Source organism: Helicobacter pylori (assembly GCF_001653475.1).
GTDB lineage: Bacteria > Campylobacterota > Campylobacteria > Campylobacterales > Helicobacteraceae > Helicobacter > Helicobacter pylori_CM.
The window spans coordinates 518,632-749,317 of the sequence record NZ_CP011487.1 but is presented as its reverse complement, the minus strand read 5'-3'; the positions used below and the strand labels follow the sequence as shown (position 1 = coordinate 749,317).

186 protein-coding genes, 1 tRNA gene, 2 other RNA genes and 17 pseudogenes (2 of these 206 running past the window's edge) are annotated in these 230,686 nt (G+C 38.9%); 125 read left to right on the top strand and 81 right to left on the bottom strand.

Going from position 1 to position 230,686, the window contains the following annotated elements; translation table 11 throughout:
• From AA974_RS03600 to AA974_RS03565, 8 genes and pseudogenes are all read right to left on the bottom strand, one after another.
• A pseudogene (locus AA974_RS03600) lies at nucleotides 1–603 on the bottom strand (3-deoxy-d-manno-octulosonic acid hydrolase subunit 2); it reaches 517 nt to the left of the window's first position.
• Entirely contained in the window at nucleotides 579–1,598 is a 1,020-nt protein-coding gene (gene pyrC / locus AA974_RS03595; protein WP_064433458.1) for a dihydroorotase, read from the bottom strand. The pseudogene AA974_RS03600 and the gene pyrC overlap by 25 nt, the downstream one beginning before the upstream one ends.
• Before the next feature lie 4 nt (nucleotides 1,599–1,602).
• A complete protein-coding gene (locus AA974_RS03590; RefSeq protein WP_064433457.1) occupies nucleotides 1,603–2,559 on the bottom strand; it encodes an energy transducer TonB in 957 nt (318 codons plus the stop codon).
• Nucleotides 2,543–3,424, bottom strand: a complete 882-nt coding sequence (locus AA974_RS03585) for a hypothetical protein (protein WP_064433456.1) — start codon at nucleotides 3,422–3,424, stop codon at nucleotides 2,543–2,545. Before AA974_RS03585 ends, AA974_RS03590 begins: the two co-directional genes overlap by 17 nt.
• Nucleotides 3,421–3,792: a flagellar motor switch protein FliN gene (gene fliN, locus AA974_RS03580; RefSeq protein WP_064433455.1), complete on the bottom strand. Its 372-nt coding sequence runs from the start codon at nucleotides 3,790–3,792 to the stop codon at nucleotides 3,421–3,423. Before fliN ends, AA974_RS03585 begins: the two co-directional genes overlap by 4 nt.
• An 81-nt stretch (nucleotides 3,793–3,873) precedes the next feature.
• Nucleotides 3,874–4,524 carry an endonuclease III gene (nth, locus tag AA974_RS03575; RefSeq protein ID WP_064433454.1) on the bottom strand — a complete coding sequence of 217 codons (651 nt, stop codon included), beginning with the start codon at nucleotides 4,522–4,524 and terminating at the stop codon, nucleotides 3,874–3,876.
• 2 nt (nucleotides 4,525–4,526) lie between these two features.
• Nucleotides 4,527–4,757 carry a FeoA family protein gene (locus AA974_RS03570; protein WP_064433453.1) on the bottom strand — a complete coding sequence of 77 codons (231 nt, stop codon included), beginning with the start codon at nucleotides 4,755–4,757 and terminating at the stop codon, nucleotides 4,527–4,529.
• Nucleotide 4,758: 1 nt separating this feature from the next.
• Nucleotides 4,759–7,692: a DUF3971 domain-containing protein gene (locus AA974_RS03565; protein ID WP_064433452.1), complete on the bottom strand. Its 2,934-nt coding sequence runs from the start codon at nucleotides 7,690–7,692 to the stop codon at nucleotides 4,759–4,761.
• Here AA974_RS03565 and mltG point away from each other — a divergent pair.
• From mltG to AA974_RS03515, 10 genes and pseudogenes are all read left to right on the top strand, one after another.
• Nucleotides 7,610–8,605 carry an endolytic transglycosylase MltG gene (mltG, locus tag AA974_RS03560; RefSeq protein ID WP_064433451.1) on the top strand — a complete coding sequence of 332 codons (996 nt, stop codon included), beginning with the start codon at nucleotides 7,610–7,612 and terminating at the stop codon, nucleotides 8,603–8,605. The two genes, AA974_RS03565 and mltG, sit on opposite strands and share 83 nt — an antisense overlap.
• Before the next feature lie 174 nt (nucleotides 8,606–8,779).
• A complete protein-coding gene (locus AA974_RS03555) occupies nucleotides 8,780–9,121 on the top strand; it encodes a 4Fe-4S dicluster domain-containing protein (RefSeq protein ID WP_001096895.1) in 342 nt (113 codons plus the stop codon).
• The gene (locus tag AA974_RS03550) at nucleotides 9,121–10,248 is read left to right on the top strand and encodes a 2-oxoglutarate synthase subunit alpha (protein WP_064433450.1); all 1,128 of its coding nucleotides are present in this window, start codon (nucleotides 9,121–9,123) and stop codon (nucleotides 10,246–10,248) included. Before AA974_RS03555 ends, AA974_RS03550 begins: the two co-directional genes overlap by 1 nt.
• Nucleotide 10,249: 1 nt before the next feature.
• A complete protein-coding gene (locus AA974_RS03545; RefSeq protein ID WP_000885307.1) occupies nucleotides 10,250–11,071 on the top strand; it encodes a 2-oxoglutarate ferredoxin oxidoreductase subunit beta in 822 nt (273 codons plus the stop codon).
• Nucleotides 11,071–11,625 carry a 2-oxoacid:acceptor oxidoreductase family protein gene (locus AA974_RS03540; protein WP_021172531.1) on the top strand — a complete coding sequence of 185 codons (555 nt, stop codon included), beginning with the start codon at nucleotides 11,071–11,073 and terminating at the stop codon, nucleotides 11,623–11,625. The genes AA974_RS03545 and AA974_RS03540 overlap by 1 nt, the downstream gene beginning before the upstream one ends.
• Nucleotides 11,626–11,731: 106 nt before the next feature.
• Nucleotides 11,732–13,506: pseudogene (locus tag AA974_RS03535) on the top strand (HAD-IA family hydrolase).
• Between the two features lie 142 nt (nucleotides 13,507–13,648).
• The gene (locus tag AA974_RS03530; protein ID WP_000394808.1) at nucleotides 13,649–13,813 is read left to right on the top strand and encodes a hypothetical protein; all 165 of its coding nucleotides are present in this window, start codon (nucleotides 13,649–13,651) and stop codon (nucleotides 13,811–13,813) included.
• A gap of 8 nt (nucleotides 13,814–13,821) precedes the next feature.
• Nucleotides 13,822–15,294: a disulfide bond formation protein B gene (locus AA974_RS03525; protein ID WP_064433449.1), complete on the top strand. Its 1,473-nt coding sequence runs from the start codon at nucleotides 13,822–13,824 to the stop codon at nucleotides 15,292–15,294.
• Nucleotides 15,295–15,327: 33 nt separating this feature from the next.
• Nucleotides 15,328–15,647: RNase P RNA component class A (gene rnpB, locus AA974_RS03520), an RNA gene on the top strand.
• 180 nt (nucleotides 15,648–15,827) lie between these two features.
• Nucleotides 15,828–16,346: a tumor necrosis factor alpha-inducing protein gene (locus tag AA974_RS03515; RefSeq protein WP_328287323.1), complete on the top strand. Its 519-nt coding sequence runs from the start codon at nucleotides 15,828–15,830 to the stop codon at nucleotides 16,344–16,346.
• A gap of 2 nt (nucleotides 16,347–16,348) precedes the next feature.
• Here the strand turns inward: AA974_RS03515 and pbp1a are convergent, their stop codons facing one another.
• Genes pbp1a through tlpD form a run of 3 tightly spaced genes read right to left on the bottom strand, consistent with a single transcriptional unit; the run spans nucleotide 16,349 to nucleotide 20,774 of the window.
• On the bottom strand, nucleotides 16,349–18,328 hold the full coding sequence (pbp1a, locus tag AA974_RS03510) for a penicillin-binding protein 1A (RefSeq protein ID WP_064433447.1): 1,980 nt from the start codon (nucleotides 18,326–18,328) through the stop codon (nucleotides 16,349–16,351).
• Nucleotides 18,329–19,450, bottom strand: a complete 1,122-nt coding sequence (locus AA974_RS03505) for an aminotransferase class I/II-fold pyridoxal phosphate-dependent enzyme (protein WP_064433446.1) — start codon at nucleotides 19,448–19,450, stop codon at nucleotides 18,329–18,331.
• A 22-nt stretch (nucleotides 19,451–19,472) separates the two neighbouring features.
• Nucleotides 19,473–20,774 carry a chemotaxis chemoreceptor TlpD gene (gene tlpD, locus AA974_RS03500; protein WP_064433445.1) on the bottom strand — a complete coding sequence of 434 codons (1,302 nt, stop codon included), beginning with the start codon at nucleotides 20,772–20,774 and terminating at the stop codon, nucleotides 19,473–19,475.
• A 197-nt stretch (nucleotides 20,775–20,971) separates the two neighbouring features.
• On the opposite strand from tlpD, the gene AA974_RS03495 reads away from it, so the two are divergent.
• The 9 genes from AA974_RS03495 (at nucleotide 20,972) to AA974_RS03455 (ending at nucleotide 40,456) form a co-directional block, all read left to right on the top strand.
• The gene (locus AA974_RS03495) at nucleotides 20,972–22,504 is read left to right on the top strand and encodes a flagellin A (protein WP_064433444.1); all 1,533 of its coding nucleotides are present in this window, start codon (nucleotides 20,972–20,974) and stop codon (nucleotides 22,502–22,504) included.
• A 117-nt stretch (nucleotides 22,505–22,621) separates the two neighbouring features.
• Complete coding sequence (locus tag AA974_RS03490) at nucleotides 22,622–23,278, top strand: 3-methyladenine DNA glycosylase (protein ID WP_064433443.1); 657 nt, start codon at nucleotides 22,622–22,624, stop codon at nucleotides 23,276–23,278.
• Nucleotides 23,275–23,892 (top strand): hypothetical protein, encoded by a 618-nt coding sequence (locus AA974_RS03485; protein ID WP_064433442.1) that lies wholly within the window; start codon nucleotides 23,275–23,277, stop codon nucleotides 23,890–23,892. The genes AA974_RS03490 and AA974_RS03485 overlap by 4 nt, the downstream gene beginning before the upstream one ends.
• Before the next feature lie 68 nt (nucleotides 23,893–23,960).
• Entirely contained in the window at nucleotides 23,961–24,980 is a 1,020-nt protein-coding gene (gene hemE / locus AA974_RS03480) for a uroporphyrinogen decarboxylase (protein WP_064433441.1), read from the top strand.
• Nucleotides 24,981–24,989: 9 nt separating this feature from the next.
• Nucleotides 24,990–26,423, top strand: coding sequence for an efflux RND transporter outer membrane subunit HefA (gene hefA, locus AA974_RS03475; RefSeq protein WP_064433440.1), 1,434 nt, complete (start codon nucleotides 24,990–24,992; stop codon nucleotides 26,421–26,423).
• A 10-nt stretch (nucleotides 26,424–26,433) separates the two neighbouring features.
• Nucleotides 26,434–27,138 carry an efflux RND transporter periplasmic adaptor subunit HefB gene (gene hefB / locus AA974_RS03470; RefSeq protein ID WP_064433439.1) on the top strand — a complete coding sequence of 235 codons (705 nt, stop codon included), beginning with the start codon at nucleotides 26,434–26,436 and terminating at the stop codon, nucleotides 27,136–27,138.
• A 12-nt stretch (nucleotides 27,139–27,150) separates the two neighbouring features.
• The gene (hefC, locus tag AA974_RS03465) at nucleotides 27,151–30,231 is read left to right on the top strand and encodes an efflux RND transporter permease subunit HefC (protein WP_064433438.1); all 3,081 of its coding nucleotides are present in this window, start codon (nucleotides 27,151–27,153) and stop codon (nucleotides 30,229–30,231) included.
• Nucleotides 30,228–30,797, top strand: coding sequence for an outer membrane beta-barrel protein (locus AA974_RS03460; RefSeq protein ID WP_064433437.1), 570 nt, complete (start codon nucleotides 30,228–30,230; stop codon nucleotides 30,795–30,797). The genes hefC and AA974_RS03460 overlap by 4 nt, the downstream gene beginning before the upstream one ends.
• A gap of 152 nt (nucleotides 30,798–30,949) precedes the next feature.
• Nucleotides 30,950–40,456 carry a vacuolating cytotoxin domain-containing protein gene (locus AA974_RS03455; RefSeq protein WP_064433436.1) on the top strand — a complete coding sequence of 3,169 codons (9,507 nt, stop codon included), beginning with the start codon at nucleotides 30,950–30,952 and terminating at the stop codon, nucleotides 40,454–40,456.
• A gap of 56 nt (nucleotides 40,457–40,512) precedes the next feature.
• On the opposite strand, the pseudogene AA974_RS08285 reads toward AA974_RS03455, so the two are convergent.
• The 4 genes and pseudogenes from AA974_RS08285 to ligA form a co-directional block, all read right to left on the bottom strand.
• Nucleotides 40,513–40,710 (bottom strand): annotated as a pseudogene (locus AA974_RS08285) (hypothetical protein); the annotation flags it as partial.
• A gap of 58 nt (nucleotides 40,711–40,768) precedes the next feature.
• Nucleotides 40,769–41,484: pseudogene (locus AA974_RS03445) on the bottom strand (ATP-binding cassette domain-containing protein).
• A gap of 305 nt (nucleotides 41,485–41,789) precedes the next feature.
• Complete coding sequence (locus tag AA974_RS03440) at nucleotides 41,790–42,122, bottom strand: ribbon-helix-helix domain-containing protein (protein ID WP_064433434.1); 333 nt, start codon at nucleotides 42,120–42,122, stop codon at nucleotides 41,790–41,792.
• 124 nt (nucleotides 42,123–42,246) lie between these two features.
• Complete coding sequence (ligA, locus tag AA974_RS03435; RefSeq protein WP_064433433.1) at nucleotides 42,247–44,217, bottom strand: NAD-dependent DNA ligase LigA; 1,971 nt, start codon at nucleotides 44,215–44,217, stop codon at nucleotides 42,247–42,249.
• A 76-nt stretch (nucleotides 44,218–44,293) separates the two neighbouring features.
• Here ligA and AA974_RS03430 point away from each other — a divergent pair, with 76 nt between their 5' ends.
• Genes AA974_RS03430 through ppa form a run of 6 tightly spaced genes read left to right on the top strand, consistent with a single transcriptional unit; the run spans nucleotide 44,294 to nucleotide 49,539 of the window.
• The gene (locus AA974_RS03430; protein WP_064433432.1) at nucleotides 44,294–45,235 is read left to right on the top strand and encodes a chemotaxis protein; all 942 of its coding nucleotides are present in this window, start codon (nucleotides 44,294–44,296) and stop codon (nucleotides 45,233–45,235) included.
• A gap of 34 nt (nucleotides 45,236–45,269) precedes the next feature.
• Nucleotides 45,270–47,003 carry an aspartate--tRNA ligase gene (aspS, locus tag AA974_RS03425; protein WP_064433431.1) on the top strand — a complete coding sequence of 578 codons (1,734 nt, stop codon included), beginning with the start codon at nucleotides 45,270–45,272 and terminating at the stop codon, nucleotides 47,001–47,003.
• A gap of 16 nt (nucleotides 47,004–47,019) precedes the next feature.
• On the top strand, nucleotides 47,020–47,595 hold the full coding sequence (locus tag AA974_RS03420) for an adenylate kinase (RefSeq protein ID WP_064433430.1): 576 nt from the start codon (nucleotides 47,020–47,022) through the stop codon (nucleotides 47,593–47,595).
• Nucleotides 47,596–47,620: 25 nt separating this feature from the next.
• Nucleotides 47,621–48,241, top strand: a complete 621-nt coding sequence (locus AA974_RS03415; RefSeq protein WP_064433429.1) for a glycosyltransferase family 25 protein — start codon at nucleotides 47,621–47,623, stop codon at nucleotides 48,239–48,241.
• A gap of 29 nt (nucleotides 48,242–48,270) precedes the next feature.
• A complete protein-coding gene (locus AA974_RS03410; protein WP_230380964.1) occupies nucleotides 48,271–48,963 on the top strand; it encodes a glycosyltransferase family 25 protein in 693 nt (230 codons plus the stop codon).
• A 54-nt stretch (nucleotides 48,964–49,017) separates the two neighbouring features.
• Nucleotides 49,018–49,539, top strand: a complete 522-nt coding sequence (gene ppa / locus AA974_RS03405; protein WP_064433427.1) for an inorganic diphosphatase — start codon at nucleotides 49,018–49,020, stop codon at nucleotides 49,537–49,539.
• 152 nt (nucleotides 49,540–49,691) lie between these two features.
• Here the strand turns inward: ppa and AA974_RS03400 are convergent, their stop codons facing one another.
• The 4 genes from AA974_RS03400 to AA974_RS03385 are packed head-to-tail and all read right to left on the bottom strand — an operon-like array spanning nucleotide 49,692 to nucleotide 54,769.
• Nucleotides 49,692–51,938: an endonuclease MutS2 gene (locus tag AA974_RS03400; RefSeq protein WP_064433426.1), complete on the bottom strand. Its 2,247-nt coding sequence runs from the start codon at nucleotides 51,936–51,938 to the stop codon at nucleotides 49,692–49,694.
• A complete protein-coding gene (locus AA974_RS03395; protein WP_064433425.1) occupies nucleotides 51,938–52,300 on the bottom strand; it encodes a hypothetical protein in 363 nt (120 codons plus the stop codon). The genes AA974_RS03400 and AA974_RS03395 overlap by 1 nt, the downstream gene beginning before the upstream one ends.
• Complete coding sequence (gene murC, locus AA974_RS03390; RefSeq protein WP_064433424.1) at nucleotides 52,300–53,649, bottom strand: UDP-N-acetylmuramate--L-alanine ligase; 1,350 nt, start codon at nucleotides 53,647–53,649, stop codon at nucleotides 52,300–52,302. Before murC ends, AA974_RS03395 begins: the two co-directional genes overlap by 1 nt.
• Nucleotides 53,642–54,769: a succinyldiaminopimelate transaminase gene (locus tag AA974_RS03385; RefSeq protein WP_064433423.1), complete on the bottom strand. Its 1,128-nt coding sequence runs from the start codon at nucleotides 54,767–54,769 to the stop codon at nucleotides 53,642–53,644. Before AA974_RS03385 ends, murC begins: the two co-directional genes overlap by 8 nt.
• Nucleotides 54,770–54,923: 154 nt before the next feature.
• Here AA974_RS03385 and ispG point away from each other — a divergent pair, with 154 nt between their 5' ends.
• From ispG to AA974_RS03365, 4 genes and pseudogenes are all read left to right on the top strand, one after another.
• The gene (gene ispG / locus AA974_RS03380; RefSeq protein WP_064433422.1) at nucleotides 54,924–56,003 is read left to right on the top strand and encodes a flavodoxin-dependent (E)-4-hydroxy-3-methylbut-2-enyl-diphosphate synthase; all 1,080 of its coding nucleotides are present in this window, start codon (nucleotides 54,924–54,926) and stop codon (nucleotides 56,001–56,003) included.
• A 2-nt stretch (nucleotides 56,004–56,005) separates the two neighbouring features.
• A complete protein-coding gene (locus AA974_RS03375) occupies nucleotides 56,006–57,211 on the top strand; it encodes a 2,3,4,5-tetrahydropyridine-2,6-carboxylate N-succinyltransferase (protein WP_064433421.1) in 1,206 nt (401 codons plus the stop codon).
• Between the two features lie 11 nt (nucleotides 57,212–57,222).
• Complete coding sequence (locus tag AA974_RS03370) at nucleotides 57,223–58,281, top strand: tetratricopeptide repeat protein (RefSeq protein WP_064433420.1); 1,059 nt, start codon at nucleotides 57,223–57,225, stop codon at nucleotides 58,279–58,281.
• Nucleotides 58,282–58,397: 116 nt separating this feature from the next.
• Nucleotides 58,398–60,447: pseudogene (locus AA974_RS03365) on the top strand (DUF262 domain-containing protein).
• 57 nt (nucleotides 60,448–60,504) lie between these two features.
• On the opposite strand, the gene AA974_RS03360 reads toward AA974_RS03365, so the two are convergent.
• Nucleotides 60,505–61,089: an NADPH:quinone oxidoreductase MdaB gene (locus AA974_RS03360; RefSeq protein ID WP_064433419.1), complete on the bottom strand. Its 585-nt coding sequence runs from the start codon at nucleotides 61,087–61,089 to the stop codon at nucleotides 60,505–60,507.
• A 163-nt stretch (nucleotides 61,090–61,252) separates the two neighbouring features.
• Here AA974_RS03360 and AA974_RS03355 point away from each other — a divergent pair, with 163 nt between their 5' ends.
• Genes AA974_RS03355 through hydE form a run of 5 tightly spaced genes read left to right on the top strand, consistent with a single transcriptional unit; the run spans nucleotide 61,253 to nucleotide 66,920 of the window.
• The gene (locus AA974_RS03355; protein ID WP_064433418.1) at nucleotides 61,253–62,407 is read left to right on the top strand and encodes a hydrogenase 1 small subunit; all 1,155 of its coding nucleotides are present in this window, start codon (nucleotides 61,253–61,255) and stop codon (nucleotides 62,405–62,407) included.
• A 16-nt stretch (nucleotides 62,408–62,423) separates the two neighbouring features.
• Nucleotides 62,424–64,160: a nickel-dependent hydrogenase large subunit gene (locus tag AA974_RS03350; RefSeq protein WP_064433417.1), complete on the top strand. Its 1,737-nt coding sequence runs from the start codon at nucleotides 62,424–62,426 to the stop codon at nucleotides 64,158–64,160.
• A 12-nt stretch (nucleotides 64,161–64,172) separates the two neighbouring features.
• Nucleotides 64,173–64,847 carry a Ni/Fe-hydrogenase, b-type cytochrome subunit gene (gene cybH, locus AA974_RS03345; protein WP_064433416.1) on the top strand — a complete coding sequence of 225 codons (675 nt, stop codon included), beginning with the start codon at nucleotides 64,173–64,175 and terminating at the stop codon, nucleotides 64,845–64,847.
• On the top strand, nucleotides 64,844–65,380 hold the full coding sequence (gene hydD, locus AA974_RS03340) for a hydrogenase biosynthesis protein HydD (RefSeq protein WP_064433415.1): 537 nt from the start codon (nucleotides 64,844–64,846) through the stop codon (nucleotides 65,378–65,380). The genes cybH and hydD overlap by 4 nt, the downstream gene beginning before the upstream one ends.
• 1 nt (nucleotide 65,381) lies before the next feature.
• Nucleotides 65,382–66,920, top strand: a complete 1,539-nt coding sequence (gene hydE, locus AA974_RS03335; RefSeq protein WP_064433414.1) for a hydrogenase biosynthesis protein HydE — start codon at nucleotides 65,382–65,384, stop codon at nucleotides 66,918–66,920.
• A 4-nt stretch (nucleotides 66,921–66,924) separates the two neighbouring features.
• Here the strand turns inward: hydE and AA974_RS03330 are convergent, their stop codons facing one another.
• Together AA974_RS03330 and AA974_RS03325 are read right to left on the bottom strand one after the other, a co-directional pair.
• Complete coding sequence (locus AA974_RS03330) at nucleotides 66,925–67,302, bottom strand: hypothetical protein (RefSeq protein ID WP_080471014.1); 378 nt, start codon at nucleotides 67,300–67,302, stop codon at nucleotides 66,925–66,927.
• 86 nt (nucleotides 67,303–67,388) lie between these two features.
• Nucleotides 67,389–67,841, bottom strand: coding sequence for a hypothetical protein (locus tag AA974_RS03325; RefSeq protein ID WP_064433412.1), 453 nt, complete (start codon nucleotides 67,839–67,841; stop codon nucleotides 67,389–67,391).
• A gap of 180 nt (nucleotides 67,842–68,021) precedes the next feature.
• Between AA974_RS03325 and oipA the strand changes: the two genes are divergently transcribed.
• Nucleotides 68,022–68,936 carry an outer inflammatory protein OipA gene (gene oipA / locus AA974_RS03320; RefSeq protein WP_064433411.1) on the top strand — a complete coding sequence of 305 codons (915 nt, stop codon included), beginning with the start codon at nucleotides 68,022–68,024 and terminating at the stop codon, nucleotides 68,934–68,936.
• Between the two features lie 51 nt (nucleotides 68,937–68,987).
• Here the strand turns inward: oipA and queC are convergent, their stop codons facing one another.
• Complete coding sequence (gene queC, locus AA974_RS03315; RefSeq protein WP_064433410.1) at nucleotides 68,988–69,683, bottom strand: 7-cyano-7-deazaguanine synthase QueC; 696 nt, start codon at nucleotides 69,681–69,683, stop codon at nucleotides 68,988–68,990.
• A gap of 62 nt (nucleotides 69,684–69,745) precedes the next feature.
• Here queC and AA974_RS03310 point away from each other — a divergent pair, with 62 nt between their 5' ends.
• The 12 genes from AA974_RS03310 (at nucleotide 69,746) to AA974_RS03255 (ending at nucleotide 81,079) form a co-directional block, all read left to right on the top strand.
• Nucleotides 69,746–70,987, top strand: a complete 1,242-nt coding sequence (locus AA974_RS03310) for a CCA tRNA nucleotidyltransferase (protein ID WP_064433409.1) — start codon at nucleotides 69,746–69,748, stop codon at nucleotides 70,985–70,987.
• Nucleotides 70,975–71,478: an SRPBCC family protein gene (locus tag AA974_RS03305; protein WP_064433408.1), complete on the top strand. Its 504-nt coding sequence runs from the start codon at nucleotides 70,975–70,977 to the stop codon at nucleotides 71,476–71,478. Before AA974_RS03310 ends, AA974_RS03305 begins: the two co-directional genes overlap by 13 nt.
• A gap of 14 nt (nucleotides 71,479–71,492) precedes the next feature.
• Nucleotides 71,493–72,350, top strand: coding sequence for an NAD(P)-dependent oxidoreductase (locus AA974_RS03300; RefSeq protein WP_064433407.1), 858 nt, complete (start codon nucleotides 71,493–71,495; stop codon nucleotides 72,348–72,350).
• Nucleotide 72,351: 1 nt separating this feature from the next.
• Nucleotides 72,352–73,005 carry an NAD(P)H-dependent flavin oxidoreductase FrxA gene (gene frxA, locus AA974_RS03295; RefSeq protein WP_064433406.1) on the top strand — a complete coding sequence of 218 codons (654 nt, stop codon included), beginning with the start codon at nucleotides 72,352–72,354 and terminating at the stop codon, nucleotides 73,003–73,005.
• Between the two features lie 166 nt (nucleotides 73,006–73,171).
• Nucleotides 73,172–74,491, top strand: coding sequence for a glutamate--tRNA ligase (gene gltX / locus AA974_RS03290; protein ID WP_064433405.1), 1,320 nt, complete (start codon nucleotides 73,172–73,174; stop codon nucleotides 74,489–74,491).
• Nucleotides 74,488–74,781: a YggT family protein gene (locus tag AA974_RS03285; RefSeq protein ID WP_064433404.1), complete on the top strand. Its 294-nt coding sequence runs from the start codon at nucleotides 74,488–74,490 to the stop codon at nucleotides 74,779–74,781. Before gltX ends, AA974_RS03285 begins: the two co-directional genes overlap by 4 nt.
• An 8-nt stretch (nucleotides 74,782–74,789) precedes the next feature.
• Entirely contained in the window at nucleotides 74,790–76,472 is a 1,683-nt protein-coding gene (locus AA974_RS03280; protein ID WP_064433403.1) for a lytic transglycosylase domain-containing protein, read from the top strand.
• The gene (gene galU, locus AA974_RS03275; protein ID WP_017280445.1) at nucleotides 76,469–77,290 is read left to right on the top strand and encodes a UTP--glucose-1-phosphate uridylyltransferase GalU; all 822 of its coding nucleotides are present in this window, start codon (nucleotides 76,469–76,471) and stop codon (nucleotides 77,288–77,290) included. The genes AA974_RS03280 and galU overlap by 4 nt, the downstream gene beginning before the upstream one ends.
• 11 nt (nucleotides 77,291–77,301) lie before the next feature.
• Nucleotides 77,302–77,709 (top strand): hypothetical protein, encoded by a 408-nt coding sequence (locus AA974_RS03270; protein WP_064433402.1) that lies wholly within the window; start codon nucleotides 77,302–77,304, stop codon nucleotides 77,707–77,709.
• 2 nt (nucleotides 77,710–77,711) lie between these two features.
• Nucleotides 77,712–78,980, top strand: coding sequence for a UDP-N-acetylglucosamine 1-carboxyvinyltransferase (murA, locus tag AA974_RS03265; RefSeq protein ID WP_064433401.1), 1,269 nt, complete (start codon nucleotides 77,712–77,714; stop codon nucleotides 78,978–78,980).
• 57 nt (nucleotides 78,981–79,037) lie between these two features.
• Nucleotides 79,038–80,444: an aspartate ammonia-lyase gene (gene aspA, locus AA974_RS03260; RefSeq protein ID WP_064433400.1), complete on the top strand. Its 1,407-nt coding sequence runs from the start codon at nucleotides 79,038–79,040 to the stop codon at nucleotides 80,442–80,444.
• Between the two features lie 44 nt (nucleotides 80,445–80,488).
• Entirely contained in the window at nucleotides 80,489–81,079 is a 591-nt protein-coding gene (locus AA974_RS03255) for a uracil-DNA glycosylase family protein (protein ID WP_064433399.1), read from the top strand.
• Nucleotides 81,080–81,087: 8 nt separating this feature from the next.
• Here AA974_RS03255 and AA974_RS08350 read toward each other — a convergent pair.
• From AA974_RS08350 to AA974_RS03240, 3 genes and pseudogenes are all read right to left on the bottom strand, one after another.
• Nucleotides 81,088–81,354 (bottom strand): annotated as a pseudogene (locus tag AA974_RS08350) (glycosyltransferase family 10 domain-containing protein); the annotation flags it as partial.
• A 212-nt stretch (nucleotides 81,355–81,566) separates the two neighbouring features.
• Nucleotides 81,567–82,190, bottom strand: coding sequence for a phosphoserine phosphatase SerB (serB, locus tag AA974_RS03245; RefSeq protein WP_064433397.1), 624 nt, complete (start codon nucleotides 82,188–82,190; stop codon nucleotides 81,567–81,569).
• A 15-nt stretch (nucleotides 82,191–82,205) separates the two neighbouring features.
• Nucleotides 82,206–82,709, bottom strand: coding sequence for a ferritin (locus AA974_RS03240; RefSeq protein WP_025313819.1), 504 nt, complete (start codon nucleotides 82,707–82,709; stop codon nucleotides 82,206–82,208).
• A gap of 297 nt (nucleotides 82,710–83,006) precedes the next feature.
• Here AA974_RS03240 and mqnE point away from each other — a divergent pair, with 297 nt between their 5' ends.
• The 18 genes and pseudogenes from mqnE to xerH all read left to right on the top strand — a co-directional run bounded on the left by mqnE (nucleotide 83,007) and on the right by xerH (nucleotide 108,131).
• Entirely contained in the window at nucleotides 83,007–84,089 is a 1,083-nt protein-coding gene (gene mqnE, locus AA974_RS03235) for an aminofutalosine synthase MqnE (RefSeq protein WP_064433396.1), read from the top strand.
• Nucleotides 84,090–84,128: 39 nt separating this feature from the next.
• Nucleotides 84,129–86,894: an outer membrane protein assembly factor BamA gene (bamA, locus tag AA974_RS03230; protein ID WP_196207235.1), complete on the top strand. Its 2,766-nt coding sequence runs from the start codon at nucleotides 84,129–84,131 to the stop codon at nucleotides 86,892–86,894.
• Nucleotide 86,895: 1 nt separating this feature from the next.
• Nucleotides 86,896–87,957, top strand: coding sequence for a dehypoxanthine futalosine cyclase (locus tag AA974_RS03225; protein WP_064433395.1), 1,062 nt, complete (start codon nucleotides 86,896–86,898; stop codon nucleotides 87,955–87,957).
• Between the two features lie 5 nt (nucleotides 87,958–87,962).
• Nucleotides 87,963–89,261 carry a M16 family metallopeptidase gene (locus AA974_RS03220; protein ID WP_064433394.1) on the top strand — a complete coding sequence of 433 codons (1,299 nt, stop codon included), beginning with the start codon at nucleotides 87,963–87,965 and terminating at the stop codon, nucleotides 89,259–89,261.
• Entirely contained in the window at nucleotides 89,261–90,685 is a 1,425-nt protein-coding gene (gene gatB, locus AA974_RS03215; RefSeq protein ID WP_196207234.1) for an Asp-tRNA(Asn)/Glu-tRNA(Gln) amidotransferase subunit GatB, read from the top strand. The genes AA974_RS03220 and gatB overlap by 1 nt, the downstream gene beginning before the upstream one ends.
• Nucleotides 90,685–91,929, top strand: a complete 1,245-nt coding sequence (locus tag AA974_RS03210) for a SurA N-terminal domain-containing protein (protein WP_064433392.1) — start codon at nucleotides 90,685–90,687, stop codon at nucleotides 91,927–91,929. The genes gatB and AA974_RS03210 overlap by 1 nt, the downstream gene beginning before the upstream one ends.
• A 10-nt stretch (nucleotides 91,930–91,939) precedes the next feature.
• Entirely contained in the window at nucleotides 91,940–92,947 is a 1,008-nt protein-coding gene (locus AA974_RS03205; RefSeq protein ID WP_064433391.1) for a hypothetical protein, read from the top strand.
• Nucleotides 92,948–93,416: pseudogene (gene rnhA, locus AA974_RS03200) on the top strand (ribonuclease HI).
• On the top strand, nucleotides 93,391–94,110 hold the full coding sequence (gene rnc / locus AA974_RS03195) for a ribonuclease III (RefSeq protein WP_064433389.1): 720 nt from the start codon (nucleotides 93,391–93,393) through the stop codon (nucleotides 94,108–94,110). Before rnhA ends, rnc begins: the two are co-directional and overlap by 26 nt.
• On the top strand, nucleotides 94,107–95,204 hold the full coding sequence (gene aroC, locus AA974_RS03190; RefSeq protein ID WP_064433388.1) for a chorismate synthase: 1,098 nt from the start codon (nucleotides 94,107–94,109) through the stop codon (nucleotides 95,202–95,204). Before rnc ends, aroC begins: the two co-directional genes overlap by 4 nt.
• A gap of 37 nt (nucleotides 95,205–95,241) precedes the next feature.
• Nucleotides 95,242–95,757, top strand: coding sequence for a DUF2603 domain-containing protein (locus tag AA974_RS03185; protein WP_064433387.1), 516 nt, complete (start codon nucleotides 95,242–95,244; stop codon nucleotides 95,755–95,757).
• Complete coding sequence (gene hemN / locus AA974_RS03180) at nucleotides 95,757–97,130, top strand: oxygen-independent coproporphyrinogen III oxidase (protein WP_064433386.1); 1,374 nt, start codon at nucleotides 95,757–95,759, stop codon at nucleotides 97,128–97,130. The genes AA974_RS03185 and hemN overlap by 1 nt, the downstream gene beginning before the upstream one ends.
• Nucleotides 97,127–98,416 carry a (Fe-S)-binding protein gene (locus AA974_RS03175; RefSeq protein ID WP_064433385.1) on the top strand — a complete coding sequence of 430 codons (1,290 nt, stop codon included), beginning with the start codon at nucleotides 97,127–97,129 and terminating at the stop codon, nucleotides 98,414–98,416. The genes hemN and AA974_RS03175 overlap by 4 nt, the downstream gene beginning before the upstream one ends.
• Nucleotides 98,417–98,491: 75 nt before the next feature.
• Nucleotides 98,492–103,316 (top strand): annotated as a pseudogene (locus AA974_RS07925) (type ISP restriction/modification enzyme).
• 243 nt (nucleotides 103,317–103,559) lie between these two features.
• A complete protein-coding gene (locus AA974_RS03160; RefSeq protein ID WP_064433384.1) occupies nucleotides 103,560–104,372 on the top strand; it encodes an outer membrane protein in 813 nt (270 codons plus the stop codon).
• A gap of 159 nt (nucleotides 104,373–104,531) precedes the next feature.
• The gene (locus AA974_RS03155) at nucleotides 104,532–105,704 is read left to right on the top strand and encodes a pyridoxal phosphate-dependent aminotransferase (protein WP_064433383.1); all 1,173 of its coding nucleotides are present in this window, start codon (nucleotides 104,532–104,534) and stop codon (nucleotides 105,702–105,704) included.
• Between the two features lie 159 nt (nucleotides 105,705–105,863).
• Nucleotides 105,864–107,050 (top strand): annotated as a pseudogene (locus AA974_RS03145) (hypothetical protein).
• 10 nt (nucleotides 107,051–107,060) lie between these two features.
• Complete coding sequence (gene xerH / locus AA974_RS03140) at nucleotides 107,061–108,131, top strand: tyrosine recombinase XerH (protein ID WP_064433380.1); 1,071 nt, start codon at nucleotides 107,061–107,063, stop codon at nucleotides 108,129–108,131.
• 62 nt (nucleotides 108,132–108,193) lie between these two features.
• Here xerH and AA974_RS03135 read toward each other — a convergent pair whose 3' ends face one another.
• The 7 genes from AA974_RS03135 to glmU form a co-directional block, all read right to left on the bottom strand.
• Entirely contained in the window at nucleotides 108,194–108,700 is a 507-nt protein-coding gene (locus tag AA974_RS03135; RefSeq protein ID WP_064433379.1) for a methylated-DNA--[protein]-cysteine S-methyltransferase, read from the bottom strand.
• A gap of 3 nt (nucleotides 108,701–108,703) precedes the next feature.
• Nucleotides 108,704–109,471, bottom strand: coding sequence for a sulfite exporter TauE/SafE family protein (locus tag AA974_RS03130; RefSeq protein WP_064433378.1), 768 nt, complete (start codon nucleotides 109,469–109,471; stop codon nucleotides 108,704–108,706).
• A 57-nt stretch (nucleotides 109,472–109,528) separates the two neighbouring features.
• Nucleotides 109,529–110,476, bottom strand: a complete 948-nt coding sequence (locus AA974_RS03125; RefSeq protein WP_064433377.1) for a Gfo/Idh/MocA family protein — start codon at nucleotides 110,474–110,476, stop codon at nucleotides 109,529–109,531.
• 61 nt (nucleotides 110,477–110,537) lie between these two features.
• Nucleotides 110,538–112,904: a ribonucleoside-diphosphate reductase subunit alpha gene (locus AA974_RS03120; protein ID WP_064433376.1), complete on the bottom strand. Its 2,367-nt coding sequence runs from the start codon at nucleotides 112,902–112,904 to the stop codon at nucleotides 110,538–110,540.
• 170 nt (nucleotides 112,905–113,074) lie between these two features.
• Nucleotides 113,075–113,581, bottom strand: coding sequence for a hypothetical protein (locus AA974_RS03115; RefSeq protein WP_064433375.1), 507 nt, complete (start codon nucleotides 113,579–113,581; stop codon nucleotides 113,075–113,077).
• A 39-nt stretch (nucleotides 113,582–113,620) separates the two neighbouring features.
• Nucleotides 113,621–113,956: a hypothetical protein gene (locus tag AA974_RS03110; RefSeq protein WP_064433374.1), complete on the bottom strand. Its 336-nt coding sequence runs from the start codon at nucleotides 113,954–113,956 to the stop codon at nucleotides 113,621–113,623.
• A 217-nt stretch (nucleotides 113,957–114,173) separates the two neighbouring features.
• Nucleotides 114,174–115,475 (bottom strand): bifunctional UDP-N-acetylglucosamine diphosphorylase/glucosamine-1-phosphate N-acetyltransferase GlmU, encoded by a 1,302-nt coding sequence (gene glmU, locus AA974_RS03105; protein WP_064434055.1) that lies wholly within the window; start codon nucleotides 115,473–115,475, stop codon nucleotides 114,174–114,176.
• An 89-nt stretch (nucleotides 115,476–115,564) separates the two neighbouring features.
• Here glmU and fliP point away from each other — a divergent pair, with 89 nt between their 5' ends.
• Entirely contained in the window at nucleotides 115,565–116,311 is a 747-nt protein-coding gene (gene fliP, locus AA974_RS03100; RefSeq protein ID WP_064433373.1) for a flagellar type III secretion system pore protein FliP, read from the top strand.
• A gap of 45 nt (nucleotides 116,312–116,356) precedes the next feature.
• Here the strand turns inward: fliP and AA974_RS03095 are convergent, their stop codons facing one another.
• Nucleotides 116,357–118,660 carry a TonB-dependent receptor family protein gene (locus AA974_RS03095; protein WP_064433372.1) on the bottom strand — a complete coding sequence of 768 codons (2,304 nt, stop codon included), beginning with the start codon at nucleotides 118,658–118,660 and terminating at the stop codon, nucleotides 116,357–116,359.
• Between the two features lie 247 nt (nucleotides 118,661–118,907).
• Nucleotides 118,908–120,836 (bottom strand): ferrous iron transport protein B, encoded by a 1,929-nt coding sequence (gene feoB, locus AA974_RS03090; protein ID WP_064434054.1) that lies wholly within the window; start codon nucleotides 120,834–120,836, stop codon nucleotides 118,908–118,910.
• Nucleotides 120,837–120,972: 136 nt separating this feature from the next.
• On the opposite strand from feoB, the gene AA974_RS03085 reads away from it, so the two are divergent.
• The 18 genes and pseudogenes from AA974_RS03085 (at nucleotide 120,973) to AA974_RS03005 (ending at nucleotide 139,335) form a co-directional block, all read left to right on the top strand.
• A complete protein-coding gene (locus AA974_RS03085; protein WP_064433371.1) occupies nucleotides 120,973–121,785 on the top strand; it encodes a 3'-5' exonuclease in 813 nt (270 codons plus the stop codon).
• 564 nt (nucleotides 121,786–122,349) lie between these two features.
• Nucleotides 122,350–123,526: pseudogene (locus AA974_RS03080) on the top strand (acetyl-CoA C-acetyltransferase).
• Between the two features lie 10 nt (nucleotides 123,527–123,536).
• Nucleotides 123,537–124,235: a CoA transferase subunit A gene (locus AA974_RS03075; RefSeq protein WP_064433370.1), complete on the top strand. Its 699-nt coding sequence runs from the start codon at nucleotides 123,537–123,539 to the stop codon at nucleotides 124,233–124,235.
• Complete coding sequence (locus AA974_RS03070; protein ID WP_064433369.1) at nucleotides 124,232–124,855, top strand: 3-oxoacid CoA-transferase subunit B; 624 nt, start codon at nucleotides 124,232–124,234, stop codon at nucleotides 124,853–124,855. The genes AA974_RS03075 and AA974_RS03070 overlap by 4 nt, the downstream gene beginning before the upstream one ends.
• An 18-nt stretch (nucleotides 124,856–124,873) precedes the next feature.
• Nucleotides 124,874–126,238 carry a TIGR00366 family protein gene (locus tag AA974_RS03065; protein ID WP_064433368.1) on the top strand — a complete coding sequence of 455 codons (1,365 nt, stop codon included), beginning with the start codon at nucleotides 124,874–124,876 and terminating at the stop codon, nucleotides 126,236–126,238.
• Between the two features lie 126 nt (nucleotides 126,239–126,364).
• On the top strand, nucleotides 126,365–127,366 hold the full coding sequence (locus AA974_RS03060) for a lipid A deacylase LpxR family protein (protein WP_064433367.1): 1,002 nt from the start codon (nucleotides 126,365–126,367) through the stop codon (nucleotides 127,364–127,366).
• Between the two features lie 194 nt (nucleotides 127,367–127,560).
• A pseudogene (locus AA974_RS03055) lies at nucleotides 127,561–129,704 on the top strand (hydantoinase/oxoprolinase family protein).
• Between the two features lie 11 nt (nucleotides 129,705–129,715).
• A complete protein-coding gene (locus tag AA974_RS03050) occupies nucleotides 129,716–132,013 on the top strand; it encodes a hydantoinase B/oxoprolinase family protein (protein WP_064433366.1) in 2,298 nt (765 codons plus the stop codon).
• Nucleotides 132,014–132,036: 23 nt separating this feature from the next.
• On the top strand, nucleotides 132,037–132,537 hold the full coding sequence (locus tag AA974_RS03045) for an acetone carboxylase subunit gamma (RefSeq protein WP_064433365.1): 501 nt from the start codon (nucleotides 132,037–132,039) through the stop codon (nucleotides 132,535–132,537).
• Nucleotides 132,538–132,716: 179 nt separating this feature from the next.
• Nucleotides 132,717–132,908 (top strand): hypothetical protein, encoded by a 192-nt coding sequence (locus AA974_RS07550; protein WP_080471008.1) that lies wholly within the window; start codon nucleotides 132,717–132,719, stop codon nucleotides 132,906–132,908.
• Nucleotides 132,909–132,917: 9 nt separating this feature from the next.
• Nucleotides 132,918–133,946 carry a hypothetical protein gene (locus tag AA974_RS03035; protein WP_080471007.1) on the top strand — a complete coding sequence of 343 codons (1,029 nt, stop codon included), beginning with the start codon at nucleotides 132,918–132,920 and terminating at the stop codon, nucleotides 133,944–133,946.
• On the top strand, nucleotides 133,939–134,325 hold the full coding sequence (locus AA974_RS03030) for a diacylglycerol kinase (RefSeq protein WP_064433364.1): 387 nt from the start codon (nucleotides 133,939–133,941) through the stop codon (nucleotides 134,323–134,325). The genes AA974_RS03035 and AA974_RS03030 overlap by 8 nt, the downstream gene beginning before the upstream one ends.
• Nucleotides 134,326–134,344: 19 nt before the next feature.
• A complete protein-coding gene (gene gyrA / locus AA974_RS03025; RefSeq protein WP_064433363.1) occupies nucleotides 134,345–136,831 on the top strand; it encodes a DNA topoisomerase (ATP-hydrolyzing) subunit A in 2,487 nt (828 codons plus the stop codon).
• Entirely contained in the window at nucleotides 136,831–137,304 is a 474-nt protein-coding gene (locus AA974_RS03020) for a hypothetical protein (protein ID WP_064433362.1), read from the top strand. The genes gyrA and AA974_RS03020 overlap by 1 nt, the downstream gene beginning before the upstream one ends.
• Nucleotides 137,301–138,446, top strand: a complete 1,146-nt coding sequence (gene flgR / locus AA974_RS03015) for a transcriptional activator FlgR (protein WP_064433361.1) — start codon at nucleotides 137,301–137,303, stop codon at nucleotides 138,444–138,446. Before AA974_RS03020 ends, flgR begins: the two co-directional genes overlap by 4 nt.
• Nucleotides 138,447–138,519: 73 nt before the next feature.
• Complete coding sequence (locus tag AA974_RS08025) at nucleotides 138,520–138,672, top strand: hypothetical protein (RefSeq protein WP_230380962.1); 153 nt, start codon at nucleotides 138,520–138,522, stop codon at nucleotides 138,670–138,672.
• 16 nt (nucleotides 138,673–138,688) lie between these two features.
• Nucleotides 138,689–138,931, top strand: coding sequence for a hypothetical protein (locus AA974_RS08020; RefSeq protein WP_230380961.1), 243 nt, complete (start codon nucleotides 138,689–138,691; stop codon nucleotides 138,929–138,931).
• Entirely contained in the window at nucleotides 138,904–139,335 is a 432-nt protein-coding gene (locus AA974_RS03005; RefSeq protein ID WP_230380960.1) for a hypothetical protein, read from the top strand. Before AA974_RS08020 ends, AA974_RS03005 begins: the two co-directional genes overlap by 28 nt.
• Before the next feature lie 340 nt (nucleotides 139,336–139,675).
• Here AA974_RS03005 and uvrA read toward each other — a convergent pair whose 3' ends face one another.
• Nucleotides 139,676–142,501, bottom strand: a complete 2,826-nt coding sequence (gene uvrA, locus AA974_RS03000) for an excinuclease ABC subunit UvrA (protein WP_196207233.1) — start codon at nucleotides 142,499–142,501, stop codon at nucleotides 139,676–139,678.
• A gap of 164 nt (nucleotides 142,502–142,665) precedes the next feature.
• On the opposite strand from uvrA, the gene hopE reads away from it, so the two are divergent.
• From hopE to AA974_RS02970, 6 genes are all read left to right on the top strand, one after another.
• Nucleotides 142,666–143,487, top strand: coding sequence for a Hop family outer membrane protein HopE (hopE, locus tag AA974_RS02995; protein WP_000395381.1), 822 nt, complete (start codon nucleotides 142,666–142,668; stop codon nucleotides 143,485–143,487).
• A 180-nt stretch (nucleotides 143,488–143,667) separates the two neighbouring features.
• Complete coding sequence (gene rsmH, locus AA974_RS02990; protein ID WP_064433359.1) at nucleotides 143,668–144,594, top strand: 16S rRNA (cytosine(1402)-N(4))-methyltransferase RsmH; 927 nt, start codon at nucleotides 143,668–143,670, stop codon at nucleotides 144,592–144,594.
• A 20-nt stretch (nucleotides 144,595–144,614) separates the two neighbouring features.
• On the top strand, nucleotides 144,615–144,959 hold the full coding sequence (locus tag AA974_RS02985) for a hypothetical protein (protein ID WP_064433358.1): 345 nt from the start codon (nucleotides 144,615–144,617) through the stop codon (nucleotides 144,957–144,959).
• Between the two features lie 160 nt (nucleotides 144,960–145,119).
• Nucleotides 145,120–146,022, top strand: coding sequence for an SAM hydrolase/SAM-dependent halogenase family protein (locus tag AA974_RS02980; protein WP_064433357.1), 903 nt, complete (start codon nucleotides 145,120–145,122; stop codon nucleotides 146,020–146,022).
• Between the two features lie 219 nt (nucleotides 146,023–146,241).
• Entirely contained in the window at nucleotides 146,242–147,891 is a 1,650-nt protein-coding gene (locus tag AA974_RS02975; RefSeq protein WP_064433356.1) for a hypothetical protein, read from the top strand.
• A gap of 188 nt (nucleotides 147,892–148,079) precedes the next feature.
• Entirely contained in the window at nucleotides 148,080–149,300 is a 1,221-nt protein-coding gene (locus AA974_RS02970; RefSeq protein ID WP_064433355.1) for an HD domain-containing protein, read from the top strand.
• Nucleotides 149,301–149,333: 33 nt separating this feature from the next.
• Here AA974_RS02970 and AA974_RS02965 read toward each other — a convergent pair whose 3' ends face one another.
• From AA974_RS02965 to AA974_RS02945, 5 genes are all read right to left on the bottom strand, one after another.
• Nucleotides 149,334–150,578, bottom strand: a complete 1,245-nt coding sequence (locus tag AA974_RS02965; RefSeq protein ID WP_064433354.1) for an RNA polymerase factor sigma-54 — start codon at nucleotides 150,576–150,578, stop codon at nucleotides 149,334–149,336.
• 2 nt (nucleotides 150,579–150,580) lie between these two features.
• A complete protein-coding gene (lptB, locus tag AA974_RS02960; RefSeq protein ID WP_000353241.1) occupies nucleotides 150,581–151,303 on the bottom strand; it encodes an LPS export ABC transporter ATP-binding protein in 723 nt (240 codons plus the stop codon).
• 12 nt (nucleotides 151,304–151,315) lie between these two features.
• Nucleotides 151,316–151,717, bottom strand: a complete 402-nt coding sequence (gene tsaE, locus AA974_RS02955; protein WP_064433353.1) for a tRNA (adenosine(37)-N6)-threonylcarbamoyltransferase complex ATPase subunit type 1 TsaE — start codon at nucleotides 151,715–151,717, stop codon at nucleotides 151,316–151,318.
• Nucleotides 151,714–153,402 (bottom strand): DNA polymerase III subunit gamma/tau, encoded by a 1,689-nt coding sequence (locus AA974_RS02950; RefSeq protein WP_064433352.1) that lies wholly within the window; start codon nucleotides 153,400–153,402, stop codon nucleotides 151,714–151,716. The genes tsaE and AA974_RS02950 overlap by 4 nt, the downstream gene beginning before the upstream one ends.
• A gap of 69 nt (nucleotides 153,403–153,471) precedes the next feature.
• Nucleotides 153,472–154,104 carry a LysE family transporter gene (locus AA974_RS02945; protein WP_064433351.1) on the bottom strand — a complete coding sequence of 211 codons (633 nt, stop codon included), beginning with the start codon at nucleotides 154,102–154,104 and terminating at the stop codon, nucleotides 153,472–153,474.
• Between the two features lie 266 nt (nucleotides 154,105–154,370).
• Here AA974_RS02945 and AA974_RS02940 point away from each other — a divergent pair, with 266 nt between their 5' ends.
• Nucleotides 154,371–154,793, top strand: a complete 423-nt coding sequence (locus tag AA974_RS02940) for a DUF1104 domain-containing protein (RefSeq protein ID WP_064433350.1) — start codon at nucleotides 154,371–154,373, stop codon at nucleotides 154,791–154,793.
• Between the two features lie 28 nt (nucleotides 154,794–154,821).
• Nucleotides 154,822–155,292: a sialic acid-binding protein gene (locus AA974_RS02935; protein WP_064433349.1), complete on the top strand. Its 471-nt coding sequence runs from the start codon at nucleotides 154,822–154,824 to the stop codon at nucleotides 155,290–155,292.
• Nucleotides 155,293–155,567: 275 nt separating this feature from the next.
• Here the strand turns inward: AA974_RS02935 and AA974_RS02930 are convergent, their stop codons facing one another.
• Nucleotides 155,568–156,566 (bottom strand): type II asparaginase, encoded by a 999-nt coding sequence (locus tag AA974_RS02930; RefSeq protein ID WP_230380959.1) that lies wholly within the window; start codon nucleotides 156,564–156,566, stop codon nucleotides 155,568–155,570.
• A 129-nt stretch (nucleotides 156,567–156,695) separates the two neighbouring features.
• Here AA974_RS02930 and AA974_RS02925 point away from each other — a divergent pair, with 129 nt between their 5' ends.
• On the top strand, nucleotides 156,696–158,027 hold the full coding sequence (locus tag AA974_RS02925; RefSeq protein WP_080471005.1) for an anaerobic C4-dicarboxylate transporter: 1,332 nt from the start codon (nucleotides 156,696–156,698) through the stop codon (nucleotides 158,025–158,027).
• Between the two features lie 74 nt (nucleotides 158,028–158,101).
• On the opposite strand, the gene sabA is transcribed toward AA974_RS02925, so the two are convergent.
• From sabA to AA974_RS02870, 11 genes and pseudogenes are all read right to left on the bottom strand, one after another.
• Nucleotides 158,102–160,051, bottom strand: coding sequence for a Hop family adhesin SabA/HopD (sabA, locus tag AA974_RS02920; protein WP_064433346.1), 1,950 nt, complete (start codon nucleotides 160,049–160,051; stop codon nucleotides 158,102–158,104).
• A 213-nt stretch (nucleotides 160,052–160,264) separates the two neighbouring features.
• A complete protein-coding gene (locus AA974_RS02915; protein WP_064433345.1) occupies nucleotides 160,265–161,182 on the bottom strand; it encodes an outer membrane beta-barrel protein in 918 nt (305 codons plus the stop codon).
• Nucleotides 161,152–162,138, bottom strand: a complete 987-nt coding sequence (locus AA974_RS02910; protein ID WP_064433344.1) for a tRNA dihydrouridine synthase — start codon at nucleotides 162,136–162,138, stop codon at nucleotides 161,152–161,154. The genes AA974_RS02915 and AA974_RS02910 overlap by 31 nt, the downstream gene beginning before the upstream one ends.
• A 58-nt stretch (nucleotides 162,139–162,196) precedes the next feature.
• On the bottom strand, nucleotides 162,197–163,264 hold the full coding sequence (gene tilS / locus AA974_RS02905) for a tRNA lysidine(34) synthetase TilS (RefSeq protein WP_080471004.1): 1,068 nt from the start codon (nucleotides 163,262–163,264) through the stop codon (nucleotides 162,197–162,199).
• A gap of 22 nt (nucleotides 163,265–163,286) precedes the next feature.
• A pseudogene (locus AA974_RS02900) lies at nucleotides 163,287–164,320 on the bottom strand (HP0729 family protein).
• An 8-nt stretch (nucleotides 164,321–164,328) separates the two neighbouring features.
• Complete coding sequence (locus tag AA974_RS02895; protein ID WP_064433343.1) at nucleotides 164,329–164,634, bottom strand: hypothetical protein; 306 nt, start codon at nucleotides 164,632–164,634, stop codon at nucleotides 164,329–164,331.
• Nucleotides 164,635–164,804: 170 nt separating this feature from the next.
• Nucleotides 164,805–166,458: pseudogene (locus AA974_RS08015) on the bottom strand (LeoA/HP0731 family dynamin-like GTPase).
• Nucleotides 166,459–166,869: 411 nt separating this feature from the next.
• Nucleotides 166,870–168,175 (bottom strand): annotated as a pseudogene (locus tag AA974_RS07910) (GTPase); the annotation flags it as partial.
• 114 nt (nucleotides 168,176–168,289) lie between these two features.
• Complete coding sequence (gene rimO / locus AA974_RS02880) at nucleotides 168,290–169,609, bottom strand: 30S ribosomal protein S12 methylthiotransferase RimO (protein ID WP_064433342.1); 1,320 nt, start codon at nucleotides 169,607–169,609, stop codon at nucleotides 168,290–168,292.
• Nucleotide 169,610: 1 nt separating this feature from the next.
• Nucleotides 169,611–170,072 (bottom strand): phosphoribosyltransferase, encoded by a 462-nt coding sequence (locus tag AA974_RS02875; RefSeq protein ID WP_064433341.1) that lies wholly within the window; start codon nucleotides 170,070–170,072, stop codon nucleotides 169,611–169,613.
• Between the two features lie 8 nt (nucleotides 170,073–170,080).
• On the bottom strand, nucleotides 170,081–171,190 hold the full coding sequence (locus AA974_RS02870; protein ID WP_064434050.1) for a pyridoxal-phosphate-dependent aminotransferase family protein: 1,110 nt from the start codon (nucleotides 171,188–171,190) through the stop codon (nucleotides 170,081–170,083).
• A 148-nt stretch (nucleotides 171,191–171,338) separates the two neighbouring features.
• Here AA974_RS02870 and AA974_RS02865 point away from each other — a divergent pair, with 148 nt between their 5' ends.
• The 6 genes from AA974_RS02865 to AA974_RS02840 all read left to right on the top strand — a co-directional run bounded on the left by AA974_RS02865 (nucleotide 171,339) and on the right by AA974_RS02840 (nucleotide 176,646).
• On the top strand, nucleotides 171,339–171,815 hold the full coding sequence (locus AA974_RS02865) for a phosphatidylglycerophosphatase A family protein (protein WP_064433340.1): 477 nt from the start codon (nucleotides 171,339–171,341) through the stop codon (nucleotides 171,813–171,815).
• A gap of 78 nt (nucleotides 171,816–171,893) precedes the next feature.
• Entirely contained in the window at nucleotides 171,894–172,937 is a 1,044-nt protein-coding gene (locus AA974_RS02860; protein ID WP_064433339.1) for a D-alanine--D-alanine ligase, read from the top strand.
• Nucleotides 172,937–173,662 carry a lipase EstV gene (gene estV, locus AA974_RS02855; protein WP_064433338.1) on the top strand — a complete coding sequence of 242 codons (726 nt, stop codon included), beginning with the start codon at nucleotides 172,937–172,939 and terminating at the stop codon, nucleotides 173,660–173,662. Before AA974_RS02860 ends, estV begins: the two co-directional genes overlap by 1 nt.
• On the top strand, nucleotides 173,649–175,130 hold the full coding sequence (locus AA974_RS02850) for a Mur ligase family protein (RefSeq protein ID WP_064433337.1): 1,482 nt from the start codon (nucleotides 173,649–173,651) through the stop codon (nucleotides 175,128–175,130). The genes estV and AA974_RS02850 overlap by 14 nt, the downstream gene beginning before the upstream one ends.
• A 9-nt stretch (nucleotides 175,131–175,139) precedes the next feature.
• Nucleotides 175,140–175,625 carry an HIT family protein gene (locus AA974_RS02845; RefSeq protein WP_064433336.1) on the top strand — a complete coding sequence of 162 codons (486 nt, stop codon included), beginning with the start codon at nucleotides 175,140–175,142 and terminating at the stop codon, nucleotides 175,623–175,625.
• 64 nt (nucleotides 175,626–175,689) lie between these two features.
• On the top strand, nucleotides 175,690–176,646 hold the full coding sequence (locus AA974_RS02840) for a ribose-phosphate pyrophosphokinase (RefSeq protein WP_080471003.1): 957 nt from the start codon (nucleotides 175,690–175,692) through the stop codon (nucleotides 176,644–176,646).
• A 41-nt stretch (nucleotides 176,647–176,687) separates the two neighbouring features.
• Here the strand turns inward: AA974_RS02840 and AA974_RS02835 are convergent.
• From AA974_RS02835 to AA974_RS02820, 4 genes are all read right to left on the bottom strand, one after another.
• Nucleotides 176,688–176,764: transfer RNA gene (locus AA974_RS02835), tRNA-Ile, on the bottom strand.
• A complete protein-coding gene (locus AA974_RS02830) occupies nucleotides 176,726–177,871 on the bottom strand; it encodes an FtsW/RodA/SpoVE family cell cycle protein (protein ID WP_080471090.1) in 1,146 nt (381 codons plus the stop codon). Before AA974_RS02830 ends, AA974_RS02835 begins: the two co-directional genes overlap by 39 nt.
• 22 nt (nucleotides 177,872–177,893) lie before the next feature.
• Nucleotides 177,894–178,673 carry a YcjF family protein gene (locus AA974_RS02825; protein ID WP_064433335.1) on the bottom strand — a complete coding sequence of 260 codons (780 nt, stop codon included), beginning with the start codon at nucleotides 178,671–178,673 and terminating at the stop codon, nucleotides 177,894–177,896.
• On the bottom strand, nucleotides 178,639–179,106 hold the full coding sequence (locus tag AA974_RS02820) for a GTPase (RefSeq protein WP_064433334.1): 468 nt from the start codon (nucleotides 179,104–179,106) through the stop codon (nucleotides 178,639–178,641). Before AA974_RS02820 ends, AA974_RS02825 begins: the two co-directional genes overlap by 35 nt.
• Nucleotides 179,107–179,242: 136 nt before the next feature.
• Between AA974_RS02820 and AA974_RS02815 the strand changes: the two genes are divergently transcribed.
• The 15 genes from AA974_RS02815 to AA974_RS02745 all read left to right on the top strand — a co-directional run bounded on the left by AA974_RS02815 (nucleotide 179,243) and on the right by AA974_RS02745 (nucleotide 193,009).
• Nucleotides 179,243–180,226 (top strand): RluA family pseudouridine synthase, encoded by a 984-nt coding sequence (locus tag AA974_RS02815; protein ID WP_064433333.1) that lies wholly within the window; start codon nucleotides 179,243–179,245, stop codon nucleotides 180,224–180,226.
• A complete protein-coding gene (locus AA974_RS02810; protein WP_064433332.1) occupies nucleotides 180,189–181,436 on the top strand; it encodes a fibronectin type III domain-containing protein in 1,248 nt (415 codons plus the stop codon). The genes AA974_RS02815 and AA974_RS02810 overlap by 38 nt, the downstream gene beginning before the upstream one ends.
• Nucleotides 181,437–181,446: 10 nt before the next feature.
• Complete coding sequence (gene trmB, locus AA974_RS02805) at nucleotides 181,447–182,625, top strand: tRNA (guanosine(46)-N7)-methyltransferase TrmB (RefSeq protein WP_064433331.1); 1,179 nt, start codon at nucleotides 181,447–181,449, stop codon at nucleotides 182,623–182,625.
• A complete protein-coding gene (locus AA974_RS02800; RefSeq protein ID WP_024113484.1) occupies nucleotides 182,625–183,296 on the top strand; it encodes an ABC transporter ATP-binding protein in 672 nt (223 codons plus the stop codon). The genes trmB and AA974_RS02800 overlap by 1 nt, the downstream gene beginning before the upstream one ends.
• Nucleotides 183,283–184,089: an FtsX-like permease family protein gene (locus AA974_RS02795; protein ID WP_064433330.1), complete on the top strand. Its 807-nt coding sequence runs from the start codon at nucleotides 183,283–183,285 to the stop codon at nucleotides 184,087–184,089. The genes AA974_RS02800 and AA974_RS02795 overlap by 14 nt, the downstream gene beginning before the upstream one ends.
• The gene (locus tag AA974_RS02790) at nucleotides 184,082–185,284 is read left to right on the top strand and encodes a murein hydrolase activator EnvC family protein (RefSeq protein ID WP_064433329.1); all 1,203 of its coding nucleotides are present in this window, start codon (nucleotides 184,082–184,084) and stop codon (nucleotides 185,282–185,284) included. Before AA974_RS02795 ends, AA974_RS02790 begins: the two co-directional genes overlap by 8 nt.
• A 99-nt stretch (nucleotides 185,285–185,383) precedes the next feature.
• Nucleotides 185,384–185,743, top strand: a complete 360-nt coding sequence (locus AA974_RS02785; protein WP_064434048.1) for a FlaG family protein — start codon at nucleotides 185,384–185,386, stop codon at nucleotides 185,741–185,743.
• A 30-nt stretch (nucleotides 185,744–185,773) separates the two neighbouring features.
• On the top strand, nucleotides 185,774–187,831 hold the full coding sequence (fliD, locus tag AA974_RS02780; RefSeq protein ID WP_064433328.1) for a flagellar filament capping protein FliD: 2,058 nt from the start codon (nucleotides 185,774–185,776) through the stop codon (nucleotides 187,829–187,831).
• Nucleotides 187,832–187,872: 41 nt separating this feature from the next.
• Nucleotides 187,873–188,253, top strand: coding sequence for a flagellar export chaperone FliS (gene fliS, locus AA974_RS02775; RefSeq protein ID WP_064433327.1), 381 nt, complete (start codon nucleotides 187,873–187,875; stop codon nucleotides 188,251–188,253).
• Nucleotides 188,240–188,479, top strand: coding sequence for a hypothetical protein (locus AA974_RS02770; RefSeq protein WP_001087930.1), 240 nt, complete (start codon nucleotides 188,240–188,242; stop codon nucleotides 188,477–188,479). Before fliS ends, AA974_RS02770 begins: the two co-directional genes overlap by 14 nt.
• A 53-nt stretch (nucleotides 188,480–188,532) precedes the next feature.
• Nucleotides 188,533–189,192 (top strand): tRNA threonylcarbamoyladenosine dehydratase, encoded by a 660-nt coding sequence (locus AA974_RS02765; RefSeq protein WP_196207232.1) that lies wholly within the window; start codon nucleotides 188,533–188,535, stop codon nucleotides 189,190–189,192.
• Between the two features lie 28 nt (nucleotides 189,193–189,220).
• A complete protein-coding gene (locus tag AA974_RS02760; RefSeq protein ID WP_064433326.1) occupies nucleotides 189,221–189,367 on the top strand; it encodes a hypothetical protein in 147 nt (48 codons plus the stop codon).
• A gap of 3 nt (nucleotides 189,368–189,370) precedes the next feature.
• The gene (locus AA974_RS02755; protein WP_064433325.1) at nucleotides 189,371–190,249 is read left to right on the top strand and encodes a carbon-nitrogen hydrolase; all 879 of its coding nucleotides are present in this window, start codon (nucleotides 189,371–189,373) and stop codon (nucleotides 190,247–190,249) included.
• Between the two features lie 130 nt (nucleotides 190,250–190,379).
• Nucleotides 190,380–191,693 carry a Na+/H+ antiporter family protein gene (locus AA974_RS02750; RefSeq protein WP_064433324.1) on the top strand — a complete coding sequence of 438 codons (1,314 nt, stop codon included), beginning with the start codon at nucleotides 190,380–190,382 and terminating at the stop codon, nucleotides 191,691–191,693.
• Nucleotides 191,693–193,009 carry an MATE family efflux transporter gene (locus tag AA974_RS02745; RefSeq protein WP_268864600.1) on the top strand — a complete coding sequence of 439 codons (1,317 nt, stop codon included), beginning with the start codon at nucleotides 191,693–191,695 and terminating at the stop codon, nucleotides 193,007–193,009. The genes AA974_RS02750 and AA974_RS02745 overlap by 1 nt, the downstream gene beginning before the upstream one ends.
• Here the strand turns inward: AA974_RS02745 and rny are convergent, their stop codons facing one another.
• Nucleotides 193,010–194,521, bottom strand: a complete 1,512-nt coding sequence (gene rny, locus AA974_RS02740; protein WP_064433322.1) for a ribonuclease Y — start codon at nucleotides 194,519–194,521, stop codon at nucleotides 193,010–193,012.
• Complete coding sequence (locus AA974_RS02735) at nucleotides 194,499–195,146, bottom strand: 5-formyltetrahydrofolate cyclo-ligase (RefSeq protein ID WP_064433321.1); 648 nt, start codon at nucleotides 195,144–195,146, stop codon at nucleotides 194,499–194,501. Before AA974_RS02735 ends, rny begins: the two co-directional genes overlap by 23 nt.
• Nucleotides 195,147–195,270: 124 nt before the next feature.
• Here AA974_RS02735 and AA974_RS02730 point away from each other — a divergent pair, with 124 nt between their 5' ends.
• Complete coding sequence (locus tag AA974_RS02730; RefSeq protein ID WP_064433320.1) at nucleotides 195,271–195,828, top strand: hypothetical protein; 558 nt, start codon at nucleotides 195,271–195,273, stop codon at nucleotides 195,826–195,828.
• A 6-nt stretch (nucleotides 195,829–195,834) separates the two neighbouring features.
• Nucleotides 195,835–196,716 (top strand): signal recognition particle-docking protein FtsY, encoded by an 882-nt coding sequence (gene ftsY, locus AA974_RS02725; RefSeq protein ID WP_064433319.1) that lies wholly within the window; start codon nucleotides 195,835–195,837, stop codon nucleotides 196,714–196,716.
• A gap of 8 nt (nucleotides 196,717–196,724) precedes the next feature.
• Here the strand turns inward: ftsY and AA974_RS02720 are convergent, their stop codons facing one another.
• The 5 genes and pseudogenes from AA974_RS02720 to AA974_RS02700 all read right to left on the bottom strand — a co-directional run.
• Nucleotides 196,725–197,039, bottom strand: a complete 315-nt coding sequence (locus AA974_RS02720; protein ID WP_064433318.1) for a YkgJ family cysteine cluster protein — start codon at nucleotides 197,037–197,039, stop codon at nucleotides 196,725–196,727.
• Between the two features lie 37 nt (nucleotides 197,040–197,076).
• Nucleotides 197,077–198,156, bottom strand: a complete 1,080-nt coding sequence (locus AA974_RS02715) for a hypothetical protein (RefSeq protein WP_064433317.1) — start codon at nucleotides 198,154–198,156, stop codon at nucleotides 197,077–197,079.
• Between the two features lie 10 nt (nucleotides 198,157–198,166).
• Nucleotides 198,167–198,470, bottom strand: a pseudogene (locus AA974_RS02710) (hypothetical protein).
• Between the two features lie 10 nt (nucleotides 198,471–198,480).
• Nucleotides 198,481–199,991 (bottom strand): annotated as a pseudogene (locus tag AA974_RS02705) (hypothetical protein).
• 247 nt (nucleotides 199,992–200,238) lie between these two features.
• Nucleotides 200,239–200,982, bottom strand: a pseudogene (locus AA974_RS02700) (radical SAM protein); the annotation flags it as partial.
• Between the two features lie 124 nt (nucleotides 200,983–201,106).
• Between AA974_RS02700 and mobA the strand changes: the two are divergent.
• Together mobA and flhB are read left to right on the top strand one after the other, a co-directional pair.
• The gene (gene mobA, locus AA974_RS02695) at nucleotides 201,107–201,712 is read left to right on the top strand and encodes a molybdenum cofactor guanylyltransferase MobA (RefSeq protein ID WP_064433316.1); all 606 of its coding nucleotides are present in this window, start codon (nucleotides 201,107–201,109) and stop codon (nucleotides 201,710–201,712) included.
• Complete coding sequence (gene flhB / locus AA974_RS02690; protein ID WP_064433315.1) at nucleotides 201,705–202,781, top strand: flagellar biosynthesis protein FlhB; 1,077 nt, start codon at nucleotides 201,705–201,707, stop codon at nucleotides 202,779–202,781. The genes mobA and flhB overlap by 8 nt, the downstream gene beginning before the upstream one ends.
• 20 nt (nucleotides 202,782–202,801) lie before the next feature.
• Here flhB and AA974_RS02685 read toward each other — a convergent pair whose 3' ends face one another.
• The 8 genes from AA974_RS02685 to AA974_RS02650 form a co-directional block, all read right to left on the bottom strand.
• A complete protein-coding gene (locus AA974_RS02685) occupies nucleotides 202,802–203,539 on the bottom strand; it encodes a hypothetical protein (RefSeq protein WP_064433314.1) in 738 nt (245 codons plus the stop codon).
• Nucleotides 203,540–203,557: 18 nt separating this feature from the next.
• On the bottom strand, nucleotides 203,558–204,865 hold the full coding sequence (locus AA974_RS02680) for an N-acetylmuramoyl-L-alanine amidase family protein (RefSeq protein ID WP_064433313.1): 1,308 nt from the start codon (nucleotides 204,863–204,865) through the stop codon (nucleotides 203,558–203,560).
• 6 nt (nucleotides 204,866–204,871) lie between these two features.
• Entirely contained in the window at nucleotides 204,872–205,963 is a 1,092-nt protein-coding gene (gene fabX, locus AA974_RS02675; protein WP_064433312.1) for a decanoate oxidase/trans-2-decenoyl-[acyl-carrier protein] isomerase FabX, read from the bottom strand.
• 16 nt (nucleotides 205,964–205,979) lie between these two features.
• On the bottom strand, nucleotides 205,980–207,188 hold the full coding sequence (gene tyrS, locus AA974_RS02670) for a tyrosine--tRNA ligase (RefSeq protein ID WP_064433311.1): 1,209 nt from the start codon (nucleotides 207,186–207,188) through the stop codon (nucleotides 205,980–205,982).
• 23 nt (nucleotides 207,189–207,211) lie between these two features.
• A complete protein-coding gene (locus tag AA974_RS02665; protein WP_064433310.1) occupies nucleotides 207,212–209,539 on the bottom strand; it encodes a RelA/SpoT family protein in 2,328 nt (775 codons plus the stop codon).
• Nucleotides 209,526–209,750, bottom strand: a complete 225-nt coding sequence (locus tag AA974_RS02660) for a DNA-directed RNA polymerase subunit omega (protein ID WP_000712202.1) — start codon at nucleotides 209,748–209,750, stop codon at nucleotides 209,526–209,528. Before AA974_RS02660 ends, AA974_RS02665 begins: the two co-directional genes overlap by 14 nt.
• Nucleotides 209,751–209,791: 41 nt before the next feature.
• On the bottom strand, nucleotides 209,792–210,514 hold the full coding sequence (gene pyrH, locus AA974_RS02655) for a UMP kinase (RefSeq protein WP_001148056.1): 723 nt from the start codon (nucleotides 210,512–210,514) through the stop codon (nucleotides 209,792–209,794).
• 109 nt (nucleotides 210,515–210,623) lie between these two features.
• Complete coding sequence (locus tag AA974_RS02650; protein ID WP_064433309.1) at nucleotides 210,624–211,307, bottom strand: MqnA/MqnD/SBP family protein; 684 nt, start codon at nucleotides 211,305–211,307, stop codon at nucleotides 210,624–210,626.
• 129 nt (nucleotides 211,308–211,436) lie between these two features.
• Here AA974_RS02650 and acnB point away from each other — a divergent pair, with 129 nt between their 5' ends.
• The 4 genes from acnB to AA974_RS02630 all read left to right on the top strand — a co-directional run bounded on the left by acnB (nucleotide 211,437) and on the right by AA974_RS02630 (nucleotide 217,311).
• Nucleotides 211,437–213,995: a bifunctional aconitate hydratase 2/2-methylisocitrate dehydratase gene (gene acnB, locus AA974_RS02645; RefSeq protein ID WP_064433308.1), complete on the top strand. Its 2,559-nt coding sequence runs from the start codon at nucleotides 211,437–211,439 to the stop codon at nucleotides 213,993–213,995.
• An 80-nt stretch (nucleotides 213,996–214,075) separates the two neighbouring features.
• Nucleotides 214,076–214,342: a hypothetical protein gene (locus tag AA974_RS02640; protein ID WP_064433307.1), complete on the top strand. Its 267-nt coding sequence runs from the start codon at nucleotides 214,076–214,078 to the stop codon at nucleotides 214,340–214,342.
• Nucleotides 214,343–214,561: 219 nt separating this feature from the next.
• Nucleotides 214,562–215,851: a DDE transposase gene (locus tag AA974_RS02635; protein WP_064433306.1), complete on the top strand. Its 1,290-nt coding sequence runs from the start codon at nucleotides 214,562–214,564 to the stop codon at nucleotides 215,849–215,851.
• A gap of 92 nt (nucleotides 215,852–215,943) precedes the next feature.
• Nucleotides 215,944–217,311: an outer membrane family protein gene (locus AA974_RS02630; protein ID WP_064433305.1), complete on the top strand. Its 1,368-nt coding sequence runs from the start codon at nucleotides 215,944–215,946 to the stop codon at nucleotides 217,309–217,311.
• A gap of 6 nt (nucleotides 217,312–217,317) precedes the next feature.
• Here AA974_RS02630 and AA974_RS02625 read toward each other — a convergent pair whose 3' ends face one another.
• From AA974_RS02625 to lolA, 3 genes are all read right to left on the bottom strand, one after another.
• Nucleotides 217,318–217,845 carry a hypothetical protein gene (locus AA974_RS02625; protein ID WP_064433304.1) on the bottom strand — a complete coding sequence of 176 codons (528 nt, stop codon included), beginning with the start codon at nucleotides 217,843–217,845 and terminating at the stop codon, nucleotides 217,318–217,320.
• 42 nt (nucleotides 217,846–217,887) lie between these two features.
• Nucleotides 217,888–218,273, bottom strand: a transfer-messenger RNA (tmRNA) gene (ssrA, locus tag AA974_RS02620).
• A gap of 63 nt (nucleotides 218,274–218,336) precedes the next feature.
• The gene (lolA, locus tag AA974_RS02615) at nucleotides 218,337–218,891 is read right to left on the bottom strand and encodes a LolA-like outer membrane lipoprotein chaperone (RefSeq protein WP_064433303.1); all 555 of its coding nucleotides are present in this window, start codon (nucleotides 218,889–218,891) and stop codon (nucleotides 218,337–218,339) included.
• A gap of 146 nt (nucleotides 218,892–219,037) precedes the next feature.
• Here lolA and secA point away from each other — a divergent pair, with 146 nt between their 5' ends.
• The 3 genes from secA (at nucleotide 219,038) to hofF (ending at nucleotide 224,637) form a co-directional block, all read left to right on the top strand.
• Nucleotides 219,038–221,635: a preprotein translocase subunit SecA gene (gene secA / locus AA974_RS02610; protein ID WP_064433302.1), complete on the top strand. Its 2,598-nt coding sequence runs from the start codon at nucleotides 219,038–219,040 to the stop codon at nucleotides 221,633–221,635.
• Nucleotides 221,625–222,857: an ABC transporter permease gene (locus AA974_RS02605; RefSeq protein WP_064434046.1), complete on the top strand. Its 1,233-nt coding sequence runs from the start codon at nucleotides 221,625–221,627 to the stop codon at nucleotides 222,855–222,857. Before secA ends, AA974_RS02605 begins: the two co-directional genes overlap by 11 nt.
• A 280-nt stretch (nucleotides 222,858–223,137) precedes the next feature.
• Complete coding sequence (hofF, locus tag AA974_RS02600; RefSeq protein ID WP_064433301.1) at nucleotides 223,138–224,637, top strand: outer membrane beta-barrel protein HofF; 1,500 nt, start codon at nucleotides 223,138–223,140, stop codon at nucleotides 224,635–224,637.
• Here hofF and AA974_RS08185 read toward each other — a convergent pair.
• The 6 genes from AA974_RS08185 to clpP all read right to left on the bottom strand — a co-directional run.
• On the bottom strand, nucleotides 224,634–224,759 hold the full coding sequence (locus AA974_RS08185) for a hypothetical protein (protein WP_268864598.1): 126 nt from the start codon (nucleotides 224,757–224,759) through the stop codon (nucleotides 224,634–224,636). The two genes, hofF and AA974_RS08185, sit on opposite strands and share 4 nt — an antisense overlap.
• Nucleotides 224,760–224,856: 97 nt before the next feature.
• A complete protein-coding gene (locus tag AA974_RS02595; protein ID WP_064433300.1) occupies nucleotides 224,857–226,068 on the bottom strand; it encodes a restriction endonuclease subunit S in 1,212 nt (403 codons plus the stop codon).
• Between the two features lie 45 nt (nucleotides 226,069–226,113).
• Entirely contained in the window at nucleotides 226,114–228,174 is a 2,061-nt protein-coding gene (locus AA974_RS02590) for a heavy metal translocating P-type ATPase (protein WP_064433299.1), read from the bottom strand.
• 24 nt (nucleotides 228,175–228,198) lie between these two features.
• Nucleotides 228,199–229,719, bottom strand: a complete 1,521-nt coding sequence (locus AA974_RS02585) for a YifB family Mg chelatase-like AAA ATPase (protein ID WP_064433298.1) — start codon at nucleotides 229,717–229,719, stop codon at nucleotides 228,199–228,201.
• A 5-nt stretch (nucleotides 229,720–229,724) separates the two neighbouring features.
• Nucleotides 229,725–230,249: a peptide deformylase gene (gene def / locus AA974_RS02580; RefSeq protein ID WP_064433297.1), complete on the bottom strand. Its 525-nt coding sequence runs from the start codon at nucleotides 230,247–230,249 to the stop codon at nucleotides 229,725–229,727.
• Nucleotides 230,250–230,253: 4 nt separating this feature from the next.
• Nucleotides 230,254–230,686: the 3' portion of an ATP-dependent Clp endopeptidase proteolytic subunit ClpP gene (gene clpP / locus AA974_RS02575; RefSeq protein ID WP_000540573.1), read on the bottom strand. The gene runs 155 nt beyond the window's last position; the window shows 433 of its 588 coding nt (coding positions 156–588); its start codon lies beyond the right edge, outside the window; it ends in the stop codon at nucleotides 230,254–230,256.

Sequence of the window (230,686 nt, the reverse complement as noted above, 5' to 3'; positions counted from 1 at the left end):
AGCATAAACCCGCCATCAGTGGTGTTTAAAGGCTTATTCCTTATCAAATGGCTTAAGTTTAAAAAAGGGCTTAAAGAGAGTTTTTGCACAAATTTAAAATGAATCGGCTCTAAAGCGCTTTCAAGTTGGTAGATTTTAGAAGTGGCCCACCCGCCCATGCTCACCCCTACGACAAACAACAAAATTTTATCGTCATGCAAAAAAAGCAAGGGGTTACCCAGTTTTTTGATATATTCATGCGAATAATGAGAAAGCTCTTCTTTGGTTAAAAGAATGAAGGCTTCGCTCCAGCGATTAATCTTGCTGTCAAAAAGATTCGCGCTGATTTTCACATCCCTTGCCCCTTCTTTAGTGCCGCTAAAATAAGCGCTCAAAAGATTATCGTTAGGCAAGCTGATTAAAGCACTCGCATGCACGCTTAAAGCGTCATTGGGTTTAGGGATAGTGAGTTGTGTGAAATAGGGGGGGCTTTCAGTTGAAAGGGTTTGATTGTGCGCGAAAGCATAGGGGGGGGGTTTGGCGCTTCATTGCAATTAAAAATAAAACGATGAAAAGCCCCACGAAAAAGGCGGCATGTTTTAGGCGATTTCTTGAATGTTCCAAGATAGCGTTTCGCCCCCTCTTAAGATAGCAATTTTTTCATTCAGACAAAGTGTGTGCGTAGGGACTATAAAGGGTTTTTTAGACAAATGCGCTTTTTTACTGGGCAAATTGTCTAGCGCATAGATTTTTTTAGCGTTATCGCTGATAAAGGCTTGCAAGTTTTCTAAAGCGTTGTGTTTTTCAAAAAGTTCGCACAACGCAGGCAACAAAATAGGGGCAGAAAAGATGCCTGCTGGAATGTTAGTGCTATGCTTTTTAGAGACAAAATGCGGGGCGCTATCAGAGCCAAAAGAGATTTTAGGGTGGGCTTTTAAAGCAAGGGATAAAAGCCTTTCTTGGTCTTTTTTGGTTTTGATTAAAGGTTTGCAAAAACAATGCGGGTTCAAACTCCCCCCTAATAAATCATCTAAAGTCATGCTGATATGGTGTAAAGTTAAAGTCGCATAGAGGTTGTCATGCTTTTCAATTAGAGCGATACTGCGCCAATCGCTCAAATGCTCTATAATGATTTTGAGTTTAGGGAATGAAAGGGCGAAAGTTTCTAAAACGCTATGGCATAAAAATTCTTTATCCAAACAAAACCCGGCTTGTTCTGCATGGATGCATAAAATAAAGCCTAATTTTTGGGCGTTTTCTAAAATCTCTAAAGTTTTTTCACCCAACAAATCCGAAGTGCCGTTTTGCGCGTTTGTGGTCATGCCTTTGGGGTAGAGCTTTAAAAACCTGATGCCTTTTTCTTGGGCGCGTTGCAATTCTTCTAAGGTCAAATCATCATTGAAATACAAACTCATTAAAGGCTTGAAGTTTGAAGAATGGTTTAAAATTTCTTCTTCATATTCAAGGGTGATTGGAGTGTTAATTAAGGGCTTATTGAGATTAGGCATGATCACCGCAGCGCTAAAAGGCTCGCTAGAATATCTTAACACCGCTTTTAAAAGTGCGTTTTCTCGCACATGCAAGTGAGCGTCTATAGGGTCAAAAAGCGTGATTTCCATTCCTTTAATTGCCCCCTAGGTAATAACGCACTCTAATGCGGATGAGGGTTTTAGTTTTGGGGCGCGGGTAATCCTTATAAGCGATCTGAATAGTCTTTAAGGTGTTGTCATCAAGCATTTTATACTCAGAGCCAATGATGATTTTAAGATCGGTAATATCGCCATTAGGGTGCAAGTAAAATTCTACCGCATTCGTCCCGTCTTGCCCTAAATAAGCCGCTACTTGAGGGTATTCTAAATATTTTTGCGTGATGCGCCCAATATCCCTTAAATTATTCCTGATGAAATCTTTTTCGGCTGTGCCTAAATCCCCAAATTCTTCGCCATACAATTCATCAATATCCCTTTTGGTTTGGTTATCCAAGCCTTTATTATTTTCTTGTCTGGGTGGCGCAACTTCTTTAGGCAAGAAAGAAAGCTGATTGGGATCAAATTCTTTTTTGACAGGTTTTTTCTCTTCCACTTTTTTCTGCTCTACTTTTTGTTCTACTATTTTTTTCTCTTCTTTTTTCTCCTCTACTATTTTTTTCTCTTCCACTTTTTCCACTTTTTTAAGAGCCTTATGTTTGTGATTGGGCTTTTTGGGTTCAGGTTTGGGTTTTGGCTTAGGTTTAGGCTTTTCTATAGGTTTTGGTGGGGTTGGTGGGGTTGGTGGGGTTGGTGGGGTTGGTGGTGTGGGGGGTTTTTGGGGGCCAGCTAGCGTGGGTTTAGGAGCGCCCGGGGTGTTTTTACTGGGATCTTGCGAATGGCCTCTTTTTAAAATCAATAAATTTTTAGGATCCACTTTAACAAGCTTGGGTTTTGAGGGAAAAAAATCCCCTCTGTGTTCAAATAAAAAATAAATCAACCAGTGTAACAATACAGATAGAATGAGAGAAAAGAAAAAATTCCTGTTAGAATGATCCACAGGGTCAAAATTTTTCCCTAACTTAGCAGATTGCAGTTTAGAATTTTCCGGCATATAAATTTCCTAATTTTGAATTCTTTATATTATTTTCAGCTTCTTTAATCAGTTCTTCTTTAGATGTTTTTGGGCTTATTTTGTCTAAAAGCAGGCCGTATTTATCGCTCAGTAAGACCAAGTAACGCTCCTTATTAGTTTTTATGGAAATGATTTTATGGTTCGCATCAACACGACCCAAAACACTAATTTCTAACTTAAAATCTTTTGTAGAAAAAGACCCTTGTGCAGGAACAATTTTTTTTTTGATTATATACAATATTAAGAGCAAGGCAGCAATAACCGCTAGCGCCTTATAAGCATGGCTTAAATCTAGTGGGGGTTTTAACTCTAAAGTGTTTAAGGGACTTTTGGCTCGCTCTTTTTCATCTTGGCTTGAAAGATTGGCATGCTGAGATTTTCCTTCATGGCTAGGCGGTGGGGCTAAATGAAAACCTTTTGGTAAAAAAAGAAAGCGGAGCCGTTTTTTATCCTTGCTGTTTGAAGCTTGGATTTCTAATTCCATTTTAGCTTTTTTAGACAAGAGGTAGATGTCATTGTGGTAGGAAAACATTTCTAAAGCATTCAAAGAGGCTTCTTTAAAATCCATGGTTTTTTTAGAATCCAGTTTAGCGTTTTTTAAAACGATCACCTTTTGCCCTTCAACTTCCATGATTTTAGGCGCTTTATTAAAAGGCGTTTCAAAAGTGAGCGTGGTTTGCACGGCTTTTATGGGTGGTGTTGTTAGAGCGTTTGAATCAGGTTGGACTTCTTTTAATGCGTTTTGCCAATGCATAAGTTTAATAGGAGCGTCATCATTTAAAGGTATTTTTTCTTCAGCCAGTAACATAAAAATAGCGCTCAATAACAAGAATAACAATCTCATGAATTTTTAGCGAGATAATACACAATGGCGTTAGAATCAAGGATTTCATTCAAACGAATGGCTAAATTCCTTTCAAAAACCATCACCTCACCCTTACCAATAACCCGCCCGTTCACAAAAGTATCCACGCTCTCTCCAGCGGGTTTTTGCAAGTCAATCACAGAGCCTTTTTCAAAACGCAAAATCTGCAATAAAGGGATTTGCGTAGAGCCAAGTTCTGCACTAAAAACAATCTCCATGTCTAAAAGGTTTTTATAATCGCAAATGAGTTCTTCTAAATAAGTGGAAAGCTCTAGTTCTCTTTCCTTGCTAGCTTTTTCTTTCTCTTTTTCGGCTATTTTTAACTTATTAGATTCTGCTTCTGACATAAAACTCTACTCTTTCAAGAATGATTTGACTTTGATTATAAAATCTTAATTTTACTATAAATTTTATAACAAATAAAGCCACTACGCTTTAAAGCTAGCCTTAGAAACGCAAAATTCTTTTAAAAAACACTCGCCGCACAAGGGGTTTTTAGCCTTGCAGGTGTAACGGCCAAACAAGATTAAGGCATGGTGGAGTTTTGACAGGTTGTCTTTAAAAAGATCGCTGAGTTCTTCTTCGGTCTTAATGGGCGTGTTAGCGTTGCTTAAGCCTAATCGGTGCACCGTGCGGAACACATGGGTATCTACGGCTATATAATTTGCATCAAAGCACACTGAAAGCACCACATTAGCGGTTTTTTGCCCCACGCCATCTAGGCTCATCAATTCTTTTTGTGTAGAGGGGATAACGCCCTTAAAATCCCTAACCACTTTTTGCGCCATACTGATTAAATGCTTGCTTTTATTGTTGGAATAAGAAACGGATTGGATAATTTCTTTAACTTCTTCTAAAAAAGCTAGGGCTAAATCATTCACACTTGGGTATTTTTCAAATAACTTGGGCGTTATTTTATTCACTCTAGCGTCCGTGCATTGAGCGCTTAAAATGGTAGCCACCAGCAATTCATAGGGGTTTTTATGGCGCAATTCGGTGGTTTGGTTGGGGTAATGTTTTAAAAGCAGTTCTTTGATTTGTTGGGCTTTTTGGTAAGTTTTAGTATGTTTTAAACCCATTTTCACACGCTTTCTTTGATGACAAGGTATTGCGCTTCATGGGTTCTTAAAGCCACTTGAATGCGGTTGATTTTAACCGAAAGCGTGGCTTTTTTCATAGAATAATGCAAAAGAGTGCATTGAACTCCTTCATGGATACCAAAAGACAGAAAGCGTTTTTTAAGGGCTTCATCGCAGTTAGCGATTTCTACGATTTCATAAACTTTGTCTTTAATGGCTTCATTGAGAGTCATTTTACTTCCTTTTTGAATCAATGTTTTTTTTGACTTCATCCACGATGATGTCAATAGGTGTGAAAATACGGCGCAAGATTTTAAAAGGCGCTTGGATAATATCAGCCGCTAAAGTGACTTTGGTTTTAGGGTTATCCAGCGTGCCTTTGACATTCACATTAGTGGTGATTTTACCTTCTTTCCCTAAGACAAGATAGCCCACAATAGGGATTTTATTTAAAACATTACTCAAAGCCTTGATAGTGGAAACTTCTAAATTCAAATCTAATTTGTTTTTGTCTAATTCAATAATCCCATTGCCAGCAATATCAAGCGTTTTGCCGATAAGATCAATTTTTTCTAACCCTAAATATTCTTTAGTGATCCCAAAAACAACAGACCCCTTTTTGATTTGATAGCCATTAGCCCCTAAATGAGGGTTCCTAAAGACAATGAGAGAGGGAATGGTGTTGATGAGATTGATCATGTTTTGCATGAGAGCGAAATTCTTTAAGCTTGTGTTTTGGAATTTCAATTCGCCGTTGAAAACCTGATCTTCAAGAGCCCCAATAAGCGTGAATAAGCCCCCTTCCACGAAATCCTTTTGGAGGATGGTATTGATATAATCCCCGCTAAAATTATGAGCCTTAAGATACAAAGCCCCATGCACTAAATCCGCCATGATCATGCCGTTTTTATAATTGCCATCAATTTTCACCCTGTCATCTTGAGCGACAATATCAAGATTTTCTAAAGGAAAAGGCATTTTTTTATAGATCAACACGATATCTTTAGCATGGATGCGTGTAGAGATGGGGATAATTTTGTGGGCTTTTTCATAGCGTTGTTTGGCACTAATGAAAATATCTTCATCTTGGATTTCTTTAGAGCTAGGCTTTTCTTTCCGTTCTTTTGAGAATAATCCTGCAATAGCTGGCATCTTACTATCTAAAAAATCGTCAATACTCAAATCAATGTTATTAAGGGTAATATCCTTTTGATCCCCCTTAACTTTTATAGATATGCTTTTGCTCGGAGTATAGACAGAAATTTCATCTTTATTAATAGAGCCAAATAAAGAGAGGGATTTAAATTGCTTTCCGTTGCTATGATAGATGGGTAAAGTGATTTTTAAATCGTTAGCAAAAAAATCAATATTGACAAAATCGCTCGTAGAAACCTCTAAAGAGCCATCTTCTAAGGCGAAATATTTCATAATAGGGGAATAGGGCTTGATTTTTTTCAAATCTTTGATTCTAAAAACATAGGCGCTATCTTTGAATTCGCCCTCTAATAAAAGTTGCGGCACGCTCCATTGCATGTGGTTGGGGTTAGAAAAATCAAAATTCAAAGAAAGGTTTTTAAGAGTGTCTCCTGTAGCATAGAAAACATCTTTGGTGAATTTATCTTCACTTTGGGCTTTAATGGTGTCTATGATTTTTCTTCTAAACGCCTCTGAGTTTTCACCCTCTTGAATAACAGAATGCAAGCTTTTTAAATCTAAAGAAAATTTAGTAGGCTGTGGGTTATCTTGGCCGTTATCCAAGCCGTAAGAACGCATGTTGATACTATTGTTAGTGTTGAATCGTATTTTATGGACTAAAGAATCTAAAGAAAGGGTTTTTTTATTCAAATCTAAAGCGATTTTAGCGTCTAAATCCAGCATGTTTTCATAGCGGGTGTGGGTCGTTTCTATGTAGATGTATTGGTATTCTTGGGTAATATCTAGGCTTATATTAGCGTTTTGCGTATAAAGGGGGATATTATAGAGCGAGAGGGTGCCTTCTTGCAAATTAACATTGCCTTGAACGCTAAATAAAGGAGCGGTGTTTTTTAAGAATTGCAAGGTGAGTTTCAAATCCGCGCTAGATGGCGTGCTGATTTTATCCAAAGGTAAAACGACTTTATAAGCGCTCAATAAATCCTTAATGCTATCGCCATAATAATTAGGGGTCGTTTTTAAAAAAATCTCCAACTTAGGGGCTTCTAACAAATGGGAAAAAGTGGCGTAAGAGCCGGTCAATTCCATGGTTTCATAAGCGATTTTTTGGGGCTGTATGAGAAGCTGTTTGTTTTTGAAGATCAATTCGGTTTTATCCATTTTAATGGGCGATAAGCCATCATTAAAAACGACTGAAGGTTTAATCAAAGTGGCTTTAACTACGGAATTTTCCAAAAGCGATGGGATAAACTCGCTAGGAGTGAAATTAGCTTTGATTAAAGCGTTATCAATCTTAAAGCTAGCAAATTGGATTTTATCAAAAATCCATGTTTTTAAATTTTTTTGCGATTGGCGTTGGAAAAGAGGCTTTAAAAACGCTAGGCTTTTCATTGGAGAAGTGTTGATTTTTAATTCTATGGTTTTTAAATCGGTTAGCCCTTGCAAATAAATTGCAGCGCTGGGTTCAATTAAGGGCTTGACAATCAAATTAAACGCCATTTTCCTAGCTTTAGGCGAATAGTGGGCGTTGCCATCTACTTGGACTTTAATATCTTTAAAAAGCAAATTGATGATTTTAAGCTTGATATTTTTATCATCTTCTAGGGAAAATTCCCCTTTAACTCCTGGAAATTCTAACTCGTATTTATTCCCGTCAAAAACGATATTGGCTTTATTTTTATCATCTAAAATGATTTCTTTGACTTTAAGTTTTTCAAAATAAGACACCGCCCAGATGCCATAACGGATATTTTTAATCAGATCAGAAACTTCTAAATGCTTTTTGGTGGGTTTTTGATGGAAGAAAGAAGATAGATCAACGCGTTCAACTTCTAAAGAAAGCTTGTTGTTAAGTTTTAAGTATAATTCAGAAATGCCAAGCTTCCCGATTTTTAAATTTTGTATGTGAATGCCGTTTGAAAGGGTTTTGTGAATGACAACTAAAAGAGTGAATACTGCCACAAACAAAATAATGACATTAAACACTTTCTTGGATACATGTTTTCTTTTATTCATCAGTATTCTTTTTTATTTAAGTATACCAATTTATCCTAATAAAGTGGTGGTTGTCCCGCAAGGTTCGCTCAAAAAAGTGTTTTTTTCTTTAAAAGAGCAAGGCGTGGATATTAACGCTTTGGATTTGCTTTTTTTACGCCTGATGGGCATGCCTAAAAAAGGTTATATTGATATGGGCGATGGGGCTTTAAGGAAGGGGGATTTTTTAATCCGTTTGATTAAAGCAAAAGCCGCGTATAAAAGCGCAACTCTAATCCCTGGAGAAACCCGCTATTTTTTCACGCAAATTTTGAGCGAGACTTACCAACTAGAAACAAGCGATCTCAACCAGGCTTATGAAAGCATCGCTCCACGATTGAATGGCGCTGTGATAGAAGATGGGGTGATATGGCCAGACACTTATCATTTGCCTTTAGGGGAGGACGCTTTTAAAATCATGCAGACTTTGATCAGTCAATCCCTCAAAAAACACGAAGCTTTAAGCAAACAATGGCTTGGATACTACCATAAAGAAGAGTGGTTTGAAAAAATCATTCTCGCTTCTATTGTGCAAAAAGAAGCCGCTAATATTGAAGAAATGCCCTTGATTGCGAGCGTGATTTTTAACCGCTTGAAAAAAGGCATGCCTTTACAAATGGATGGGGCTTTGAATTATCAGGAATTTTCGCACGCTAAAGTAACAAAAGAGCGCATTAAAACCGATAACACCCCTTATAATACTTATAAATTTAAGGGCTTGCCTAAAAATCCTGTAGGGAGCGTGAGCCTAGAAGCGATTAGAGCCGTGATTTTCCCTAAAAAAACTGATTTCTTGTATTTTGTGAAAATGCCGGATAAAAAACATGCTTTCAGTGCGACTTATAAAGAGCATTTAAAAAACATTAATCTTTCTAATAATCATTTTTATGATTAGGGTTAATGGGGCGTTTTTTCTTTTAAATTGGGTAAAAAGTGTTTAGTATTTTCTCATTTTAATTTTAAGTTCTTACTATTAAAGCATTTTAGATTTTATTAAAAAAGGCTTGCTACAATTCTAGGCAAATTTTGATTGCTAGGGCTTTAAAGCTTTTAGCACAAAGGAGAATGAATGGCTAAAATGAGTGCTCCAGATGGGGTTGCCGTTTGGGTAAATGAAGACAGGTGTAAGGGTTGTGATATTTGCGTATCGGTATGCCCTGCTGGAGTTCTTGGCATGGGGATTGAAAAAGAAAGGGTACTTGGAAAAGTGGCCAAAGTAGCCTATCCAGAGAGTTGTATCGGTTGTGTGCAATGCGAGTTGCACTGCCCGGATTTTGCGATTTATGTGGCTGACAGGAAGGATTTCAAATTCGCTAAAGTTTCTAAAGAAGCCCAAGAAAGAAGCGAAAAGGTTAAGGCCAATAAATACATGCTTTTAGAAGAGACTATTTTAGAAGGGAGAGGTAAATAATGCGTGAGATTATTACTGATGGGAATGAATTAGTCGCTAAAGCGGCGATTGAAGTAGGGTGTCGGTTTTTTGGGGGCTATCCTATCACGCCAAGCTCGGATATTATGCATGCGATGAGCGTGGCTTTACCCAAATGTGGCGGTCATTTTATCCAGATGGAAGATGAAATCAGTGGGATTAGCGTGTCTTTAGGGGCGAGCATGAGCGGGACGAAGTCTATGACAGCGAGCTCTGGACCTGGTATTTCATTGAAAGTGGAGCAAATCGGTTATTCTTTCATGGCGGAAATCCCTTTAGTGATCGCTGATGTGATGCGTTCAGGCCCATCAACCGGAATGCCCACTCGTGTGGCTCAAGGCGATGTGAATTTCTTAAAACACCCCATACATGGGGATTTTAAGGCTGTCGCACTCGCTCCTGCTAGTTTGGAAGAAGCTTACACAGAGACCGTTCGCGCATTCAATTTGGCTGAAATGCTCATGACTCCTGTATTCTTGCTCATGGATGAAACCGTGGGGCATATGTATGGCAAGGTGCAAATCCCAAATTTAGAAGAAGTGCAAAAGATAACCATTAATCGCAAGGAATTTGCGGGCGATAAAAAAGACTACAAACCTTATGGGGTTGCACAAGATGAGCCGGCTGTCTTAAACCCTTTCTTTAAAGGTTACCGCTACCATGTTTCAGGCTTGCACCATGGGTCTATTGGCTTTCCTACTGAAGACGCTAAAATCGGTGGGGATTTGATTGACAGATTATTCCATAAGATTGAATCCAAGCAAGACATTATCAATGAAAATGAGGAAATGGATTTAGAGGGTGCTGAAGTTGTCATCATCGCTTATGGTTCGGTTTCTCTAGCGGTTAAAGAAGCCTTGAAAGATTACAATAAAGAAAGCAAGCAAAAAGTCGGCTTTTTCAGGCCTAAAACCTTATGGCCAAGCCCGGCTAAACGCTTGAAAGAAATAGGGGATAAATACGAAAAAATCCTTGTGATTGAATTGAATAAAGGGCAGTATTTAGAAGAGATTGAAAGGGCTATGCAAAGAAAGGTGCATTTCTTTGGGCAAGCCAATGGGCGCACGATTTCGCCTAAACAAATTATCGCAAAGTTGAAGGAGCTTTAAAATGGCGTTTAATTATGATGAATATTTGCGTGTGGATAAAATACCCACTTTGTGGTGTTGGGGCTGTGGTGATGGCGTGATTTTAAAATCCATTATCCGCACGATTGACGCTTTAGGTTGGAAAATGGATGATGTGTGTTTGGTGAGTGGGATTGGTTGCAGCGGGCGCATGAGCTCGTATGTGAATTGCAACACCGTTCATACCACGCATGGTAGGGCTGTAGCGTATGCGACAGGGATTAAATTAGCTAACCCTAGTAAGCATGTGATCGTGGTTTCTGGCGATGGCGATGGCTTTGCTATTGGAGGCAACCACACCATGCATGCATGCAGGAGGAACATTGATTTGAATTTTATTTTAGTGAATAATTTCATTTATGGTTTGACCAACTCCCAAACTTCGCCCACCACGCCTAATGGCATGTGGACGGTTACGGCTCAATGGGGGAATATTGATAACCAATTTGACCCATGTGCTTTAACCACCGCTGCAGGGGCGAGCTTTGTGGCTAGAGAGAGCGTTTTAGACCCTCAAAAATTAGAAAAAGTGCTTAAAGAAGGTTTTACACACAAGGGCTTTAGCTTCTTTGATGTCCATAGTAATTGCCATATCAATTTAGGGCGTAAGAATAAAATGGGCGAAGCGTCTCAAATGCTAAAATGGATGGAAAGCCGATTAGTGAGCAAACGCCAATTTGAGGCCATGAGCCCTGAAGAAAGGGTGGATAAATTCCCTACAGGCGTTTTAAAGCATGACACGGACAGGAAAGAATATTGCGAAGCGTATCAAGAAATCATTGAAAAAGCACAAGGAAAACAATAATGGAAGCGCAATTACGATTTACGGGCGTTGGAGGGCAAGGCGTGCTGTTAGCGGGGGAGATTTTGGCTGAAGCTAAGATTGTGAGTGGGGGCTATGGCACTAAGACTTCCACTTACACTTCGCAAGTGCGTGGAGGGCCTACTAAAGTGGATATTTTGCTAGACAAAGATGAAATTATTTTCCCTTACGCTAAAGAGGGCGAGATTGATTTCATGCTTTCAGTCGCTCAAATCAGCTACAACCAGTTTAAAAGCGATATTAAAAAAGGCGGTATCGTTGTCATTGATCCCAATCTGGTAACCCCCACTAAAGAAGATGAAGAAAAATACCAGATCTATAAAATCCCCATTATCAGTATCGCTAAAGATGAAGTGGGTAACATTATCACACAATCTGTGGTAGCGTTAGCCATTACCGTGGAACTTACTAAATGCGTAGAAGAAAATATCGTGCTAGACACCATGCTTAAAAAAGTCCCTGCAAAAGTCGCTGACACGAACAAAAAAGCCTTTGAAATTGGTAAAAAACATGCTTTAGAAGCTTTGAAAAAATAAGGGGGTAACCCCTTATCTCATTTCTTTAGTTATAGTTTTTTCCCCTTTTCTTGTATTTTTGAAAAAAGAATTCTATAATGCTCAAATTTTACATAAGGATTATTGTGTGTACAAATTTTTAGATGAGGCAAAAAGTGAGGTTTTAAAATACGATGTGATTTCTTTTGATATTTTTGATACCCTTCTTTTAAGACCTTTCATTAAACCCACAGATTTATTTTTGTATATTGAGACTAAATATGATATTAAAGGTTTTTGTCAAGCAAGGATTCTAGCAGAAATGCAATCTAGAGAAATCAGTAAAGAACAAGACATTACTCTAGATGAAATTTATCATCAAATTCCAAAAGAGTTTTATTCATATAAGGAAGTAGAAATTGCCACTGAAAAAGAGATGCTTATTCCAAACTTAGAGATGTTAGAACTCTATCGTTTCGCTAAAGAGAACAATAAGAGAGTGATTATTATATCAGATATGTATTTACCTTTAGAGGTCCTTGAAGATATTTTAATTTCTAAGGGTTTTGATGGTTATACAAATTTCTATCTTAGTAGCCATATAATGCTTACTAAACATTCAAAAGATTTGTTTAAACATGTTTTAAAACAAGAAAATATTACTCACACACAAATGTTGCATATTGGTGATAATTTTTGGGCAGATGACGCTATGCCTAAAAGTTTAGGTATAGCAACGCTAGTTAGAAAAAGTGTGTTGAGGCAATTTGAAGAAATTTTTCCTAAATACAAAACATTTAATCCGACTAGTGTTGCACAAAGCTTTATTTTAGGATCTTTATGCGTTTTTTATAAAAATTATATTCAAAAATATGAAAAGTTTGATTATTGGTTTCTTTTGGGAGTGGTGCAGGCAGGAATTGTAGCCGTTGCTTATTGCCAGTTTATCTATAAAGAGATTCATAAAAGAAATATTGATACTTTAGTGTTTGTTGCACGAGATGGTTATTTATTGCAAAAAATTTTTAATATTTTATATCCAAATTTATATAAAACTACTTATATCTATGCTCCCAGAATTTTAAAAAAAGCGGTATTTTTAGAAGTCACAGAGGGTGAGAGTTTGGAAATTTTGCGTATTTTAGAAGGCGAAGAAGAAGTTAAAAAGAAGCAAATCACCACTAACCAACAAGCATATATATATATAGCAACTTTGAACATTGCCGCTGTTTAGCACGAAAATGTTTAGATAATTACAGAAAATACTTGTCTTCATCAAATTTAGAGAGAAATATCGCCATTGTAGATACGATTACTTGGGGATATTCTTCGCAAGAGTTAATACAAAAAGCTTTGAATAAAGAAGTTTTTGGATGCTATGTGGATCTCTTAAGAATTTTAAATCATGATTGCGTGAGTTTCTTACCTTTTTCACACCCTAAATCCATTTATTTTCATAATTGGGATTTTGTGGAGTTTTTGCTAACAAGTCCTGAATACCCTATTTTAAATGTAGAAAATGGCGTTCCAATTTATCAAAAAAATGTTCCATCTTGCGAAAAACACCGCTCTAAAGCTTATGAAAAAATAGTAGAAGGGGCTGTTGGATATGCTTCATATTTTAAAGAAAGTCAAATTTTTTTAGACATTCATGATGTGATAAAGTGGGTCAATTTCTTCATTGATCATCCTAGCATTCGAGATCAAGAGCAATTTAAACAAATTTATTTTCTTCCAGATGCAACGCATAAAGACGCTCTGCCCTTGTTTTGCAACGATGTTTCTTTATTGTCTTGTATTTTAAAACCTTCACAAAGTTATGGCATATTAAAAAGAAGCCTTAGGACAAACAAGCAAGAGATATGGTTTAAAATATTATCTCTAATTAAAAAAATCTATGGGAAGTTAAAAAAGAAATCATAAAATTGGCTCTGTTTCAATCAAATATGGATAACTAGGGCTTTCTCCCTTAAAATAATTCTCTCAAAAGTTATCCACTAGATATTTTTTATTTATCCAATAGTTTGTTTTTGGGTATAATGTTACGAAAATTTTAAGGAATAGCATGGAGTTTTTAGGACTGATTCTAAGTCTAGCCGCTGTTTTGATAGCGTTTAAAAAGCCTGAAAAAGAAAATTGGGCGTTTGGGATTTTGATTGTGGTGTGGTTGATGGAGCTTATTATTTTTATAGGCCACAGCTCTAGCGTTTTGCCTAATATGAATTTATAGGAGGATACATGAATAAAGAAATCCGATTTTATAATCTTTTTTCTTTGGCGATTTTAGGGATTTTAATCTTTCCTGTGGGTTTGGCGAATTTTTATTTTGGCTATGTTTTGAAAGATTCGCCTTGTATTTTTTGCTGGGCGCTACGCATCAACATGATTTTAATAGGGGCTGTGGCACTTTTGGTGGTGCGTTTTGGGTTTAAGCCTAAATACATCGCCTTGCTATTACTCATGGCTGGTAGTGGGTTATATGAGGGCTTTTATTATACCGGTAGCCATGCTTTAGAAGATGTGGGGCAGGGCTTTGCGCTCCCTATTTTGGGCTTACACACGCAGTTTTGGGCGCTTTTTGTCTTTTTTAGCGTGGTGGTGCTTTTAGCGGTGTTGCTCTTTTTTGCCCCTAATACCCAACTTTTTAAAGATCATTCATTAAACACGCTCCAAAAAAGTGCTTTTTATATTTTCTTTATTGTGGTGGGTTCTAACGCCGTGCAAGCGTTTCTTTCTACCGGGCCTTTCCCTTACATAGGGCAAAGCAGTCCGGTGCGTTTTTCTTGGAATTTGAAAGAATCTGTCTGGTCTATGGAAAATTGGAATCATTCAAAATTCCCAAGAAGCGTTTTGGGCAGAAGAGATGTGGGTGAGCCTTTGAAATTGAGCGCTTTGCCTAAAGATAATGATTATGAGCATTCGCCTTTAGAAATTACAAAAGCGTTGAAGATTGAAAAAAAAGAAGAGCTTTTTTTAAAACTGAACGGAGCGATCACAGATTTGAGTTTCAATGAAGATAAGGCGATCCTTACCACAGAAAACCAAGGCCTTTATCTTGTGGGTAACGATTTAAAAACCATTCACAGCCATATGGTGCTAGATAGCTATTATAGCGCGACGGTGGGGTCGTTCGTGGGGGCGGATTTTAATGAAGATGACAACATTGTGATCATGGGCAACAATAAAACGAGTGCAGAAATCACGCCTAACAAAAACGCTAACGCGCTTAAAAACTTCCCTTATTTTTTGGAAGGGGCTAACTCTTTTGATGAAGTGGAACGCAGCCGCTTGAAAACTTCTAGGGCGAAAAACTATTATGTTAGCGCTGCAAGAAGAGGGGCTAAATTCACTTATTTGATCAGCGCTCCTAACAAGCGTTATAAGGATTTGATTATCATCTCCATGCTTAATAGCGACAAACAAGTGCATGGGGAGTTTTTACTTGAACTGGGCAATGCCAAGCTTAAAGAAAAAAGGAAACTGGGCGAGTTGGTTATCAGCGCGCTAGCTTTAAAGGATAATAAGCTTTATGCGTTCAGTAAGGAATTTAACACGCTTTTAGTCATAGACCCTACAAAAGAAGAGATCCTTGAAGTTTATGGCTTGCCTAAAGAGATTAAAAATATCAGTGCTGGAGGGTTTAGGGATAATGAGCTTATCCTTGTGAGCTATGAGAATAATAAAAATATTCTCTATACCCTTAATTTTTAAACTCTTTTAAAGCTACTTTTTTCTAATATATTAACGCATTAGAAGATGGTCGCTATTTTAGAATAGAGGAAAGTCCGGGCTACATTAGACAAAATTCCATCTAACGGATGGCTAGCGCAAGCTAAGGGAAAGTGCCACAGAAAGCAAACCGCCTTTTTAAGGTAAGGGTGAAAGGGTGGGGTAAGAGCCCACCAGAGCTAAAGCGATTTAGCTTGTTTGGGCAAACCCAATTTGTAGCAAGAAGCGCATGGTAAGTCTAAATTGATACACGCTTCGCTTGAGGAATATTGCAAAATATTTCCCAGATAAATGGCCATCCATTGACAGAACCCGGCTTATTCTAATGCGTAACTGCGTGTTGATTTTTAAATAAAGTTTCAATCATTTTATTTTTTTTATTTTTTACCTAATTATTGTTTAAAATCTTAAAGATTTATGTTACACTCTGTAAAATCAAAATCAAAGGGGATAGCGTGTTAGAAAAATCTTTTTTAAAAAGCAAGCAATTGGTTTTATGCGGATTGGGTGTTTTGATGTTGCAGGCCTGCACTTGCCCAAACACTTCACAAAGGAATTCTTTTTTACAAGATGTGCCTTATTGGATGTTGCAAAATCGCAGTCAGTATATCACGCAAGGGGTGGATAGCTCGCACATTGTGGATGGTAAGAAAACTGAAGAGATAGAGAAAATCGCTACCAAAAGAGCGACAATAAGAGTGGCGCAAAATATTGTGCATAAACTCAAAGAGGCTTACCTTTCCAAATCCAATCGCATCAAGCAAAAGATCACTAATGAAATGTTTATTCAAATGACACAGCCCATTTATGACAGCTTGATGAATGTGGATCGTTTAGGAATTTATATCAATCCTAACAATGAGGAAGTGTTTGCGTTAGTGCGTGCGCGTTCTTTTGATAAGGACGCTTTGAGCGAAGGGTTGCATAAAATGGCATTAGACAATCAAGCGGTGAGTATCCTTATTTCTAAAGTGGAAGAAATCTTTAAAGATTCTATCAATTATGGGGATATTAAAGTCCCTATAGCCATGTAGGCTTAGAACAATAAGGGTTCTTCGCTATCGTCTGTTCTTTTGGGAGTGGGGGTGATGGAATTAGGGGTTGAGTAGTAGGGGATTTTATCCACGATTTCTTTACGCAAGCCTTTGGGGACATCAAACTTTCTTTTTAAAGAAGGTTCAATGCTTAGAATGTTACGCATGAAATACGAATACACAGGTGCACTCACAACGCCTCCTGTCGCTCCTTTGCCAATAGGCGTGTTATCATCTCTCCCAAACCAGATCACGCTTTGTAAGGTGGGGGTAAAACCAATGAACCAAGCATCAATATTGTTGTTAGAAGTTCCGGTTTTACCGGCAATTTCTAAGCCTTTAATGCGAGCCAAACTCCCTGTGCCATTTTCTACCGCATTCATCAGCGCTGAAAGGGTTAAAAAAGCCTGTTCTTTGGTGGTGATCTTTTTGGTTTCAATGGGCGCGAAAGTTTTGACTTCGTTTTGTTGGTTAGCGATGCTTTCAATGAGCATGGGTTTGAGCATAGTGCCGTAATTAGAAAATAAAGAATACTTTTCAGCCGCTTCAATCGGTGAGATAGCAAAGCTCCCTAACACAATAGACAAGTCTTTAGGGAGGTTTTTAAACCCCATATCGCTTAAAGATTGGTAAATTTTTTCAAAGCCAAGCTGATCGCTTAAATTGATCGTGGCTAGATTTAACGAATGGCTCAAAGCTTCTTGTAAGGTTACAAGCCCTAAAAACTTGCGAGAATAATTGCTAGGGTGCCATGCGTGGTTTTGTTCGCTGTTTTTGCTATAATTGCCATTTTCAAAATTTCGTGCGGTATCAGGGATTTTGGAAGTCGTGGAATAGCCATTATCAAAAGCGATTTGATACACAAAAGGCTTGATCGCGCTCCCAAACTGCCGTTTGGCTTGCGTGGCGCGATTGAAAGCGCTTTTTTTATAATCAATCCCCCCCACTAAAGCTAAAATCTTACCGGTGCTCGTGTCTGTAACTATCATGCTGGCGTTTAAGTTGTCTTCATATTCATTAGATGCGTTAGTTTTTGGCTTTTCTTTAGCGATTTTTTCTAAGGTTTTTTGATGCCCAAAACGCAAGGACTCTAACGCTAAGCGTTGGTAATCCAAATCTATCGTGAGCTTTATGGTATAGCCTTGAGTTTTTAACCCGTCTAATTGATCCAATTGTTTCAACACTTCATCCACGACATAGGGAGCGATATTTTGCGTGGAAGTTTGGTTATAGACGATTGGCACTTCATTGAGAGCGGATTTGAGCTCGTTAGAAGAAATCCAACCTAAAGAATACAACCGCCTTAAAATATCATTAGCCCTAGAAAGTGAAAATTCTAAATTTTTAGTAGGGTCATAAAAACTGGGAGCCCTAGGTAAGGCGACTAACATGGTGATTTCTTTAAGCGTGAGTTTGTCAAGGGGTTTTTTAAAATACCCTAAACTTGCGGTTTTGACGCCATAATACCCATGCCCAAAAAAAGTTTGGTTCAGATAGCGCTCTAAAATGTCTTCTTTGCTTAAGACTTTTTCAATGCGTAAAGAAATGATAGCTTCTTTGAGTTTTCGGGTTAGGGTTTTTTCTCGTGTGAGCACCATGTTTTTAACGAGTTGTTGGGTCAGGGTGCTACCCCCCTCGGTGTAACGACCGCTTTGAGCGTTTCTAATCATAGCGCGCATGATAGCATCTAAATTGATCCCCCCATGTTCAAAAAAGAGGGTGTCTTCTACCGCTAAAAGGCTTTCAACAAATCGTGGGGGAATTTCTTCAAAACGCGCATAAAAACGGAATTCTTTATCATAAATATTAGCGATCAAACGCCCTTTTCTGTCTAAAATCTGTGAAGCGACGCCCGGGCGATAATCTTTAATTTTGGCAATATCCTTATCTGTAGTCACCCAAACTTGAGCGATAAGAATGGCTAATAACCCTACGATAATTAAAAATAAAACGATAAAGCCATAAAAAATCTTTTTTAGCATTTAACCACTCTTAAAAGAAGATTGTATTTTAAAATAATCTAAAAGGGTGTTTGCAAGCTCTTTGGTATCTTTTAAGCTGTTTTTGAGAGATAAAGAGATGCGTAAAAGGGGTTTAGAAACCGTGGGGGGGCGGATAGCTCCTACTAAAAACCCCTTTTCTTTCAAAAAATGATGGGCGTTTAAAAGAGCAAGATTGTTTTCAAATTCTAAAGTGAAAAATCCTGTGGGCGTTCTAATGCCTAAGGTTTCAAAAATAATCTGTTGGTGTTGGCTAAGCTCGTTTTTTAATTCTTGTTTTTGTGCGATAAAGTATTCTAAATGGACCAAAGTTAAAGCGGTGTCTAACAGGCTTAAAGCGGTGGTGTAAATCACGCTTTTAGCGCGGTTGATTAAAAACTCTATGATTTGTAAAGGGGCTAAAATACACGCTCCATAGCTCGCAAGCGCTTTAGAGAAAGTGCTGAGCTTAATGATTTTGTCTCTTTCTTGGATGCGATAATATTCTAAAAAACCCAACAAATTCTCGCCGATAGTCCCAAAACTATGGGCTTCATCAACGATTAAAAAAGCGTTAGGAATCTCTTGAGTGATTGCATAAAAATCATAGGGAGCGATACTCGCATCCATAGAATAAACCCCTTCAATGGCTATGAATTTGAGTTTATTTTTAGGGGCGTTAAAGAGTTTTTGTTGTAAATCTTTAGCGTCGTTGTGCGAGAAAAAAACCACTTGATCAGGTTTCGCTTTGATGCTAAAAATCCCGCTTGCATGGTAGTGTTCGTCCATGAATAAGAGAGCGTTTTTGACTAAAAGGGTGTCTATTAAAGCCAGATTACCCAAAAAACCACTCCCCACTAAAAGAGCGCTTTCAAACCCCAACAAACCCGCTAATCGTTCTTCTAATTCTGCATGCAAAGGGTGGTAGCCATTCACTAGCATGGAAGCCTTGGGGGAATGAGCTTCAAAGACTTGGAGCTTATTGAAAGCGTTTTCAAGCAAGCCTTTTTTAACGCTCAAACCCAAATAATCATTAGAAGCGTAATCCTTTAATAAAGGGTCAAACAACTCTCTTTTGCGGTATCGTTTGGCATGGTGTAGGGCTTCTAAAGATTTAGAAAACATAAAAACACTTCATTGAATGAAATCATTCACCTTTTTGAATTTTTTCAATGATTTTATTGAGTTCGTCTTGTTTTTCGTAAAACATCTTATCAATATTTTCTTTAACATGTTTAGCACTATCTTCCATTAAATGCACTTTATGCTCTAGGTATTTTGAATCGGTAATGTGGTCTTCTTGAACGGCTTTAACCAAATCATTAGCTTCAGTATGCACGCTCGCATGGTGGCTTTCTAAAGCTCTATAGCCTGAAGTGTTGGAAAAATTCTCTTTGCCTGCGCCCTCATAATACCATTTGCCTAAGCGGCAATTCTTATGGCTGGTAATGTCAAAGGAGTTGAGACCAAAAACCATGCCATAAAGATTGTTTTTAAAGACCACATGGTCAAGTTTGGCCAAACCGCAAAACACCCGGTTATTGATATTGTAGATGGTGTATTTTGCCGCTTGTGCGACAATCATGTTATTTTTTACGGTGGATTTAAGCTCTTCTACATCGCCCTTAATAGAGCCTACAATAGAATTAATATCGTGGGTATTGGTTTGAATATCGTTCGCTTCTTGTTGCATGCTTTTAACGACAACGGCGATTTCTTTAGTGGCTTTTTGGGTTTTTTCAGCGAGTTTTCTCACCTCATCAGCCACCACCGCAAACCCTCTCCCATGCTCGCCCGCTCGTGCGGCCTCAATAGCGGCATTTAGGGCTAACAGATTGGTTTGTTCTGCAATATCATCAATCAAAGAAATGACTTGAGTGATTTCATTGCTCCGTTGGTTGAGGGAGTCCGCTAACGAAGTGGCGTTTTGCATCTTTTCATAAAGCGATTCAATGTCTTGACCCGTTTTATTAACGGTCGCTAATCCTTCAGCAGAATGCTCTTCGCCATTTTTAGCCGCATTTAAGAGCAAGCCTGTTTCTTGATGGAAATACTGCATGCTTTCTTGCGCGTTCTCTAAGCCCTCTTTTAAGCTCGCACAAAAAGTCTTAAACAAATCATTTTTATGGTATTCCCCCACACAACCTGCTTGTTTAGCCAAGGAAAAATACTGCACGCCATCAATATTTTGGCTTTTTAAAGCATAAGAAACCCCTTGTAAATTAACGCTCTCTGCATTTTCTTTAAAATGAACGCTTTGTTCTTCTAAATTGTTTAAGCTTGCAAGATTCCCACTCTTAAAAACGACTTTATTGTTTTTAATGCCTACAAAACCTTCATGCAAGCACAAATTTAAAAGGTTTTGATAGAGATTGATTTCTTTTTTTAACTCCGTAATTTCAGAATCTTTTTGACTGATTTGAAGTTGCAACTGCTTATTCCCAAACATAGTGGTATCCCTTCGTTTAAATTTAACTCATTTGAGATTATACCCAAAATTACCAAACATTTTAAACGCTCGTTAGTCTTGTTACTTCAAAAACAATTCGTAAAATAAAGCCCTTTAAAATTTCACACTTTAACCGATAATAGTTCTAACCAAAAGCAAGGATGCCTTTGGGTTTTTTATAACAAGGAGTTACAACAATGGCTTTTCAGGTCAATACAAATATCAATGCGATGAATGCGCATGTGCAATCCGCACTCACTCAAAATGCGCTTAAAACTTCATTGGAGAGATTGAGTTCAGGTTTAAGGATTAATAAAGCGGCTGATGACGCATCAGGCATGACGGTGGCGGATTCTTTGCGTTCACAAGCGAGCAGTTTGGGTCAAGCGATTGCCAACACGAATGACGGCATGGGGATTATCCAAGTTGCGGATAAGGCTATGGATGAGCAGTTGAAAATCTTAGACACTGTTAAGGTTAAAGCGACTCAAGCGGCTCAAGATGGGCAAACTACAGAATCTCGTAAAGCGATTCAATCTGACATCGTTCGTTTGATTCAAGGTTTAGATAATATCGGTAACACGACTACTTATAACGGGCAAGCGTTATTGTCTGGTCAATTCACTAACAAAGAATTCCAAGTAGGGGCTTATTCTAACCAAAGCATTAAGGCTTCTATTGGCTCTACCACTTCCGATAAAATCGGTCAGGTTCGTATCGCTACAGGTGCGTTAATCACGGCTTCTGGAGATATTAGCTTGACTTTCAAACAAGTGGATGGCGTGAATGATGTGACTTTAGAGAGCGTAAAGGTCTCTAGCTCAGCAGGCACAGGGATCGGCGTGTTAGCAGAAGTGATTAACAAGAACTCTAACCAAACAGGAGTTAGAGCTCATGCGAGCGTTATCACCACAAGCGATGTGGCGGTCCAATCAGGAAGTTTGAGTAATTTAACCTTAAACGGGGTCCATTTGGGTAATATTGCAGATATTAAGAAAAATGACTCAGATGGGAGATTGGTTGCAGCGATCAATGCGGTCACTTCAGAAACCGGCGTGGAAGCTTATACGGATCAAAACGGACGCTTGAATTTGCGCAGTTTAGATGGTCGTGGGATTGAGATCAAAACCGATAGTGTCAGTGGTGGGCCTAGCGCTTTAACGATGGTTAATGGCGGTCAGGATTTAACAAAAGGCTCTACTAACTACGGAAGGCTTTCTCTCACACGATTAGACGCTAAGAGCATCAATGTCGTTTCGGCTTCTGATTCGCAGCATTTAGGTTTCACAGCGATTGGTTTTGGAGAATCTCAAGTGGCAGAAACCACGGTGAATTTGCGCGATGTTACTGGGAATTTTAACGCTAATGTCAAATCGGCTAGTGGCGCGAACTATAACGCCGTGATCGCTAGTGGCAATCAAAACTTGGGAGCTGGGGTTACAACCTTAAGAGGTGCGATGGTGGTGATTGATATTGCCGAGTCTGCGATGAAAATGTTGGATAAAGTCCGCTCTGATTTAGGTTCTGTGCAAAATCAAATGATTAGCACCGTGAATAATATCAGCATCACTCAAGTGAATGTTAAAGCGGCTGAGTCTCAAATCAGGGATGTGGATTTTGCTGAAGAGAGTGCGAATTTCAATAAAAACAACATTTTGGCGCAATCAGGTAGCTATGCGATGAGTCAAGCCAATACCGTTCAACAAAATATCTTAAGGCTTTTAACTTAGTTTTAAGAAAGGTGTTTGTAGGGGGCTAACGCTTTAAGCGTTGGCTTTTCGCTTTAATTTTTACTTCTTTTTTAATAAAATACTCTTTTTTATTTCTTTTTATCATAGGCGGTTATTGTGTTGGATAGTTTTGAGATTTTAAAGGCTTTAAAGAGCTTGGATTTATTGAAAAACGCCCCTGCTTGGTGGTGGCCTAACGCTTTTAAATTTGAAGCTCTACTGGGGGCGGTTTTAACGCAAAATACTAAATTTGAAGCCGTTTTGAAATCTTTAGAAAATCTAAAAAACGCTTTCATTTTAGAAAATGATGATGAAATCAATCTTGAAAAAATCACTTATATAGAGTTTTCAAAGCTTGCAGAGTGTGTCCGCCCTAGCGGGTTTTATAACCAAAAAGCCAAACGATTAATTAATTTGAGCAAGAATATTTTAAAAGACTTTCAAAGTTTTGAAAATTTTAAACAAGAAGCGACTAGGGAGTGGCTTTTAGACCAAAAGGGCATTGGCAAAGAAAGCGCGGATGCGATTTTATGCTATGTGTGCGCTAAAGAAGTGATGGTGGTGGATAAATACAGCTATCTTTTTTTAAAAAAATTGGGCATAGAGATAGAAGATTATGACGAATTGCAAAATTTTTTTGAAAAAGGCGTTCAAGAGAATTTAAATCCCGCTTTAGCGCTTTATGAAAACACCATTTCTTTAGCGCAACTTTATGCGAGATTCCATGGAAAGATTGTAGAATTTTCCAAACAAAAATTGGAATTAAAGCTTTGATTTTTAGACTTTTCTTAATCTTAAGCCTTTTAAAAGGCGTTTTGCTAGCCAAAAAGGATTTGAATTTTTTTAAACCTTTAGAGCCTACTAAAAAATATTTTGGCTCTTTTAAAATCGGCTATCTTTATCAGCACGCCCAAACGACTAAAAGATCCCCCATCCGCCTTAAAAACCGCCCACCTATTTTGATGGATAAAATTTACCATGACGCTTCTTTAGGCTTTCAAGCAGGGTATGTTTTAAAAAAGAAAGCTTTATTAGGGGGGTATTTAGATGCAGGAATGGGCGATTCGTATTTCATGAGCGCTGGGTTTATGGCTGGGGTGAGACTTTTTAAGGGGTGGGTTATCCCTAAAATCGCCTTAGGCTATCAGCTTCAAATTTTAGGGGCTAAGATTGATAAGTATCAATTCAATATCCAATCAGCAATGGGGAGTGTGGGCTTGTTTTTCAATGCGGCTAAAAATTTTGGCTTGAGTATAGAAACAAGGGGCGGTATCCCTTTTTATTTTATCCAAAGCAAATTTTCTAAAGCCTTTGGCACGCCACGATTGAATATCTATTCTATTGGTATCACTTTCACCTTTTATGATTTTACTAGATTTTTAGGGTAAAATATTTATTTTAAGAACTAACTATAGAGTATAAAAACAATAATTAGACAAACCTTGAAGGATTTATGATGATTTTCATTGATGCATGTTTTAGAAAAGAAACGCCTTATACGCCCATTTGGATGATGAGGCAAGCGGGGCGTTACCTTAGCGAATACCAAGAGAGTCGTAAAAAAGCGGGGAGCTTCTTGGAATTGTGTAAAAATAGCGATTTAGCCACAGAAGTTACCCTACAGCCAGTAGAGATTTTAGGCGTGGATGCGGCTATTTTGTTTAGCGATATTTTAGTAGTGCCTTTGGAAATGGGCTTGAATTTGGAGTTTATCCCCAAAAAGGGGCCGCATTTTTTAGAAACCATTACGGATTTAAAAAGCGTGGAAAGCCTGAAAGTAGGGGCTTATAAACAACTAAACTATGTCTATGATACGATTTCTCAAACGCGCCAAAAGCTTTCTAAAGAGAAAGCGTTAATCGGTTTTTGCGGATCGCCTTGGACTTTAGCGACTTACATGATAGAAGGCGAAGGGAGCAAATCGTATGCTAAAAGCAAGAAAATGCTTTATAGTGAGCCTGAAGTTTTAAAAGCGCTTTTAGAAAAATTAAGCCTTGAATTGATAGAGTATTTGAGCCTTCAAATCCAAGCAGGGGTCAATGCGGTGATGATCTTTGACTCATGGGCTAGTGCTTTAGAAAAAGAAGCGTATTTGAAATTCAGTTGGGATTATTTGAAAAAAATCTCTAAAGAGCTTAAAAAACGCTATGCGCATATTCCGGTTATCCTTTTCCCTAAAGGGATTGGCACTTATTTGGATAGCATAGATGGGGAATTTGATGTGTTTGGCGTGGATTGGGGCACGCCTTTAGAGGCGGCAAAAAAGATTTTAGGCGATAAGTATGTTTTGCAAGGGAATTTAGAACCCACCCGCCTTTATGATAAAAACGCTTTAGAAGAAGGGGTTGAAAGGATTTTAAAAGTCATGGGCAATCAAGGGCATATTTTTAATTTAGGGCATGGGATGCTGCCGGATTTACCCAGAGAAAACGCGAAATATTTAGTGCAATTAGTGCATGCTAAAACCAAGCGATAGGGGGGATTGATGAAAACTATTATAAGATGCATGGGTTTATTAGGTTTGTGTGTTACTCTAACTCTAGCGCAAGCCCCCTCTAAAACCCCAGATGAAATCAAGCAAATCCTTAACAATTATAGCCATAAGAATTTAAAGCTCATTGATCCGCCGACAAGTTCTATAGAAGCAACACCGGGTTTTTTGCCCTCGCCTAAAGAAACAGCGACCACGATCAATCAAGAGATTGCTAAATATCATGAAAAAAGCGATAAAGCCGCTTTGGGGCTTCATGAATTGCTAAAGGGGGCTACCACTAATCTCAGTTTGCAAGCGCAAGAACTCAGTGTCAAGCAAGCGATGAAAAACCATACCATCGCAAAAGCGATGTTTTTGCCCACTTTGAATGCGAATTATTATTTTAAAAATGAAAATAGGGACACTCCGCACTTTAAACATTATAACACGCAACAACTCCAGGCTCAAGTCACATTGAATGTGTTTAATGGTTTTAGCGATGTGAATAATGTCAAAGAAAAGTCTGCGACTTACCGATCCACTGTGGCTAATTTAGAGTATAGCCGCCAGAGCGTGTATTTGCAAGTGGTGCAACAATATTATGAGTATTTTAACAATCTTGCTCGCATGATCGCTTTACAAAAGAAATTAGAGCAAATCAAAACGGACATTAAAAGAGTTACTAAGCTCTATGACAAAGGGCTAACGACGATTGATGATTTGCAAAGCTTGAAAGCGCAAGGGAATTTGAGCGAATACGATATTTTAGACATGCAATTTGCTTTGGAACAAAACCGCTTGACTTTAGAATACCTCACTAACCTCAGTGTGAAAAATTTAAAAAAGACTACGATTGATGTGCCTAATTTGCAATTAAGAGAAAGGCAAGATTTAGTCTCTTTAAGGGAGCAGATTTCCGCGCTCAAATACCAAAACAAACAACTCAATTATTACCCTACAGTAGATGTGTATGACTCATGGCTTTATTGGATCCAAAAACCCGCTTACGCTTTGGGGGGTTTTGGGAACTTCTTCCCAGGCCAGCAAAATACGGCTGGGGTTACTGCGAGCATGAAATTTTTTGATGATATAGGGTTGAGCTTGCAAAAACAATCCATCATGCTAGGCCGATTAGCGAATGAAAAGAATTTAGCGTATAAAAAATTGGAGCAAGAAAAAGACGAACAGCTTTACAGAAAGTCGCTTGATATTGCCAGAGCCAAGATTGAATCTTCAAAGGCTAGTTTGGATGCGGCTAATCTTTCTTTTGCCAATATTAAAAGGAAATACGACGCTAATTTAGTGGATTTCACCACTTATTTAAGGGGCTTAACCACGCGCTTTGATGCAGAAGTGGCTTACAATTTAGCGCTCAATAATTATGAAGTGCAAAAAGCCAATTACATTTTTAACAGCGGGCATAAAATAGACGACTATGTGCATTAAGGGAATAAAAATGATACGAAAAATTTTAATAGGGCTTTTTTTGAGTTTTTTGAATTTGGAAGCTGGCGAGAAAGTGTATGCGATTTTCAATGTGCAAGCGATACAAGACTCCAAACTCACTCTGGATAGCACAGGGATTGTGGATAGCATTAAGGTTGCTGAGGGGAGCGTGGTCAAAAAGGGCGATGTTTTGTTGCTTTTGTATAATCAAGACAAACAGGCTCAAAGCGATTCTACCGAGCAACAACTTATTTTCGCTAAAAAGCAATACCAACGATACAGCAAAATTGGGGGTGCTGTGGATAAAAACACTCTAGAGGGTTATGAATTCACTTATAGGCGCTTGGAATCCGATTACGCTTATTCTATTGCGGTATTGAATAAAACCATTTTAAGAGCCCCTTTTGATGGCGTGATAGCGAGCAAAAACATTCAGGTGGGCGAAGGGGTGAATGCGAATAACACGGTGTTATTAAGACTCGTCAGCCATGCCAGGAAATTGGTTATTGAATTTGATTCTAAATACATTAATGCAGTCAAAGTGGGGGATACTTATACTTATTCTATAGATGGGGATTCCAATCAGCATGAAGCTAAAATCACTAAGATTTACCCCACGGTTGATGAAAACACCAGAAAAGTGAGCGCTGAAGCCCTTTTATCTAAGCCTATGGCAGTGGGGCTTTTTGGCGATGGGTTTATCCAAACGAAATAATAGGATATTTTGATGTATAAAACAGCGATTAATCGTCCTATTACGACCTTGATGTTTGCTTTGGCGATTGTCTTTTTTGGGACTATGGGTTTTAAAAAATTGAGCGTGGCGCTTTTCCCTAAAATTGATTTGCCTACGGTGGTGGTTACTACGACTTATCCTGGAGCTAGCGCTGAAATCATAGAGAGTAAGGTAACCGATAAGATTGAAGAAGCGGTGATGGGGATTGATGGGATCAAAAAGGTTACTTCCACGAGTTCTAAAAATGTGAGCATTGTTGTCATTGAATTTGAGTTAGAAAAGCCTAATGAAGAAGCCTTGAACGATGTGGTTAATAAAATTTCTTCGGTGCGTTTTGATGACTCCAACATTAAAAAACCCTCTATCAATAAATTTGATACCGACAGCCAAGCCATTATTTCGTTATTCGTGAGCAGTTCAAGCGTGCCTGCTACAACCCTTAATGACTACGCTAAAAACACCATTAAGCCCATGCTCCAAAAAATCAATGGGGTAGGGGGCGTGCAGCTCAACGGCTTTAGAGAGCGCCAGATTAGGATTTATGCAGATCTCACTTTGATGAATAAATACAATCTCACTTATGCGGATCTTTTCAGCACGCTTAAAGCGGAGAATGTGGAAATTGATGGGGGGCGCATTGTCAATAGTCAAAGGGAATTGTCTATTTTAATTAATGCGAATAGTTACAGCGTGGCGGATGTGGAAAAGATTCAAGTGGGTAATCATGTGCGTCTTGGCGATATTGCAAAAATTGAAATCGGTTTGGAAGAAGACAACACTTTTGCGAGCTTTAAAGACAAACCTGGTGTGATTTTAGAAATCCAAAAGATTGCCGGAGCGAATGAAATTGAAATCGTAGATAGGGTGTATGAAGCTTTAAAACACATTCAAGCCATTAGCCCCAAGTATGAAATCAGACCCTTTTTAGACACCACGAGCTATATCCGCACTTCTATTGAAGATGTGAAATTTGATCTAGTCTTAGGGGCGATTTTAGCGGTTTTAGTGGTGTTTGCGTTCTTGCGTAACGGCACGATCACTCTCGTTTCAGCGATCTCTATCCCTATTTCTGTCATGGGGACTTTTGCACTCATCCAATGGATGGGCTTTTCATTAAACATGCTCACCATGGTGGCTTTAACGCTAGCGATAGGGATCATCATTGATGATGCGATCGTGGTGATTGAAAACATCCATAAAAAGCTAGAAATGGGCATGAGCAAACGAAAAGCAAGCTATGAGGGGGTGAGAGAAATTGGCTTTGCTCTAGTAGCGATTTCAGCGATGCTGCTCTCTGTTTTTGTGCCCATAGGGAACATGAAAGGCATTATCGGGCGCTTTTTCCAAAGCTTTGGGATCACGGTGGCTTTAGCGATCGCTCTATCGTATGTGGTGGTCGTTACGATTATCCCCATGGTAAGCTCAGTCGTGGTTAATCCCAGGCATTCTCGTTTTTATGTGTGGAGTGAGCCTTTTTTTAAGGCATTAGAATCTCATTATACCAAATTACTCCAATGGGTATTAAACCACAAGCTCATTATCTTTATAGCGGTGGTTTTGGTGTTTGTGGGTTCGCTTTTTGTGGCTTCTAAATTGGGTATGGAGTTCATGCTGAAAGAAGATAGGGGGAGATTTTTAGTGTGGCTTAAGGCTAAACCGGGCGTGAGCATAGATTACATGACACAAAAGAGTAAGATCTTTCAAAAAGCGATTGAAAAACATGCTGAGGTGGAATTTACCACCTTGCAAGTGGGTTATGGCACCACACAAAACCCTTTTAAGGCTAAGATTTTTGTGCAACTTAAGCCTTTAAAAGAGCGTAAAAAAGAGCATGAATTGGGGCAATTTGAGTTGATGAGCGCTTTAAGGAAAGAATTAAAAAGCATGCCTGAATCTAAAGGTTTAGAGAGTATCAATCTTTCTGAAGTCTCGCTTTTAGGGGGCGGTGGGGATAGTTCGCCCTTTCAAACCTTTGTGTTTTCCCATTCTCAAGAAGTGGTGGATAAAAGCGTGGCGAATTTGAAAAAATTCTTATTGGAAAGCCCTGAATTAAAAGGCAAGATCGAAGGCTACCATACAAGCACGAGCGAATCGCAACCGCAACTGCAACTGAAAATCTTAAGACAAAACGCCAACAAATACGGCGTGAGCGCTCAAACCATTGGATCAGTGGTGAGCTCTGCTTTCTCTGGGACTTCTCAAGCGAGCGTGTTCAAAGAAGATGGTAAAGAATACGACATGATTATTAGAGTGCCTGATAACAAGCGCGTTTCTGCAGAAGACATCAAACGCTTGCAAGTGCGTAATAAATACGATAAATTGATGTTTTTAGACGCTTTAGTGGAAATCACAGAAACTAAAAGCCCGTCCAGTATTTCTCGCTATAACCGCCAACGCAGCGTTACGGTGCTCGCTCGGCCTAAAGCGGGTATCTCTTTAGGGGAAATTTTAACGCAAGTGAGCAAAAACACTAAAGAATGGCTGGTTGAAGGGGCGAATTACCGATTCACCGGAGAAGCGGATAACGCTAAAGAGAGCAATGGGGAGTTTTTGATCGCTCTAGCGACAGCGTTTGTGTTGATTTATATGATTTTAGCAGCGTTGTATGAGTCCATTTTAGAGCCTTTTATTATCATGGTTACCATGCCTTTAAGCTTTTCAGGGGCGTTCTTTGCTCTGGGTTTAGTCCATCAGCCTTTGAGCATGTTTTCTATGATAGGATTGATTTTGCTCATTGGTATGGTGGGTAAAAACGCCACGCTTTTAATTGATGTGGCGAATGAAGAGCGTAAAAAAGGTTTGAATATCCAAGAAGCCATTTTGTTTGCCGGCAAAACCCGTTTAAGACCGATTTTAATGACGACCATTGCGATGGTTTGCGGCATGCTGCCTTTAGCGTTGGCGAGTGGGGATGGAGCAGCGATGAAATCCCCTATAGGGATTGCGATGAGTGGGGGCTTGATGATTTCTATGGTGTTAAGCTTACTCATTGTGCCGGTGTTTTATCGTTTGCTCGCTCCCATAGACGACAAAATCAAGCGGTTTTATCAAAACCAAAAAACTTTAGAATGAAAAAAATTGCTTTCATTTTGGCTTTATGGGTGGGTTTGTTAGGGGCGTTTGAGCCTAAAAAAAGTCATATTTATTTTGGGGCTATGGTGGGTTTAGCCCCTATTAAAATAACCCCAAAACCCGTTAGTGATTCTTTTTATACGGCTTTTTTATGGGGGGCTAAAGGGGGGTATCAATTCGCTTTTTTTAAAGCTCTAGCGCTAAGGGGTGAATTTTCCTACCTTATGGCGATAAAACCCACCGCATTGCACACGATTAACACTTCTTTATTGAGCATGAATGTAGATGTATTGAGCGATTTTTACACTTACAAAAAATACAGCTTTGGGGTATATGGGGGGCTTGGGATAGGGTATTTTTATCAAAGTAACCATTTAGGCATGAAAAATAGTTCGTTTATGGGATATAACGGCTTGTTTAATGTGGGGCTTGGCAGCACGATTGCTCATCACCACCGCATAGAGCTTGGGGCTAAAATCCCTTTTTCAAACACTAGAAATTCTTTTAAAAATTCTTATTTTTTAGAGAGCGTTTTTATCCAAGCGGCTTATAGTTACGCTTTTTAAAAAAAAATTTCAAATAACCTAATGATGGCTTCCACTTACAAGATGTGATCCCTATAACCACGCAAAGAGATTACGCATTCTTTTTTAATTGCTATAATAGATAACGCCAAAAAATTAGCAAGTATTAGCATGACCGCATGAAAGGGTTTTAAATGATTGATAAAAATGATAAAACAGATTTAAAAAATAAACGCTTTAAAAACCGCTCTTTTAAGGGTGTTAAAAAGAAGATCGCTAAAAAATATAAAATCAAAAACTCGCCTTTGACAATTTATTCCTTAAAAACGCATTCAAATTCTTCTCTATCTCTCAACAAAAAAATCTTTTTAGGGCTAGGGTTTGTTTCAGCTTTGAGCGCTCAAAGTGAAGATTATAATAGTTCGGTGTATTGGCTTAATAGCGTGAATGAAAATAACAGCAACAAATCCTACTATGTCAGCCCTTTACGCACTTGGGCTGGGGGGAATAGGAGTTTTACGCAAAACTATAACAATAGTAAATTGTATATAGGGACAAAAAACGCTTCCGCAACGCCCAACAATTCTTCTGTGTGGTTTGGGGAAAAGGGCTATATAGGTTTTATTACAGGGGTTTTTAAGGCTAGAAACATCTTTATCACAGGATCTATTGGATCGGGTAATGAGTTAAAAACCGGCGGAGGGGCGATACTTGTTTTTGAAAGCTCAAACGAATTAAGCGCTGATGGGGCTTATTTTCAAAATAACAGAGCCGGGACGCAAACTTCTTGGATGAATTTGATTTCCAATAACAGCGTGCATTTGATAAACACGGATTTTAGCAACCAAACCCCTAATGGGGGCTTTAATGTTAAAGGGAAAAATATCACTTATGAAGGCGGGATTGTCAATGGTGGGAATTTTGGCTTTGATAATGTGGATAGCAATGGCACAACCACCATTAGCGGGGTAACTTTCAATAATAATGGCGCACTCACTTACAAGGGTGGGAATGGTATTGGGGGGAGCATCACCTTTACTAACTCTAATATCAATCATTATAAACTCAATCTTAACGCCAACAGCGTTACCTTTAATAACAGCATTTTAGGGAGTATGCCTAATGGTAATATTAATACTATAGGAAATGCCTACATTCTTAATGCAAGTGATATTACTTTTAATAATTTGACTTTTAATGGGGGTTGGTTTGTTTTTGATAGATCTAATGCTAATGTTAATTTTCAAGGCACAACCACAATCAACAACCCCACTTCACCCTTTGTCAATATGAGCGCTAAAGTTACAATTAATCCTAACGCGATTTTTAATATTCAAAATTACACGCCTAGCATAGGAAGCGCTTACACGCTTTTTAGCCTAAAAAATGGATCTATCACTTATAATGATGTCAGCAACTTGTGGAATATCATCAGGCTTAAAAACACGCAAGCCACAAAAGACAACAGCAAAAACGCCACTTCTAATAACAACACCCACACTTACTATGTAACTTACAATTTAGGCGGCACGCTCTATAATTTTAGACAAATTTTTAGCCCTGATTCTATTGTTTTACAATCTATCTATTACGGCACGAACAATATTTACTACACCAATAGCATGAATATCCATGACAATGTCTTTAATTTAAAAAATATTAATGATGATAGAGCTGACACGATTTTCTATCTCAACGGCTTAAACACTTGGAATTACACTAATGCGAGATTCACTCAAACCTATGGCGGGAAAAACAGCGCTTTAGTGTTTAACGCCACGACCCCTTGGGCTAATGGCAGTATCCCTAAATCTAACAGCACGGTGCGTTTTGGAGGGTATGAGGGAGTCAATTGGGGGAAAACGGGCTATATTACCGGCACTTTTACAGCCGATAGGGTTTATATCACCGGTAACATGATGTCTGGTAATGGCGCTCAAACCGGTGGGGGGGCGACTTTGAATTTTGTGGGTGCGACTGAAATTAATATCGTTGGAGCTGATTTTAAAAACCTAAAAACCACTTCACAGCATTCTTACATGACTTTTATGGCGTTAGGGAATGGATCTGGGAGCGGCAAAATCAATGTTTCTCAATCTGATTTTTACGATTGGACGGGTGGGGGGTATGATTTTACCGGTAATGGCGCTTTTGATAGCGTGAATTTCAACAAGGCTTATTACAAATTTCAAGGCGCTGAAAATTCTTACCATTTTAAAAACACGAACTTTTTAGCAGGGAATTTTAAGTTTCATGGTAATACCACCATTGAAAAATCCGTTTTAGATGACGCTTCTTATTCTTTTGATGGCGCGAATAATACCTTTAATGAAAACAAGTTTAATGGTGGTTCGTTTAGTTTTAACGCCAAGCAAGTAGATTTTAATGGGAACTCGTTCAATGGGGGGGTGTTTAATTTCAATAATACCCCTAAAGTCAGTTTCACTAATGACACTTTTAATGTGAATAACCAATTCAAAATCAATGGCGCTCAAACAGATTTCACTTTCAATAAGGGCGTTGTTTTTAACATGCAAGGGCTTTTGAGTAGCCTAAGCGTAGGCACGACTTATCAATTGCTTAACGCTAAAAGCGTGGATTATAAGGATAATAACGCTTTGTATCAAATGTTGCGTTGGACAAGCGGAGAAAATCCTAGTGGTAAATTAGTGGATGGAAATAAAACCGCACCAAGCAACGCTAAAATTTATAATGTCCATTTCACCGATAACGGCTTGACTTACTACATTAAAGAAAATTTTAATAATGGGATCACGCTCACTCGTTTATGCACTCTAGGCTATACGCATTGCGTGAATATCTATAATGATGTATTTCATCTTAAAAATATCAATAATAACTCCAGTAACACCGTGTTCTATCTCAACGGCATGACGACTTGGAAGAGTGCTGGCACAGGCGTTTTCACGCAAGATTATAGTGGCGCTGACAGCGTTTTAGTGTTCAACCAGACCACCCCTTTTCTTGATGGGGCGAATCCCGCTTCTAATAGCGTGGTGAGTTTTGGGAAAACTTCAGGGGCTGAATGGGGGCTAGTGGGCTATATTCAAGGCGTTTTTAAAGCCAATCAAATTGATATTACCGGCACGATTCGCTCCGGTAATGGGGCTAAAACCGGTGGGGGTGCGACTTTAGTGTTTAACGCTCAAGAGCGTTTGAATATCGCTAACGCTAGTTTGAATAACGATAAAGCCGGTTTGCAAAATTCATGGATGAACTTCATTGTTAATAATGGCAACTTGAATGTAAAAAACGCAAATTTTAGCAACCAGACTCCGCATGGAGGCTTTAACCTTAAAGCGGATGGTATTACTTGGGATGGAGGCTCTGTGAATGGAGGGGGGAATTTTGGCGTGGATAACGCCAATAGCAATGGCATAACCACCATTAGCGGAGTAACTTTCAACGATAACGGCACTTTGATTTATAAAGGGGGTGAAAACAGCGCCGGAAATTCTCTAACCCTAGAAAACAACACCTTCAATTCCTATAACATCAACACCAGAGTGCAAAACCTTATTTTCAACAACAACTCGTTTAATGGCGGTAGCTATTCGTTTAATGGCACTAAAAACACCACTTTTAAAGGCACAAACACGCTCATTAACAGCGATCCTTTCAGCCGCCTTCAAGGATCAATCGCTATTGACAATAATAGTATTTTTAACATTGAAAGGGATTTGACCGATAAAACCACTTACACGCTTTTAAGCGGGGATAGCATCAAATACAATAACCAAACTTTAGCGGATAATGCTTTTTCAAAAAATTTATGGAATCTGATCCATTATGATGGCGAACGAGGAACTTTATTAAGAACGGATAATAATACTTATTTTGTGCAATTCACCCAAAGCAACGGCCAAAAATTTGTTTTTGAAGAAACTTTTAATTCTAGCTCTATCACTTATAGATACCTTACGCTCAACTCTTCGCCTTTCCACACAGAAGCTGATTCTAAGGATGTTTGGAGTCAAGTGAGGAAGCAATTTGATTTTATTCCTGGAAAAACCACTGTGTGTATTGGCGTGTGCTATATCGCGCCTTATAAAAATCAAGACCTTATCGGCTCTAGCGCTTTTGCGTGGTCGCTGAACTTTGGGGCTACGGTGGTAGGGACTTTGCTTTTAGGGAGCGCGCAAGAAAAAGCCAATGACAATGGCGGATCTATCTGGTTTGGTAAGAATAATTTGCTGTATTTGCACGGCAATTTCAATGCGACTAATATCTTTTTAACGAATAACTTTAATGTCGGAAATCCTAACGCCGGCGGTGGGGCGACGATTAGTTTTAACGCTGATGAAACCTTGAATGCTGATGGGTTGAATTACACGAATTTCCAAACCGTGGCTATGGGCTTACAAACTAATGCGAGCCAGCATTCATGGGCGAATTTTAATTCCAGGTTTTCTATGGAAATTAAAAATTCTAACTTTAGGGATTTCACATGGGGAGGCTTTAGGTTCAATTCAGGGCGTATCACTTTTGAAAACACCACTTTTAGCGGCTGGACTAATATTAACGGAGCGACTGAAAGCGGTTCTTCGTATGTGAATATGGTTGCGAATACGGATTTGATATTTTCTAATTCCATTTTAGGAGGGGGCATCCGCTATGATTTGAAAGCCAATAACATTATTTTCAATAATTCTCAAATAGTCATTGATGTGTCTAAAAATGTGAATCAGTCTTCATTGAATGGGAATGTGACTTTCAATAATTCCAGGCTTTCAGTCAAACCCAACGCTGCTATTAATATTGGGGATAGCCAAACCCAAACGATTTTAGAAAATACCTCAAGCCTTTCTTTTTACAATAATAGCGTGGCGAATTTTAACGGCATGACCACTTTTAATGGGGTGTCTTATTTGAATTTAAACCCTAACGCTCAATTAAGCTTCAATCAAGCGAATTTCAATAACGCTAATGTCACTTTTTATGGCATCCCGCTATTTGGTAAAACGCCTGATTTTGGCAGTTCTGTGCGCCTTATTAATTTCAAAGGGAATACGAATTTTAATCAAGCCACACTCAATTTAAGGGCTAAAAATATCCATATCAATTTCCAAGGCGCTACGACTTTTGAAAATAACTCTACGATGAATTTAGCCCAAAGTTCTCAAGCGAGCTTTAATACGCTTAGCGTAGAAGGGGAAACGAATTTCAATCTCAACGGATCGAGCTTGTTGAATTTCAACGCTAACAGCGTTTTTAACGCTCCTGTGAGTTTTTATGCCAATAATTCTCAAATTTCTTTCACTCATTTGGCGGCTTTTAATTCTAATGCCTTGTTTGATTTGGAAAACAACAGCACCTTGAATTTTCAAAGCGTTCTTTTAAATGGCTCTTTAAACCTTTTAGGTAATGGCGGTAACGCTTTATTTATTAATGCAAGCGGGAATTTCAGCTTTGGAACTCAAGGGATTTTGAATCTGTCTAATGTGAATTTATTTGATGCCAAAAACAAGCCCTTAGTTTATAACATTTTACAAGCCCAAAATATTCAGGGTTTGATGGGGAATAACGGCTATGAGAAGATCCGTTTTTATGGCATACAGATTGACAAGGCTGATTACTCGTTTAATAACGGCGTTCATTCTTGGAGTTTCACTAACCCGCTCAATACGACTGAAACGATTACAGAAACCTTGCATAACAACCGCTTGAAAGTGCAGATCTCTCAAAACGGTGCTTCTAATAATACGGCATTTAATCTCGCTCCTAGTTTGTATGATTACCAAAAAAACCCTTATGATGAAAGCTCTAATTCCTATAATTATACGAGCGATAAGGCCGGCACTTATTATTTAAGCAGTAACATTAAAGGCTTTAATCAAAACAATGAGATACCAGGGACTTATAATGCGCAAAACCAGCCATTACAAGCCTTACACATTTATAATCAGGCTATCACTAAGCAAGATTTAAGCGTTATTGCCGGCTTGGGTAAGGAATTTTTGCCTAAAATAGCTAAGCTTTTATCTTCAGGGGCTTTAGACAATCTCAATCTCAACAGCCCGAATAGTTTTGAAACTATTTTTGATATTTTAAAGAAATATGGTATTGCTTTAAACCAAGAAAATTGGAAGAGCTTATTAAAGATCATCAATGGTTTTTCTAACACAGCTAATTATCATTTCTCTCAAGGCAATCTTGTTGTAGGAGCGATCAAAGAAGGGCAAACGAACACTAATAGCGTGGTGTGGTTTGGAGGCGATGGCTATAAAGAGCCATGCGCGGTTGGGGATAACACTTGCCAGATGTTTAGGCAGACTAATTTAGGGCAATTGCTCAATTCTAGCACGCCTTATTTGGGTTATATTAACGCTAATTTTAGGGCTAAAAACATTTACATTACTGGGACAATCGGCAGCGGGAACGCCTGGGGGAGTGGAGGGAGCGCGAATGTGTCTTTTGAAAGCGGCACTAATTTGGTGCTCAATCAAGCTAATATTGACGCTCAAGGGACTGATAAAATCTTTTCTTATCTAGGGCAAGGCGGCATTGAAAAGCTTTTTGGAGAAAAAGGTTTAGCGAATACGCTTTCTAATATTATTTATGAAGAGAGCTTGAATGATAACGCTATCCCTAAAGATCTAGCCAACATGATCCCTAAAGATTTTGGATCTAAGACTTTAAGCTCTTTGCTTAGCCCTACTGAAGTGAATAATCTCTTAGGCGTGAGCGCTTTTAAAAACGCGATCATGGAAATTTTAAATTCTAAAACGGTGGGCGATGTTTTTGGTGAAAACGGGCTTTTAAACGCATTGGATCCGGCAAAAAGAAAAGAAATCGATCAAATGCTTTTAGAGCAAATCCAAGCCCATTCTTCAGGGTTTGAAAAATTCATTGTTAAAACTTTAGGGATTGAAAATGTAGAGAAATTCATCAATGACTGGTATGGAAAACAAAGCTTGAGTTCTTTTGCCAATAATTTTGTGCCTGGAGGCTTAAATCAAGCCCTTGATAAAATAGGTTCTAACTCTGATGCCAAAGACTTGCAGAGTTTCTTAGACAAAACGACTTTTGGAGATATTCTCAATCAAATGATCAATCAAGCCCCCTTAATCAATAAGCTCATTTCTTGGCTGGACCCGCAGGATTTAAGCGTGTTAGTCAATATCGCTCTAAACAGCATCACTAACCCTAGAGAAGAGCTGACTAGCACCATTTCTAGCATAGGTGAAAAAGCGTTAAATGACTTATTGGGCGAGGGTGTAGTGAATAAAATCATGAGCAATCAAGTCTTAGGGCAAATGATTAATAAAATCATTGCTGATAAGGGATTAGGGGGAGCTTATTATCAAGGTTTAGGCTCAATACTCCCTAAACCCTTACAAAATGAGTTAAAACAATTGGGATTAGGGTCTTTACTAGGTTCTAGGGGATTGCACAATCTTTGGCAAAAAGGGAATTTTAATTTCGTGGCTAAAAACCATGTGTTTGTGAATGACAGCTCGTTTAATAACGCCACAGGGGGGGAATTGAATTTTGTAGCGGGTAAGTCTATTATCTTTAACGGGAAAAACACCATTAATTTCACGCAATATCAGGGCAGGCTTTCATTTATTTCTCAAGATTTTTCTAATATTTCATTAGATACCTTAAACGCTACCAACGGCTTAACGCTGAATGCACCTAAAAATGACATTAGCGTTCAAAAAGGTCAGATTTGCGTGAATGTTTTAAATTGCATGGGCGAGAAAAAAGCTGATTCTTCTTCAAGCGCGACAACCCTAACCAATGAAACGCTAGAAGTGAATGCGAATAATTTCACATTCTTAGGAACAATTAAAGCGAACGGATTAGTGGATTTTTCAAAAGTCTTACAAAATACGACTATTGGGACTTTGGATTTAGGGTCAAACGCCACTTTTAAAGCCAACAACTTGATCGTGAATAACGCTTTTAACAACAATTCTGATCATAGGGCTGATATTAGCGGTAATCTCAATGTGATTAAGGGTGCAACTTTTAGCACGAATGAAAATGGTTTGAATGTGGGGGGCGATTTCAAGAGCGAAGGGCCATTAATTTTTAATCTTAATAACCCCACCCGTCAAACGATTATTAATGTAACTGGTGCTTCTACGATCATGTCTTACAATAATCAAGCTTTAATCAATTTTAACACTCAACTCAAGCAAGGTGCTTACACGCTTATGGGCGCTAAACGCATGGTTTATGGCTATGATAATCAGACGATTCTTGGAGGGAGCTTGAGCGATTACCTCAAGCTTTACACCCTCATTGATTTTAACGGCAAACGCATGCAATTGAATGGCGATTCGTTAAGCTATGACAACCAGCCGGTCAATATTAAAGATGGGGGTCTTGTGGTAAGTTTTAAAGATGATCAAGGGCAAATGGTGTATTCATCTATCCTTTATGATAAAGTTCAAGTTACCGTCTCTGATAAACCCATTAACATTCAAGCCCCTAGTTTGGAGTATTACATCAAATACATTCAAGGTAGCATTGGTTTGAATGCGATCAAATCTGCGGGCAATAATTCCATTATGTGGCTGAATGCGCTTTTTGTGGCTAAAGGGGGTAATCCCTTGTTCGCTCCTTATTATTTGCAAGACAATTCCACTGAACACATTGTTACTTTAATGAAAGATATTACCAGCGCTTTAGGCATGCTTACTAACTCTAATCTTAAAAACAACTCCACCGATGTTTTACAGCTCAACACTTACACGCAACAAATGGGGCGTTTAGCCAAGCTTTCTAATTTCGCTTCCTTTGACTCAACGGATTTTAGCGAACGCTTGAGCAGTCTTAAAAACCAAAGATTTGCTGACGCTGTCCCTAACGCGATGGATGTGATTTTAAAATACTCTCAAAGGGATAAATTAAAAAATAATCTTTGGGCGACCGGCGTTGGGGGTGTGAGCTTTGTGGGAAATGGCACAGGAACGCTCTATGGTATCAATGTGGGCTATGACAGATTCATTAAGGGTGTGATTGTTGGAGGGTATGCGGCTTATGGGTATAGCGGGTTTTATGAACGCATCACTAGTTCTAAATCGGATAATGTGGATGTGGGCTTGTATGCGAGAGCCTTTATCAAAAAGAGCGAGCTAACTTTTAGCGTTAATGAAACTTGGGGGGCTAATAAAACCCAAATCAGTTCCAACGACACTTTGCTTTCTATGATCAACCAGTCTTATAATTACAACACATGGACGACGAACGCAAGAGTCAATTACGGGTATGATTTCATGTTTAAAAACAAGAGCGTGATTATCAAACCTCAAATTAGCCTAAGGTATTATTATATCGGTATGACCGGTTTAGATGGGGTGATGGATAACGCGCTCTATAGCCAGTTTAAAGCGAATGCGGATCCGTCTAAAAAATCCGTTTTAACGATTGATTTTGCTTTTGAGAACCGCCATTATTTTAACACAAACTCTTATTTTTATGCGATTAGCGGCATTGGTAGGGATTTACTTGTGCGATCAATGGGGGATAAATTGGTGCGTTTCATTGGTGACAATACTTTGAGTTACAGGAAAGGCGAGCTTTATAACACTTTTGCGAACATCACTACAGGTGGGGAAGTGAGGTTGTTTAAAAGCTTTTATGTGAATGCTGGGGTGGGGGCTAGGTTTGGATTGGATTACAAAATGATCAACATCACCGGAAATATTGGAATGCGTTTAGCGTTTTAAAAGTAGGGGGCTTACCCCTTTTTGAGCCATTAAACGAATCAATGGTGGGATTTAGCTTAACGCATGCGTTCTTTAGGGATAAATAGCATGCGATTAGCGCTCAATAAAAAGAGGATGACACTAGCAACAATAAAGAATGTTGGAATCAATAACACGAGCATAACATCCGTTCCTTGAAAAGTTTTAGCTACAAAAATAGCTAAACAAAAGCAAAATAACGAACTTGAAAAGATGCTAATAAACCCCAAAAGAAGCACTTATTGGTGAGATAAAACTTGATTTCAAGCCTTAAAATATTCAAAATTGCACCCATTAAATATTCTTTAAGAGCAACAATAAATATCTTTTGTGGTTGGTTCATCCTTGAAGCTAAAATGGATTGATATAAATTCCAATACGGACTCTAAAGGTTCGTTTGTGGATGGCTCCATTCTTAAGGATTAAAACCCATTCGCAACTCTTTAGAACAATAGGGTCATGGGTAGCAATAATACTTGTAAGCTCTTTAGTGTTGCGTAGCTTAATCAGATTTGAGAGTTTTGTGATAGCATCTTGCTCTAAGCTCATTTCTAGTTCATCCATAATAACCAATTCTGGGTAATAACTAAGAGCTAAATCGATTTTTAATCGTTGTTTTTGTCCTTCACTCAAAAATGTTCATAGGTTTTATTTAAAAGATTGTTTTCAAACAAGATAAGAGAGCAGTTTTTATGAAAAAATTGATAGAATTTAAGCAAGTCATTTGCACTCAATCCAGGCGGATAGTTTAATAAGCTAGAAACAACTCCTAGATTTTCTTGTTTTGGAATAATATTATTGTAGTGTGCAATGTTGTTGTTTTTTGCTTCAATATCAAAGTCTGATTTAATCCTCAAAATAGTGTTAATTAAGGTTGATTTCCCCGACCCGTTTGCTCCAATAATAGCTGTGCTAACATTATTTTTAAATGAAAAATCATGAATGTTTAAGGCGTTTTTAAATTTTTTAAATGTGGCTTTTGTGGGCGTGATGTGGATATTAGAAATCATAAAATCCCCTTTGATAGAAATGATTTAAAATCCCATCTAGGTTCATTGTATTCAAATGATGGTTTTATTTAGCGTAGTGTTGCTAAAAAATTAACTGATCTTTGTTAAAGCGAGCCAAAGGCATTACTGATAGATACGCTCTAATCGCATAAAACGATTTTAAAAAGCGTTTCAACTCCAAAAAACAGACAAAGCTAAAGCTAAGGTTTTAAATAAGAAAGACCCTAAAAAACTAGAGAAACGGAGTTTTTGATTTTCATTATCAAAACCCTAAATACCCTCTCGTTTTTTGTCCGTTATTGGTTTTATGAGTGTTTTAACATATAAAACTCCAACGCTTTTTCAAAGAGAAGCGAGCGGTTAGAAAAACCCTTTTCTTTCATGTATTCATCCACTTTAGCCATAAAACTAGGCGAGAGTAAAACGCTGTAATTGATTCTTCGCTCTTTACTTATTTTTTCTTCGTATTCTATCTCTTCTATTTCAGCTAACAAACTGGGCGAGAGCGAAATGTTAAAACTGCTCTTTCGTTCGCTGCTCACTTTTATTTCTGCTTCTAACTCAGCTAATTCTGTTAGCAACTTTTTGCGTTTTGCTTGTAAAGCCTGAATGGTTGTGTGTGCTTTATGGTGTTCCATCATTGCTCCTTAAAATGTCTCTATTTTTTGCATTCTACTATAAAATAGGATCTTGTGAGTAAATTCATTAAGAATGAAAATTGGAATTTTTCTTTAGAATGTAACTGGATATTTGATTTTAATTTTAATCAAATTCTTTAAGGCGCTTTAATAATTCTTCTTCATTCAAAACACTCACTCCATGTTTTTGTGCTAGAGCGAGTTTTGATCCGGCATTTTCTCCAACGATTAAAAAATCGGTTTTAGCGCTCACGCTTGAAGAAATTTTTGCCCCTAAATTTTCTAACATTTGAGCGTATTCTTGCCGTGGTTTAGAAAGCGTGCCGGTTAAAACAATCGTTTTATTATGGAAAACAGAAGAGCTTTTTTGCTTTTCTTCAGCCGTATCGCTGTTTTTAGGGACCAACAAATCAAATAATGATCGGATAAATTCCTGATTGCTCGCGTAAAAATTGACTAAAGAGCGCGCCATTTCCACCCCAAAGCCTTCCATTTCTAAAAACTCGGCTTCGCTTTTTTCTAACACCTTTAAGCCGTATCTGGCTAGCGTTTTACTCGCTCCCTTGCCAATATGTTCAATCCCTAAAGCATTAATCAAACGCCATAAGGGAGGGTTTTTGCTTTTTTGAATAGCGTCTAATAGATTTTGAGCTTTTTTGATTTTGAATTTGTCTAGCCGCATTAAATCTTCTGATTTTAAAGCATACAAATCCAGGGCGTTAAAAATGAGTTTTTCTTCAAAAAGTTGTTCTATGACTTTATCGCCCAAGCCTTGAATGTTTAAAGCGTCTTTAGAAGCAAAATGGATCAAGCTTTCTTTCAACCTTGCCGGGCAATTAAGGTTTTGACAATAAGTAAAAATCTCTTCGCACAAAAGCTCATGCGAACATATAGGGCAAACTTTGGGGCGTATGATTTTGTGTTGCGAGCCGTCTCTATAAGATTCTAAAGGTTTGATGATTTTAGGGATCACATCGCCGCTTCTAATGACGACAACCCTATCATTGAGCATGATATTCTTTTTTTCAATTTCAGAATAATTGTGCAAGGTCGCTTTGGTAATCATAGCTCCAGCAATTTCTACAGGTTCTAAGATAGCGACCGGTGTGATTGCTCCGCTGCGCCCCACTTGGTTAATGACTCCTACAATTTTTGTGTGTTTTTCTAGAGCCGGGAATTTATAAGCGCAAGCGAATTTAGGGGATTTTTGCGTGTAGCCTAGCTCCTTTTGAATCTTCAATTCATTCACAACGATCACCATGCCGTCTAAAAGGGCAAAAAAGCCCTCCCTTTCTCTAATCAGGGTGTGGTAATTTTCTTCTATTTCTTGGTGGTTTTTGTTTAGGCTTAAGTATTCAATAGTGCTAAAACCTAGCGAGACAATAAAATCCAAACACTCCTTAAAGCTTAGGAAATTTAAAGAATGCTTGCCCACGCCCCAAGGGATGAATTGCAATTTACGCTTTTTAGTGACTGCACTATCAAGCTGCCTCAAACTCCCTGATGCGGCATTTCTAGGGTTAGCGAATAGGGGTTCATTAGCGTTTAAGCGCTCTTGATTTAAAGCGTCAAAATCCTCTTTAGAAATGATCACTTCGCCCCTGATTTCTATTTCTCCATTATAAGCGATAGCGTGGGGGATATTAGCGATGTGTTTGGCGTTTGCGCTAACTAATTCCCCTTCTAAGCCGTTGCCCCTAGTGGTCGCGCTCACTAGCTTGCCATGTTGATACAAAAGATTGAGTGAAACCCCATCAAGTTTGGGCGAACACACGAACGAAGCGCTAGGATAAGCCTTTAAAATGCGTTGCAACCACGCTTGCAATTCGCTTTGATTGAACACATCATCTAAGCTCCACATCCGCATTAAATGGGGGTTTTTCTTGAACAAACTGGTGGTAATAGCCCCCACTTTTTGGGTAGGGGAATGAGCTTGAATGTTATTAGGGTTTTTTTCTTCATAAGCTTTTAATTCTTGATAAAGTTCATCATAGACTGCATCGCTTACGATGGGATCATCAAGGTTGTAATAATGGTGCGATAGGGTGTTTAAATATTTAATTCTTTCTAAATATTCTTTTTGGTTTTTTATCATGTTTCTTAAAACCTTTTAAACTAAATTAGGGTAGTATTATAGCATTTAATCTTTGATAGGGCTTAGGGGAAATTAGGTGGCAAGAGGCATTGACCAAACGACTTCGTTGCATTTAAACAGCGAAGCGCAATTTCTGTGTTTTAGATTAGATGAAGAAAAAGACGCCCAACTTTATGGCATGAACATTTTTAAGATCCGAGAAATTATTTATTATGATGGGGAGGTTACAGAGATTCTTGGGGGGAATGATGGCGTGATGCTTGGATTTCTTAGCGTTAGGGGCGAGTCTATCCCTTTAGTGGATGTGAAAAGGTGGTTGCATTATAACGCTCATGATTTAGGTCGCAATTTAAAAGAATACAGCGTTAAAGATGACCATAATTTGGTGATTGTGTGCCATTTTTCTAACCACTCCATCGCTCTAAAGGTTTTAAAAATTGAAAGGATCATTCATAAAAATTGGACTGAAATTAGCGCTGGGGACAAACAAGGCGTTAGTGGAGAGGGTAAGATTAGCGCTATCACTCGTTTTGATGAAGAACGGGTGGTGCAAATCTTAGATGTGGAAAAGATGATTAGCGATGTTTTCCCTAGCTTGAAAGATTTAGACGATTTGACTTTGCGTTGCATAGAAGCCATTCAGAGCCAAAAACTCATTTTAATCGCTGAAGACTCCTTGAGTGCTCTTAAAACCCTAGAAAAAATCGTTCAAACTTTAGAATTGCGTTATTTAGCCTTTCCAAACGGGAGAGAATTGTTGGATTATTTGTATGAAAAAGAGCATTACCAACAGGTCGGCGTGGTCATTACGGATTTAGAAATGCCTGTTATTTCAGGGTTTGAAGTGCTAAAAACCATTAAAGCTGATAGCAGAACTGAACACATTCCTGTGATTATCAATTCGTCCATGAGCAGCGATTCTAATCGCCAATTAGCCCAATCTTTAGAAGCGGATGGTTTTGTGGTAAAATCTAACATTCTTGAAATCCATGAAATGCTTAAAAAAACGCTTTCATAAATTTAATTTTTGTTTTAATTTAAAGGGATAAAACATGCGAAGTCATTTCTGCACAGAAATTAGTGAAAAAGATGTGGGTAAAATCATCAAAGTGGCTGGGTGGTGTAACACCTATAGAGACCATGGAGGCGTGGTTTTTATTGATTTAAGGGATAAAAGCGGTTTAGTGCAACTGGTTTGTGATCCTAGCTCTAAGGCTTATGGAAAGGCTTTAGAAGTTAGGAGCGAATTTGTGCTAGTGGCTAAAGGAAAAGCGCGTTTGAGAGGACCTGGGTTAGAAAACCCTAAACTAAAGACCGGTAAAATTGAAATTGTTTTAGAAGAGTTAGTCATTGAAAATAAAAGCGCTACCCCACCGATTGAAATTGGCAATAAAAATGTGAATGAAGATTTGCGCTTGAAATACCGTTATTTGGATTTACGCTCTTTGAACGCTTATGAAATCTTTAAATTGCGCAGCGAAGTGGCTCTTATCACTCGTAACGCTTTAGCTCAAAAGGGCTTTTTAGAGATTGAAACCCCCATTTTGTCTAAAACCACGCCTGAGGGGGCTAGGGATTATTTAGTGCCAAGCAGGGTGCATGAGGGCGAATTTTTCGCGCTCCCCCAAAGCCCGCAATTGTTCAAACAGCTTTTAATGGTGGGGGGAATGGACAGGTATTTTCAAATCGCTCGTTGCTTTAGAGATGAAGATTTGAGAGCGGACAGGCAACCAGAATTCACGCAAATTGATGCGGAAATGAGTTTTTGTAGTGAAAATGATGTGATGGGCGTGGTGGAAGATTTGTTGCAAGAGATTTTTAAAACGATTGGGCATCATATTTCTAAACCTTTTAAACGCATGCCTTATAAGGAAGCGATGGAAAATTACGGGAGCGATAAGCCGGATTTACGCTTTGAATTGCCTTTAATAGAAGTGGGGGATTGTTTTATGGACAGCTCAAACGCTATTTTTTCTAATATCGCGCAAGATCCTAAAAACAAACGCATTAAAGCTTTGAATGTTAAGGGGGCTGATGCGGTTTTTAGCCGTAGCGTTTTAAAAGAATTAGAAGAATTTGTGCGCCAATTTGGGGCTCAAGGCTTGGCGTATTTGCAAATTAAAGAAGACGGGATTAAAGGGCCTTTAGTTAAATTTTTAAGCGAAAAGGGGCTTAAGAATATTTTAGAAAAAACTGGTGCACAAATTGGGGATATTGTCTTTTTCGGGGCCGGGGATAAAAAAATCGTGTTAGATTACATGGGGCGTTTGCGCTTGAAGGTGGCTGAAACGCTTGATTTGATTGATAAAGACGCTTTGAATTTCTTATGGGTAGTCAATTTCCCCATGTTTGAAAAAACTGAAAACGGCTATCATGCTGCGCACCACCCTTTCACGATGCCTAAAAATATAGAATGCAAAGATTTAGAAGAGATTGAAGCGCATGCGTATGATGTGGTGCTTAATGGCGTGGAGCTTGGTGGGGGGAGCATTAGGATCCATAAAGAAGAAATACAAAAAAAAGTCTTTGAAAAAATCAATATCAACGAAGAGGAAGCACAAAAGAAATTTGGCTTTTTACTGGAAGCGCTAAAGTTTGGCGCTCCTCCTCATGGGGGCTTTGCGATAGGCTTTGATCGCTTGATCATGTTAATGACCAAATCCAATAGCATTAGAGATGTGATCGCTTTCCCTAAAACGCAAAAAGCTTCATGTTTATTGACTGACGCTCCTAGCCCCATTAATGAAGAGCAACTAAGAGAATTACACATTCGCTTAAGAAAATAATTTAAAAGGATATGATATGAAACAATTATTTTTGATTATTGGAGCCCCAGGGAGTGGTAAAACCACTGATGCAGAGCTTATCGCTAAGAATAACAGCGGAAAAATCGCTCATTTTTCTACCGGGGATTTACTAAGGGCTGAGAGCGCTAAAAAGACCGAACGAGGCTTATTGATTGAGAAATTCACTTCTCAAGGCGAATTAGTGCCTTTAGAAATTGTAGTAGAAACGATCCTTTCAGCGATTAAAAGCTCTGAAAAAGGGATTATTTTAATTGATGGCTATCCTAGGAGCGTGGAACAAATGCAGGCTTTGGATAAGGAATTGAACGCTCAAAACGAAGTGATTTTAAAAAGCGTGATTGAAGTAAAAGTGAGTGAAAACACCGCTAAAGAAAGGGTTTTAGGGCGCTCTAGGGGGGCTGATGACAACGAGATGGTGTTTCATAACCGCATGCGGGTGTTTTTAAATCCGTTGGTTGAGATCCAAAATTTTTACAAGAATAAGAAGGTGTATAAAGCGATCAATGGCGAAAGAAGCGTTGAAGAGATTGTGGGCGAAATGCAAGAATACATCTTGTCTTTTAGGAATTAAAATGCGCTCTCAAGGAGAATAAGCTGTGATTGGTGTCTATATCATTTCTTTAAAAGAAAGTCAAAGGCGTTCAGATACTGAAAAACTCGTTTCAGAATCCAATGAGAAATTTAAAGGGCGTTGTGTTTTTCAAATCTTTGACGCTATTAGCCCTAAACACGAAGATTTTGAAAAATTCGTTCAAGAGCTTTATGATGCACAAAGTATGTTAAAATCCGATTGGTTCCATTCTGATTATTGTTGTGGAGAATTGTTACCCCAAGAATTTGGATGCTATTTAAGCCATTATCTTTTATGGAAAGAATGCGTCAAAACAAACCAACCGGTCGTTATTTTAGAAGATGATGTAGCGCTAGAGTCTAACTTTATGCAAGCCCTAGAAGATTGCCTGAAAAGTCCTTTTGATTTTGTGAGACTCTACGGGCATTATTGGGGAGGCCATAAGACCAATTTGTCCGCTCTCCCTATCTATACAGAGGTTGAAGCACCTATTGAAGATCATGCAGAGATTGAGGCTTTCGTGGGAGAGACACCCGTTGAAAACCATGAAGTTATCCCCCCCCCAATTCCACGCAAGATGCGCAACAAGATTTTATTACTGAAACGCAACAAGACTCTAAAGAACTATCTGAGTCTTGCAAAATAGCGCCCCCAAAAACCTCTTTTAACCAAGTGGTGTTTAAAAAAGTTAAAAGAAAACTCAACCGCTTCATTGGAAATGTTTTAGCTCGGACAGAAGTGTATAAGCAACTCGTGGCAAAATACGATGATCTCACAGGAAAATACGATGATCTCACAGGAAAATACGATGATCTCACAGGAAAATACGATGATCTCACAGGAAAATACGATGATCTCACAGGAAAATACGATGATCTCACAGGAAAATACGATGATCTCACAGGAAAATACGAATCCTTATTAGCAAAGGAGGCAAACATCAAAGAGACCTTTTTAGAAAGGCGTGCTGATAGCGAAAAAGAGGCGCTATTTTTAGAGCATTTTTACCTCACTAGCGTGTATGTGGCCACTACGGCCGGATACTATCTCACGCCTAAGGGCGCTAAAACTTTTATAGAAGCCACAGAGCGTTTTAAAATCATAGAGCCGGTGGATATGTTCATAAACAACCCCACTTACCATGATATTGCTAATTTTACCTATGTGCCTTGCCCTGTTTCTTTAAACAAGCATGCTTTTAATAGCACCATCCAAAATGCGAAAAAGCCTGACATTTCATTAAAACCCCCTAAAAAATCTTATTTTGATAATCTTTTTTATGATCAATTAAACACTAGAAAGTGTTTGAGGGCGTTTCACAAATACAGCAAACAATACGATCATTTAAAAACCCCTAAAGAGGGTTAAAAAGAGCGGGCTTTATGTTAGAATAAGTCTTTTTATTATTCAAAGGAGATTGCAATGAATTTAGACCAATTAGAAGTAAGCCATGACGCTAACGCTTTGTGCGTGGTGATTGAAATATCTAAGCATTCTAATATCAAGTATGAATTGGATAAAGAAAGCGGGGCTTTAATGGTGGATAGGGTGCTTTATGGAGCACAAAATTACCCCGCAAATTATGGTTTTGTGCCTAACACTTTAGGATCTGATGGCGACCCTGTAGATGTGCTTGTTTTAAGCGATGTGGCTTTTCAAGCCGGGAGCGTGGTGAAAGCGCGCTTGGTTGGGGTTTTGAACATGGAAGATGAAAGCGGAATGGATGAAAAATTGCTCGCTTTACCCATAGATAAGATTGATCCCACGCATTCCTATGTCAAAGATATTAATGATTTATCCAAACACACTTTAGATAAAATCAAACATTTTTTTGAAACTTACAAGGATTTAGAGCCTAATAAATGGGTGAAAGTCAAGGGGTTTGAAAACAAAGAGAGCGCGATTAAGGTTTTAGAGAAAGCGATAAAAGCCTATCAAGGCTAAAGATTTTTAAGGGTTTTGGCTCAATGAAGCTTAAAAACCCTTTTTAACGCTCTCTTTTAAAAAGGCTTTGTTCTCATTGGGTGTTGGTGTGAAATGGCTTTATAGTTTAAAGCGGATTTTTGTATTGATTCCCCATAAAAAAGCACCAAAAACTACAATTTAACGATTTTAACCCCACTACCGCCTAAATTAATGGGAGCGTCGCTAAAGCTTACCACTTTAGGGTGGTTTTTTAAAAATTCTTTCACAAACTTTTCTAAAATCCCGCTCCCCTTGCCATGGCAAATAAGCACTTCTTCAAAACCCCCTAAAAGCGCGTCGTTTAAAAAAGCGTCTAGTAAATCCAGGGCTTCTTCGCTGCGTTGTCCTCTTAAATCAAGGTGCAAGCTCGCTTTTTGGGGTTTAGGAATGATTGTTTTAGGGGGTTTGAATTTGTTTTTAGGGGGTTTTTGGATTTTTTTCAACAAACTCCCATGCGCTTTCAAACGCATGCCAAGCTCAGTTTCTATCCAATAATAGCCCTTGTCTAAAATTTGCACAATCAGCACGCTTTCATTTTTATAGCGCACTTTTTCATTAGTTTGAAAGCTCGTTATCGTTTGTGGGATCTCCTGGCTTGTTTTATGCTTGTTTAAAATTTCGCTCGCTTTATGGATTTCTTTATGCATGGAGCTGGTGTCTTTTGAAGCGACTTCGCTTTTTAAGATATTTAGGGCTTGTTGGTAGGATTTTTCCAATTCCAATTTTTTATTGTGAAAGATTTCTTTTTGTTTTTCCCTTTCTAAAAGCCATGCGTTTTTTAAATCTTCTTGCTCTTTTAAAGCGTTCTCTAAATTTTCATTTTTTTGCTTCAATTCCCTTTCTAACGCGCTGGAATTTTCAATCAAAACATTCAATTTTTCTTTGTCTTCGCCATAGAAAGCTTTCGCTTTTTCAATCAAAAAATGCGGCACGCCATAGCGCAAAGCGGTTTCAAACGCATAGCTTTTGCCAATAACCCCTTTTAAAAAAGTGTAAGTGGGCCGTTCTTTTTCTTCATCATAAAGAGCGGCTAGTAATTCCACTTCCTTGTTTTCTGCCATTAACACGCTCAGGCGTTTGTGGTGCGTGGTGATAATGATTTGGTTGTTTTGTTTAAGCAATTTTTCTAGCAGGGTTTTATACAAGCTGCTCGCTTCATCAGCGTCAGTCCCTAACTCAATTTCATCAACGCCTAACAGCATGTTTTCTTTGGGTAAAAGAGCGCTAAATTGCTTCATTCTGCCTGCAAAAGTAGAGATATTGTTCGCGCTGTTTTGAGGGTCATTAATAATGGCGTGGATTTCTTTAAAATAGGGGATAATGGAATGATGAGCGTTGATTTTCATAGGAATGAGGTGCTTGCTTAAAAAAGCCGCGCTTAAAAGCGATTTTAAGAGCATGGTTTTCCCGCCCGCATTCACGCCGGTAACAGCGAGCATTGATTTTTCAAATTTCAAATTTAAGGGCTTTGGCTCTTTTAAAATGGGGTGCGAAAAGTCTTCTAAAATCATTTTTTTTTGAGAAAAGCTTGGCATGACAAATTCTAAATTGTAGGCTTTAGCGAAATTAAGCCGCGCTTGCAAGCTGTCTAAAAAATCAAATTCTTTAAAAAGGAATTTTAAAAATAAAAGGTGTTTTTGCAAGCTATGGCTTAGAGTTTGACACATTTCAACAATACAGTAATCTATTTCATTATCAATTTGCGCGATTTTTTGTGCGATTTTTTGCGCGCTTTCAGGCAAAAGATAGAAATAGCCATTAGCGCTCCTTTCTAGCACAACGCCTTTAATCGCACTAGAAAACCCGCTTTTCAATAAAAGACATTCATAACCATGTTTAAGGTGGCTTTGCGTATCCACTAAATAAGGGGCAAGCTCTTTAGAGCGCGCGTAATGGCGAATGATTTTTACGCTCTCTTTTTTAAGGCGGTTCAAACTTTCATTCAAAGCGTCTAGGGTAGCGTTAGCCCCTTGTTTGATTTTTCCTTCATCATCAAATAAAGCGATGAGATCATTAAAAAATGGGGGCAGGACAATAGCGTTAAGGCGTTCATGAAATTTTAAATGCGTGAAAGTTTTAAAAGTGTTTTGTAAAATGACAATGTAGTGCAATCGTTTGACAATCTCATGGATTTCATCTAAATGGAGCGTTCCTAATTTAGTGAGTTTAATGACAATAAGATCGCTTTCTTTCACGCTTTTAGGGGCGATCAAACCGATCGCATCCACTTCGTTTAAATAAGTGAAAGCCTGTTTGAGATCGCTTTCTAAAACAATAGAATCTCTTTCTTTTGCAAAAAAGGTTTTAAAAAGAGCGATAAACTCTTTTAAATCCAGGCTTTCTTCTAGTGGTTTGGGTGGGGTATTATTATTCATCATTAGGGTTGGATTAAGGGATCTTTTTGAAGCGTCTGACAAGAATCCAAATCCACAAGAACATCTTTCATAGGGGTTTGTTTTTTACCTAAAAAGCTCAAAGTCCCGCTCACTAAATTAAAGGTTTGGTTATCCACTTTAATGCCTTTACACAACAAGGTTTCCCCCCTTAAAAACGCTCTTTGCAAAGCGATTTCTTGTTGGTTTTGTTGGTTTTGTTTATAAGTATAAACGCTTATGCTTGCTCCTATAATCCCTACGATTAAAAAAGCTACAAGTTTTTGTTTAGGGCTTGCTAAACCAAAATCCCTTAAAACCAAAAACAATAAAACTAGCGTTAAAAATAAAACAACCGCTACGCCCATTACATTTCGCCTCTCAATTGATAGGTAATATCCCCCGCTCCAAAGCCTATCACAAAGCCTTTTTTGATCGTTTCTATTACATTATCATTGACTAATAGCTCTAAAAAATCCCCCTTTTTACGCACCCTGTCTATAAAGGTGGGGTTATAATGCTTAAAATGGGCTTTCAAATCAATGTCTTTTTTAACTTCACTCGCGCTATAAACGGGTAAAATGATCAACCTGTCGCAATGCTCTAAAAAACATTTTTTAAACTCTTCTAAATTATCCATTAAGCGAGAATATTTGTGCGCTTGCCAGATCACTACAATCTTTTCTTGCGTGTTCAATAAGTTAGCATAAATCCTAGCGCTTTTTAAAGTGGCGCTGATTTCAGTGGGGTGGTGGGCGTAATCATCAATGAGGACGAGCGCGTTTTTTTGCAAAATATCAAAGCGTTTTTTAATGCCTTTGAAATTCAATAAATTATTTCTAATTTCTTCTAAATTCAATTCATCTAAAGCACTTAAAATCGCCAAACTCGCATTCGTGGCGTTATGTTCGCCTAACCCCCACACCAAAAAAGCCCCCAAATCTTTCAATTCAAATGAAGTGTGAGGCTCGCCGTCTTTTAAAATGTATTGAATATTGCGAATGTCTTTTTTTTCTAAAACAATAGCGTCTTTAGAATAGTTTTTTAAAAAAGGATCTTCTTTATAGATCACTCTTTTTTGAGCATGGTCTAAAAAATATCCATAAGCGGAGAAAAAGCGCTCTAAATCGTGGCCATAATGCTCCAAATGTTCTGGCTCTGTGTTAGGCACAATCGCGGCATAAGGGTTAGAAAATAAAAAACTTGAATCGCTCTCATCCGCTTCAAAAACCAAGCTCATGTTCGCGCTCTCTCGCACATTGGAATTAAACTCTTTAGAATGCGCCCCAATAATCGCTCCAAAAAAGGGGAAAATCGCGCTTAACATGGCAGTGATACTGCTTTTTCCATGAGCCCCGCACACGCTAAAAACGCGCTTGTCTTTAAGGATGGAATACAAAGCGTCTTTACGAGACAAAATAGGGATTTCTAATTCCTTAGCCCTTTGTATTTCTGTATTGTCCTCTTTAATAATGGCTGAATGGATGATGACATCTTGATTATCAATCGCCTTTGGATCATGCGGGATATTAATTTCTACGCCTAAAGCTTTCAAATACTTAACGCTGGGGCTTATGGCAATATCAGAGCCGCTGATTGTAGCCCCTTGCGCTTTAAGGTATTTGGCTAAGCCTGAAATGCCAATCCCCCCTATACCGATAAAATGGATCTTGCAATCTTGCAGGTTTTTGAGTAAAACTTTTGGGGTTTCAAGCATGATTTTCTCGATAAGTTTCTATGATTTCTAAAGGCTTTTCTAAAAGGGGAGTGTCATAGACAAGGGCTAAACGCACGCAATCAGCGCCGATGTGATTACGCCCTAAATACAAAGCCGGTAAAGTAGTAATGCCTTCGTTTTGATAAAGCGTTTTTGCAAAATTTTCGCCCTTTTTAACAGGCAGATACACATAAAAACTATAAGGATAAATGAGCGTGTTTTTAAAGATTTTTCGCGCTAGTTTCAAATTATCCGCATAAATATTGCGGAAAAATTCTGCATGCGTATCATCTAGCCAAGCCGCTTCACTAGCCTTTTGGATCGCATTAGCGCTCGTATAGCCTAAATAAGCGCGAAACGCTTTGTATTTTTCTAAAATGCTGCTATCCCCAGCGATAAAACCACTCCTTAGCCCTGGAGCGCTAGAGCGTTTGGAGAGCGAATGGATAACCAAAACATTTTTAAACGCTTTATTATCAACAAGCATGCAAGCTTCTAAAAGCGAAGGGGGAGGCGTATTTTCATAAATTCCACTATAGCATTCATCATTGATTAAAATAAAATCATGTTTTAAAGCGAGTTTGACCCAAGCGATCAATTCTTCTAAAGAAAGGGTTCTTCCGGTGGGGTTGTTAGGGGAATTTAAGATCACTAAATCCACTTCTTGCAACTCTTTTTCATTCAAGCTTGGAGTGAAATCATTTTCTTTAACTAAAGGCATTAAAAGGCTTTTAGCTCTAGCGAATTGGGCTGATCCTTCATAGATTTGATAAAAGGGGTTGGGGTAGGCGATAGTGGGGTTTTGATAGTCAAATAAAACAAAACTAGGGAAATTGAATAACACTTCCCTAGATCCTAGCGTGGAGACTAACTCGTTTTCTTTCAGTTCTATTTTAAAACGGCGTTTAAAAAAACCTCTTTGAGCTGCTCTCAAACTCTCTTCAAACGCGCTTTTAGGGTAGATATTGAGCGAATGGGTGTGGCTTTTAAGAGCGTCTTGAATGAATTTGGGCGTTTCAAATCGCGGCTCGCCGATGCCTAAATCTAGCCCCCTTTTTTTAGGGGTGATCTCTTTAAACAAGGCTCTTAATCGTTCAAAAGGATAAGGCTTAAAGGTCATAGGGTTACTTTAATCTTAAAATGGAATAGTTAATCTTACCTAAAATTTAAGCGTTTATCATTGAAAACGCTAAAAAAGAGCCAAAGAGAACATAAAAGAGAGAGCATAAAAGAGTATAATAGCGCATAAGAATTTAACTGATGAATGAGATTTAATGCTAGAAAACAGAGTTAAGACCAAGCAAATTTTTATCGGTAGCGTGGCCATAGGGGGTGATGCTCCTATAAGCACGCAAAGCATGACTTTTAGTAAAACCGCTGATATTGAAAGCACTAAAAATCAAATTGACAGACTCAAACTCGCTGGGGCTGATTTAGTGAGGGTGGCGGTGAGTAATGAAAAGGACGCCCTAGCCTTAAAAGAATTGAAAAAAGTGTCTCCTTTGCCTTTAATCGCTGATATTCATTTCCATTATAAATTCGCTCTCATTGCCGCTCAAAGCGTGGATGCGATTAGGATTAACCCCGGGAACATCGGCTCTAAAGACAAAATCAAAGCGGTGGTTGATGCTTGTAAAGAAAAAAATATTCCTATAAGGATTGGCGTGAATGCCGGAAGTTTAGAAAAGCAGTTTGATCAAAAATACGGACCCACCCCAAAAGGCATGGTAGAAAGCGCTTTGTATAACGCCAAACTTTTAGAAGATTTGGATTTTACTGATTTTAAGATTTCTTTAAAAGCGAGCGATGTGGTGCGCACCATGCAAGCTTATAGAATGTTGCGCCCTCTTGTGGTTTATCCTTTCCATTTAGGAGTTACTGAAGCGGGCAATCTTTTTAGTTCTAGTATCAAATCCGCTATGGCTTTAGGGGGGCTTTTAATGGAGGGCATTGGGGATACGATGCGCATATCCATCACAGGGGAATTAGAAAATGAAATCAAAGTGGCTAGAGCGATTTTACGCCATAGCGGGCGTTTGAAAGAAGGGATTAATTTGATTTCTTGCCCCACTTGCGGGCGCATTGAAGCTAATTTAGTGGATATGGCGAGCAAGGTAGAAAAACGCCTAAGCCACATTAAAACCCCTTTAGACATTAGCGTGATGGGTTGCGTGGTGAATGCTTTAGGTGAAGCCAAGCATGCAGACATGGCGATCGCTTTTGGGAATCGCAGCGGTTTGATCATTAAAGAGGGTAAAGTCATTCACAAACTGGCTGAAAAGGATTTGTTTGAAACTTTTGTGATAGAAGTGGAAAATTTAGCTAAAGAAAGAGAAAAAAGTTTAAAGGATTAGGCATGATAAATAAGTTTAAAAATTTTGTGAGCAACTACCAGCAATCTAACCACTATAAAGAGCCTTTAGGCTTTGGCATTGCCAGATTGGACATTGCCCCAATTTCTAAAAAGATTTTATGCGCCACTTACCCTGTTTTGAATTGGAAAGATGAAAATCTAGGCTCTTATGCGGTGTTTTGCAACGCGTTTTCAAAAGAAAAAATCCTAAAAGAGAGCGCGAGCGAGTGCGTCATTGAGATTGATGAAAGTTTTGTGTTAAAAGCACTGGATTTTTATACGCCCTTTTTGAATGAAGCCTATTCTAATAAAATGGCTCATAAAAACATCCAAGTGGTTTTAGCACTTTTAAAGGCTTTAGAAGAAAATCGTTTGAAAAATAGCGGTGGGGAGTCTCTTTATCGCTTGGTGATTTTGTATGAAGATAAGCCTTGCGAGAGCGTGGAGAGTGCGTATATGAAACTTTTAGCGCTCTCTTTAGGTAAAGCCCCTTTGAGGAGTTTGAATTTAGAGGGTATTTTTAGCCAGCTTTCTAATGCGGCTTGGAGCGGTAACAAGCCTTATGAATTAGAATGGCTTAGAATGAACGAAGTGGCTTTAAAAATGCAAGGCAATTTCCCTAATATTGATTTTATAGATAAATTCCCGCGCTATTTGATGCAATTAATCCCTGAGTTTGATAATATCCGCTTATTGGACAGCTCAAAAACGCGCTTTGGGGCATATTTAGGGACCGGTGGTTACACTCAAATGCCTGGGGCTAGTTATGTGAATTTTAACGCAGGGGCTATGGGAGTGTGCATGAATGAGGGGCGTATTTCTTCATCGGTGGTGGTTGGAGCAGGCACTGATATTGGTGGAGGAGCGAGCGTTTTAGGCGTTTTAAGCGGAGGGAATAACAACCCTATTAGCATCGGGAAAAATTGTTTGCTAGGGGCTAATAGCGTTACAGGAATTAGTTTAGGCGATGGCTGTATTGTGGATGCAGGCGTTGCCGTATTAGCCGGGAGCGTGATAGAAATTGAAGAAAATGAGTTTAAAAAGCTTTTAGAAGTGAATAGCGGTTTAGAAAAACATGCCAATAATCTTTACAAAGGCAAAGAGCTTTCTGGGAAAAATGGCGTGCATTTTCGTTCCAACAGCCAAAATGGTAAGCTGATTGCTTTTAGGAGTGTGAAAAAAATTGAGTTGAATCAAAACCTGCATTAAGGATTAAAAGAATGCTCAAAAAAAGTTTGTTATTGCTTGTTTTTTTAGTCTTACAGATTAGCGGCGCTGAAGAAAATAATCAAGCCCCAAAAAACACGCCCCCTGAATTAAACCCCGCTAACGCTAAGGGTGCGCCAAGCCCTAACACCCAGATCACCCCTAAAAACGATAACTCTAATCTGTTAGACAAATTAGGATCGCCTGAAAACGCTCAAAACGAGCTTTCTGCCGGTATTGAATTGGCTAAAAAGGGCGATTATCAAGGAGCTTTTAGGCTTTTTTCCCAATCGTGCGATAATGGTAATGCGACCGGGTGTTTTGCAGTGGGAGCGATGTATGCTAATGGGGTAGGGATCCAAACGAACAGACTCAAAGCCGCTCGCTATTATGAAATGGGTTGCAGTGGAGGCGATGCGACCGCTTGCGCGAATCTGGCTCAAATGTATGAAAACAAAAAAAACGCTGATTCAAACGATAAAGAAAACGCTTTGCAATTGTATGCGGTGGCTTGTCAAGGGGGGGATATGATCGCATGCAATAATTTGGGGTGGATGTTTGCTAACGGGAGTGGGGTCCCAAAAGATTATTACAAAGCGATGGGTTATTATAAATTTTCATGCGATAATGGGAATGATATGGGGTGTTATAATCTGGGCTTGATGTCTAATGTGAATAATATTTATGGCATTGATAAAGCACAACTCAGTCAAGTGGATTTGAATTATTTGGCGTGTAACGCTGGGGATATGATGGGGTGTGCGAATTTAGGCTGGATTTATGCGAATGGGGATTTAGGGGCTCCTTTGAATAACCACTATGCGGCGAAATATTTTCAAATGGCATGCGATGGGGGGATTTTGGGGAGCTGTAACAATTTGGGCGTGCTGTATCAAAAGGGCTTAGGCGTGCCTCAAGACGATCAGAGGGCTTTGGATCTATTCTCGTATGCGTGCGATAATGGCTTTGAGTCAAGCTGTCGTAATTATGGGAATTTCAAAGAGCATTTATTGCGCGTGAATCCTAATTACGGGCGCTTGTTCATGCCGTATCATTCTTATGAGATACCCTAGTAATAACCATTTCTTAATAAATTCGGCCACAAATTGTGGTTTTTTCAAAAGTTTAAGCTCTTTTTTTTTGATTTAATACTCGGTGTGATTCTAAATTGGCTTAAAAGGAAAAAGAGATGAAAGTAACACAAAGCACCATTAACGACTTTTTTGCCTTAACAGGCACGATATTTTCTATCCCTGTATATCAGAGAAACTACACTTGGGGAGAAGAAAATTGCGAAAAATTACTGCAAGATATTGTCGGTATTTCTCAAAATAAGAAAACGCATTTCATGGGTTCTATCACTTATATTTTGCATTTGATTGATGATGAAAAGAGCTTAAGACAATTGCAAGAATTTGTCATCATTGACGGGCAGCAAAGGATTACCACCATCATGCTTTTGCTTAAAGCCATAGAGACAAAGATACAAAATGAAGGGATAAAAAAAGAGATTGATAATCTTCTCAATCTTACGGGACAAAGGCTGCGTCTCAAGCCCATTAAAAGCGATAAAGAAGCCTTTGATCTGGTCATGCAAAATCGATCGCATGAAATACAAGGCGTATCGCACATTAAGAATAATTATAAATTTTTCACCAAAGAGCTTGACAATTATATCAGAAAATCCTATCGCATAGAAAGAGATTTATAGTGCGTTTTTGCGGCTTAAAATCGTAGCCGTAGGCTTAGAGTTGGGCGAAGACGATCCGCAAGTGGTGTTTGAAAGCATTAACGCTACAGGCGTGCAATTAAAAGGGCTGGATCTTATCCGCAACTATCTGATGATGGGAGAAAATTCTGAGAAACAAAGACATCTTTATGAGACTTATTGGGTTCCTTTAGAAAATTGGCTTCTTGAAAGGGATTTGAATGATTTTATCAAAACCTATCTGAGAATCTATTTTGAGGATAAATTTAAAGAGCAAGAGCGCGAAGTGTATTACACGCTAAAAGCCCACCACAGAGACAATTTCCCTAACGATATACAAGGTCTTATGAGCGATATGCGTGAGTATGGCAGAATCTATCAAATCTTTTTAGACAGAGATCATTATTTTTTAGAGCGTGGAGACTCGCAGCAGTTAGCGAATTTACGCTTGCACATTAAAGATCTCGTAAAAATCAAATTTGGCGTGGCAAAGCCCTTTGTTTTGCGTTGCACCAGAGATTTTGAAGAAGGCAAATTAGATTATGAAAATTTCTACGAAATTTTGCAAATCCTTATCAGCTACTTCGTGCGCAGGAGCGTGTGCGGAGATTCTTCTCCTACGCTTACTAGAGTTCTTTATTCTTTATACAGACAGCTAGAAAATGTTTCAGCCGATGCGCTCAAGCGCTATCTGGGCAAGAGCGTTGGTCAAGCGGCGTTCCCCAATGACGATAAAATTAAAGCGGCGTTTGCGGTGCGTAACGCTTATTCAACAAATCAAGCGTGCAAATTCATCCTGCTTGAGATAGAAAAATTAAGTAACGCCGAGCCGCCCAAAGAAGAGAATTTAGAAGTAGAGCATTTCTACCCCAAAACCCCCACACAAGAATGGCGCGACATGGTAGGGGACTATTTCACTTTTGAGCAAGACTATATTGATAATTTTGGGAATCTGACCTTATCAGGGCAAAATCAAAAGCTTGGCAACAAATCTTACGATGAAAAAATAGAGCTTATGGAACAATACAGCTCCTTGCATTTAAACGACTATTTCGTCAATAACACCCATTCTTGGGGGATAGAGGAAGTGAAGGCCAGGAGCGAATATTTAGCGGATCAATTTTGTCAAGTGGAATTGTTTAAAGATTTGCCTAAAGAATACCGCACCAGAGAGATTAGTAAAACCCTTGATGATGACTTGACTTCCCATAATCTTCAAAGCGTTAAACTCCCCAATCAGAAAAGGAAAACAATAAAAAACGCTAAGGAATTGGCTAGTGCTGTCATAGACTATTTGCTAGAAAACGCCAGAGAAGCCTTTGAAAGCTACACAGACGGTGGATCTCAAAGATATATTTACTGGGATAAAGCAAAAGCGCAATTAAGGAATAGAGATGGCACTCTTGTTGTGCCTTTTGAAAAAAGCGGATTCTACTTTGTAAGCAATGCGGGTTATCAAACGGTGGGCGGTAATCTTAGGGATCTCATCTTGGGCTGTGAGCTCAATCCTAGAGACTTTATTGTGGAATAAACAAGCCCCCCAAAGAAATGGGGGGTTAAAAAAATGGGGGTTAAAAAACCCTTATTTTCACTTGCCAAAAGCTTGGTGTAAATGCGTGGTTAGGGAGTTAAAATACTGCTCTATTTGGGGGTTTTTTACCACATCGTTGCAAATAAAAGTAGGCAGCGCTGAAAGCCCTAAAAACTGGAACGCTTTATGCAAATGCAAATACACAACATCCACACCCACCCCTTCAAAAAATTCCTTAGGGTCATTAAAGGCTTCAATGGGAGCGTTCCAGGTCAAGCTCAACATGTATTTTTTGCCTTGCATCAAGCCCCCTTTCCCGTAGTTTTTAGTGGGGTTTTGCGAACTTCTGCCATCGCTAGCATAAAGCTTCCCATACCCTGTGCTAAAGACTTCATCAATGTATTTTTTCACGATCCAAGGCTCTCCCATCCACCAGCCAGGCATTTGCCAAATAGTCGCATCAGCGCTAAAGAATTTCTCCACTTCTTGGCTCGTTTCATAGCCTTTATCCACGATTGTTGTATCCACTTCTAGCCCCAAAGATTCTAGAGTCTTTTTTGCATGGTGGGTCAATGCCTCGTTGAGTTTCCCCCCAGAATGCCCAAACGCTTTGGCTCCGTTAATGATGAGTACTTTTTTCATTTTGTTCCTTTTATAATAAAATGGGGGGGAATTCTATCCAAATGAAACTTAACTTAATATTAAAGAAATTCTCTCAATCTGAATAAAAGCTAAAAAACAATCAATTGCAGCTGGATTATTTTTATTATGTTAAGATAATCAAAATTTCTGTTAAGGAGTGGTCATGTTTTATGATGAAAAAAAGACCTATCAAAAGATTGAAGAACGCCTTGATATAGTTAGTTCGTTTAACGCTCATAACGAGCATAAAAACTTGCAAGACGAGTTTAAAGGTGCAGGCATTTCCAGGCGCGATTTATTGAAGTGGGCGGGCATGATGAGTGCGACTCTGGCGTTACCGGCTAGTTTTGCTCCCTTGACTTTGAAAGCGGTGGAAGTGGCTAACAGATTGCCCGTGATCTGGTTACACATGGCCGAATGCACCGGTTGTAGCGAAAGTTTGTTAAGGAGCGCAGACCCCACCATTGATAGCATTATCTTTGATTACATCAACCTAGAATACCATGAGACCATTATGGTAGCGAGCGGTTTTCAAGCTGAAAAAAGCTTGCATGACGCCATAGAAAAGCATAAAAACAATTACATTTTAATGGTAGAAGGGGGTATCCCGCAAGGCACAGAATACTTTCTCACTCAAGGCCCGAACGCTGAAACGGGAGCTGAAGAGTGCAGGAAAGCCGCCCAATACGCAGCCGCTATTTTTGCCATAGGCACATGCTCAAGTTTTGGGGGCGTGCAAGCGGCTTACCCTAACCCCTCTAACGCGCAACCCTTGCATAAAATCATTGATAAACCCGTGATCAATGTTCCTGGTTGCCCGCCTAGTGAAAAAAATATCGTGGGTAATGTGCTTTATTACTTGATGTTTGGGGCTCTCCCTAAACTGGATGCGTATAACCGCCCCGCTTGGGCTTATGGGAACAGGATTCATGATTTGTGCGAAAGGAGAGGGCATTTTGATGCGGGCGAGTTTGTGGAGCATTTTGGCGATGAAAACGCTAAAAGGGGCTTTTGTTTGTATAAAATGGGCTGTAAAGGGCCTTACACTTTCAATAATTGCTCCAAACTCCGCTTCAATTCACACACTTCTTGGCCCATAGGTGCGGGGCATGGGTGCATAGGGTGTTCTGAGCCTAATTTTTGGGATACGATGAGTCCTTTTGAAGAGCCTTTAGCGAATCGTTCCATTAAAACCGCCTTTGATGGCTTAGGGGCTGATAAAGTAGCGGATAAAGTAGGCACGACTTTACTCAGTGCAACCGCTATTGGCATTGCCGCACATGCGCTCCTTTCTAAAGCGATCAAAAACAAAGAGTAATGAGTAAGGGATTAACATGTCAAAAAAAATAGTAGTCGATCCTATCACTAGGATTGAGGGGCATTTAAGGATTGAAGTGATTGTAGATGATGATAATGTGATCACTGATGCGTTTTCTTCTTCTACGCTTTTTAGGGGGTTAGAGACCATTATTAAAGGCAGAGACCCACGAGATGCAGGCTTCATCGCTCAAAGGATTTGTGGGGTATGCACTTATTCGCATTATAAGGCCGGTATCACTGCAGTAGAAAACGCTCTAGGCATTACCCCCCCATTAAACGCGCAATTGGTGCGATCTTTGATGAACATGGCGCTGCTTTTTCATGACCATGTGGTGCATTTTTATACTTTGCATGGGCTTGATTGGTGCGATATTATGAGCGCTTTAAAAGCCGATCCCATTCAAGCGGCAAAACTTTCTTTCAAATACAGCCCTTATCCTATCAATACCGGTGCACCCGAATTAAAAGCGGTTCAAAAACGCTTGAGCGATTTCGCTAAAAGCGGATCTTTGGGGCCTTTTAGTAATGGATATTATGGGCATAAAACCTATCGTTTAAGCCCAGAGCAAAATTTAATCGTCTTAAGCCACTATCTCAAGCTTTTAGAAATCCAAAGGGAAGCGGCGAAAATGACCGCTATTTTTGGGGCCAAACAGCCTCACCCACAAAGCCTAACGGTGGGGGGTGTTACGAGCGTTATGGATATATTGGATCCGACAAGATTGGCTGAATGGAAGAGCAAGTTTGAAGTGGTGGCTCATTTTATCAACCATGCTTACTACCCTGATTTGGTGATGGCAGGCGAAATGTTCGCTAATGAGCCATCCGTTATTAGAGGCTGTGGCTTAAGGAATTTTATCGCTTATGAAGAAGTGTTGCTCGGGAGGGATAAATACCTTTTGAGTAGTGGGGTGGTACTTGATGGGGATATTTCTAAACTGCACCCCATTGATGAGAGTTTGATTAAAGAAGAAGTTACGCATTCTTGGTATCAATATGAAAACACTAAAGAAGCACAACTCCACCCTTATGACGGACAAACTAACCCGCATTATACCGGTTTGAAAGACGGCGAGAGCGTGGGGATTGAAAATAAAATAATCCCTACTAAAGTGCTTGACACTAAAGATAAATATTCTTGGATAAAATCGCCCAGATACGATAGTAAGCCCATGGAAGTAGGCCCTTTAAGTTCCGTAGTGGTAGGTTTAGCGGCGAAAAACCCTTATGTTACTGAAGTGGCTACTAAGTTTTTAAAAGACACTAAACTGCCTTTAGAGGCGTTGTTTTCAACGCTTGGGCGAACGGCAGCAAGGTGTATTGAAGCTAAAACAATCGCTGATAATGGTCTTTTGGCGTTTGATGCGTTAGTGGAAAATCTAAAAAGCGATCAAAGCACTTGCACTCCTTATTACATTGATAAAAATCAAGAATATAAAGGGCGCTATATCGGTCAAGTGCCAAGGGGTATGCTAAGCCATTGGGTGCGTATTAAAAACGGCGTGGTGGAAAATTATCAAGCGGTGGTGCCTTCTACTTGGAATGCGGGGCCTAGAGATTCTAAAAATCAAAGGGGGGCTTATGAAATGAGCTTGATTGGCACTAAAATCGCTGATTTAACCCAGCCTTTAGAAATCATTAGGACTATCCATTCTTTTGACCCATGCATCGCATGTTCTGTGCATGTGATGGATTTTAAAGGGCAGTCTTTAAACGAGTTTAAAGTAGAGCCTAATTTCGCTAAATTCTAAAAAGGGTTACGCATGGATAAAATGAATAAAGTCGTTTTACACAAAGAATATTCAGGTTTTGTGCGCTTTTTCCATTGGGTTAGGGCTTTGAGTATTTTTCTTTTAATCGCTACAGGGTTTTACATCGCTTACCCTTTTTTGCAACCTAATTCCAGCTTTTATAAAGGGGTGTATCTTTTACAAGCTTATGTGCGCTCTTTTCATGTCATGTTTGGGTTTTTGCTCATTAGTGCATTGATCTTTAGAACCTATCTTTTTTTCACTAAAGAAAGTGCTTTGGAGCGCAAAAGTTTTAGCCAGCTTTTAAGCCCAAAAGCCTGGATTAATCAGATGAAAGCGTATTTTCTTATCAGCGGCAAACCCCACACTAAAGGAGCGTATAACCCTATCCAACTCGTGGCTTATTCCACCTTGATTGTTTTGATAGTGTTAATGAGCTTGAGCGGGATGGTGCTGTATTATAATGTCTATCATGCGGGGCTTGGAGCGTTTTTAGCGAGTGCTTTTAAGTGGTTTGAGGTGCTTTGTGGGGGGTTAGCGAATGTTCGTTTTATCCACCACTTAGCGACTTGGGGGTTTATTTTGTTTGTTCCTGTGCATGTTTATATGGTCTTTTTCCATTCTATCAGGTATGAAAGTTCGGGGGCGGATTCTATGATTAATGGCTATGGTTATACCAAAGAATGAGTCAAAAAATCCTAATTCTAGGCATTGGCAATATCCTTTTTGGCGATGAAGGGATTGGGGTGCATCTAGCCCACTACCTCAAAAGAAATTTTTCTTTTTTCCCTAGCGTGGATATTGTGGATGGGGGGACAATGGCTCAGCAACTCATTCCTTTAATCACTTCGTATGAAAAGGTTTTGATTTTAGATTGCGTGAGCGCTAAAGGCGTTGAGATAGGATCAGTCTATGCCTTTGATTTTAAGGATGCTCCTAAAGAAATCACATGGGCTGGGAGTGCGCATGAAGTGGAAATGCTGCACACTTTAAGGCTTGCGGAGTTTTTAGGGGATTTGCCTAAAACTTTTATCGTGGGGCTTGTGCCTTTTGTGATAGGGAGCGAGACTACTTTCAAGCTTTCAAGCGAAATTTTAAACGCTTTAGAAACAGCCTTAAAAGCCATAAAAACTCGACTCAACGCATGGGGAGTTAAAATGCAGCGCGCCGATCATATCGCCTTAGATCGTATCGCTGAACTCTCTTATAAGGGTTTTTGAATTGGTGTTTGTCTTTCTTTTTAAATGCGTTAATGAAGAAACGAGCCTAAATTTTACGCCCCTTTTAGAGCAAATAGCATTCAATTTGCAAGCGCGTTTTTATAGCGTTTATAAGGATCATACGACTTCTTTCTATCTCCAAGCGAGCGCTGAAACCACTTTAGAATTCGCACAAAAACTCAGCGAAATTCTGCCCTTTTCTTTAGATTTTAGCTTTTTGTCTTTAAAGGAAATCACAGAGCCTTTAGATGAAAATCTTTTCCAAACAACAAGCCTTTCAAAGCCCCTTTTTATGAACGCTAAAGAGCATCAAGATTTTTTAGATAAAAATTCATCTTTGTATGCCAATGCGTTTTATTTTGTTAAAAACACCGCTTTTAAGGGGGTTATAATCCATAGCCCTAAAGAGCTTATAGATTGCTTAACCCAATTAAAAGGCATGCTCAAAACACAAGATTTTATCCCTATTTACACTTCTAGGGGGGCATTATCCCTTTCTTTAAAAAAGCCCTCTCCAAGCGTTATTTTTAGCGATCTTTCTAGCGTTTTGACCTGCACTAAATTGCTTTTAGAGGACGCTAAGTATTTGGCTAGTTTGGAAAAACCTTCTATCAAAGCCTCTTTAAAAAGCGTGTTTAAGGACACTTTTAAAAACGATGAAATCATCGCCCAACTACCCTTTGACCCCATATTGAATTTATTGTGCCATATTTTACAAGATGAGGGTATAGAATTTGTTTTTACCCATGCAAACAACCCACAAGAAGCGCTTTTGCATTATGAAGCGCTTTTTAAAACCCCTAAGCGCTTGATCACACCCACCAAAAAATTTGTACTAGAAAACAATCTTTCTGCCATTGCTTTTAAAGATGAATTAGAGTTTTTGAGTGCAACCCCCAATTCTATCGTTTTGTATCTTAGTTTCAAGCGCCCTACAAGGTTGTTACTGCATGCTAATGGTTCTTTAAAAACGCTTTTAAGCGTCAGTTTTGATTTCAACCAATCGTTTGACCTCCTCAAACAAGATGAAAAAGCCTCTAGAATGCTAAAAAACTACGAGGCTAAATTCCCTAATTTTTACGCGCGCATTTTAGAGCTTTCTAAATATCAGCTAGGGGGTGCGAATTTATTGGATTTTTTCCAAATTTTGGGGTTTGTTTTGGGTTATAGCGAGAATTTTTGCACACAAAGCGTTATTTCTTTGGCTAAAGAATGCTTACGCCCTAAAGGCCCTAGGATTGATTATAAAATCCTTAAAGACGATTCTTTTAAAATGGCTTTAAATTTTTCAAAGATCATGCACAGTGCGATGAGTTTCAGGCTCGCAGGCGTGGAAAATGAAATTTTGAGTTTGGGGATTTTGGATTCTTTGGCGGAGTTTTTGGGGAATTTCATTTGGGATAACGCACAGAATTTTAGCGTCCAAGAAGTAACGATCGTTGGGGACTTCTTTGGCGAAAAAGTGTTTTTGGATTTGTTTGTGCAATATTTCCCCAAAACCCTAACCCTTAAAACGCATGCGTTTTTGGATTATGAATAAGGGCTTAAAAGCGGATGTGTATCATCAACCCGCCGTCCATGTATTGGGTTTTTTTACTTTTAGTCCTTTCAAAATAAGGCCCAAAAGACAGAGCTTTATTGAAATTAACAACCGGCATGCTCACCCCTTCGGCGATATTGTTTTTAGCGAGTTGTTTGTAAAACTTTTTACCGCTTTTTTTATGGCTTTTAAGGGTAGGGCTTTTTTCTAAATCTATGCCTTCTAAAGCACTACTTTTAGTGAAATCATAAAGCCTTTTGTTGTTTTTAGTCTCGGTTTCTAAATCCACTGCGAACATGCTATTATAAGCCACAAACGATACAAGAAATAAATTTTTAACTATACGCATAAGATCTCCTCTTATATAGTCTCTTCCTATCACACCACCATAGCATGTTAGAAATAACCATTAGAAAACACAAGCGCATTTGAGTAAAAACACCACCACGCTCGCTAAAAGCCACCCAATCAATAAAAAGCGTAAGGGAAGTATCCAGGCGCTCCATACCCATAAGGCCCATAAGGCATAAGACCTGCCCCATAAGGCATGAAACCATAGGGCATGTAATAATAAGGCATGTAATAGCCTCCATACATCCCGTTTTGCATGGGCGAATTGAGATTATCCACTGAATTGTAAAAGCCGTTTAAAGAGCCATAAGCGTTATAATTAGTGAAACGATTGATCAAAGGCGTGGTGTGCGCATCAATAGTGGCGTTTTCTTGCTGGATAGCCTTTTCTTCTCTGGCGACTTCTTGGGCTTTAGTCTCTTTGGGATCTTTAACTAGCACTTCTTCTATAGGTACATTCGCCCCACAAGCGCTTAACAGATAGGCTAAAAAGCCAGTGTTTAAAAAAAGAATGATTTTAGAGAGGTGAGCGGATTGGTTGGGTAAAAAAGTTTTATGGTTTGGATGCATAAGATTTCCTAATTTAAAAATAACTAAAGATTAACATGTTTTTAATTTAATGTTGATTAAGCGGTGGTTTTGTAGCCATTTCATTTTAATTTTGTTTTTCATTAAAACCCAATAACTAAAATCTTATTTTTATGATAAAATACCTAATCACAATATCAAATCTTAAACCAAAGAAAAACCATGAAAAAAGCTCTCTTACTAACTCTCTCTCTCTCGTTTTGGCTCCACGCTGAAAGGAATGGATTTTATTTGGGTTTAAATTTTGCAGAAGGAAGCTATATTAAAGGACAAGGTAGCATCGGCAAAAAAGCTTCAGCAGAAAACGCCTTAAATGAAGCGATCAATAACGCAAAAAATTCATTATTCCCCACACAAAACACAAAAGCTATAAGAGATGCACAAAACGCCTTAAATGAAGTGAAAGATTCAACAAAAATCGCTAACCGATTCGCAGGGAATGGTGGATCGGGCGGTCTTTTTAATGAACTCAGCTTCGGGTATAAATATTTTTTGGGTAAAAAAAGGATTATAGGGTTTAGGCACTCTCTTTTTTTCGGTTACCAACTTGGTGGCGTTGGTTCTGTTCCTGGCAGCGGTTTAATCGTTTTTTTACCCTATGGTTTCAATACGGATTTGCTTATTAATTGGACTAACGATAAGCGAGCGTCCCAAGAATATGTTAAACGAAGGGTAAAAGGGCTCTCTATATTTTACAAAGATATGACCGGCAGAACGCTAGACGCTGATACATTAAAAAAAGCATCGATGCATGTATTTAGAAAATCTTCAGGGCTTGTGATTGGCATGGATATAGGGGCTAGCACTTGGTTTGCAAGTAACAATCTCACCCCTTTCAATCAAGTCAAGAGCCACACGATTTTTCAGTTGCAAGGAAAATTTGGCGTTCGTTGGAATACTGATGAATACGCTATTGATCGCTATGGCGATGAAACATATCTTGGAGGTTCTAGTGTTGAATTAGGGGTTAAAGTGCCAGCTTTTAAAGTCAATTACTATAGCGATAATTACGGGGATAAATTGGATTATAAAAGAGTGGTGAGCGTTTATCTTAACTATACATATAACTTTAAATAACTTTAAAAATAAACATTAAAAACACGCTTTTTAACGCTCTTTAGTTGGTTTTTAAAACAAAACCTTATTTTGAAACTCTTCATAGCCTTTTTTTCTCAATTGGCATGCCGGGCATTCATTGCAGCCATAGCCATAAGCATGCAAAATCTTTCGCTCTCCTTGATAGCAGGTGTGCGTTTCTTTGATGACTAAATCCAAGACGCCTAAATCTTTAGCCATTTGAAATTCTTGTGCTTTATTCAAAAACATTAAAGGCGTTACAATTTTAATCGCCGTGTTTGATCCTAAATTAAGCGCATGCTCAATGCTTTTAATAAAATCTTCTTTACAATCCGGATAGCCGCTAAAATCCGCTTGCGAAACCCCTAAAGCGATGTTACTAGCCCCTAGTTTTTGCGCGTAAGAATGCAAAAGGGTGATAAAAATAGCGTTACGATTAGGCACAAAAGAGTTGGGTAAATCTTTATTTTGCACGCTTTCTTTCTCATACGGCTGCCCTATCAAATCGTTAGAGTTTTTAAAAAGCGCGGAGTGGGTGATATTCTCCAAAAAATCTAATAGGATGATTTCATAAGGGAGTTGTAAAAGAGAAGCGATTTTTTGAGCGCATTCTAATTCCACAGAGTGTTTTTGCGCGTAATCAAACCCCACTAAATAGACTTTTTTAAAACGCTTTTTCGCCCATACGGCTAAAGTGGTGCTATCTTGCCCGCCGCTAAAACTGATTACGCAAATTTCTTGTTCCATCAAAATTCCTTAAAAATTCTAAAAAGGTATAATAACACAAAGAAATTTTAAGAGTAAAAAGCGTGTTTGAGTTAGAAAAAGAATTAAAAGAATTGTTTGACATTTATGAAAAATCCTCTCATGAGCTTTACTTGGTAGGGGGGTGCGTGCGCGATTGTTTAATGGGTATTACCCCTAAAGATTACGATTTAACCTCAAGCGCTTCAGTCAATGAAAGTAAAGAACTTCTTTTAAAACACCATTTTAGGGTGCTAGAAACCGGCATCAAATATGGCACGATCACGGCTCTTAAAAACAATCAAAGCTATGAAATCACAACTTTTAGAATTGAAAAAGGGCATGTCAAGCACCGAAAGCCTAAAGAATTGGTTTTTAGCGCTCATCTAACAGACGATTTGAAACGGCGCGATTTCAGCATGAATGCGATCGCTTATAGCCCTACAAAAGGGATTATTGATCCTTTTAAAGGGCAGAATGCGATTGAAAATCAAGTGATTGAATGCGTGGGGGAAGCGCGATTAAGGTTTTTTGAAGACGCTTTAAGGATCTTAAGAGCGTTACGATTTAGTGCAACTTTAGGCTTTAAGATAATGACAAGCACCAAAAGAGCGGTTTTTGCGTGTAAGGATTGGTTAAAACATCTTTCTAAAGAGCGCTTGCAAAGTGAATTAAATAAGTTTCTTATGGGGAAAAATGCCTATGAAGTGGCTAAAGAATATCAAGAAATTTTAGAGGTGGTTATTCAAGAGAAAATAGAAAATATAGAAAATTTAGGGTTTTTAAAGAATGCGCCTTTCAATTTGGAATTAAGATTGTTAGGGTTTTTTAAACATCAAAAAAGTTTAGAAAATTTACGCTACCCTAAAAAAACTTGTGTTTTATTTTTAAAAGCTAAAGAATGCCATAAAGCTTTTTTAAACACCCATAACAAAACAGAATTAAAATTTTTATTAAAAAACTACGATTTAGAGCCCTTTAATTTGGCTTTAGATTTTTATGCACTAGAAAACCCTAAACACGCTTTAAAAATTAAAGGCTTGTTAAAAGAAATCTTTAACGCTAACGAACCTTTTAAAAAAGAACACCTAACCCTTAAGGGCGGCACGCTTCAAAGCTTGGGCTATAAACACCAACAAATCGGCGGAATTTTAAACGCATGCTTAGATTTAGTCATCGCTAACCCTAAAAACAACGCTTTAGAATGGCTGATAAAATGGGTTAAGGATCATTATTTACCTAATGATGCTATAAACTTTGTGCCAATAAGCAAAAAAATTACAAATGGAGAAACATGGCAACGATGAATGCGATTCAATGGCCTAAGAAATGGATTTTAGGAGAGACTGATAATTTTGTGTCCAATGAAGTCATTGTCAAAGGTTTGGATTTTAATAAAGTGGTGCAGCATTTAAGAGACGCATCCCATTGGGAAAGGTATTACAAAAATTCAGGGAATATCCGCATGCACAATCAAGACAATACCATTCTTAAAGATAAGACTCGTTTTTGTTTTGAAACTTTTGGCTTTCTTGTTGAAGTGCAAGTGGAAGAGTTTGAATTGAAAGATGCCATACTGCGTTTGGCTTGGAGAGGTTGGAATGAAGCTAAAGGCGATGAATATCTTGAAGTCTATCATGCATGGCTAGTTGAAAAACTGGATAATAATCGTGTGCGTATTCTAACCCAAGAAAGCCAATCAGGAGTCCCTGCTAAAGCTTTAGTAGTGTCTGTGCCTAATGCGATGTTGAATGGCCATCAAGCTTGGTTAGATGGTTTAGTGGCGTATTCGCACTAATAAGTGAGGATTAAATGGAAATAGGATGGATTGGACTTGGGGCTATGGGGACTCCTATGGCGACTCGTTTGTGCGATGCGGGTTTAAAAGTATCAGTTTATAACCGAACAGAGAGTAAAGCAACCCCTTTAAAAGAAAAAGGCGTAGCGGTTTATACCAACCCTATAAATTTGGCCGCTAAAGTTGATCTAATTTTTATCATGCTTTCGGATAAAATGGCGATTGATGCTGTTTTAGTGCCAAAATTTTGGGAACAGATGTCTGAAAAAATCGTGGTGAATATGAGCACTATCGCTCCTTTGGAAAGCTTGGCTTTAGAAGAAATCGCTCAAAAGCATCAAGTAACTTACCTTGAAGTGCCTGTTTCGGGATCGGTTGGTGCGGCTAAAGCCGGGGCTTTATTGATTTTAGCGGCAGGTGAAAAAGAAGTGGTTACTCAACTCAAACCTGTTTTTGCACATTTAGGAAGTCAAACTTTTTATTTAGGAAAAGTTGGTCAAGGGATGAGAGCCAAATTATCCATTAATAGCCTTTTAGCTCAAATGGGGATTGCTTACTCAGAAGCTTTACTATTAGCCAAACATTTAGGGGTTGGTGCAGAGCTATTTTTGCAAATTATTGGCCAATCTGGCATGAATTCGCCTCTCTTTCAAGCTAAAAAAGGCATGTGGCTACAAGATAGCTATCCGGCCGCTTTCAGTTTGAAGCTCATGCTCAAGGACATTCGTTTAGCCAGCAATGAAGCAGGAGAGGCGATTCAATTGCCATTCTTATTCAAAGTGCAAGAGCTTTATTCTCGAGCAGAAAAATCCGGTTTAGGCGCATTGGATATGGCAGTTATTTATCATTATTTAGAAAAAGGAGATCATTAAAATGGACAGAGAACAAGTGATTGCTTTACAGCACCAACGATTTGCTGCGAAAAAATACGATCCTAATCGCCGTATTTCTGAAAAGGATTGGGAAGCTTTGGTTGAAGTGGGGAGGTTAGCCCCTTCTTCAATCGGGCTTGAACCATGTAAAATGCTTTTATTGAAAAATGAACGCATGAAAGAAGATTTAAAACCGATGGCCTGGGGGGCACTTTCTAGCTTGGAGGGAGCGAGTCATTTTGTCATTTATCTTGCACGAAAAGGCGTTACTTATGACAGCGATTATGTTAAAAAAGTGATGCATGAGGTTAAAAAAAGGGATTATGACACTGATTCTAGGTTCGCTCAAATCATCAAAAATTTCCAAGAGAGCGATATGAAACTCAATAGTGAACGATCCTTGTTTGATTGGGCTAGCAAGCAGACTTATATCCAAATGGCGAACATGATGATGGCAGCGGCCATGTTGGGGATTGATTCTTGCCCGATTGAAGGGTATGATCAAGAGAAAGTGGAGGCTTATTTAAAGGAAAAAGGCTATCTAAACACGGCGGAATTTGGGGTATCGGTAATGGCTAGTTTTGGTTATCGTAACCAAGAAATCACCCCTAAAACCCGCTGGAAGACAGAAGTTATTTATGAAGTGATTGAATAAAAAAACGCTTTTAGCTTTTGGATAACCAACCATAAAGAGCTTGGCGTTAGCCAAGTGCTAATCTCTTAAACAATGCTTTTTCATGTTTGATAAAAACAGAACTACCACAGCATAATTAAGTATTCTTTAGGTATAATCAAAAATTATTTTTAAATAAAGGGTTTTTATGCTTCGTTTTGCGCCTTCGCCTACAGGGGATATGCACATAGGGAATTTAAGGGCAGCCATTTTTAACTACATTGTGGCCAAACAGCAACACAAACCCTTTCTCATCCGCATTGAAGACACGGACAAAGAACGCAACATTGAAGGCAAAGACCAGGAAATTTTAGAGATTTTAAAGCTTATGGGGATAAGCTGGGACAAGCTCGTGTATCAAAGCCATAACATAGATTATCACAGAGAAATGGCAGAAAAATTACTGAAAGAAAATAAAGCGTTTTATTGTTATGCGAGCGCGGAGTTTTTAGAAAGAGAAAAAGAAAAAGCCAAAAATGAAAAACGCCCTTTCAGGTATTTAGACGAGTGGGAGGCTTTAGAAAAAGACAAGCACCATGCCCCTGTGGTGCGTTTAAAAACCCCAAATCATGCGGTGTCTTTCAATGATGCGATTAAAAAAGAAGTGAAATTTGAACCTGACGAATTGGATTCTTTTGTGCTTTTAAGAAAGGATAAAAGCCCTACTTATAATTTCGCTTGCGCATGCGATGATTTGCTCTATGAAATCAGTCTGATTATTAGAGGCGAAGATCATGTGAGTAACACCCCTAAACAAATTTTAATCCAGCAAGCTTTAGGCTCAAACGATCCGATTGTTTATGCGCATTTACCCATTATTTTAGATGAAACAAGCGGTAAAAAGATGAGCAAAAGAGATGAAGCGTCCAGCGTGAAATGGCTTTTAAATCAAGGGTTTTTACCCGTTGCGATTGTGAATTACCTCATCACTATCGGTAATAAAGTGCCTAAGGAAGTTTTTAGCCTTGATGAAGCGATAGAATGGTTTGATTTAAAAAATCTTTCTAATTCCCCAGCTCATTTTAATTTAAAATATTTAAAACACTTAAACCACGAGCATTTAAAGCTTTTAGACGATGAAAAATTATTAGAACTCACTTTAATCAAAGATAAAAAACTCCTAGGACTTTTAAGATTATTTATAGAAGAATGTGGCACGCTTTTAGAATTGAAAGAAAAAATTTCGTTGTTTTTAGAGCCAAAAGATATTGTTAAAACTTATGAAAACGAGGATTTTAAAGAGCGTTGTTTAGCGCTTTTTAACGCCCTAAAAAGCATGGATTTTCAAGCGTATAAGGATTTTGAAAGTTTTAAAAAGGAAGCCATGCGATTGAGCCAGCTTAAGGGTAAGGATTTTTTCAAACCTTTGCGCATCCTTTTAACCGGGAACTCGCATGGCGTTGAATTGCCTTTGATTTTCCCCTATATCCAAAGCCATCATCAAGAAGTTTTAAGGCTTAAAGCATGATTTTTTCTACCCTTATTAATGCGGTAGCGGTGATTTTAAGCTCGCTCATTACGATCTATATATGGGTAGTGATCATTTATTCGCTTATTAGCTTTGTGCAGCCTAACCCCAATAACCCCATCATGCAAATCCTCGCTCGCTTGTGTGAGCCGGTGTTTTATTTTTTACGCTCCAGATTCAAGCTTGTGTTTAATGGGTTGGATTTCGCTCCTTTAGTGGTGGTCATTGTTTTGAAATTTTTAGATTTAACCCTCATCCAATGGCTTTTTGCGCTCGCCAAAAGTCTTTAAAGAAAACCATGCGTTTTTTTATTTTATTTTTTATCGGCATGCTTGGCGTTGGTTTTTCTCAAGCCGAGTTCAATTTAAAAGATTTAGAAAAAAAGCCCGCCGGGATCGTTAGGGATTATTATTTATGGCGTTATATTAGCGATAAAAAAACCAGTTTAGAAAACGCTAAAAAAGCCTATGAATTGACTCAAAATAAAAACAGCGCCCTGCAAAAGGCCATGCAAGAAAAAGGCTCAGACGATTCAGAAAAAAGCCCTGATGTTAAATTGCCTGAAGATATTCATTGCAAGCAAATAGCTTTAGAAAGCATGCTAGAAGAGGCAGACACTTTCCAAGCAAGCTGTATCGCTATCGCTTTAAAATCAAAAATCAGAGATTTTGATAAAATCCCCCTTCAAACCCTTAAGCCCTTACAAATTAAAATCAAAGAGGCTTACCCTATTCTTTATGAAGAATTAGAAATTTTGCAAAGTAAGAATGTGAGTGCTTCTTTATTTAAGGCTAACGCACAAGTGTTTAGCGCGCTTTTCAATCATTTGAGTTATGAAAAAAAGCTCCAAATTTTTGAAAAGCATATCCCGATTAAAGAGTTAAACCGCCTTTTAGATGAAGATTACCCGGCGTTTAACCGCTTGATCTATCAGGTTATTTTAGATCCTAAATTGGATCATTTTAAAGACGCTCTCACTAAAAGTAACGCTACCTATAGCAACGCGCAAACCTTTTTTATCCTAGGGATTAATGAAATCTTGCGCAAAAAACCCTCTAAAGCGCTCAAGTATTTTGAACGCTCAGAAGCGGTTGTTAAAGACGATGATTTTTCAAAAGACAGAGCGATTTTTTGGCAGTATTTAGTCTCTAAAAAGAAAAAAGTTTTGGAGCACCTTTCACAAAGCCCTGCCTTAAACCTCTATAGTCTTTATGCGAGCCGCAAGCTCCAAACCACGCCCAGTTATCGCATCATTTCTCACATTCAAAATTTAAGCCAAGAAGACCCTCCTTTTAACACTTATGACCCTTTTTCGTGGCAAATTTTTAAGGAAAAAACCTTGAGTTTGAAAGATGAGGGTGCGTTTAATGCGATGCTAAAAAGCTTGTATTATGAAAAAAGCGCCCCTGAATTGACCTATCTTTTAAGTCAACGCAATAAAGACAAGATTTATTATTATTTATCCCCTTATGAAGGCATTATTGAATGGCAAAGCGTGGATGAAAAGGCTATGGCGTATGCGATCGCTAGGCAAGAAAGTTTCTTGCTCCCGGCTTTAATCTCTCGCTCGTTCGCTCTAGGGCTTATGCAAATCATGCCCTTTAATGTAGGACCTTTCGCTAAAAGCCTTGGCATGGATAATGTTGATTTAAACGACATGTTTAACCCCAATATCGCTCTCAAATTTGGTAATTATTACTTGAACCATTTGAAAAAAGAATTCAACCACCCCCTTTTTGTCGCCTACGCTTATAACGCTGGACCTGGGTTTTTAAGGAGGTGGCTAGAAAGCTCCAAACGATTTAAAGAAAAAAATCATTTTGAGCCATGGCTTAGCATGGAGCTTATGCCTTATAGCGAAACCCGTTTGTATGGCTTTAGGGTCATGCTCAATTACTTGATTTATCAAGAAATTTTTGGGAATTTCATCCCTATTGATGCGTTTTTAGAACAAACTCTTAACTCAAAGGACAAACCATGATTAAAAAATGCCTTTTTCCTGCCGCTGGCTATGGCACGCGCTTTTTGCCGATCACTAAAACCATTCCTAAAGAAATGTTGCCCATTGTGGATAAGCCTTTAATCCAATACGCTGTAGAAGAAGCGATGGAAGCAGGCTGTGAAGTGATGGCGATTGTTACAGGCAGAAACAAACGCAGTTTAGAAGATTATTTTGACACGAGCTATGAAATAGAGCATCAAATCCAAGGCACCAACAAAGAAAACGCCCTAAAAAGCATTCGTAACATTATAGAAAAATGCTGTTTTTCCTATGTGCGCCAAAAGCAAATGAAAGGCTTAGGGCATGCGATTTTAACCGGAGAAGCCCTCATAGGCAATGAGCCTTTTGCGGTGATTTTAGCCGATGACTTATGCATAAGCCATGATTATCCAAGCGTGCTAAAGCAAATGATTTTATTGTATCAAAAATACCAATGCTCCATTGTAGCCATTGAAGAAGTGGCACTAGAAGAAGTTTCAAAATACGGCGTGATTAGGGGCGAATGGTTAGAAGAGGGGGTGTATGAGATTAAAGACATGGTGGAAAAACCAAGCCAAGAAGACGCCCCAAGCAATCTAGCCGTGATAGGGCGCTACATTTTAACCCCGGATATTTTTGAAATTTTAAGCGAGACGAAACCGGGTAAAAACAATGAAATCCAAATCACAGACGCCTTACTCACTCAAGCCAAAAGAAAACGAATCATCGCTTACCAATTCAAAGGCAAACGATACGATTGCGGGAGCGTGGAAGGCTATATTGAAGCGAGTAACGCTTATTATAAAAAACGCTTGTAAATCTTATCAACATGGGCAATTTGATTTATTATGCTTACATGTATTTGATCCTCTTTGTATGCTTGCTACCTGTGTTATTGGTGGGGCTTGCTTGGAGGCTTTCTCGCCCCCCCTTAAAGCAAAATCTTCCTAATAAAAGCCTCTCTTTAGAAAATTTGAGCGAACAAATCAAAAACCTTAAAAGCGCGCCAGCTTTAGAAAAACTTAAAAACAGCTTTAATGAGCGTTTTAAAATTTGCCCTAAAGACAAAGAAACCCTGTGGCTAGAAACGATTCAAAATTTAGTCGCTTCAGAATTTTTTGAATTAGAAGACGCTATTAATTTTGGGCAAGAATTAGAAAGCGCTAACCCTAGTCATGCACAAAAAATCGCTAACGCTACCGGCTTAGCCCTTAAGAATAAAAAAGAAAAAGGATAGAATTGGATTTTTTAGAGATTGTAGGACAAGTCCCTTTAAAAGGGGGGGTAGAAATTTCTGGGGCGAAAAACTCCGCGCTCCCCATTTTAGCCGCCACGCTTTTAAGCCAACAAGAAATCAAAATCAAATCTTTGCCCCAAGTGGTGGATATAAAGGCGATGGCATTATTGTTGCAAAATTTAGGCACAGAATTAGAATGGCTTAATCCTAACACGCTTCAAATCAGCACCAAATCCTTGCACCACACCGAAGCCACTTACGATTTAGTGCGTAAAATGCGCGCTTCTATTTTGGTTTTAGGCCCTTTATTGGCGCGTTTTAAAGAATGCTTAGTGAGTTTGCCAGGGGGGTGCGCTATAGGAGCAAGGCCTGTGGATTTGCACTTAAAAGCGATGCAACAATTAGGGGCTGAAATCACAATTGAGCAAGGCTATATCCATGCAAAAGCTCCTAAAGGCTTGAAAGGGAATGATATTTTATTTGATAAAATCAGCGTTACAGGCACAGAAAATGCCCTCATGGCAGCAAGCTTAGCTAGAGGGATCACGCACATCATTAACGCCGCTAAAGAGCCAGAAATCACTCAATTGTGCGCGTTTTTACAGAGTGGAGGGGTAGAAATTGAGGGTGTTGGCAGCAGCGAGTTAAAGATTAGGGGGGTAGAAAATGACGCTTTGAATTTAAAAGACATTCAAATCATACCAGACAGGATTGAAGCAGGCACTTATTTATGCGTGGGGGCTATCACTAACAGCCAGCTTAAAATCAATCGCATCATCCCTAACCATATTCAAGCGATCACCGACAAGCTCATAGAAATTGGTTTTTCGCTAGACATTCAAGAAAATTCTATAGAAATTTATCCGGCCAAAAAACGCCAAGCCTTTGAAATCACCACGAAAGAATACCCTGGTTTTCCCACAGACATGCAAGCGCAATTCATGGCGTTAGCCACGCAGTGTTTGGGCACAAGCGTGATTGAAGAGACGCTTTTTGAAAACCGCTTCATGCATGCAAGCGAACTGCAACGCTTGGGGGCTAATATTAGCCTAAAAACGAATGTTGCTACCATTAGCGGATCCACAGAGCTTACCGGAAGCGATGTGATGGCGACCGATTTAAGGGCTTCTTCGGCTCTCATTTTAGCCGCTTTAGTGGCTAAGGGCGTGAGTAGGGTGCATAGGATTTACCACTTGGATAGAGGTTATGAGAGGTTAGAGGATAAAATCAACGCCTTAGGGGCAAAAGTTGCGCGCTTAAAAGAAAAATAACTCAATATTTGGTTACAATAGCTAGAATATTTTTCAATTATTACATAAGGAGCTTTTATGCGTATTGAGCATGATTTCATTGGGCAAATGGAAATTAGCGATGAAGTTTATTATGGGATCCAAACTTTAAGAGCGAGTGAAAATTTTTTCATCACCAACGACAAGCTTTGCAGTTATCCTGTTTTTATTAAATCTTTTGCTCAAGTCAAAAAAGCGGCTGCTTTAGCTAACGCGCAATTAGGCTTGATTGATGAAAAGCTTAAGATTGCGATTTGCCATGCGTGCGATTTGTTGATTGATGGTAAATACCATGATCAATTCATTGTGGATATGATTCAAGGGGGGGCTGGCACAAGCACGAACATGAACATGAATGAAGTGATTGCTAATTTGGCTTTAGAATACATGGGGCATAAAAAGGGCGAGTATCAATTTTGCCACCCAAACGACCATGTCAACCGCTCTCAATCCACTAATGACGCCTATCCTAGTGCGTTAAAAATCGCGATTTATGAGCGCTTGAGTAATTTAGTCGCTCCCATGAAGGCTTTAAGGGACGCTTTCGCTCAAAAAGCTAAGGAATTCGCTCATGTGATTAAAATGGGGCGCACCCAACTTCAAGACGCTGTGCCTATGACTTTAGGTCAAGAGTTTGAAACTTACGCCTTGATGGTTGATAGGGATATTGAGCAGGTTTTAGACGCTAGGAATTGGGTAAGAGAGCTTAATTTAGGCGGCACGGCTATTGGCACAGGGATCAATTCGCATCCGGATTATCGCGGTTTGATTGAAAAGAAAATCCAAGAAGTAACGGGTCGCCCCTTTGTCATGGCTAATAACTTGATAGAAGCCACTCAAAGCACGGGGGCGTATGTGCAAGTGAGTGGGGTGTTAAAGCGTATTGCAGTGAAACTTTCTAAGGTTTGTAACGATCTCAGGTTGCTCAGCTCAGGTCCTAGAGCCGGGCTGAATGAAATCAATTTGCCCAAAATGCAGCCAGGTAGCTCTATTATGCCTGGTAAAGTCAATCCGGTGATCCCTGAAGTGGTCAATCAAGTGTGCTTTGCGGTGATTGGGAATGATTTGAGTGTGGCGTTAGCCGCCGAAGGAGGGCAATTGCAACTCAATGTGTTTGAGCCGGTTATCGCTTATAAGCTTTTCCATTCCTTTGTGATTTTAGGGCGCGCGATTGAAACTTTAACGACTAAATGCGTGGAAGGCATCACGGCTAATGAAAAGATTTGCCACGATTATGTCTTTAACAGCATTGGCATTGTTACTGCACTAAACCCTCATATCGGCTATGAAAAATCCGCTATGATCGCTAAAGAAGCTTTAAAAAGCGATCGCTCCATCTATAACATTGCTTTAGAAAAGAAAATCTTAACTAAAGAGCAACTGGACGATATTTTTAAGCCAGAAAACATGCTAAGTCCTCACGCTTTCAAAAAGCATAAAGACTGAACGCTTTGCAACTTCCACTCCTTCAAACTTTACGCTCCCTTTATATGGAGCGTCTTTTGGGCGAAACTTACACGAATACCAACCTTAATAAGCCCCAAAATAAGCCCCTTAACAAACAAGTTTATGAGGGCATAGAAAATTGCAATCTGTGCAAACGCCATCAAAATTCAAAACCGGTAATTGGGCTTTTTAACCCCACTTCTAAGCTCACTTTCATTACGCTAACCCCCATGCTGGATAGCCAATTGAATTTCTTAAACAATTTAAGAGCGGCCATGTTGCAAAGCATTATCCAAAAAGTTTTTAACTACCCCTTAAAAGATTGCAGTATCTTATCGCTCCTTAAATGCGACTCTAACAGCCTTAATTTAGAAGAAGAAATCAACGCATGCTTATTTCATTTAATTTGGCAATTAGACAACAGCGCTTCAAAAGTCATTGTGGTATTTGGCGGGATTTTGCCCAAACGCCTTTTAAACCTTTCTAAAGAAGAATCCTTTGGGCACATCGTGTCTTTAAAAACAAAACATTTTTTAAGCACCCATGCTTTAGAGGACATGCTCAAAAACCCCACGCTCAAAAAAGAAGCGTTAGCGCATTTCAAAATAGCGCTCCAATTTCTTAACCAATCTTAAAATACGCCTTACTTTCTAACCCATCTCCTTATGGTGCGCAACAAGGGTAAAGACTTTTGATAAGCTTTGCGATAGATTTTAAAAGAGGTGTTCTGGGATAGCTCCAAAAGAGGGGTAGCCTTTGATAAGAGGCGTTCATGATCTCTTCTCAAATCATCGTAATTAACTCTCAAATCATCGTAATTAACTCTCAAATCATCGTAATTAATTCTCAAATCATCGTAATTAAGATTGCCAAAGACTAGATCTGATGGTTCATTAGGGTTGCTGTGCAGAATGATTTTATAGCGTTGTTTTAAGATGACATGAATAATGAAGTCTCTGAATCCTTTTTTTTCGCTATTCTTTGAGGGCCACCAATTGGCTAGGGCTATATTTAATGGGGGTTTATGGGTTGTATCATCTAAATGGGTGCTGTCTGTATAAGCGTCTAGTAAAGGTTGGAACATGGTTATCCTTTAAAGGAGTATTTTACAAAAAAAATTTTTTAAATCAAAGGCTTGATTAGGGCTAAATCAGGCTCATTGATGCAATGCGTGGCGTGCTGTTTTAAAATCTCTTTAGCGTTGAAAGCGATTTTAATATGGGCATGTTTGAACATGCTCAAGTCATTCGCTCCATCGCCCACGACTAAAGTGCGCGTTTTACTGATATTCAACAAGCGTTGTAAGGAAAGAAGCATTTCGCCTTTAGAGTGTGAAAACATCATATGCCCCGTAACCAAGCCGTTTAAGGCACCATTTTCCACTATCAGCGTGTTACTGAAAGCCGCATCTAAATTTAATAAATCCCTATAATAATTCGTCGCTAGATCAAAGCCCCCACTGAAGCAAACCACCTTGTAATTTTTCTCTTTTAAAGTGCTAATAAGCTCAAGCGCTCCTTTAAATAAAGGCAGACTTTCACAAACTTCTTTGGCTAGTTTTAAGGGCATGTTTTTGAGTTTAGAAACCCTTAAAATAAGACTTTTATGAAAATCTGTCTCGCCATTCATGGCTTGTGAAGTGATCCCTCTCACTTCATCAAAAACCCCCCACGCCCTCGCTAAAGACTCAATCGTCTCAGCATTGACTAGCGTGGAGTCAAAATCAAAAACGGCTAGTTTTTGCACTCAATGACCCTAAAATTAAGATTTCCTGCTTTTAGCGATCCCTTTGATATACTGATCAGCCAAATACAAGCCATGGTTTTCATTACCAATCAACTCAATTTTATCCAAAATATCCTTGAAAAGCACTTCTTCTTCATGCTGTTCAGCCACATACCATTGCAAGAAATTGAAAGTCGCATGATCTTTGCTTTTTATGGCGTGATCGACGATATTATTAATAGACTCGCTGATGTGTTGCTCATGTTCATAAGCTTTTTGGAAAATTTGAGTCAAACCTTCAAACTTATGTTCAGGCGCGCTGATGCTAGTCAATTGCACAGGCACATTGTTTTCATTCAAGAAGACGATAAGCTTTTTAGCATGCTCGTATTCTTCAGCCGCATGGTCAAATAAGAAAAGCCCCGCGCCATCTAAGCTATGGGTATAGCACCAAGAACTCATGCTCATATACAAGTTGGAAGAGTTCATTTCCTTATTCACTTGTTCGTTTAGCAACTTAATGATGTCTTTTGATAACATAGTATCTCCTTTGTGTTGGCTTAAGTTGTCCCATAATTATAGCATAAATGATAATGAAAAAGTAAACAAGAGTATGAAAATTTTTAAAAACTTACAAAAATGAGAGAGAACACCAGCTAATAGCTTGATAAAGCTTGGATTTTATCATAAAAATCCTTTTAATGAGAATTAGGTAAAAAAGGGGTTGGCACCAATTAAGGGGTTAAAAGGGGATATTTTTAATATAATGTATAAAAAGCATTCTTAAATCTAAAAATGCTACAATGTTTATCTTTAAAACGAAAGGGCAATTTAATTATGGACTTTTTAGAAAAAGTATTAGACAATCAAGTTACTGAAAGTGAAGAATTAGTGAGGCTTTATGATTATGATTTATACACGCTAGGGGAAACAGCGGATCGCATGCGCCAGAACATGCACCAAAAAATCGTGTATTTTAATGTCAATAGGCATTTAAACCCTAGCAATATTTGTGCGGACGCTTGTAAATTTTGCGCTTTTTCAGCCCACAGAAAAAACCCTAACCCTTATGAAATGAGTTTAGAAGAAATCTTAGAAAAGGTTAAAAACTCCTACAACAAGGGGATTAAAGAAGTCCATATCGTGAGCGCTCATAACCCTAATTACTCTTATGAATGGTATTTGAAGGTGTTTGAAACCATCAAGCAAGAAATGCCCAACCTGCATTTAAAGGCCATGACCGCTGCAGAAGTGCATTTTTTAAGCGTCAAATTCAACAAACCTTTTGAGCGCGTGCTAGAAGACATGCTCAAAGCTGGGGTGGATTCCATGCCTGGTGGGGGAGCGGAGATTTTTGATGAAGAAATCAGGCGTAAAATCTGTAATGGTAAGGTGGGATCTTCTCGGTGGTTAGAAATCCATGCTTATTGGCACAAATTAGGCAAAATGAGTAACGCTACCATGCTTTTTGGGCATATTGAAAATAAAATCCATCGCATCGATCACATGCTAAGAATCAAAAAAATCCAAAGCCCTAAAAATAAAGTAGAAAACAAAGAAGGGGGCTTTAACGCTTTTATCCCCTTATTGTATCAAAAAGAAAACAATTATTTGAAAGTAGAAAAATCCCCTAGCGCGATAGAAGTCTTAAAAACCATCGCCATATCCCGCATTCTTTTAAATAATATCCCCCACATCAAAGCTTATTGGGCGACTTTGGGCTTGAATTTAGCTTTAGTGGCTCAAGAATTTGGCGCTAACGATTTAGACGGCACGATAGAAATAGAGAGCATTCAAAGCGCGGCAGGCGCGAAGAGCCGGCATGGTTTAGAAAAAGAAGATTTGATATTTAAAATCAAGGACGCTGGTTTTGTTGCGGTAGAAAGGGATAGTTTGTATAATTTTATACAGAAATTTTAATAATTTTTAGCGTTTTTTTAAGGATGATTAGTTACAATAATGCTACTAACAACACTCAAACTAAAATCTATTAAGGAAATCAGTATTAAAAAATTTATTCTATCTTCTCTTGTTTTCGCATGTATCAATACCAGCGTTGAAGCTTTAGAAAATGACGGCTCTAAACCAAACGATTTGACTTCTCCAAAAGAAGTCTCTCAAGAATCTCAAAAAAATGAGACTCAAAAAGAAACCCCCCAATCAAGTCAAACGCCTAAAGAAATGAAAGTCAAGTCCGTTTCTTATATCGGGCTTTCTTACATGTCTGACATGCTCGCTAATGAAATTGTAAAGATTCGTGTGGGCGATATTGTGGATTCTAAAAAAATAGACACCGCTGTTTTGGCTTTGTTCAATCAAGGGTATTTTAAAGATGTTTATGCCACTTTTGAAGGCGGCATATTAGAGTTTCATTTTGATGAAAAAGCCAGAATTGCCGGGGTAGAAATCAAGGGTTATGGGACTGAAAAAGAAAAAGACGGCTTAAAATCCCAAATGGGGATCAAAAAGGGCGACACCTTTGATGAGCAAAAATTAGAGCATGCTAAAACGGCTTTAAAAACAGCTTTAGAGGGGCAGGGCTATTATGGGAGCGTGGTGGAGGTGCGCACAGAAAAGGTCAGTGAGGGCGCGTTATTAATCGTGTTTGATGTGAATAGGGGGGATAGTATTTATATCAAACAATCCATTTATGAGGGAAGCGCGAAATTAAAACGCCGCATGATTGAATCTTTGAGCGCGAACAAGCAACGAGATTTCATGGGCTGGATGTGGGGCTTGAATGACGGGAAATTGCGTTTAGATCAATTAGAATACGATTCTTTGCGTATCCAAGATGTGTATATGCGTAGGGGTTACTTAGACGCTCATATTTCTTCGCCTTTTTTGAAAACGGATTTTTCTACCCATGACGCTAAGCTTCATTATAAAGTCAAAGAGGGGATCCAATATAAGATTTCAGACATTTTAATAGAGATTGACAACCCGGTAGTCCCCTTAAAAACCTTAGAAAAAGCGCTTAAAGTTAAAAGAAAAGATGTCTTTAATATTGAGCATTTAAGAGCGGATGCGCAAATTTTAAAAACCGAAATTGCCGATAAGGGTTATGCGTTTGCGGTGGTGAAGCCAGACTTGGATAAAGATGAAAAAAACGGGCTTGTGAAAGTCATTTATCGTATTGAAGTGGGCGATATGGTGTATATCAATGATGTTATCATTTCAGGGAACCAGCGCACAAGCGATAGGATTATTAGAAGGGAGTTATTGTTAGGGCCTAAGGACAAATACAACTTGACCAAACTAAGGAATTCCGAAAATTCTTTAAGGCGTTTAGGGTTTTTCTCTAAAGTCAAAATTGAAGAAAAAAGGGTGAATAGCTCGCTGATGGATTTATTAGTGAGCGTAGAAGAGGGGCGCACCGGGCAGTTGCAATTCGGGTTAGGCTATGGCTCTTATGGAGGGCTTATGCTTAATGGGAGCGTGAGCGAAAGAAACCTTTTTGGCACAGGGCAGAGCATGAGCTTGTATGCTAACATTGCTACAGGGGGGGGCAGATCTTATCCGGGCATGCCAAAAGGAGCGGGGCGTATGTTTGCCGGGAATTTGAGCTTGACTAATCCAAGGATTTTTGACAGCTGGTATAGCTCTACGATCAATCTTTATGCGGATTACAGGATAAGCTACCAATACATCCAACAAGGTGGGGGCTTTGGGGTGAATGTCGGGCGCATGTTGGGTAACAGAACCCATGTGAGCTTAGGGTATAACCTGAATGTTACCAAGCTCCTTGGTTTCAGCAGCCCTTTATACAACCGCTACTATTCCTCTATTAATGAAGTGGTTTCTCCAAGGCAATGTTCTACGCCCGCATCGGTGATTATCAATCGCTTATCAGGCGGTAGAACCCCCTTACAACCTGAAAGCTGTTCTAGTCCTGGAGCGATTACCACTTCACCAGAAATAAAAGGTATTTGGGATAGGGATTACCATACGCCTATCACTAGCTCTTTCACCCTTGATGTGAGCTATGACAACACCGATGATTACTATTTCCCTAGAAATGGGGTTATCTTTAGCTCCTATGCGACCATGTCTGGCTTGCCAAGCTCTGGCACGCTCAATTCTTGGAACGGGTTAGGCGGGAATGTCCGTAACACCAAAGTTTATGGTAAATTCGCCGCTTACCACCATTTGCAAAAATATTTATTGATAGATTTGATCGCTCGCTTTAAAACGCAAGGGGGCTATATCTTTAGGTATAACACTGATGATTACTTGCCCTTAAACTCCACCTTCTACATGGGGGGCGTAACCACGGTGAGAGGCTTTAGGAACGGATCAATCACGCCTAAAGATGAGTTTGGCTTGTGGCTTGGAGGCGATGGGATTTTTACCGCTTCTACTGAATTGAGCTATGGGGTGCTAAAAGCGGCTAAAATGCGTTTAGCTTGGTTTTTTGACTTTGGTTTCTTAACCTTTAAAACCCCAACTAGGGGGAGTTTCTTCTATAACGCTCCCACCACTACGGCGAATTTTAAAGATTATGGCGTTATAGGGGCTGGGTTTGAAAGAGCGACTTGGAGGGCTTCTACAGGCTTACAGATTGAATGGATTTCGCCCATGGGGCCTTTGGTGTTGATTTTCCCTATAGCGTTTTTCAACCAATGGGGCGATGGCAATGGCAAGAAATGTAAAGGGCTGTGCTTTAACCCTAACATGGACGATTACACGCAACACTTTGAATTTTCTATGGGAACAAGGTTTTAAAATGCGCATTAACAGAGAAGAAATTTTGGATTTAATGAAAAACGCGCCCTTGAAAGAATTAGGGCAAAGGGCTTTAGAAATAAAGCAACGCTTGCACCCTGAAAACTTGACGACTTTTATTGTGGATAGGAATATCAATTACACCAATATTTGTTTTGTGGATTGCAAGTTTTGTGCGTTCAAACGCACCTTAAAAGAAAAAGACGCCTATGTGTTAAGCTATGAAGAAATTGATCAAAAGATTGAAGAATTACTCGCTATTGGCGGCACGCAGATCCTTTTTCAAGGGGGGGTGCACCCGCAGCTCAAAATAGACTATTATGAAAATTTAATCAGCCATATCGCTCAAAAATTCCCCACCATTACCATTCATGGTTTTAGCGCGGTTGAAATTGATTACATTTCTAAAATCTCTAAATTGTCTTTAAAAGAAGTTTTAGAAAGGTTGAAAAACGCTGGGTTAAGCTCTATTCCAGGAGCAGGAGCTGAGATACTAAGCGATAGGGTGCGCGATGTGATCGCTCCTAAAAAATTGAGCAGCGACAGGTGGATTGAAGTGCATAGAACGGCCCATCTTTGTGCTATTAAAAGCACGGCTACCATGATGTTTGGGAGCGTGGATAATGAAGAAGATGTGGTGGAGCATTTACAAAGAGTGCGCGATTTGCAAGATGAAACCGGTGGCTTTAGGGCTTTTATTTTATGGAGTTTTCAGCCCGACAACACCCCCTTAAAAGAAGAAATCCCTAGCATTAAAAAAGCGAGTTCCAATCGGTATTTACGCTATTTGGCATGCAGTAGGATTTTTTTAGATAACATTCAAAACATACAAAGCTCATGGGTTACTCAAGGCTCTATGATAGGGCAGTTAGCCTTATTATTTGGAGCGAATGATTTGGGGAGTGTGATGATGGAAGAAAATGTAGTGAAAGCGGCCGGAACGAGTTTTTGCATGAATGAAGCAGAAATGATAGAGCTTATTGAAGACATTGGGAGCGTGGCGGCTAAACGAAACACCGCCTATGAAATCTTAAAGCGTTATCCGGCTAAAGCAAAGGTATAAACAGCATGAAAAAAATTTTAATCACTTTATTATTAGGAGTTTTTATGGGGTTACAAGCGAGCACTTTGACACACCAAGAAATCAATCAAGCTAAAGTCCCTGTGATTTATGAAGAAAACCACTTGTTGCCTATGGGGTTTATCCATTTAGCCTTTAGGGGGGGTGGGAGCTTAAGCGATAAAAACCAGTTGGGTTTGGCGAAACTATTCGCGCAAGTTTTAAACGAAGGCACTAAAGAGCTTGGCACGGTGGGATTTGCACAAGCTTTAGAGCAAAAAGCGATCAGTTTGAATGTGGATACCAGCACAGAAGATTTGCAAATCACTTTAGAATTTTTAAAAGAATACGAAGATGAAGCCATCATGCGCTTAAAAGAGCTTTTAAAATCCCCTAACTTCACACAAAACGCTTTAGAAAAAGTCAAAACCAGAATGTTGGCCCAACTTTTACAAAAAGAAAGCGATTTTGATTATCTGGCTAAACTGACTTTAAAGCAAGAACTTTTTGCTAACACCCCTTTAGCTAACGCAGCCTTAGGCACTAAAGAGAGTCTTCAAAAAATCAAGCTAGACGATTTGAAACAGCAATTTGCTAAGGTTTTTGAACTCAATAAACTCGTGGTGGTGCTTGGGGGCGATTTGAAAATCAATCAAACCCTTAAGCGTTTAGATAACGCCCTTAATTTCTTGCCGCAAGGTAAAGCGTATGAAGAGCCTTATTTTGAAACGAGCCATCAAAAGGGCGAAAAAATCCTCTATAAAGACACTGAACAGGCTTTCGTGTATTTTGGTGCACCCTTTAAAATCAAGGATTTAAAACAGGATTTAGCGAAATCTAAAGTCATGATGTTTGTGCTTGGGGGGGGTTTTGGCTCTCGTTTGATGGAAAAAATCAGGGTTCAAGAGGGCTTAGCTTATAGCGTGTATATCCGTTCTAATTTTTCTAAAGTGGCGCATTTTGCTAGCGGGTATTTACAAACCAAGCTCAGCACTCAAGCTAAAAGCGTTACCTTAGTTAAAAAAATAGTCAAAGAATTTATAGAAAAAGGCATGACGCAACAAGAATTAGACGACGCTAAAAAGTTTTTACTAGGCTCTGAGCCTTTAAGGAATGAAACGATCTCTAGCCGCTTGAACACCACTTACAATTATTTTTATTTAGGTTTGCCTTTAGATTTCAACCAAACGCTATTGGATCAAATCCAAAAAATGAGTTTGAAAGAGATCAATGATTTCATTAAAGAGCACACCGAAATCAACGACTTGACTTTTGCCATTGTGAGCCATAAAAAGAAGGACAAATGATGCCATTTGAAGCTGTAATCGGGCTAGAAGTCCATGTCCAACTCAACACCAAAACCAAAATCTTTTGCTCTTGCTCTACAAGCTTTGGGGAATCCCCTAATTCTAACACCTGCCCTGTATGTTTGGGCTTACCGGGGGCTTTACCGGTATTGAATAAAGAAGTGGTTAAAAAAGCCATCCAATTAGGCACAGCCATTGAAGCCAATATCAACCAATATTCCATTTTTGCAAGGAAAAATTATTTTTACCCTGATTTGCCTAAGGCTTATCAAATTTCGCAGTTTGAAGTCCCTATTGTGAGCGACGGGAAATTAGAAATTGACACTAAAGAAGGCGTAAAAATCGTGTGTATTGAAAGAGCCCACATGGAAGAAGACGCTGGTAAAAATATCCATGAGGGTAGCTATTCTTTAGTGGATTTGAACCGCGCTTGCACCCCTTTGTTAGAAATTGTCAGTAAGCCGGATATGCAAAGCAGTGAAGAAGCCATAGCATATTTGAAAAAGCTCCATGCTATCGTGCGTTTTATAGGGATTTCTGACGCGAACATGCAAGAGGGGAATTTCAGGTGCGATGCGAATGTATCCATTAGACCCAAAGGCGATAAAAAGCTTTACACGAGAGTGGAGATTAAAAACCTGAATAGCTTTAGATTCATCGCTAAAGCGATTGAATACGAGATAGAGCGCCAAAGCGCAGCGTGGGAAAGCGGGAGTTATAATGAAGAGGTGGTTCAAGAAACGCGCCTTTTTGACACCGCCAAAGGGATCACCCTTTCTATGCGCAATAAAGAAGAATCAGCGGATTATCGCTATTTTAAAGATCCGGATTTGTATCCTATTTTTATTGATGAAAAACTTTTAAAAGAAGCTCAAAAGATCAATGAATTGCCTAGCGCGAAAAAAACCCGCTACATGAAAGATTTTAACCTTAAAGAAGACGATGCGAATTTATTGGTGAGCGATCCTTTATTGGCGGAGTATTTTGAAAGCATGCTCAATCTTGGGGTTAAGGCTAAAACGAGCGTAACATGGCTTTGTGTGGAATTATTAGGGCGCTTGAAAGCCGAAACCACTTTAGAAAATTGTGGAGTGAGCGCTCATGTGTTAGGCGCTTTAGCCAAACATATTGATGAGGGCAAGATTTCTGGCAAGAGCGCTAAAGATGTGTTAGACAAGCTTTTAGAAGAGCAAGGGGGCGATGTGGATGCACTCATTGAACAAATGGGCTTGTCTCAAGTCAATGACACAGAAGCGATTGTTAAAGTGATAGAAGAGGTGCTTAAAAACAACGCTGATAAGGTGCTTGAATACAAAAGCGGTAAGGACAAGCTTTTTGGGTTTTTTGTGGGGCAGGCGATGAAAAATTTAAAAGGCGCTAATCCTAGCGTGGTGAATGCTATTTTGAAAGAGAAATTGGATTGATGAGGAAAATTTTTTCTTATGTTTTGAAGGCTTTGTTGTTTTTTGGGATCGTTTATGCAGAGCCTGAATCTAAAGTAGAAGCCCTAGAAGGGAAGAAACAAGAGTCTTCTTTGGATAAAAAAATCCGCCAAGAACTGAAGAATAAAGAATTGAAAAATAAAGAAGAAAAGAAAAACACCGAAGAAAAGAAAGAAGTAAAAGCCCAAAGAAAGCCCAGAGCAGAAGTCCATCATGGGGATGCCAAAAATCCCGCTCAAAAAATAACGCCTCCTAGAATCAAAGAGAGTGCTAAAGGCATACAAAATCAAGGCATACAAAGTCAAGGCATGCCAAATAACGCGCCAAAACCTAAAGAAAAAGATACAACCCCTCAAATTCTTGAAAAAAATAAGGGAGCAAGCCCTGGTTCTCAATTCAATTCCATTTTTGGCAATCCTAATGACGCTACCAACAACACCCTTGAAGATAAGGTCGTGGGGGGCATTTCTTTACTTGTTAATGGTTCGCCTATCACGCTATATCAAATCCAAGAAGAGCAAGAAAAATCTAAAGTGAGCAAAGCTCAAGCAAGGGATCGTTTGATCGCTGAACGCATTAAAAACCAAGAAATTGAGCGCTTAAAAATCCATGTAGATGACGACAAATTAGACCAAGAAATGGCGATGATGGCGCAACAACAAGGCATGGATTTAGACCATTTCAAACAAATGCTTATGGCTGAGGGGCATTATAAACTCTATAGGGATCAGCTTAAGGAGCATTTAGAAATGCAAGAATTGTTGCGTAATATCTTACTCACGAATGTGGATACCAGCTCTGAAACCAAAATGCGCGAATATTACAACAAGCACAAGGAGCAATTCAGTATGCCCACTGAAATAGAAACCGTGCGCTACACTTCCACCAATCAAGAAGATTTAGAAAGGGCTATGGCAGACCCTAATTTGGAAATTCCAGGGGTGAGTAAGGCTAATGAAAAAATAGAGATGAAAACCCTAAACCCTCAAATCGCTCAAGTCTTTATTTCGCATGAGCAAGGCTCTTTTACGCCCGTTATGAATGGGGGTGGGGGGCAGTTTATCACCTTTTATATCAAGGAAAAAAAGGGTAAAAACGAAGTGAGTTTCAGTCAAGCCAAGCAATTTATCGCCCAAAAATTAGTGGAAGAATCTAAAGATAAGATTTTAGAAGAGCATTTTGAAAAATTGCGCGTTAAGTCTAGGATTGTGATGATTAGAGAGTGATTTTTAGATTGTGCAACATTTCAATTTTCTCTATAAAGATTCTTTATTTTCTATCGCTTTATTCACTTTCATTATCGCTCTTGTTATTCTATTAGAACAGGCTAGGGTGTATTTCACCCAAAAGAAAAACAAAAAATTTTTACAAAAATTCGCCCAAAATCAAAACGCTTATGCGGGCAGTGAGAATTTAAGCGAGCTTTTAAAGCATACTAAAATTTCCAGTTTGATGTTTTTAGCCAGATTATATTCTAAAGCGGATGTGGAAATGAGTATTGAAATCTTAAAAGGGCTTTTGAATCGCTCCTTAAAAGATGAAGAAAAAATCACTGTTTTAGATTTATTAGCTGAAAATTATTTTAGTGTGGGGTATTTGCAAAAAACAAAAGACACCGTGAAAGAAATTTTGCGCTTTTCCCCAAGGAATGTGGGAGCGTTGTTGAAACTTTTGCATGCGTATGAATTAGAAAAAGATTATTCAAAGGCTTTAGAGACTTTGGAATGTTTGGAAGAATTAGAAGTGGTTGAAATTGAAACGATTAAAAATTACCTTTATCTTGTGCATTTAATAGAAAATAAGGAAGATGCGGCTAAAATCTTGCATGTTTCAAAGGCGTCGTCAGATTTGAAAAAAATCGCCTTGAATCACTTAAAATCGCATGATGAAAATCTTTTTTGGCAAGAAATTGATGCAACCGAGCGTTTAGAAAATGTGATCGATCTTTTATGGGATATGAATATCCCTGCTTCTATTTTAGAAAAACATGCCCTTTTGCAAGACATCGTGCGATCTCAAGGACTGCTTTTGGATAACAAGCCTTGCCAAGTTTTTGAATTAGAGGTTTTACGCGCTCTGTTGAATAGCCCTATAAAAGCGAGTCTGACTTTTGAATACCGCTGCAAGCATTGCAAACAAATCTTTCCTTTTGAAAGCCATAGGTGTCCTGTGTGTTACCAACTAGCGTTTATGGATACGGTGCTTAAAATTTCTAAAGAAACGCATGCTATGGGAGTGGATTGAATGCAAGAAATTGAAATTTTTTGCGATGGCTCTTCTTTAGGCAATCCTGGGCCAGGCGGTTATGCGGCGATTTTACGCTATAAAAATAAAGAAAAAATCATCAGCGGGGGCGAAGCATTCACCACGAATAACCGCATGGAATTAAGAGCGCTCAATGAAGCGTTAAAAGTTTTGAAACGCCCATGCAATATCACGCTTTATAGCGATTCGCAATACGTGTGCCAGGCGATCAATGTGTGGCTAGCTAACTGGCAAAAAAAGAATTTTTCTAAAGTCAAAAATGTGGATTTGTGGAAAGAATTTTTAGAAGTCTCTAAAGGACATTTGATTATGGCTGTTTGGATCAAGGGGCATAACGGGCATGCCGAGAACGAGCACTGCGATAGCCTCGCTAAATTAGAGGCGCAAAAACGGGTAAAAACGACCACTTAAAGGGAAAAATGATGAAAAACAAACGCTCTCAAAATAGCCCTTATGTAACGCCTAATAGCGCCTATACAACGCTAGAAAAAGCTTTAGGGTATTCTTTTAAAGACAAGCGTTTATTGGAGCAAGCTTTAACGCATAAATCATGCAAGCTCGCTTTAAACAATGAGCGCTTGGAATTTTTAGGCGATGCGGTGTTGGGCTTGGTGATAGGGGAGTTGCTATACCATAAATTCTATCAATACGATGAGGGAAAACTCTCTAAATTAAGGGCTTCTATTGTGAGCGCACATGGTTTTACTAAATTAGCGAAAGCGATCGCTTTACAAGATTATTTGCGCGTTTCTTCTTCTGAAGAAATTTCTAAAGGGAGAGAAAAACCCTCTATTTTATCAAGCGCTTTTGAGGCTTTAATGGCTGGGGTGTATTTAGAAGCGGGGTTAGCTAAGGTGCGTAAAATCATACAAAATTTACTCAATTGCGCTTACAAGCGTTTGGATTTGGAGCATTTGTTTATGGACTATAAAACCGCTTTACAGGAATTAACCCAAGCACAATTTTGCGTGATTCCCACTTACCAATTACTCAAAGAAAAAGGGCCAGACCATCATAAAGAATTTGAAATGGCGCTATACATTCAAGATAAAATCTATGCGACCGCTAAAGGCAAAAGCAAAAAAGAAGCCGAACAGCAATGCGCTTATCAAGCGCTTCAAAAACTTAAGGAAGCCAAATGAACACTTTGGGGCATTTTTTAAGACTCACGACTTTTGGGGAATCGCATGGGGATATGATAGGGGGGGTATTAGACGGCATGCCTAGCGGGATTAAAATAGACTATGCGCTATTAGAAAATGAAATGAAGCGCCGCCAAGGGGGGAGGAATGTTTTCACCACGCCACGAAAAGAAGACGATAAAGTGGAAATAACAAGCGGGGTTTTTGAAGATTTTAGCACAGGGACGCCCATAGGGTTTTTAATCCACAACCAAAGGGCTAGGAGCAAGGATTATGATAACATTAAACACCTTTTCAGGCCTAGCCATGCGGATTTCACTTATTTTCATAAATACGGCATCAGAGATTTTAGAGGTGGTGGGAGGAGTTCAGCCAGAGAGAGCGCTATAAGAGTGGCTGCTGGGGCGTTTGCTAAAATGCTTTTAAGAGAAATTGGTATTGTTTGTGAAAGCGGGATTATGGAAATAGGGGGTATTAAAGCCAAAAATTATGATTTTAATCACGCTTTAAAAAGCGAGATTTTTGCCCTAGATGAAGAGCAAGAAGAAGCGCAAAAAACAGCCATTCAAAACGCTATCAAAAACCACGACAGCATAGGGGGTGTGGCTTTGATTAGAGCGAGGAGCGCCAAAACAAATCAAAAGCTCCCCATTGGCTTAGGTCAAGGGCTATACGCTAAATTAGACGCTAAAATCGCTGAAGCGATGATGGGGCTAAATGGGGTGAAAGCGGTTGAAATAGGCAAGGGGGTAGAAAGCTCTTTATTAAAAGGCTCAGAGTATAACGATTTAATGAGTCAAAAAGGGTTTTTGAGCAATCGTAGCGGAGGGGTTTTAGGGGGCATGAGCAATGGGGAAGAAATTATCATTAAAGCGCATTTCAAACCCACGCCAAGCATTTTCCAACCTCAACAAACCATAGACATTAACAACAATGAATGCGAATGCTTGTTAAAGGGCAGGCATGATCCTTGCATTGCGATTAGAGGGAGTGTGGTGTGCGAGAGTTTGCTTTCATTGGTGTTGGCCGATATGGTATTACTCAATTTGACTTCAAAAATAGAGTATTTAAAAACGATTTATAATGAGAATTAAACGAAATTGGATACAATCAGCTTAAAAAGGATACGAAGTGGAAAAATTACCTAAAAAACGAGTTTCTAAAACCCGATCACAAAAACTTATCAATAGCCTGACAACCCAAAAAAACAGAGCCTTCCTCAAAAAAATCAGCGCTAATGAGATGCGTTTAGAATTAGAAAAAGGGGCGTTTAAAAAAAATGAAGCTTATTTTATTTCTGATGAAGAAGATAAAAATTATGTTTTAGTGCCAGATAATGTGATCTCTCTTTTGGCAGAAAACGCCAGAAAGGCTTTTGAAGCCAGGCTTAGGGCAGAATTAGAAAGGGATATTATCACCCAAGCGCCGATTGATTTTGAAGATGTGCGCGAAGTTTCCTTGCAATTATTAGAAAATTTACGCCAAAAAGACGGGAATTTGCCTAATATCAACACCTTAAACTTTGTCAAACAAATCAAAAAAGAACACCCTAATTTATTTTTTAATTTTGACAACATGTTCAAGCAACCCCCTTTCAATGAGAATCATTTTGAAAATTTTGACAATAGCGATGAGGAAAATTTTTAATGCAAACCATTGATTTTGAAAAATTTTCACAATATTCAAAGCCCGGGCCGCGATACACCAGTTACCCAACGGCGGTGGAATTTAAAGAAAATTTTAATGAAGAGAGCTTGAAGGCGGCGTTTTTTAACCATGACACTCTCAAAAACCCCATGCCCTTATCGCTTTATACGCATTTGCCCTTTTGCAGGAGCGCGTGTTATTTTTGCGCTTGTTCAGTCATTTACACAAGTTTAGAAGAGAAAAAAACCCGCTATATCAGCTACCTTAAAAAAGAACTCGATCTTTTAAAAAATGCGATGGATACCAACAGAGAAGTGGTGCAATTCCACTATGGAGGCGGCACGCCGACCTTTTTTTCGCCCAATCAATTAGATGAAATCACGCAAAGCATTCAAGAAGTTTTCCCTAATTTCAGTCAAGATATTGAGATGAGTTGTGAGATTGACCCCAGGCATTTCACTAAAGAACACATGCAAACCTTGTTTGATAGAGGGTTTAACCGCTTGAGTTTTGGGGTGCAGGATTTTGATTTTGAAGTCCAAAAAGCCATTCATAGGATCCAGCCTTTTGAAATGGTTCAAAAATCCGTGAAGCTCGCCAGAGATTACGGCATCAAATCCATTAATTTTGATTTGATTTATGGCTTACCCAACCAGACTAAAGAGAGTTTTTTAAAGACTTTGGAGTTAGTTTTGAAACTGGATCCGGACCGATTAGCGGTGTTTAATTACGCACATGTGCCTTGGGTGAAAAAAACGATGCGTAAAATTGATGAAACCTTATTGCCAAGCCCTAGAGACAAGCTAGAGATTTTAGAATCCCTCATTAGTTTTTTAGAAAAAGCCAATTACCAAATGATAGGCATGGATCATTTCGCTAAAAGCGATAATGAATTGTATCTAGCCCTTCAAAAAGCAGAATTGCGCCGTAATTTTCAAGGCTATACCACTAAGAAATTCACCCAAACGATTGGCATTGGCGTTACGAGCATTGGCGAAGGGAGCGATTATTACACGCAAAATTATAAGGACTTGCACCACTATGAAAAAGCCCTTGATTTGGGGCATTTACCGGTAGAAAGGGGTGTGGTGCTCACCAAAGAAGATGCGTTAAGAAAAGAAGTGATCATGCAAATGATGAGTAATTTAAAATTGGATTACTTTAAGATTGAAGAAAAATTTTCTATTGATTTTAAAGCGCATTTTAAAAAAGAGTTAGAAAAATTAAAGCCTTATGAAGAAGCGGGCTTGCTTTCTTTTAACGCTAAAGGATTTGAGATGACCAAAACAGGGGGCATGCTCGTAAGAAACATGGCGATGGAGTTTGACGCGTATTTGCGTGGGGGCGAAAAACATTTCAGTAAAACGCTATGAACGGGAATATTTTTGAAGAAGTAGGGGACGCTTGCGTTAAATGCGCTAAATGCGTGCCAGGTTGCACCATATACCGCATTCATAAAGACGAAACGACTTCGCCTAGAGGCTTTTTAGATTTGATGCGCTTAAACGCTCAAAACAAGCTCCAATTAGACACAAATTTAAAACACCTTTTAGAAACTTGTTTTTTATGCACCACTTGCGTGGAAATTTGCCCCTTTCATTTGCCCATAGACACTTTAATAGAAAAAGCCAGAGAAAAAATCGCTCAAAAATACGGCATTGCTTGGTATAAAAAATCCTATTTTTCCCTTTTAAAAAACCGAAAAAAAATGGATAGGGTGTTTTCGGTGGCGCATTTTTTAGCCCCTTGTGTTTTCAAGCAAGTGGGGGATAGTTTAGAGCCTAGAGCTGTATTTAAGGGCTTATTCAAACGCTTTAAAAAAAGCGCGTTGCCTCCTTTAAACCAAAAAAGTTTTTTACAAAAGCATGCAGAAATTAAGCCTTTAGAAAACCCCATTCAAAAAGTGGCGGTTTTTATAGGGTGCTTGAGCAATTACCATTACCAGCAAGTGGGGGAAAGCTTGTTGTATATTTTAGAAAAACTCAACATTCAAGCGATCATCCCTAAGCAAGAATGCTGCTCAGCGCCTGCGTATTTTACCGGCGATAAAGACACCACGCTTTTTTTAGTGAAAAAAAACATAGAATGGTTTGAAAGCTATCTAGATGAAGTGGATGCGATCATTGTGCCTGAAGCCACATGCGCTAGCATGCTCATCAACGATTATTACAAGGTGTTTTTAGGCGAAAAAGATAAGGATTTGTATGTGAAGCGTCTGGAAAAAATCACGCCTAAAATCTATCTGGCGAGCGTGTTTTTAGAGAAACACACCCCTTTAAAAAATCTTTTAGAAAAAATCCCTAAAGGAAAAAAAGAGGCTATCACCTACCATAACCCTTGCCATGCCAAAAAAACCCTAAACGCTTATAAAGAAGTGCGAAACTTGCTTAATCCGCATTATGAAATTAAAGAAATGCCGGATAATTGTTGCGGTTTTGGGGGGATTACGATGCAAACAGAAAAAGCGGGATTTTCTTTAAAAGTGGGGCTTCTTAGGGCTAAAGAAATCATGGACACTAAAGCTAGAATCATAAGCGCTGAATGCGGGGCATGCCATATGCAACTTAATAACGCCTTAAAGTCTTTAGATGACCCTAACACCCCACAATTTTTGCACCCTTTAGAACTCATCGCTAAAGCTTTAAAAAGCGCCAAATAAAAAGCCTTTTAACCCCACTTTCCAACATCTTTTTATATAATACAGAACTTTAACACCACTATTAAGGAATAAGAAATGTCAGAAATCAGCACCTACACACTCATTAAAGAAAAATTGCAAAAGATACCCAACCAACGCCATAAAGGGAGCTTGTTTGAAAAAATTTCTATGCGTTTTTTAAAAGAGCATGACAGCGCCAACGAATACGAGTCTATTAAGCTTTGGAGCGAGTGGGAATTGAATCAAAAAGAAAGGGATCGAGGGATTGATATAGTGATTACAACGACTTCAAAAGAATACATCGCCGTGCAATGCAAATTCCATCAAGACAAAATCTTGCTTAACGAAATTGTGACTTTTTTAAGCAAATTGCAAAGCGGGGTAGGGGAGGTTAGGTTTAAAAAAGGGATCATCATCTCCACTTCTGATTTAAGCTCTAACGCTCTTAAAGAAATTGAACAAATCAGAAGCACAGGAATGGAAATTGATGAAATCACTGAAGAGGATTTTATCAATTCTCAGATTGATTGGGAAAAGTTTGATCCCACAACGCAAAGCGAACTCCCCTTGTGCGATAAGAAAACGCCACGCAAGCACCAAATAGAAGCGATTGAAGCCACCAAAGAGTATTTTTCTGACCCTAAAAACACTAGAGGCAAGCTCATTATGGCATGCGGGACAGGCAAAACCTACACTTCTTTAAAAAATCATGGAAAGCTTAGATCCCAAAATCACGCTTTTTTTAGTGCCAAGCATCGCTTTGCTTTCTCAAACTTTTAGAGAATACGCGCAAGAAAAAAGCGAGCCTTTTTACGCTTCTATCGTGTGCAGCGATGATAAAGTCGGAAAAAGCACAAAAAATAAAAGCGATGATGGGATAGATGATATCCAATTAACTGAACTCCCCTTAAAGCCTTCCACTCGCCTTGAAGACATTTTAAGCACTTATGAAAAAGCGCAAAAAGAAAACAAGCGCTTCATCATTTTTTCCACTTATCAAAGCGCGTTGCGTATCAAAGAAGCGCAAGAAGCGGGTTTAAAAGAAATCGATCTCATTATTTGCGATGAAGCCCACAGAACGGTAGGGGCTATGTTCTCTAGTAATGAGAGGGACGATAAAAACGCTTTCACGCTTTGCCATAGCGATGAAAACATCAAAGCTAAAAACGCCTTTATATGACCGCCACGCCTAAAATTTATAGCGAAAGCTCTAAAGATAAAGCCAAAGAGAAAGATAATGTTATCTATTCTATGGACGATGCGGATACTTTTGGCGAAGGAATCTACACGCTCAATTTTGAACAAGCGATCGCTTCTGATCTCTTAACAGATTATAAAGTCATCATTTTAGCGGTGCGAAAAGAAAATCTAAGCGGTGTGACTAACAGCGTGAATAAAAAGATCAGTCAGCTTGACGCTAAAGGCACTAAACTGGATAAAAAGCTTATTAATAACGAATTTGTTTGTAAGATTATCGGCACTCATAAAGGGTTAGCCAAACAGGATTTAATCGCTTTAGACTATGAAAACAAAGAAGATGACGGCCTTGCAACTAAAGAAGACGAAAAGCCCTCTGAAAGAGCCATAAGCTTTTGTAAAAGCATCAAAACGAGCAAGAACATTAAAGACTCCTTTGAAACGATTATGGAATGCTATGATGAAGAACTCAAGAAAAAGAGTTTTAAAAACACAAAAATCAGCATCGATCACATTGATGGCACCATGAATTGTAAGCACAGGCTGGAAAAATTAGAAGAACTCAATGCATACGAACACAAAACTTGTAAGGTTTTAAGCAACGCTAGGTGTTTGAACGAAGGGGTGGATGTCCCGGCACTGGATAGCATTGTCTTTTTTGATGGTAAAAGCACGATGGTGGATATTATCCAAGCGGTGGGTAGGGTGATGCGCAAAGCCAAACACAAGAAAAAAGGCTATATCATTTTGCCTATCGCTTTAGAAGAGAGTGAAATCCAAAACTTAAACGAAGCCGTCAATAACACCAATTTCAAAAACATTTGGAAAGTGCTTAAAGCCTTAAGAAGCCATGATTCAAGCCTGGTTGATGAAACCACTTTCAGAGAAAAAATCAAAGTCTTTGGAAGCGATGATGAAAAACATCAAGACGATGAATCGCTGCAAGAAAATACAACCCAACAAACCCAAAACGATTCCAAACAAGCCCAAAAAACCCTTTTTGACGCTATCTTATTGCAAGATCTAGCAAACGCTGTGTATAATGTCATGCCCACTAAATTAGGGGACAAGCAATATTGGGAAAATTTCGCTAAAAAAACGGGCAATATCGCAAGAACCTTGAATAACCGCTTGAAAGATATTTTTGAAAAAAACCCTGAAATTTTCCACGACTTTTTGGATTCCTTAAGAGGCAATATCCATTCAAACATCAAAGAAGATGAAGCCTTAGACATGATCACCTCTCATATCATCACTAAGCCCATTTTTGATGCGATTTTTGGGGACAATATCAAAAACCCTATTTCTAAAGCGCTGGATAAAATGGTTCAAAAACTCTCCACTTTGGGCTTACAAGGAGAAACTAAAGATCTGAAAAACTTCTATGAAAGCGTGAAAACCGAAGCCACGCGCGCCAAAAGCCACAAAAGCCAACAACAACTCATTAAAACCCTTTATGGCACTTTCTTTAAAGAAGCCTTTAAAAAGCAAAGCGAAAAACTGGGGATTGTTTATACGCCTATAGAGGTGGTGGATTTCATTTTAAGAGCCACGAACGGCCTTTTGAAAAAGCATTTCCATACGGATTTTAACGATAAAAACATCACGATTTTTGATCCCTTCACCGGCACCGGGAGTTTTATCGCTCGTTTGCTTTCCAAAGAAAATAATCTCATTAGCGATGGAGCCTTAAAAGAGAAGTTTGATAACCATTTGTTCGCTTTTGACATCGTGCTTTTAGCGTATTATATCGCTTTAATCAATATCACCCAAGCTGCGCAAAATAGGGACGGATCGTTAAAAGATTTCAAAAACATCGCGCTCACGGACAGCTTGGATTATTTAGAAGAAAAAAACAATAAGTGGGTGGTGTTCCCGATTTTTGAAGATTTGAAAGAAAACAAAGAAATCAAATCCACTATAGCTAACAAAAACATCAGAGTCATCATCGGCAACCCGCCTTATTCAGCCGGCTCCAAGAGCGAGAACGATAACAACCAAAACCTTTCACACCCAAAGCTTAAAGAAGAAGTTTATGAAAAATACGGGAAAAATTCCACTTCTAAAAGTAGCGGCAGAACCACAAGAGACACGCTCATCCACAGCATTTATATGGCGAGCGAGGTTTTAAAAGATAGGGGGGTGCTAGGCTTTTGTGGTGAATGGGGGTTTTATTGATGCTAAAAGCGCGGACGGGTTCAAGAAATGCGTGGCAAAAGATTTTGCGCATCTTTATGTGCTGAATTTGAGAGGGAATACTAGAAATTCAGGCGAGATTGCTAAAAAAGAGGGAGGGAAAATCTTTGGCAGCGGATCGAGAGCGACCATAGCGGTTATCTTTTTTGTGAAAGATAAAAGCGTAAAAAATGACGCCGAGATCCATTACTACGATATTGGGGATTATTTGAAAAGAGAGGAGAAACTCCATAAGCTTGAGCGATTTGAAAATTTGGATTCTGTGCCTTTTGAAAAAATTATTCCCAACGCCAAAGGCGATTGGATCAACCAAAGAGATGACGCTTTTGAAAAGCTCATCCCTTTAAAACGAGACAAAAACAACAACAGCATTTTTGATTTCAATTCTAATGGCGTGAACACTGGCCGTGATGTCTGGGTGTATAATTTTTCTTCAAACGCTTTGACGCAAAATGCGCAAAAAATGATTGACACTTATAACGCTGATTTGAAGCGCTTTAACGAGCGCTTCAGAGAAGCTTTCAAGCAATGCACCCAAAACATTAAATCAGACGATCGTTACAAACACCTTGTGGATAGCGAAATCACCACCGATAAAACGAAAATTGCTTGGACTCGTGGTTTGAAAAACAAGCTCATTAAAAATCAAAATCTGCCAGAAAGTAGTGAGGAGCGCGTGAGATTGGCGTTGTATCGCCCTTTTAACAAGCAATGGCTTTATTGGGATAAGGATTTAATAAACAGACTAGGACAATTTTCAAAAATTTTCCCCAATAATAAAACAGCCCAAAATGTGGTGATTAATACAACAACAAAAGGAAAATTTAGCGCAATTGTAGGGGACGCTATCTCCGATTACTCCTTTATAGGCAATGCCAACGCTTACCCTTTGTATCATTACGATGAATTAGGGAACCGCACTTATGCCATTAGCGGTTTTTGCCTCAATCTTTTTAGGAAGCATTACCAGGATCATTCTATCGTTGAAGAAGAGATTTTTTATTACATTTATGCGATTTTCCACCATAAAGGCTATTTAGAAAAATACAAAAATTCCCTTGAAAAAGAAGATCCGCGCATCGCTTTGAGCCTGGATTTTAAAGAACTCTCCATTCTTGGCAAAGAATTGGCCGAGTTGCACCTTAACTATGAGAGCGAGGAAATGCATGAAAGCGTTCAATACGGCATACTGAAGGACGCAGAAGCGGGGGATTATTATGATGTCAATAAAATGAAAAAAGAAGAAGACCGCATCATTTATAACCAAAACATCACCATCACTCAAATCCCTAAAAAAGCCTTTGACTATGTCATTAATGGCAAAAGCGCGATTGATTGGGTGATCGAACGCTATCAAAAGACGATGGATAAAGACAGCCTGATTGAAAACAACCCGAACGATTACGCTGGCGGAAAATATGTTTTTGAACTTGTTTGTAGGGTCATCAAACTTTCTGTAAAAAGCGTGGATTTGATAGAAAAGATCAGCGAAAAGAAGTTTGAGTGAAAAACCAACAATAAAAAGGGTATAAAAGAGCGTGAAAACAAACGCTTTTTATACCCCACTATCTTTACAATTACCCTAAAATCCCCCCAAAAACAGAAAAATCAACAGCACAAAACCCGCTAAAACCCCCTAAAAATTTAAAATTTTAAGTTTTAGAGGTGTTTTTCTTAAGAATTTAGGTTTTTTATAGATTATTATGTTATTATTATACGAAATGTAGACTTTTAGAAGGAAAAATGTTGTATGAAAAAGTTTGTAGTGTTTAAAACGCTCTGTTTATCGGTAGTGTTAGGTCATAGTCTTTTGGCAGCAGAAGGCAGCACAGAAGTGCAAAAGCAATTGGAAAAACCAAAAGAGTATAAAGCAGTCAAAGGCGAGAAAAACGCTTGGTATTTGGGGATTAGCTATCAAGTCGGTCAGGCTTCGCAAAGCGTTAAAAACCCCCCCAAAAGCAGTGAGTTCAACTACCCTAAGTTCCCTGTGGGTAAAACCGACTATTTGGCCGTTATGCAAGGCTTAGGGCTTACTGTGGGTTATAAGCAGTTTTTTGGGGAAAAAAGATGGTTTGGTGCACGCTATTACGGCTTTATGGATTACGGGCATGCCGTGTTTGGAGCGAACGCTTTGACCTCAGATAATGGTGGGGTGTGCAAACTCAATGAGCCATGTGCGACAAAAGTAGGGACAATGGGCAATCTGTCTGACATGTTCACTTATGGTGTGGGTATTGACACTTTATACAATGTCATTAATAAAGAGGATGCGAGTTTTGGATTCTTTTTTGGGGCTCAAATCGCGGGTAACTCTTGGGGGAATACGACAGGGGCGTTTTTGGAAACGAAAAGCCCTTACAAGCACACCTCCTATAGCCTTGATCCAGCGATTTTCCAATTCCTTTTCAATTTAGGGATTCGCACCCATATTGGTCAGCATCAAGAATTTGACTTCGGCGTGAAGATTCCCACTATCAATGTTTATTATTTTAACCATGGGAATTTGAGCTTCACTTACCGCCGTCAATACAGCCTTTATGTGGGGTATCGTTACAATTTCTGATTTAAAACGCTTGTTTTTCTTTAATTGGATTTTCCAATTAGAGTTTTCTCACACAATCTCTTGCTTTCTCTTGAAACATTTTTAAAAGTTTTTTGAAAATTAGAATTAAAATCTTTTTAATCATGTTATGATAGTTCAAAAATTTAACAAGGATTAAGCATGCCCTATTCCTCTAAAATCCAATCCCTTTCAGAATCCGCGACGATCGCTATCAGCACACTCGCTAAAGAATTGAAATCGCAAGGAAAAGATGTTTTAAGTTTTTCAGCGGGCGAGCCTGATTTTGACACCCCGCAAGCGATTAAAGATGCGGCCATCAAAGCCCTAAATGACGGCTTTACAAAATACACTCCAGTGGCTGGAATCCCTGAATTATTAAAAGCGATCGCTCATAAATTGAAAAAAGAAAACCACTTGGATTATGAACCGAGTGAAATTCTAGTGAGCAATGGCGCTAAGCAAAGCCTGTTCAACGCGATTCAAGCCTTAGTAGAAGAGGGCGATGAGGTGATTATCCCTGTGCCTTTTTGGGTAACTTACCCTGAGCTTGTGAAATACAGCGGCGGGGTGAGTCAATTCATTCAAACCGATGAAAAAAGCCGCTTTAAAATCACCCCTAAGCAGCTTAAAGACGCTTTAAGCCCCAAAACAAAAATGCTCATTCTCACCACCCCATCAAACCCTACCGGCATGCTTTATAGTAGGGCGGAATTAGAGGCTTTAAGCGAGGTTTTAAAAGACACTCCAATTTGGGTGCTCAGCGATGAAATTTATGAAAAGCTTGTTTATAAGGGGGAGTTTGTTTCTTGCGCGGCGGTGAGTGGAGAGATGGAAAAACGCACCATTACCATTAACGGCTTGAGCAAGTCAGTAGCGATGACAGGCTGGCGTATGGGCTATGCGGCGAGCAAGGATAAAAAATTAGTCAAATTGATGAATAACTTGCAAAGCCAATGCACTTCCAATATCAATTCTATCACACAAATGGCTTCTATTGTGGCGCTTGAAGGGTTGGTGGATAAAGAAATTGAAACGATGCGTCAGGCTTTTGAGAAACGCTGTCATTTAGCCCACGCCAAAATCAATGCGATTGAAGGGCTGAAGGCTTTAAAACCTGATGGGGCGTTTTATCTTTTTATCAACATTGGCGGTCTTTGTGGGGGGGATTCAATGCGATTTTGCCATGAATTATTAGAAAAAGAAGGCGTGGCGTTAGTGCCTGGAAAGGCTTTTGGATTGGAAGGTTATGTCCGTTTGTCTTTTGCATGCTCAAAAGAACAGATTGAAAAGGGGATTGAACGCATCGCTCGCTTTGTCCAATCAAAAGGATAAAAAGAATTTTTAAAATAAAACGAATTTTTAAAAGGGGGGGATTTTAATCTTGTTTAAAATTTTATATTGCAGTTTTAGTGGCATAGTGGTATAATAGTCAGATTTAAAAGTTTGAAAAGTGCAGTTTTCATAACTAAATAAATTTTTAAGAGGAAAAATATGGCAATTACATTTGATAACAACAACAATAACTCTGACAATAACTTTAACTTTGAATGGCAAATACTTTTTGACAAAATCAATAATAGCTCGCCTTTTGGGATTATTAGAGAATTTTCCGATCCATTTTCATCTCTACCCCAACTAAGACAATTTTTAGATAACAAGCGTCATTTTATAGGGTTTGTTGAGATTGATTGTAACTTTAACGAAAGCTTGTTTTTCGTATATGAAAATGAGCCAAGCACGACATTCAATTTAAAAAACTACTTGCTAGTGTTAGCCAATTGCTAGTGTTAGCCAAAATGCATTGTGATCCAAAAGTGGTTTGTTATTGCAAAAATAAGCAAGACACACAAAACACCGACACAAAAGAGATAGAACGCATGAGTGTAACAAGTCATGATTTTGGAAAGAAATTGAACTCTATAAATGTTGAACTTTCAAACCATGATACTTTTGTTCAATCTCTTTTTGTTCAATCTCTTTTAAAATTAGGGTCTTTTTTGCATGGAGAAACTATTGAGTGTTTTTATAATAATTTAACAAACTATCTACCAGTTACCTTGAAACCTTGGTTTCCACCTATTCCAGCGGAGATAGAGGAGTATAGAAAAAATACGACATCGGATCCAAATTATAATCCTTTCTACTATAGGCAAAGCTCTGCACAAAACATTAAAATCAATGAAATCGCTAAAGATTTAGAAAGTGGTAAGATAGTTGGTAAAAAAATTATCAACAATGCTTTATCGGGTGTTAGCTGTTGTTTCATGGATGATGAGAATTTAAAGAATTTAAAAAAGTTGCTATCACAAGATCAAATAAATCTATCAAATGCGATTACAAAGGTCATCAATCAAGCAGAGAATCCAAATGGGATAAATCTTACTTCTGAGATCAATCTTACTTCCGCCATAATTGTTGAATATCATTTCCGTGATAACACATTCCATTTTATCTTTAATGTTAGCAATAACTCCAACTTCTCAAACGGAAAATTAAGATTAACTATTGAAGTGCCTAGAGTAGCATTAGAAAATATTAAGTTACCTGAAACAAAAGAAATATATGTTAATCAAGGGTATATAAACATTTTTATAAATACATTGACATGGGCTATCAATGAGGGTTTTTATATTATTGAAGGAATAAAACAAGAGCTTTATCACTCTGTTGGTCATTAACTAAACCCCAATGAAACACCCCCTAGAGGAATTAAAAGACCCTATAGAAAATCTTTTGCTATGGATTGGGCGTTTTTTGCGTTACAAATGCACAAGCCTGTCTAATTCCCAAGTGAAAGAACAAAACAAAGTTTTTGAATGCTTGAACGAACTAAATCAAGCGTTCATCTGCTCAAGCCAATTAGAAAAAGTTTGTAAAAAAGCCCGTAACGCCGGATTACTCGGGATCAACACCTACGCATTGCCCCTACTCAAATTTTACGAATACGCAAAAAAGATTTCTTTAAAATCGCTCAAAAATATAGACGAAGTCATGTTGGCTGAATTTTTGAGCGTTTATACCGGGGGTTTGAGTTTAGCCACTAAGAAAAATTACAGGATCGCCCTACTCGGGCTTTTTAGCTACATAGACAAGCAAAATCAAGATGAAAATGAAAAATCTTATATTTATAATATCACGCTTAAAAATATCAGCGGAGCGAATCAAAGCGCAGGCAACAAGCTCCCTACTCATTTAAATAATGAAGAATTAGAAAAATTTTTAGAGAGCATTGATAAAATAGAAATGTCCGCTAAAGTGCGTGCACGAAACCGCCTGCTCATTAAAATCATCGTTTTTACAGGCATGCGATCTAATGAAGCCTTACAGCTTAAAATAAAGGATTTTACTTTAGAAAATGGCTGTTATACGATTGTGATTAAAGGTAAGGGCGATAAATACAGAGCGGTGATGCTAAAAGCTTTCCACATTGAAAACCTTTTAAAAGAATGGCTCATGGAGAGGGAATTATATCCCATTAAAAATGATTTATTGTTTTGTAACCAAAAAGGCAGTGCTTTAACGCAAGCTTATTTGTATAAGCAAGTGGAACGCATCATCAATTTTGCAGGACTCAGGCGAGAAAAAAACGGAGCGCACATGTTAAGGCATTCTTTTGCGACCTTGCTTTATCAAAAACGCCATGATTTGATTTTAGTTCAAGAAGCTCTAGGGCATGCGAGCTTGAACACCAGCAGGATTTACACGCATTTTGACAAGCAGCGTTTAGAAGAAGCGGCGAGCATTTGGGAAGAAAATTAAAAACACCCTTCTACTCCCTTAAAAAAATGATTTTTACCATAAAATAACTAAAACCCCATTTTTTAAGAAATTAAAAAGTTTTTAGCTTGCTGGTTTAAAATTTTGCTTTCAAATTCTAACAGCCACTTTTTGACTTCTACGCCCCCATTATACCCCCCTAAAGCGCCATTTTTACGCACCACTCTATGACAAGGCACGATCAAAGAAATAGGGTTATTGCGGTTAGCATTGCCAATAGCTCTGCAAGATCTAGGGTTATTAATAAGCTTTGCGATTTCATCGTAACTTTTTGTTTTGCCATAAGGGATAGCCATTAACGCAGACCAAACTTGTTTTTGAAAAAAAGTCCCTATCAAATCCAAAGGCGCATTAAATTCAAAAAGTTGTCCCAAAAAATAACGCTCCAAGGCTTGAACGCTGAGTTTTAATGGGGTATTCATAGGAGTGTTATGAGAAAAATTTGTTGTATCAAAATCCAATCTTAACAAATGGCTCTCATTAGCACACAAATGCAAACACTCTAAAGGGAAACTTTTAGGGGTCTTAAAATAGTAGTGGTATAAAGCCATCAATTAAAAAAAGAGTTTGTATAAAACAATCAATAGCGACAAACCATACACCCCTAAAATCAAAGCTTTATGCATTTTTTCATTCAAAAGCCCCATGATCCATTTAATCCCAACGCTCACGCCCATAACAGAGCCTAATCCCACAACCGCTCCTGCTAAGAGCACTTCCTTATTGATGATGTGGTGATAGATTAAAGAAAAAGCTCCTGAAATAGAAGAAAACAAGATGAAAAACAACCCTAGCGCCACGCATTTTTTAGAATCATACCCTAAAAAATAATGCATCAAAGGCACCATTAGCATCCCCCCACCAATCCCTAAAGTGATAGCAAAAAACCCTGTGAGCACGCCAATTAAGAATAATTTTAAACCTTGCAAATGATAGCGTTTAGTGTCCGCTATAAAATCTTTTTTTTTAGGTTTCAAAACAAATTGGATCATAGAATACACGACTAAAAGCGCGAAAATAACCATTAAAATTTTACTGGAAACGACTTTTAAAATGAATCCGCTAAAACTCGCCCCTATTAGCCCCCCTGCCCCTATCAACAAGCCTAAAGAAAAATCAAGCGATTTTTTTTTGAAATTCAAAACAGAGCCAACGAACGATGAAAGCGCCATTTGCAAAATGGAAATACCAATGGATTCTTCAAAAGAATGCCCGGTTGCGAGCATGATAGGGACAATGATCATCCCCCCACCAATGCCAAAAATCCCTGATAGAATGCCAGTAAAAAGCCCTATCGCTATGTATAACGCATAAATATCCATAAAAACCCTTAAAAAAGTAAAAACCCCTCTTAAAAGAAAATTAAAAAGCGATTAGCCCTACTCGCATGCGTTGTTTTTGCAACACAAAACATGCGAATCTTCATTGGGTTCGCTGACTGAGAGGTTTCTTAATTCATAAGCCAATTTGATAGACGCTGTAGCTTCATCCAAGCCAAACCCCCCTTGAGCTAAAATCTGTTTGTAGCTTTCTATATACAGATTATCAAAGCTCTGCGTTAGATTGACTTCTTCGCCCTCTAGGATCATTTTATGATAAACTTTTTCTTTAGCCACTCCCATGTGTTCTGGATTGATGGAAAAAAACCACCTTATTTTGGCATGCTCTAAAAAGAGTATCCCCCCTACGCAACTAGGCTCTTCTCTATTGATAACCTTGTCTTTAACGCCTCCAAACAAATACATTAAAGCGTCAAAAATATTCACCCCCATTTGAGTGGCTAACCCCCCACTCCTATTCACATCCGCTCGCCATGAAGAAAAATACCATTTCCCTTGAACGCTGATATAAGTGAGTGTGATGTCAAACACCTTGCTAGGGTTTTTGTCTAATTCGCTCTTAATTTTTTCTTTTAAAGCCAGCGTGTCGCAATGCAGGCGTAAGGGTAAAAGACTAAACACCCTTTTTTGGTATTTCACCTCCAAATCTTTCAATTCTTGTATTTCGCCAGGGTCTAAAATCAAAGGTTTTTCACAAATCACATGCATGCCGTATTTCAGCCCGAAACGGATGTGATCAAAATGCGTGTGTGTGGGCGTGCACACACTCAAATAGTTGATTTCTTTACCTATCGCCTTAGATTGTTCTAAATATTCTTCAAAATCTTCAATATTTGTAAAAAACTCTGATTGCGGGAAATACTCATCTAAAACCCCCACGCTATCATGAATATCAAAAGAGCAATCCAAAAAATGCCCTGTATCTCTAATCGCTTGCAAGTGCTTGGGAGCGATAAACCCCCCTGAACCAATCATAGCAAAAAGCATTCATCTTCCTTAAATAATTTTGAATCTCATTTTAGCAAAGATTAGCTTATTTAAGCTTATATTATTGGCAATTAAAACACTCCACCGATCGATCCAGCACGCTTTTTTCATCTATGCTAGGGCTTTCGCTGCGCAAATAATAAGTGGATTTTAACCCTAATTTCCAAGCGAGCGTGTAGATTTCATGCAAGGTTTTACCGCTAGCGTTTTCTATGCGTAAAAACACATTAATGCTTTGACCTTGATCGATCCACTTTTGGCGCACGGCCGCTGCTTTAATCAAATCTTTAGCATCAATATCATAGGCTGATGTGTAAAAATTCCAGGTTTCTAAATTCAAATTAGGCACTACAACAGGAATAAGCCCGCTCAAATTTTCTTCAAACCATTTTTTCTTATAAATGGGCTCAATCGTTTGGGTTGTGCCCACTAAAATAGAAATGGAGCTTGTGGGAGCGATCGCCATTAAATAGCCATTACGCATGCCATTGGCTTTGATTTTTTCTCTCAAACCTTGCCAATCACAAGTGTGGTTAAAAAGCCCTTTTTCGGTGAGTTTTAAGGCTTCATTATTGGCTTTATCAATGGGGAAAATCCCCTTACTCCATTCTGAATTTTCAAAATCCTTATAAACCCCTTTTTCTTTCGCTAAATTCGCGCTCGTGTCAATCGCATGGTAGCTGATTTGTTCCATTAAAGCGTCAATTTTTTCTAAATGCTCTCTAGACCCCCAAGCGATTTGATGTTCTGCGAGCATTTGCGCTTCACCCATAACCCCTAACCCTATGGCTCTATTTTGTAAATTGGTGGCTTTGACTTTGCGGTTGGGGTAGAAATTCAAATCAATCACATTGTCTAAAAGCCTAACCATGATCGGCACAACCCTTTTAATGTCTTCTTCAGTGTTGATCTTGCTTAAATTGATGCTCGCTAGATTGCACACCGCTGTTTGCCCGTCTTTAGCGACTTTAGTAGCGATATAGATTTGCTTGCCCTTAAGAATATCGGTGCTAGTGAGCTTGTTGGCGCATTTAGTGATATGATTATCTGTCGTTACCAACTGCTTTTCTTCAAAAAACTCTATGGCGCCATCGGTGTATTCTATTTGCATGCAGTAGTGGTTAGGCGCGGTATTTTGAAAAATTTCCGTGCACAGATTGCTGGATCGAATAATGCCTGCATGAGCGTTCGGGTTGCACCGATTAGCGTTATCTTTAAAGGCTAAGAAAGGCAAGCCGGCTTCAAAATAATTCATTAAGATTTTTTTCCATAAATCTTTAGCGTTAATGTATTCTTTAATGATTTTAGGATCTTTTTCATACTCTAAATAGCGTTTTTCAAAATCCTGCCCATAAAGCTCAGTCAAATCCTTACACTCATAAGGGTCAAACAAAGTCCACATCGCATCTTCTAAAACCCTTTTCATAAACAAATCGCACACCCAAAGAGCCGGAAATAAGTCGTGTGCTCTTCGCCTTTCATCGCCGCTATTTTTCCTTAAATCAATGAACTCCATCACATCAATGTGCCAAATTTCCAAATAGACCGCAATTGCGCCCTTTCGTGTGCCTAATTGATCCACCGCAATCGCCACATCATTAGCGATTTTTAAAAAAGGGATCGTGCCAGCGCTCGCATTTTTATGCCCATCAATATAACTCCCAATAGAGCGCACCAAAGAAAAATCCCAGCCAATCCCTCCGCCGTATTTGGACAACAGCGCCATTTCCTTATAGCTGTCAAAAATCCCCTCAATATTATCCGGCGTGCTGCCAATATAGCATGAACTTAGCTGGTGTTTAGTGGTGCGAGCGTTCGCTAGAGTGGGAGTCGCGCACATCGCTTCAAACTTGCTTAAAACTTCATAAAATTCTAAAGCGATTTTATTGGGTTCTTGTTCGTTTTGCGCTAAAAACATCGCAATGCTCATAAACATGTGTTGGGGCAATTCAATAGGGTTGTTGTTGGCGTCTTTTAACAAATAGCGATCATACAAGGTTTTAATCCCTAAATAATTGAACTGGAAATCCCTTTCAGGCTTGATCTGGCTATTTAAAAACTCTAAATCAAATTTTTCCTTAAAGCCCTTAAGGATGCGGCCCTTTTCTTCAGCGTTTTCAAAATACTCTTTCAAATGCCTATACCCTGTAAAACCACTTACTTTATGGTATAAATCATACAAAAAAAGCCTTGAAGCGACAAAGCTCCAATTGGGCGTGTCAATATCTATCTTATCCACAGCGGTTTTAATCAAAGTTTGCTGGATTTCTTCAGTAGTGATCTTGTCCCTAAATTGCAACCTCGCATCCACTTCCAGCTCACTTTGACTCACGCCCTCTAAATTGTCCGTAGCGTCCTTAGTGTATTTTTGGATTTTTGTAATGTCCAAAGGCTCAATGCGCCCGTTTCGTTTAACCACCGTAATCAAAATTTTTCCTTAAATTTGAATTAAATCGTTTGTTTTTTAAATTTGGAATTGTATCAATAAAAAACTTAAGAAAAAGAAAAGTTCAAGTTGGATCTGTTCTATTAATGAGAATGAGTTTTAAAGTTTTTTAATTTTTTATACCCCCTCCATTTAATGGCACTTGGGTTAAATCACCACCCTAATTTAGTGCAAAGCTTAAGAAAACATTGAAACCCAAAAATGACCAAACACTCTACAAGAAAGTTGCTAGGATGCCCAAAATACGCCGAAATTTCATGCATAGCGGCAACAAAGGGCATTATTGAAAGCACCATATAAAAATCCCTTAGTCTCGCTCCTAACACAGCATCATAAAACGCGCCAAAAAACCTAGCCTTAAAAATGGCTTTAAAAAACTTAGGGAACCCTTGCCAAGTTTCAGCAATTAAATAACCTGCCGACCTGCCTTTCGGGCTGAACAAGAGATTAGACAACAAAGCCGCTATTAGAGCCATTAGCCACAAATAATAGCTATTTTTAGGGTCAAAGGTCGAATCGCTAGCTGAACCATTGATGTGATAAAAAATCCTAGTGGTTATAGAGAGACATCCCCCATAGACTAGAGACACTGCCCATTGATATTCGGAGATGCTCAAACGCTCTTTTGAGCCATTCAAGTTCTCTTTTGTAGTATCCATATTATTTCCTTTCCCCCAATCACCTTGGCTCATTTAAGATTACCAAGCATGCCCAAAACTATAGCCGTAATCATAAAAATCACGGATAGGTTCTCTTGGGGCTTGTGGCTCTTTAGTTTGAGGCTCTCTGTCTATAAAATCACGGATAAAATCTTCTACCCTATCGCCTATTTCCCGACCAAGCTGACCCCCAATCGCAGCTCCTAACGGCCCTCTAGCAGCTCCCATTGCTGAACCAATATCTCCTCCCATATCTCTACCAAACTGACCCCTTGCCTCTATTCTAGGACCAGCTATAGCCGTATTAGCCATTGCACCGCATAAAACCACTACACAACTAAATGTTTTCAATCCACTCATAACAAATCCTTTCATAAAATTGAGATTCAAGGCATGTTTGGCACACCTTGATAAGAATATTTATACCACAATCCTATTGGAAGCATTGTTATAAATCATAAAAATATCACAAAAATCCCAATAAGTGTTTTGTTTCTTCACAAATTACAGGATTAAAGTAAATAATTAAGAATAAAAAGAGGATTTTTTAAAACATTGCAATTTTTTCTGTAAAAGCGATTTTTCAAACTCTTTAAGATTTTTTAAAAAACTTAAAATACCCGTTTTCAATGTTGGTTTGAGGGGCGCGTGAAAGGCTCAACGAACCGCTAGGAATGTCTTTAGTGATGGTTGTGCCGCTGCCGATTAAGACATTAGAGCCGATATTTATGGGGGCGACTAGCTGGCTATCGCTCCCTATAAAGACATTTTCACCGATGATCGTTTGGTGTTTGTTTTTACCATCGTAATTGCAAGTGATCACGCCAGCCCCTACATTGGTGTTTTGCCCTATCGCACAATCCCCTAAATAGCTCAAATGCCCTGCTTTAGCGCCTTGAAGTTTGGCGTTTTTAGTCTCTACAAAATTCCCCACATGGCTATCACAAATCACGCTTTTAGGGCGCGCATGGGCAAACGGCCCCACACTGCTATTAACAATTTGGCTCTCTTCTATCACGCTATAAGCCTTAATATGCGCGTTTTCTATCCAACAATTCCCACTCAAACGCACCCCTTGCTCTAAAACACACTCCCCCTTAAAACTCACGCCTTTTTCTAAATAAATGCTACTAGGCAATTGCATCACTACCCCCAAGTCCATGGCGTTTTTTCGCAGTCTTTCTAGCATGATTTCTTCAGCCTTCGCCCTTTCTGTTTGGCTATTCACCCCTAAAAAACACTCTTCTTCTAAAAAAATAGCGTCAATTGTTTCGTTTTCATTGATTCCTAGAGCGATCAAATCCGTAAGGTAGTATTCTTTTTGGGCGTTTTGGTCATGGAGCTTGGGTAAGTATTTTTCTAAAAACCCCCTTTCAAACCCATACACGCCTGCATTCACGCTTTTAATGGTTTTTTCTCCATCATTAGCGTCCTTTTCTTCTACAATCTTTTTAACCTGGTGGTTTTCTAAAATAACGCGCCCATAACCTTTAGGGTCAGCTAAATAAAGTAAGCCTATAGCGTTATTATGGCTTTTTAATAAGGGGGCGAGAGCGTCTTTAGTGATTAAGGGCATGTCCGCATTCAAAATCAAAACCCGATCATGTTGGGTGGGAATAGGCGTTTTATCTTCTTGCATGATGGCCCCACCTGTCCCTGAATATTTTTCCACGATTTGAGTGCGAAAAATTACGCCCTTAAAACGCTTCAACACCGCTTCTTTAATGCGTTCTTGTTGGTGGTGTAAGACAAGATGCACATCATCGCTGATTGAAAAAGCCGTTTCTAAAATGTAAAATAACATAGGCTCCCCGCAAATCGTGTGTAAAGTTTTAGGCAGGCTAGAATGCATGCGAGTGCCTTTACCAGCGGCTAATATGATTACAGAAAGCATTAAAATCCTTAAACTTATTTTAGGGAATTTTAACATGCCTTATCTTATAATTTGACTTCATTTTTTATCAAAGATTTAAGGCTAGAATTTTGCGTTTTTTTATTTTTTTAATTCTCATTTGCCCTTTAATATGCCCTTTAATGAGTGCTGATAGCACGCTACCCAGCGTCAATCTCTCTTTAAACGCTCCTAATGATCCTAAGCAGCTTGTAACCACTCTTAATGTTATCGCCCTGCTCACGCTTTTAGTTTTAGCCCCGTCATTGATTTTAGTGATGACAAGTTTCACCCGTTTGATCGTGGTGTTTTCTTTTTTAAGGACCGCTTTAGGCACGCAACAAACCCCACCCACTCAAATTTTAGTCTCGCTCTCTTTGATATTGACTTTTTTCATCATGGAACCTAGCTTGAAAAAGGCTTATGATACAGGGATTAAGCCTTATATGGATAAAAAAATTTCTTACACCGAAGCGTTTGAAAAAAGCGCTCTGCCTTTCAAGGAATTCATGCTTAAAAACACACGAGAAAAGGATCTAGCCCTTTTTTTTAGGATTAGAAACCTGCCTAACCCTAAAACCCCTGATGATGTGAGTTTGAGCGTTTTAATCCCGGCATTTATGATAAGCGAGTTGAAAACAGCGTTTCAAATCGGCTTTTTACTCTACTTGCCTTTTTTGGTGATTGATATGGTTATCAGCTCTATTTTAATGGCGATGGGCATGATGATGCTCCCGCCTGTAATGATTTCTCTGCCTTTTAAAATTTTAGTGTTTATTCTGGTGGATGGGTTTAATTTATTGACCGAAAATTTAGTAGCGAGTTTTAAAACGGTTTAATATTAACAAGCATTCAAGCTATAAAATAATAGCTTAAAAACCCGTTTAAAACTCATAATTCAAATACGCTGTAATGGATCTCCCTGGTGCGGGCTCTCTTCCTGTAGGGCTTGTGCCAATCCCCCTAAAATAATACTTCATGTTGAAAAGGTTGTTGATTTGCAAACTTCCTGTGATTTTATGCCTACCGCTTTGCCATAAAACTGAGCTTACTTGAACATTCAACACAAAATACAAGGGCAATAACCCCACTGAATTACAACCATACTCTAGCCCCCCTGTGTATTCTGGGTTTAAGGGCAGGCACACGGTTTGGCTTTTGGCTTGATTGAGCATGGAACTATAGGCACGACTATAAAAATAGCTACTGATACCAAAAGTCGTGTGCTTGTAAGTATACATCATGTCAAATATGAATTGGTTAGGACTCACATAAGGCAAACGCTTCCCTTTAATGTCAAATGGTTTATTGACAATGCCTGTAAAATAATAAGCAATATCATCAGCGTTAGAAGTGATGCGCGCATCAATGTAAGTGTAAGCCACATGAAATTGCAAACCTCTAATTGGCGCGTAATACAATTCCAATTCCACCCCTTGACTCCTAGCGTTAATAGGCTGTGGGCTATAGCCTCCAGCATAGTAACGATTGGCAAAAATCACAAAATAATTGGTATTAAAGCTCAATAGATTTTTATAACTATAGCGTTGCCCTACTTCAATTTCATTAAAAATTTGGTTGTAATTGGTCCTACTAATGCCTAGCATTGTATGTTGTGGAGGGATAAAACTGCGGCGGTAGTTCGCATACCATATCCAATTTTCCATAGGTTTATAGCCAATATTAAGGGCGGGACTCCATTCGTTTTGACGCTTTTTTGTAATCTTCCATACAGAAAAATCATGCTTTTCTGGCTCTTTGTTGTTATAGTTCAAAAAAGTGTATCTAATCCCTGGAGTTATCACCAATTTAGAATCAAAAAGCTCTATTTTATCGCTCAACCATACCGCTGTATAGTTGTTAAACAAGTTTTGATTGTTGCTGGGTTTTTTAGAAAGAACAAAAGGAGGCATATGGCACACCCCATTGATAATATCGGTTTTTTCGCATGTGCTTTGATCCAATCTAAAATACATATCTATTGTCATAAAACGCATGCCCACATTAAAAGTTTGTTTAACTTTATTGGTATTGACAACTAAATTCAAATTAGGCTCAAATGCGTTCATTATATAACGCCTTAAATGATCAAAGATAAAAAATCCTGCATAATTTTGATCGGTATAAACAGGGCCTAATTTAGGATTGGTATTGACATTCAAAAAATTAGAATCAAATTGAAAATCCCTTGACATGTCATGCCCATAATAGCTAAAAGTGAAATCCCCACCTATTTTATCCGTATCCCCAAAAAAGTTTTGATACACAGCTCCCCATCGCTTCGCTCTCCCGCTTTTATTGTTATTAGGGCGGTTGTTTTGAAAACGATTTTGATTATAAGCGGCTATACCTAAAGATCCGGGGTCTGCCATAAAATAATTATAATATTGGAAAAAAGCAGTGATCTTATTACTATCATTGATTTGATACAATGAATCTAGCATGTAGTTTTGAATGTTTGTAGGGCTGTTGTATCTAAACCCTTGCCCTTTAAGCCAGTTGGCTTGAGCTTGGATTCCAAAATGCTTATTCATCATGCCCCCTGTTCTTAAGTAAGTGTCAAAAAGCATGTTATTGGCTAAGCTCTTGTCAAGGTTTTTAGAATTTTGATTGAAAAAGCCCCCATTTTCAGATTTGCCCCAAAAAGTGGCCCTCTCGCTCACCTGACTCTCCCACTTGGTAGGAATGCCCTTAGTAATCACATTAATCACACCGCCAAAAACATTAGGGCCATAACGCACACTCTCCCCACCCTTGGTCACGCTGATTCTATCTACAGATTGAAAGGTTACAGGAAAAATAGGAATGCTAATATCAACATAGGGCGCAACATAAATAGGGATCCCATTGACTAAAACCATAGCCGTATTGGAATGCCCTGAACTCCCCCCACCAAACCCCCTAACAGAAAAGCTAGGCACAGCACCAATACCGGTAGCGTTTCTAATATGCACGCCTGGCACATTTTGCAAAGCTTCTTCAATGCTCTGATTCGCGCTTTTAGTGAGTTGCTTGTTAGAAATCACCGTGCGAGAACCCATATAGTTTCTGACTTCCTTGCTCCTCCAGCTTAAAGGCGCTTCTTTATCGTTAGCCACCCCTGAAGCTTCTACCCTTTCCAAATTGTGAGTTTTCATGGCATGCGCGCTATGAATCAAAACAACCAGAGAGACTAAAATTCTTTTCATTTACCACCTTTTATGAAAAATGTTTCTTTTTACAATAAGGCGGATTCTATAATAATTATTATTATTTCTAACTTAAATTTTGAGACAATAATTATTTAAATTAAATTAATAGCTTTTTTTATCAAAAATGCCGATTAATGCGAATGTTTATAGAAAAGATTAGGAGAAAAATAAAAATAAAAATTTTTTAATATTTCTAATGGGGGAATTTTAAACCAATAAAGGGTTTTTGAACCTTGACTAGCTTTTAAACCAAAATTTGAGTTGCATAAAAAGCTATCAAGGAAAATACATACGCTACAACGGTTGTGAAGATGAACAAATACGCTACAAACTTGATCCCCCCAGCTTCCCTACCAAAAGTAATGGTCGCTGCAAAACAAGGGATATAAAACATCACAAACACGATAAAAGCGATCCCGCTAGGCACGCTGACTTCTTTTCTTAAAATCTCTCTAAAAGCGTCAGATTTTTCATTTTGATCCCCTAAAGAAAATAACACCCCCAAAGTAGAAACCACCACCTCTTTAGCCATAAATCCGGTTACAAGCGAGACGCTCAAACGCCAATCAAAATCCATAGGGCTAAAGACTTTTTCTAAATACGCCCCACCTCTCCCTACAATGCTGTTTTTTAAATTCTTTTTATCCAATTCTGTTTTTAATTCTTTTAATTTTTCTTCTTTAGCTTCGCTTGAAAGGGTGGTGTCTTTATCCACTAATAAGCTTTCTTGTTTATAGGTTTTCATAGCCGCATCGCTTTTAGGGTATTGAGACATAAACCAGATTAAAATCGCTCCCACTAAAATATAAGTCCCGGCCTTTTTAAGGTAAGAAAGCGATTTGGTATAGATACTGAAATAAATCATTCTAGAACTGGGCAAGCGGTATTTGGGCATTTCCATAATAAAGGATTCAGTCTGTCCTTTAAACACGCTTAATTTGAGTAATTTTGCCATCACTAACGCCACAACCGCCCCCAAAATATAAATGCAAAACAGCACAAACCCCGCACTCGAAGAAGGGAAAAACGAGCCTACAAACAGCACATAAATAGGGAGTCTTGCCGAGCAGCTCATAAAGCCTATCACAAAAAGCGTGATCAATCGTTCGTTATAGTTTTGTAAGGTTCTTGTCGCCATGTAAGCGGGTACAGAGCAGCCAAAACCGGTGATTAAAGGAATAAAACTCTTCCCATGCAAGCCAAATTTATGCAAGATCCCATCTAATAAAAACGCTACCCTACTCATATAGCCTGTCGTCTCTAGTAAGGAAATCCCAAAATACAACACCACGATTAAAGGCAAGAATGAAACCGTCGCTCCCACTCCCCCAATAATGCCATCGCCTACCAAAGACGCTAAATCTTCATTAGCCACATTTTCTTTAACGCTATCGCTCAAAAATTTAAACCCCTCTTCAAGCGCTTTTTGCGCTCCCCCCCCTATTAAAAAGCTCAAGGAAAAAATGATAAACATAAACCCTAAAAAAATGAAAATCCCATAACGAGGGTGCATTAAAATCTTATCAATCTTATAAGTGTGTTCAAAGCTCGCATTTTGTTTGTTTTCACTGATCACTAATTGAGCGATTCTTTGAGCGCTCTGGCTGTATTTTAAAGATTCTTTAAAACTTTGAGACGGGACTTTTATGCTTTCATTATTTGCAGTATTTTGAGAATAAATTCTGACCATTTCATCTAATAAAAGCTCTGTATTCAAGCGATCTTCTTTGGATCTTGCACTTGTAGGCACGCACACAACCCCTAATTCTTGAGAAAGCTTTTCTGTATTGATTTTAATGCCTTCTTTTTGCGCCTCATCCCACATGTTGAGCGCAAGAAGCGTTTTTTTATTCGTGTCTAATAATTGCACGCTTAAGGCTAAATTACGCTCTAAATTGGTGGAATCCACCACATTAAGAATGAGATCGTATTGCCCTTTTTCTAAAAAATCTTTAGTAACCTTTTCTTCAGTGGTGAAGTCATTGAGCGCGTAAGTGCCAGGTAAATCAATGATAGTGATTTGATGCTCTTTATGGATCAAACTCACTTCCATCTTATCCACGGTAACCCCGGCAAAATTCCCCACTTTCAAATGGGCGTTGCTCAAAGCGTTGATGAGAGACGATTTCCCTACATTAGGTTGGCCCACAAGAGCGACAATGATTTCTTCCACTTCCAATTCTCCAAATAAGTTTTTTAATTTTTGGTTATATCGTTTTGATATTAAAAGCTGGCACTATAGCGCTATAAGACTAATTGTTATATAATAAAAGCGAGACAAGAATGTTAAAACGCGAAAGGGGCGTGTGATGTTGTGCGTGTTTGATATAGAGACCATTCCTAGCATGAGTTTGTGTAAAGAGCATTTTCAATTAGAAGAAGATGATGCGCTAAAAATCTGTGAATGGAGTTTTGAAAAGCAAAAAGAAAAAAGCGGGAGCGAGTTTTTGCCTCTTTATTTGCATGAAATTATCTCCATTGCAGCGGTCATAGGCGATGATTACGGGCAATTTATCAAAGTGGGGAATTTTGGTCAAAGACACGAGAATAAAGAGGATTTTACAAGCGAAAAAGAGCTTTTAGAGGACTTTTTCAAATACTTTAACGAAAAGCAACCGCGCTTGATAAGCTTCAATGGCAGAGGTTTTGATATGCCCCTACTCACGCTCAAAGCCCTTAAATACAATTTAACTTTAGACGCTTTTTACAGCCAAGAAAACAAGTGGGAAAATTACCGCTCTCGCTATAGCGAGCAGTTTCATTTGGATTTAATGGATAGCTTGAGCCATTATGGATCCGTTAGGGGTTTGAATCTAAATGGCGTTTGCTCCATGATGAATATTCCTGGTAAATTTGATGTGAGCGGGGATTTAGTGCATGCGATTTATTACAACCCACATTTAAGCCAAAAGGAGAAAAAAGGCGTTATTGACAGCTATTGCCAAAGCGATGTGCTTAACACTTACTGGCTTTTTTTGAAATACGAAGTGTTAAAAGGGGCTTTAAATAAGGAGCAATACCTTGGGCTATTGAGCGATTTTTTAGAAAAATTCCCTAAGGAAAAATCCTATTCAAGCGTTTTTATTAACGCTTTAGAGAAAGAGATTAGGGAGTTTGCTTGAAACCCTATTGAAACCTTATTGGATAATCAAAACCAATTGGTATTTGGTATAAAATAATTGGAGGAAAATATGATTTTAGAAGAAAATAAAAAATTAAAAGCTATCGTTTATACTGACGGATCTTGCTTGAGTGAAGATAGAAGATAATAGTAAAATAGACCATTTATATTGTGGTATTCATGGTTATTTATATAATGAGTGTATCAATATCAAAAATACCGCTTGAAGCTGTAAGTTATTATCTTATCATAGAAGATAAAGATGAAAATATAGGTATTTATACCAACTTACGCGCTAATAAAACTTTCAGTCTTTAATAAACAATATAGTCTATCACTAAGATAGGCTATAGCTTAAAAGCTAATCATTATCGTTTTAAACTAATTTGTGTTGAATGTAAAAAATTGCGCAATAACCATTGAATGATAAGAATAATATTTTTGTGAAAAAAATAAACGGATCACTCTCAATCTAAAACAAAACCTGAAACAAAATCAAACCTATTAGGGTGTCAATCACCTAAAAGTGATACTATGATTAACAAATCAACTTAAAGGCAAAGACATGAACGAAGTGGTTGTAGTAGCGGGCAAAGCGTAGTGCTGTAGGGAGTTTTTTAGGCTCTCTAAAGAATGTGGGCACTAGAGAAATGGGTGTTAGCGTGCTTAAAGACGCTTTGAATGCGAGCGGTCTTGAGCCTAGTGCTGTGGATTCTGTCATTTTAGGCAATGTTTTATCCGCCGGTTTGGGTCAAAATATCGCCAGACAGATCCAACTGGACGCTGGCATTCCTAATGACAGGAATGCTTTTAGCGTCAATATGGTTTGTGGATCGTCTATGAAAGCCATTCAATTAGCGCATGACAGCATCATGCTTGGGCGCAATGAGGTGGTGGTGTGTGGTGGCGTGGAAAATATGAGTGCAGCGCCCTATCTGTCGTTTGACATGCGAGACGGGAAAAGAATGGGGAATGCGAACATGATAGACTCCATGATACATGACGGATTGTGGGATGCGTTCAATGATTACCACATGGGGATCACCGCCGATAATGTCGCTCAAGCATACCGCATAAGCCGAGAATAGCAAGATGTTTTCGCGCTCCAATCGCAACTTAAAGCAAGAGCCGCCATTAATGCAGGGAAATTCCAAGAAGAAATCACACCTATTGAAATAGCGAATAAAAAAGGCGTGGTTGTTTTTAAAGAAGACGAATACCCTAGAGACACGACTCTAGAATCCCTTGCAAAGCTCAAACCCGCTTTCAAAAAAGACGGATCAGTAACGGCAGGGAATTCATCAGGGATCAATGATGGTGCGAGCGTTATCATTTTATGCAACGCTAAAAAAGCGCAAAAATTAGGGTTAAAAACAATGGCGGCTATCAAGGGGTTTGGTTTGGGTGGTTGCAGTCCGGATATAATGGGTATATGCCCTAGCATCGCTATTAAAAACAATCTTAAAAATGTCAAAATGAATCTCAATGACATCAATCTTTTTGAACTCAATGAAGCTTTCGCTGCGCAAAGCATAGCCGTGTTAAAAGAGCTTGAATTAAACCCCAATATCGTGAATGTGAATGGAGGCGCGATAGCGATTGGTCACCCTATTGGCGCAAGCGGCGCTAGGATCTTAGTGACTTTGTTGCATGAAATGAAAAAAAGCGGTCATGGCGTTGGTTGTGCGTCATTGTGTGTGGGTGGCGGACAGGGTCTTTCTGTGATAGTGGAACAAAAATAAGGAGAATGAGATGAACAAGGTTATAACCGATTTAGACAAAGCATTGAGTGGGTTAAAAGATGGGGATACTATTTTAGTGGGCGGTTTTGGGCTGTGCGGGATACCCGAATACGCCATTGATTATATTTATAAGAAAGGCATCAAGGATTTGGTTGTCGTGAGCAATAATTGCGGCGTTGATGATTTTGGGCTTGGCATTCTTTTGGAAAAAAAGCAGATTAAAAAGATCATCGCTTCCTATGTGGGGGAAAATAAGATTTTTGAATCGCAAATGCTGAATGGGGAAATTGAAGTCGTTTTGACACCGCAAGGCACGCTGGCTGAAAACTTGCGCGCTGGAGGGGCTGGGATACCCGCTTACTACACCCCAACCGGTGTTGGGACTTTGATCGCTCAAGGCAAAGAATCAAGGGAATTTAACGGCAAAGAGTATATTTTAGAAATAGCGATAACGGGCGATTACGGGCTTATTAAAGCCTATAAAAGCGACACTCTTGGGAACTTGGTGTTTAGAAAGACAGCTAGGAATTTCAATCCCTTGTGCGCGATGGCGGCAAAAATATGCGTCGCTGAAGTGGAAGAAATTGTTCCGGCTGGGGAATTAGACCCAGATGAAATACACTTGCCAGGAATCTATGTGCAACACATTTATAAGGGCGAGAAATTTGAAAAACGGATAGAAAAAATCACGACAAGGAGCGCGAAATGAGAGAGGCTATCATTAAAAGAGCGGCAAAGGAATTAAAAGAGGGCATGTATGTGAATTTAGGGATAGGCTTGCCCACGCTTGTGGCTAATGAAGTGAGCGGGATGAATATCGTTTTCCAAAGCGAGAACGGGCTGTTAGGGATTGGTGCTTACCCTTTAGAGGGGGGCGTAGATGCGGATCTCATTAATGCGGGCAAGGAAACCATAACTGTGGTGCCGGGTGCTTCGTTTTTCAACAGTGCGGATTCGTTTGCGATGATTCGTGGGGGGCATATTGATTTAGCGATTTTAGGAGGGATGGAAGTCTCACAAAATGGGGATTTGGCTAATTGGATGATCCCTAAAAAGCTCATAAAAGGCATGGGAGGGGCTATGGATTTGGTGCATGGTGCTAAAAAAGTGATTGTCATCATGGAGCATTGCAACAAATATGGGGAGTCTAAAGTGAAAAAAGAATGCTCATTGCCCTTAACAGGAAAAGGCGTGGTGCATCAATTGATAACGGATTTAGCGGTGTTTGAGTTTTCCAATAACGCCATGAAATTAGTGGAATTGCAAGAGGGGGTCAGCCTTGATCAAGTGAGAGAAAAAACAGAAGCTGAATTTGAAGCACGCCTATAGCTTATAAAAGGGGTGTTTATGTTTTTATTAAGGCATTTGACTTCAGTGTGCGTGTTTTTGGCGTCTAAATGTTTGCCGGACTCTTTTGTCTTGGTCGCTCTTTTATCGTTTATCGTGTTTGTTCTTGTTTATTGCTTGACAGGGCAAGACGCTTCATCTGTCATTTCTAGTTGGGGGAATAGTGCTTGGACGCTTTTAGGTTTTTCTATGCAAATGGCTCTTATTTTAGTGTTGGGTCAGGCTTTGGCTAGTGCTAAATTAGTCCAAAAACTTTTAAAATATCTAGCGTCTTTACCTAAAGGGTATTATACGGCTTTATGGTTGGTTACTTTTTTATCATTAATCGCTAATTGGATCAACTGGGGTTTTGGCTTAGTGATTAGTGCAATTTTTGCAAAAGAGATTGCAAAAAATGTTAAAGGGGTGGATTACAGGCTGCTTATTGCTAGCGCTTATTCGGGTTTTGTCATCTGGCATGGGGGTTTATCAGGCTCTATCCCTTTAAGCGTTGCCACCCAAAATGAAAACCTATCCAAAATAAGCGCTGGGGTGATTGAAAAAGCTATTCCTATCAGTCAGACGATTTTTTCTGCTTATAATTTAATCATTATAGGGATTATTCTTGTAGGGTTACCCTTTTTAATGGCAATAATCCACCCTAAAAAGGAAGAAATTATTGAGATTGACGCAAAGCTTTTAAAAGACGAATACAAGGAAACAGAACTCATTGACCACCAACAAGACAAAACGATTGCGCATTTTTTGGAAAACAGTGCTTTGCTTTCTTATCTTTTGGTTTTTTTGGGTTTTGGGTATCTTGGTATTTATTTTTTTAAAGGAGGAGGGCTTAGTTTAAACACTGTCAATACGATTTTCCTTTTTTTAGGGATTTTGCTCCATAAAACCCCTTTAGCTTATGTGAAAGCGATCAACCATTCCGCTAGGAGTGTGGCTGGGATTTTATTGCAATTCCCTTTTTATGCCGGGATTATGGGGATGATGGCAAGCCATAGCGTGGGGGGTCATTCTTTAGCGCAAATGCTTTCTTTAGCCTTCACGCACATCGCTAATGAAAAAACTTTCGCGCTCATGACTTTTTTGAGTGCAGGAATTGTCAATATTTTCATCCCGTCTGGCGGAGGGCAATGGGCGATTCAAGCTCCCATCATGCTCCCTGCAGGTCAAAGCTTAGGAGTGGATCCGGGAGTGGTTTCTATGGCTATCGCTTGGGGAGACGCTTGGACGAATATGATACAGCCTTTTTGGGCTTTGCCTGCTTTAGCCATTGCGGGTTTGGGCGCTAAAGATATTATGGGCTATTGCGTTTTGACTTTAATTTTTGTAGGCTTAGTCGTGTGTGGGGTGTTTTATTTTTTAGTGTGAGTTTTTTATGCCTAAAACCACGCTCTTTTTGATGGAGTAAAGTTTTCTCTTTTCACCCCTTAAACGCTCTTGTAATTAAGCCTTATTTCGTTACAATAACCCCATAATAACCTAAGAGGAAGTGTTTTGTTTTTCAAATTTATTTTATGTTTATTATTAGGAATGTTTGCATGGGCAAAAGAGGTTATTCCCACCCCATTAACGCCCTCTAAACGCTATTCTATCAATTTGATGACGGAAAATGATGGTTATATCAATCCCTACATTGATGAGTATTATACCGCAGGCAATCAAATAGGCTTTTCTACTAAAGAGTTTGATTTTTCTAAAAATAAAGCGATGAAATGGACTTCGTATTTAGGGTTTTTCAATAAAAGCCCTAGGGTTACTCGTTTTGGCATTTCCCTCGCCCAAGACATGTATACCCCTTCACTTGAAAACAGAAAACTGGTGCATTTGCATGACAACCACCCTTATGGGGGGTATTTGAGGGTGAATTTGAATGTGTATAACCGCCACCAAACTTTTATGGAGTTATTCACGCTTTCTTTAGGCACGACAGGGCAAGATTCTTTGGCCGCTCAAACGCAGCATCTCATTCATAAATGGGGTCATGACCCCCAATTTTATGGCTGGAACACACAGCTCAAAAACGAATTTATCTTTGAATTACACTACCAATTGCTCAAAAAAGTCCCCCTTTTAAAGACTCGTTTTTTTTCTATGGAGTTAATGCCTGGGTTTAATGTGGAATTGGGTAATGCGAGAGATTATTTCCAACTCGGCTCGCTCTTTAGGGCTGGGTATAACCTAGACGCTGATTATGGTGTCAATAAGGTCAATACCGCTTTTGATGGAGGCATGCCTTATAGCGATAAATTTTCCATCTATTTTTTTGTAGGGGCTTTTGGGCGCTTCCAACCCCTTAACATATTCATTCAAGGCAATAGCCCTGAAACTAGGGGCATTGCTAATTTGGAATACTTTGTTTATACCAGTGAAATAGGAGCGGCTATGATGTGGCGTAGCTTTAGGGTGGCTTTTACAATCACCGATATTAGTAAAACCTTCCAATCCCAGCCTAAGCACCATCAAATCGGCACTTTAGAATTGAATTTCGCCTTTTGATTTAATATAGGTTTAATATTTTTCTTCCTAATATGATATTTTTTTGAATGAATTATTACTATTCTTCACTTTATGTATCAAATTTTCACATTGTTATTGACTGGCTTTGAAATAAACGATTTCCATTTTAAAATTTGTCCTATAACCTGAACAGGTTGCATTGAGCAACACTTTAATGTTAAGGAGTCTAAAAAATGAAAGACGCAAGAGTTCAGGTGATGGGCATTGATGCCGGTGGCACCATGACGGACACATTTTTTGTGAAAGAAAATGGCAGTTTCGTAGTTGGTAAAGCCCAAAGCAACCCAGAAGATGAGAGCTTAGCTATTTACAATAGCTCACAAGACGCTTTATCGCACTGGAAATCAGATGTGAGTAAGGTTTATCCAGAGTTGGTCACTTGCGTGTACTCAGGAACGGCGATGCTCAATCGGGTCGTCCAAAGGCGTGGGATGGAAGTGGGTCTGATTTGCAATAAGGGTTTTGAGCAAATGCATTCTATGGGCAGGGCGTTGCAATCCTACTTGGGGTATGCGCTAGAAGAAAGGTTGCATATCAACACGCACAAGTATGATGATCCGCTGATTCCTTTAAAAAGGATTAGAGGCGTTACAGAAAGAACCGATGTCAAGGGGCAAGTGGTTATCCCAGTGCGCCAAGAAGAGGTTAAAGTTGCGGTTAAGGAGCTTTTAGAAGCAGGCGCAAAGGCCATTGTGATTTGCTTGTTGCAATATCTCATAAAAACGCTGAAAGCGAGCGCATCGTTAGAGATATAGCGTTAAAAGAGATTGAAAAATTGGGTAAAAATATTCCTGTATTCGCTTCTGTGGATTACTACCCTCAAAGAAAAGAAAGCCACAGAATGAACACCACTATCTTAGAAGCTTATGCGGCTGAGCCAAGCAGGCAAACTCTCTCTAAAGTCAGCAACCGCTTCAAAGAGCATGGCGCTAAATTTGATCTTCGTGTGATGGCAACGCATGGAGGCACCATTAGCTGGAAAGCTAAAGAGCTCGCTAGGACTATTGTGAGCGGTCCTATTGGAGGCGTGATTGGATCTAAATTGCTAGGTGAAACGCTTGGTTATGACAATATTGCATGCAGCGATATTGGTGGCACGAGCTTTGATATGGCGCTTATCGTTAAGAGCAATTTCAACATCGCTTCTGACCCTGATATGGCACGCCTTGTTTTATCCTTACCGCTTGTGGCTATGGATTCCGTTGGTGCTGGTGCTGGGAGTTTTGTGCGCATTGATCCGCACAGCCAATCTGTTAAACTAGGACCTGACAGCGCGGGGTATAGAGTTGGCACTTGTTGGAAAGACAGCGGATTAGATACGGTTTCGGTGACAGATTGCCATATTGTTTTAGGCTATTTGAACCCGGATAATTTCTTAGGCGGTTTGATTAAATTAGATGTGGATAGGGCTAAAAAGCACATTAAAGAGCAAATCGCTGATCCGCTAGGCATTAGCGTAGAAGATGCGGCTGCGGGTGTGATTGAGTTGCTTGATTTGGAGCTTAAAGAATACTTGCGATCCAATATTAGCGCTAAAGGGTATAGTCCGTCTGATTTTGTGTGCTTTTCATATGGTGGTGCGGGTCCTGTGCATACCTATGGCTATACAGAAGGCTTAGGGTTTAAGGATGTAGTAGTGCCTGCGTGGGCGGCTGGATTTAGTGCTTTTGGTTGTGCTTGCGCTGATTTTGAATACAGATACGACAAGAGCGTGGATATTGCCATTCCGCAGTATTCTCCAGACAAGTCAAAAATAGAAGCATGCAAGATCATTCAAGACGCATGGGATGAATTGACTCTCAAAGTGATTGAAGAGTTCAAGATCAATGGATTTTCTCAAAAAGATGTGATCTTAAGACCTGGATACAGGATGCAGTATATGGGGCAATTGAACGACTTAGAGATCACTTCTCCTGTCTCAAAAGCTGCAAGCGTGGCTGATTGGGATGAGATTGTCAAAGAATATGAAAAAACCTACGCTCGTGTTTATTCTGAATCAGCGTGTTCTCCAGAGCTTGGTTTTAGCGTGACCGGCGTGATCATGCGTGGTGTTGTGGCTACGCAAAAACCTGTGATTCCGGTTGAAAAAGAACATGGCGCTACGCCTCCAAAAGAAGCCAAAATAGGCGTTAGAAAATTCTATCGGCATAAGCAATGGGTGGATGCAGATGTGTGGCAAATGGAAAAATTATTGCCTGGAAATGAAGTCATAGGGCCTGCGATTGTGGAATCAGATGCGACCACTTTCGTGATACCTAGAGGCTTTGCGACAAGACTAGACAAACACCGATTGTTCCACTTGAAAGAAATTAAATAAAGGAGTTCAAAATGGCAAATTTATTGAAAAACGGCAAAACTTTAAAACAAGCTAGAGATGAAATCCTAGCCAGGACAGAAAAAACAGGGCATTATAATGGTCTCAAAAAACTAGAGTTTAAAGAAAGAGATCCGATCGGTTATGAGAAAATGTTCTCTAAACTCAGAGGCGGTATCGTGCATGCCAGAGAAACGGCTAAAAGGATTGCTGCAAGCCCTATTGTTGAGCAAGAGGGGGAATTATGCTTCACGCTTTATAACGCTGTGGGCGATAGCGTGCTGACTTCTACGGGTATCATTATCCATGTAGGCACTATGGGATCAGCTATCAAATACATGGTAGAGAATAATTGGGAAGATAACCCAGGCATCAATGATAAGGATATTTTCACCAATAACGACTGCGCAATTGGGAATGTGCACCCATGCGATATTATGACTCTTGTGCCTATTTTTCACGATGAAAAATTGATCGGGTGGGTAGGCGGTGTTACGCATGTGATTGATACCGGTTCGGTTACTCCAGGTTCAATGAGCACTGGACAGGTTCAAAGATTTGGGGATGGATACATGATCACTTGCCGTAAGACAGGAGCGAACGATGAAAGTTTTAAAGATTGGTTGCATGAATCTCAAAGATCGGTAAGAACGCCTAAATATTGGATTCTAGATGAAAGGACTAGGATTGCAGGATGCCATATGATTAGGGATTTAGTGATGGAAGTCATTAAAGAAGACGGCATCGATTCTTACATGCGATTTATTGATGAGGTGATTGAAGAGGGGAGAAGAGGCCTTATCTCTAGGATCAAATCCATGACCATACCGGGCAAATACAGAAAGGTAGCGTTCGTGGATGTGCCTTATGCGCATAAGGATATTGGCGTGTGCTCTGAATTTGCTAAGCTAGACACGATCATGCACTCTCCTGTGGAAATCACTATCAATAAAGACGCTACATGGAAATTGGATTTTGAAGGCGCCTCTAGGTGGGGATGGCACTCTTTTAATTGCAACCAAGTGTCTTTTACTAGCGGTATTTGGGTGATGATGACTCAAACATTGATACCCACTTCTCGCATCAATGATGGTGCTTATTTCGCTACGCAGTTCAAGCTTAAAAAAGGGACTTGGATGAATCCAGATGACAGGCGCACCGGGCATGCTTATGCGTGGCATTTCTTGGTATCAGGTTGGAGCGCTTTGTGGAGAGGCTTGTCTCAAGCGTATTACAGCCGAGGGTATTTAGAAGAGGTCAATTCTGGAAACGCTAATACTTCCAATTGGCTACAAGGCGGTGGTATCAACCAGGATGGAGAAATCCATGCGGTGAATAGCTTTGAGACGAGTTCTTGTGGGACTGGAGCTTGCGCAATAAAAGACGGCTTAAATCACGCAGCGGCTATTTGGAATCCAGAGGGCGATATGGGCGATGTTGAAATTTGGGAAATGGCAGAACCTCTTCTTTATCTAGGCAGGAATGTCAAAGCCAATACTGGTGGGTATGGGAAATATCGAGGCGGTAACGGGTTTGAAACCTTAAGAATGGTGTGGGGAGCGCATGATTGGACCATGTTCTTTATGGGTAATGGCTATATGAATAGCGATTGGGGTATGATGGGGGGCTATCCAGCGGCCAGTGGCTATAGGTTTGAAGCGCACAACACCGATTTAAAAAACAGGATTAAAAATAACGCCAGCTTGCCTTTGGGGGGCGATTTTAACCCAACTGATCGAGATTATGAAAAGCACATTTCTCATGCGTCTCAAGTCAAAAGGGATAAGCAATGCATCACCACCGAGAACTGCTTTGATAATTATGACTTGTATTTGAATTACATCAAAGGCGGTCCTGGATTTGGCGATCCTATTGAAAGGGATTTGAATGCGATTTTAGAAGATCTAAACAGCAAACAGCTACTGCCAGAATACGCTTACAAGGTTTATGGTGCGATTGTGAGTCAAAATAAAGACGGCATTTGGGTAGGCGATGAAGCCAAAACGAAAGCCAGAAGAAAAGAAATTCTTGAAAACAGAAAGGCTAGATCCATACCGGTAAAACAATGGATGGAGCAAGAAAGAAACGCTATCCTTGAAAAAGAGGCTTCCAAACAGGTTAAACACATGTATGCGACTAGCTTTGATCTCTCGCCTAAGTTTTTAAGCGATTTTAAAACATTTTGGAACTTGCCAAAAAATTGGACTGTGAAAGAAGATGAGCTTGGCGTATTCACCTATGGATCTAAATACAGGATGGATTTGAGCAAATTGCCTGATGTGCGCACGGTTGTGTTGGTTGATGAGAAATAAGATTTTTGTGAAGGAGAATGGTTATGTCAAAATACACACAAGAACAAATTAAAAATTTGGTAGAGGGGAACTTGGATTGGAACACTGTCTTAAAAATGCTTAGCATGCCTAAAGATCATGAAAGGTTTCAAATGTATTTGAAGGTGTTGCAAGATAAGGTAGATTTTGATGACAAAATCGTTTTACCCTTGGGGCCGCATCTGTTTGTGGTGCAAGATTCTCAAAAGAAGTGGGTTATTAAGTGTTCATGCGGTCATGCGTTTTGCACTCCAGAGGAGAACTGGAAATTGCATGCAAACATCTATGTGCGCGATACGGCAGAAAAAATGGAAGAGGTGTATCCTAAACTCTTAGCCAGTGATACTAACTGGCAAGTGTATCGGGAGTATATTTGCCCGGACTGCGGCATCCTTTTAGATGTTGAAGCCCCAACTCCTTGGTATCCTGTGGTCCATGATTTTGAACCTGATATAGAGGCATTTTATAAAGATTGGCTAGGCATACAGCCCCCAGAAAGACGCTAAAATCGCTCAATCCTTTTTATAGAGAGGCTTTATGCCTCTTGGTGCTAAAAGCTTAATTCAACTCAAGCAAATTTTCTTCAATCCCAACAAATTTAGCTACAAATTAAAAAATTTAAGCTTTTTTCTTTTTTTTTGATTTAATACTCGGTATAATCTTAATCCACCTAAAAGGAAAAGCTATGAAAGTAACACAAGGCATCGCTAACGACTTTTTTGCCCTAACCAACACGATATTTTCTATTCTTGCACACCAGCGGAACTGCACTCGGAAAGAAGAAAATGGCGAAAAATTACTGCAAGATATTGTCAATATCTCTAAAAATAAGAAAATGTATTTTATGGGTTCTATCGCTATACTTTCAATGAAATAAAGGGTTTTTTTGACTAAAAAATTCATGTCTTGGATGGTGGTTATTGGGGCTTTAATTTGCGTGCTTTTAGGGGTGTTTATCTTCTTTACTAGCATGTCGGTTAAAAAATCTTTAAGCGCTTATCTTAACGCTTATTTAAATCAACGCCCCCAAATTAAGGGCATGGGGATTGTAGGCGCTCCTTTTGAATGCGGAGGGTTTTTTAAAATTGCATGCGTTTCTAAAGAGCTCCGTTTTTTAGATTCTCAAAACTCCCCTATTGTGGATTTTAAAAATTTGAGTGTTAAGCTCAATTCTTTAGATAAGAGCTCTCTTATCCTTTCTATCCATTCTCAAATCAAATCCCTTATTTTAGAACAATCCATTCAGCAAAAAATCCATCAAATCCCCCTAAAAGACTTGAATGCCTTATTGGAAAAAATCAAACCCATGCGTTTGAATTGCTCTTTAAAATTCAACGCTTTAGATGAAAAAACCTTAAACGACAATTTAAAATGCGATTTGACTAATGCAGAGAATATCCTTGCTTACACTTTTTTTCAAGAGGGTTTAATGGAGGCGCAAGAAAATCTATCCCTTAAAAATATTTTTAAAACCTTGAGTTCTAAAGACACTAAAGCCATAGAAGAGTTGCAAGACAAACTGCGTTTTTTAGCGCCAAAGTTGGGTGTTTCTATCCAAGCGCGCCATCTTAAAAACCTTTTAGAAGCCTTTTACCACCAAAATAAAGAGAGTTTGGGCTTTTTTTCCCCTTATTTTAGCTTGCGTTCTCAAACCCCTAGCGTCTCTTATGAAAGCGCGTTAGCTTCTTTAGAAAACTATTTTATGACCTTGTTCCAATCCCGTTTTAAAGACGATGCAGAGCTCCAACAAAATTTTAAAGGATTGTTGCAAGCCTTTGTTTCTATGGCTAAAGATAAACGATCCCAAATCGCTCTTAACGCCCAAGCTAAAGACAACACCAAGCTTACTTTTAACGCTCTGTTAGAAAGCCTTAGCGTGAATTTCTTCCAATCTTACACAATAAGCCATGAGTGATTTCAAAGTCCCCCCCAAAGCTAAAGGGTTTAAACGCCTTTTTAAAGCCCTTTTTTATTCCAAAGACGGGCTTAAATGCGCATGGGCTGAAGAGAGCGCGTTCAGGCAAATCACCATTTTGGCTCTTTTTTGTATCGTTCTAGCGAGCTATCTAGTCAAAGATTTTTTAGAATGGGGGCTATTGATCTTGCCTTGTTTTTTATCGGTAGTCATTGAATTGATCAATAGCTCTATTGAAAAGGCTGTGGATTTTACCAGCAAAGAGTTCCACCCTTTAGCTAAAAAGGCTAAAGACATGGCCAGTTCAGCCCAACTGATAGGGCTTATTTTTTGGGCTTTTATTTGGGGGCGTTATCTTTTAACGCTTTATTTGAAGTAATTAAATTTTAGGGAGACACATGCAAGATAATTTAATCAATGAAACAAAAAATATTGTAGAAGTGGGGATTGATTCTTCTATTGAAGAGAGCTATTTAGCTTATTCAATGAGCGTGATCATAGGGCGCGCTTTACCGGACGCTAGAGATGGCTTAAAGCCTGTGCATAGGCGTATTTTGTATGCGATGCATGAATTAGGTCTTACTTCCAAAGTCGCTTATAAAAAAAGCGCTAGGATCGTGGGTGATGTGATTGGTAAATACCACCCCCATGGCGATAATGCGGTTTATGATGCACTAGTGAGAATGGCGCAAGATTTTTCTATGCGTTTGGGATTAGTGGATGGGCAAGGCAACTTTGGCTCTATTGATGGCGATAACGCTGCAGCGATGCGTTACACTGAAGCCAGAATGACCAAGGCGAGTGAAGAAATTTTAAGGGATATTGATAAAGACACCATTGATTTTGTGCCTAATTATGATGACACCTTAAAAGAGCCAGATATTTTACCAAGCCGTCTGCCTAACCTTTTAGTCAATGGGGCTAATGGGATCGCTGTAGGGATGGCGACTTCTATCCCCCCTCACAGGATTGATGAAATCATAGACGCTTTAGTGCATGTCTTAGAAAACCCTAACGTTGATTTAAATGAAATTTTAGAATTTGTCAAGGGGCCTGATTTTCCCACTGGCGGGATCATTTATGGCAAGGCGGGTATTATTGAAGCCTATAAAACGGGGCGAGGGCGCGTGAAAGTGCGGGCCAAAGTGCATGTGGAAAAGACAAAAAATAAAGAAATCATCGTTTTAGATGAAATGCCTTTTCAAACCAATAAAGCCAAATTAGTGGAACAAATCAGCGATTTAGCGCAAGAAAAACAAATTGAAGGCATTAGCGAAGTGCGCGATGAGAGCGATAGAGAGGGCATTAGAGTGGTGGTTGAATTAAAAAGAGACGCGATGAGTGAAATTGTCTTAAACCACCTCTACAAACTCACCACCATGGAGACCACTTTTAGCATCATTTTACTCGCCATTTACAATAAAGAGCCTAAGATTTTCACGCTTTTAGAGTTGTTGCGCCTTTTTTTAAACCACAGAAAAACCATTGTTATAAGACGCACTATTTTTGAATTAGAAAAAGCTAAGGCTAGAGCGCATATTTTAGAGAGCTATTTGATCGCATTAGACAATATTGATGAAATCGTGCAACTCATTAAAACAAGCCAAAGCCCAGAAGCGGCTAAAAACGCCTTAATGGAGCGTTTTACTTTGAGCGAAATCCAGAGCAAAGCCATTTTAGAAATGCGTTTGCAACGCTTAACAGGCCTTGAAAGAGATAAGATCAAAGAAGAATACCAAAACTTGCTGGAGCTTATTGATGATCTCAATGGCATTTTAAAGAGCGAAGATCGCTTGAATGAAGTCGTCAAAACAGAGCTTTTAGAAGTCAAAGAGCAATTTTCTTCTCAAAGGCGCACTGAAATTCAAGAATCTTATGAAAATATTGACATAGAAGATTTGATCGCTAATGAGCCTATGGTGGTGAGCATGAGCTATAAAGGCTATGTGAAAAGAGTGGATTTAAAAGTTTATGAAAGGCAAAATCGCGGCGGTAAGGGCAAGCTTTCAGGCAGCACTTATGAAGACGATTTCATTGAAAACTTTTTTGTGGCTAACACGCATGATATTTTGCTCTTTATCACCAATAAGGGGCAATTGTATCATCTGAAAGTCTATAGAATCCCAGAAGCGAGCCGGATTGCTATGGGTAAAGCCGTTGTGAATTTAATCTCGCTCGCTCCTGATGAAAAGATCATGGCGACTCTAAGCACCAAAGACTTTAGTAATGAACGCTCTTTAGCTTTCTTCACAAAAAATGGCGTGGTGAAGCGCACTAATTTGAGCGAATTTGGCAGCAATAGGAGTTATAGCGGTATCAAAGCGATTGTTTTAGATGAAGGCGATGAATTAGTAAGTGCAAAGATTGTGGATAAAAACTCCAAGCATTTACTTATCGCATCTTATTTGGGTATTTTCATTAAATTCCCTTTAGAAGATGTGCGCGAAATGGGAAGAACGGCTCGTGGGGTTAGGGGTATTAGACTGAATGAAAATGATTTTGTTGTCGGCGCAGTCGTTATTAGCGATGATAACAACAAGCTTTTGAGCGTGAGTGAAAACGGGCTTGGCAAGCAAACTTTAGCCGAAGCGTATAGAGAGCAATCTCGTGGAGGTAAGGGGATCATTGGCATGAAGCTCACTCAAAAAACCGGCAATCTGGTGAATGTTATCAGCGTGGATGATGAAAACCTGGATTTGATGATTCTTACTGCAAGCGCGAAAATGATCAGAGTTTCTATTAAAGATATTAGAGAAACCACCGGAAGAAAAACCAGTGGGGTAAAACTCATAGATACCGCTGATAAAGTCGTGTATATCAATTCTTGCCCTAAAGAAGAAGAGCCAGAAAATTCAGAAAACCCTCCTACACAATTGTTTGAGTGATGCGTTTTTTTTCATTCTTTTATTTTTTATTTTATTTTTTAGGGGTTTCTTTGCATGCTCTCAGCCCCCTAGAAGATCAAGAATTTTTAATTTCGTACCGCTTGAAAATCGTTGATTCTAGAGTGATGGGCGAAGAGTATTCTGTCTCTAAACCTATCGTTAGCCGCATTAAAACAGCCCCCTACGTTTTAGACTATCATTGCTCCATCATCACTCGCAACTCACCTACTTTGAAAGACTCCTTGCTCCCAATAAAGCTAGAACGCTTCCTTTTAGAAATAGCGTTAAAAAAAGAAAAAGAGCGAGTCATAGACTGCATTTTAAAAAGCCAAGTCGCTATCACGCATTATGATCATAGCTATAAAAACGGCACCACTACCACAAGCATTCTTAACCTCAAAGCCTTAAGCGTTAGAGCGAGTTTAGTGGGAGATGCGTTATTTTTAGATATTTTTAGAAAGGAAGAAGAATGAAAATCGCCATTGTAGAAGATGATATTAACATGCGTAAAAGCCTGGAGCTTTTTTTTGAGCTTCAAGACGATTTGGAGATTGTGAGTTTTAAAAACCCTAAAGACGCTTTAGCGAAACTTGATGAAAGCTTTGATTTAGTCATTACAGATATTAACATGCCCCATATGGACGGCTTGGAATTTTTACGCCTTTTAGAAGGCAAATATGAATCCATTGTGATTACCGGTAATGCGACCTTAAATAAAGCCATTGATTCCATTCGTTTAGGCGTGAAAGACTTTTTCCAAAAACCTTTTAAACCAGAATTGCTTTTAGAGTCCATCTATCGCACCAAAAAAGTTTTAGAATTCCAAAAAAAACACCCTTTAGAAAAACCTTTAAAGAAACCACACAAACACAGCTTTTTAGCCACTTCAAAAGCTTTAGAAGAAACCAAACGGCAAGCCTTAAAAGTCGCAAGCACGGACGCTAATGTCATGCTGTTAGGCGAAAGCGGGGTGGGTAAGGAGGTTTTTGCTCATTTCATCCACCAGCATTCGCAACGCTCCAAACACCCTTTTATAGCGATCAACATGTCCGCTATCCCAGATCATTTATTAGAAAGCGAGCTTTTTGGGTATCAAAAAGGGGCGTTCACGGACGCCACAGCTCCTAAAATGGGGCTTTTTGAAAGTGCTAATAAAGGCACGATCTTTTTAGATGAAATCGCTGAAATGCCTATTCAATTGCAAAGCAAACTTTTAAGAGTGGTTCAAGAAAAAGAAATCATGCGCCTTGGGGATAATAAGAGCGTTAAAATTGATGTTCGTTTCATTTCCGCTACCAACGCTAACATGAAAGAAAAAATCGCTGCGAAAGAATTCAGAGAGGATTTATTCTTCCGCTTACAGATTGTGCCTATAACGATTGCGCCTTTAAGAGAGAGAGTAGAAGAGATTTTACCCATTGCTGAAATCAAGCTTAAAGAAGTGTGCGATGCGTATCATTTGGGGCCAAAATCTTTTTCAAAAAACGCCGCGAAACGCCTTTTAGAATACTCTTGGCATGGAAATGTGCGAGAGCTTTTAGGAGTCGTGGAAAGAGTGGCGATTTTAAGCGAAGGAGCAGAAATCCAAGAAAAAGATTTGTTTTTGGAAAGGTAGTTTGCAAAACTTCTATTTGAGATTTTTGCTTAAAGGGATTTAAAGATGAGGATTCAATTAACGAGAAGTTTTTATGTTAGCGAATGATTTTATTGTTAAGAAATTAAAAAGCAAGGAGTTGCATGGTTTGTTGTGTAACAAATTGAGTGAAAGAGCGGATAGATTTGGCTATAGAGTGATTGGTGTTGGAGCGGGTAAAGAGACTAACGAAGTTACAATTGAGTGAGGAAAAGATTGTCAGATTGAATAGCAAAACCGCTTTAGCAAATGATGATGGTTTCATGTCGGATATTTTTGATGAATTTAATGAATTAAAGGCTAATAAAGAACCACAGAAACCTAACTCGATCTATTATGGGTATGGTAGCTCTTATAAGATCATTGATGTTCTTAACGATAAGGATGGTGATTTTATCAATTGTAAATTGTTTATCGTTAAGGAATTAGGGATTGATGAGTGTTTAGGGTTTTTGTGCCCCATGTGATTGATAATAACAACACCACTCTTGCTGATTTGCTTGAAAATGGCGAGCCTACAATATATTATGAAGTTAATTCTGCAAATATCAAGCGTTTTTTGGATAGAGGGCCTTACAACCTTGAGTGGTTGATAAGGAAGTATATGGAGGTTGGGTTTAGGAGTTACAAGGTAGAGCGGATACGAGGAACGGGATTTGCGATCAAATTCCACTATAAAAAGTGGGGGATTATGATTGATAGAGAAGTTAAAAGGCAATTCCCCAAATATCTTAAAGACTCAAAGAGGGTAGCCGTTAAAATAACAAGCAAGGTGTTTTACGAGTTGTCGAGAGGATCTCTGTTTGGCAACCACATCGGCAAAGATCCCATTCAGGCGATTCTAATGCGGGTGGAAAATAATAATCAATAGAATCTTGTTGGGTCTTAATCTTCTTATTTTTTAAATTAAAAGTCATTTTTTAACCCCTAAGACCGCACTGCAAAAATTATTGCACAATTAAAATCAAGCTCTTTAATATTGATTATAAAAATGCTTTTTATCATTTTTTATCATTTATGATTAACACTATTTTACAAAGGTTTGAGACGCTATAGAAGGCATGGCTTCTTTGCTAACTCTTGCATGATCAAGTGGCTATTATTGCCACTAGCCTTGTAATTTTGATGATACTATAGTGTCTTCTGCTCTCTAATATTTAGCTATCTGTTATTTTACCCTACATTGTTTTAACAAACAAATCCCATGCAAGCTATTTCAATTCCAAAGCTAAAAATTTTCCTGTATAGCTTTGGGTTTTTTCACAATTTTGTGCCACCTCTAAAGGCGTGCCGCTCGCAATGACTTTTCCGCCCCTATCCCCCCCATCAGGCCCCATGTCTATAATGTAATCAGCGTTTTTGATAATGTCTAAATTATGCTCAATCACTAGCATGGAATTGCCTAACGCCACCAAAGAATGCAAGACTTGTAAAAGGTGATTCACATCTTCAAAATGCAAACCGGTGGTAGGCTCATCTAAAATATAGAGGGTTTTGCCTGTGTCTTTTTTACTCAATTCTTTAGCTAATTTGATCCTTTGAGCCTCCCCCCCACTTAAAGTCGTAGCGTTTTGCCCTAAAGTGATATAGCCCAAGCCCACATCCATGAGCGTTTTTAACTTCACAGCGATTTTAGGGAATTTAGAAAAAAATTCATAAGCTTCTTCTACGCTCATATTCAACACATCGGCAATGGATTTGCCTTTCACCTTGATTTCTAAAGTTTGGGGGTTGTATTTAGTGCCCTTACAGCTATCGCATTGGACTAACACATCAGGCAAAAAATGCATTTCTATTTTAATATCCCCATCGCCTTGGCATTTCTCGCACCGCCCTCCTTTAACATTAAAGCTAAAACGGCTCGCGCTATAGCCTAAAACTTTAGCTTCTTTTTGCTCGGCAAATAAAATCCTGATTTCATCCATCACTCCCGTGTAAGTGGCAGGGTTGCTTCGTGGGGTTTTGCCTATTGGGGCTTGATCTAAATAAATCACTTTATCCAAATGCTCCAACCCTACAATCTCCACCCCATTCAAGCTTTGAATTTTTTTAGCATGGTTTAAAAGGGTTTGAGCGGTGGGTAAAAGGGTTTGTAAAATCAGCGAGCTTTTACCGCTCCCGCTCACCCCTGTAATGCACACCAATTGTTTTAAAGGGATTTGAACGCTCAAATTCTTAATGTTATTGATATTGACATTTTTAATTTCTAAAAAATGCTTTTCTTTAGGGAGTTCCAATTTAGGACGCTCAATCTTTTTAGTGCCGTTGAGATACAAGGCGGTAGAATGGTTATTTTGCAATAACTCTTCCACGCTCCCGCTAAAAACCACTTCACCCCCATGCCTTCCAGCCTTTGGCCCAATATCCACAACAAAATCCGCATGCTTAATCGTCTCTTTATCATGCTCTACAACAATGAGCGTGTTCCCCTTTTTTTGTAAATTCCTAAGGGTGTTGATGAGTTTGAGCGTATCCTTTTCATGCAAGCCAATGCTAGGCTCGTCTAAAACATACAAAACCCCTGTCAAACCGCTCCCGATTTGACTAGCGATTCGTATCCTTTGGCTCTCCCCTCCGCTAATCGTTCGCACATCCCTCCCTAAAGTCAAATACCCTAACCCCACATCGTATAAAAAAAACACCCTTTCTAAAATCTCTTTTAAAATGGGTTCAGCGATCTTTTTTTCTTGCTCGTTAAGATAGCTAAAATGCGTGGGATTATTAAAAAAGTGATAGACTTCTTCAATAGGCTTAGTTAAAAAATCCGCCATTTTCAAGCCAGCGACTTGGACGCTCAAACTTGAGGCTTTCAAACGATGCCCCTCGCACGAAGAACAGGTTTTTTCGCTCATGTAATCGCTCAAATCCTTTTGCTCTTTAAACATGTCATAAGCGATTTGAATAATGCCTTTCCAAGGGCGTTTTAAAGGGTTATTTTTAAAATGAAAGCTGATTTCAGTGCCGTTCCCATACAAAAGAGCGTCCTGTTGCTCTTTATCCAATTCGTTAAAACAAAGCGCAGTATCAATGCCATTATGTTCACAAAAGCCTTCAAACATTTGAGCGTAATAACTGCGGTTATACCCAAAAATCACTTTAATCGCTCCTTGATTTAAAGGCGTGTTAGGATCTAAAATCTTACTAATATCTAAGCTGAATTTTGTCCCCAAACCCAAACAGCTCTCGCACGCCCCTTTAGGCGAGTTGAATGAAAAACTCAAAGGCTCTAATTCTTCAAAACTCATCTTGCATTTAAAGCATGCCTTATGCTCGCTGTAATGCTTCCTGATGCTTGGCGCGTTGTCTTGCAAGATTTCCACTTCTAATTCCCCATAGCTTTCTTTAAGGGCTTTTTCTACTGCGCTAGCGATCCGTGAAGAATTTTCGTTATTGATAACGACTCTATCCACCACCGCTTCAATGGTGTGTTTTTTGGTTTTGTGCAAATGGATTTCTTCATCTAAACGCACCATCACCCCATCAACAAAAGCTCTCACATACCCCTTTAAACGCAAGCTCTCTAATTTATCGTTAAACGAACCTTTTTTATCTTTAATAATGGGGGCTAGAATAATGATTTTAGAATTTTCTTCTAAATGACAGATTTGAGAAATAATATCGCTCGCGCTCATAGAACTAATGGACTCTAAACATGTGGGGCAAAATTGCTCCCCAATCCTTGCAAACAACAACCTTAAATAATCATAAATCTCAGTGATCGTCCCCACAGTGGATCTAGGGTTTTTAGAAGTGGTTTTTTGATCAATGGCAATCGCAGGGGTTAGGCCTTCAATTTTATCCACATTAGGCTTACCCACTTTGTCTAAAAATTGCCTCGCATAGCTGGACAAACTCTCTAAATAGCGCCTTTGACCTTCAGCGTATAAAGTGTCAAACGCCAGAGTGGATTTACCCGAACCGCTTAATCCGGTAAAAACAACAAATTGGTTTTTAGGGATTTCTAAAAAAATATTTTTGAGATTATTTTCCCTAGCCCCTTGAATAATGATCTTATCCATAATGGTTTTATGTTGCAAGAGTTTCCTTAAAATAAGAAAGTGGATTAAAAGGAGCTATTATACTTCAAAAAAGAATGGTTTTATTATCATTTCTTATTCATAAGAGTTAAAAATATTTGCTTGATTAAGGATAAACATGCTATTATTTTGTGAGAAAATTTTAAAGATAGGAATGTAAAGGAATGGAATTTATGAAAAAGTTTGTAGCTTTAGGGCTTCTATCCGCAGTTTTAAGCTCTTCGTTGTTAGCCGAAGGTGATGGTGTTTATATAGGAACTAATTATCAGCTTGGACAAGCCCGTTTGAATAGTAATATTTATAATACAGGGGATTGCACAGGGAGTGTTGTAGGTTGCCCCCCAGGTCTTACCGCTAATAAGCATAATCCAGGAGGCACCAATATCAATTGGCACTCCAAATACGCTAATGGGGCTTTGAATGGTTTTGGGTTGAATGTGGGTTATAAGAAGTTCTTCCAGTTCAAGTCTTTTGATATGACAAGTAAGTGGTTTGGTTTTAGAGTGTATGGGCTTTTTGATTATGGGCATGCCGATTTGGGTAAGCAAGTTTATGCACCTAATAAAATCCAGTTGGATATGGTCTCTTGGGGTGTGGGGAGCGATTTGTTAGCTGATATTATTGATAAAGACAACGCTTCTTTTGGTATTTTTGGTGGGGTCGCTATCGGCGGTAACACTTGGAAAAGCTCCGCAGCAAACTATTGGAAAGAGCAAATCATTGAAGCTAAAGGTCCTGATGTTTGTACCCCTACTTATTGTAACCCTAACGCTCCTTATAGCACCAACACTTCGACCGTCGCTTTTCAGGTATGGTTGAATTTTGGGGTGAGAGCCAATATCTACAAGCATAATGGCGTAGAGTTTGGCGTGAGAGTGCCGCTACTCATCAACAAGTTTTTGAGTGCGGGTCCTAACGCTACTAATCTTTATTACCATTTGAAACGGGATTATTCGCTTTATTTAGGGTATAACTACACTTTTTAAACCCTTTAAAAAAGGGCATCTTTAAGTCCTTTTTAGTCTTTATAAAAAGGATTTTAGTTTGGGTTTTCGCATCTTAAAAAGCTAAGGTTGATTATAAAGAAACTTTTGAATGTAACCAACAAAGCCAATACCATTGAGCAAGCGTTTGGAAAATTCATCTAGAGGTTTTAAGGGGATTGTTTGCAAGAAATAGAGAGTTTGCACCAAAGCGTTTTGTTGCAAGAAGTTTTGCAAGCGTTCATGCCTTTAGAAGAAGGGGTTTTGATAGATTGCACTTTAGGGTTAGGAGGGCATTCTAAAGCGATTCTATCCCAAAAACCGCACCTAAAACTCATTGGCATTGATAAAGATAAGTTCGCTCAAGAAATCGCTAAAGAACGATTGAAAGCCTTTGAAGGGCGTTATCATCTCTTAAGTGGAGGTTTTGCCAAACGCTTTAAAGAAACCCTAGAGATTCATGGCGAGCGAATCAAGGGGGTTTTAGTGGATTTAGGGGTGAGCTCTTTGCAGCTTGATGATGATAACAGAGGGTTTAATTTCCACTCGCACACTCTGGATATGCGCATGGATTTAGAGAGCGGTTTAAACGCTCAAAAAGTCATCAACTCCTATTCTGTAGTGGCGTTAGAAAAAATCTTTAGAGATTATGGCGAGATCAAAGAATACAAAAAAATCGCCCATAAAATTGCAGAAAGGCGCGCTAAAAAACCCTTTAAAGACGCTAAGGATTTGAGCGATTTTTTAAGCTCTTTTTCTAAAAATAAAAAAATCCATCCAGCGACTTTGGTGTTTCAAGCCGTTCGCATAGAAGTCAATAGCGAATTAGAAGAGTTAAAAGAGTTTTTACAATGCGCTAGAAACCTTAAGGGAGCGATTTTGTGCGTGATTTCTTTTCATTCTTTAGAAGATGCGTTAGTGAAAAACGCTTTTAAAGATTACGCTAAAAATTGCATTTGCAATCCTTTAAGTTTCAAATGCGCTTGCTCTAACAATCACGCTTTAGGCGAAATTTTAACCAAAAAGCCCATCACTCCAAGCCCAGAAGAAATTAAAAACAACAGGCGTTCACGGAGCGCTAAAATGAGGGTTTTTCAATTCAAACCATGAACAAGTCCTATGAGTAAGCCATGAGTATAAAAAACAATTCTTCAAATGAAAAAGAACGCTTTGTGCGTATAGAAGAGGACGAAAAGAAAGAATTATTTGCTGGAACTGCAAATGAAAATTTGCACGGCCTTTCTTTAATGGCTTTAATAGGGGTATTGGTTTTTGGGGGCGCGTTTTTAGCTCTGTTGGTGCCTAAAATCTATTTGAGCAATAATATCTATTATATTAGCCGCAAAATCAACACCCTAGAAGATCAAAAACGCTTGCTTTTAGAAGAACAACAAATCCTAAAAAACGAATTAGAAAAAGAGCGTTTTAAATATTATATAGAGAATAGTGAAAATATTGGCGATATTGCGTTTTAATTTGTTTCAATACGAAATTTTAATCCCTTGTAAAAGCTTTAAATTTCAAAAAACAAACAAACAATCCCCTTAAATTGTATAATAAAGACACTATAAACTAAAAAGAGATAACCATGAGAAAACTATTCATCCCGCTTTTATTATTCAGGAAATAATATAGATGAAAAAAACGATTCTAGCGTTGTTTTTGTCAGTGTGCGTAGGGTTATCGTCTGTTTATGTAAATAACGCTTTGATTTTACAAACAGATTTTGGCTTAAAAGATGGGGCCGTCTCAGCGATGAAAGGCGTCGCTTTCAGCGTTGATTCTAATCTTAAAATCTTTGATTTAACGCACGAAATCCCCTCATATAACATCTGGGAAGGTGCTTACCGCTTGTATCAGAGCGCTAGTTATTGGCCGCAAGGTTCGGTATTTGTGAGCGTAGTTGATCCGGGCGTAGGCACTAAGCGTAAATCGGTGGTATTGAAAACTAAAAACGGCCAGTATTTCGTCTCGCCGGATAACGGCACGCTGACTTTGGTGGCGCAAACTTTTGGGATTGATAGCGTGCGTGAAATTGATGAAAAAACTAACCGCTTGAAAGGTTCTGAAAAATCCTATACTTTCCATGGTCGTGATGTGTATGCTTACACTGGAGCACGCTTGGCTTCTGGGGCGATCACATTCGAGCAGGTCGGGCCAGAGCTTCCCACAAAGGTTGTTGAAATTCCTTACCAAAAAGCGAAAGCAACAAAAGGGGAAATGAAGGGTAATATCCCGATTCTTGATATTCAATACGGCAATGTTTGGAGCAATATCAGCGATAAACTGCTCAATCAAGCAGGGATCAAACGCAACGATATATTGTGTGTAACTATTTCTAAAGGTTCCAAGAAAAAATACGAAGGGAAAATGCCGTATGTTGCAAGCTTTGGCGATGTTTTAGAAGGCCAGCCGTTGGTCTATTTAAACAGCTTGTTGAATGTTTCCGTGGCGCTGAATATGGATAATTTCGCGCAAAAACATCAGATTAAATCTGGTGCTGATTGGAATATTGGTATAAAGAAGTGCACTAAGTAAAGCACTTTTTAGAAAAATTGAGAGATTCGAAGATTCTACCAAACTTTTATTAACACAGCCTAATTAATGTTAAATTAGCCCTAAAACAAACGCTTGTTTTTAAAATTTTGTTTCAATACGAAATTTTAATCCCTTGTAAAAGCTTTAAATTTCAAAAAACAAACAAACAATCCCCTTAAATTGTATAATAAAGACACCATAAACTAAAAAGAGATAACCATGAGAAAACTATTCATCCCGCTTTTATTATTCAGCGCTTTAGAAGCGAATGAGAAAAATGGCTTTTTCATAGAAGCTGGGTTTGAAACCGGTCTCTTAGAAGGTGCACAAACCCAAGAAAAAAATTACACCACGACTCAAACGGCCACAAAAACCACCACGAACAATTACAATTATTTACCCCTAAACTCCGTTTTGCAAAGAGCGGCTAATCTGTTTAAGGATGCGGATATATCCAAATTATCGTTTTCCTCTTTAAGCCCTGTTAGGGCGAATTTAGATTTGAGTGGCCATTTAACGATAGAAAACTTCCTACCTTATAATCTGAGCAATGTTAAGCTCAGTTTTACAGACGCTCAAGGCAATGTGATCGATTTAGGCGTGATAGAGACACTCCCTAAGCAATCTAAAATCGTTTTATCTTACCAGCAATTCAATGAAACCAAACAGATTTTTGATAATATTATGGAGGAGCACAAGAAGTTCTATGAAAAAGAAGCTGAACGCAGGAAAAATAAAGCAACTAGCAGTGCTAGTGGAACTAAGCCTAGCTTCACTTTCCCCACTTTTGAAGTCTTGAGCACGCCCCATTCTGATCCTAACACGCAAAGGGTGTTTGAAGCGCTCAGTAAAATCAACACCGATCTGGTCATGAAATACAGCGATACAAATAATTTTGAAAGCGCCAAAGATAAGACGGAAAAATTCACCGCTAAAACCGCCGAAGAATTCACCAATTTAATATTAAACATGGTCGCTGTCTTAGATTCCCAATCTTGGGGCGATGCGATTTTGAACGCTCCTTTTGAATTCACTGATAACAAGGAAAGTGGCGAATGCACCAATAAGGGCGATAGTAATGATAATTGCGTCTATCCCCAAAAAAATGGGCTTGTCAAATCTAATGTTGATAAAAAATATGTGTTAAACAAGCAAAGCATCGTCAATAATTTCAGAGGCAAAACGGATTTGGATGTGAGTCTTTTGAAAAATGCTGGGGTTGATGGGCTGGGTTCTAATACTACTCCCACAAATAATGATGATGGCAAGAATTACGGCCAATTAGCCGTAGTCGCTTCGGCTCTAAACCCCCAAAAACTCTTTAATAACAACCTTAAGACGATCAATTTAGAGGATTTAAGAGCGATCTTGCATGAATTCAGCCACACCAAAGGCTATACTCATAACGGGAACATGACTTATCAAAGGGTGCCAGTAGTTGGTAGTGACGGCCAACAAGAGAAAAAAAATGATGGTGCATTAAAAGACTCAGATGGTCTTACCTATAATGTGTGTTCGCTTTATGGGGGGTTGTTGGATTTCATCACCACTTACTCCAATAAAAATAACTCTATAGGCATTCAAACCAGAAGGAACTTTTCATCATCTTTTGGCATCTTTGGTGGGTTAAGGGGCTTGTATAACAACTACTATGTGTTAAATAAAATCAAAGGAGCAGGAAATTTGGATGCAGTGACAGGGTTTAATTACCGCTATAAGCATTCTAAATATTCTGTAGGGATTAGCATTCCTTTAATCCAAAGAAAAGCGAGCGTCGTTTCTAGCGATGGCACTACTACGAACTCTTTGGTTTTTAATGAAGGGGCTAGCCATTTTAAAGTGTTTTTTAATTACGGGTGGGTGTTTTGAGCGTGAAATCCATTGATAGACATAATCTTTTTTTAAATAAAAGCCTTATTTTTGTCTTTTTTTCGTATAATAAGATTTAGTTAGTATTGATAGTGGTGCGTTAAGATTTTTCAATCTTGCGTGATCAAATCAATATTTCTTAATCAGATCATAGCTTTAATATTCAAAATAGTATAAAAAGGAAAGTTATGTATGCGGCTCATCCTATTAAACCCCTAAAAGCCCCTAAACTCAAAACTCAATTTTTAAGGCGTGTGTTTGTGGGTGCGTCTATTAGGCGTTGGAATGACCAAGCATGCCCTTTGGAATTTGTGGAATTAGACAAGCAAGCCCATAAAGCGATGATCGCGTATTTGCTCGCTAAAGATTTAAAAGACAAGGGTAAAGACTTAGATTTAGATCTTTTAATCAAGTATTTTTGCTTTGAATTTTTGGAACGCTTGGTTTTAACCGATATTAAACCCCCTATTTTTTACGCCCTCCAACAAACGCACAGCCAAGAATTAGCCTCCTATGTCGTGCAAAGTTTGCAAGATGAAATCAGCGCGTATTTTTCTTTAGAGGAACTAAAAGAGTATTTAAGCCACAGACCCCAAATTTTAGAAACCCACATTTTAGAGAGCGCGCATTTTTATGCGTCTAAGTGGGAGTTTGATATTATTTATCATTTTAACCCTAACATGTATGGCGTGAAAGAAATTAAAGATAAAATTGACAAGCAACTCCACGATAACGAGCATTTGTTTGAAGGGCTTTTTGGGGAAAAAGAAGATCTGAAAAAATTGGTGAGCATGTTTGGGCAGTTGCGTTTCCAAAAGCGTTGGAGCCAGACCCCAAGAGTGCCGCAAACCAGTGTTTTAGGGCATACCTTATGCGTGGCGGTGATGGGGTATTTGTTGAGTTTTGATTTAAAAGCTTGTAAAAGCATGCGGATCAATCATTTTTTGGGCGGGCTTTTCCATGATTTACCCGAGATTTTAACTAGAGACATTATCACGCCCATCAAACAAAGCGTTGCAGGGCTTGATCACTGCATTAAAGAAATTGAAAAAAAAGAAATGCAAAACAAAGTCTATTCCTTTGTCTCTCTGGGCGTTCAAAAAGATTTGAAATATTTCACCGAAAACGAGTTTAAAAACCGCTACAAAGACAGGTCTCATCAAATCATTTTCACTAAAGACGCTGAAGAATTATTCACGCTTTATAACAGCGATGAATATTTTGGGGTTTGTGGGGAGCTTTTAAAGGTGTGCGATCATTTGAGCGCGTTTTTAGAAGCTCAAATCTCTCTTTCTCATGGCATTTCTAGTAACGATTTGATTAAAGGAGCTCAAAACCTTTTAGAATTGCGATCCCAAACAAAACTGCTTGATGTGGATTTAGGGAAATTGTTTAGGGATTTTAAATAGCGCGATTTTAATCAACACATCAAAATAGGTTTTTCAAGCACGCATCAAATAGAGCTTTTTCCTTTCGCTTGAAGAAGCGATGTTGAGCAGTTGGCGGTATTTGGTGATCGTTCTTCTTACCATTTTCAAATGGAATTTTTCTTCAATGAGTTCTAAAATCTTAGCGTCGCTCAAAGGCTCTTTTTTGTCTTCGTTTTTAATCAATTCTAAAAGATAGTCTTTAATCACAGCGTTTGAAGTCTCGCTATTGTCTAAGGCGGTGCTAAAGAAATGCTTAATAGGGAAAACCCCCCTTTCGCATGCCAAATATTTATTAGAAATGGCCCTTGAAATCGTGCTTACAGAGTGGTTAAACTCATTGGCTAAATCCAATAATTTTAAAGGGCGTAATTCCTTACCCTTAAAAAAATCGTATTGATATTCTAAAAGCATGAGGCCGATTTTATAAATCGTGGCTTTTCTCAAATTTAGCGCATCAATCAAATCTTTAGCCTCTTTTAATTTTTCTTTTAAATAACCGCTATCTTTAAAGCAATTTTCTTCTAAACTGATCGTCGGGTAGCTCTCATCATTCAAACGCACGATGATTTCATCATCCACTTCTACAATAAAAAGCTCAGGAATGACTTCTATTTCTTTTTCTAAAAACTCAATGGCTGGGGGGTTTTTAAAGGATTTTAAAATCTTTAAAGCCTTTTCATAATAAAAATCTTTAGAAAATTCATGGTGTTTTTCTAAATTTAAAATGATTTTTCGCGTTTCTTCATAAAGCTCATTATTGTCCAATTCCCTACTCTCTAACTGGAATAAAAAGCTCTCTTTCACATCTCTAGCGCCAATGCCAGCGGGATTAAGATAACTAAAACGCTTGCGCACTTTCTCATAAACTTCGCTCTCTACCCCTAAAATTTGAGCCCTTTCTTCAATGCTTTCTTCAAAATACCCTTCACTATCCAGTCCGTTAATAATATCCATAGCAATTTTTTGAGAGGTTTCAGTGGGAAAGAGGGGGGGAATGATTTGAGCTTCTAAGGTTTCAAAAAGGCTTTTAGATGCGATTGTTAAATTTTCTAAATGATCGCTGCTATTTTTAGCGCTAAAACGATCGCTAAAATTTTTGATGCGTTTGTTTTCAATTTTGATTAAGGGGTTATCCAGGGCGTTTTGTTTCAACACCTCTTCTAAATCTTCAAGCTCGCTTTGTAAAATAGGAAGCCACCCTTTTAAGGTAGCGTTTAATTTGTTTTTAGGGCTAATGTTTGTGCGTAAAACCGCCATGTCTATACCTTAAAATTTTCCCCTAAATAATACTTACGCACCAAAGCGTTTTCATAAATTTCATTAGCGTTCCCGCTCGCTAAAAGCGTGCCGCTTTTAATCACATACGCCCTATGGCACACGCTCAAAGTCTCTCGCACATTGTGATCAGTAATCAACACGCCGATGTTTAATCCAATCAAGCTTTCAATGATTTTTTGAATGTCAATCACCGCAATCGGATCCACGCCTGCAAAAGGCTCATCTAATAGCACGAATTTAGGGTTTTTCATTAAAGCCCTAGCGATTTCTACGCGCCTTCTTTCTCCCCCACTCAAGCTCATGCCCTTGCGCTCTCTTATGGCTTGGATATTAAAAGCGTCCAACAAGCTTTCCATTTTTTCTTCACTCTCTTTAGAGTTTTTAAAAGTGCTCTCCCCTGCTAGGGCTAGATTCTCTTCCACGCTCAATTCTTTAAAAATGCTGGATTCTTGGGGCAAATAGCCTATGCCTAAGTTAGAACGCTTGTGTAAAGGGTATTTAGCTAAATTCACATCGTTTAAATAAACGCTCCCCCCACTAGGCTCTAAAAGCCCGCATATCATATAAAAGGTGGTGGTTTTACCCGCCCCATTAGGCCCTAAAAGCCCCACCACTTCGCCGCTTTTCACTTCTAAAGAAACATCTGAAACGATTTTGGTTTTTTTAATCTGTTTGTTTAAATGCTCTGCTTTTAAAATATCCATTCAAGCGACCCTTTAAGCGATCTTTATTGTATAAAAACGGCTAGTTAATTCGGTTTTAATTTCCACAACCTTAATAGCTAAATCGTATTTTTTTAAAATTTTTTCTAATTTTTCATCGCCCCATTCCACAAAATGGATCCCCTTTTCTAACAAGCACTCTAACATGCCAAGCTCCAAGCAAGCCTCTAAATCGCGCATGTAAAAATCATAATGGAACACGCTCTCGCTATAAGCATGCATCAAGCTAAAGGTGGGCGAAGTCGCTTGAATGTCTAAACCCAAGTATCTCAAGCACGCTTGAACTAAAGTCGTTTTACCGCTCCCCACAACGCCTTTTAAAAGCACCACCCCCTTAAAACCATCTTTTAAAATTGCAACAGCCACTTTGTCTAACTCGTCTAAACGCGCTCTCATAACAATTCCACGCTTTTGATTTCAAACTCGCTCTTAATCTCTTCAATGAGATTGGAATGGTTAGCCATAAATTCTTGCAAGGCTGTAGGGGTTTCTTTTGATTGGGTTTCTTTAACCTCTTTAGTTTCTTTTTCTTGAACCTCTTTTTCTTTAGTTTCATTTTTTTTCATTTCAGCCGTCGTTTCTGTGGTTGGTTTGGGCTTTAAAGAGAGGAATTTATCTTTAGTTTCTTCTGAAGCGCTTTTATTTTCTGAATGATTTTTTAAAGCGATTTTGATGTTTTCGCCCTTGCCAAAAACCTCATCAACGATACTTTTCACGATTTTAAAACGCTCTCTTAAAAGCTCTTTATCTTTATGGGTGGCTAAAGACTCCCAAGTCAAGGTTTTAGTCTGGCTGTCAAAATCAATAAAACGGATATTTTTTTCAAACACCGCCCCTAATTCGTAGTTGCGATCAGAAACCTTTGTTTGGACTTGCTTGAAAAGGTTGTGAAAAATGCGATCTTTGGCTGAAAGCATGGGAGTTTGCGGGGTTTCTGCACTCTCTCTTTTTTCTGACTTTTCTATTTTCTCTGCACTTTCTTGTTTAAAGGCGTTAGCGTTTTGGTTTAAGGGCTTTAAAGCGCTTTCTTTGCTTTGCTCTAATTCCAAAATCGCATCGTCTAGGGCTTTGAGTTTCAAAGCCTCTTTGAATTTCATTTTCAATAACAACAGCACAAAACTGGCGTTAGCCCCTTCTTTCAAAAGGCTCAAACCGCTCATAATGATTTTAAAAAAGCGCTCTATTAAAAGGATGGAATAAGTATCAGGGCTTAATAATTTCGCTTTCAAAAAAAGCATCATTTCTTCTAAAACGCTTTCGGTTTCATAATTTTCTAAAATGGCATAACGCTCTTGCAATCGCGCTTCATCTTGGTTGATTAGGCTTTGAAAAAAATCTTCTAAAACGCTCCTGTCAATCGCTCCTAACATTTCAGCCACTTTGCTTTCTGTGATAGCGTTATCGCAATAATTGATGGCTTGTTCTAAAAGAGTGATCGTATCCCTCAAGCTCCCTTGACCGCTGTGAGCCAGTTTTTCTAACGCGCTGTTTTCATAACTCACTTGTTCTTTTTCTAAAATGGTTTTTAAATGAGAAATAACGGAATTTTCAGGGATTTTTTTAAACCTGAAGTGCTGGGTGCGGCTGAGTATGGTAGCGGGCAATTTCAAGGCGTCCGTTGTCGCTAAAAGGAATTTCACATGGCTAGGAGGCTCTTCTAAAGTCTTTAAAAGCGCATTAAACGCTTCGGTGGTGAACATATGCACTTCATCAATGATAAAGATTTTATAGCGCCCAAAGCTTGGTTTGTAGCGCGTTTGCTCTATGAGATTACGGACATCATCAATCCCCCTATTAGACGCTCCATCCATTTCTATAATATCTATATGGTGGTTGTTTAAAGCGCTTTTGCATTGGGTGCAAGTATCGCAAGGCACGGCTTTTGGCCCTTCTTCACACATTAAAGCCCTAGCAAAAATCCTAGAAGAGCTGGTTTTCCCTGAACCCCTTAACCCGCTGAATAAATAAGCGTTAGCCAAACGCTGGTTGTCTAGGGCTAAAGAAAGCGTTTTAGCCACGCTCTCTTGACCGACTAGCTCGCTAAAATGTTTGGGGCGGTATTTTAACGCTAAAACTTGCATATTGATTGTAATCCTTAAAAACTCATTTAGGAGTATTGTAATGCAAAATGGCTTAAAACTAGCCCCTTTTTAGGTTTTACCCAATAGCGCTAAAAAATCCCTAAATAAAGTAACGCTAAGCGTTCCCATGATAGCGGTTACAAAGAGATTCACGCCCATAAAAATTTTTTGGTTGTTTAAAAGTTTAGAGCCATAGCGTAGAGATAGGGTGCATAACAATAAAAGCCAAGAAAAAGCAGCCGATAAAGTGCCGGCTAGAAAGACAAATTTTTGCGCTAAATCAAAAGACAAAGCGCTCGCGCCAATTAAAAACACCATTTCCAAATACACTTGAGGGTTGAGTAAGGTAACGCCTAAAGTGAATAATAAGGTCTTTTTTAAAGATAGTTTTTTGGGGGTTTGGACTTGCTTTTTTTTGAAGGTTTGAAAAAGGGTTTTTAAAGCTAAAAAAGCGTAAAATCCAGTAAAAGCCGCTCCAAATAAATTCAAAAACAAGCTCAAATAAAGATTTTTAGCGAAATAAGCCCCCACGCCAAACACGCCCATGCTCATTAACACAATATCACACATAAAACACAGAGCGCAAATCAAAAACACATAATTCCTAGCCATCCCCCTTTCCACAATAAACAAGGATTGCGCTCCCACAGCCGCGCACAAAGAAATCGCTAAACCGAAACCTTCTATAAAAACCACAAACATCTTGCTTAATCCTTTCACTCAAAATAATCCAAAAACTACCAACACCATACAAACAAATCATTCAAAATGGTATTTTAAAATTTTAGGGTTTAAAACGACCTTTATAAATAAAAATTAAATGATGACACACAAGGCTTGCACGAAATTTAAAAACCCCATTTTTTAGCGCTATTAGAAGCGTTTGAGAATAAATTAAAATTAACATGATAAAATGCCAAAATTTGCTGTCGTTATGCGGCAAAAATTCAGACAACAAGGAATTGGGAATGAGAAGGAGTTTGGCTTTTTGCCTGTTAGCTTTGCTTGGATTACAGGTTTTAGGCGCTAGGGATTTTTCGCAACTCAAAGATAAGGAGCTTTTAGAATTAGCAGGAACTCTGCCTTCTAATGAAGCGATTGATTATCGCATGGAAGTGTCTAAACGCCTTAAAGCTTTAAACGCTGAGGACGCTAAGAAATTCCGCACGAATTTCAGCCGGATCGCTAGGAAGAATCTTTCCAAAATGAGTGAAGAGGATTTCAAAAAAATGCGTGAAGAAGTGCGTAAAGAATTAGAAGAAAAAACCAAAGGTTTGAGCGCTGAAGAGATCAAGGCAAAAGGACTTAATGTGAGCGTTTGCAGCGGCGATACGAGAAAAGTTTGGTGTAGGGTTGTTAAGAAAAAAGACGAACATTGCTCTCCTAAGTGAGATAAAATTTAATTTAAAAGGATAAAACATGAAAAAAGCGTTGAAAATACTTTCTGTTAGTGCATTGCTATTTGTGGCTTTAAACGCCAAGGATTTCAGTAAAACAAGCGATGAAGATTTGGCTAAAATGGCTGGCATTGTCGCTCCTCAGGATATTGTGGATTATAAAAAAGAGTTGAGAATGCGCATGAAAAAAATGCCTGAAGACAAGAGAGAAGCCTTCCATAAGCAGTTGCATGAATATGCAACTAAAAACACAGACAACATGACCGTGGCGGATTTTAAAGCCCGCCAAAAAGCTATTAAAGAAGCGCTTAAAAAAAGTAACATGAAGGACATGGATGATGATTTGGGGTTGAGATCATGCAAGCATGGGAAAATGCACAAACACGATAAGCATGGTAAGAAGCATGGCAAAAAACATGACAAAGATCATGATAAAGATCATGACGATAAAGATCATGACCACCATGATGAAGATCACAGCGATAAACACTAAAGCTTAAATGACACCACTTTTTCTATCAAAGCTTCAAACTCTTTAAGCAGAAATCCTAAACGCTTTTAGCGTTTGGGATAGAAGCATGCTATTATATAAAATATTATTAGTAATTTTTTATTGTTTTTTTTAACACCGCAGTTTTTAGCGATCAGCCAAGCGTGGGATTTATCATTAAAGGCGACTTCTACCCCCCAACCACGATTTGATTAAATTCCAATCAAAAATAAAAACCTAAAACCGCTTCAGTGTTTCAAACCATTCTAAAGAATGTTTCAATACTCTTCAAACATTTCTTGGATTTTTGCTTTATCGTTCGTTTTGGTTAAAGCGAGTTGTAAAAGCACCCTGGCTTTTTGGGGGTTTAAATTGTCGCTTGTGATAAAACCATAAGCCTTGTCATCAATCTCGCCTGAAGTGACTCCACCGCTGCCTACCCTGCTAGAACGAACAATAACCACCCCCATTTTGCTCGCTTCTTGCATCGCTTTTAAAAACCCAGCACTCACATTCCCATTACCCACCCCAGCTATCACAACGCCTTTTGCATGCGAGTTTAGGCTCGCTTGGAATAAATCAAGGGTCATGCCGGCATGCGTGTAAATAATATCCACTTTAGGCAAGGGGGTTTTGAGTTGTGAAAGAAAAAATTCGCTCTTTGTGGTGTGTTTTCTCAAAGGCTGCATGTAATAGCGTGTTTTGCCATAATACACGCTCCCTATCGCACCGCTATTTAGGGCTTTAAAGGTGGAAGTGTGGGTGGTGTGCGTTTTAGCCACTTCTCTAGCGCTAAAAATACTATCATCCATCACCACCAACACGCCTTTATTTACGCTTTTTTCATTGAGTGCTACGCTCAGCGCGTTATACAAATTCAAAGCCCCATCCGCACTCAAAGAATCAGCATTACGCATCGCTCCCACTAGCACGACCGGTTTTGTGGAGTGTAAAACTAAATTTAAAAAATACGCGCTCTCTTCTAAAGTGTCCGTGCCATGCGTGATGACCACGCCTTGAATGCGGCTATCATCTAGCCATTCTTGGGCGCGTTTGGCGAGCTTGAACCATACCTCTTCATTCATGTCTTGTGAGCCGATGTTAGAAATCTGCTCCCCTTGAATGCGAGCGATCTTGTTGAGACTAGGGATAGCCCTAAGAAGCTCTTTGATGCCCAGCTCACCGCTTTTATAACTACCCGAACTCGCGCTCGCACCACTCCCTGCAATCGTCCCTCCTGTCGCCAGTAAAGCAATGGTGGGTAAATTTTGAGCCATAACTTGCCCCTTCAAACAAAATAAAAGAATCAACAATTTCAAAAATATTCTCATTATAGACCACCTTTTGAAATTTAAAAGGTTTTATAGTATAGTAAAACATCGTTAAAATAAATTTAAAAAGGGTTAATAGTGGATGCCTTTTTTCAAATTGTAGTGTTATTTTTTTCGCTTTTTTTAGGGGCAAGGCTAGGGGGCTTGGGAGTGGGCTATGCGGGGGGTTTGGGCGTGCTTATTTTATGCTTATTTTTGGGGCTAAATCCGGGCAAAATCCCTTTTGATGTGATTTTAATCATCATGGCAGTCATTAGCGCTATCAGCGCGATGCAAAAAGCAGGGGGCTTGGATTACTTGGTCAAAATCGCTGAAAAAATTTTAAGAAAACACCCCAAGCAAATCAATTACCTCGCTCCAAGCGTGGCGTATTTTTTAACGATACTAGCGGGCACTGGACACACGGTTTTTTCTTTAATTCCGGTGATTGTGGAAGTGAGCCAGAGCCAAAACATCAAACCCAAAGCGCCTTTAAGCTTAGCGGTAGTCTCCAGTCAAGTCGCTATTACTGCAAGCCCGGTGAGCGCGGCGGTGGTGTTTATGAGCGGCATTTTAGAGCCTTTAGGAGCGAATTACTTGACCCTTTTAATGGTTTGGATCCCTACGACTTTTTTAGCATGCATTCTCACGGCGTTTGTGATGGGTTTTACGGATTTGAAATTAGACAGCGATCCGCATTATTTAGAGCACCTGAAAGCAGGAAAAATTTCGCCCCCTATTATCAAAGAAGAAAAAGAAACCTCAAAAAGCGCGAAATTATCGTTATGGATTTTTATCGGTGGGGTTGTAGCGATCGTTTTTTATGCGAGCGCGATTTCTAAAAATATCGCTTTGATTAACCCAGTGGTTTTAGGCAGAGATTACGCGATTGTGTCTTTCATGTTGAGTGTGGCGACTCTAATTGTGCTTTTTTGTAAAATTAACGCTAATGAAATCGCCCATTCAAGCGTGTTTAGATCCGGCATGCAAGCGTGCGTGTGCGTGTTAGGCGTGGCGTGGTTGGGCGATACTTTTGTGAGCAATCATTTAGATGAAATCAAGCGATACGCTTCTTTTTTGATCGCAGATTACCCGTTTTTATTAGCCGTAGCGCTCTTTTTGGCTTCCATGCTTTTGTATTCGCAGGCTGCCACTTCTAAAGCGCTCATCCCAAGCGTGATCACAGCCTTAGGTATTAGCGCTAACCATACGGAGCATTTGTATATTATCGTGGCTTCTTTTGCGAGCGTTTCGGCGTTGTTTGTGTTACCCACTTACCCCACTTTACTAGGAGCGATCGCTATGGATAACACCGGCACCACTAAAATGGGCCGTTATGTGTTTGATCATGCGTTTTTGATCCCTGGGGTTTTAGTCGTGTTTTTGAGCGTGGCGTTAGGGTTTGTTGTCGCGCCGTTGGTTTTGTAGATTTTATCGCCAACGATAAAAAGCTTGGTGTTGCGGTTTTTCTAAACCCCCTTAAAAAAGAGAGTTTGAATCACTCAGTAAGCGAACACATAGTTGAGATACACGCTATAAAGCCTTCGGTATTCTAGTTTGGTGCCTAGAAAAGAATAGTAATTGGTGTTAATGGTGGGGATTTTAATGCCTAATTCTATGCCATGCTGCGCGGAATGTTCGCTGTCTTTTTTCTTAGCTGTAGCGAGATTCGTCCTTAGGCCGAGATTGAACAAAAATTGGAAATTGGAAGTATTGACTTTTGCGCTGTAAGGATTATTGAAAGCGGTTAAATTCACATATTGAGAATTAAGCCATGTAGTCCCTGCTAGTTGGATACCTCCAAAAAGACCCACGGAGAGCTTGTTGTTCTTTCTTGTAATACTATCGTTGATGAAATTCACTAACAAATCGCTCCCACCGCCATAAGTCCATACATCAGAAGAAGAATTAAAAAAGCTTGATTTGATATAGCCGTGGTTGTAATCAAAGAAGCCATAATACCTTAACCCCCACCTTTTGCTTTCGCCAAAGAATTGTTTATAGCCCACTTGCACGCCAAGCCCATTCAAAGCGCCGTTATTGTTTTGAGAGCTGATCATTCCGATATTTTTAAAGGGGTTATTGCTCATCGCTGCTAAAGCTTGAGAAAGATTGGACGCTTGCTCTTGGTTGATTTGGTAGTTGTATTGGCCCGCTGCTGGAGCGTTTTTATCGTAAGGTAGTGTGACAATGTCTTTTGTATTGACTTGATTGTATGGGAGTTTAGAAATCTCTTCGCTCAAATTCTTAGCGTCGTTATAAGTGGTTACAATCTCTGTTTGATTGGATTTTAGGTTATAAACATCTCTAGCCACGCTTAAAGCCGCATCCGTCCGATTACCATAATAACTCACATTGCTTTGAATCGTTTGAATTTCTTGGTTTAAATTCACCTCTTGTCTGTAAGGGTTAGTAGGAGTTTGACCCGCATTGGGTATTTTCAAGTAGGCTTTCTCTAGATATTTATACTGATCTGCAGGGATAGTATTAAAGAGGTTGAAAATATCTTTGGCGTAAGAGATGATTTGCTTCTGGTTTTGAGCGAACTGGTAGATGTCTTTAGCGAATTCAGGGTTTGTTTGAGTTCCTGTAGCTTGAGCTTGCAAGCTAGTGGATAAGGTGTGGTTGCTTTGAGAAAGCGTAACCGCTTGTTGCAAGATAGGTATCATCGCCTTGATGTTGTTAAACACCGCATAGTGCGTTGGGTAATTAGTGGATGTGATACCACCACCGGGCACATTTGAAACACCACTGATGACGATGTTTTTCCACATCATAGCAGTCTTAGTGTTTGCGATTAAATCCATAAGCTGTTGTGCCAAGTTGAGAGCGTTGCTTACGGTTGAGTTTGGTGGGTTGTTGCCTGTTGTGGCGCATCCGGATAAAGCGCAAAGGTTGTTCCCTTTAGTGCTAGCGTTTTGTTGAGCCGCTTGGAGAGCTTCGGCAAGTGTTTTCATCTGATTATAAGTAGTTTCATTCATAGCGCAGTTTTCAATTCCTGGGCAGTTTTCTGTAACCGTTTTAAAAGGAGGGTTACCAGCGGCACTAGATAATGGTTGATTATCCTTACCCACAAAAAAAGTGAAATAATTCCCCGCATAAAGACTCCAAAAACCCAATACCGAAGTGATAACGGCTTGCACAGCGTTAAAAATGGGCGATTGGGTGGTGCTATTATAGTTGTTTTGAGTAAAGCTTTTTAAATAGTTTAAAGAGCTATTGACCAGCTCAATGTTGTTGGCATTTTGAATGCTTTGTTTCAACGAAGCCACTTGATTCAAATACGAGTTTAACTGCTCGTATTTGTCGTTTAAGTTTTTCAATTCACCGGTGTTTTTGACCATTTGCACCGCTTCGCCGATTTGATAGCCCGCGCCCACAAAAAAGCCGTTGTCTTCAGCACAAACCATAGACGCCGCAAGGGATAGAGGAAGTAAAAATCGTTTTTTCATAAAAGTGTTCCTTAAAGTAATTTTTTGTTGCAAAAATATTCTGAAATGGTAATAGATTTACAATGAGTTAATTTTATAATAACTTTTGGATTTCAAAAAAAAAAAAAAGGATTTTTGTGTGTTTTTAACTTATTTATCTTTTAAGTGTTGATTTTTGTAACGATAAAACCATCTTTTGAATTTTATCATCAGTATTTTGGGAATAAAGCCAAACTAAAACAAGAACGCGTAGCTGACAAAAACTTCCTTATTCCTAAAAACGCTGAAGTTTTGTCGGATCGTTTGTTGCTGCCACACATTGCTAGAGCCAAAGTTTTTCCAACTTTGCGCGCTCAAGCTATAATAAGGGATTTTTAGCCCCACATTGAAGCGGTTGCGTTTGCCTATATACAAAGAACCCCCAAAATTCACAAAAAACCCCCCACCCGCTGCAAAAAATTTATCGTCTTGATTGGTGTTTTGGTTTTTATATTGAGGACTCCATAATATTGCGTATTCCACCCCACCCCCACCAAACACGCCTATTTTAAAAAACAGCATTTTTTCTGTTTTTAAAGCGAGTTTTAAAAGGGTGTCTATAGGGAGGTTAATAAACACATTCACATTCAAACCAAACGCCATGAAATGCCCATTATTAAAGAGAAAATCTTGAGGGTTTGGGGTTTTTTGCAAATTCAAAGAGCCTTGAGTGTTTGAAGTGGGATCATAGGTCTTAATCGCGCTCGGGTTGTAATTGGCTTGGGATAAAAGGGTATTACCCCCCACTTTTTGGCCTAATTGCGCTTTAGCGTATTCTATATCCCCCCACACCCTTAACCCTAAAATATGGTATTTATCAATCGCTATTTCATCGCCTATTTGCCCGGTATAAGACAGATTTTTACCCCCTTTATAACGGGCTTCTAATTTCTCGCCATAACACACGCTGCTAGGGCAAGTAGGGTTGTCTTTATAGGCTTGTTGTTGCATGCTTGTGTGCAAATCAGCCCCTGTGCCTAGCCTAAAACCCAAATAAATGTGGTTTTTTGTTTTAAAAAAAGGCGTTTTTTCAATAGTATTGCCCCATAAAACCCCCAAACTGGCTAAAAAAACAAGCGCTTTCAAACGCTTTTTTGATTCAATTCTACCCATAATGGCACTTCACTTTGCAACATTTCTTGATTAAAAAATTCCTCTATACTCTCTCGCATGCTCTTTATCTCTGTAAGGGTATTGACGCAGTTGCGAAACGCGCTCGCTTGCATTTCGCCCTTAGCGTAAGCATGCAAATTTTTCCTAAACATGACTACCCCCCTATCCCCATAAAACTCCACCATTTTATCAAAATGCTCTAAAACCAGGTCTTTTTTCACGACTGCGGGTAATTCGGTGGTGTTGTTTCTGATTTGCCAAAATATCCATGGGGCTCTTAAGGCGGCTCGCCCTATCATTAGCCCATCAGCTTGCGTGATTTGCAAGACTTCAAAGGCTTTTTTCACGCTGTCAATTTCGCCATTAGCTATCACAGGCTTTTTTAAAATCCCTTTCATTAAAGCGATGCTTCCATAATCTATTTTGTCTTTTTGGTATTTGTCGCTTCGTGTCCTCCCATGCACCACCACATAATCCACCGGTGCATCATTTAAAGCATGAGCGATTTCTTTAGGGATTTTTTGATCAAAGCCTAAACGCACTTTCACGCTTGTGATTTGTTTGTTAGTGTTTTCTCTGATTATTTTTAAAAGTTTCACCAAGTGGTTTAAATCCTTTAATAGCCCGCTACCATTACCATGGTTAGCCACTTTAGGAGCGGGACAACCGCAATTAAAATCAATCCCACTCACATGTTCTAAAGCGTTGATTTTTCCAACCGCTTCCTTGACTACGCTCTCTTTAGAGCCTGAAATTTGCGCCATGAAATGATCTTCTAAACAGGATTTTTCTAACATTTTAGAAGTTTTATCAAACGCATACACTAACGAATGCGAGCTCACCATTTCGCTTGTGGTAACATCCACGCCAAATTTTTTCACCACGCTTCTGAAAGGCAAATCCGTATAGCCTGCTAGAGGGGCCAGAAAAAGCCATTTTTTATTCTTAAAGTCCATTCGCTCTCATATCAAAGTTTTTTGCTGTATTGTGACACAATCAAGGTTAAAAAGCGCTTTAAAAACTTATCGCTTGATTGAAATGAAGCTCTTTTATGAAATCCATTAAACTCTGTTTAAAACGGGTTAAAAAATCATGCGTGGGTTGTTTTAAAAACTCTGCGTATAAAACAGGCCGTAAGCGTTTAGGAATATTCAATCTCCTGGCTCTGTCTTTAAAATCCTTTGGCATGCTTAAAGTTTTTTGGGGTTTAAGAGCGATAAACACATGCTCTTCATTCTTTTCAATGATGAATTGTTGAGCGATTTCTAGGCTGAAAAAATTGCGTTTGATTTCTTCTTTTTGAGAAAAGCTCAACACATACCCCTTTTGCTTTAAGATTTTATCCACCATAAAAAGCGCATTGTGCGAATATTGGAAAAAAGTGATCCCATGCATTTGTGAAACGGGCATCAAAGGGTAAAGCCGTTCTTTTTCTTCATCCAAAAATTTAAAACTTTGGATAATGCCCCTAGAATAATGTTGCATCAAGGAGTTGGCGTAATTTTTCCTGAAAAAATTGCGTTTGAATTTTAAGGAAGAATTCGAATCGTCTTCAAAAAATTCCCGATCTTTAACGAGCGTTTTAAGGGTGTCTTTAGGGGTGTAAAGCAAGGGGCGAATAATTGCATAAAACCCTCTTTTTTCATAAGCCTGAAAGCTTAAAAGCGTGTTTAGCCCAGATCCTTTGCTTAGTTGCATCAAAAACCATTCCAGCCTGTCATTCAAGTGGTGCGCTAAAATCAAATGCTTGTAAGAATGCTTTTTTATTAGGGTTTCAAAAAAATCATAACGGATCTTTCTCGCTTGCATTTCAAAATTGCACACGATTTTTTGAGCGTAATGGATATAGCATTTTTTATGGTGCGTTTGGGCGAGTTTTTGAGCGTGTTGGACGATTTCAAGGCGTTGTTTTTGCGTGTTATAATCCACTAAAGCGATGTCAAAAGCGATATTTTCTCTAACTAAAAGATGAAACAAGCAAACAGAATCCAACCCGCCTGAAAAACCCAATAAATTTTTCCCCTCTCTTAAAGGCTCTAAATAGGGTTTAAAATCTCGTGCTATCAAATCGGCATTAAGCATAGATTGAATCCATCGCATTCTTTCATAAAACTTCCTTGCGCATTAGAATGCTTTTTAACAAGCTCGCGCCTTCTACGCCTAAAATTTCATTCCTGAGTTTTCCCACTTCATTCAAACCTGGAGCTTTTGCGTGAACGGCTTCATGGCGGATTTCTTGAATGAGGGTTAAGCTTTTTGAAAAAGGGTAATTGATGAATCGGTTTAAGTTTTCTTCTAAATGGTATTGGATTTTTTCGTGCCTGAGTAAAAATTTAACGCTCCCAAGATTAGGCTTTTGAGTGAAAAAATCTTCAAGTATCAAAGATTTTCCTTGGACTTCATAAGTTAAATCATAAAGGTTGGGATCTTTTGCACAAGCCTTTGAAAGAACTTTTTTAGCAAAACTATAAATTTCGTATTCTAAGGTTTTGGAATATTTGACTATGATTCTTGTAAAATCATTCAAAAGATCGTTTTCGCTTTGTAAAAGCTCTAATTCTGCATGAATGATGTTATTGATGCTATCAGGGTGTAAGAGGTAAAAAAGCCTTTTGCCAAAAACAAAACGCATGAAATTTTCTTGCATAATTAAATATTCTTCGCTTTTATACACGCTCAGATAATGCTTTTCACCGCCTAAAAAATAAGAACGCTCTTCTTTTAACCTCACCGGCAAAGGATAGACATAATTATTCCCATAAATGGCGTAAGTGTGGTTGTTTGGCGCGATGGAATTGGCTAAAAATTGATCTCTTAAAAGGCTGATAATAAAAAAGTCTTCCACTTCCAAATTTTTTTCTTTATAATAACTAGGGATCAAACTCTCATCAATATATTCAGAAACCTTTATCACCTTAGCGACAAATAAATTAGCGTAATCGGTCAAAAAAAGCTGCAAAAAATTTTTTCATTGGTGGCTTTGTAAATCTCTTCTAAGGATTTTTGCTTTTCTTGATCGTTGAGCTTTGATTTGATCTTGCCAAAACCCACTTGGGATTTTTCTTGCAGAATGCTCAAGTGTTGCTGGATGACATCTTGTTGGTAGTAAAGGTTATAAAGGATTAAAAGATGGTTCATGCCTTGCCTTATTTTAAGATTTCTTTGAGATTTTGCTTGATCTCATCAGGATTTTGCTCGTATTCTTGGATGAGATCTTTTAAAATTTCAAACAATTCGTTAAAATCTTGTGGGTGTTCTTTCTTAAAACCCACTACCAAATCCAAAGTTTTACAAGCGTTATCTAATGGATCTTTATCGTCATTAAAAGCGTTTTTTATATCCAAAACCATATTGGTGATGCGAGCGGTTTGCATGGGGCTTGAAATGCGTTTGAATAAAAAGCCTTTAAGCGCGTTTGCAAGCTTAAGAGATGGGCAAATTTTAGAAAACATCGCCTTTCCTTATTAAAAGATTTAAAACGCCGCCTTTTGGTTTAATTAAGCTTATCCAACAAGCTTTTTTGATGCGTTTTTGGAATTTTAACACAAATTCAATTCATTCCTCATTCAGGCTCAACTTCTATAAAATCCCCACCGGTTTTAAAAGCTTCGCCGGTTTGGATCTATTTTTCAAGCCCTTGAACACGCTCTTGCGTTTTTTTAATGCATTCTTCTAGGTCAAACGCGCCCGGGAAACATTGTTGCTTGAATTTGATTTCATCATTGATGAATCCTAAAAGCTCTTTTTTTTGACCTTCAAAATTGGATTTTATTTTTTCTTTAGCTTTTTTAAGTTTTTTTATTTTTTGGTGCGTCTTCCAAGAATCCAATACTTCAAAAGCAACACCGATAAACGGCAGAGCTTTGTTTATGCTTGCTGCCAATTTTACAGCGCCCCATGGTTTGAATTTAAAAAACAAATCCACGCCCACAAAATTTTCCCACAGCCGCTATAGTGTCTCTACCTAATTTGATGTTAGTGGCATTAATAAACCCGCTTTTAAAAAGACCATTCGCAATTGTTCCAAATGCTTTGGCATGTTTTTCAAAAAAACTCCTATCGGCATTAAAAGTAGTCCCGATTTTATTAATTTCATTGCAAATCCCTTGCGTTTGTCTCTCAAATTTCTCATTGACTTTTGTTTCTATGTTGATGCCTATCTTGTCTTCCTCGCCTTTTTCTCCCTTCTTGAAGCCTATTTCGCTCTTAAAAAAAATCATTAAAGGTTTCCAAGCTGGTGCCAGAAACTTGACGGATGAGATCGTCAAAATATCTTATTACGAATCCTTTTAAATTAGTGCGGGCTTGAGAAATTTCTTCATTTAAATTTTGGAGATCCCGTTGCCTTTGTTTTATCATTTCCTCTAAATCTTCCATTTCTCCACCAATCTCTTGCAGCGCTTGTTTCTCCAAAGGAATTTGCCTACAGATAACATCTTGAATGACGCTTTTTTTGGCTTCTTCTATGATGGTTAATTTCCCACCATTCTCTTTAATCTTTTTTTGCGTCGCATCTTGCAAAGTTTTGATATGCGAAAGTTTTTGGAATTCTTCTTTATGCTTTAGCCAGTGTTCAACCCCCAACTCAAAAGGGTTTACAGCGACAGCGACAATGCTCAAACTTTCTCTTTCTTTTTCGCTCAGAGAAATGAGATCGTTGAGTCGGTTTTGAATGTTTGCTTTTTTAATTTTAAATCTTTTGTTGTAATCCTCTTCATCTTCAATATCTGCTTCTTCATCAAAACGACTGATGACAAAGATTGTCCTGGATAAAAGATTGAGCGTTCTGAACAACCAATTCAAATCATCCTTATGGCTTTCTTTGATGGGGTTTGACGGGTCGAGCGTGTATAAAATGAGATGGGCTTCGCTGATATATTTTTTGGTGATATCTTTATAGCGCTCTATTTTGCCGCTATCATGTTCTTTTTCTTTAAACCCAAACAATCCCGGAGTGTCAACCAGCTCAATTTCATTGTCTATGTTATAGATTGTAACTTCATCGCTTGATTCTTGATGGTCTATTTTCATGCTCTTTTCTAGCCGCTCGATCCAAGCTGCCGCTATGGTTGTTTTTCCTTCAGAAAAACCTCCCACTAACGCCACTTTCAGTTTCTGATCGGCAACATTTCCAATCGCATTACGGATTTTATCCTTGAAAGAATCTTCAATAGGGATGCCGTATTTTTCGCCAGTTTGGATAAAGTCAAACAATTTTCAAGATTTTCTTGATTCCTCTTTTGATTTGCTTTGAATTGTTTTAAAGTTTCATTCATTGTGCACTCCTTGTTTTGAATATTATATAGAGATGCCTCGATGCCTCCTAATCTTTGAGTGGCTTTTTCTAATTGCTTTCTCATGCGTTCGTGACCTTCAACAGGTCCGTTAAGAAGGGCTTTGAGTTTTTCAATCTTTTCAAATGCGTCTTTTTTGACATCTTCAAGTTGTCTTTCCATGCTCTTTGTGAGACTATCACGAATTGTATTCAAACTCTTATCCACTGCTTTTCTTTGTTGGGATTTTTGATAGCTTGGACTGAAAAAATTCCATATTGATTTAACTATACCCAATAGCCCTAATCCTATGGCTGCCCAACCTGCAGGATTCCAAAAGTTCGCTGCTCCTGCTCCTAAAAGTCCGAAAATTCCAAAACCCAAACCTCCCATTGAAGCCAATAAGCCTATTTTATCAATACCACTATCCGTATTAATACTGAAATCAAAATCAAAACCACGATCGGCATTGGTGCATTTTAAATAGGCTAGAGACTTTTTAGTATTATATTCAAATTGTCTAATATCTTTTTGCAAGTCGTTACGGAATTGTTCCTCATTTTCTTCAAACCGCTCTTTTATGCTTTTACGCAACTTTCCCATGCCTTGTAGGAATTCATTTTTAAATATTCTTTCACACTCATCATCTCCAATTTTTCTTTCAATATGTGCATGCATTTTTCCGCTCAAGCCAGATTTGAATTGATCGATTCCTCCGTATGCTGATATTCTTAAATTAGATATAAATTTTCCTTTAGAATAATCTTAGGTTGGAGCAAGACTCTAGTTGGCAATTCTTTGTTTCTTTGATGATTGGATTTATCTGTCCGTCAATCGTAGTTTGGATCGCTTCTTGTAGTTTTTCTATCACCCTCAAAGCCTTGTTGCAGGCAGCAACGCCGATGAAAGACCATAAAAAGCCGCCTGGGTGCTCACTGCTGTATAGCCTATGTAGTGTTTGCCTAAAATGTTTCTCATTTCTTTATTCAAACCTCTTAAACTCTTTTTCTCACCTTCATTAATAAGTATATCTTTTAAAGCTCTTGGGTTAGTGATCGGCTTGTTGAATAGGGTGTATACCTCTGTTTGCGAACCGAGTTGTTTCTGGATCTTTTCAATCGTTCCCTCTTTCCCTTTTTCCCTCTTTCCCTTTTTCTCCTTTTTGCAGAGGGGTGGGCTTTTTTGTAACATAAAAAACAGCATGGGCTTTTTGGGTAGCGTCAGAAATTTTCTTAATCACTTTTTTTTCGTCGCCCTCTATCCCTGGAATATCAAGCAAGACAAAGTTTTGATCGCCGTGTTTGAAGGTGTAAGATTTGGTTTCTAAAGTGAAATCGCTCCTCCCATCGCCTATAGCCGCTCCATCTTGCAATTTTTCTAGCTCTAAAAGATCATGCCCACTGCCTCTATTTGAATAGAGCCGCTTAAACCGCTCTTGTTGATCCATTTTGCTTTGTTCTTTAAAAAACAGCCTTAAGCATTCAATGAGGGTTGATTTCCCCGCACCGGTCTCCCCGTAAAATGCAATAGTAAAATTTTCCCACTCTTCACTATTTTTCAAACTTTCAAGCTCTTTTAAGCTTTCAAATTCTAATTTTTGAAACACCTCCAACGCTTTTTGGCTGAATTCTTTTAGTTTTTCATCCCCGCCATCGGTATCCTCAAAAATCCTTTGGAGATCTTTGATGCTTCTTTCCACACTAATATAAATGTTTTTCAATTTTTGTCTCTTGCCTCAAACGAATTTTTCTGACGCATTTTAACAAAAAAAAAAAACGCAAACCCCTGCACTCTAGCCACGCTATAGCCGCACTTTTAGTCTTATGGCTAACTTTTAAAAAGGGCTTAAAACCTTAGCGAGTAAAATATTGTCTTTAAACGCGCTAGGCACAATCGTGTAATGCCCAGGTTTTAAAGGGGTGGCTAATTCGCTGTCATTGATTAAGATTTCCCCATCCACTTCAGGCGCCCATCTCAAATCCCTTGCTTTGTAAAAATACTCGCCCTCTTTATTTTCCACTAACGCCTTGATGGGCTTATTTAACAAAGCCTTAAAGGAATTGTTTTGGTGTTTTAAAGCGATTTTATTCAAGGCTTTAATGCGAGCGTTGATGATTTTTTTAGGCACTTTCTCTAAAGAATAGGCATGCGTGTTTTCTTCAGCGCTGAAAGCAAAAATATTCAATCTGTCAAACCGAAACTCGTCTAAAAACGCGCTCAATTCTTCAAATTCGCCCTCATTTTCTTCCGGATGCCCTACAATGATCGTGCTTCTTATAAAGCTTTCTTTAACCTGCTTCATGGCGTTTAAAAGCTTTAAATGGTGCACTTGGCTAGAGTTGCGCCGCATTTTTTTAAGCATGGAATCGCTGATATGTTGGATGGGCATGTCAAAATAATTTTGAAAAATGGGCGAACTTTCAATTGCACCAATAAGCTCTAAAGTGGTGCTAGAGGGATAGAAGTATAAGATGCGAGCACTTTTTAAGGCTTGCTGTTTGTCAATCGCGCTAATGAGCTGGATCAAGCCGTCTTTTTGCCCCTTATCGTATAAAAATGAGCTGGAATCTTGAGCGATAAAAGTCATATCCTTATAACCTTTAAGAGCCAGATCTTCCACTTCTTTTAAAATGGAGTCTAATTCCCTGCTTTGCAATTTCCCCTTAAAGCTAGGGATAGCGCAAAAAGAGCATTTTTGATTACAACCCTCAGAAATTTTAACATAAGCATGCACGCTCGATCCCGTGATAATGCGCGCATTATAATGCTCGCTTAAAAACACTTGCTCGCTGAACTGATTTTGTTTTTTAGCGATTAAAATATCAATCTTATCATAATCCCCCACGCCGGTAAAAATATCCACTTCAGGGATCAACTCTTTGATTTCATCTTTATAGCGCTCGCTCAAGCACCCGCTTGCAATCAAAATCGCTCCCTTTTTTTTGTCTTTAGCGGCGTTCAGGATGGTTTGGACGCTCTCTTGTTTGGCGCTTTCAATAAAACCGCAAGTGTTGATAAGAATCACATCGGCTTTTTTAGCGTCATTAGTGAGCGTGTAGTTGTAAAGCTTGCCTAACATCACCTCTGAATCCACCAAATTTTTAGAGCAACCTAATGAGATTAAGCAGAGTTGTTTGTTTTCTTTAACTTGCATGTTAATGGCTTTTTAAGTTTTTCAAATCCACTTCCCAAAAGAAATCAATCCATTCAGGAGCGTCTTTTAAAAACGCATCAGCTTTGTATTTCGCGCTCGTTTTTTGGAACAAACTCGTGCTATAAAACTTTTTATCAGGGTGTTTGTCTTGCAACACTTTAAGCACCGCTTCTAAAGAATTACCGCTATCTACGATTTCATCTACCACAAGAATGGTTTTTAGATGATCTTTGATCGTGGGGATATTTTCAATTTTTAGGGCGTTTTGTCGGTTGGTGGTGTCATAAGAAATCGCATTGATGCCATAAACTTCCCTTAAATTCCAGTGCAAACTCAAAAAATGCGTTAAAGTCATGCCCCCTCGCATCACGCACACAAGGGCTTCTGGGACACCGCAAACGCTCTCTACTTGTTCCACTAATTCCAAGCTGTCTTTCAAAAAGGTTTCATAAGAATAATGCATTATAATCCTTAAATTTCATAATATTGCTTCCAAAAGGTTGTGTTCGCCGCACCATCAAATTCTCTTAAATCCAAATCGTTTAGGGCCAATTCTAGGGCGTTTAAAGCGTAAGCGCTTTTGTAAACAGGAATGATCCCCATGTGGTTGATACGAATGAGCGCGTCTTTATAAGGCTCTTGACCACCCGCAAATTGCACCTGGTATTTTTCTTTTAAAAGGTTTCTTAATTCTTTGGCATGCTCGTTAATAATCGTTGTCATGCTCAAGCTCGGGCTTTTAGGGAAAATCTTTAAACCCAAAGCTAAAACGGCCTTTTGAGTGGCTAAAGCGGCTCTTTTAGTCTCCCTATAAAGCGCTTCAAAGCCTCCTAAATTTTGCACCAATTCAAAATAGCGTTGCAACCCTAAAGTGTGTAAAATAGGAGCGGTGTAGCTTGTGGTGTTGTTCCTTTGGTTTTTCAATTCGCTCTTTAAATTGAAATAAAACCCCACATTGCGTTCTTCTATGCGCTCAATGGCCTTCTGGCTCAATGCGATCAAGCTCATCGCAGGAGGCAGCATGAACGCTTTTTGACTCCCTCCAATGAGCGCATCAATATGCGTTATTTCTAAAGGCTCAACCCCTAAAGCGGTGATAGCATCCACAATCACAAAAACATTCGGATTAGTTTCTTTGATCGCTTGAGCGATTTTTTCTACAGGGTGTCGTAACCCCCCACTAGACTCGCATGCTTGAATGCAAAACGCATCAATGTTGGGGTTGGCTTTAAGCGCGTTTAATATTTTATCTACTTGAGCTGGCGTGTCCCATTCATAAACTAATTCATGGGCTTTGATGGAATGGGCTTTAGCGATCTTGCCAAACCTTTCGCCAAACTTACCCGCATTAACAAAAAGCAACTCTTTTTGACACAAAGAAAGCGCGCTCGCTTCCATAGCCCCTGTCCCGCTGCTGCTTAAAAGCAAAACTTCTTCTAAACCTGTCATTTTTTTCAAATTTTCTCGCACGCTTTGGAAAATCTTTTCAAAATCTTTGGTGCGGTGGTGGGGCATTGGCTGAGAAAAGCTTGAGCGCATCTCTTCGCTAATGGCTACAGGGCCTGGAGTGAAAAGCAACATTTTAAAATTAACCTTTAATTTTTGAGAGAATTTAAAAGGTATCATACTAAAACACGCTTAAAATTAAGCCTTATTGCTTAAGAAAATCTCTTTTTAATGCAAATAAAATGCTAAAATGCCATAATTTAAAAAGAATTTAAGGCAATAATTGAATAAATTCAGTCTTCGCGCGTGTTTTTTAACCCTTTTTTTTAGTGGGTATTCTAAAAAAGCTCCAGGAACAATAGGGAGTTTAGTGGCGTTGTTACTGGGCTTACCTGTTTTAATTTTTTCGGCTAACACTTTGTTTTTAGGGGCGGTTTTGATTGGGCTTATCGCTATCGCTCAAATAGATAAAGAAGAAGAAGAGAGTAAGATTCATGACAACTCCTATATTGTGATAGACGAATTAGTGGGCATGTGGCTTGCGATGGCGATTAGCGGGTTATCGTTAGCGGGCGTGATCTTGAGTTTTATCTTTTTTAGGATCTATGATATTACTAAGCCCTCACTCATTGGCAAAATAGACAAGGAAGTTAAAGGGGGTTTAGGGGTTGTGGCTGATGACGCTTTAGCGGGTATTTTAGCTGGATTGAGCGTGTTATTAGTTGTCAATATTTTAGGATTTTTTAACCTTAAACTTTGATTTTTAAGAAAATTCAAAAGCCTTTTTTTAGGTAAATATAGATAGACTTTATTGCAATCGTTTTTAGGGAGTTTGACCGTGGAGTTTTGCGTTTTATTTGGTGGGGCGAGTTTTGAGCATGAAATCAGCATTGTGAGTGCAATCGCGTTTAAAGAAGCGTTAAAGGATAGGATTAAATATTTTATTTTTTTAGATGAAAACCATCATTTTTATTTGATTGAAGAATCTAACATGCATTCAAAATACTTCGCTCAAATCAAAGAAAAAAAATTACCCCCCCTAATCCTTGTGCATAATGGTTTGCTTAAGAACTCATTTTTAGGCACTAAAACGATAGAATTGCCTTTAGTGATCAATCTTGTGCATGGGGGCGATGGCGAAGATGGGAAATTAGCGGGCTTGTTAGAATTTTATCGTCTCGCTTTTATAGGCCCTAGGGTTGAAGCGAGCGTGTTGAGTTATAACAAATATTTAACCAAGTTTTACGCCAAAGATTTAGGGGTAAAGACTTTGGATTGTGTTCTTTTGAATGAAAAAAACCGTGCTAACGCCCTAAATTTGATTAACTTTAATTTCCCTTTCATTGTCAAACCCAACAACGCCGGGAGCTCTTTAGGGGTGAGCGTTGTGAAAGAAGAAAAAGAATTGATTTACGCTTTAGACGGCGCGTTTGAATATTCTAAAGAGGTTTTAATAGAGCCTTTCATTCAGGGAGTGAAAGAATACAATTTAGCCGGTTGTAAGATTAAAAAGGATTTTTGTTTTTCCTATGTTGAAGAGCCTAACAAACAGGAATTTTTAGATTTCAAACAAAAATATTTGGATTTTTCACGCACCAAAGCCCCTAAAGCGAACCTTTCTGACGCCCTAGAAGAACAATTAAAAGAAAATTTTAAAAAACTCTATAACGATTTGTTTGATGGCGCGATTATTCGTTGCGATTTTTTTGTCATAGAAAATGAAGTGTATCTTAATGAGATCAACCCCATTCCTGGCAGTTTGGCCAATTATTTGTTTGATGATTTTAAAACAACGCTAGAAAATTTAGCGCAATCATTACCCAAAACCCCTAAAATCCAAATCAAAAACTCTTATTTGTTGCAAATCCAAAAGAATAAGTAATGGCCAAACGCAGTATCGCTTATTCGGATAGCGTTTTTGACATTTCCTACACTTTTATAGACCACCATAGCCCTTTAAACGCCTTGTTTTTGCATGGTTGGGGGAGTTCTAAAGAAATCATGCAACAAGCGTTTCAAGGCTGTTTTTTAAATTACAACCATTTGTATGTGGATTTGCCCGGCTTCAATCAAAGCCCTAACGATGAAAAAGTGTTAGAGACTAAAGATTATGCTAATATCATCAATCTGTTCTTAAAAAGCGTGGGTAAAAAAGCGCATGTAGCCTTTGGGCATAGCTTTGGAGGGAAAGTAGCAATCTTGTGTGAAAACGAACGAATGATCTTATTGAGCAGCGCAGGGATCTTAGAGCCAAAACCTTTAAAAGTGCGTTATAAAATCCTTTTAGCTAAAATCTTTAAAAAATTAGGCTTGAATTTAGGGTTTTTGAGGAGTAAGGACGCTATGGGGCTTAATCAAGCTATGTATGAAACCTTTAAAAAAGTAGTTAGCGAAGACTTTAGCGATCATTTCAAACGATGCGAGAAAGAAGTTTTATTGTTTTGGGGTAAAGACGATAAAGCAACCCCCTTAAGCTCGGCTCAAAAAATGCAAACCTTATTGAAAAAGAGCGCATTATTCGTTTTAGAAGGGGATCATTTCTTTTTTTTAAACCAAGCAAAAGAGATTGAAAAACTAGTGGAGAATTATCATCATGCAAAGTCTTAGTTGGCTGAATTTAGCGTTTCGTTGGCTCTTTATAACAGGGCTTGGCTATTATATAATGACTTTATTGCAATGGTATCATTACAGCGTGTTTAGGATCTTAACCAAGCACCACAAAATGCGTTGGCATGGGATTTATTTTTTATTGCCTTTAGGGGTGTTTATCCTATCGTATGCTTTCAAAATGCCGTTTGTTTTTGATTTCTTTTGCGGTGTTATTCAAATACCCATGCTCATTGTTTGGGCCAAACGCAACGACAAGCCTTTAGTTTTCACGCCAAGGGTGAAGCGCTTTTTTATCTTCTTATTCTTATTTTTAATCTTGCATGAAATTTTAAATACAGAATTAGTCCCTTTGAATGGGATTTCGCTTGCGTTAGGCTATTTGTGTTTATTCGCATTCGTTTTAAGCGCTTCTTTAATCTTTGAAAAAGTCTTATCCAAGCGGTATTTGCAAACCGCTAAAGATAAAATCGCCTCTTTAAAGAATTTAAAAGTCATCGCCATTACCGGAAGCTTTGGGAAAACCAGCACCAAAAATTTCTTGCTTCAAATCTTACAAACCACATTCAATGCGCATGCAAGCCCCAAAAGCGTCAATACCCTTTTAGGACTTACGAATGATATTAACCAGAATTTAGACGATAGGAGTGAAATCTATATCGCTGAAGCCGGGGCAAGGAATAAGGGCGATATTAAAGAAATCACGCGCCTCATTGAACCGCACCTTGTCGTGGTTGCAGAAGTGGGCGAACAGCATTTAGAATATTTTAAAACTTTAGAAAATATTTGCGAGACTAAAGCGGAATTATTGGATTCCAAACGCTTAGAAAAAGCCTTTTGCTACTCTGTAGAAAAAATCAAGCCCTATGCCCCTAAAGATAGTCCTTTAATAGACTATTCTAGCCTGGTTAAAAACATCCACTCCACCTTAAAAAGCACTTCTTTTGAAATGCTGATAGATAGCGTTTGGGAAAGCTTTGAAACGAAGGTTTTAGGCAAATTTAACGCTTATAATATCGCTTCAGCCATTTTAATCGCTAAGCATTTAGGATTAGAGACAGAAAGGATCAAACGGCTTGTTTTGGAACTCAATCCCATTGCCCATCGTTTGCAACTTTTGGAAGTGAATCAAAAAATCATTATAGACGATAGCTTTAATGGGAATTTAAAGGGCATGTTAGAGGGCATTCGTTTAGCGAGTTTGTATGAAGGGCGTAAAGTCATTGTAACACCAGGATTAGTGGAAAGCAATACAGACAGTAATGAAACTTTAGCGCAAAAAATAGACGGGGTTTTTGATGTCGCTATCATCACAGGGGAGTTGAATTCCAAAACGATTGCTTCAAAATTGAAAAACCCCCAAAAAATCTTACTCAAGGATAAGGCGCAATTGGAAAATATCTTACAAGCCACCACGATTCAAGGCGATTTGATTTTATTCGCTAATGACGCCCCTAATTACATTTAGGAAATAAACATGCAACATTTATACGCTCCTTGGCGCGAAAGTTATTTGAAAGAGAAAAATAAGAGTTGTGTCTTTTGTGGAATTTCTCAAAACCCTACAAAAGATTCAGAAAACAGAGTGCTTTATAGAAATAGCGATCTCTTTGTGGTGATGAACGCCTACCCTTATAACCCGGGGCATTTGTTGATCATTCCCCATGCGCATCAAGCGAGCGTTGAACTTTTAGAGCTTAATACTTGGCTGAACATGAATGCATTAGCGCCTAAAGTTTTAAAAGCGTTGTATGCTTATGGCGCTCAAGGGATCAATTTGGGTTTGAATTTGCACAGAAACGCCGGAGCAGGGATTCCTGAGCATTTGCACATGCATTTAGTGCCTAGGTTTTCAGGCGATAGCAACTTTATAAGCGTTATCGCTCAAACAAGGGTGTGCGGGATTGATCTTAATGAAACCTATCTTACCTTAAAAAACTTATTAGAAAAGGAGCTTGGTTGAATATAAACGCTTTTAGTTTGGGTGTGTTACAATTGATTTTAATTCATTTTAGGGAGTGTAAGCGATGAAGGTGCGTGGGTTTAAGACAAAGATGCGTGGGTTTAAGATGTTTTCAGGGAGCGCTCACCCTGCATTTGGCAAAGAAGTGTCAAAGCATTTAGGCATTCCCTTATCCAAAGCGGTGATCGGGAAATTCAGCGATGGTGAAATCAATATCCAAATCAGCGAATCGGTGCGCGGTAAAGATATTTTTATTATCCAGCCCACTTGCGTGCCTGTCAATGACAATTTAATGGAATTGTTAGTCATGGTAGATGCTTTAAGGCGCAGTTCGGCCAATTCTATCACAGCGGTGTTGCCGTATTTTGGCTATGCCAGACAGGACAGAAAAGCGGCTCCAAGAGTGCCTATCACGGCTAAAATGGTCGCTAATTTGATGCAAGAAGTGGGGATTGAAAGGATCATTACGATGGATTTGCATGCTGGGCAAATCCAAGGCTTTTTTGATGTGCCGGTGGATAATTTATACGGATCTATCGTCTTTAGAGACTATATCCGCTCTAAAGCGTTAAAAAACCCTGTGATCGCTAGCCCTGATGTAGGTGGGGTTACAAGAGCCAGGTATTTTGCCAATCAAATGGGCTTGGATTTAATCATCGTGGATAAGCGCCGTGAAAAAGCTAATGAAAGCGAAGTGATGAACATTATCGGCTCAGCCAAAGAGCGCGATGTGATTTTAGTGGATGACATGATTGATACCGCAGGCACGATCTGTAAAGCCGCTTTGGCTTTAAAAGAACAAGGGGCAACTTCTGTCATGGCGTTAGGCACGCATGCGGTTTTGAGTGGGAATGCGATCAAGCACATTAAAGAAAGCGCGTTAGATGAAGTGGTGGTAACTAACTCTATCCCTTTAGTTCAAAAATGCGATAAAATCACCACCTTAAGCGTAGCGCCCTTATTTGCGGAAGTGATCAGAAGGATTTATCATAACGAAAGCGTCCAATCGCTTTTCACTTAAAAAGGGGGCAGTTAAAAAGGGGATAAAAGAAAAAGCGGGAGTGGTGGATTCTGTAGGACTTGAACCTACGACCAATCGGTTATGAGCCGAGCGCTCTGACCAGCTGAGCTAAGAATCCAAAATTCCCAAAAGATGGTTTGCTATTATATCCAAAAACATAGCGAAAAGCAAGCAGGTTTTCTAAGATCCCAAATAGGATCATAAAAGTGATAAAACTGCTCCCTCCATAGCTGAATAAGGGCAAGGGAATCCCCACCACAGGGGCTAACCCTAAAGTCATGGCGATATTCACGCTGGAATAAACAAAGATTAAAACAGAAATCCCAAGGGCTACAATCTTTAAAAACCAATCGCTGTTGCTCTCAAACAGATAAAAAAATAAATGCAAACTCAAGCCTATATAAATCGCAAAAAGCAACACAGCCCCTAAAAAACCAAAACGCTCCACGAAGTAAGCGAAGATAAAATCGCTCGTTGCGATAGGCAAGAATTTGAATTTGGTTTGCGTGCAGGCTTCTTTAGATTTGCCTAAAAACCCACCCGATCCTATGGCGATAATGGATTGCATGACATGGTAATTAGGCTTTTCAGAAAGAAAGTCGGCGATGCGCTTTTTTTGATAATCATGCAAAAAGTGATAAACGATAGGCGAAGCCACTAAAAGAGCGATAAAAAGAGGGAGCCACACCCTAGTCCTCAAACCCACAATCAATAAAATCCCAAAACCCATGATCAACACAATAAGAGCCGTGCCCAAATCAGGCTGTTTTAAAATCAAAGCCGCCGGTAAGCAAATGTAAAAACTAAGCTTTAAAAACATGCCCCAATCATAGCCCTTAAAAGGGGGTGGGTTTATTTTAATCAAATGCGCCAATAACAAAAGGATAGCGATTTTCACGGGTTCGCTAGGCTGTAAAGTGATAGAGATAAAGGGAATGGCTAGCCATCGTTGCGCCCCAAGCTTGCTTGATCCCATAAAATCCACTAACGCTAATAAAATAACGCACGCCCAATAAAACACAAAGAGCCACCGATCGAGCTTTCTAAAAGGGATAAAAAACACGATCCAAAAGAGAAGAAACCCTATCGCATAATAAACCCCTTGCTTTAAGCTCAAAACTGCGCTGCTCTCAAAAATCAATAAAAAAGAAACCACAAGCAAGGGGATGATAAACACAAAGGGCAAAAGATCAAAATGCATCCAAATCCTTTTGTCTAATGCCATGCGTTTTTCATAACCCTTAATCTTATGGTTTTAATTTTTTGATTGTATCCAAATTGAGATAATTCTCCTTAAAGAGAGATTTTATCGTATCCACTGCAGGCAACTCCACTTCGCCCGTCTCATCATTAAAGCACTTTTCTAGCACTTTCAAATAAGCAAACCCAATGCCTTCTGTGATAACGACAGCGGTTGTACTCCCTGCAACACTCCCCACCACAGGAATGAATTTAAGGAAACCATTAACGATCGTTCTCCCCACTTGTGCGACTGCGGTTACGCCTAACAATCCTGTGAATAATGATGTGGCTAACGATTCTTCCATTTTCACTTCAAAAGCGTCATTTATTTTGTAAATCATTCCTGCTTGAATGGGTGCGATAGCGAGCGCATCGCTAAAAGGTATGGGGATGAGCCCAACCCCTCCAGCTGCTGTTGATGCAAGATGGATAATGTTTTTACTTTTATCTATCATAGCTTGTTTTCTTGCTTGGATATTAGCTTTTTGAATCAGCAAGAAATGCTTTTCTTTGTTTTTCTTAGCATCTATCAAGCATTTTTTAGTTTTCTCTACCAATTCTTCTAAACCTTCAATGGGGACTTCAATCCCTCTAAACGAAAATGCAACGGAATTGACTCTCACATAGGCTTTGATAAAACCTTTAAAGCCCCATTCTTCATCTATGATTCTTTGAGTTTCTTTAACAAATGCATCGCCGGCTTTTTCTTGTGTGTTTGTGAAAACAAAAATCGTTGGGATATTCCATTCTTTAGCGAAATTCAATAACGCTTTCTCTCTCTTCAACCCTAGAAGAAGTCTCTTTAACGCACAGATACGCCACATCAATAGCCTCTTTTGCATCAAGCGTTTTAAAAGAATCTTCCATTTCTTTTTTAATGCTTTCTGTGGTATTTTGATAATCTTCAGCTTCAATGCCTTTAGTGTCCCATAAAATCAAGCCTTTTTCTTCATCAACATATTTTTCAAGATGCTGAGTGACGGGTTTTCCTATGCCTGCTTTAGCCACTTCTTTACCAAATAAAGCGTTAATGAGCGAGCTTTTACCCACTCCAGTAGCTCCCATAAGCAAAACATTCATGATTGGCTTTTCCTTTTTGATGGCTTCGCGCAATTTTTCCATATTCAATCCTCCTTCTTTCCCATCAAGCGTGAAAGCGTCGCCTAAAAAACCACGCAAAATACCGCTCACTTTCTCGTGGTGTTCGTTGTTTTCCATTATAAAACCCCTTTATAAAATGATTCAAGGTATAAGGCTTTGTGGATTATAGCGTATTAAACTAACTGAATAAAGACATGATTTTTTAAGGTTTTGAGTAAAATAGTGGTTTTTAAAAAAGCAAAAAAGAGTTTGGATGCAAAAAGTTTTTATCGCCCCCACCGATCACAAACGCATTGATGAATTTTTAGCCAAAGAATTGCAAATTTCTAAAAACCAAGTGTTGAATTTGATTAAAGAAGGGCTAGTGTTTTGTCAAAAAAAGGGGGTAAAAAAAGGAGGGTTAGCCTTAAAAGAGGGCGATGAAATCACGCTTTTAACGCCCAAAATCACGCCTAAACCCTTAAAAAGAGGGTTTGATTTAGAAATAGAAGTCATTTTTGAAGATGAAGATTTATTAGTGTTAAATAAGCCCCCTAATTTAGTTATCCATAAAGCCCCAAGCGTGAAAGAGCCCACTTTAGTGGATTGGTTAGAATCCAAAAATTACGAGCTTTCTGATCTTGGCTTTAAAGAGCGCTATGGGATTGTGCACCGCTTGGATAAGGACACAAGCGGAGGGATTGTTATCGCTAAAAACAATTTTGCCCATGTTCATTTGAGCGAACAGCTCAAAACTAAAATGATGGGGCGCTACTATATCGCCTTGCTTTCAACCCCCTTAAAGGGAGAAAAAATGAGCGTGGAATGCTATTTAACAAGAAACCCCAATAACCGCTTAAAAATGATAGCGCTCAAAGCGGCCAAAAAAGAAAAAAGCCGTTATTCTAAAAGCGAATTTATCAGCTTGCTGACTTCTCAAAACAATCTTAATTTGATAGGGGCTAAATTGTTCACCGGGCGCACGCACCAAATCAGAGCGCATTTAGAATATTTGAACAGACACATCATAGGCGATAATCTTTACGGGCTCAATCATGCGCTTTCTAAAGAAGAAATAAGAATCATGCTGCATGCCTATTTGATAGAGTTCAAACACCCTAGAAGCGGGCAAAAACTGCGCTTTAAAGTTCCCCTACTAAAGGATATGTTAGAATATCTTAAAAAAAATTTTGACAAGGAGAATTTAGATGAGGTCTTGGATGAAGAAAAAATACTTCACGCTTTTATTGCAAAGTAGTGTGGTATTAGCGGTTTTTATAGGGTGTTCTTCTACCAGGAATCATACTTTTTCAGCCCTTAATAATCAAGAGAACACAGACACTAATCTTCCGGTAGTCCATTCTATTAAAACCATTAACGATGTGAGTTCAGTGGGTTTTGAATGGCCTAAAATCGCTGATACTTATGATATTGATGGGTTTATTTTGTATCGTTTGAAAAAAGACTCCAAGCTTAAAAGAATCGCCACGATTAAAAACCCTTATGCGACCCACTATTATGATGAGGGGCTAGAAACAGAGAGTTCTTACACTTACCAACTCGCTACTTACAAGGGCGATAAAATCTCTAACCTTTCAGAGCCTATTTTAGTAAAAACCTCTTTTATCAATCCTGTAGAAAGCGTTTTTGCGAGCCTTGAATACCCTAAAAGCGTGAAAGTCTTTTGGAGCCCGCACCCTAACCCTAGCGTTTCTAAATACATCATTCAAAGGCAGAATAAAGACGGCAAATTTTTAAATGTAGGGGCTGTTAGAAACCGCTTGTTTGTGGAGTTTTTTGATAAAGATTTAGAAGACGGGAAAAAATACCGCTACCAGGTCATCGCCGAAAATTTCATGGGGGATAAATCCAGACCCAGTGTTATAGTGGAAGGGAAAACCAAAGATTTACCCAAAGAAGTCACTAATATTAGAGTGAGCCAAAACCTCACACGACACATTGAATTAAGTTGGGATAAATCCCCCGAAGAAGATGTGGTAGCTTATCGCATTTACGCTTCCAATAACCGCAACGATAAATACAAATTCATCGCTCAAACCACCAACACTTCCTATGTGGATAAAATAGAAAAAGACAACCTCACGCGTTATTACAAAGTTGTCGCCCTTGATAAAACGCATCTTGAAGGGGCATTACCCAAAGAGCCTGCAATGGGTGAGACCGCTGACAGGCCAGAATCCCCTATCATCACTAAAGGGACTATTCAAGACTCTTCAGCTTTCATCCAATGGGAAAATAACCCAAGCGCTAAAATAGCCACTTATGCGGTGTATCGCTTTGAAGGCACTTCAAAAACCCCTTTGCGCTTTGGGAATATCACGCAAAACCAATTCGTGGATAAGGACATGAAAGTGGGCGTGGCTTATCGCTATCAAGTGGTGAGCGTGGATAAAGATGGTTTAGAGTCGCACCCAAGCAAAGAAGTGCGTTTGTTTTTAGAGCGCTAAAAGGGTTTTAATGCCCCATTTTTTAGCCAAGCTGGATTTTAAACCTTTAGAATACCCCTTAATTGAGGGGGATTTTTGTTTTCATAGGGAATTTTTAAGCTTAAAACACCCCACTAAAAGCTGTGTGTATGCGAGTTTTAAGGATCACGTTTTTTTATTGCAAAAAATCAGGCGAGCGAATGATTTTTTAATCAAAAGCGAAAAGGCAACGCCCTTAAAAAGAGAGATTTTAAAACAAGCTTTAAGGATTTATTCGCAATCTTTTGAAGTCATTTTGCATAATTTGCAAGAAAATTCTAAACATGCGAGCGGAAAAAAAGCCCTTGATTTAGAAGCTTTTGAAGACTTTATCCAAAAAAATCAGACCCCTATTTTAGCCGAAATTGGTTTTGGGAGTGGTAGGCATTTGATAGAATTAGCCAAAAACAACCCCACTAAAACATGCTTAGGGATAGAGATTCACACCCCGTCTATCGCGCAAGCGTTAAAGCAAATTGAGTTGTTGGATTTAAAAAATCTGCGCATCTTGCAAGGCGATGGCCGTTTGGTTTTAGAGAGCATGCCAAATCACAAGTGCGAGAAAATTTTTGTGCATTTCCCTGTGCCATGGAATGGAAAAAAACACCGTCGGGTGCTAAGCGAAAAGTTTTTAAACGAAGCTTTAAGGGTTTTAAAGCCTAAAGGGTTTTTGGAATTACGAACCGATGATAGCCTTTATTTTGAAGACAGCTTAAAATTAGCCCTAAAAAACTTTAAATGCGAGATAGAAATCAAAAAAAACGCTCAAATACCGGTTGTCAGCAAGTATGAAGCGCGTTGGAATAAACTCAAAAAAGATATTTATGATTTAAGAATTTATTCTTTAGAATTGGATGAAACCCCTTTTGATAACCATGCATTTGATTTTTCTTTTAATACAATAACAATCAGTGAAAAGAGCGTTGGAACGATTTTAAAAACCCCAAAAATCATCCAAGAGGGGTATTTTGTGCATGTTTGTAATATTTATGAGAATAAGGGGGATTTTTTAGTGGAATTGAGTATGGGGGATTTTGATTGGCCTGTGCGTTTGTTTGTTTTATTAACAAAAAATCAGATTTTTTATCTCAATAAAAGCCCCTTAAAAACCTTAAACAACCACAAAGCGCATCTTTTGCTTCAAAATATCCTAAGCCAAAAGGGAATTTGATGAGTGTGATCATCGCAGCGAATAATCTGTGCTTGCAATACCAGCAAAACGAACCGGTCATTAAGCATGCTAATTTACGCATCAAGCGGAAGGATTTTGTGTTCATTTCAGGGCCTAGCGGGAGCGGTAAAAGCACGCTTTTGCGTTCGTTCTATGGGGATTTAAAACTTTTTAGCGGTAAATTAGAAGTTTGCAATATCAACATGAATAACGCTTCAAAATCAACGATTTTAGATTTGCGCAAAAACATTGGCGTGGTTTTCCAAGATTATAAATTGATCCAAGATTACACGATTGAGCAAAACATCAAACTACCGATGGTGATTTGTGGAATCAAAAAAGAAGAATGCCATTTGCAGCTAGAAAAACTTTTAGGGCATATTGATTTACGCCATAAGGCTAACCGCTACCCCAAAGAACTCAGCGGAGGCGAACAACAGCGAGTGGCTATGGCTAGGGCTATGGCGAACTGCCCTGAACTCATTTTAGCCGATGAGCCTACCGGGAATTTAGACGATTATTCTAGCGATAAAATCTGGAGCTTGTTAAGGGGTATGAACACGCAATTAAACGCTACGATCGTGGTGGTTACGCACAAATTCCCTAAAAATTTTAGCACTTATCACCGAAAATTTTATATAGAAGATGGGGAAGTTTATGAATACTCTTAAAAAGCATTTAGCCTTTATCATTCCCCTAGTAGCGTTATTGTTTAGCTTGGAGTGCGTGTTGTTTATCAATCAAGCGATAGAACAGAAAGAAAAAAAATTGATTGAAGATTATTCGGTTGTGTTGGCTAGTGCACAAAAATTAGGATTGGAATTGTTGCGTCAAAATTTTAGTGAAATCATGGCGTTAAAAGAAATTGATCCTAATTATTCTTTAGGACCTCTTCAAAAAACTTTAGGCACAGATGGGCTTAAGGAATTAAGAAAAAATTTACCCTTTTTTTATTCTTTACAACTTTCTACATTCCCTACTCAAGAGCGTTTAGAAAACATTAAAGAAAAATTGCTCAAAATCCCTGGCGTTCAAAAAGTTGAAGTCTTTGCCAAAACTTACATGCAAGTGTATGATCTCTTGAGTTTTATTAAAGCCACGATTTATATCTTTGCATTAGTGGTCTTTGTCTTATCGGTTTTATTGATGTTTAAGCAAGTCCGCATCTGGATCTATCAATACCATGAGAGGTTAGAGATCATGGATTTATTAGGGGCTTCGGTGTCTTTTAAAAATGGGTTTTTGTATAAAATAGCTTTAGTGGATTCTTTAATCGCTAGTTTTTTAGCCCCCATGCTCATGCTCTATATCACTTCGCAAAAAGGTTTTGAAAAAACGATGGATACTTTGGGTATTATAGGAGGCGCGTTTGTTTTAAACCATTTTTTATGGGGACTGCTTTTTAGCCTTGTAGTCTCATGTGTTTCTGTTTTACTTGTAGCTTGGAGGACTAGACATGCATAAATTAGGGGTGTTTTTATTAGCCGCCTTACTATCAGCTAACACGCAAAAAGTGAGCGATATTGCTAAAGATATTCAACATAAAGAAACCCTTTTGAAAAAAACCCATGAAGAAAAAAACCAATTGAACAGCCGTTTGAGTTCTTTAGGCGAAGCGATCCGCTCTAAAGAGCTTCAAAAAGCTGAGATTGAGCGCCAAATGGCCGCCTTAAAAAAGAGTCTTGAAAAAAATCGTAACGAAAGTTTGGCGCAAGAAAAAGTCCTAACCAACTACCGCAAGTCTTTAGATCATTTGCAAAAACAGCGATCATTTTTACAAAAGAGGGTGTTTGATACGCTTTTACAGGATTTCCTTTTTTCACAAGCCCTAAAGGGGCAGAATTTAGCCTCTTCTAATGATGTTATTTTACAAGTAGCGTTTGAAAACTTGCACCAAAGCACTCTGTCTAAAATGTCGCAATTGAGCCAAGAAGAAAAGGATCTCAACGCGCAAGCTTTAAAAGTTAGAAGCAGCATTCAAAAAATCTCATCTGTCATAGATGAGCAAAAAACTCGTGAAGCAACCTTAAAATCCTTGCAAACCGAACAAGATAAGCTCATTTTGAGCATGCAAAAAGATTATGCGATCTATAACCAACGATTAACCCTTTTAGAAAAAGAACGCCAGAATTTAAACGCTCTTTTAAAACGCTTAAATATCATCAAACAAAATAGAGAAAATGAAGAAAAAGTCAGTTTGAAAAAATCTTCTCAAGCCTTAGAAGTCAAACAAGTAGCGAGCTCTTATCAAAATATCAACACCACGAGCTATAACGGACCAAAAACGATCGCCCCTTTGAACGATTATGAAGTGGTGCAAAAATTTGGCCCTTATATTGATCCGGTTTATAATTTAAAAATTTTTAGCGAGTCTATTACACTAGTGTCAAAAACCCCAAACGCTTTGGTGCGTAATGTTTTAGACGGGAAAATCGTGTTCGCTAAAGAAATCAACATGCTTAAAAAAGTCGTTATCATTGAGCATAAAAATGGCATCCGCACGATTTATTCTCAATTGGATAAAATCGCCCCCACCATTAAAAGCGGCATGCGGATCCAAAAAGGCTATGTTTTAGGGCGCATTGATCAACGCTTGGGCTTTGAAGTGACCATGAAAGAAAAACACATTAACCCCTTAGAACTCATCGTGCGCAATTAAGATTTAACAAATCATTTTTATTGCCGATATTGGCTAAAGAGTTTATGCAAACAAAATAAATAATTATACTTGTAGGCATGGAAAAATTTGGAGGTTTTTATGGTCAATGAAGTTCAAGGGATTGGGATTCCCACATCTCACACAAGCGTTCAAACAACCCCTACAAAAGAGATCAGTCGCACAAATACTATAAACACTATTGATGAATCTAAAACAACGATAGACCCTGATCAATACAAACCCAAGCTAGAATTATTGAGCGAGCGTCTGAATGAAGAAATGAAGCGTATTGGCACGGATATTAATTTTAGTTATAACGATACGATCAAAGGGTTAGTGGTTTCAGTTAAAGACGCTAATGGGGATAAGGTGCTAAGAGAAATACCCTCTAAAGAAGCCGTGGAGCTTATGCAAAGAATGCGCGATGTGATAGGCATTATCTTTGATAAAAAAGGCTAATCAAAAGTTTTGAAAGTTTAGAGGTAAAACATGGCAATAGGTTCATTAAGCTCATTAGGGCTTGGCAGTAAGGTTTTGAATTACGATGTGATTGACAAGCTTAAGGATGCCGATGAAAAAGCGTTAATCGCCCCTTTAGACAAGAAAATGGAACAAAATGTTGAAAAACAAAAAGCCCTTGTAGAAATTAAAACGCTCCTTTCCTCTCTAAAAGGCCCGGTTAAAACGCTTTCAGATTATTCCACTTATATCAGCAGGAAAAGCAATGTTACAGGCGATGCGTTGAGCGCGAGCGTGGGGGCTGGCGTGCCTATTCAAGATATTAAAGTGGATGTGCAAAATTTAGCGCAAGGCGACATTAACGAATTGGGGGCGAAATTTTCTTCAAGAGACGATATTTTTAGCCAAGTGGATACCACGCTCAAGTTTTACACGCAAAACAAGGATTACGCCGTTAATATTAAAGCAGGAATGACTTTAGGCGATGTGGCTCAAAGCATCACGGACGCTACCAATGGCGAAGTGATGGGCATTGTGATGAAAACAGGAGGGAATGACCCCTACCAATTAATGGTGAATACCAAAAACACCGGTGAAGACAACCGCATCTATTTTGGATCACACCTCCAATCCACGCTCACTAACAAAAACGCCCTTTCTTTGGGGGTTGATGGGAGCGGAAAAAGTGAAGTGAGTTTGAATTTAAAGGGGGCTGATGGGAGCATGCATGAAGTCCCCATTATGCTAGAACTCCCTGAAAGCGCTTCTATCAAACAAAAAAACACAGCGATCCAAAAAGCGATAGAGCAGGCTTTAGAAAATGACCCTAATTTTAAAGATTTGATCGCTAATGGGGATATTTCTATAGACACTCTTCATGGAGGGGATTCTTTAATCATTAATGACAGGCGTGGGGGAAACATTGAAGTTAAAGGGAGTAAGGCTAAAGAGCTTGGGTTTTTGCAAACCACCACCCAAGAAAGCGATTTATTAAAAAGCTCTCGCACAATAAAAGAGGGTAAATTAGAAGGGGTGGTTAGCTTGAATGGCCAAAAACTGGATTTGAACGCTTTAACCAAAGAGAGCAACACAAGCGAAGAAAACACAGACGCTATCGTTCAAGCGATTAACGCTAAAGAAGGCTTGAATGCGTTTAAGAACGCCGAAGGCAAGCTTGTGATCAATTCTAAAACCGGGATGCTAACGATTAAGGGCGAGGACGCTTTAGGCAAGGCTAGTTTGAAGGATTTGGGTTTGAGTGCTGGCATGGTGCAATCTTATGAAGCTTCACAAGACACGCTTTTTATGTCTAAAAATTTACAAAAAGCGAGCGATTCGCAATTCACTTATAATGGAGTGAGCATCACACGCCCCACTAATGAGGTCAATGATGTGATTAGCGGGGTTAATATCACTTTAGAGCAAACCACAGAGCCTAATAAACCTGCCATTATCAGCGTGAGCAGAGACAATCAAGCCGTTATAGACAGCCTTACTGAATTTGTCAAAGCCTATAATGAGCTTATCCCTAAACTAGACGAAGACACCCGTTATGACGCTGACACTAAAATCGCTGGGATTTTTAACGGCGTGGGCGATATTCGCGCGATTCGATCTTCTCTTAATAATGTGTTTTCTTATAGCGTGCATACGGATAATGGGGTAGAAAGCTTGATGAAATACGGGCTTAGCTTAGACGATAAAGGCGTGATGAGTTTAAATGAGGCTAAATTGAGTAGCGCGCTAAATTCTAATCCTAAAGCGACTCAAGATTTTTTCTATGGGAGCGATAGCAAGGATATGGGGGGTAGAGAAATCCACCAAGAGGGTATTTTTTCTAAATTCAATCAAGTCATCGCTAATCTCATAGATGGAGGGAACGCTAAATTAAAGATTTATGAAGATTCCCTAGACAGAGACGCTAAAAGCCTAACCAAAGACAAAGAAAACGCTCAAGAGCTTTTAAAAACCCGCTACAACATCATGGCGGAACGCTTTGCGGCTTATGATAGCCAAATTTCTAAAGCCAATCAAAAATTCAATTCCGTGCAAATGATGATCGATCAAGCGGCGGCTAAAAAGAATTAAAAAAACAGAAAGTTATCAATTTTAAAGGTTAAAGGAATATTATGCAATACGCTAACGCTTATCAAGTCTACCAGCATAACCGAGTGAGTGTGGAATCCCCGGCAAAACTCATTGAAATGCTTTATGAAGGGATTTTAAGATTTTCTTCACAAGCCAAACGCTGTATTGAAAATGAAGACATTGAAAAAAAGATTTATTATATTAACAGGGTTACGGATATTTTCACGGAATTGTTGAATATTTTAGATTATGAAAAAGGGGGGGAAGTGGCGGTGTATCTTACCGGCTTATACACCCATCAAATCAAAGTTTTAACGCAGGCCAATGTGGAAAATGATGCGAGTAAGATTGATTTGGTGTTGAATGTGGCTAGGGGGTTGTTAGAAGCATGGAGGGAAATCCATTCGGATGAACTCACCTAACATGTTATTAGATTCCTTTAAAATCGCTCTCATTAAAAAAGATTCTAAGCAGGCCTTTTCATTGATAGAGTGCCTTTCTTTAGAGCAAATAAAAAGCCTGGATTTAGACACGCTTTTAAGCCTTAAGGAAATGATCGCCCAAAGCATTGAATTATTAGAAAAAGAAAAAGAAGAACTGCAATCGCAAATGCATAAGGCTAAGAAGATTCAAAAATTTTTGTCTTAAGATTTTTTAAACTACGATACAATAAAAGCACTATTTTTATTGAAGGCTAAAGGTTGTCTGAACCCATAGATAGATTCACGCGCATAAGGTGGTTGTTTAAAAACGATTTTAAAAAAATCGGCCGACAAAGGGTTTTAATCTGTGGCGTTGGTGGTGTTGGGGGCTTTGCGCTAGACGCTTTGTATCGTGTAGGGATAGGGCAAATCACTATCATTGATAAAGATGTGTTTGATGTTACCAATCAAAACCGCCAAATCGGATCAGAAAGGATAGGAGAATCTAAAGTGTTGGTGTTGCAAGATCTCTATAAGGGCATTCAAGCTTTGAATTTGCATGTAGATGAAGCGTTTTTAAATTCATTTAATTTTAGAGATTATGATTACATTTTAGATTGCATGGACGATTTGCCTATTAAAACGAGCTTAGCGATAAAGTGTCAAAATTTCGCTTATGGGAAATTCATCAGCTCTATGGGGAGTGCGAAACGCTTGAACCCTAAACACATCCAAGTGGGGAGCGTTTGGGAAAGCTATGGCGATAAATTCGGGCGTAAATTTAGGGATTTTTTAAAAAAACGCCGTTTTAAAGGGGATTTTAAAGTGGTTTTTAGCCCTGAAGTTCCGCATTGCATAGAGCTTGGGAGTTTTAATGCGGTTACGGCGAGTTTTGGTTTGCAAATAGCGAGTGAAGTCGTGCAAGACATTATCAAATAAGGTATTACCAACAATAAAAGGAAGTGGAATGAAAGATTACGAAGACGAATTGGAAGATTTTGGAGAAGAAGAATTAGAGGGCTTTGAAGAAGAATATGAAGAGTATGGGGATTATAAGAATGTCTATGATGATGACGATTATGAAGACTTTAACTCTGATTATGAAGAAGAGTGAAAAATGATTTGCACGAGCGTCCTCCAGCATGCCTATTGCGGCTCTAGAAAAAAAACCATAGAGCATACAGCGAACTTGCTTGAACAAGCGCTAAAAAAACACCCTAAAACCAATTTAGTGGTGTTGCAAGAATTAAACCCTTATAGTTATTTTTGCCAGAGCGAAAACCCTAAATTTTTTGATTTGGGCGAATATTTTGAAGAAGATAAGGCTTTTTTTAGCGCTTTAGCTCAAAAATTTCAAGTGGTGTTGATTGCTTCTTTATTTGAAAAGCGCACTAAAGGGTTGTATCACAATAGTGCTGTCGTGTTTGAAAAAGATGGATCAATCGCTGGAGTGTATCGCAAAATGCACATTCCTGATGACCCAGGGTTTTATGAAAAATTTTATTTCACGCCGGGGGATTTGGGCTTTGAGCCTATTGTTACAAGCGTGGGCAAATTAGGGCTTATGGTGTGTTGGGATCAATGGTATCCTGAAGCAGCAAGAATTATGGCTTTAAAAGGGGCAGAAATTTTAATCTATCCTAGCGCGATAGGGTTTTTAGAAGAAGACTCTAATGAAGAAAAAAAGCGTCAGCAAAACGCATGGGAGACTATCCAAAGAGGGCATGCGATCGCTAATGGCTTGCCTTTGATTGCGACTAACAGAGTGGGCGTAGAGTTAGATCCCAGCGGCGTGATTAAGGGGGGCATTACTTTTTTTGGCTCTAGTTTTGTGGTGGGGGCTTTGGGCGAATTTTTAGCTAAAGCGAGCGATAAAGAAGAAATTTTGTATGCGGAAATTGATTTAGAACGCACCGAAGAAGTGCGCCGAATGTGGCCGTTTTTGAGAGACAGACGCATTGATTTTTATAACGATTTGTTGAAACGCTATATTTAATCAGTCAATTTAAAATTAGAAATTAAGGTTATAGAAAGGATTAAACATGGTAGATGCGGTTTTTTGCACTAAACAAGTGCAAAAATTCTATCATTTTTGCACGGTATTTTTATTTTAACAAGGAGCAAAAATGCTAGAAAATAGCTCTATATGGAGCAATCCTGCCTTTGTGGCTATCATTTGCATGTGCGTTCTTAGCCTTTTAAGGCTCAATGTCATGCTTTCTATGATTAGCGCGACTCTCATAGCAGGACTTATGGGAGGGCTTGGGATCACGGAGAGTTTTAATGCAATGATAGATGGCATGAAAGGCAATTTAAACATCGCTTTAAGCTACATCCTTTTAGGGGCTTTAGCGGTAGCGATCGCTAAAAGCAATCTCATTAAAGTCGCTTTGAGTAAATTAATAGGCTTAATGAATTACAAGCGATCCACTTTTTGCTTTTTGATCGCTTTCATCGCATGTTTTTCGCAAAATTTAGTGCCGGTGCATATCGCTTTTATCCCTATTTTAATCCCCCCTCTTTTGCATTTAATGAACCGGCTGGAATTGGATAGAAGAGCGGTCGCTTGCGCTTTAACCTTTGGCTTGCAAGCCCCCTACTTGGTGCTTCCTGTAGGGTTTGGCTTGATTTTTCAAACCACCATTTTAGAGCAATTAAAAGCTAATGGCGTTAGCGCTACCCTAGCGCAAATCACAGGAGTGATGTGGATAGCAGGGTTAGCGATGGTTGTTGGGCTGCTTGTTGCCGTATTAACGCTATACAAAAAACCCAGACACTACAAAGAAAAATCTTTTAATATAGAAAGTTACGATTCGCTCCAATTAAACTACCATGACTATTTGACTTTTATAGGGATTATCGTGGCGTTTGCGATCCAATTAGCCACCGATTCTATGCCCTTAGCCGCCTTTTTAGCGTTAGCGATCATCTTACTGGGTCGTGGCATTAAGTTTAAAGAAACAGACTCGCTTATGGATGATAGCGTGAAAATGATGGCGTTTATCGCTTTTGTGATGTTAGTGGCTAGCGGGTTTGGAGAAGTGTTGCAAAAAGTGCATGCGATAGAGGGCTTAGTGAATGCGATCACAAGCGTAATCCAAGGGAAGCTTTTAGGGGCTTTTTTAATGCTTGTTGTAGGGCTTTTTATCACCATGGGGATAGGGACTTCTTTTGGCACTATTCCTATCATCGCTGTGTTTTATGTCCCTTTATGCACGAAATTAGGTTTTAGCGCAGAATCTACGATTTTACTCATCGGCATAGCCGCAGCTTTAGGCGATGCAGGCTCACCGGCTAGCGATAGCACCATGGGACCCACTTGCGGGCTTAACGCAGACAACCAACACAATCATATCTATGACACATGCGTGCCGACTTTTTTAGTCTATAACCTCCCTTTGATTGTTTTTGGAGTGGTTGGAGCGTTACTATTAGGCTAATCTATCAAGTTAAGAAAATTTTTTCTTTAGCCTTACCTTCTGGGGTCAATGCCTTTTTAGATGTGCTAGTGGTTGCACTCTCGGTTTTTTTTGTAGGCAAGATTTCGCACCATCACATTGTGGCTCTAGGGGTGGGTTTGCAATTTTTGATGCTTTTTTATGGTATCAATACGATTTTATACACCGGCACTAATGCCATTCTTTCCAGGCTTGTGGGAGCTAGGGATTTTACTCAAATCAATCACGCTTTTTCAAGTATTTTTATAGGAGCGTTTGCGATCTGTTTGGGTGTGCTGTTTGTTTCTTATTTTTTGATTGAGCCTTTTTTAAATTGGATGCAATTGCAAGATCCTTCGCGCCAATTGACACAAGATTATTTAGAAGTCTTAGTTATCGCGCTACCGAGTATTTTTTTAAAAAATGTTTTAGTTTCAGCGCTCGCTAGCTTTTCAGACACCCTAACTCCCTTTATTGTCAAAATCATCATGGTCATTACATGCATTTTCTTGAATCAAGCCTTGATTTTTGGGGATTTTGGTTTTAAAGAAATGGGGATTGTAGGCTCTGCTTTAGCGAATGTGATTGTCTCTTATTGGGAATTACTCGTGCTTGGCGTTTGGATACAAATCAAAAAAATCCCTTTAAAATTCAAAATAACCTTTAATTTTTCTTTTTTAAAAACCATGTTTAGAGTGGGTTGGCCGGCCGGGTTTGAGCGCTTATTGAGCTTATTTTCTTTAATACTCTTATCCAAATTTGTAGCGAGCTATGGGGATAAAGTGTTAGCGGGCATGCAAATAGGTATTAGAGTTGAAACCTTTTCGTTTATGCCCGGATTTGGGTTTATGATCGCAGCGATGGTTTTAACAGGGCAAAATTTGGGAGCGAACAAGCCAAAGATCGCCACAGAATACGCGCATTTGATTTTAAAAATCTCTATGGGTTTAATGGGGGTTTTAGGGATTGTTTTAGTCTTATTTGCTAAAGAATTTGCGAGCCTTTTTTCTCAAGATGAAGAAGTTTTGGAAGTGGCGCGATCTTATTTGATCGCTGTGGGTCTCTCTCAAGCTCCCTTAATTGGGTATTTTGTGCTAGATGGAGTTTTTAGAGGGGCTGGCATTTCTAAAGTCTCACTATATATTAACACCCTAAGCTTATGGGGGTTAAGGATCATGCCCATTTACTTGCTTTTAATTTATCATTTTAAGGTGGAATTTATTTTTGTAGTGATCGCATCAGAAACTTTTTTGCGCTCATTCATCTATTATAAAGTTTTTTCTAAAGGCGTTTGGAAAAGGTGCGGGAAAAAAGCTTGATTATTGCTTGAGCGTAGCGGTCGTTTTGAAACGGCTTTCTCGCACCACTTGCACGCCCACTTCGCCCACATACTGAGCACTCTCTTCTATCTTTTTAGCGATCTTTCTGGCAATAATAGGCATTTGATTGTCCCTGACTTGGCTAGATTTGACTATCACTCTTAATTCTCGCCCGCTCTCCATCGCATACGCTTTTTCCACCCCATCAAATTCTAGCGCGATCTCTTCTAAAGTTTGCATGCGTTTAGCGTATTCTTCATCGCTCTTTCTTCTAGCCCCAGGACGCCCTGCTGAAAGCGCATCAGCCGCACACACGCTCGCGCACTCTACGCTCATGATCTCTTCATGCCCATGGTGGGCATAAATCGCATTAATCACAACCGGGTCTTCTTTATGGCGCTTGCACACTTCAACCCCTAAATTCACATGGTCTCTCCCAAGCTCTTGGGTGAGCGCTTTACCAATATCATGCAAAATACCGGCTCTTCTGGCGAGCTTTTTATCCCCCCCAAGCTGTTCTGCAATCAAGCCGGCTAAAAGAGCGACTTCTTTAGAATGTTGTAAGGCGTTTTGCCCAAAACTAGAGCGATAACGCATTTTGCCTATTAAAATTTTAAGTTCATCTTCCATAGCCCCAAGCTCTAATTCTAACACCACGCTCTCCCCTTCAGAAAGCAATTCTTTTTCCATGTTGCGCGCGACTCTATGATAAACCTCTTCAATCCTATTAGGCTGGATACGGCCGTCTTCTATTAAAATTTTAAGCGTCTCGCTCGCTACTTCACGCCGATAAAGATTGAAACTGGACAAACACAATTCGCTGCTATCTTCGCTAAATTCTATATCCACTCCGCTGACTTTTTTAAACGCCTCAATATTTTTCCCGTCTTTGCCTATCACACGACCGATATAATCTGAGCAAGGCAAAGCAATACGAGTTGTTAAATTCTCTGTCGCATAATTACCCGCAAAACAGGCTGTCGCTTCCGCTAAAATGGCATACGATTTTTTCTTGCCCTCTTCTTTGGCTTCTTTTTCATAACGCCTGATTAACGCGCTTTTTTGCACTTCTAATTCTTCTTCTAATTGCTCTAAAATCATGCTTTTAATTTCATCTTTGGTATAAGCCATGTAATTGAGCATCGCATCTAGCGCTTTGGCTTGAGCTTCTTTGCAAACAGCGCGCTGTTTTTCAAAATTTTCCTTCTCTTGTTCTAAAATTTGGCGTTCTTTTTCAAGCTCTTGTTTTTCTTTTTCTAAATAGCGTTTTTCATCTCTTACAAATTCTTTGTGCTGCGCTTCTAAATGCTTCAAATGCACTTCTTTTTTGTCAAAATGAATTTGGAGTTGCAAGTTCTTGTTTTCATATTGCTGTTGCAATTTGCATTCTTGGCTTTTCATGCGCATCTCTTCAGCTTCTATAAAAGATTTCGCTTGAAACTCCATCAATTTGGCTTTAGCTGAAGCGTTTTTTAAAACGGCTTGCCCTCTAGCGTAATAGATCCTTTTCATCACATAATATGTGACTAGAGCGGTAATCAAACACGCTACCAAGACTTCTAATGAAATGTAAATTAACCCGCTGCTCATAATGTTTCCTTTTGTTATTCTTCATAACGATACGAGCATTCATATAAAGATCCGCTTCAATGTCATAGGCGTCTGTAAGAACACCATTAGCTACCGCTAACTCCCTACTCACAAACACGATTAAGGGGCGTTTTAGTTGCCTTTTGAGCAATTTTGGCAAACTCCTATCATACATGCCTAGCCCAAAACCCACGCGCCTAAAGCTTGTATCCATTCCTAAAATCGGCACGACAATACAATCTAATTCCCGCTTATAATGGCGCGACAAACTCGGTTCATCAAACCACCCCAAACGCTTTAAGGGCAACCTAAAGGGTGCGATAGTGAAACCCTCTTTAGAAAAATTAGCGCCTTTTTTGATGCTTTTAGGCAACCACACACACTTATTTTCTTGCCTTAACTTCAAAATCAAAGACCTAATGTCAAGCTCATGCCCTAATGGGCTATACAATAAAATATTTTGATAATCTTTGAGTTTCCAAAATAAAAGCTTGCAAGCCAATTTATCCCTGACTGCTTTATATTTGGTTGGTTTAGCCCTTTTCAAGCGTTCTTTACAAAAATCTCTAAAAATCGTTTTAATGGTTATAATCCTTAAATTTTAGACTTACATTATAGTATAATTTTAGGTTATTAGTTAGCATTTTATTATTCTTAAGGATGTGTTTATAATGAGAATTAAGGCTTATTTTTTGCGTTTTATCGCACTGGTTTTTATCGTTTTGTTGGGTTTTAGCGCTTGTAAAAATTCTCAAAAATCTCAAGATTCTCAAAACAATACCACCCAACAAGATAGCCCTAAAACCTACACCGCTATGGATTCAAATAACCAAGAATACACGATTACGGGCGATTTAGATTCTCTAAATATCAGCCCAAATTCCAACACCCCTACCCTATTGATTTTAAGCGCTTTAGATAATTCTTTAAAAGATTACGCCCCCACCTTTAACATCTTAAAAAAAACTTTTAAAGATCGTTTGAGGGTGCTTATTTTACTCAATAAACCCTATTCAAGCGATGAAATCAAAGACTTTAGCTCGCGTTCTCAAGCTGATTTTATGATTTTAAACCCTAAAGATAGCGCTCTTTTTGATCATTTAAACCATGACGCTTTAAACCATTCTTTCAGCATGCTCTTATACCACAAACACCAATTGATCAAAATGTATCAGGGGATCGTGCCAGCAGAAATGCTCCAATTTGATATTTCTAATTTAAAGGATTAAAAAACCATGTTTAATTTTTTCAAAAAAATTGTCAATAAAATTAAGGGTGGAGAGGCTAAAGAAAAAAAGCGCCAAAGCGTTCCTAAAGAGGAATTAGAAGAAATTTTGATTGGCTTTGACATCCAATACGATTTGATAGAGAGCTTGTTAAAGCATTTAGGCGATTTAGTTACGCCCAAGCAATTAGAAGTCGCTTTGTTGCGTTTTGTGCGCGGGGAAAGCTATTATGATAAAACCCGCCTAAAAACTATCACCACAAAACCCTTAGTGCATTTGATCGTGGGGGTTAATGGGGCGGGTAAAACCACAACGATCGCTAAATTAGCCAAACTCTCTTTAAAACAGCATAAAAAAGCGCTTTTAGGGGCAGGCGATACTTTTAGAGCGGCCGCAGTCAAACAGCTCCAATTGTGGGGCGAAAAGCTTAACATTCAAGTCATTAGCGCTAAAGAAGGGAGCGATCCAAGCTCTCTAGCTTATAACACCATAGAAAGCGCAATCGCTAAAAATATAGATGAAGTTTTTATAGACACCGCCGGGAGGTTACACAACCAGACCAACCTTAAAAACGAGCTTTCTAAAATCGCGCGCACCTGCTCTAAAGTTTTAAAAGACGCCCCCTTTTATAAATTCCTTATTTTAGACGGCACGCAAGGGAGTTCTGGGCTCACTCAAGCCAAGATTTTCCATGAGACTTTGGCGTTAGACGGCGTGATTATGACTAAGCTTGATGGCACTTCTAAAGGCGGAGCGATTTTAAGCGTGCTGTATGAGTTGAAATTACCCATTCTTTATTTAGGAATGGGCGAAAAAGAAGACGATTTGATCGCTTTTGATGAAGAACGCTTTATAGAAGACTTGGTTGATGCAGTGTTTGTGGAACAATAAATTCTAAATTATTTCTTAAGAATAACCCTAAAGCTCTTATCCATATGATTTGCTTCTTGCAAAGCGTTACAAACCTCTGCGTTTTTAGCATAAAACTCCTTCAGCTGGATATGAGAATAAAGCTTTTTGTGTGCTTCATCAACCCTGCAAATCAACGGGCGGGATTCATAAATCTTGCACAGATTGGTTTCTGAATCCAAAAACTTGCACACCCCATTGCCCGCATCAAACTCAATGAGCTCAATAATCCCGGTGATATTTTTACAGCAAAGCCAACAAGAGGTGCAAGGGAAACGATCAAGCCTTTCTTTTGATCCTTTCATCTTTTTATCCCTTATCTTTCAAGCCCCCAAGCGATCCCTATCCTTTTAAATCTTTCAAAGCTTTTTGCTTGGATTGGATCACAGCCACATTATAATGCCCGCTTTTTTGTGTGCTTTCTAGGGCATCCATCTGCCCTTTCATGATCTCCAAAGCCCTTTTTGCCTTCTCTTGGAGCTTTTGGTGTTTGCCCATGATAGAGACTTTCAAAAAAGCACTCAAAGTCATGAGAGTTGAAAGGATAACGCAGAGTTGATCTTTTTCTTTTTGACTATAATACGAAACATCGTAGTTGCGCTCTTTCATCGTGGCGATAGCGTCTTGAGAAAGCGAGAAAAATAGCGCATCGCATTTTGTGATCTGTCTGGTGAAAAGCCTTACCATTCTCTTAATGGCTTGAAGATTATCAACCATCACATCTGCTTTTTTAACGGCTGCTTCAACTTGAGCGTAGTGAGCCTTGGCATTTTCTAGCTTTTCTTCCATTTTAGAAGCGCTCACAGCTCCTAAAATAGCGAGTGCAGGCCCAGCAACAAGCTCTCCAAGCACTGCCATACCCCCAACCATACCAAAGCCACCCACAGAAAGCGCCCCACCACCAAGCCAAGCAAGGGTAGCGTTTGTCGCTGCAACACCGCTAAGCTCAGCGATCGCTACACCACCAGCCGTGCTAGCAAGCAAGCCCACCCCAGTGTATGCTCCATAAGCTGCAAGCACTCCTCCTATAGCGCTCCCAATAACCGCACCAGAAGCGTCAAGAAAATCCACCTCACTATATTGATTGGTGATTTTTAGCGCGTCTGAAACTTGACCTTGAATGTCTTGCATATTGATACCTTCAATGATGATACGACTGCGTTTCAATCGGTGGAAATGATTCAAGAAGTGCGAAACCGTATGGCTTAAAACATGGAGCTTTTTCCCGCCAAACCTTGCAAAAGCGCGCTTGCAATCAGACTCTGCAGACTCAGCCTTTTTAGCCGCTTCCTCTTTTAAATTCTCCGCCTTTTTGATAAATTCATCAGCTTCGCAATCGGCATCGAGCGCATCAATCCCTTTTTTGACTCCGTATCCTGCTGCCGCTAGGGCTAGCCCTCCTAAAATAAATGGTAATGGCATGTCTTCTCCTTTAAATGTTTGTGATTTTTTTAAAAACTTCTAGATTTTCATCAATGCTCTTTTGGAGTTCAGCGCGCACGGCTTTTTTCTCATTTCTTGCCAGATCGCTCCCATCAAGCCGATCTTCATAGCGATGGATCAAGCTGATTGTCTGAATAATATCAATAATCTCTTCAATAACGCTCTCTTTAATCCCATGCACTCTAGCGGGCTTGTGCGAATTTTGAGCGATCCATTGGACCGAAAGGACCACCCGTTTCCAATGATTTTATAGCATTGGCTATAATCACATACCCGTATCTATTTTTATCCATGATTCCTCCTTCACATTCTTATGTCTTTATTGCTAATAATCAATTCCCAACATTCTTGCTTATTATTAAACAACGGCTTTTGGCCTAGCCCCTGTTGGATCTTGTTACTGACTCCTATGGCCAAATCCGCATCCTCCGTGCAAAGCACTCTCCCAAACTCGTCAAAACCCTGATTGAAAAACTTTGTAGTTTCACAAAAATATTGCTCAAACACCTCCTTAAATTGATTTTGATACGCCTCTAAGAGCTTGATGATTTCACGACATTCTTTTTCAATCTCAATACGCCTTTGGCGCACCAATTTAGCCTCTTCATTAGCCTTTAGAAGGGTGTGAAAAAAAACTTCGCTAAGCGTTGCACCCACAAGACCCCCAATAAAAGCCCCAACCACAGGAATGGGGATGAGCGCTTGACCAGCAGCCGCCATAGCCCCACCACTTATAAGAGTGGTGTTAGCTTTCGCAAGCTGTTTAAGAAGCTCCGCTCCATCAATCTTTCCAGAAAAATAGCGGCCTAATATCGTGATGTTTGTCATAAAAGCGCTCACAATCACCACAGGTATTTGACTCTTGCCAAGGCTTTGGATGAATTTATTGAAGCTATTTTGCATCAAACCTCCAAAAGATGAGCTTAAAAATGCTTTGCCATAGCTAAGCGTTCCACCCTTTATGGTAGCAAGAGCAGTATGCCTTAACGCTTTTTTAGGATCCTTGCCATTTGCGATACATTCATAAATATTCGTCACGCATGAGACAGCACCACCTATAAGTGCACCGGTTTGCATAGCGTTCATTCCTGCTTGATGGGAAAGGTTGGCAACATCTTTGGTAGTGGAGAGATTTGGGTTCAACCTAGCATCAATCGCCTCTGCTTTAGTGATGCTCGCAGGTCTTGTATTGGCTTTGATTGTTTTGCATTTTTGGAGTCTTCTCTCTAAACTATCGGCTTTTTGAAAATCCCTAAGCCCCTTTTGTTTAGCGATTTGAGACTCTAATTTCTTGATCTCAATATCAGCTTTTTTTGAAAATCCCCAAAATAATCCTTAGGAATATTCATCTTTGTGTCATTTTTTAGATATTTCTCATAACCTTTAGATAAGAATTTTTCAAAACACTCCGTGCCGTCTTTACCCACAAATTTACTCTATGTGATCGTGTCAGGAATGACATTCCCGTTTCTATCCACCGTAACATAATCAACGATTTCATGGTTTTTATTAGGCGTGGCATAGTTTGGGAAAAGCTTTTTAATCTGAGCCTTTTGATCCATAGAAAGATCATCATATTGCACCACTCTCTCCCCATTTTTCATAAGGATATTATTCGCATTAACATGGGCTTTCTCTTTGATTTCCGCAGAATAGCCCACCTGTTGGTTGATATTTTGATATTGATACTTAGGATTAACTTTATACTTTGAGATCCCTTCTAAGGTTCGTCCGAGAGTTTTATCGTCCAAAATAGCCAAATGCTCCTTATTGGTGTTGGCATAAAGCACGCTCTATTCACTAGTTGAACCCATGATAGCCACATCTGTGATATTGCTGTATTGTTATTTGTTCTCTCGATCTTTTTTCATGACTTGAATCCAAAAGCGAGAGATTTGGGGGATTCTAAAAGGTTTAGGGTAGGCTTATAAGTAACCCCCCCCCCCCCGAAAGACTAGGAATAAAAAAGCTAAAAAACGCTAGGATTTTTTCCATGAAAACACTCCCTATGGTTTAATCCTAGCCACTATAACCAAAAATCCTAAACAAACCGCCTTATTTTTAATAAAAAGGTTTAAAATAATCAATATTTTCCCTACCCTCTATGTAGTAAAACGCCCTTGTGGGAGTTTCGTTGTTTTTATCATTCCACATGTTTTTTCTGGTTTATTGATGATGGACTGCTTTAAAAGCCTTTTTATATTTTTTATATCCTTATTTACGATCGCCTCTTTAGCGTCTATGGCGTCTTGATAGTATAAACATGGGCAAATCTTGCCATCAGAAGCCAAACGGATACGATTGCAAGATTGGCAAAAATCATCGCTATGCGGAGCAATAATGCCAAATTGATAGCCATTTTCTAGCGTGTAGATTTTAGAAGACCCTTGTTTGGGTTTTTCCTATATCAATGATTTGATATTTTTGAGCGATCAAATCTAAAATTTCTAGCTCTTTCAAGCCTTTAACCAAACTTTTAGCATGTGCATTTTCCATAAATTCAATGTAGCGGATTTGTATGCGCCGATTTTTTGCATATTCTAAAAGCTCTAAGATTTCATCATCATTAACGCTTTTTACCACAACCGTGTTTAATTTGAGTTTTAAACCCGCTTTCAAGGACTCTTCAACCCCTTCTAGCGTATTTTTAAGAGCATCTTTTTGAGAGATTTTTAAAACCCTATCGCTTTTTAAAGAATCCAATGAAACATTCACTTGCGATAACCCAACATTTTTTAAATCCTTAGCCATTTTTTTGAGTAAAAAACCATTAGTGCTTAAAACTAATGCCACTTCTTTATTGTAAGGTAGTCAATAACCCTATTAAAACTATCTACTAACACTCCCTTTACCCCTTATGCCCTTTATTTAAGCTTTTAGTGTAAAATAATAAACAATGACTTAACAACATTAAACATGGATAAATCTTTTGAAAAACCCTATCATTGATAACATTCCTTGCGTTTTACTGGATGGGGGCAAAAGCTCTCGTTTTATCATCAATAACATTCAAATCAATAAAGCTCTCATGCCTTTTATATCGCATGCTAGCCTTTTAGAATACCAATACACACGCCTTTTAAAACTTTTCAAAAAAGTCATTATCAGTGCTAAAAAATCGCATGAACTAAACGCTCCCTATCTTTTAGAAAGAGAGAACGATCTTTTTTCACCCCTTTTTGGCATTTATAACGCTTTTTTAACGCTGCAAACCCCTTATATTTTTTTTATCCCTATAGATACGCCTTTAGTGTCCTTTGAGAGCATCAAGGCTCTTTGTGGGATTAAAAATTTTAGCGTGGTCTATGCTAAAAGCCCTACAAAAGAACATTATTTGATTTCTTTATGGCATCAAAATATCCTTAACGCTCTTAGTTACGCTCTTAAAACACAAAATTACCGCCTTAGCGATCTTGTGAAAAACACCTCTTCTACCGCTATCCATTTTGATAAAGAAGAAGAATTTTTAAACCTGAACACCCTAAAAGACTATGAATTAGCCGTTCAAATTTTAAAAAAGAGGGCCAATGGCTGAAGAAGAAAAAACCGAACTCCCTAGTGCAAAAAAAATCCAAAAAGCCAGAGAAGAAGGCAATGTGCCTAAGAGCATGGAAGTGGTGGGGGTTTTAGGGTTATTGGCAGGGCTACTTGGTATTTTTGTTTTTTTTATATGGTGGGTGGATGGCTTTAGCGAGATGTATCGCCATGTATTGAAAGATTTTTCCCTAGATTTTAGTAAAGAAAGCGTTCAAGAGCTGTTTAACCAATTGGCTAAAGACACTTTTTTATTGCTTTTACCGATTTTAATCATTTTAGTGGTGGTGGCGTTTTTATCTAATATCTTGCAATTTGGCTGGCTCTTTGCCCCTAAAGTCATTGAACCTAAATTTTCTAAAATCAACCCTATCAATGGCGTCAAAAACCTTTTTTCTTTAAAAAAGCTCCTTGATGGGAGTTTGATCACTTTAAAAGTTTTTTTAGCTTTTTTTCTAGGGTTTTTCATCTTTTCCTTATTTTTAGGGGAATTAAACCATGCGGCTCTTTTGAATTTGCAAGGCCAGTTATTGTGGTTTAAAAGCAAGGCGTTACTGCTCATTTCTTCGCTTTTATTTTTATTTTTTGTCTTGGCTTTTATAGATTTAGTGATCAAACGCCGCCAATACACTAACTCTTTAAAAATGACTAAACAAGAAGTTAAGGACGAATACAAACAGCAAGAAGGAAACCCAGAAATCAAAGCCAAAATCCGCCAAATGATGGTAAAAAACGCCACGAATAAAATGATGCAAGAAATCCCTAAAGCCAATGTCGTGGTCACTAACCCTACCCATTATGCCGTCGCTCTCAAATTTGATGAAGAACACCCTGTGCCGGTGGTGGTGGCTAAAGGCACGGATTATTTAGCCATTAGGATTAAGGGTATCGCTAGAGAGCATGACATAGAAATTATAGAAAATAAAACGCTCGCTAGAGAGCTTTATAGAGATGTGAAATTAAACGCTACTATACCAGAAGAATTGTTTGAAGCCGTAGCGATTGTCTTTGCTCAAGTGGCTAAATTAGAGCAAGAACGCCAAAAACAAAAGGTCATTAAACCTCTTTAAGATTTTACTTGATGAGAGCTTTAAATTTGATGTTCCAAGCGCCTTAAAGTGTTATGCACATATTCTAAAAGCCACCCTAACAAGCCTAAAAAATAAAAACCCAATCGCATGCCATAGTATTCTTTAGTTTGAATGAACATGCCAGAGCATAGCACCACCACGCTAAGCCCCACGATCAAAATAAGCATGTTAGCGTATTCATACAACCCAAAAAGGCGTTTGTGGTAGATTAAAACCAAAATCAATAAAATAAGAGCGAGTATAAAAAGAGAAAAATCCACGCAATCAGACACGCTTAAAAATCTAAAACTCTGTAAAGAAGAAGCAAAAACCCACACGATGCAAATATTCATAGAGGGCAAGAAAGATTGCCTCATGCTAGCCCCTAAAAAACGCCACAATAAAGTCGCTAACAGCACAAAATAGAAAATATAAAGCGCCATTAAAGAATCTTTAACAGGAAAATTCCAAGCGTAGAAAGAAAGGCATAATATCCCTACGCAAGCACCTTTTTGGCGCGTGAGAGTGAAAGGCTTTACAACAAGCACACGCAGATAAATTAAAGAAACGCCCATTAACCCCAAATAATCTAATTTGACAATGAGATCATAAACATGGTTTTCAAACAAAAAAAACAATTGCGAAAAATCATCGCTGAAATGCGAAAGCAACAAAGTTTCCACATTGAACAAAAACAACAAAAAAAACAATGAAGAAAAAACGACTTTATGCGTGTATATTTTTTGATAAAAATTCATCTATAACCTAATCATTGCCTAATCATTCTTGCTGAAGAAACTATCAATGCCATCAGCAATGCCCTTAGCCAAGATTTTTTGATACGGTTTGCTTTGGATGCGTTTAGATTCTATCGCATGGGAATTATAACCAATTTCTATTAAAATGGAAGGCATTAAAGCCCCGGCTAACACCCAAAAAGGCCCCTCTCTCACGCCCCCATCCACCACATCAGGGTAATTTTTGCGGATACTTTGGAGCATGCCGTATTGCACATCAATCGCCAGTTTGTTAGAGACAATCAATCGCTGCGTGTTTAATGAATTCAAAAACAAACTTTTAGAAAAATAATCCATCAAATTCACATTGTCTTTATTTTCTTGCTCAGCCACTTTTCTAGCCCTTTCGCTCCTTGCGGTGGATAAAAAATAAGTCTCTATGCCATGAGCGTTAGAAGTGGAGCGCTTGGGGATGGAATTGGCATGCACTGAGATGAATAAATCCGCGCTTTTTTTATTGGCTAATTTCGTGCGGGTCACTAAATCAATATAAATGTCCTTATCCCTTGTCAATAAAACGCTATAACCTCTTTTTTTAAGCTCTTTATGTAAAAACTTCACCACTTCTAAAACAATGTCTTTTTCACACACTAAATTCGCGCTCATCGCCCCGCAATCTTTCCCCCCATGCCCGGCGTCTAAAACGATCTTTTTGTGTTTTTTGCGCTTGGTTTTGATGGAAGTATCCTTTTTTTCTGCTATAAAAACTTGGTTCTTACTCTCATTTTCTGCTTCTTTTTTAGGAATTTCTTTTTTAGCGCTCCTTTCGTTCCATTGAGAATGCGCATGTTTTGAATGCGCATGCTTAGTGGGTGTTTTCTCTTTAGCCTCTTTAGCCTCTTTTTTAATAAATTTAGGGGCAGGTTTTAGAATCTGGTGTTTCAGCGCATGGTGTTTGGGTGGTTTTGGTGCCATTTGATGCCTAACTAAGGGCTTTTTCTCCACGATAGAAACATAGAGCTTGTTTTTAAGAAACTTAACTTCATAAGCCATCTTAGGAGCGTAGCTAATGACCACTCGCGCTAATTTAGGGCTAAATTGCGCGATCGTGATGAACGATTGTTGAGAAAATTGGTAGTGCTTTTTAGGAATGGTTAGGATCGCTTCTAATTCCAAATAACTCTTAAAATTTTTGAGCGAAACCTCTTTGAATTTTTTAACCTCTTGATTGAACGAGATTTTAACACTGCTAGAGCCAAAAGGCACAATGTTGATAATTTTAAGGGTTGTAGCATAAGCAAAATGCAACCAAAAAAGACATGCAACAACCCCTAACCTCACAAGCACTACAAATTAACCCTCTGTAAGCTCTTTAATCAATTCATGCACGCTGATAATCTTATCCACTCTATAACCATTAGCCCCAGTAAAATAAAGCCCCTCTTCTCTGTTTCCTAAATAACTGCGCCCCAAGCTATCAGCGATGCAATAGCCCACCTTTTTAGCCTCTTCACCCCTGTTACAAGGCGCTACACAATTGCTCACGCATGCGATTTTGGGTGCATTACCCTCTTCAATGCGTTTGATCACCCCAGTATTAATAGCCCTAGCCGGATAGCCTACAGGCGATTTAATGAGTAAAATGTCTTCTTTGTTAAGCGTGGGCAAAAGATCGGCATACACTTTAGCGTCGCATTCTTTCGTACCTAAAAAACGAGTCGCCATTTGCACCCCGCTCGCTCCAAGACTTAACATGGTGTCTATATCCTTCCTATCCCAAATCCCCCCAGCAGCGATGATAGGGATATCCCCCCATTCTTTAGAAGCTTCCACGACTTTAGGCACTAAGTTTTCTAATCGGAATTCTTCTTTGAAACAATCTTCGTATTTAAAGCCCTGATGCCCCCCACTCAAAGGCCCTTCCACAATAAACGCGTCCGGGATTCTTTTATACCGATCGCTCCATCTTCTACAAAGGATTTTTAAAGCCTTCGCTGAAGAAATAATAGGGATGAGCGCCACATCGCTAAAACCCTTAACGAATTCAGGCATGTTGGTGGGCAAACCAGCCCCTGTAATAATGATATTTGCTCCTGCTTCACAAGAGTCCCTTAAAACACGACCATAGTCATTGATAGCGTATAAAATATTCGCTCCTAAAGGCTTGTTCCCACAAATCTTCCTGGCGTTTGCAAAAATCTCATTCAACGCTTTTTTGGAGTAAAAATTCAAGGCTTCAAAGGGCTTTTTAGCCACAATTCTTTCTACAAAACGCATGTTTTTATAATAACCAGTCCCTACGGCTGAAATCACTCCTAAAGCCCCTTCTTTGGCAACATTTCCAGCTAGTTCATCCCAGCTAATCCCCACACCCATTCCCCCTTGAAAGATAGGGAATTTTATGGTGTGCTTACCGATTTTTAGCGGTTTGAGTGTTGATACCATAGCTCTTTCCTTAATATTAGTTAATATTTAATTTCATAAATCTTTTCTTACCAAGCTGTATAACATAATTTCCTTTAACAAAACGATAATTCTCATCTTTTACCACTTCTTGATCAATCTTTACCCCTCCCCCTTGAATATCACGCCTGGCTTGTGAAGTGGATGGGCAAAAGCCAATCTGTTTTAGAACATCTAAAACCCCAACCCCCTCATCAAAATCGCTCTCTAATAAAATTTCGGGCAAAAGGTTTGCACTAAACACTTTAGAAAATTGCTCTTTAGCCTTGATGGCTTGTTCATCATCATAATAACGAGCCACGATTTCACCAGCGAGATCTTCTTTAACGGCTTTAGGGTGCAAGGTTTGATTTAAAATACCATGTTTTAAGTCTTCAATTTCTTCTAAAGTCTTAGCGCTCAAAAGGGTGTAATAGCGCCACATGAGATCATCGCTCACGCTCATGATCTTCCCAAACATCGCATTAGGCTCTTCAGTGATCCCCACATAATTCCCCAAGCTTTTACTCATTTTTTGCACCCCATCAAGCCCCTCTAATAAAGGCATGGTAATGATAGACTGCTCTTTATTCAAGCCATAAGCGCGTTGCAAAAAGCGCCCCACCAGCAAATTAAACTTTTGATCATTGCCCCCAAGCTCAATATCCGCATCCATCGCTACTGAATCATAGCCTTGCAACAAAGGGTATAAAAATTCCACGATGCTAATGGGGCGATTTTCTTTATAGCGTTTGGTGAAATCGTCCCTTTCTAGCATTCTAGCGACTGAAAACTTCGCGCACAATTCTATAATGCCTTTTGCACCTAAAGCATCAAGCCAAGTGGAATTAAAGCACACTTCGGTGTGTTTTTGATCTAAAATTTTATAGATTTGCTCTTCATAAGTTTTAGCGTTTTCTAAGACTTGCTCCCGGTTTAAAGGCTTTCTTGTTTCATTTTTCCCTGTAGGATCGCCTATCATAGCGGTAAAATCCCCAATCAAAAACTTAACCCTAGCCCCATATTGCTGCAATAAAGCCAATTTTTGGATCAATACCGTATGCCCTAAATGCAAATCGGGAGCGGTAGGATCAAACCCGGCTTTAACGATAAAGCGTTCATTGGTTTCGTAATATTTTCTCACCAGCTTTTCAATATATTCTAATCCAATGATTTCATTAACGCCTCTAGCGATCTCTTTTAAAGCGATACTGATTTTTTGTTCCATGTTCATTCCTTAATTAGGGCTTATTATAATTCATAAGCATCATCCAGACTGGATAATTCTACAATCCTATCCTGATATTTGCGATTGATTAAGGCTCTGATCCAATCCGCCTTATCCGTAGCTATTTCAAAACTCACTTCACAATGGCTAGAATACTTGTCTTTATAGCCCAAATAAGACACGCCCACAATATTGCATTCATTCCTGTTTAAAAAAGTCAATAAACTTGCTAAAACCGACTTTTTTTCGCCTAAATAAAACATCATTTTATAAATCGTTCGATCCCGCTTGTGCCATTCTATATAAACCATAGGCACTTTAGCACCCACTTCCGCCATCGCTTTTTTGCAAAATTTATGGTGTGCAATCGCTTTTGGATCTTTTAAATCCGTTACAATTGCAATGATTTCATCGCCATATTTAGGATAACAACAATCATTCAACAACACCTGTTTGATTTCCAAAGCGTTGCTTGAACAAACGCTAAAATGTTCTAATTCCTTACACTGCCACTGCCGGTTTGGGGTTAAAAAATTCAAAACGCTGGTTTTAAAACCCAAATACCTCAAACCTCGAGTCCATAAACTCATCTCCTGGTATTCTAAAATCGCATCTTCTTTTAAAGAAAACACCTTATTTTCAATTTCTTCAGTGAGTTTGGCTAAATTTTCAAAGCTTTTCATCGCTTCTGTTAAGGTGGTCTCCACCCCACAATCCATTAATTTTTCTTCAAAGTTTTTATAATCTTTTAAAGCCACATCTTCAAAAACAGAGCGCCCAAAAAAAGTCGTTAGAATATTAATCATGCTCTTAGTGTCAATTTCTTTCAAACGGTTTCTCCTTTGGATGCGTAGGTGGTTTTTAGCCTTAGAAGTTTTAAGCTGATCCATCCAAATGAAACGAGGTATTATTTTATCGCCTTTAACGATTTTCACCACATCCCCACTCCTTAATTCTTGATTGAGTAAGGCTTTTTTACTATTGATATAAGCGTCCGTGGCTTTATCGCCCAAATCGCTATGCACCATGTAAGCAAAATCTAAAGCAATCGCTCCCACCGGTAAGGTGTAAGTGTCTCCATGGGGAGAAAAAACGACAATGTCTTCACGATACAAATCGTTCTTAGCGAGTTCGTAAAATTCCTTAGGGTCGTTTTTCAAATCGCTGTCATGGTATTTAAAATTTTGCAACCACCTCATGCCCTCATGGTGATCTTCATTATCCACGCCTCCAGCTTTATACTTCCAGTGGGCTGAATTACCATACTCCGCCCCCATATGCATATCAAAGGTGCGGATCTGCACTTCATAAACAGAAGATTCATCAAAAATGGTCGTGTGTATCGTCTTGTAGCCATTTTCTTTGGGTAAAGCGATGTAATCTTTAAAACGAGAGACAATGGGTTTGAAATTCAAATGGATGATCCCTAAAACTTTATAGCAATCAATTGGGTTTTTCAATAAAATCCTAATGGCTAACAAGTCCAAAATTTCATCAATATTAACCGCACCCTTTCGTTGCATCTTAAGATGGATAGAATAAGGGCGTTTCACCCTTGTAACGAGTTTAAAATCCGAATGGCTAAACCCGCTATCAAAAAGTTTTTTTTCCAACTTGCTCGCAAAAGCGTTGAGTTTTAAGAGTAAAGACTGCTTGTTTTTATGCAAATATTCCTTGATATTTTTATATTCTTCCGGATAAATATAATAAAAGCTCTTATCTTCTAATTCATTTTTGATTGAAGACATGCCCAATCGGCTCGCTATGGGGGCATACACCGCTAGAGTCTCTTTAGAAATACGCACTTGCTTGTCATGAGGCAAGGCGTCTAAGGTGAGCATGTTGTGCAACCTGTCGCTAATCTTTACCACTAAGGCTCTTGGATCTTGTATCGCGCTAATTAGGATTTTTCTAAAAGTGAGCGCTGAAACCACCATTCTGGGATCTTGAGAGTTTACTCCTAACTCTTCTTTCCTGATTTCAGTGATTTTAGTGAGCGCATCCACCAAATTAGCCACATCTTGCCCGAATTCTTGCTCAATCGTTTCAATCTTACAAGGCGTGTCTTCTACCACATCATGCAAAAGCGCAGCACACACCATCGCCTCATCGCCCCCACAAAACGCCACCAAGCTTGCCACACAAATAGGATGGACAATATAAGGCTCGCCGCTTTTTCTGTATTGCCCCTTATGGCTTTTTGTCGCTAAATTTAGGGCGTTTTCAATTTTGGGCGTGAAATCAATTAAAGTCCTTAAGATTTCAATGCCACCCTTTGGGGTCGTAACTTTTTTGATAACATCAAGAATCCGTAAGAATCCGATATCAACGGATTTATCAATTTCGTTCATCTATCCTGTCTATATCAATTTTGCCTTCAGCGATTTCTCTAATGGCAATATCCACTAATTTATGACGCTTAGGGTCCATATTCACTAAAGTTTTGGCTCCGGCGTTTAATTGCTTCACACGAGCGAAAACTAAATTATCTAGCATGTAGCGGTCGTTCCCAATATTTTTTAAGGCTTGAGCGACTAAACTCTCTGTTCTCTCTTTTTTCAAATTGATCCTTTTATTTTGAGTTTTATCAAATTTTAAAGGGCTTATTTTACCATAGAAAATACGCCTTGTTGGTGCTTGATCACTTGCAATAAATTCCCTTTTTTGAACATGTTACACACCACAATGGGGAGCTTATTGTCTTTAGCTAAAGAAATAGCGGTATCATCCATCACTTCAATATCCCCTATCAAGGCATCGTTATAGCTTAAAGTGTCTAATTTCTTAGCGTCTTTAAACTTGTTAGGGTCTTTATCGTAAATGCCATCCACTTTAGTCGCTTTAATGATCAAATCCGATCCAATTTCAATCGCTCTTAAAGTGGCAGCCGTATCCGTAGTGAAAAACGGATTCCCCGTGCCTGCACCAAAAATCACCACCCTACCCTTTTCTAAATGCCTGATCGCTTTTCTGTAAATGTAACTTTCACAAATCTCTTTGATTTCAATCGCACTCTGGACTCTTGTGTCTAAGCCGATATGCTCTAAAGCTTCTTGCATGGCTACTGCATTAATCACGGTGGCTAACATGCCCATATAATCCCCACTGGTGCGCCTGATAATCCCCCCTTGAGCCGCGCTAACCCCCCTAATGATATTGCCTCCACCAATCACAATACCCACTTCAATATCGTTTTCCACTAAACTTTTGATCTCTTTAGCGATGTGATCTAACACATGAATGTCAATCCCAAACTGGTTGTCCCCAGCTAACGCTTCCCCAGAAAATTTCACCAAAACCCGTTTGTTTTTTATCTTTGCTTGCATGATCCCTTCTTAATCAGTTAATAAAACTTTAATAAAACTTGTGATTGTAACCTAATCTTGCTTAAAAACACCCTTTCTGAATTTTAAGCCTCTGTTCTTAAGCGGATAACTAAAAACGCTTGGGTTTTTGGATGCGTTTGAATAACAATTCACGATAGAACGCTTTAAGACCTGATTGTTCCTTTTTGCCTAAAGTGTAGTAAATTTTTTGCAAGTAGTTCAGAATGTCTTGGCGTTTTAAGTTGGTTTTTAAAGCGGATTCTTTAAGGATGTAGTAAGGGATTTTTGTTTTTTTGTGTTTGAAAACTAAAGACAAGCGCTTGTAAAAATCCTTGTTTTGGTAATAACACAAACGCCCAAAAACAAACGGCAAGCGTTTTTTTTCATACCAAAGAGCGGCTAAATCTATAAAATCTTTTTTGGGGTTGGAATAGTAAAACTGCAGCGCTTTATTGCCGATTAACACTTCGCCCTTTAACCCTAGCGCTTGAGAGAGGGCGTTTGAAGAAGCGCTTTCTTTATCAAAAGCGTTTTTTGTATCCACAACCAGCACGCTTAAAACTTCCTTATAAGCGACAATGCCTAGAGAATAGGAATGGAGAGCGAATGGATAGCCGGCGATAGAAGAAATAAACCCCGCATCAATACGCCTGAATAAAAAACTCTTATTGAGTTTGGAAGGGTAGGTTTTTTTAAGCCGTAAAAATTGTTTGAAATAACAAGGGGTGGGATAGGATTTGATAAACACATCAAAAGGGAGCATGTTTAAATAATCAATTTTACCAAAACGCACTTAAAATCCTTTTTTGTATCGCATGGTAGCTAAAGTTTCTTACAACTTAACTAAAAGTAAAAAGAGTTTTGTTATCATGGAGTAGTTTGCAATGCATTAGTGAGTAATACTATTTAAAAAGGAGAAATGATGAAAGATTTTTTAGAAGATTACAAAAAAAGCGTTTCAGAAAGAGAAAGTGAAGGTATCCCGCCACTCCCTTTAAACGCTAAACAAGTGGAAGCCGTCGTTGAGATTTTGATGAAAGATCCCACAAACGCCGCTTTTGCTAAAGAATTACTCATTCATAGAGTAAGCCCTGGGGTTGATGAGGGGGCGAAAGTGAAAGCGGAATTTTTAGCCAAATTGTCTCAAAAAAAACTAGAATGCCCGCACATTAGTGCTTTAGAAGCGACCACTCTTTTAGGCACGATGCTTGGGGGGTATAATGTAGAGCCTTTGATTGCGGGATTAGAAAGTCAAGACAAAAACATCGCTAAAGAGAGTGCGAAAGCTTTAAAAACCACTCTTTTAGTCTATGGATCGTTTGACAAAATCGCCGCAATGAGCAAAACGAACCCTTTGGCTAAAGAAGTGCTAGAGTCTTGGGCGAATGCAGAATGGTTTTTGAATAAAGAGCCTTTGAGTGAATGCATTGAAGCGTGCGTGTTTAAAATTGATGGCGAAACCAATACCGATGATTTAAGCCCAGCGAGCGATGCTTTCACACGAAGCGATATTCCTTTACATGCCAAAGCCATGTTAAAAAACAGGATTGAAAATTACGAACAACGCATTGAATCCATTAAAACTAAAGGCGTTCCTGTAGCGTATGTGGGCGATGTGGTCGGCACAGGAAGCTCTAGAAAAAGCGCGACAAATTCTATCATGTGGCATTTTGGTAAGGACATTCCTTTTGTGCCTAATAAAAGGAGTGGGGGCATTGTGATTGGGGGGGTGATCGCTCCGATTTTCTTTGCGACTTGTGAAGATAGTGGAGCGTTACCCATTGTGGCTGATGTTAAGGATTTAAAAGAGGGCGATATGATTAAAATCTATCCTTATAAAGGCGAAATCACGCTGAACGATAAAGTGGTTAGTGCCTTTAAGCTAGAGCCTGAAACTTTATTGGATGAAGTCAGGGCTTCTGGGCGTATCCCTTTAATCATCGGCAGGGGTTTGACCAATAAAGCGCGTAAATTTTTAGGGCTGAGCGAATCTGAAGCGTTTAAAAAACCATCCGCTCCTAAAAGCGACGCTAAAGGCTACACTTTAGCCCAAAAAATTGTAGGGCATGCTTGTGGAGTAAAAGGGATCTTACCTGGGACTTATTGTGAGCCAAAGGTTACCACCGTGGGCAGTCAAGACACCACAGGAGCGATGACCAGAGATGAGGTTAAAGAATTAGCAAGTTTGAAATTTGATGCGCCTTTTGTGTTGCAGAGTTTTTGTCATACCGCCGCTTACCCAAAGCCTAGCGATGTGAGTTTGCATGCGACCTTGCCTGGCTTTATCACTCAAAGAGGCGGTGTGGCGTTGCATCCGGGCGATGGCGTGATCCATACATGGCTAAACCGCATGGGATTGCCTGACACTTTAGGCACAGGGGGGGATAGCCACACTCGTTTCCCTTTAGGCATTAGTTTCCCGGCAGGGAGTGGGTTAGTCGCTTTTGCAGCGGTTACAGGCACGATGCCATTGAACATGCCAGAATCCGTGTTGGTGCGTTTTAAAGGGGAAATGAATCCCGGGATCACCTTAAGGGATTTAGTGAATGCGATCCCTTATTATGCCATTAAAAAAGGGTTACTCACGGTGGAGAAAAAGGGTAAAATCAATGTCTTTAACGGGCGTATTTTAGAGATTGAAGGCTTGCCTGATATTAAAATGGAGCAGGCTTTTGAATTAAGCGATGCGAGTGCAGAAAGGAGTGCGGCTGCTTGCGTGGTGCGTTTGAATAAAGAGCCGATGGTTGAATACTTGAAATCCAATATCAAGCTTATTGATGAAATGATTGCGAGTGGCTATGAAGACAAAGAGACTTTGAAAAAACGCCGAGATGCGATGCAAGCTTGGGTGGATAATCCGGTATTGTTAGAGCCAGATAGTAACGCTCAATACGCTGCTGTCATTGAAATTAATGTGGCAGAAATCACTGAGCCTATTTTGGCATGCCCTAATGACCCTGATGATGTCGCTACTTTGAGCGAAGTTTTAGCGGATACGACCGGCAAAAGACCGCACGCTATTGATGAAGTGTTTATTGGCTCTTGCATGACAAATATCGGGCATTTTAGAGCCTTTGGCGAAATCGTTAAAAACGCTCCTCCCAGTCAAGCACGTCTTTGGGTAGTGCCACCCAGTAAAATGGATGAACAAGAGCTTATTAATGAGGGCTATTATGCGATTTTTGGGGCTGCTGGGGCAAGGACTGAAGTCCCAGGTTGCAGCTTGTGCATGGGCAATCAAGCGAGGGTTAGGGATAATGCGGTCGTCTTTTCTACTTCCACACGGAATTTTGATAATCGTATGGGTAGAGGGGCTAAAGTGTATTTAGGCAGCGCAGAGCTTGGGGCGGCGTGCGCTTTACTAGGGAGAATCCCCACTAAAGAAGAATACATGAATTTAGTGAGCGAAAAGCTAGAGAGTCGAAAAGACAAGATCTATCGCTACATGAACTTTAACTTAATGGAGAATTTCAAGCTCTAGTTTTGTTTTCATTAAAAGGGGTGATCCCTTTTGTTTAGCTGTGGCTGAGTGTTGAGAGAGGATAAAAAAGGAGAGCGGTGATGAAAAAAATCGTTGCGAGTTGGTGTGTAGCGTTGGCTTTTTTAAGCGCGGATTCAGTGCAAGCTAATAAGGCAATCACCAATGCGGATTTGATTAAAGAGATAAGGGACTTAAAAAAAATAATCAGCACGCAAAACACTGAGATTAATAATTTAAGAAAAGTGCAAGAAGTGTTGTCCGGGCAATTAGGGGATATGCGTAAGGATATATTAAGCACTAGAGATTATTGCATTAGTTTAAGGCCTTATATTTATAATTGGCGCTAGGGGATAATTAAAACTTGAAAGCATGCACCATCCTTTGACGGGTGAAAAATTAAAGTTGGGGGGGTTTGATTCTCGCTCTGTGTCCCTATAATCGGGATTTTATATGGTTTGGGTATCCAAAAGCGCGTTTAATTTTGCACGCCTTAAAAAAGTCTCCTTGTTAGGGTTAAATATCCTATAATAAAATTTTAGGAAATTCAGTTTAAAAGATATTAAAAAATGCCATACGCCTTAAGAAAAAGATTTTTCAAACGCTTTGTACTGATTGTTTCAACTTTTTGCACGATAAGCTTGAACGCTAAAAGCTATCTGTTTTCCCCTTTGCCCCCAGCGCACCAGCAAATCATTAAGACAGAACCTTGCTCTTTGGAATGCTTGAAAGACTTGATGTTGCAAAATCAAATCTTTTCTTTTGCGTCTCAATACGATAACAACAACCAAGATGAGAGTCTTAAAACTTATTACAAAGACATACTCAATAAACTCAACCCCGTATTCATCGCTTCTCAAACTCCAGTCAAAGAAAGCTATGAACCTAAAATTGAATTAGCGATTTTACTGCCTAAAAAAGTCGTGGGGCGTTATGCCATTTCGGTGATGAACACCCTTTTAGCGTATTTGAACACCAGAAACAACGATTTCAATATCCAAGTCTTTGACAGCGATGAGGAGAGTCCTGAAAAATTAGAGCAAACCTATAAAGAAATTGAAAAAGAAAAATTCCCTTTTGTGATAGCCTTATTGACTAAAGAGGGCGTGGAAAATTTGCTCCAAAACACCACGATTAGCACCCCTACTTATGTGCCTACGGTGAATAGAGCGCAATTAGAAAATCATACCGATCGTTCTTTAAGCGAGCGCTTGTATTTTGGGGGGATTGACTATAAAGAGCAATTAGGCATGCTCACGGCTTTCATCAACCCTAATTCGCCCGTGATTGAATACGATGATGATGGTCTAATAGGCGAACGCTTAAGACAAATCACGGAGTCTTTAAACATTGAAGTCAAACACCAAGAAAATATTTCTTACAAGCAGGCCACGAGTTTTTCTAAAAATTTTAGAAAAAATGATGCGTTTTTTAAAAATTCTACCTTGATTTTAAACACCCCTACCACTAAAAGCGGCCTAATCCTTTCTCAAATAGGGCTTTTAGAATACAAGCCCTTTAAAATCCTTTCCACACAAATCAATTTCAACCCCTCTTTACTCTTGCTCACCCAGCCTAAAGACAGAAAAAATTTGTTCATTGTCAATGCCTTGCAAAATAGCGATGAAGCGCTTATAGAATACGCCTCCTTATTAGAGAGCGATTTAAGGCATGATTGGGTGAATTATTCCAGTGCAATAGGGTTAGAGGTGTTTTTAAACACGCTAGATCCGCATTTTAAAAAATCTTTTCAAGAGAGTTTAGAAGACAATCAAGTCCGTTACCACAATCAAATTTATCAGGCTTTAGGGTATTCTTTTGAGCCGATAAAAAATGAAAGCGGAACAAAAAAAGAATAATATTCAGATAATTATTTGAATACTTTCATTTTTAATAGGTTTTTAATAAAATTGGAGTATGGTACGAGCGAAAATTAAACAAAGGTTATTCTATGTTAAAATTTCAAAAATTACCTCTATTGTTTGTTTCCATTTTTTACAATCAAAACCCTTTATTGGCTTTTGATTATAAGTTTAGCGGGGTAGCGGAATCCTTTTCTAAAGTGGGGTTTAACCATTCCAAACTCAATTCCAAAGAAGGGATTTTCCCTACAGCCACTTTGGTAACCGCTACGATCAAGCTTCAAGTTGATTCCAATCTGCTCCCTAAAAATATTGAAAAACACAGCTTAAAAATAGGCGTTGGTGGGATTTTAGGAGCACTCGCTTACGATTCCACAAAAACGCTCATAGACCAAGCTACGCATCAAATTTATGGCTCAGAACTTTATTACCTCATAGGGCGTTGGTGGGGGTATTTAGGCGACGCTCCTTGGAAAGACTCTCCCATAGAATCTGACGCTCACACCCGTAATTATGTGCTGTATAATTCTTATTTGTTTTATTCTTATGGCGATAAATTCCACATCAAACTGGGGCGTTACCTCTCTAACATGGATTTTATGAGCGGTTATACAGAGGGTTTTGAAGTAGAATATAAAATCAAACCTAAGGTGTCGTTAAAATGGTTCAGCTCTTTTGGGAGGGCTTTAGCTATGGGGCAATGGATTAGGGATTGGTATTCTCCTATTGTAACTGAAGACGGCAGAAAAGATGTTAATGATGGCATTCATGCTGTGCAAATCAATTTTTCTAGCAAACATGTTCAAATAACGCCCTTTTTTTATTTTTCACCTAAGATTTACGGAGCGCCCGGGATTAAAATCCATATGGATAGCAACCCGAAATTTAGAGGTTTAGGGTTACGATCTCAAACCCTTATCAATGTGATTTTCCCTGTTTATGCTAAAGATTTATACGATGTATATTGGCGTAACTCTAAGATTGGCGAGTGGGGTTCATCGCTTTTAATCCACCAACGCTTTGACTACAACGAATTTAACTTTGGCTTTGGTTATTACCAAAATTTTGGCAACGCTAACGCAAGGATTGGCTGGTATGGTAACCCCATTCCCATTAACATAAGAAACAACAGCGTTTATGGTGGGGTGTTCAGTAACGCCATTACCGCAGACGCTGTTTCTGGATATGTTTTTGGTGGGGGGGTGTATAGGGGGTTTCTATGGGGTATTTTAGGCAGATACACTTATGCCACCAGAGCGAGCGAAAGATCCATTAACTTGAACTTGGGTTATAAATGGGGTTCTTTTTTTAGCGTTGATGTGAATTTAGAATACTATGTGGTGAGCATGCACAACGGCTATAAATTAAACTATCTTACCGGCCCTTTCAACAAAGCCTTTAAGGCTGATGCGCAAGACAGGAGCAACCTTATGGCTAGCGTGAAGTTCTTTTTTTAAACCCTATCAATTAGGTTTGGTAGAATTGAGCCATTGTTTTTGGAAATTGATCGCTTTTCTCAGTTCGGCTTCTAGCTGGGCTAAAACATCTTTTAAGGGCTTAACATCAATTAAATTATTTTGCTTGAAAGAATCCAGCTGTTTGTCAATTTGCAAAGCGGCATCTAGCGCGTCTTGGGGGAATACCGGTTCGCCTAAAGCCTTTTTAATCGCTTCGCCGACTTCAATCGTTTCAGAGCCTTGATGATCTTTTAAGTTAGGATTATTTTCTTTATCCTTAGGTTTAGGCTCTAAAATCAAGCGCAAACGTTTGATTTTTTCATGCAAATCGTTAAGATCTTTTAAGTGATCGGTATTGTGCCCCCTATCAACCGCTTTTTCTATAAGCTTATCGCTCAGGCTCACTAACTGATCGCTTAATTCAACGCTGTTAGCTTGAGCTTCTGTTACTTCATCAATATCAATCGCTGCTAAAGCGCTCACAAAATAAAAGGGCAACGCCCACCTTCTAAAACGAGAGAAAAACTTCTGCATTTACCTTCCTTAAATACGCTATAAAAATGATACTTTTTAATATGGTGGAGCTGTGGGGAATCGAACCCCAGTCCAAAAATCTTGTCCTGAACACAAACTTCTACAATGCTTAGAAAATTGGTTAGTTTTTTAGCCTTAAAACTAGCTCTGGTCCAACTTTCTAAAACCTTGAGATAGTTTCAAGAGTTCTTGTTTCTTAGTTTAAAAGGCGAACCACCTTTTAAAAGCGTCTAGCTTAAGGTTATGGAGTGATTAAAACGCTAGAAATTCTAATCAGTCCAGCTCCAAAAGGAGATTAACTCACGCAGCTTTAGCGTAAGCTGGAGCGTAATCTGCGTTGTTTACAGTTATTTTTGTTGCTGTTTTACAAGCAGCACTTGGCATGCTGTCTGTGCGACAAGAAATCTGTCGAAATCCAAGTCAGCCCCATTTTTAAAAGCTTGTCTATTTTAGCTAACTTTTGCTAACAAAATGCAATGAATCATTAAAAATCATTGGCGCACAATATCAATGTTTTCATCTTTAAGCTTAAAAACAAAGATTTCATTAGCCATAGTGGGGTTAATTTCTGCTTGAGAAAAAGTGATCGTAACAAGATTGTTCATTTCATCTTTAAATTCCAACGAAAAAGGCTTGCCGTCTTTAAAAACCAAACGATAAGTGGTTTTGTTGATAGTCGTTTTAAAAGATCCATCATCTTGCTTTTTCAACCGCTTGAGAATGGTGAAAAAATCCGTCTTATCTTTTAAGGGCGTAATGGTCGCTTGAAATAAATTAGGCTCATAGATCACCACTTCCTTATCGTTCATGTAAATTTCTTTTTTTAAAGGCTTTTCATAAACCCATAAAGCCCAATTAGGGGCTTTAGCCTTTAAAATCCCGTAATAAACTAAAGGTTTTTCATTTTTTAAAACCTGCTTGAAATTCGCGCTAAAACTTTGCAAATGTTGTAAAACCTCTTCTTCTTTAGAAAGGGTTAAAGGATTTTTAGCATAAGCAACGCTCATCAAAATCAAAACCATTAAAATCTTTAAAAAAGCTTTCATTATTCAAACCTTAAAATAATCTCTCATCTCAATAAAACCCCTTATTTTACAAGACTTTTATTTTATCCATGCTAAAATGGGATTAAAAACTGACGCTTTAATAAAATAAATGAGATTAAAGCACTCTTATTAAGGTTATTACTACTATGATAAAAGCAATCATTGGAAAAATCATTGGCACCAGAAACGATCGCTGGATCAAGCAATACAAAAAACGAGTCCTAGCCATCAACGCCTTAGAGCCTATTTATGAAAAAATGAGCGATGCTGAACTGCAAAACGCTTTTGAAGAGTTAAAAAAACGAGTGCGATCCGTAGAAAAAGATTTGCAAGAAAAAACCCTTTTAGAAGTCTTGCCAGAAAGTTTTGCCATCACCAGAGAAGCGAGTAAAAGGATCTTAAAGATGCGCCATTTTGATGTGCAACTCATTGGGGGCATGGTCTTAAACGATGGCAAAATCGCTGAAATGAAAACCGGCGAGGGTAAAACTTTAGTCGCTACTTTAGCGGTGGCTTTAAACGCTTTAAAGGGCGAGAGCGTGTATGTGGTAACCGTCAATGATTACCTAGCCCATAGGGATTCTAAAGAAATGGAGCCGTTGTATCATTTCTTAGGTTATAGCGTAGGCACGATCACCGCAAGCGTGCGAGACGATAATGAGAGTTTAGAAATTTATTCTAAAGACATTGTTTATGGCACTAATAATGAATTTGGCTTTGATTATCTAAGGGATAACATGAAATATTCTTTAGAGCATAAAGTGCAAAAATCCCATGCGTTCGCTATTGTTGATGAGGTGGATTCCATTTTAATTGATGAAGCAAGAACCCCTTTAATCATTTCAGGACCTGTGGATAGGCGCATGGAAAATTACAACAAGGCTGATGAAGTCGCTAAAAGCATGCAAGCGGAAGTGGATTTCACCATAGATGAAAAAAACCGCGCGATTTTAATCACTGAAGAGGGGATTAAAAAAGCAGAAAACCTCTTTGGCGTGGATAATTTATACAAGATTGAAAACGCCGCCTTATCGCACCATTTAGACCAAGCTTTGAAAGCGAACTACCTCTTTTTTATTGATAAAGATTATATTGTAGCCAATAATGAAGTGGTGATTGTAGATGAATTTACCGGCCGTTTGTCTGAGGGGAGACGCTTTAGTGAGGGCTTACACCAGGCTTTAGAGGCTAAAGAGGGCGTGAGCATTAAAGAAGAGAGCCAAACCTTAGCCGATATTACTTTCCAAAATTATTTCAGGATGTTTTCTAAACTCGCTGGCATGACAGGCACGGCTCAAACCGAAGCCACAGAATTTTTAGAAATCTATAATTTAGAAGTGGTGTCTATCCCTACTAATCTGGCGATCAAACGAAAAGATTTGAACGATTTGATCTATAAGAGTGAAAAAGAAAAATTTGACGCTGTAATCCTTAAAATTAAAGAATTACACGATAAGGGTCAGCCCGTTTTAGTCGGCACGGCCAGCATTGAAAAGAGTGAAACCTTGCACGCTTTGCTCAAAAAAGAACGCATCCCTCACACCGTTTTAAACGCCAAGCAGCACACCAAAGAAGCTGAAATCATCAAAGACGCTGGGCTTAAAGGGGCGGTTACGATTGCGACTAACATGGCGGGCAGGGGCGTTGATATTAAGCTCACTGATGAAATTAAAGAGCTTGGGGGGCTGTATATCATTGGCACTGAAAGGCATGAGAGCCGCAGGATTGACAACCAATTAAGGGGGCGGAGCGGGCGCCAAGGCGATCCGGGAACGAGCCAATTTTATTTGAGTTTAGAAGACAATCTGTTACGCATTTTTGGGAGCGATAGGATTAAGGGGGTGATGGAAAAATTAGGGCTTAAAGACGGTGAACACATTGAATCAAAGCTTGTAACAAGAGCGGTGGAAAATGCGCAAAAAAAAGTGGAAAACTTGCATTTTGAAAGCCGTAAGCATTTGTTAGAATACGATGATGTGGCTAATGAGCAACGAAAAAGCGTGTATAAGTTTAGAGATGAATTATTAGATGTCAATTACAATATTAGCGCTAAAATCGCTGAAAACAGAGAATACGCGCTCAATCAAATCTTTTCTAAACTCAAAGCCTTTGACAATCAAAACTTGTCTGAGGAGGAACTTTTAGGGCTTAAAAATATCTTAAAAGAAGATTTTAACGCTCATGTTGGATTAGAAGATTTAAAAAAAGCCTCTCCTATTGAAAGCTTTGTCGCTGAAAAACTAAAAAGCGATTATGAAAACAAAATGAAAGCTTTAGACAGCGAACAAAGAAGCCGGATTGAACGCATCGTGTATTTGCAGATTTTAGACAACGCATGGCGAGAGCACCTTTACACGATGGATAATCTCAAAACCGGTATCAATTTAAGAGGCTACAACCAAAAAGACCCTCTCGTAGAATACAAAAAAGAGAGTTACAACCTTTTCTTAGAACTCATTGAAGACATTAAAATGGAAGCGATCAAAACCTTTTCTAAGATCCAGTTTGAAAGTGAGCAAGATTCTAGCGATGCGGAGCGTTATTTGGATAACTTTAGCGAAGAAAGAGAGCATGAGAGCGTAACCTATCGCCATGAAGAAGCTTTAGATGAAGATTTGAATGTGGCCATGAAAACCTTCGCTAAAACCCCTAAAAGAAACGAGCCTTGCCCTTGCGGGAGCGGCAAAAAATATAAAGATTGTTGTGCTAAAAGCGGGCCTAAAAAGGGCTTATTTGCCAAATAGATCCTTAATCTTTTTCCTTATCAAGCGTTATTTGCGTTTTGATAAAAGCCAGCCATTTATTAGCATCACCGCTTTGTTAGCTTTTTTTGGCGTGGCGGTTGGCGTGATGGTTTTAATTGTGGCTATGGCGATCATGAATGGCATGAGTAAGGAATTTGAAAAAAAGCTTTTTGTGATGAACTACCCCTTAACGCTCTATACCACAAGCTCTTATGGGATCAGCGAAGAAGTGGTTCAAGCTTTAGAAAAAAAGTTCCCTAATTTGCTTTTTAGCCCTTATTTGCAAACTCAAAGCCTGATTAAAAGCGCGCATTCTATGAATGGTGGCGTTGTGTTTGGGGTGGATTTTTCTAAAGAAAGGCGCATCAATGAAGTTTTAAACGACGCTTTAAAAAACACCAATGAAAACGATCTATTCAAAAACCCTTTTAATTTGATCGTGGGGAAAAGCTTGAGATACAGCCTGAATTTAGATCTCAACCAAAAAGCCGATTTGTTTTTCACCGAATTAGAGCCAACAGGTCTCACGCTCTCCCCTATCATGAAGCGTTTTACTATCAAAGGCGATTTTGATTCAGGGCTAAAATCTTATGACATGAGCTACATGTATGCGAGCCTTCAAGCCATAAGCGCGATCAGGAGATTGCCTTTAGGGCTTTATGATGGGGTGCATGTCTATTCTAAAACGCCCATGAAGGATATTGAAATTTTACGCAACGCTTTAAAAACAATCAACCACCATGGCATAGGCATTGAAGGGTGGTGGCAACAAAACGGGAATTTTTTCTCGGCGATGGAATTAGAAAAAAGAGCGCTATTCATTGTGCTCATGCTCATTATTTTAATGGCGTCTTTGAATATCATCAGCTCGCTTTTAATGGTGGTGATGAACAGGCGTAAAGAAATCGCCCTGCTCTTTAGCATGGGGAGCAGTCAAAAAGAAATCCAAAAAACCTTTTTTTATTTGGGCAATATCATTGGTTTAGGCGGTGTGGCGCTTGGGGTAATTTTAGCGTTTTTAAGCATGTATCTTTTAAGCGTGTTCCCTATCATCTCGCTCCCAGCGGATGTTTATGGCATTAACACCTTGCCTTTGGATTTGTCTTTAATGGATTTCATGCTCACTTTAATAGGCTCTGTGATTATCGTAGCCCTTTCTTCTTATTACCCGTCTAAAAAAGCTTCTCGTATTGACGCTTTAAGCGTATTAAGGAATGAATAAATTAAAAAATTAAATAATATTGAGATTAAATAAGGCTTTGAGTGTCTGTATTTGACTGACAAAGAAAAATTTTATTCTCAAAATTTAAAAAAACAATAACATTATGCTAATATTAAGGAACGACTTAGTTAAGAATTAACTTTGTAAGTCGGACTTCGTAGAAAAAAGGGCGAAAGATGAACAGACTGATTAGACTCTCAAGATCTGTAAGAAAAAATTTTCTTTGAATGGTATTGGCTCACTCTATTTAGAATTTTTTTGTTTATAATAAGGGTTAAACATGAACTATAAAGTTGCATCTGCTAAAAATATCGCAACGCTTCTTTTTTTATTCTCTTCTCAAAGTCAAGCTTTTGATTTGGGTAAAATCGCTAAAATTAAAGCGGGTGCTGAAAGTTTCTCTAAAGTTGGTTTCAATAACAAACCTATCAACACTAATAAAGGGATTTATCCTACCGAAACCTTTATGACGATTATGGCTTACATGCAAGTGGATTTTACGGAACTCTTACCCAAAAGCGCTACGGCTAACGGGCACCATTTAGACGGGAGTCTTGGGGGTTGGGGGGGTGCTGTTATTTACGATAGCACTAAGGATTTTATTAACGAAGTTACAGGAAAACCTTATGGGGCTATGACTTGGAACTATGTGGGCTATTGGGGCGGTCTTGTAGGGCAAAAACCATGGGCTAGTTGTGGGTTAGCCACAGGGAATTTGACCCAAAGCCAATACGATCAGATGACTCAAGCCCAAATGACACAGTTGTCCAATCAAGAAGCTTTAGAGGCTTCCACTTGCGCCAAAACTTATGCCGATCACACCAGAAACTATGTGATTTATAACGCTTACTTGCGCTACAACTACAAAGATATTTTTCAAATTAGGGGCGGGAGATACGAATCCCCAGCGGATTATATGAGTGGTTACAACCAAGGCTTGGATATGACCTTAAACTTAGGGAATTTCAAATTCTGGTGGTTTAGCTCTTTTGGTCGTGGTTTTGCCTATAATGAGTGGCTTTATAATTTCTATTCGCCTAAAACCTACACTCTTAAAAACGGGCAAACCATCAACCCTGGGGTGCATGCCTTTTATATCATTTGGAATTACAAGGGTTGGAGCATTCAGCCTTTTGTCTATTTTTCACCCTTTAATGAATACGACCCTAACTTTACGATCACTTATGATAGTAACCCCACTTTTACCGGATTAGGGTTCCGCTCTCAAACGGATATTACCGTGCTTAATCCTTTTTATGCTAAACGATTTTGGGGCACCTATCAATTTGGCATGCCAGCCGGTAAGAATGGGCATAGCTTGATGATCAAACAAAAGTTTGAATGGAATGAATACAATTTTGGTTTTGGGATTTATAAATCCTTTGGGAACGCTAACTGGATGATAGGCTACCATGGTAACCGCTTAGGCTTTGACTTTTGGACGAACAGCGTTTATGCAAACACCCTTAACTCTTTGTCTTACATGATGGATGCGAACGCTTTTACCGTGTTTGCCTTTGGCGGTGGGGTGCATAGGAAACTCCTTTGGGGCTTATTAGGGCGTTTGACTTATGGGACTAGGGCTAACGAACAAGTCCTATCGCTCAACTTGGGCTATAAATTCACTAAAAATTTCTCAGCCGACATCAAATTTGAATATTACAATGTGCTCATGCATCAAGGCTATAAAATGGGGTGGAACGGGCCAAAATTAGACAGCCAGCCTGCAACCGATCAAGACAGGAGCCACATTTTCACCGAGATAGTGTGGAAGCTTTAAGCCCTCTTTAAATAACAACCCTTTAAAGGGGTTGTTAAAACGCCTAGCCATAAAACAGCCATTAAAACCACCTTATCGCCTATTTTAGGGCTTGTTTTTAAAAAAGCGTTAAGAATTTTCAAACTTTTTATTACGCTACGGGTATTTTTGGCTCTGTTATACTAAAACTTTTATTTTTAAAAATGGGCTTTTAGTTGCTTTGTTTTGTCGTTTCATAACTCATTTTTTAACTTCTTTATGTGGGGTTAGGGGTTTGAATGTTAATAGTTTCTCTCTGTAATATTCGTATTGCTTTTTCCTGGCTTCTATTTCAGCGGGGATACCGGCTAATAAATCGGTGGTTAAAATTGAAAATTGATCCAAAATCTTAACGATTTCTTGTTGGATCTCTAGGGGTGGGATGGGGATTGTTATTTGCATAATGTTATTACTAGAAATGCTATAAGGTATAGCACTTCTATTTGAAATAGAATATAAATAATTTTGCATATTTGTTAATACATAATAAAGGTATCTATTGATTAGGGTTTCTTTTGGAATGACAGAAAAACAAACATCATTTGCCCAAAACTTTTGATTTTGCCAATTAACAAATCCGGCAGTTCCATATTGAGCTATAGTGATTGTATTTTCCTCTCTGTTATATTCATTTAAATATCCCATAAATCCTATTCCACCAGATACAACGGGATACTTTCCTTTATCTAGTATTTCTTTTTTTGTAACCCTTTTACCTCTAATTATTTCACACACCTCCCCCAATTTCCTAAACTCCACCCCTTTAGGCGCTAAAGTTTGGAGTAAGGTTTTTAAGCGTTTAGGGTAGGGTTTTTGCACTAATTTTTCTTTAGCGTCTTTATTATCTTGATTGGTGTCATTAAAGTCTAAAAGCATGTTTTGGTAATATTGGTATTGTTTTTTGCGCGCTTTTAATTCTGTGTTTAATTCTGTGTTTAATTCTGTGAAAGCGTCCAAAATCTTAACGATCTCTTGTTGGATCTCTAGGGGTGGGATGGGGATTGTTATTTTTTGTAAGTCTTTGCTATAAACATGAGGAATTCCCCCTGTGCTTTTTGTTGCATGGATTGCATCTTGTTGCGTTGTAAGATAGTGAAAAAGATATTTAGGCATTAGGGTTTTTTGTTTTGGTGAAACAGAAAAAGAGTCAGCAAGAAAAACAGGAACATCCCAATAACTAACATAGCCAGCATACACTCCAGATGAAGAAATTGCTATTGTTTCTCCGCTACGATTTGCCTCATTGTGATAATAAGCGGGTTGTCTTCCCCCCGAAATGACGGGGACTTTTCCAAAAGTTACGGCTTTTTTTGTTATTGATTTTCCTTTTTGAAAATCACACACCTCCCCCAATTTCCTAAACTCCACCCCCTTAGGCGCTAAAGTTTGGAGTAAGCGCTCTATTTTATGCATTTTGCCCCCTTAAGCTTCTAACTCTTTGATGATGAGATGAAGGCTTTAAGCCCTCATCGCGCGCATGGAATTGGCTAAGGCTAAAAGCGTAACCCCCACATCGCCAAAGACCGCTTCCCACAAGCTCGCTACCCCCATAAGCCCTAGCACGATAAAAATGGCTTTAATCCCTAAAGCAAACAAGATATTTTGCCAAATAATGCTTTTAGTTTTTTTAGCGATCGCTAAAACTTTCACTAAAGAGCTTAAGGAGTCATTGGTGATCACAATGTCCGCGCTTTGCTTGCTCAATTCTGAGCCTTTCCCCATGCCAATCCCCACATCAGCGCTCGCTAGAGTCGGAGCGTCATTGATGCCATCGCCTACAAAAATCGCCGGGGCTTTATAGCGTTCTTTAAAAGTTTTAAACACGCTCGTTTTTTCTTCAGGCAACAAACTTGCATGGTATTCACAGCCTAGAGTTTGAGCGATGCTCTCAGTCGTGCTTTTTCTGTCCCCACTCAAAATGCAAAAATTTTCTATCCCTTGCACTTTTAAATCCCTTAAGCACTCTATGGCGTCATCTTTAATCTCATCGCTAATGACGATATAACCTATATAAGTTTGGTTAAAAGCCACATGCACGATCGTGCCGTTTTCTGGGGAAGGGCTGTGCACGATATTGAATTGATCCAGCATTTTGTCATTCCCTGCGATGATTAAATCCGTATGGCATTGTGCTTTAACCCCCATTCCGCTCAATTCTTCGTAATTTTTAATGTCGTGCTGGTGCTTATCGTCTTTTAACATTTCTTCGCATGCTTTTTGAATGGATAAAGCGATCGGATGCGTGGATAAGAGCTGTGAGCAAGAAGCGTAATGCAAAACTTCTTCTTTAGAATGCCCGTTTTGCGGCACAATATCCATCACTTTAAAAACGCCTTTAGTCAAAGTGCCGGTTTTATCAAAGGCGATGCTTTTAGCTTGGGTAAGCACCTCTAAAACATGCACGCCTTTCATTAAAATGCCCTTTCTGCTCGCCGCTCCCACGCCCCCAAAATACCCCAAAGGCACAGAAATCACTAATGCGCAAGGACAGCTCACCATTAAAGCCACAAGCCCCCTATAAATCCACTCATCAAAGCTCCCCATAGAAAATAAAGGCGGTAATATCGCAATCATTAACGCAATGAATAAAACGCTTGGGGTGTAGTAGCGTGAAAATTTAGTGATGAATTTCTCTGTTTCGCTCTTTTCATTCGTGGCTTGTTGGACTAAATCCACCACTTTAGCGATAGAAGAATCTTTATACATTTTTTCTGCTTTAATTTCAAGGACCGCTTTTAAATTCAAGCTCCCCCCTAAAACTTTAGAATGTTCGCTGACATTAACAGGCATAGACTCCCCGCTCAACGCCCTTTCATCCAGCAAACTTTCGCCCTTGATCACCACGCCATCAACAGGCACTTTTTCGCCGACTTTCACCACCACAATGTCATTGACTCTCAAATCTTCAGGTGCAACACTCACTAGCGCATCGCCCTTTTTCAAATAAGCCAAATTAGGAGCGACATCCACTAAAGCCTTAAGGGATTTTTTAGAGCGAGAGATAGCGAGTTTTTGCAAAAATTCACCCGCTGAATAAAACACCATAATAGACACGCTCTCTTCATAAGCCCCCACGCAAAAAGCCGCAATAGTCGCAATGAGCATCAAAGCGTTTTCATCAAAAAACTGCCCTTTTCTAAGCCCACGAAACGCCCCTAAAATCACATCTTTACCGCTTATGAGATACACTAAAGCCAACACGAAAAACATAGCTTTTTCAATGAAAGCGTTAGGCTCAAAGTGTAAGATTAAAATTGCGCCCAAAAATACCATGATTGCAATAAGGAGTGGCGTAAAACTCAAGGGCTTTTCTGCAGCCTCTTTAAAAGACAGGCTCAAATGCGGTTCATTTTGCTTGATGAAAGCCTTAACTTTTTCAAAATCGCTCGTATCCAAAAACAACCTACTGGTGCTGAAATTGATTTGAGCTTTTTTCACATAGTCCAGTTTGTTTAAATCCCTTTCTAATTTAGACGCGCAATCAGGGCAATCCAAATTATGAATGTGGTATTCTTGCATTTTCTCTCCCTTATAAAAATCCTTTTAAGAAATCTTTCTGAAACTCAGCGCTTTAAGCATGTGAGATTTTTCTATATTCTCACAAGCGTTTAAATCCGCAATCGTTCTAGCGACTTTTTTGACCTTATTAACAGAGCGCATGGACAGATTAAACCTTTCAATCGCTTGCTCTAACAACTTTTGCGCTTCAGCGTTTAAAGAGCAAAATCGTTCTATCTGCTCTTCATTAAGCTTACCATTAAAAGCGCTCTGTTTCCTTAACTTTTGCTGTTTGAAAGCCAATAATACCCATTGATGCATCTCTTTTGAAGTCCAAGAATGCGACGGCGTGTCTTTATAATTCCCCTCTTCCATTTGCACAAACAAATCAATCCTATCCAAAAAAGGCTCGCTCAAGCGGTTTTTATACTGCGTGATTTCTCTGTCTTGGCAACGGCATGCTTTGGTTGCGCTGAGTAAATTCCCGCACAAGCAAGGGTTTTGAGCCCCCACAAATAAAAAAGAGGTTTCGTATTCAATTTTGCTATGCACTCGTGAAACCACCAATTTATTGTTTTCTAAAGGCTCTCTTAAAGCTTCCAAAATATCCTTTTTAAAATGAGGCAATTCATCAAAAAAAAGCATGCCGTTATGCGCTAGCGCGATTTCGCCAGGTTTTGGCTCTTTTAGAGAGCTTGAGCCTAAAATACTGGATTTTGAAGCGCTTTGGTGAGGGTTTCTGAAACTCCTTAAGGGGTAATAGGCGCTGTCTTGCTCGCTTAAAATGCGTAATTTTGTCGCTTCTAGGATTTCATTCAAGCTTAATGGAGGCAAGATATAACGCATGCGATTAATGATCATGCTTTTCCCACACCCTGGACTTCCCTCTAAAATCAAATTATGAAACCCAGCGCTAGCGATCAAGGTGGCTTCTTTAGCGACAGCTTGCCCCTTAACTTCTTTAAAATCTAATGCATAGGCGTCTGAAAAATAATACTCTTTATCGTTCAATTCTATCGTTTTAAAGGGTAGTTTTTTCGTGTGGGTGTCTGCTTTGATTTCAGGGTTTTGCAAGATTTCTAAAGCTTCTTTAAAATGCTCCACAAAAAAGCATTGCAAATTAGGAATGAGCGCAAAAAGCTCTTCATTAGCCTTAGGCGCAATGACTTTAGCATGGGGGTGCTTAATGGCAATGTCTAAAAGCATGGGGAAAATGTTAGAATTGGGTTTGATCTTGCCATCAAGCCCTAATTCCCCAAAAGCAAACCATTCTTTAAAAGCCAACTCTTGTTTTTGCAAAGCGATTAAAAGAGCAATAGGCAAATCAAAATGACTCCCGGATTTAGGCAAATCGGAAGGGGAAAGGTTGATGGTGATTTTTAAAGGCGGGAAAGTGAAATCGTTATTTTGTAAAGCCGATTGAACCCGCTGTTTGGCTTCTTGGATAGAGCTATTAGCCAAGCCTGAAATCACAAACGCCGGTAAAGCCCTTGTGAAAGTCGCTTCCACAGCCACGATTTCTGCCACTCCCCTTTGCATGGTCGCACAAAATATCGTGTTAATCATGGTTGTTATTTGTGTTTTTGTTTTTTTTGCAGCTCTTTGAGTTCTTTTTCAAATTTCTTACGCTTCAAAATGGATAATTTATCCACGAATAACACGCCATTGAGGTGATCTATTTCATGCTGGATAGCTACCGCTAAAAGCTCGCTCGCTTCTAAAATTTTCACTTCAGCGAAGCGGTTTTGATACTCTATCTTAACCTTTTCAAAGCGCTCCACCTCTTCATAAAATCCTGGCACAGACAAGCACCCTTCTTTATACATTATCATCCCTTTAGTTTCTATCCATTTAGGGTTAATGATTTCCAAGCAGTCTTCTTTGTGTTGCACGCCGTCTTCTCGTTGGAGATTGATAATGAGCATTCTTAAAGGCAAGCCCACTTGAATAGCGGCTAACCCTATCCCCTCACTAGCGATCATAGTTTCATGCATGTCCTCTAGTTGTTGGTGGAGTTTTGAATCAAAAGAAACGACCTCTTTAGAAATCGTTCTTAAGATTTTAGAAGGGTAATGGATAATCTCTAATAACGCCATGCAATCACTTCACATTTTTCTGTAACACTTTATCAATCAAGCCATACTCTTTAGCTTCTTTAGCGCTCATATAAAAATCCCTGTCCGTGTCTTTAGCGATTTGCTCCAAACTCTGCCCTGAGTTTTGAGCCAAAATAGAATTCATCAAACCTTTAAGCCTGAGGATCTCATTAGAAATGATTTCAATATCGCTCGCTTGCCCTTGAGCCCCCCCTAAAGGCTGGTGGATCATAATCCTTGAATGGGGTAGTGAAAAGCGCTTGCCCTTAGCCCCACAGCTCAGTAAAAACGCCCCCATAGAAGCCGCTTGACCGATGCAAATCGTGGAAACATCAGGGCGAATAAAATTCATGGTGTCATAAATGCTAAGACCGCTGGTTATCACCCCACCGGGAGAATTGATATACAAGCCAATGTCTTTTTCAGGGTCTTCAGCT

Coding starts and splice junctions, on each gene's coding strand:
- AA974_RS03460 (WP_064433437.1), top strand. CDS start 30,228: ATGAAAAAAATTGCTTTCATTTTGGCTTTATGGGTGGGTTTGTTAGGG.
- AA974_RS02945 (WP_064433351.1), bottom strand. CDS start 154,104: ATGTTTGTGGTTTTTATAGAAGGTTTCGGTTTAGCGATTTCTTTGTGC.
- AA974_RS02915 (WP_064433345.1), bottom strand. CDS start 161,182: ATGGGTAGAATTGAATCAAAAAAGCGTTTGAAAGCGCTTGTTTTTTTA.
- AA974_RS02985 (WP_064433358.1), top strand. CDS start 144,615: ATGAGTATAAAAAACAATTCTTCAAATGAAAAAGAACGCTTTGTGCGT.
- AA974_RS02720 (WP_064433318.1), bottom strand. CDS start 197,039: ATGAAAGGATCAAAAGAAAGGCTTGATCGTTTCCCTTGCACCTCTTGT.
- AA974_RS03440 (WP_064433434.1), bottom strand. CDS start 42,122: ATGGAACACCATAAAGCACACACAACCATTCAGGCTTTACAAGCAAAA.
- AA974_RS02965 (WP_064433354.1), bottom strand. CDS start 150,578: ATGGCGGTTTTACGCACAAACATTAGCCCTAAAAACAAATTAAACGCT.
- AA974_RS03160 (WP_064433384.1), top strand. CDS start 103,560: ATGAAAAAGTTTGTAGTGTTTAAAACGCTCTGTTTATCGGTAGTGTTA.
- tilS (WP_080471004.1), bottom strand. CDS start 163,264: ATGCTTAATGCCGATTTGATAGCACGAGATTTTAAACCCTATTTAGAG.
- AA974_RS02785 (WP_064434048.1), top strand. CDS start 185,384: ATGGTCAATGAAGTTCAAGGGATTGGGATTCCCACATCTCACACAAGC.
- hopE (WP_000395381.1), top strand. CDS start 142,666: ATGGAATTTATGAAAAAGTTTGTAGCTTTAGGGCTTCTATCCGCAGTT.
- mqnE (WP_064433396.1), top strand. CDS start 83,007: ATGGACTTTTTAGAAAAAGTATTAGACAATCAAGTTACTGAAAGTGAA.
- flhB (WP_064433315.1), top strand. CDS start 201,705: ATGGCTGAAGAAGAAAAAACCGAACTCCCTAGTGCAAAAAAAATCCAA.
- AA974_RS02875 (WP_064433341.1), bottom strand. CDS start 170,072: ATGCATTATTCTTATGAAACCTTTTTGAAAGACAGCTTGGAATTAGTG.
- AA974_RS03360 (WP_064433419.1), bottom strand. CDS start 61,089: ATGAAAAAAGTACTCATCATTAACGGAGCCAAAGCGTTTGGGCATTCT.
- queC (WP_064433410.1), bottom strand. CDS start 69,683: ATGGAACAAGAAATTTGCGTAATCAGTTTTAGCGGCGGGCAAGATAGC.
- AA974_RS03130 (WP_064433378.1), bottom strand. CDS start 109,471: ATGGATATTTATGCGTTATACATAGCGATAGGGCTTTTTACTGGCATT.
- hefA (WP_064433440.1), top strand. CDS start 24,990: ATGAAAACTATTATAAGATGCATGGGTTTATTAGGTTTGTGTGTTACT.
- AA974_RS02970 (WP_064433355.1), top strand. CDS start 148,080: ATGTATGCGGCTCATCCTATTAAACCCCTAAAAGCCCCTAAACTCAAA.
- AA974_RS02820 (WP_064433334.1), bottom strand. CDS start 179,106: ATGGAAAACAACGAACACCACGAGAAAGTGAGCGGTATTTTGCGTGGT.
- fliD (WP_064433328.1), top strand. CDS start 185,774: ATGGCAATAGGTTCATTAAGCTCATTAGGGCTTGGCAGTAAGGTTTTG.
- AA974_RS03370 (WP_064433420.1), top strand. CDS start 57,223: ATGCTCAAAAAAAGTTTGTTATTGCTTGTTTTTTTAGTCTTACAGATT.
- AA974_RS03555 (WP_001096895.1), top strand. CDS start 8,780: ATGGCTAAAATGAGTGCTCCAGATGGGGTTGCCGTTTGGGTAAATGAA.
- AA974_RS03585 (WP_064433456.1), bottom strand. CDS start 3,424: ATGAGATTGTTATTCTTGTTATTGAGCGCTATTTTTATGTTACTGGCT.
- AA974_RS03375 (WP_064433421.1), top strand. CDS start 56,006: ATGATAAATAAGTTTAAAAATTTTGTGAGCAACTACCAGCAATCTAAC.
- AA974_RS03325 (WP_064433412.1), bottom strand. CDS start 67,841: ATGCATCCAAACCATAAAACTTTTTTACCCAACCAATCCGCTCACCTC.
- mltG (WP_064433451.1), top strand. CDS start 7,610: ATGACAACTAAAAGAGTGAATACTGCCACAAACAAAATAATGACATTA.
- AA974_RS03525 (WP_064433449.1), top strand. CDS start 13,822: ATGAATAAAGAAATCCGATTTTATAATCTTTTTTCTTTGGCGATTTTA.
- ligA (WP_064433433.1), bottom strand. CDS start 44,217: ATGATAAAAAACCAAAAAGAATATTTAGAAAGAATTAAATATTTAAAC.
- AA974_RS03075 (WP_064433370.1), top strand. CDS start 123,537: ATGAACAAGGTTATAACCGATTTAGACAAAGCATTGAGTGGGTTAAAA.
- glmU (WP_064434055.1), bottom strand. CDS start 115,475: ATGCTTTCTGTAATCATATTAGCCGCTGGTAAAGGCACTCGCATGCAT.
- lptB (WP_000353241.1), bottom strand. CDS start 151,303: ATGGATATTTTAAAAGCAGAGCATTTAAACAAACAGATTAAAAAAACC.
- AA974_RS03095 (WP_064433372.1), bottom strand. CDS start 118,660: ATGAAAAGAATTTTAGTCTCTCTGGTTGTTTTGATTCATAGCGCGCAT.
- AA974_RS03225 (WP_064433395.1), top strand. CDS start 86,896: ATGCGCATTAACAGAGAAGAAATTTTGGATTTAATGAAAAACGCGCCC.
- AA974_RS02800 (WP_024113484.1), top strand. CDS start 182,625: ATGAGTGTGATCATCGCAGCGAATAATCTGTGCTTGCAATACCAGCAA.
- secA (WP_064433302.1), top strand. CDS start 219,038: ATGATAAAAGCAATCATTGGAAAAATCATTGGCACCAGAAACGATCGC.
- fliS (WP_064433327.1), top strand. CDS start 187,873: ATGCAATACGCTAACGCTTATCAAGTCTACCAGCATAACCGAGTGAGT.
- fabX (WP_064433312.1), bottom strand. CDS start 205,963: ATGGTATCAACACTCAAACCGCTAAAAATCGGTAAGCACACCATAAAA.
- AA974_RS02910 (WP_064433344.1), bottom strand. CDS start 162,138: ATGGACTTTAAGAATAAAAAATGGCTTTTTCTGGCCCCTCTAGCAGGC.
- AA974_RS03505 (WP_064433446.1), bottom strand. CDS start 19,450: ATGTTTTCTAAATCTTTAGAAGCCCTACACCATGCCAAACGATACCGC.
- AA974_RS02940 (WP_064433350.1), top strand. CDS start 154,371: ATGAGAAGGAGTTTGGCTTTTTGCCTGTTAGCTTTGCTTGGATTACAG.
- AA974_RS08025 (WP_230380962.1), top strand. CDS start 138,520: ATGTTAGCGAATGATTTTATTGTTAAGAAATTAAAAAGCAAGGAGTTG.
- AA974_RS03565 (WP_064433452.1), bottom strand. CDS start 7,692: ATGAATAAAAGAAAACATGTATCCAAGAAAGTGTTTAATGTCATTATT.
- gyrA (WP_064433363.1), top strand. CDS start 134,345: ATGCAAGATAATTTAATCAATGAAACAAAAAATATTGTAGAAGTGGGG.
- murC (WP_064433424.1), bottom strand. CDS start 53,649: ATGCTTGAAACCCCAAAAGTTTTACTCAAAAACCTGCAAGATTGCAAG.
- AA974_RS03355 (WP_064433418.1), top strand. CDS start 61,253: ATGTTTTATGATGAAAAAAAGACCTATCAAAAGATTGAAGAACGCCTT.
- AA974_RS03175 (WP_064433385.1), top strand. CDS start 97,127: ATGAACGGGAATATTTTTGAAGAAGTAGGGGACGCTTGCGTTAAATGC.
- AA974_RS02595 (WP_064433300.1), bottom strand. CDS start 226,068: ATGCATAAAATAGAGCGCTTACTCCAAACTTTAGCGCCTAAGGGGGTG.
- AA974_RS02730 (WP_064433320.1), top strand. CDS start 195,271: ATGAGAATTAAGGCTTATTTTTTGCGTTTTATCGCACTGGTTTTTATC.
- AA974_RS03240 (WP_025313819.1), bottom strand. CDS start 82,709: ATGTTATCAAAAGACATCATTAAGTTGCTAAACGAACAAGTGAATAAG.
- AA974_RS02795 (WP_064433330.1), top strand. CDS start 183,283: ATGAATACTCTTAAAAAGCATTTAGCCTTTATCATTCCCCTAGTAGCG.
- AA974_RS02840 (WP_080471003.1), top strand. CDS start 175,690: ATGAAGGTGCGTGGGTTTAAGACAAAGATGCGTGGGTTTAAGATGTTT.
- ppa (WP_064433427.1), top strand. CDS start 49,018: ATGAATTTAGACCAATTAGAAGTAAGCCATGACGCTAACGCTTTGTGC.
- aspA (WP_064433400.1), top strand. CDS start 79,038: ATGCGTATTGAGCATGATTTCATTGGGCAAATGGAAATTAGCGATGAA.
- AA974_RS03455 (WP_064433436.1), top strand. CDS start 30,950: ATGATTGATAAAAATGATAAAACAGATTTAAAAAATAAACGCTTTAAA.
- AA974_RS02640 (WP_064433307.1), top strand. CDS start 214,076: ATGAAAAAAATCGTTGCGAGTTGGTGTGTAGCGTTGGCTTTTTTAAGC.
- aspS (WP_064433431.1), top strand. CDS start 45,270: ATGCGAAGTCATTTCTGCACAGAAATTAGTGAAAAAGATGTGGGTAAA.
- rnc (WP_064433389.1), top strand. CDS start 93,391: ATGAAAAACAAACGCTCTCAAAATAGCCCTTATGTAACGCCTAATAGC.
- galU (WP_017280445.1), top strand. CDS start 76,469: ATGATTAAAAAATGCCTTTTTCCTGCCGCTGGCTATGGCACGCGCTTT.
- AA974_RS02790 (WP_064433329.1), top strand. CDS start 184,082: ATGCATAAATTAGGGGTGTTTTTATTAGCCGCCTTACTATCAGCTAAC.
- AA974_RS02850 (WP_064433337.1), top strand. CDS start 173,649: ATGCAAAGTCTTAGTTGGCTGAATTTAGCGTTTCGTTGGCTCTTTATA.
- AA974_RS03135 (WP_064433379.1), bottom strand. CDS start 108,700: ATGGCTTTATACCACTACTATTTTAAGACCCCTAAAAGTTTCCCTTTA.
- AA974_RS03270 (WP_064433402.1), top strand. CDS start 77,302: ATGGGCAATTTGATTTATTATGCTTACATGTATTTGATCCTCTTTGTA.
- rimO (WP_064433342.1), bottom strand. CDS start 169,609: ATGCAAGTTAAAGAAAACAAACAACTCTGCTTAATCTCATTAGGTTGC.
- trmB (WP_064433331.1), top strand. CDS start 181,447: ATGCCCCATTTTTTAGCCAAGCTGGATTTTAAACCTTTAGAATACCCC.
- AA974_RS03020 (WP_064433362.1), top strand. CDS start 136,831: ATGCGTTTTTTTTCATTCTTTTATTTTTTATTTTATTTTTTAGGGGTT.
- AA974_RS02715 (WP_064433317.1), bottom strand. CDS start 198,156: ATGCCATTACCATTTATTTTAGGAGGGCTAGCCCTAGCGGCAGCAGGA.
- fliN (WP_064433455.1), bottom strand. CDS start 3,792: ATGTCAGAAGCAGAATCTAATAAGTTAAAAATAGCCGAAAAAGAGAAA.
- hefC (WP_064433438.1), top strand. CDS start 27,151: ATGTATAAAACAGCGATTAATCGTCCTATTACGACCTTGATGTTTGCT.
- bamA (WP_196207235.1), top strand. CDS start 84,129: ATGCTACTAACAACACTCAAACTAAAATCTATTAAGGAAATCAGTATT.
- AA974_RS03590 (WP_064433457.1), bottom strand. CDS start 2,559: ATGCCGGAAAATTCTAAACTGCAATCTGCTAAGTTAGGGAAAAATTTT.
- AA974_RS03065 (WP_064433368.1), top strand. CDS start 124,874: ATGTTTTTATTAAGGCATTTGACTTCAGTGTGCGTGTTTTTGGCGTCT.
- AA974_RS02685 (WP_064433314.1), bottom strand. CDS start 203,539: ATGAATTTTTATCAAAAAATATACACGCATAAAGTCGTTTTTTCTTCA.
- hydD (WP_064433415.1), top strand. CDS start 64,844: ATGAGTCAAAAAATCCTAATTCTAGGCATTGGCAATATCCTTTTTGGC.
- AA974_RS03570 (WP_064433453.1), bottom strand. CDS start 4,757: ATGACTCTCAATGAAGCCATTAAAGACAAAGTTTATGAAATCGTAGAA.
- def (WP_064433297.1), bottom strand. CDS start 230,249: ATGGCGTTATTAGAGATTATCCATTACCCTTCTAAAATCTTAAGAACG.
- nth (WP_064433454.1), bottom strand. CDS start 4,524: ATGGGTTTAAAACATACTAAAACTTACCAAAAAGCCCAACAAATCAAA.
- aroC (WP_064433388.1), top strand. CDS start 94,107: ATGAACACTTTGGGGCATTTTTTAAGACTCACGACTTTTGGGGAATCG.
- lolA (WP_064433303.1), bottom strand. CDS start 218,891: ATGAAAGCTTTTTTAAAGATTTTAATGGTTTTGATTTTGATGAGCGTT.
- pyrH (WP_001148056.1), bottom strand. CDS start 210,514: ATGCAAGCAAAGATAAAAAACAAACGGGTTTTGGTGAAATTTTCTGGG.
- AA974_RS03515 (WP_328287323.1), top strand. CDS start 15,828: ATGTTGCAGGCCTGCACTTGCCCAAACACTTCACAAAGGAATTCTTTT.
- AA974_RS03110 (WP_064433374.1), bottom strand. CDS start 113,956: ATGAAAGGATTTGTTATGAGTGGATTGAAAACATTTAGTTGTGTAGTG.
- AA974_RS03210 (WP_064433392.1), top strand. CDS start 90,685: ATGAGGAAAATTTTTTCTTATGTTTTGAAGGCTTTGTTGTTTTTTGGG.
- gatB (WP_196207234.1), top strand. CDS start 89,261: ATGCCATTTGAAGCTGTAATCGGGCTAGAAGTCCATGTCCAACTCAAC.
- ftsY (WP_064433319.1), top strand. CDS start 195,835: ATGTTTAATTTTTTCAAAAAAATTGTCAATAAAATTAAGGGTGGAGAG.
- AA974_RS02760 (WP_064433326.1), top strand. CDS start 189,221: ATGAAAGATTACGAAGACGAATTGGAAGATTTTGGAGAAGAAGAATTA.
- AA974_RS03085 (WP_064433371.1), top strand. CDS start 120,973: ATGTTGTGCGTGTTTGATATAGAGACCATTCCTAGCATGAGTTTGTGT.
- AA974_RS02815 (WP_064433333.1), top strand. CDS start 179,243: ATGCAAAAAGTTTTTATCGCCCCCACCGATCACAAACGCATTGATGAA.
- AA974_RS03155 (WP_064433383.1), top strand. CDS start 104,532: ATGCCCTATTCCTCTAAAATCCAATCCCTTTCAGAATCCGCGACGATC.
- AA974_RS02980 (WP_064433357.1), top strand. CDS start 145,120: ATGAAAAAAACGATTCTAGCGTTGTTTTTGTCAGTGTGCGTAGGGTTA.
- AA974_RS03220 (WP_064433394.1), top strand. CDS start 87,963: ATGAAAAAAATTTTAATCACTTTATTATTAGGAGTTTTTATGGGGTTA.
- AA974_RS02810 (WP_064433332.1), top strand. CDS start 180,189: ATGAAGAAAAAATACTTCACGCTTTTATTGCAAAGTAGTGTGGTATTA.
- hefB (WP_064433439.1), top strand. CDS start 26,434: ATGATACGAAAAATTTTAATAGGGCTTTTTTTGAGTTTTTTGAATTTG.
- AA974_RS02630 (WP_064433305.1), top strand. CDS start 215,944: ATGTTAAAATTTCAAAAATTACCTCTATTGTTTGTTTCCATTTTTTAC.
- pyrC (WP_064433458.1), bottom strand. CDS start 1,598: ATGGAAATCACGCTTTTTGACCCTATAGACGCTCACTTGCATGTGCGA.
- AA974_RS03385 (WP_064433423.1), bottom strand. CDS start 54,769: ATGACCTTTAAGCCTTATCCTTTTGAACGATTAAGAGCCTTGTTTAAA.
- rny (WP_064433322.1), bottom strand. CDS start 194,521: ATGAAAAGGATCTATTACGCTAGAGGGCAAGCCGTTTTAAAAAACGCT.
- AA974_RS02665 (WP_064433310.1), bottom strand. CDS start 209,539: ATGAACGAAATTGATAAATCCGTTGATATCGGATTCTTACGGATTCTT.
- AA974_RS02870 (WP_064434050.1), bottom strand. CDS start 171,190: ATGTTGCTTTTCACTCCAGGCCCTGTAGCCATTAGCGAAGAGATGCGC.
- AA974_RS03050 (WP_064433366.1), top strand. CDS start 129,716: ATGGCAAATTTATTGAAAAACGGCAAAACTTTAAAACAAGCTAGAGAT.
- AA974_RS02750 (WP_064433324.1), top strand. CDS start 190,380: ATGCTAGAAAATAGCTCTATATGGAGCAATCCTGCCTTTGTGGCTATC.
- AA974_RS02830 (WP_080471090.1), bottom strand. CDS start 177,871: ATGGCATTAGACAAAAGGATTTGGATGCATTTTGATCTTTTGCCCTTT.
- tyrS (WP_064433311.1), bottom strand. CDS start 207,188: ATGGAACAAAAAATCAGTATCGCTTTAAAAGAGATCGCTAGAGGCGTT.
- AA974_RS03125 (WP_064433377.1), bottom strand. CDS start 110,476: ATGCTTTTTGCTATGATTGGTTCAGGGGGGTTTATCGCTCCCAAGCAC.
- AA974_RS02635 (WP_064433306.1), top strand. CDS start 214,562: ATGCCATACGCCTTAAGAAAAAGATTTTTCAAACGCTTTGTACTGATT.
- hemE (WP_064433441.1), top strand. CDS start 23,961: ATGATTTTCATTGATGCATGTTTTAGAAAAGAAACGCCTTATACGCCC.
- AA974_RS03115 (WP_064433375.1), bottom strand. CDS start 113,581: ATGGATACTACAAAAGAGAACTTGAATGGCTCAAAAGAGCGTTTGAGC.
- AA974_RS03540 (WP_021172531.1), top strand. CDS start 11,071: ATGGAAGCGCAATTACGATTTACGGGCGTTGGAGGGCAAGGCGTGCTG.
- AA974_RS02950 (WP_064433352.1), bottom strand. CDS start 153,402: ATGCAAGTTTTAGCGTTAAAATACCGCCCCAAACATTTTAGCGAGCTA.
- AA974_RS02895 (WP_064433343.1), bottom strand. CDS start 164,634: ATGTTTTCTAAAATTTGCCCATCTCTTAAGCTTGCAAACGCGCTTAAA.
- AA974_RS02755 (WP_064433325.1), top strand. CDS start 189,371: ATGATTTGCACGAGCGTCCTCCAGCATGCCTATTGCGGCTCTAGAAAA.
- pbp1a (WP_064433447.1), bottom strand. CDS start 18,328: ATGCTAAAAAAGATTTTTTATGGCTTTATCGTTTTATTTTTAATTATC.
- AA974_RS03400 (WP_064433426.1), bottom strand. CDS start 51,938: ATGATGAATAATAATACCCCACCCAAACCACTAGAAGAAAGCCTGGAT.
- AA974_RS02625 (WP_064433304.1), bottom strand. CDS start 217,845: ATGCAGAAGTTTTTCTCTCGTTTTAGAAGGTGGGCGTTGCCCTTTTAT.
- AA974_RS03305 (WP_064433408.1), top strand. CDS start 70,975: ATGGCAACGATGAATGCGATTCAATGGCCTAAGAAATGGATTTTAGGA.
- sabA (WP_064433346.1), bottom strand. CDS start 160,051: ATGAAAAAACGATTTTTACTTCCTCTATCCCTTGCGGCGTCTATGGTT.
- xerH (WP_064433380.1), top strand. CDS start 107,061: ATGAAACACCCCCTAGAGGAATTAAAAGACCCTATAGAAAATCTTTTG.
- ispG (WP_064433422.1), top strand. CDS start 54,924: ATGCTAGAAAACAGAGTTAAGACCAAGCAAATTTTTATCGGTAGCGTG.
- AA974_RS02845 (WP_064433336.1), top strand. CDS start 175,140: ATGCAACATTTATACGCTCCTTGGCGCGAAAGTTATTTGAAAGAGAAA.
- AA974_RS02930 (WP_230380959.1), bottom strand. CDS start 156,566: ATGGCTCAAAATTTACCCACCATTGCTTTACTGGCGACAGGAGGGACG.
- AA974_RS03495 (WP_064433444.1), top strand. CDS start 20,972: ATGGCTTTTCAGGTCAATACAAATATCAATGCGATGAATGCGCATGTG.
- AA974_RS02770 (WP_001087930.1), top strand. CDS start 188,240: ATGAACTCACCTAACATGTTATTAGATTCCTTTAAAATCGCTCTCATT.
- flgR (WP_064433361.1), top strand. CDS start 137,301: ATGAAAATCGCCATTGTAGAAGATGATATTAACATGCGTAAAAGCCTG.
- AA974_RS03070 (WP_064433369.1), top strand. CDS start 124,232: ATGAGAGAGGCTATCATTAAAAGAGCGGCAAAGGAATTAAAAGAGGGC.
- AA974_RS03045 (WP_064433365.1), top strand. CDS start 132,037: ATGTCAAAATACACACAAGAACAAATTAAAAATTTGGTAGAGGGGAAC.
- AA974_RS03280 (WP_064433403.1), top strand. CDS start 74,790: ATGCGTTTTTTTATTTTATTTTTTATCGGCATGCTTGGCGTTGGTTTT.
- cybH (WP_064433416.1), top strand. CDS start 64,173: ATGGATAAAATGAATAAAGTCGTTTTACACAAAGAATATTCAGGTTTT.
- AA974_RS03350 (WP_064433417.1), top strand. CDS start 62,424: ATGTCAAAAAAAATAGTAGTCGATCCTATCACTAGGATTGAGGGGCAT.
- hemN (WP_064433386.1), top strand. CDS start 95,757: ATGCAAACCATTGATTTTGAAAAATTTTCACAATATTCAAAGCCCGGG.
- AA974_RS03300 (WP_064433407.1), top strand. CDS start 71,493: ATGGAAATAGGATGGATTGGACTTGGGGCTATGGGGACTCCTATGGCG.
- gltX (WP_064433405.1), top strand. CDS start 73,172: ATGCTTCGTTTTGCGCCTTCGCCTACAGGGGATATGCACATAGGGAAT.
- tsaE (WP_064433353.1), bottom strand. CDS start 151,717: ATGAGAGCGCGTTTAGACGAGTTAGACAAAGTGGCTGTTGCAATTTTA.
- AA974_RS02935 (WP_064433349.1), top strand. CDS start 154,822: ATGAAAAAAGCGTTGAAAATACTTTCTGTTAGTGCATTGCTATTTGTG.
- oipA (WP_064433411.1), top strand. CDS start 68,022: ATGAAAAAAGCTCTCTTACTAACTCTCTCTCTCTCGTTTTGGCTCCAC.
- frxA (WP_064433406.1), top strand. CDS start 72,352: ATGGACAGAGAACAAGTGATTGCTTTACAGCACCAACGATTTGCTGCG.
- AA974_RS03550 (WP_064433450.1), top strand. CDS start 9,121: ATGCGTGAGATTATTACTGATGGGAATGAATTAGTCGCTAAAGCGGCG.
- AA974_RS07550 (WP_080471008.1), top strand. CDS start 132,717: ATGAAAGTAACACAAGGCATCGCTAACGACTTTTTTGCCCTAACCAAC.
- AA974_RS03420 (WP_064433430.1), top strand. CDS start 47,020: ATGAAACAATTATTTTTGATTATTGGAGCCCCAGGGAGTGGTAAAACC.
- AA974_RS03285 (WP_064433404.1), top strand. CDS start 74,488: ATGATTTTTTCTACCCTTATTAATGCGGTAGCGGTGATTTTAAGCTCG.
- AA974_RS03395 (WP_064433425.1), bottom strand. CDS start 52,300: ATGGGCGTAGCGGTTGTTTTATTTTTAACGCTAGTTTTATTGTTTTTG.
- hofF (WP_064433301.1), top strand. CDS start 223,138: ATGAACTATAAAGTTGCATCTGCTAAAAATATCGCAACGCTTCTTTTT.
- estV (WP_064433338.1), top strand. CDS start 172,937: ATGGCCAAACGCAGTATCGCTTATTCGGATAGCGTTTTTGACATTTCC.
- AA974_RS02585 (WP_064433298.1), bottom strand. CDS start 229,719: ATGATTAACACGATATTTTGTGCGACCATGCAAAGGGGAGTGGCAGAA.
- tlpD (WP_064433445.1), bottom strand. CDS start 20,774: ATGTTTGGGAATAAGCAGTTGCAACTTCAAATCAGTCAAAAAGATTCT.
- AA974_RS03545 (WP_000885307.1), top strand. CDS start 10,250: ATGGCGTTTAATTATGATGAATATTTGCGTGTGGATAAAATACCCACT.
- AA974_RS02590 (WP_064433299.1), bottom strand. CDS start 228,174: ATGCAAGAATACCACATTCATAATTTGGATTGCCCTGATTGCGCGTCT.
- AA974_RS03255 (WP_064433399.1), top strand. CDS start 80,489: ATGGAGCGTCTTTTGGGCGAAACTTACACGAATACCAACCTTAATAAG.
- acnB (WP_064433308.1), top strand. CDS start 211,437: ATGAAAGATTTTTTAGAAGATTACAAAAAAAGCGTTTCAGAAAGAGAA.
- AA974_RS03030 (WP_064433364.1), top strand. CDS start 133,939: ATGAGTGATTTCAAAGTCCCCCCCAAAGCTAAAGGGTTTAAACGCCTT.
- AA974_RS03530 (WP_000394808.1), top strand. CDS start 13,649: ATGGAGTTTTTAGGACTGATTCTAAGTCTAGCCGCTGTTTTGATAGCG.
- AA974_RS02975 (WP_064433356.1), top strand. CDS start 146,242: ATGAGAAAACTATTCATCCCGCTTTTATTATTCAGCGCTTTAGAAGCG.